Genomic DNA, 230,686 nt, shown 5'->3' with positions numbered 1-230,686 from the left:
ATTCCTTAGTTAATGGTTTAGGGGAATATGTTCAAAACTTTATACAGGATAGTCTTAAGATAAGCTCTTATGGGGATAATGGATGGCTTGGAAGCTGGAGAATATTTTATTGGGCTTGGTGGATTGCTTGGGCACCATTTGTAGGTACTTTTATAGCTAGAATATCTAAAGGTAGAACTATAAAAGAATTTATAATGGGAGTTATAGTGGCACCTTCTTTAGCATCTTTTGTTTGGTTTTCTGTATTTGGAAGTATGGGATTAAACCTTTCAAATAAATTAAGTATTGATGTTTTAAAAAGTATAGCAGCAGAACCAGACACAGCATTATTTGTGGTACTTTCTAATTATAAATTTGGAGCAATAATATCTATAGTTGCAGTATTTTTATTATGTACTTTCTTTATAACTTCTGCAAACTCAGCTACATTTGTTCTTGGAATGTTAAGCTCTAATGGTAACTTAAATCCAAGTAATAAGAGAAAAATACTTTGGGGAATTGTACAAGCCCTTTTTGCAGTAGCTTTACTATTATCTGGAGGATTAGGTGCTCTTCAAACTGCTTCAATAGCAGTGGCATTTCCTTTTATATTTGTCATGATATTAGCATGTGTATCTATTATTAAGGCACTTAAGGAGGAAAAGAGCATAGTAGTAAAAACTAAAGGTAGCAATGTTAAAAATACCATAAGTTAAGGCATATATTTTAAAAACTTATTTAAAAATAAGAGATATGAACTAAAAGGAAAATAAACAATTTAGAGTATAAAAAAATACTATGAAGTTATTGTATTCAATAACCTCATAGTATTTTTACTGTACTCTAATGTAATGATATAATACCTAGATAATATAGGATTTTAATATAAGTCCTTAGATTATTCATTGAAAATATCATTGATTTATATTGCTCTAGCCAGATGTATAAATTAAACTCAATAATTTAAAGTAGGCACCTTTACTTTATAGGTTAAGTTCTAAGATTAAAATATAGGATTTTAAGTTTTAAATTTAATTTATGCACATGTCTAAAATACTGTAAATCAAAGGTGTTTTAATGAATAAGTTAATTAAAAGAAAAATTCATATATCATATAAATTAGAGTTAACTTATTAGTTTAATTTGCTTTTTAAACTTAAAATTCTTTTTAGGGATAAATCTATATTTTCTTCTAAGACCTTATTATTTTTTATAATATTTAAAAGATCTAGAAAATACTTTTGAAATTCTTCAATATCCTTTGAGGAACTTATATTAAATGGCATAAGTAAGATATCATTACCACTTTCAATAGCTAATTTACTAGCTTCTAGAGCACTATAATTTGAGGTTATGGCTCCCATGTTTAAAGCGTCACTAACCACTACCCCATTATAATTTAAATCCTTTCTTAATATATCCTGTATGACAAAAGAACAAAGAGAAGCCGGAGCACTACAATGTCCTATATTAGGTAAGGCAATATGAGCTACCATTATCATAGGTACATTGTTTTCAATAGCTTTTTTAAATGGGTAAATTTCTAAGGACTTCAAGTTATCAATATTTTTATAAACTTTAGGTAAGGCTTTATGGGAGTCTAAATATGTATCACCATGGCCAGGAAAATGTTTAACACAGCTTATAATACCACTATCTAATAGACCTTTCATAAATTCTATTCCATAGGTACTTACCATTTCTTTTGTATTTCCAAAAGCTCTATCTCCTATAACAGGGTTCTTAGGATTTGTATTAATATCAAGTACAGGTGCAAAATCAACATTTATGCCTAGGGATTTAAGGTTTTCACCCAAAGCTTTTCCAGTAGAGTAAACTAAGGAAGGATCTCTAGTTTCACCTAGTAGTTTTGCAGAAGGAATAGCTTTAAAGAGATTAATTCTACTAACCCTTCCACCTTCTTCATCGCAACCTATAAACATAGGAATATTACTAGTTTTCTTTATGGAACTTATAAGGTTTATGGTATTATCTTTAGTACTAATGTTATTTTTAAATAGGATAAATCCTCCAAACTCATAGTTAATAAGGAAATCTTTAACCTCATTATTAAGAGATACTAATGGAGAGCTATTAAAGTTCTCAATAGAAATCATCATAATTTGAGAAAGCTTTTTTTCTAAAGGCGTAGATTTTATAAGGTCTGTAATTTCATCATCTAAGGTTTTAGAAGAGATATTTAAGGAAGAATTTTTATCTTTCTTATTTAAGCTAATAGAAATTTCTTTTGAAAATACTAAAAGTAATATGGAACTTACAAGTAAAATAATAATTCCTATATATAAATAATAATTAGATTTTATAAATTTCATAAATTACCTCACAATGATTAGTGCACTTAGTTGCACGAAGTATATAGTTGTTAGATTCATATTTAATAGGTGAAAATTATATAGTTTAAATAATATAGGCTATATGCATAAACTTATTATTAATATATAGCCTATATTATATTTGAAGAAACAAGAAAAATATATTAGCAGTAGTTAATTACTAGCTAAGCTTTTCTTCCAGAGAGATTCTTTCACTAATAAGAGAATCTATTTTATTATTAATTATACTAAGCTCCTCTTTTAATATAAAATTAAGTAGTTCCCTTGGAATATTAAATAAAGGAAATAATTTTAACTCATCTAAATATGGGTTAATAGACGCAGTTTCAGTTAAGGAGATAAATTTTTTTAAAAAGTTTCTTTTTAAAGTATCAAAATTTTTGTTTAAAAGAATACTCTTTAACATATTAACTTCATCTTCTAGGTTTTCTATATTAAGTATTCTTATATTTGGATACTTAAGCTCTAGGAGAGTTAGATTAATACTGCTTAATGTCATATCCTTATCTATAATGTAATAAGATGTAGTCTCAAGGGTTACTACATCTTTAATTATAGTGTTAACAGCATAAGTTATATGAATTCCAGAAGAAAAACAATGTACAAAGTCAGGAAACTTTGATTTAACAGATTTAAGATAAGATTTTGATATTCCACCTATGCAATAGTAGGATATATGTTCTTCTTTAAATAATAATCCTTTTATAGCTGGATTATCTTCTTGTACAAACTCAATAGAGTTACCATTGCTTAATATAAGCATGTCTTTTGAAGAGACATTTATATCGTGTCTTAATATATCAGTAATTAAGTAGGCAATCTGTTGGATGTCACTAGGATTTTTATAGATAATTTTTATAACTTTATTGTTTAGCAAAATCTACGCCTCCATATAATATTTTTTCTTAATAGAAGTATATTATAATAAACTATGTTAAATTACCTTAATTTAAGGTGAATATTTTATACTTTTCATACATATGTAGAAATATATAAAGTATATAAAAGGAGAAAGTATATGATAAATATCAACCTTAAAATTGAAGTTGAAAATCATAAAGAAGTAGCAAGAAAACATGGTTCCTTTGGATTTTTACCAGAGGCTATGATTAAGAGCAAGGTAGAAGAGAAAATTAAAGAGGCTATAGTTACAGCATTAGAAAAAACAATTGTAGAGGAGCTAAGTAATAATGGAGTTACTGCATCAATGAAAATAGAATAAATAAGAAAAATCTTTATAATATCATAGTTTAAGATTTTTTTCCCTTAATATTAATGTTATAATAGTTAAGCTAAGATAAAGTATAATTTATATTGAGTTTGGAGGTAGCCTTTAGTGTTTACATCAATAAAAGGGGAAAAAGTATATAAACAAGTTATAAATCAAATAAAGGAAATGATAATAGAAGGTAAATTAAAAAAAGGTGATAAATTACCTTCTGAGAGAGATATGGCAGAGCAACTAGGGGTTAGTAGGGCATCTATAAGAGAAGCATTAATTGCATTAGAGGTTGTAGGACTAACTGAAAGTAAGCAGGGGTCCGGAAACTATATAAAAGAAACTTTTGATAATACTTTAATAGAACCAATGTCTATAATGTTTATATTAGAAGATATATCTATAAAATCTCTTTATGAGTTTAGAAGAGTATTAGAATTAGAGGCAGTGGTGATTTCTGCTAAAAGAATAGAGAATAGTGAAATTCAAGTTCTTGAGGAAGTTATAGATAATCTTAGAAATAGTAATAGTGAAGATGAAAAGTCTACCTTAGATAAGGAGTTTCACTATATTATTATAAAATCCACAAAAAATCCACTTATAATAAACTTCTTTGAAACCATATCAAAACTTATGGATAATTTTATAAAAAGTTCAAGAGGTGCTATTCTTGCCGCAGAGGAAACTAAGGATGTACTAATGTCTTCTCATGAAAAGATATTAGAATCACTTAAAGAAAGAAATGAGGAAAATGCTTATAAAGAGATGAAAAAGCATTTAGATTTAATTAAAAATGCTCTGCATTTATAAGTCTATAAAGTTTTTCTAAAAATACTTGATACATCTATATAAAGTATTGTAAATTAAGAATATTTTAAGGAATAAGTTAAGAATTTATATTGGAACCTTATATTAAGACTTATGAAATAAGTTACTTTATAGGGGGATAAAAGATTTAATGATACATTTTCATTAAAAAATAAAAATTAATTATCTTTATATAAAAAAGTAACCTTAATTTTAAGTTTGGGTTACTTTTGTTTAATTTTATAGAGAAATTCATCTAAATATTATAACTTTTATATAATATTATCCTTGTGTAAAATTCTATAAAAGTTATAAAGTTATATTTTTTAAGACTTCTGAAATAATCTCAAAAAATTCCCATGCAGTTTTTAACTGCCATATAAATAGTTTAAGAATATTATAAAGTAGCATCATATATTTCCAATGTATTTAATTATTAAAATAAATATTTTGGAGGGGGATATAATGAGAGATACTAAAGATAAAGAAAGGTGTATTAGTATTAGACCTATAGGGGAAAGACAAGTAAATTCAGTTGCCAAAGACATTAATGCTAATGGACGTATAGATCAAAGTGAAACAAGTTTAGCTTATTATAAAAACTTTGTAGCTTTTGGATATAATGATGCAAGTAATACTCCAAATGCTACTGGATTTTCTTACTCTAATGATGGGGGAAATACATGGGTTGACACTAGTGGAGTTCCAAGTATTGCTAACAATGCAAATAGAGGAGATCCAGTTTTATCAGTAGATTCTAAGGGGATATTCTATTTTGCTCATTTAGGTGCTCCTTTAGGTACTAATAATTTATTTATTCAATTAAGTGTAGGAGAGATTAACAAGTCCACAGCAGCAATTAATTTTGGAACACCTATAAGAATAAGTGACCCTGCTGCTATTAATGATGATAAGCCATGGGTTACAGTAGGACCTGATTTCAACAGACCTAAAAATGAATCTGTATATGTGGTTTGGACAAACCTTACCACTAATAGACTTAGATTTTCTAAGCTATCTGTAGGACCTAATCCTCAAGTTCTAATTGCACCTATAGATATTACTACTACTGGAAGCCCTCTTGGAGCCAATGTAACAGTGGATCAGAATGGAGTAATTTATGTTATTTATTTAGATCGTACTGCAGCTGGGGTTCCAGGAAGAGCAATAAGAATGGTAAGGTCTACTGATGGAGGATTTACCTTTACGAATCCTATACTGGTTTCTAATGTTACCATTGCAGGAACGGCAGTGGTAAGTGATGGAAGGTTTAATAGAGATGTTATTCAAGTAACTACAGCTAAAAATATTCGTATTCTTGAGTTCCCTTCAGTTTCCATAGGACCAGATGGAGTAATTTATGTTGTTTGGACTGATGGAAGAAATCAACCTACCACCGGAGATGATATTTATTTGGCTTATAGCTCTAATAGAGGGGATAATTGGAATATAATACAAGCCACTAATAATATTGCCCATGAATTTTTCCCTTCTGTTGCAGCAGATTGCCATGGTGCTCATATTCAATATGCACGTTTTAATTCTAGCAATGGTACAATAGGAATTGGAGATCAGACCTTTGCATTATTTAAGAAAACTTTCTCTCTTCAGAATGGGTTAGGACCAGAATCCATGGTTAGTACTGTATTTTCTAGGGTCCTTAGTAATAATCCAAGTACTACAGGATTCGGTAATCTTTATATGGGAGATTATAATCAAGTTATTATAGGTCCAGGAAATACCTTACTTCATGCATGGGGAGACAATAGAAATGATCCTAATGGAAATAATCCAGATGTTTTCTTTATACAGACAAGATCTATGGATCCAGTAGGAAATAGTGATCCTTGTGAGTGTGATAAGAGGGAGAAGCATCATGATCATGATAGAGATTGGAGAGAGAATAGTAATAATATAAGAAACAAATTTAAGCCAGTTAATGTTTTTGCACCAGAAATAAATGTAAGATGCAAAGATAAGGAACATTGTCACTATGAGCATAGGAAGAGGAGATATAGATGCGATTATGATATGGACTGCTAAAGGCATATAAGGCTTAAATATAAAGGCTAAATATATCTAAATAAAGGTTAATTATTAGAGAATTCATATAGGACTATGGCATGAAAGTGCTGTAGTCTGTTTTTATAGGATAAGATTTAGATTTAAAAAGAATCATTTAACTTATAGCAAAAGTTTAATAGGAGTTAATAAAATAAGCCATTATTTAATGGAGATTTATAATGGAATCTATAAATTATATTTTATTAAGTAGCTGTTAGAGTAATAAGAATATATGTTAAAATTACAGTTATATATAAAGAGAATAATTAATATGAATTTAATAGTTAAATTTATATCAATTATTAGCAAATTAAATAGATGAAATAATAACTTTTTGTAAACTAATTGTATAAAATCTTTTCTAAAACAAAGAACTGAAGGATGTTGATAAAAAACTTTCATGGTTAATATCTTAACAATACTAGAAAAGCTTTACACATGGAGTTATAATAAAAACAGAAAGTGGTCTTACCAATTTAAGTGGTATGACCTCTTACCTACATAACAGTTACATTTAGTAATTTACATAAAATTTGAAAGGGTGAGTTTTATGAACATATTAGTGTGTATTAAACAGGTTCCAGGAACAAATAAGGTAGAAGTGGATCCTGTAACTGGGGTTTTAAAAAGAGATGGAGTAGATTCCAAGATGAATCCTTATGATTTATATGCTTTAGAAACAGCATTAAGAATTAAGGAAGAAAAGGGTGGAAATGTAAAGGTATTAAGTATGGGACCACCTCAGGCTACTAAAGTTATAAAAGAAGCATATTCTATGGGAGCAGATGAAGGGATGCTTCTTTCTGATAGAAAATTTGCTGGTGCAGATGTACTTGCTACATCTTATACCATATCTCAAGGAGTAAGAAAATCAGGAGATTTTGATCTTATAATTTGCGGAAAACAAACTACAGATGGAGATACAGCTCAAGTTGGTCCGGAAATGGCAGAATATTTAGGTATTCCTCATGTTGCCAATGTTAGAAAATTAATTGAAGTAAAGGATAACTCCGTAGTGGTAGAAATGGACATGCCTAATACTTTAGAGATAATAGAGGTAGAATTTCCAGCATTAATAACAGTAGAAAAGGATATTTTTGAACCTCGTCTTCCTTCCTATAAAAAGAAAATGGAAACAGAAAACAGGGAAATAAAAGTATTATCTTTTAAAGAGTTTGAAGATCAGGATGAAAAGAAATATGGATTAAGTGGATCTCCAACACAGGTTGAGAGAATATTTCCACCAGAAGTAAACTCTCATAGAGAAGTTTGGCAAGGAGAGGGAGAAAAATTAGCTAAAAATATTGCATCAAAACTTAAAGAGTTAAAATTTATATAGATTAGGGGGAAGATAAATGGGTAAATTAGTCGTTAATCAAGAAAAGGTTGTTAATATAGATGATATTATAAAAATATGTCCTTTTGGTGCTTTAGAGAATAACAAAGGACAACTAGACATAAATTCAAGCTGTAAAATGTGTAGATTATGTGTTAACAAAGGTCCAAAGGGAGCAGTAGAATATATAGAAGATGAAGAAATAGTTGAAATAGATAAAAGTAAGTGGAATGGTGTATTAGTTTATGTAGACCATGTAGATGGAGAAATTCATCCTGTCACCTATGAACTTATAGGTAAGGCTAGAGAACTAGCTAATAAGGTTAATCATAAAGTTTATTGTATCTTTATAGGTGATAATATTAAGGAAAAAGCAGAGGAATTACTTCATTATGGAGTAGATGAAGTTATGGTTTATGATGATGCAGAATTAAAGCATTTTAGAATAGAGCCTTATGTATCAGCTTTTGAGAAATGTATAGACAGTATAAAGCCATCCGTTATATTAGTAGGTGCAACTACCGTTGGAAGATCCTTAGCTCCAAGGGTAGCAGCAAGATTTAGAACAGGACTTACTGCTGACTGTACCATATTAGATATAAAGGAAAATACGGATTTAGTTCAGATAAGACCAGCATTTGGTGGAAATATAATGGCACAAATAATAACTCCAAATTCAAGACCTCAGCTTGCAACTGTAAGATATAAGGTTATGAATCCACCAACAAGAAATGAAGAAAAGAGTGGTAAACTTACTCTTTGTACTATAAATAAAGAGGAACTTAAGTCTAAATCTAAGGTTTTAAAAGTAGTGAAAAAGGAAATAGAAGTAAGTATTGCTGATGCAGAGGTATTAGTAGTTGCGGGTAGAGGGGTTAAATCTGAAAAAGATTTAGAGCTTATAAATGAACTTGCTACCTTACTTGAAGGAAAAGTAGCTGTTACTAGACCTTTAATAGAAAATGGATGGGCCACTGCTAAGGATCAGGTTGGACTAAGTGGTAGAACAGTAAGACCTAAGCTTATAATAACATGTGGAGTTTCTGGAGCAGTTCAATTTACTGCAGGAATGAATAATTCTGATTATATTTTTGCTATAAATAAGGATGAGAATGCTCCAATCTTTAAGGTTGCCCATTATGGAATTGTTGGAGATTTATATAAAGTTATTCCAAATCTTATAGAAGAAATAAAAATGGCTAAGGAGGCATAAACATGGATTATAAGAAAATTGATAAAGAAGATATTAAAAATATAGTTAATATAATAGGCGATGAAGAAAGAGTTTTAGTTGGGGAAAATATAAATGAAGACTATAGCCATGATGAGTTAGGTGCCATAAAGAATATGCCAGAATTAGTGGTTAGAGTCATTAATACAGAGGAAATATCTAATATAATGAAATATGCTTATGAGAAATCCATTCCAGTAACTCCTAGGGGTTCAGGAACTGGACTTGTTGGAGCAGCAGTGCCAATACATGGAGGGGTTATAATTGATTTAAGTTCTATGAACAAAATCTTAGAATTAGATGAAGAGAATTTAACATTAACTGTAGAATCAGGAGTTCTTCTTATGGATATAGCTAAATTTGTAGAAGAAAATGACCTATTCTATCCTCCAGATCCAGGAGAGAAAACAGCTACAATAGGAGGTAATATAAATACCAATGCTGGAGGTATGAGAGCAGTAAAATATGGAGTTACTAGAGATTATATAAGGGGACTTGAAGTTGTTCTTCCAAGTGGAGAGATATTAAATCTCGGAGGAAAGGTAGTTAAAAATAGTTCAGGATATTCATTAAAAGATTTAATAATAGGATCAGAAGGAACTTTAGCAATAGTAACTAAAGCTATATTAAAGTTATTACCTCTACCAAAGAAAAAGATAAGCCTCCTGGTTCCTTTTAATAACTTAGAAAGTGCAATAAATACAGTTCCTAAGATAATAAAGTCAAAGTCTATACCAACTGCCATTGAATTTATGCAAAGAGAAGCTATAGTTGCAGCAGAAGAATTTTTAGGGAAAATATTCCCAGATAAGCAATCAGATGCTTATCTACTACTTACTTTTGATGGAAATACTACAGAAGAAATTGAAAAGGCATATGACTCTGTTGCAAAAATTTGTTTAGATAATGGAGCAATAGATGTTTTAATATCTGATACAGAGGAAAGACAAGAAGCTATATGGTCAGCTAGGGGAGCATTCCTAGAGGCTATAAAATCTTCTACTACAGAGATGGATGAGGTTGATGTAGTTGTTCCTAGAAATAAGGTAGCAGTCTTTGTTAAATTTATTCATGAATTAGAAGACAAGCATAATATAAGAATTAAAAGTTTTGGACATGCTGGTGATGGAAACCTTCATATATATATATTAAGAGATGATTTGAGTCAACAGATATGGGAAGAAAAATTAAATCAAGTTATGGATTGTATGTATGAAAAGTCTAAAGAATTAAATGGTATGGTTTCAGGAGAGCATGGAATTGGATATGCGAAAAAAACATATTTAAATTCTTCTCTTCAAAAGGAAGCTTTACTTATAATGAATTCAATTAAGCAAGGCTTTGATAGTAAAAATATATTAAACCCAGGAAAGGTATGTCAATAATATTTATCATTGGGATTTAAAGCATAATACTTAAATAAAGTAAAAGTACAATTTATTTTAATATTTTTACTAAGGATGAAAATTATTAATTATAATTAACAAAAGATATTAAGAGAAAAGTTTATTATAAATAGAAGAAGAGGCTTTTGTAGCCTCTTCTTCTATTTTGATATTTTTATATAGAATAGGAGAAGTGTTATTCATATATTTCTACTTAAATATTGCTACTACTTATTTCTTAGAAAGAAGTTATTAATAGACTATATTTAAGTATAGTTTTCTTGTTATAAGATAATATAAGGAGTAAACAATAGAGTATGGAATAGCAACTAGTATAGTTGGTTTAAAGGCACCACCACCAAAGATTAAGCCTATATATATAAGTGCTACTGCACTATGAGAAAGACCGACTAATAAAGGATAGAAGAATATTACTCTTAATTGTTTAGAGACAGTTTCTTTTATTTCTTTTTTTCTAAATCCAAGTTTTTTTAAGGTCTCATATCTTTCTTTTTCCTCATAGGCCTCTTGAACTTGTTTAAACATTATAATAGATGCAGTACACATGGTGAAGATAAGTCCCATAAACATACCAACAAAGAAAAATGTACCACTAAGGAATCTTTCATTAATATATCTTTGTCTTAGGATAGATAGCTTTTCTAAAGAATCATTCTTATCTTTTTCTAGATTATTTTTAAAATCATAGACCTTTGAATTTAAAGTTAGGAAATTATCTACATTAAATAAGCCTATATTGGTAATTCTACCTAAGGATTTTATCTTGTTAAAGTCTTTATCAGAAAACACAACTATATTAGGTAATAATCCAAGGTTCAGAAGCTCTTCTCTCTCACGATTTCTTACATTGAATTTCTCACCACTATATATAGTAAATTTATTATCAGAACTTATTAAGTCTTTTAATTCACCTAACACTATTACTTCTTTAGAATTTAATTCTGAAGAAGGATATAGTCCTTTAAGAGTTTTAATTTTACTATAATCACTATAAGATATACCATGAATATTTCCATTAGAAAAGGATTTATTTCCAGATATATCTATGGAAGTCACAGTAAGTTTATTATTTATAGTATTAGTATCTTTAATTAGGGCTTCTATATTATTTAAGTTATTTATGTCCTTACTTATAATTGCATAATGGAATGAAGACTTTAATTCCTTCTCAGATTTTTTAGCTCCAATTTCAGAGGACATACTAGCTCCCATAGCTGTAACTGTAGATGCTATAAGAATTGCAATTGTACCTAAAGTTCTTGCATTACTTTTAATCCTATACATTAAATGATTAGTAGTAATTAAATTTGTTCCCTTATAATATTCAGGGGTATTTTTACTATTCTTAAGTTTATTAATGAGATAAGAGTTAAATAGTAAATAGGTTCCTGATATAACAGTAGTTAATGTTACAAATAAAGATATTCCAAAGGTTATAAAGGTGAAAACTATATAGACAATATAGCCTGTTATTATAGTCCTTATAGCATTTTTAGATTGATTTTTCTTAGGTTTTACAGGGTCTTCACTTGTACTATCTCCATTCATTAAATCTATGAGTTTAAATTTATAAATGATTCTAGAATTTTTGAAAGCAACTATTATATATATTATAGAAAATACCATAATAGTTTTTTCAATAGCAGTGATACTTAAAGTTTTGTCTATATTATAGGGAATACTTAAGGTTTTAAGATATAAATTTATAATTATTCTTCCAAGGAGAGATCCAAGAATAATACCTGATATTAAGGAAGCGCCACCAAGAATAATATTTTCATAAAACATTATTATAGAAATTTCTTTTGGTTTCATTCCTAAAAGGGCATATATACCTATCTCTTTTTTGCGCCTTCTTACAAAAAAACTTGAGCTATACCATATAAAGATAAAGACAAATATAAGAAGAATTGAGGCAGATGCACTAAATACAGGTGATAGTTTATTATTAGATTGGACGAATTCAATTATGGATTTATTATACTCTATGGTTTTAAATATATAATATACTAAAACAGAAAAACTCATAGAAATCATATACATTCCATAGTCTCTAAGATTATTTTTTATGTTTTTAAAGGATATTTCATGTAGTTTCATTAAGACACCTCTTTTATGTAATAAAGTTAAATTACCTTTGTGCTAGTTACTTTATCTTAGTAAGCTTCTTAATTTTTAAAAGTTATAATTTTTAGCATTAAAAGTTAAAAATATTAAAATCCATTCTTCTAACAAGAAATAGCACAATAGGTTTAAAATACTATAATATAAGTATAAAATATTTTACAAAAATCTCTAATTCTATAGTCTTACATTTATTAAGTTTTAACTTACATTTATGTAAGCTAAAAGACTGTACTAATTTCTAATAAGAACTTAGTACAGTCTTTTTATAAATAATATATAATTTTAAATAGAAGGAGTATGGTTTAGAATAGTAATTAAACTTTAAACACTTCTATGTCATTTCTTAGGTGTTCAGTGATTTCCTTTAAGCTTTCAGAGGCCTTTGAAACATCTAATGAAGAGGAACTAAGTTCTACTGAGGTAGATGCCATCTCTTCTGTAGAGGCAGAGATTTCTTCAGATATTGATGCAGTAGTTTCTACCTTTGAGAATATTCCTTCCTTCTTTTCATTTATATTAATTATAGAATGGTTTATTTTCCTTATTTTAGGCATCATTGAATTAAAGGAATTAGTTATATTTTTAAAGGAATTTAAAGTAGTATCTATAGTAAGTAATTGATTAGACAGTTCTTCCCCAACTACTTTTGATTCCTCTACAATATTTATAGTATCTTTAGATATATCATTTATGAAAAAGGCTATTTTATCTGAAGATGCCTTGCTTTGCTCTGATAGTTTTCTAATTTCATCTGCAATAATTGAAAAACTTCTACCATGTTCTCCAGCCTTTGCAGCACTTATAGTAGCATTTAATGCTAAAAGATTTGTTTGTTTTGATATATTAGTTATGGTAGATGTTATTTTATGAATGTCATTAATTTTATTACCAAGAGATAATATTCTTTCTGTAAATAAAGAGAATTTATCTCTAACTAAACCTATAGACTCTGATATTTTTATCATATCTTTATTACTGCTATTTGACATATTATTAGTGTCAATAGAGGACTTATGAATATCTTCTATTGAAAATGTTATATCATTTATAATATTACTTAAGGTAGATATATCTTCTGTTATATTCATAAGTTCCTCTGCCTGAGTGGTAGCTCCACCAGCCATTTCTTCCATAGATGCAGAAATATTTTGAGAAGACTTGGACATTTCAGAGGATACAAAATGAAGAGAATTAGAGCCTTTAAGTGCTTCTTCACTGGTATTTTTAACATTTAAAACTATAGTTTTTATAGAATTCTTCATATAATCTATGGCTTTAGATAGTTCACCAATCTCATCTTTTCTATTTAATAGGTTCTTATCTATATCTATGGTTAAGTCTCCAGTAGAAAGAGTCTTCAGGTAACCAACAGAAGTAATTAGAGGTTTAATTATTTTATTTAATAATACTATACTTAGAACAATTGATAAAACAATTACACCTAAAGAAATTCCTATCATTGTAACCATAGTACCTACAAGTGTTTCTTTAAATTCTTTAGTTTCAACTCCCACAAATAGTATTCCTAAAATATTATTATTTGAGTCTTTTAGGGGGAGATACTTTGTCATATAAGGTTTTGATAATATTTCAGCTTCGCCAATAAACTCATTTCCCTCATTTAATACCTTAGTAGATATATCTTTAGATAGGGTAGTTCCTACGGCCCTTTTATCTCCATTTAGAATAGAGGTAGTTATTCTTTTATCTTTTAAGAATATGGTAGCCTCACTATTAGTCTTTTCTTTAATTAAATCAACAAATTCAAAGTTATCATTTAAAAGTGTAGATCCTTTATAGAGCTTGTCTTCTTCAATTTTAAAATCCCCGGGATATTTTTCATCCAGTAATGAAAGAGATAGGGTAGATATAGAAGCAAGTTCATTATATTTATCATTTTTTCCTATCTTAGTTGAGGAATAGTAAGATAGGGTTAATGAACTAATACTAAGAAGTAATATTAAGGATAGAACTAAAAATAAGATTTTATGTTTTAATGTAAGTTTCATGGTTTATCACCCCTGTAAGTTAATTTTCATATGTAAGAATAATTAAAGTTTTTAAAACTATACTTATATTGTATAGGATATTATCGTCATATGTAATATATTCTTTATAAATATATAGAATATAGATATTATTATAAAAATAGTGACTTTCACTAGAAAAGTATATTTTCTATCAGTGTACTTAATAATAACTATAACGGATAATATTTAAGGAGAGAGTGTGTATGATAAATCAATCAATTCATTATTGGAAAAGCTATTTTGATAAGGCTAATGAAATTGGGTTTAAACAGGGATATTATATAATAGGATTTTCTTTAATAAATAAAAGGAAAAATGATATATATTCTAAATATTTATCTGTACCTAATGTAGAAGATATTATAGCTTTTATAAAATTTATAGCGTTACCATCTATTTATCTATCAAAGGTTTCAGCTGTTCTAGGACGCACCAATGTAGTTGTAGTTTCAGGGACAGAGGGGACTTTAAATTTATTTAAGGACAATGATTTAGTAGATTATCTTTTAATTGATGAGTATGAAAAACATGTGAAAGATATTGACTCTATAAAAAATTCTGAAAGCAGCTTTTTATATCTTAAGGATTTATGTGAAAATATATCATTTGAAAATGAAGAGGAAATGATACTGTCGAAGGTGGAAGTTTATAAGGATGTAAAAGAACTAGGAAGTACACTTATAAGTTCCTATGAAAAACATAATACTGTAGAGGAATTAGAATCATTATTTCAATTAAAAAAAGAAGAGATTTTAGAAAGATTTCATAATGGAGAACATAATGATTTTATACTTAAGAGGGCAAAGAAGTTATTAGAGGAGAAAATAATTTAAATTTTAGTTACTTATTTATAGGATAGTCTTTGTGTTTTAAATAAAGTGTGGTATTATATTAATACAAAATTCGACAAAATCAAAAGAGGTGTCACATTGGATTATAAAACACATAGGATAGGAGGAATATGTACAGGAATTATTACTGTAACTACTTTTGCAGTTAGTGCAGATCCTTCTGAGAAGATAGTTTTTTCTGCTGCTTTAATTTTAGGGTCATATATAGGAAGTCTTATACCAGATCTTGATCACCCTAAAAGTTTAATAGGAAGGAAATTTAAGGTTTTATCTAAAGGAATAAATAAAACTTTTGGTCACAGGGGTATAACTCATACACCATTATTTCTAATAATATATTCAATACTTATAATGAGACTGCCTAACATATTTCAAGGATATGTTAAAACCATAGTACAATATTTTTCTTTTGGTACTATAATAGGGTATATTAGCCACTTAATTTTAGATTTTATTACAGTTGGAGGAATTCCTCTCTTATATCCTATAAGTAAGCGGCATTTTAGAATAGCAAGATTTAGAAGTAGTAGTCATAAGAATATAATAACAGGATTATGTATAGTTATAGCCTTAATTATTATAGCTACTAATAAATAATTTTAATAAGGGCATAAACTTTGTTTTAAAAGATAAATAAAGCATATTTCGAAAAGATAACTTCGAAATATGCTTTTATTTTTTTATATATACTATAATTATACCTAATAGTATTATAACTTTAGAATAAGGTAATTATTTTAGTTATATGCATATAATAGTACAAGTTTTATCACAGAAGATAGATTTATAATCTTTAAAATTAGTATATAAGTAATAATCTATTCTTATATACAATAAATATAATAAAAAGGTTTAGTATATAGGGGTGATAATATGAAGCTATTTTTATGCGAAGGAAAAGATCCAGATGGAAATCCAGTAAGAGCTATTATTTTAGCAGAGGATCAAGATGAAGCAATGGGAAAACTAAGAGGAGACTTAAAGGACTATGATAGGCTTATAGAGGAAAATAGTATAACTATAGAGGAAATTACTTAAAGGAAAAGATTTAAGGCTTTGCAGAACTATAAATTAGTTCTGCAAAGCCTTAAATACTTTATTAATTACATAGTAAAGATACTATATTTTTTTTATCATACTTAGATAAATGTACATCTGTATTATAATTCGTTATATAATTTATAAATAGATTTTCTTTAGAATCATTAATTTCAAAATAAGCTGTAGGGCATGTACCATTTAAGTCTAAGTTTACATTATCATCAACAAATACCACCATTGATTGAACATTAATATATATATGGTTTTCTTTTAAAAATGCACATATTTTTTCACTGTTACTATTAACTTCAGGAAGGGGATTAAACATCTTATTTTCAAATTCGTCACCTTCCTTGGTCTTTTTTATTTGTATCAGATCTTCATCATATACATTTCCTTTTATAGTTCCAGTCACATTTTTTATATCTATAACAAATACTCCAGAATCTCCAACAACAACTACATCAACTTTGCTTTTTTTACCATCATAGTTTAAGTTAAGGTTATGAATGACTTTATAGTTTTTTGGGAGTCTTTCAGCTAGTTTTAAGAAGTTTTTTTCTCCCTCAATACATTGTTTCAATATATTTTTTTTCTTAGAAAGATATATAATTCTATATATAGTATAAATTCCATATATCATAATCATATATGAATTAATGAATCTATTTCTTCCTTGTAAGATTAAAATATATATAAATAAAACAGCTAAAGCTAAGAATTTTATTCCTTGAAATATCATTCTAAAATTAGTAAAAAGTATATCATTTTTCATATGACTTCTATTTTTTATAACCTTTGCCATGATTTAAGCTCCTTTCTAGTATACAAACTATATTTTATCATAAGAAACTTATATTTTTCAAAAATATATATAGGGAGTTTACATAGAAATATATAGATAAATTAAGAAAATCTCTTTTATTCTTTAAATTTTAATAAAAATACTATAATTTAAATAGATAAAGAAGTTCATTTAAATTATAAAACCTTATATAGGATTTTAATATTAAGTCTAAATTCATTCATTAAAATTATGTTTGATTTATACTAGATTAAATATATGTATAAATTCAATTTAAAATCCTATAGGAATTTAAAATAAAAAAATCATTTTAGGCAATTTGTATCCTTATTACTTTTAATAGACTTATATATATAGGTGACAAGATATGATGCAGATAATAAGGAAAGAAAAATGTATATAATAGTGTTTGATGATACATCATATATTTTTATTTTGGAACCATGAAATAAGAGAAAGACTATTAAATGATTTAAAATTAAAGGGGTTATGCTAGAATATTTAATAAACACCATGTATGTTGGAATTGTAATTAAAGAAATAGGTATTAATGTAGAGTATTTATATCGTGCCATGTAGATTAATCCAAAAACTATAGATGATAGAATTACAGAAGTTTTAACCTTTTTTTCAAAATCCCTTATTTTAATAAGAGATAAAATAGAAAAAAATAGAAAAAATTTAAAAATTTCTTCTGAAATGGAAGCAATGATCCCTTTAACAGGTACAATATATATAAATTCCTTTAAAGAGTAAGTATATGAAAGAAGATGTTTTAAATGAAGGTCTTCTGTAAGAGAAATATAGAATATAATAATTAGCCATTGCACAATAATAAGTTTAAAGGATATCTTTAAAGTTTTTATTATAGAGTCTTCTACTAGATATAGGTATTTACTTAAGTAGTTCCAACCAGATAAAAGAGGAATTAGGGTTAAGATTATGTAAAACACTATATAACTAATATTATTTTTATCAATATCTTTTATAATAAGAAGAATAACAGGAATTAGAGATAAATACATAAGAGCTTTGCCTTCAGAAATTACTTTAATTCTTTTATAAGAAATATGTTTCAAGGAAATACCTCCTTTTTATATTCATAATTTATATATACTATGACAAAAGGAAGATATTTAGAATTTATATAAAAAATAGGAATTAATAATAACTTATTAACTCCTATTTTTAGCCTTATGTAGAAAGATAAATTATACTTAAAAATTAAATTTTACTAAGAAAGGTTTCTATGATTTTTCTATGACTCTTAACCATTTCTTCTGGAAGGTCATAAGGGTCAATAAATTTAAATTCAAGAGATTCTTTTTTATCTATGACTATTTTACCGTTGAAGCTATTAGTATAATAAGCAGCAGTTACCACATAAAATTCATCTTTACTAGGTAATTTTATAAAATATTCTGGTCCAGAGAATACATCAATTAGTTTAAGTTTTCCAAGGGTTAGACCAGTTTCTTCAAGAACTTCTCTTCTAGCAGTATCTTCAGTAGATTCGGATAGTTCCATAAGTCCACCAGGTAATCCCCAAAGAATATAAGGAGATTTACGTTTTTGAAGAAGAATTTTATTTTCATTATTTATAATAATAACCACAGATCCCATTAGTATTAGAGGGGTATGGCCAACTAGTTTTCGAAGGTTCTCAACATATCCCATTTAATATCCTCCTAGATATTGTATTTAAATTAAGTAGATTATACCATTAATTTATAAGTTTTAAATAGGATTTTAAAACTATAGAGGAAATCTATATAAATTTATAATACAACTAAAGTATATAAGTTTTTTATAAAACTATTCGATATTTAATAATAGACTGGAATAATATATCTTTTTAGGTAATATGATGATTAAGGGAAAAGCACATATTATCTGGCATAGTACATATATTACTAAGACAAAATTAATAATATTTATAGAAACATTTGTATTTTTATGATATATTTATTTAAGAATAAATTAAGGCGAGAAAAGGGATGATGAAAATGTCAACAGAAATTACCTCATCAAATTTCATAAAAAATATTGTAACTTCTGATATAGAAAATGGAAAGCATAAAAAAATTATAACTCGTTTTCCTCCAGAGCCTAATGGTTATTTACATATAGGTCATGCAAAATCTATAGTTTTAAACTTTGAGCTTGCAGATGAATTTAAGGGAAATACAAATTTAAGATTTGATGATACAAATCCAACTAAAGAAGATACTGAATATGTAGAATCTATAAAGGAAGATGTTCAGTGGCTTGGATTTAACTGGGATAATTTATATTTTGCATCTGATTATTTTGAAGAGATGTATAAAAGAGCTATACTTCTTATAAAAAAAGAAAAAGCATATGTTTGTGATTTAACTCCAGAAGAGATAAGAACTTATAGGGGAACTTTAAAGGAACCAGGTACTGAAAGTCCTTATAGAAATAGAAGTGTAGAAGAAAATCTTCAATTATTTGAAAAAATGAAAAATGGAGATTTTAAAGATGGAGAAAAGGTATTAAGAGCTAAGATAGATATGAAATCTGCTAACATTAATATGAGAGATCCTATAATATATAGAATATCTCATGCAGAGCATCATAATACAGGAACAAATTGGTGTATATACCCAATGTATGACTTTGCTCATCCTCTTGAAGATGCTATAGAAGGAATAACCCACTCTATATGTACTCTTGAATTTGAAGATCATAGACCATTATATGATTGGATAGTAAGAGAATGTGAAATGGAAAGTACTCCTCAGCAAATAGAATTTGCTAGATTAAATATAACTAATACTGTAATGAGTAAAAGAAAGCTTAAGCTTCTTGTAGATGAGAAGGTAGTGGATGGATGGGATGATCCAAGAATGCCTACCATTGCTGGACTTAGAAGAAGGGGATATACTCCAGAAGCAGTAAGGAATTTCTGTAGAGCTATAGGAGTTGCAAGAGCTAACTCAGTAGTAGATGCTGCTATGCTTGAGCACTTTATAAGAGAAGATCTTAACACAAAGGCTCCACGAGCTATGGCAGTTTTAAAACCACTAAAGCTTGTTATAACCAACTATCCAGAAGGAGAAGTTGAAATGCTTGAGATAGAAAACAACCCTGATGATGAAAATGCAGGTAAGAGATTAGTTCCATTTTCTAGGGAGTTATATATTGAGCAAGAAGACTTTATGGAGAATCCTCCAAAGAAGTACTTTAGATTATTCCCAGGAAACGAGGTAAGACTTAAGGGTGCTTACTTTGTAAAGTGTAATAACTTTATAAAGGATGATAATGGTAATATAACAGAAATTCATTGTACTTATGACCCTGAAACTAAAAGTGGAACTGGATTTACTGGTAGAAAAGTTAAAGGAACTATTCACTGGGTTGATGCAAAGGATTCTATTCCTGCTGAGTTTAGAATCTATGAACCATTAATTCTTGATAATGACACTGATGAAGAGAAGCATTTCTTAGAGCAAATTAATCCGAGTTCTATGGAAGTATTAAAGGGTTTTGTTGAAACTAATATGAAAAATGCTAAGATTCAAGACAAGTATCAATTATTTAGACATGGATATTTTAATGTAGATCCTAAGGATAGCAAAGATAATAATCTAGTTCTTAATAGAATAGTATCATTAAAAAGCTCTTTTAAACTAGATAAAAAATAAGGACCGAATTTCGGTCCTTTTATAATACGCTTTTTTTATATATTTATGAGCTCTAGAGTTTTATTTTTTACTTATCTAGAATAACGCTTGTATTTTAAAATATATATAATATAATATACATTATATAAAAAATATTATTAAATATTCGTATATATCTGATAATATGGTTCAGAAGTTTCTACCAGGATGCCGTAAATTACCTGACTACGAATATATAATTTATTACTAAAATATATAAAATCTATCTAAAGGTATAAGAGGATTAAGGAATATTCTCATCTTTAGATTTATTGTTTTAGGTTTAATTATATATTCTATGGATGGTGTATAACTAAAGATTTTGTTTTAAATTTCTTACTAATGAAGTTAATTACAAAAGTTTTTGTCCTGTAAGAAATAAGAAATTGGAGGGTACAACTACTATGGAATTATTAAAGAATGTAATTTTAGAAAAAGGATTAGTTACTGAGGGGAACATATTAAGAGTAGATAGCTTTATAAATCATCAAATGGATGTTAAGCTATTTAATGAAATGGGAAAAGAATTTAAAAGAAGGTTTAAAGAGGATGGTATAAACAAGATACTTACTATAGAAGCTTCAGGTATAGGAATAGCCACTATTGTAGCGCAATACTTTGATTTTGTTCCAGTGGTTTTTGCAAGGAAAATTCTTGGAGATAATATGGACAAGAATATGCTAAGTTCTAGAGTTCATTCTTATACAAAAAACACTACTTATGATGTAAAGGTGAATAAAAACTTTATAAATGAGGGTGATAGAATACTCATAATAGATGATTTTTTAGCTAATGGATGCGCAGCTTTAGGACTTATTGATATAGTAAGACAAGGCGAGGGAGTTCCAGTAGGTGTTGGAATTGTTATAGAAAAAGGTTTCCAACCAGGAAGAAGTGTAATAGAAAAAGAAGGAGTTAGGGTAGAATCCTTAGCTATAATCGATAAGATGGAAAATGGTAATATAAGTTTTAAATAAAAGGCACCTAGGTGCCTTTTATTATTTTGGTATTATTGCTTTAAGGCCATTAGGTATTATGGTAAACTCTGCTTCATTACATCTTAATATTTCTCCATCCCATTGAAGAGAAAAGTTCTTTGAGCTTTTAACTTTAAGATTACGCCCTTTATAAAATAAAACTTCTTCTGCTTCTCCATGATTCCCTTTTAAGGCTTTAGGAATAAAGCGTAGAAGCTTTAATAAGGAAACTTTTTTAACTAAACAAATATCAAGTTTCCCATCAGATAAATTAGCATCAGGACAAATAGGTATCCCGCCTCCATAAAATGAGCCATTACATACAGCCATAAGCATGCTTTCCTCTTTAAGTTCTTTATTATCTATGTATATTTCAAGAGGTAGGCTTTTAAAATAGAATGGAGTATATAAAAGACTTAAAAAATATGACATATGAGAGGGGATAAACCTCTTTTGTTTAAACATTTTACTGTTATAGGCTACCTCAGAGTCTAAGCCCACAGAGGAAATATTTAAAAAATATCTTCCATTAGCTAAGGCTATATCTATAAGTTTTTCCTCACCTTCAATAGTATTTTTTAGAATATCTGAAAAGGAGTTATCTTTAGATACTGATTTTATAAAATCATTTCCAGTGCCACAAGGTATAACACCTAAGGATGCCGAGCTACATGCCATACCATTTAGTATCTCATTTAAGGTTCCATCTCCACCTAAGGAGTATATTCTTAGATTTTTATGTAAAGAAGAATATTTTTTAGCAATAAGAGTAGCATGCCCTCTATCTTCTGTAACCTTAATTTTATAATTTACATTTTTATCTTTAAAGTATTTATGGATTTCATCTATATAATTGATAGCTTTACCATTACCTGCAGCAGGATTAATTATAAATAAATGTTTCATTGAAAAATCCTCTTTTCTAGACTATTAACTTATATTTAGATACTTATATCCTATAACAGTATATATATAATGTAAATAATAATTTATATTATAAACATATATTTTATTAGTTAAAAGCATATATTATTAGAGGTTTAAAATAATATTTTAGAAAAAATATTTCTTAATATGATTTAGTAAATATATAATAAAAATAAAGTCGATTTTAAGCAATTTAAATCCTATTATTAATTGGATATTAGTTAAAGTTAATTAGTATAAGAATTTAGGGTGATTATAATCAAGGATTTAAGGTTTTTAATATAGAATATTTCTTTATATTGATTAATATAATCTAATTAGGATACTTTTGCCCTTAAAAGTATCCTACATTTCTGCATAATTCTCTAAGATTCTATGTATTCCACAAGTTTTCTTGTACAGGATTTAATATTATGTTAAAATTGTTAAGTATTAAATAAGTAAACGAATAACTTATTAAGTGTTCTTTAAAACATAATAGGAGGGAGAAAATGAGATTTTTAACTCTTAATAGAGCCTTTAAGGAAATAAAATCCATGAGAATTCCTTTTAAAGGAGTAAAAAAGCTAGATATTCCAGTAGAAAATCAAGAAAAGTACTTAAGTGTAGCTTCAGAAAATTATGATAATCTAGATACTATCATTCTAAAAGCTATTGATAGGGAACCTTTTGATGAAACAAATTCCGTACTTTTAAGCAATTATAGGGATAATCTACAAGGAATAGTGGAAAAATTTATTAAGAAATATGACACTAAAATTTCCATAGTATTAGAGAAGGGAAAAGAAAATCTTTTAGCTAAGGTAGATAAAATAGATGTTAAATCTATTTCCTACAAGGATTCATTTTTAAGAGATGAAGCTTTAGCCTTTAAGCTTGGGATTAAAGAAAAATTCAAGGTTGTAGAATTATATGATTTTGTAGAAGAATTTTCTGATTCATTAGAGGATGAAAACTTAAAATTACTTTCTATAGGAGGAAATCATATTAAAAACCCAGGAGTATATTTAGTTCCTAAAGGGGCAGCTGTAAAGGATATCCTAAATACATTAGGAGAGGATATTAACTCTATAGAGAAGGTAGTCGTAAATGGTTCCTTAGGAGGAAAAGCTTTAGGTTCTTTAGAGGAAAGAGTTGTTAAAGGAATAAAAAGCTTAACCATTAATAAAGAAGTAGTCTATGAGGAGTCGCCTTGTATAAGCTGTGGTAGATGCAGCTATATATGTCCTGTTAAACTTCTTCCAATGAAACTTGAATCCTTTGTGATAAATGATGATAGCACAGGATTTAAGGAATACAATGGAGATCTTTGTACAAAATGTGGACTTTGTAGTTATATATGTCCAAGCAGAAGACATATAGCTCATAGAATAGCTACTGGACAGAGAAAATAATATAATAGGAGGACAGATATTATGGAGAAACTAATGAGGGTATCCTTTAAGCCCTTTATTAGATCTAAAAAGGATAAAGACTCTATAATTAGAGATGTTTTTATAGCACTGCTTCCAGCAGCAGGAGCAGGAATATACTTTTATAAAAAAGAGGCTGCATATATTTTACTTGTATCTTTATTATCCAGTGTGTTTTTTGAGGCACTTTGGCAAAAAATATTTAAAAGAAAAATAACTATAAAAGATTTTAGTGCTTTAGTTACAGGGCTTTTAATAGGACTTATATTACCACCTCATGTTCCTTTATGGCTTCCTGTTGTAGCTAATGGATTTGCTATAATAATAGTCAAACAGTTTTTTGGAGGACTAGGTCAAAATATAATGAATCCAGCCCTAGCAGCTAAGGTTTTTTTAATTACTTCTTATTCATCTGTTTTAATAAAAGTTTCTGAAGCCACTGAAGCAGTTACAGCTGCATCAGGAGCAGAAGCAGCTACTGAAGCTGTTACATCAGCTAGTGGTGCAGGAGCAGAAGTGGCAACAAATACATTGCCAAGCCTTTGGGATATATTTGTTGGACAAGAGATTGGAACCATAGGGGAAGTATCCATATTAGCCTTATTTGTTGGATTTATATATTTATCCTATAGAGGAGTTATTAAAATCCACACTACGGTTATTTATCTAGTAACTTGCTTCTTATTTTATTATTTCTTTGGAAAAGAAGCTATGGACTTTGAGTCCTCTTTAAGAGGAATTATGTCAGGTAGTATAATGATAGCTGCTATATTTGGGGCCAATGATTATGCCACAACTCCTATGAGTTTTGTGGGACAAGTTATTTTTGCTATAGTAGCAGGAATACTAACTGGATTATTTAGAATATATGGATATAATTCAGAAGGTGCATACTATGCCATAATAATAATGAATTTATTTACTCCTTTAATAGATAAGATGGTATTTTCTAAATTAAGGAGGGCTATTGTATAATGAAAAATCATGTAAAGATTGGAATAATACTCTGTATTGTAACTACAATAGCAGGAGTGCTACTTGGATTTTCTTACGAGGGAACTAAGGAGCTTATTAAAGAAAATAGTAAGATTGATAAAAAAGAACTTCAGGCTTTAATGCCAGAAGCTACTACAGTGAAGACAAGTAACCTAGATTTATCTTCTAATGAATATGTTAAGGAGATTTTAGAGGGTGTAAATAATGATGTGCCTTGTGGGTATTTGATTAAGACTGTATCAAAGGGATTCCATGGAGATGTAGAGATAATGGTTTCTTTAAATTTAGAAGGAAGTGTAAATGCAATAAAAATCTTATCTCATTCAGAAACCCCAGGAGTTGGATCTAAAATAGAGAAAAAAGATTTTAGTGATAAATTTCAGCTTAAAAAAGGTGACAAGCTTTCTTTAGTAAAAAACTCTTCAAGTAAGGCAAATGAAGTAGAAGGTATATCTGGTGCTACAGTTTCTTCTACAGCAGTTGTAAATGGAGTAAATGAAGCTCTAAAAATATTTAATAGTACATTAAAGAAGGGAGCTTAAATATGAAAGTATTATTTGAAAGATTAAAAAATGGAATATGGGATGAAAACCCTATATTTGTTCAAGTGCTAGCAATGTGCCCAACTCTTGCAGTTACGGCAAATGCTAAAAATGCATTTGGTATGGGGATTGCTACTACAGTGGTACTTATATGCTCTAACCTTGTTATATCATTAATAAGAAAACTTATCCCAAGTAAGGTAAGAATTCCAGCTTATATAGTAGTTATAGCAAGTTTTGTTACTATAATAGAGTTTTTAATCCAAGGATATGTTCCAAGTCTTTATAAATCTCTTGGTATTTTCATACCTCTTATAGTTGTTAACTGTGTAATTCTTGGAAGAGCAGAAGCTTATGCATCTAAGAACAAGGTTATTCCTTCAATTTTTGATGGTCTTGGTATGGGACTTGGATTTACATTAGCATTAACTATATTAGGATCCTTTAGAGAACTTATAGGTAGTGGAACATTATTTGAGATACAAATAATGCCAACTTCTTACGTGCCAGCTTCTATAATGGTTTTAGCACCAGGGGCATTTTTCACTTTAGGAATTCTTATGGTTATTATAAATATAATCAAGATGAAAAAGAGTGGAAATAAGAATAATAAGGTTAAAATCCATGATTGTTCTAAATGCTCCATGGGATGTAATGTAAAACCACAGAACTAATACATTAGAAAGGTGATAAGATATGGAAATATTTTTAGTATTTATAAATGCTATGCTTGTAAATAACTTTGTTCTTTCAAAGTTTTTAGGAATTTGTTCATTTCTTGGAGTATCGAAAAAGACAGATGCTGCAGTAGGAATGGGACTTGCAGTTACATTTGTTATGGGACTTGCTTCAATTATGTCTTATAGTGTATATCACTTTGTGTTAAAGCCATTAAATATAACTTACTTATATACTATAGCGTTTGTATTAGTTATTGCGGCATTAGTACAATTTGTAGAAATGGTTATTCAAAAATTAAGTCCTTCTCTTTATAAGGCTTTAGGAATATATTTACCATTAATAACAACTAACTGTGCAGTTCTTGGAATGTCAGTTATAAATATAAAAGAAGACTATGGGTTTTTAAAGGCATTATTTAATGGTCTTGGAGCAGCAGCAGGATATATGCTTGCTATAGTGCTTCTTGCAGGACTTAGAGAAAAGATCGATAATAATAAAAACATTCCAGAGGCTTTAAGAGGTCTTCCTATAACATTAATCACTGCTGGATTAATGTCTATAGCATTCTTAGGGTTCCAAGGAGTAATACACTAGGAGGTAGAGTATGGATTCAGCTAGTATAGTATACTCAGCTCTAAGCCTGGGTATTTTAGGTTTAATATTTGGTATACTTTTAAGTTATGCTTCAAAGAAATTTCATGTTGAAGTAGATGAAAAAATACCAAGAGTAAGAGAGATTCTTCCAGGGGCTAATTGTGGAGGATGTGGATTTGCAGGATGTGATGCTTATGCAAAGGCTGTTATTGAAGAAGATGCTAGTATTACAGCATGTACAGTTGGTGGAGCATCAGTATCAAATTTAATAGGAGACATTTTGGGGGTAAAGGTAGGCTCAGTAGAGAGGAAAGTTGCCTTTGTAAAATGTAATGGAAATTGTGATAGTGCAAAGAACAAATTTCAATATGAAGGAATAAAAGATTGTGTATCAGCAAGCCTTTTAGAAGGTGGAGACAAAGGATGTTCTTATGGATGTCTAGGACTCGGAACCTGTGTAAGTGCTTGTGAATTTGATGCCATAGAAGTTGTAAATGGTGTTGCAATTGTAGATGAAGAAAAATGTACAAACTGTGGTGCTTGTAGAAAAGTTTGTCCAAAATCCCTAATAGATGAAGTACCAGTAGAAAAGAAGATTAGAGTTCAATGTAACTCTAAGGATATGGGAAAAATAGTTCGTAGTAACTGTACAGTGGGATGTATAGGATGTAAAATCTGTGAGAAAAATTGTCCGGCAGAAGCAGTTAAGGTATCAGATAGTATAGCTTTAGTTGATTATGATAAGTGTACTCAATGTGGTATTTGTGTAAGTAAATGCCCAACTAAGGCAATTAAAGAGATAATAACCTGTGAAAAAAGAGTTATTAATTTAAATTAATAAAAATAGGATTTATATGAAGTATATAAATCCTATTTTTATTTTATCTTTATAAGAAAATTAATTAAATATTGTTCTATAAATTATTTGTAATATAAATGAATTACAAGTAAAATTAATAGTGAGAGGAGAGATTACAGTTGGATAAAAAAACAAAAGCAATTTTACTTATAATAGTATCATCTTTAGGGTTTGCAGTGATGGGGGCTTTTGTAAAGCTATCTGGTAGCCTACCAGCTTTTCAAAAAAGCTTTTTTAGAAATTTAGTTAGCTGCATTGTAGCCTTAGGGCTAATTCTTAAGCATAAGAGTTCTTTTTTTGGTAAAAAAGAAAATCAAAAGTATCTTTTAGCAAGGTCTATATTAGGTACATTAGGAATTATAGCTAACTTTTATGCTATAGATCATTTAGTTTTAGCAGATTCTGCTATGCTTAATAAGTTAAGCCCATTCTTTTTAACTATTTTTGCTGTATTATTTTTAAAGGAGAAAATAACTCCAATGCAAATAGGAGCTTTATTTTTAGCGTTTTTTGGAAGCTTATTTATAATAAAACCGAGTTTTAATTTAAATATTATTCCGGCTCTTATAGGAGTTAGTTCTGCTATATTTGCAGGGGCAGCTTATACCTTTGTTAGGTTTCTTGGAGGGAAGGAAGAGTATTATACCATTGTATTTTATTTTTCTTTTGTATCCCTTGTAGTTACATTTCCGGTTATGATCATGGATTTTGTTCCTATGACATTTACCCAGGTTTCTTACTTACTTCTAGCAGGGGGTGCCGCTTCCATAGGTCAATTTGCCCTAACTTTAGCTTATAAAAATGCTCCAGCTAGTGAGATATCTATATTTGATTATGTAAATATTATATTCTCAGCCCTTATCGGATTATTCATTTGGAACGAGATACCAGATATATATAGCCTATTAGGTTACTTCATAATTATTGGAGCTAGTATATTTGTATTTATATATAATAAAAGAAAAGTTAAAACTATAAACTAAGGAGATATTATAAAATGAGTATTAATGGGAAAGTTGCATTAGTAACAGGGGCTTCAAGGGGGATAGGAAGAGCAATAGCCATAGAGCTTGCAAGAGAAGGAGTCTTGGTTGCCATAAATTATAGAACCAATGAAGATGAAGCGAAGAAAACTTTAGAGGAAATAAAAGCCCTAGGAGGGAATGGAGTTCTTCTACAAGGAGATGTATCATCCTATGATGAGTGTAAGTCCATGATACAAGATATAACAAATATTCTTGGTAAAATAGATATATTAGTGAATAATGCAGGGGTAAGCAAAGTAGGATTATTTATGGATATGGATATTAAAGAGATTGATTCTTTAATGAGCACAAATCTTAAAGGAGTTATAAATTTGACTCATGCAGCCCTACCTCACATGGTAGGAAAAAAGTCAGGAACTATTATAAATATTTCTTCTATATGGGGAAATGTTGGTGCTTCCTGTGAAGTTATATATTCAACCTCTAAAGGTGGAATAAATTTATTTACAAAATCTCTAGCAAAAGAGATGGCCTTAAGTGGTATTAGGATTAATGCTATTGCCCCAGGAGTTATAGATACCGAGATGAATAATTTTTTATCTAATGAAGAAAAAGAGTGTCTTAAGGAAGAAATACCTATGGGATGCTTCGGGAAAGGAAAAGATATTGCTGATGCAGTGGTATTTTTATGTTCTAATAAATCTAAATATATAACAGGACAAGTGTTAACTATAGATGGTGGATTTATATAAAAGATTAATTAAGATAGGATAGAACTTAGTAAAATAAGTTTTATCCTATTTTAGTATTATAATTAGTTTTTATAATTTACTTTAAACTTATAATATGCATAATAGAGAAACTATATAAAAAGATATGTTTTAAGTTGAAAACAAAGTGTTATTATTGATATCCTTTATGCTATAGTCATAATAACATAAGATAAATTTTACTGAGGTTTCTAAAGGTTAATTGACAAATTACAGATTTTCTAAATATAATTAAATGTATATATATGTAATTATATTTAGAAAAATGAAATAATGTATTAAAATATAGAGTAAGAAATAAGATATATTTCATAGGAGTAACATATGGAATGTAAATTAGATATTTTAAAATATACTTACAATATTCTCAATATTAAGAATATTAATTGCGTTAAATTATATATATAAATAAGAAGGGTTAAGTGTAGTGACATTATAAGAAGTGTTTATTTAACATAGAAATAGTATAAAAAATTTAATTATTATAGGAAAAGAGGGATTATAAATGGGGGAGGAGTTAAGACTTGAACCTATAGCTATGGATGAAGGTGAAAAAATAAGAGATATTATGGTTCAAGTTATTGAGGATGAGGCTATAAGATGGTTTAAAAATGGAGATAGACCTTATATTCCAGGTTTTAATTCTATAGATATGCAAAAATATCATACTTGGGATAATAAATATTATAAGATAATATATCATGAAAATATTATTGGAGTGACTCTTATATCTTATACTGGAAGGGAACATGGAAGAATTGATAGATTATACATATTACCTAAGTATCAAGATATGGGACTTGGATCAAAGATTCTTAAGGTTATTGAAGAGTTATTTCCAAAAGTGAATATATGGTCTTTAGATACCATTGAGGAAAGCTCGAGAAACCATCATTTCTATGAAAGTAATGGATATAAGTTAATAGGAAAAGATACAGGGGAAAGATATTATCGCAAAATAACTAAGAAGGATATAGGAGAATTAGAAAACTACTGGATAGGTAAAGATTTAATCAATAATAATTTTCGTCAATGTAATCTAAAGAATAGCGATTTCTATGATTCAAATATGAGTAATTCAAAGTTCTCAAATATGAACTTATGTAAAAATATATATGCTAATTCAAACTTAAATAATAGCCGCTTTACCAATACTAATATGAGTTCTTCTATATTTGGTGATTCAAATATGACTAAAGTAGAAATCTGTCATGTTTCTTTATCTAATGCTTATATACATGATATTAATTTAGATATAGATAAAATTGACTCTAGCATCACTATGGAGAGATGTGAATTAAGTAATAGCAAAATAATAGATTCTAATCTTGAAAACTTAAGCATTGAAAATTGTAATATTAAGGGGATGAGTATTAATGGTATAAATGGAGAGGAGCTTATGGAAGTCTATAAAAAGTATAAAGTGAAGGAATGATAATGATGAATCATTTAAAAAAGCTAGTTGGAGATAACTGTTATTTATCACCAGTAGATGCAGCGGAAACAGAGAAGGTTGCTAATTGGAGTAATGATATTGAAGTTGCTATTAGAACAGGAGATATATCAGATATGATTACTTATGAGGCACAAAAAAGATATCTTGAAAATATGAATAATAATACAGGATATGCATTTTATATTATAAGAAAGGATGTAGATGAAGTTATAGGAATTGCAAGACTTATGAGAATAAATTTTATAAATAGAAATGCAGTTATGGGAATGTTCATAGGAGAAAGAAATCATAGAGGTAAAGGGATAGGAACAGAAGCTACAAAACTATTATTGGATTTTGGATTTAATATTCTTAACCTAAGGAATATAATGATTGAAACTTACTCTTTTAATGAGGCAGCAATAAAAGCATGTAAAAAGTGTGGTTTCAAAGAAATTGGGAGAAGGAGAAGTGCTATTATATATGGAAATAACGAGTATGATGAAGTTTTTATGGACATACTTAATGAGGAATTTGAGGATTCAATAATTTATAAACTTCTCAAATAAATTATAAGAAAGAAGTTTTTAAGATAATCTTTTTATTAAAAGAGGTTCATAGGGTTTTGAGTTTCAAGATTAATGGAAGTCAATTTAAATAAAAGTCATAATATAATCCTATATGTTTAGCAGTAAATAAATATATCTCAAATTGAAAAAATGCTTTTCTATTTTGAAACTCGTCCTAGCAATATAATATTTCTATTCCTCAAGCCTATAGACAACCTTGAAAATAGTTTTTATATGTTCCTTTAGATTTAATTTTTCTCGTAGGCGTTGAACATGAATATCTACAGTCCTAGTTTCGCCTGAATAATCATATCCCCAAACCCTTTCCAGAATTTGATTTCTAGAAAGGGCAATATTTTTGTTTCTTATAAATAATATTAAAAGATCGTATTCTTTAAAGGTAATATCTATTAATTCCTCATTAACCTTTACTATTCTTTGATTAGGATAAACTTGTATATGGCTAAATTTTATAACTTCCTCTGACTTATTATAGTGCCTTAATGCTACTTCTATTCTAGCTAAAAGCTCAATAGCTTCAAAGGGCTTGACTATATAATCATCAGCTCCTAATTTAAGTCCCATAACCCTATCTAATACTGATTCTTTAGTGGTAACAAATATTACAGGAATGTCCATATTCTTTATCTTAGTAATTTCGTAGAAAAAATCATGGTGAGAACTCGGAAGGTGATTTATGTATAAATAATGCTAAATAATTGCATTTTTATACTATACAATTAGGTAAATGATTATAATTACTGAGAATCAATAGTTTTCTAATTATATATGAGAGGTGGTTTTATATTGGATAATTTTTTCTCATTAGAGGTATCTGTATTATCATCAAATGCTCTTTGTAATTATATTACACGAGAGTATTTTCCGAGTAAAGTGATGAAATGTCGATTATTTTATAGAGGTTTACATGACATATATAAAGTTACTGGAGACAATAAAGAATATTTCTTTAAGGTATACCGTCAAGGGATAAGAAGCATAGAAGAAATTCAAGGGGAGATTGATTTACTTAATCATCTCAAATTCTCAGATATTGAAGTTACATATCCAGTTATTAAGTGTGATGGAAAGTTCATTTCACAATTTAATACTGTAAATGGAATAAGATATGGGGTATTATATACGTCAGTTGGAGTACAGGAATTTAACAAAACAGAGGAAACTATCGAATTAAATGAAAGATTAGGAAGTTATATTGCTTCAATTCATAACGCTTGGGATAAATGCGATTTTGAAATTAATCGAAGAAATTTAGACGAACCTTTATTTATAGATAATTCTATAGATGCCATAAGACAATTCTCTAATATTTATGATTTTGACATAGATTTTTTAGAGGAAGTTGCAAGACATGTAAAAAAGAGATTAAAAGGTTTAACTATGGAAAGACCAGAATATGGGGTGTGCCATGGTGATATTTATAGTGGAAATATAAGAATTGATGCTAACAAAAATCCTGTCCTCTTTGATTTTGATTTCTGTGGCAATGGATGGAGAGCATATGATATCTCAATGTACGCTTTCCCTTTTGCTATGGGATGTGATATTACAAACTTGAAAAAGAGAGAAAAGCGTAAAAGTGAATTTTTAAATGGATATAACAAAATTAGAACAATGAGTAGGAATGAGATAAGTTCTATTTCTCTCTTTATTCCATTCAGAAGGATTTTTAATATTGGTACTCTATACATTTCTTTTCTTCAAAATACATGGGGAGACTCTGCTGTAATAAGAAATATCGATGAGGATATTATTATGCTTAAAAAGTGGTTAGAATTAAATCCTATATTTTAATTAGTATAAAATTAATTATAAGTTTGTTTCGATAGGTATTATAAATTGGTAATAATATGTATTTAAAAGAAATTATTTAAATTATATAAGAATGAAGAAATGGAGTAGATATTATGTTATTAGATAAAGAAATTATGAACTGCGAATTTGAATATATAAAATGTTTTTCAGAGTTTTATGAAAAGGACAATATAATTAGATTTAGTGATAATCAATTAAAAGATATGTATTATCACAATTACACATATGTAAAAAGAGAAATGGAAGATAGTGAATTAAAAGAGATTATAGAAGATGAAATTTTATTAAGGTCATTTGAAAAAAGTAAATTTTGCAATATCATTTTAGATTATGTTGTAAATAGATCTTTGATTTCTAGTCTTAAATATAATGCTGAAATATCAAAAATGGGATATTATTCTTTTGATATTTCTTATTTTTCAAGATTAAATTATATTTCTGAATGTGCAATAAAGAAAGTCATAAATGATGAAATGATAAATGATGTTTTATTTTGTGATTTAAAACATGATGAGGAGAACCTTGGAAAAGATTTTTGTACAAGAAGATGTTATAGACGGGGAAAGGTATATATTTCTGAAAAAGGAGTTGATTCTTATATTTGTTATCATAAGGGAAAAATAATAGGAAATTGTGATTTGTTTACACATAATGGGGTTGTAAAAATCGAGGATTTTGCTGTTATTCCACCATATCAAAGGATGGGATACGGAACTACTATTTTAAAATATTTAATTGATATAGGAATAAAGGAGAAGTGTCATACCATTTATCTTGTTACTGATGAAGAGGATACTGCAAAAGAAATGTATAAAAAACTTGGATTTAATAAAATAGGAGAAAGAATGGAGTTGCTTTTTCATCTATAATTATTTGAGTTACTATTATAGTATGTTCTTTTACTTATATTTCTAAGGTTTTAGTAAGGCTAATTGATGGAGTTTTTTGGGAATCAATTTATATCCATATAAGTATTTTTAAATTAGGATGTAATAATCATGTATATAGAAAATAATAGAATTAGTCTAATAAGGTATAGTCATAGTGATGATGAAGATATGTATGATTGTTGGAAGGATCCAGAAACGCAGAAGGGCTATAACTCTATTCTTGATGAGAGTTTTGAAGAATTCTGTTATTTTGAAATTGACGAATATGATTTTTGGGCAACAATTATATCAAAAGAAAAAAGATGTACAATTGGTACTGTTCGCTTAAGTTATGATGTATCAAATCCTGATTTATCTATATGGATATATAAACCTTATAGAAGTGAGGGGTACGGTATAGAAGCTTTTAAATTATCAATGAAGTTTTGTTTTTCACAGTATAATTTAAAAGAGATTGTTGCAGGATGTTATGAGGATAATATAAAATCTATTAACATGCTAAAAAAAATAGGTTTTAGTAGAAATGAGATAGATGATTCCATAGAAAAAGATATTTTTACTGGTAAGAGAACTACACAGTTGGCATTTAGAATTACTTATGATGATTATATGAAGAGATAAGTTTACTTTTCATATAATTAATTTCTTGAATACCAGTGGTAGGATGTCCACTGAAGAAGATCTTTGCTCCATGTTTTCTGTAAACTCTTGTAATTCCTTCACCAATTCCTTAGAAGCACCTGTTATAAGTGCAGCATTTCCTTATAATTCCACCTCCGAAATAAATTTTTAATAACTATTAAATTATAAGGGTTTAATACCTATATTTTATATTTTATTTCAAATACATATTATGGTCAATGTTACTTTGAAGTAAGAGTGAAAGATTATCTTGAATAATTACTAAAGGTTGTGGAAATATAAAATGTATTATTACAGTCAGTTAAATGAGGTGTTTTTATGGATTATAATTTTAAAAATCTTGTGTTTGAGGGTGGAGGAGTTAAGGGTATTGCTTATGTAGGAGTTTTAGAAGTCTTAGAGAAAGAGTCAATACTTAAAAATATTAAAAGAGTTGGGGGAACCTCTGCAGGAGCTATAATTGCGCTGTTAGTAGGGTTAGGTTATAAAACTGAAGAAATCAGAGAAGAATTAGAAAATATGAGTATGAAAAATTTTATGGATGATGATATAGGAGCAATTAGAGATATATATAGATTACTTTTTAATGGTTATGGTTGGTTTAAAGGAGATGCTTTTATGGAGTGGATAGAGAGTATTATTTATAAAAAAACAAAAAATAAGGATTCTACGTTTAAGGATATTAAAAGCAATCCTGAATTTAAAGAGATTTTTTTTCAAGGAACAAATTTATCAACTCATTTTGTAGAAACATTTTCTACAGAAGAAAAAGAATGTGAGGATATGCTTCTTAAAGATGCAGTGCGTATTTCTATGTCAATTCCTTTATTTTTTAAATCTATTAAAAGAAATGATTGTTACTATGTAGATGGAGGGGTTTTATCTAATTACCCAGTAAGATTATTTGATAGTGAGAAATATGTAAAGAATAATGAGCATTATTCAATTCCAGATTATTATGAAGAAATAAGAGAACTTAAAGAAGAGAGCCTATATGTGTATAATAAAGAAACCCTTGGATTTAAATTAGACTCTAAAGATAAAATTGCTCTTTTTAGAGGCCTGGCTAGGCCTAAAGAGAATGAAGTTGACTCATTTTTTGAATATACATGGAATCTTATTGCTACCCTTATGGAAAGTCAAGAAAATACACATTTAACACAACATGATAAGGATAGAACAATTTATATAGATTCATTAGATGTATCTACAGTTGACTTTGATATAGATTATTGCACTAAACAAAAATTAATTGATTCAGGGCGAGTTAGTACAGAAACATATCTTAAAGATTATAGTAATGATAAAAAATCTTTAATAGATGCCGATAAGAAATTACTAAGATATAATCTTATAATAGATGATTAATCTTTAAGTTATTAATTTATATGAGAGTATTTATACACATATAAATATATGGTGCTCCTAGAATTCATCAGATACTTGGCATTGAAGGCTTTGCAGTATCACTAAAAAGAGTCCAAAGACTAATGACTGAGCTTGAATTGTGTTCAGATGATGTTAAAGAAAATTATAAAATTTAGGAGTCTACTAGTGCATAGGCTCCTTTTTAATATACTAAAATTTATTTTATTTTTAAATACGCTATTTTCTGTACCGTTTACATTCATTATCCCTGCCAGTGTAGAATATTTAAACTTTTTAGTGCTTATAAATGCTTCACAAACTAATTCAGCATCCTTTTTAGGATCTGCTAAATAACCGACTCTCTCTATTAAAGAGGTTGATTAATAAACATATATAATACCATTTACTTTTAATTCTATTTTTCTTGAACCATAATTATTTTTACTTTCTCTAAAGATTTCTATAAATGATGTAGTAAAATAAAAACATGGATAATTATTTAAATTTTGATGAATGTACTTGAAAAGACCCTATTTACTTGAGGAGTGTTAAGAAAAATGAGTTAAAGAAAGGACATAAAAGATGAAAGGAAGAATTTTAACAAGAATAGTTTTTCAGAGGGAAATCTTTATTTATTTACCAGATGGATATGATATATGTGATAAAAAATATCCTGTAGTTTATGCACACGATGGAGATAAATTTATAAAGGTTTTAAGTGAAATAATTGATGAAATAGAAGAAGGTTTTATTAATAAATCTTTAGAGGAGCATATAATAGTTGGGGTTACACCTTTTGATAGATTAAATGAGTACACCCCATGGAAAGCAAAGGCTAATCATGAAAGATTCCATGATTTTGGGGGAGAGGGAGATAACTATTTAGACTTTCTAACTGATGATTTACAAGTTTATATTGAAAGAGAATTTAGAGTACGTAGCAATAAAAGTGATAGGAAAATTATGGGGCATTCTCTTGGTGCTTTGATTTCTTTATATTCAGTTTTCAAAAATAATAATTATGGTAAGGTAGCAAGTATATGTGCATCCCAATGGTATAATAAATGGATTCAATTTATTGAAGAAAAAAATTTAATAAATGAGAATTTTAGACTTCTTATTATCGCAGGTAAGAAGGAAGGTCATGGAAAGGTTACTATTCAGAAGGATATAGCAAAGTTCTCTAATATGTCCTATGAGATATTCAAAAAGCGTATTGGAGAAGAAAATGTAAAGATAGTATGGGACGATTATAATCATCATGAAAATATATTAAATAGACATAAAATTGCATTAGAGTTTCTCTTAATAAAGAATTAAGTTCAAAAGTAATTACAGGCATTAGAATTCTTTACTTTAGGAGTATTAAATAATACTTTAGAAACTTAAAAGTGATAATGCTATTATTTTAGAAGAATTATAATAGAAATAATGCATTTATGATAGACAATTGTAAAAAATCACAATAAAAATACCGTAGAGTTCCTCCATGAATAATTCGGTATTTTCTTTTAATATTTTTATTTAAATATTCTACATAAAGTTTAGCTGGTATGTATTTCAATACTTACTTTATAAGTAGAAAATTTGTTTGTAAATTCTTCTTAATTTATTTTTATACTTTCTTGTAACATAGAAAAACCTATTTGTTAACTCTATAAATTGATTTTAACAATAGGATATTATATCTTTCTAGTTGTTAATTCTTTTATGCTGACTGCTATGTTGTTTACTGTATAAATATAAAGGTATATAATTGATAATGAAAATCAATTTACATATCGAGGAAATTCTTAAGGGAGGAGTTCTAATGATTGATCTTAATGAATTTGTAGACATATTTACCCATTCACATATTGAAATTGAAGATGTTTATTGGGATATAGTGAAGCCGAAATCTTTTGATTTGAAGTATAAAACTTCAACTTATGCCTTTGTTTTTCCAGTAAGAGGTGAAGCAAATTTTGTTGTTAATGGAAAAAGCTTTTTACTTAATAATAATACAGTTATAAATATAGGTCCTAATGAGTACTTAGATAAGTATGTACTTGGACAAAATGAGTGGGAATATTATGTTATACACTACTCAGTATATAAATCTACGGAAGATGAGAAAAACATAATGGAAGCCCTTTTTCAGTTCAACGGTGAAGATAATCCTAAGATACTTGAGATGTTAAGAAGAATACATAATATATCAAAAAATCCTGGTGGAATTCCAAGTCTTCAGGTAAAAGCTCTTTTTTATGATATTATTTATGAGGTTTTTATATCTCATAGAAATAGAAAAAATAAAGGTAGTGAAGATATGATAGAGGAAACTATTAATTATATAAGTGATAACTATAGGGAAGAGATTACTTTAGAGTTTCTTTCCAATAGATATGGATTAAAGACAGATAAGTTTTCCTATCTTTTCTATAAATATATAGGTATGAGACCTATAAACTACCTAATTTCTTATCGTATGAACCGTGCAGAGGAGATGATTATACAAGGAGGTTACTCTATAAACAAGATAGCTGAGAGTGTTGGGTACTCTGATCCTTATTACTTTAGTAGAGTATTTAAAAAATATAAAGGCTTTCCTCCAAGTAGTTTAAAGGAAAACTTTAAGAATAATCCATTAGAGTTTTAATATTTCTCTATTCTCTTTCTCTGTAAGCTATTGATATAATCTATTGGGAAATGATAATTATTATCAAAAGTAAAAGGGAGTGAAGAGAATTGAAAAGAGTATTATTGACAATACTAAGTCTTACTATTGTTGCGTCTATGGTAGGATGTGGTGTGAAAAATAATGAAACTGATTCTAATAATTCAGAGGTACAAGTTACTCAAGAAAAGGATAAGTCAGAAATAACTACGAAATATCCTACTACAATAAAGAATTTTAATTCAGAAAGTAAAGAGTATGAACAAACATTTGATAAGGTTCCAGAAAAAGTAGTGTCTATGCATGCAAATACTACTAAAATGATTTATGAGCTTGGGCTAGAGGATAACCTTGTTGCAGCAGCTCTTCCAGATGGAAAAGTATCAAAGGAAATGGAAGAAAAGTATAAGAAGTTAAAAACTACTTTTAAAGGATTTCCACCTGAAGAAAGTGTAGTTGGACTTGAACCAGATCTACTTATAGGAATACATCCTTCTTTTATGGGGGGAAGAGCTACTACGGAGCAGTGGAATGAAAAGGGTGTTAAAACGTATAAAATAACATCTACCCTAGAGGATAGAACAGTTGAAAATCACTTAAAAAACATATTAGATATCGGAAAGATACTTGGTGAGGAAAAAAGAATAAATGAATATGTTGAAAAGCAGAAAGCTGATATCTCAAAAGTTCAAGAAGCAGTAAAAAATGTAGAAAATAGACCTAAAGTTATCCTATTACATAAAATAAAAGATGAGTACGCTGCTTTTGGAAGTAATACATTAGGTGGAAATGTCGCTGGAAAAGCAGGACTTAATTTAGTTTCTGGAACACCTCAAGGTGGATTTGGACTAGAAACATTAGTAGGTATGAATCCTGACATAATTATATATAGTAGCTATCCAGGTACAGATGAAAACAAAACTGATGAAGAAAAAATAGCAGATTTAACAAATGAAACAGCACTTCAAAGTATAAATGCTATAAAAAATAATAAGATATTAACTGTTGATTTTGACGATATGTCAGCAACAGGAGCAAATCCAGCTGAAACTATAATAAATTATGCAAAATATGTTTACCCTGAACTTGGATGGAATAATATACTTTCTTCAAAGTAAGGAGTAGTTTTTAGATTACTATTTGTTTGAGGAGGGGAATTTATAGTGGAGAAATTACATAGTCAGGTTACAAGTGGTTATGAAAAATCAATAAAAGCTAAGGGAAAGTTTACAGGGCTTTTATTAATACTTAGCATTATTTTAATTTTAACTATAATTTTATCAATTTCTTTAGGTCAGGTAAAGATTTCTCCAGATGAAGTTTATAGGATACTAGTTCAAAATATTTTTGGCATAGGTAATAATGCAAGTTTAAGCAGTGGTGCACATTTTGATATTATATGGAATATAAGATTTCCTAGAGTTCTTTTGGCCATGTTTATAGGTGCCGGACTTTCAGTATGTGGAACATCTATGCAAGCAGTAGTTCAAAATCCCATAGCTGATCCTTATATATTAGGTATTTCATCAGGTGCCACTATGGGAGCAACTTTTGCAATATTAATAGGAGCTACTGGGTTTTTACAAGGCTTTGGAATTTCATTTTGGGCAGGTATTGGAGCTATTTTAGCATCATTTTTAGTAATGGTTTTAGCAAACAAGGGTCAGAAGATGACACCTGTAAAGCTTATACTATCTGGAGTCGTGGTTAATGCAGCCTTTTATGCCTTTACAAATTTTATAATATATATGGGTAGTGATGCGGAAGGAATAAAAAATGTTACATTTTGGAATATGGGGAGTCTAGCAGCTGCTAAGTGGGACAATATATTATTACCTATCATAGGCGTTGGAATAGGAATTATTTTTATCCTCACACAGTTAAGAGTGCTTAACACTATGCTTTTAGGAGATGAGGCAGCAGTTACACTAGGACTTGATTTAAACAAACATAGATGGATAATTATAGGGGTAGTTTCTATAGTTACTGCAATAATGGTATCAGTATCTGGAACTATAGGGTTTGTCGGACTTATTGTACCTCATATTGTAAGAAGTTTAGTAGGTTCTGACCATAGGAAACTTATACCATTAAGTATACTTTGTGGAGCTATTTTCATGGTTTGCGCTGATACTTTTGCTAGAATTTTAGTGAAAAACAGTGAAATTCCTATAGGAATAATTACATCAATAGTTGGAGCACCTATATTTATGTACCTAATGGTAAGAAAGTCCTATGGATTTGGAGACAACTAGGGTATGTATAAGAGGAGTTGGTTAATATGAAACTTGAGTCAAAGAATATAAGTATAGATATTGCTGGAAAAAGCATTGTAAAAGATATATCTATAAGTGCATCAAAAGGGGAGTTTGTAGGAATCATAGGACCTAATGGTTGCGGAAAATCAACCTTCTTACGTAGCATTTATAGAGCTATTAAGCCTAAAAGTGGAACTATTTATCTTGATGGAAAAGACATCTCGAAGATTAGTTTTAAGGAAAGTGCTAAGCGTGTTGCAGTGGTCGGACAATTCAATAATGTAAACTTTGACTTTACTATAGAACAAATGGTAATGATGGGTAGGACTCCCTATAAAAGATATATGGATAGGGAGAATAAGGAAGATTATGATATTGTATATGAGGCGCTAAAAAAGGTTAACATGGAAAAACATTCATCAAGAAGCTTTTCAACGCTTTCAGGAGGAGAGAAACAGCGTGTTTTATTAGCACGTGCAATGGCACAGCAATCAGAAATGCTGATTTTAGATGAACCTACCAATCACTTAGATATAAAATATCAGCTGCAAATACTAGGTATTGTAAAGTCTATGGGAATTGGAGTTATTGCTGCACTACATGACCTGAATTTAGCAATTATGTATTGCACAAAGCTTTATATACTGAAAAATGGACAGGTCATAGCCTATGGAAAGCCCGAAGATATATTAACTAAGGAGCTTATACGTGATGTTTATGAAGTGGAATGTGATATTGAAAAAAAACCTTTAAATAAGCATATGTATATAAAATATCATCCTAATAAGAGCTTGTTATAAACTTATATAAAAGATGTTTTGTTATTATAGCAGAGCATCTTTTATTATTATGCTCTTAATAGAAATTCATTATTCGAAGAATATACATGAAGTTAATATTACGGCGACACGTAATTTCTATTGAACGTGACGAATAGCTATAATTTATGTAAAAATAGAGTCCAATCTTCAGTATCTGTCGAGGCGTTGCTTGATTTTCCTAAAACTTGTGATTAGTTGTATAAAAATTTTTTTGAAAAATATTCCTTGATGTATAATGATATTTCACTATAAATTTCAAACTTATGGGTTTGAGATTTATTTTTTTTAAAAAAAGGAGCTATGCACTAATTATTTAGTGCGACAGCTCCATTTTTTATGTTTCAATGATTCAATTAAATAAAAAACCACCATGGCCATGGACGGAATCTTGGGTGAAAAAAGAATGGATGGAAGAAGACCGGATGGAAAAAGTGTGGATTTCCATGAAAACCACCATGTCCTCCCATCTGAGGCCTATAATTTGGCATTCTAATAGGGGCTCTTTCATCACTCATAAAAGGATTAATGTTATAATTTGACATCATTTGAGAATCATACATAACTTGATCCATTTGTGGCATTGAATAATCATACATATAAGGAGTAAAATTTAATCCATCCATAGAATAACCTTCTTGTCTTTTATTTTCTTCCATTGGGTTAATTGGATTATATGGTTCATTTAGATTATTATTTGTATAATACATTTATATACCTCCAATGAGTTAACTATAATATTAAAATATGAAATAAATGGAAAAGTGTGAGCCGGATTATTATATATTTTTATAATAAGGTGTTATACATAAGAAAAGTATTAGAGCTTAAGAGTAGTTTCTATATACCTTACAAAAATGTAATACGACTTATATTAAAACGTAAGGTAATGAAATGTATTTAATATTAAATATTTTTTATAATTAAGTTAATAAAGAAAGGGATTATAAAAAAATAATATTTAAGAAAGAAGGAATATATATGAAGAAATATTTATCATTATTATTTATTGCCATTACTTTTACCATAGTTCTAGGAGGATGTAATGGAAGTGACTTATATAATAGTTTGAATACATCAACTTGTTATGTTCAAATATCAGATGCTGTTGAGAATAAAAGTGGGTCAAAGGTTACTTATGATTATAATTTAACTGGATACAATAAAAGTGGAGATTCTAAAGAAGTTAAATTAAGTGAGAATAGAAGATTACGTAAAGATGCATATCTACGTGTTAAGTTAAAAGCAAATGATGATGTAATGGGATGGGAGGAAGTAGAGACTAAAGATATTCCACAAAAAGCAAAAGAAAAGCTTGATATTAAAGAATAATATAGATATTGTAATTTAATAAACTAAAATATATAATCCATAATTTTATGGTTATATTTTATAATACACTCTTATACTGAATCTCTTCTAGGTTCTAGTATAAGAGTGTATTTTTATTTTAAAATGTTATGGACAGGGAGATAAATGTATCTAATAGTAAAGTAACATGTAATTGTTAAATTCATAAAAAATTGGAAATTGAATATAGTTTATAATAGATATTCTATTGCTATAAAAATATATGTGTGGAAGAAATTTCTTTTCATATTTAAATAAATTATTTCGCTTAATACAGAAAATAGTATACATGAAATTCCATTTCAAAAATCAAGTCCTGTATATAGGAAGTGAAAATATCCCTAAGTGACTGCTAAAATTATATCACCAACTTGTCTATTTTATTATTTAAGCTTATCACAAGGTCAAAATACTATTTATTTGCGAGTTATTTTATTATAGTTAAAGTTTATATATCATCAAATTTTATAGATATAATGTATGTAGTATTTTATTATCACCGTTAATCACTCCTATACTATTATTCTATAGTGAATTGGAAAATTCAAGTTTTAATTAACAATTTATGGATTATTATGTTATAATTATTTAAAAAGAATAGTTAGCAATTTATAGTATTATGATATTTTATATATCAAAGGATAGGAGAATGATAAAATGAGTGATCAAGAACAAAAACAAGAAAAAGAGACTTCAACCTTAGTTTTAGAAAAGTTATTAAAATCTAGGTCCATAGTTATTTCTGGAGAAATTAATCAAGCCTTAGCTGAAAAGATAACTAATCAGCTTCTAATACTTCAGGAAATGGGAGATGAGCCCATAAAGTTATTTATCAATAGCCAAGGTGGTCATGTTGAAGCTGGAGATACAATTCATGATATGATTAAATTTATTAAACCACGTGTTATAGTAATTGGTACTGGATGGGTTGCAAGTGCTGGTATTACAATTTACCTTGCAGCTGACAAAGAAGATCGTTACTCTTTACCAAACACAAGATATCTGATACACCAGCCATTAGGTGGGTTTAGTGGTCAGGCTACAGATATTGGAATTGAGGCAGAAGAAATATTAAGGATGCGCAGAAGAATTAATACTATGATTAGCAAGGCAACTGGTCAATCTTTAGAAAAGATAGACAAGGATACAGATAGAAATTATTGGTTAAATGCTTATGAAGCAATTGATTATGGAATAGTAAATAAGGTTATTTCAAAATATGATGAATTAACTAATATATAACCTAAGTTATGGTGCTAGTTAAATCTTAAAGATGCTAATAGACTTAGTTTTACTTTTTAAACTATAAGTATTTATAATTTAAAAATCAATAAATACTCTAAAAGTTTTTAACTAGCATAACTATTATAATAATTATGGGGTTTAAAGAAAATATATAAACTCTATGGTTTACATTATGTTAAAGAGAGTAAATATATATTTTAAAAAGAAAAGATTGCATGATTTCCTTTAGTTACAAGAGATAAATATGTTTTTAATAGATTAAATAGTTATATGTATAAATTCTATATGTACATTTCATAGATTTCCATCATATAACAAACTACTCTAAATATAAAATCTATAGAAATTAAAGTTCTACTTATGGGGGAGAATAATGATTAAATTGCTAAAAGATGATTTACATATCCTATACCATCTAGATTTGCCAGAAGGTAACGTTGATATTCATGGATATATCCAAGGGGTTATTACTGGACAAGCTTGGGTTAATAAAAAAGTGAATCCTACTATGGCAATACTAGTGATAGCAGATTTTTGTATACTAATAAGAAAACTAGAGATAGAGGAAGAAGTTAATATTAAAAATATATTATTAGAACACAGTAAGGGGAAACTAATTATTTTTAATAATCCTATTTGGTACAAGATTAATGAAAAGATTTTTAATGGACAGCTGAAGGCGTATAAACGTTATTCTACAAAATGGGAACCACATGTGTTCCATAGAAATAAACTTAATAAATATATATTAGAAGTAGAGAAAGAATTTAATATTATAAGAATAGATGAAGGGTTGTACTATAAATCTTTAGAAGAGTATTGGACTGCAGATTTTTGTTCTAACTTTTTATCTAAGGAGAAATATTTACAACATGGAGTGGGATATGTAGTTATGAAAGAGGAAGAGATAATTAGTGGAGCATCTTCCTATAGTTATTGTGAAGGTGCTATTGACATTAGTATTGAAACTAAAGAGAAGTATAGGGGAAAAGGATTAGCTACTGCTTGTGCTTCAAAGGTAATCTTAGAATGTTTAGATAGAGGGATTTATCCTAAATGGGATGCTTCTAATTTAGCTTCTTTAGCACTAGCAAAAAAACTAGGATATACATTTAATAAAGAATATTTTGCATATTTTAATAAGACTTAGAAATATATTAATTGATATTATTATAATAGACTGCTGGAAATACACTAGAACTATACTAGTAATTGATTAAAGTAAATTATAACTATTGGTATAAGAAGGTGAAGAAATTGGATATGAAAATAAAAGATTTATTTAATATAGAAATTTTAAAAGAAACTGCTAGTAGATTTGGAGTGGATACTTCTACCTTAGAGTTACTTGGGAATTATCAAAATTATATTTACCAATATAAAAAAGAAAGTAAGGAGTATATTTTAAGAATAACTCATAGTTCTCATAGAAAAGATAAAGAGGTTATAGGTGAGCTTCAGTGGATTTTATATTTATCAAACAATGGAATATCAGCGTCAAAACCCATTTACTCTATATATGATAGGCTAACAGAGAGGATTAATGTAGATGATTCCTATTTTATTATTACTTCTTTTGAAAAAGCCATGGGAAATAAGATTGGATATCCTGAATGTCTTAATAATAATGAATTGTTTGAAAAGTGTGGAAGAATCACAGGTAAAATACATTCCCTATCTAAGAGATATAAACCTTCATCTAAAGAGACTCAAAGACATGAATGGAAGGATAATTATTATTTGAGAAATATAGAAAAGTATATTCCTAAGCATAATAATAAAATATATGAGTCTTATTATGATATAGTAAACAGACTTAGTAATCTTACTAAAGATTCAAATTCTTTTGGACTTATCCATGGAGACATTAATGTGGGTAATTTTTTAGTAAGTGATAAAGAAATTAATATTTTTGACTTTGATGAGTGTCAATATAGTTGGTTTGTGGAAGATATAGCTATACAATTATTTTATATTATTTATGTATTTTTAGATGATAGTATAAATGATAGGGAAAAACAAGCATATTCTTTTATGGAGAGTTTTATGAAAGGCTACTATAAAGAGAATTATATAGATGAATATTGGATAAAACAAATACCTCTTTTTTTAAGGGTTAGGGAACTTATTGTGTACATAGGAATGTTCCGGGATATTGATTTTTCTAATATGAATCAATGGACGAAAAATTATACATCCCAAAGTAAATTAAGAATTGAAGAAAAAACTCCTATAGTCAGTAGCTTTATAAATATGTGATATTTTAAATTCTTGTGATAATTCCTACTGAATTTGATTAAGGAGAGGATATTTTGCAAATAAATTATGTTACAGGAAATAGGATGAAATTTGATATTGCTAATAGTGTATTTAGTAAAAGTAAAATAAACTTGGTACAGAAGAATTTAGATACACCAGAAATACAAAGTTTTCATGTTAAAGAGATTGCTAAATATTCAGCTAAATGGGCAAGAGATAATTTAAATAGTGATGTTATGGTAACTGATGCTGGGTTTTATATTAATAGTTTGAATGGGTTTCCAGGACCATATATAAAATATATAAATAAATGGTTAACTATAGAAGATATACTGAAGTTACTAGAAAATAAAGAGGATAGAAGTATAGTAGTAAAAGATTGTTTAGTTTATTGTTCAAAAAGTGGAGATATTAAAATTTTTAAAAATGAAATTAATGGTATAATCACAAAAGAGGTTAAATGTGAATGTGGTTCTATAATAGATAGATTAGTAATACCAGAATCATTAGATTGCACTATAGCAGAGCTTAGCTATGATGAAGCGATAAGTTTTTGGAGTAAAAATAGTAATTTAATTAAATTTAGAGAATGGCTTGAGAAAAGTTTCCATATTTGCTAAGAAAGATTTTATGTATTTGATTTTTTTACTTATTCCTTTTGAATTATAGTAAGCTACTTTTCCTCCTTTTAGATAAAATGATTTTAAAATATAGAGTTTAATTTATTATATAAAAATAGTATATGTATGAAGAAATTTAAAGAATATTAATAAGAAAACTATTCTTTATGGTGGAAATCCTAAGAAAATATATAAAAAAATAATAAAATATCTAATTTTATTATCATATTTTTTAAATTATATGAGCATACTATGGATGTAATAATAAAACTTATAAGGAGGAATTTTTATGGCACATAATAGAGAGGACGAAAAAAAATATTCAAATAACAGCAGTTTAATGGGATGGATAGTAAGATTAATATTATTTGCAGTAGTTTTAGGTGTAACATCCTTCTTCACTCCTGGATTTAGCATTAATGGAATGTGGTCATTCTTATTAGCTTCACTTATAATAACAGGATTAGATTATTTAGTTGAATCATTTATGGGAGTGGATGCATCTCCTTTAGGAAAAGGAATAAAAGGATTTGTTATTGCTGCTGTAATAATATATTTAACACAATTTTTCGTTCCACATATGAGTGTATCAATACTAGGAGCTTTATTAGCTGCATTAGTTATTGGAATTATAGATGCAGTATTCCCAGGAAGAGTAATGTAGTTTTACATTTTATCAAACACTATTATTTTGAAGTTAGTCTTAATTATTGGGTATAGTTTTAAAGAAGTATACCTAGAAATTTAGATTTAAAGTTTATGAATACATAGTTATTATATTTACTTTAAGTAGAAAGAGCTTGTAAAAGCTCTTTTTATTTTTGGATATTATAAATATAGGAATTGAGTTATATATAAAAGTTATATATAATAAGATTAATTTAAAATTCAATGAAAGCGTTTATAACATATATAAGATGAGTTTTATTAAATGGTAGAAGGGAATGGTACTAATTTGGCTCAGAATGATAAATTACTAAGGTGCCAATGGGCAAATAATAGTTCTCTTGAGAGAAAGTATCATGATGAGGAATGGGGAAGACCTGTTCATGATGATATAAAGCTGTTTGAGATGCTTATACTAGAAGGAAAGCAATCCGGTTTAAGTTGGTCTACTATATTATCCAAAAGAGAAACTTTAAGAGAGGCATTTCATGGATTTGATCCATCAATTATTATAAATTATGATGAAAATAAAATAGAAGAGTTATTACAAAACACAGGAGTTATTAGAAATAGGCTTAAAATAAAAGCAGTGATAGATAATGCTAAAGCATATTATAAAGTTAAAGAGCAGTATGGAACACTAGATGAGTTTTTTTGGAGATATGTAAATTATACTCCTATAATAAATCATTGGAAGGATATATCAGAAGTTCCGTCAAAAACAGAATTATCAAATATAATAAGTAAAGATTTAAAAAAACTAGGATTTAAGTTTGTGGGAAGTACTAGTGTTTATTCTTTTATGCAATCATCAGGAATGATAAATGATCATATCACCACTTGTTTTTTGTATGATAAAGGAGAGGAGGAGCTTTAATGATTTATAGGGCTGATATTAATTTAAAGAAAAAGTTATTTTCTATGTTTGAAAATATGAATGACACCATGATTTTATCATGTCTTCAAGGTTATATGGGAGACGCTTGGGTTGATGATTCTAAAGAGCCTACAGTAGCACAAATTATAGTAGGCGATTTTGTATTTTATGCTGGAAATCCCAACTCAAAAATAGTGGAAGAATTATTATATAATATTCCGGAACATAGTCTAATTATTGTTAAAACTAAAGAATGGAAAGAAAAAATAGAAGAAACCCATAAAGGTTATATAGAAAAGTTTAAACGATATGCCTTTAAAAAAAATCCAGAGCATTTAGATTATAATCATATAAAGAAGTTTTTATTAGAATTACCATATGGCTATGAACTTAAAAAAATAGATGAATCTTTGGCAAAAGAACCATCATTGCAAAAACTTTCAGAGGATTTTACAGGACAGTTTGATTCCATAGAGGATTACCTAAATAGAGGATTAGGTTTTTGTATTTTGCATAATGGACAAGTTGTATGTGGAGCATCATCCTATAGCATATATGATAATGGAATTGAGATTGAAATAGATACGGATTATAAATATAGAAGAAAAGGATTGGCAACTATAGTAGCATCTGCATTAATTTTAGAATGTCTTAATAGAAGAATATATCCTAGTTGGGATGCAGCTAATACTAGTTCTTTAAACTTAGCTGAAAAGCTTGGATATGTTTTAGAAGAAGCTTACGATACTTACTATGTTCACTATAAAAAATAACTTTTAAATATTCTAGGTATATATCTATAGTAAATATTTAAGATGTAAATTTTTAATAGTAAAGTATAGCAATTAAATTTAAGATAAATAAAAAAGAGAGTTTTAACTCTCTTTTTTATTTGAAAAATTATTACGACTTACAGATATTAAATAAATTTTAATTTAAAATGAATAGATATTTGAGAAATTATGTATTTTTTATTGAGAAACTTATTAGTTTATTATAATAAAATTTTAATTATTAAATATTTGAATTAAAAGAACTTCCTCTATAGGGGAATTCTATTATACTTATTAGATTATATTGTATATAATCATTTTGGGTCTTATATATTAATTAAAATATAAATTATTCATGTTTTTATATTGGGAAGGAAGTGTTTTAATTGAGAAATGAAGAAATGACCCCAAGAGAAAGAATGGATGCTTTTGCTAAAGGGGAAGAAATTGATCGGGTAATTTGTATTCCTGATATGGGAGTTACCATGGTGCCTTTTCTAGGGGTAACAGCCAGGGAATATTATCATTCATCAGAACTTATGGCAAGACTTGAAATAGCTTTGTTTAAAAAGCTTAGGCATGATAGTGTAGGAATTTCAACCAGTCTTAGAGGGGTAGCAGAAGCTATGGGGGCAAAGGTTGCATATCCAGATTATAATATATCCTATCTACTTGAACCAGCTATTAAATCTGTAAATGAAATAGAAAGTCTTAAGGTAGTGGATCCATTAAAGGATGGGAAGCTACCAATATTAATAGAGGCTCTACGTCTTACTAGAGATGCACTTATAAAAGAGGTTGATGTAGGTGCTGCTATGTCTGGTCCTTTTAGTGTGGCTGCATCCTTAGTAGGAACAGAAAACCTATTAAAATGGATAATTAAATGTCCTGAAAAGATTCATATACTAATGGAAATAGTAGCAGAATCTAATAATAAGTATATAGAAGAAGTAGCTAAGTTAGGACTATCTATAGGTTTTGCTGATCCGGTTTCATCTAGCAGTCTTGTAAGCCCAAAACAATTTAGGGAATTTTCTTTGCCTTATCTTCAAAAGAATGTTAATAAAATAAAAGAAAAGACAGGTAGTGCTCCAGGTATACATATATGCGGAAAGAGTAAGGAAATTTGGGAAGATGTTGTGGGAACAGGAATTTCTAATTTTAGCATAGATAATGTGGAAGATATAGAAGAAGCTAAGAAACTTATGGGGGATAGAGTTGTAATTACTGGAAATGTACCACCAGTTGATGTGATTTATAAAGGAAGTAAAGAGGATATTTTTAAATCAGTAAAAGAATGTATTAGAAAAGGCTATGATTCTAAGAAAGGCTATATTTTAAGTACAGGATGTCAGATTCCAATGAATACTCCAATTGAGAAGGTTGAGATGTTTATGGAAGCTGCTAAAACCTACGGAAAGTATCCAATAGATTTAAATTTATTGAGTGAAGAATAATAAGAAACAAGGAGGATATAAAAATGAGAGACTCAAATGAGAAAAAAGGAAATGGACTGGCTTTACTGCCTTTCCTTATTTTTATATTTGTATATTTATTTTCAGGAATTATATTACAAGCTAATGGAGTTGAAATGGCATTCTACCAATTTCCTGCTCCTATAGCTGCAATCATAGGAATAATATTTGCTTTTATTATAACTAAAGGCTCTTTAGATGATAAGTTTAGTATATTTCTTAAAGGCTGTGGGGATGAAAATATAATTACTATGTGTATTATATACTTACTTGCAGGAGCTTTTTCAGTGGTTTCTAAAACTATGGGGGGAGTTGAATCCACAGTAAACTTAGGACTTACTTTAATACCTCCTAGCTTTATTACTGTTGGAATATTTGTAGTAGCTTCTTTTATATCAACTTCAACAGGAACTTCAGTTGGTACTGTTGTAGCCGTAGCACCTATAGCTGTTGAGTTAGTTGAAAAAGCTGGACTGAATATGCCATTAGTTTTAGGAGCATTAGTAGGTGGTGCTATGTTTGGAGATAACTTATCTATAATATCAGATACAACCATAGCTGCTACAAAAACTCAAGGAGTATCTATGAAAGATAAGTTTAAAGCTAATATTGGATTTGCAATGCCAGCTGCCTTAGTTACCATAGTACTATTATTTATATTTGGAAGACCTGTAAGTACACCAGAGGTTCAAGAATATGCTTTTAATATAATTAAGATAGTTCCATATATCTTTGTTTTAGTTGCTGCATTATCAGGAATGAATGTGTTAGTAGTACTAACAGGAGGAATTCTTATATCAGGATCTATTGGACTTTACTACAATAGTTTTTCATTGCTTGGATTATCTAAAGAAATATACTCAGGATTTACAGGGATGTTTGATATTTTCCTATTATCTTTGCTAACTGGTGGACTAGCTGCTATGGTATCAAGTGCTGGTGGGCTAGATTGGCTATTATATAAAATAAAGAGAAAGATAAAGGGGAAAAAATCTGCTGAGTTAGGAATAAGCACATTAGTAGCTCTTACAGATGCAGCCACTGCTAATAATACAGTTTCAATAATTGTTAATAGTGAACTAGCAAAAGAAATATCTAAAGAATATGAAGTAGACCCAAGAAGAACCGCATCTCTTTTAGATACATTTTCTTGTGTAATGCAAAGTTTAATACCTTATGGAGCACAACTATTAATAGCAGGAAGTTTCACAAGTGGATTAGTAAGTCCAGTGGAAATAGTACCGTATGTTTGGTATTCTATGTTGTTAGCTGTTTTTGCTATAGTATCAATGTTTACTCCCTTTGGAAATAGATATTTGATAAAGAATCCTTGGGATTTTAAAAGAGATATAGCTTCATAAAATATTTAAATATGATTAGCACTATTTTGCACTGGTAGATGTACCAGTGCTTTTTTAGTTTTAAAAACAAGTGAGAGTCATAAGTTAATTAACCATATATAATGTAGATTAAGAAGAGAGATTTATGATTATTAGTGGTTACATAATAATACATATATTTTAGATAAGAAGGGATTTTTACATATGAATTTATTAAAAGTTTAATATCATTAAGATAAAAAGAAAAGATAAGTTTAAAAGATAATTTTGAAGGAAATATATAAGAAAAGTAAGATGAGATAAGATAATGTAATCATAAAAATTCAAGATATATTAAATATGTATTGAATATAATATAGGTTTTATTGTTATAAAATGACATTATACCGTATTAAATACAAAAAAATGACATAATATATTGACAATTAAGGGGTTATATGTTAAATTATAATCTATATGGTGAATCTTGTAATATTAAATAAAATAAGGGATTAAAATGTATAATATCTAATGGGGGATAAGAATCATTTTTATAATGATCTTTTATGAGGAGAGTTTTATTAAATTTAAAATAGACTATAAAACTTTTCTTTATATATTATCGATAATATAATATGTTTTATTAAGTATATTTATTTAAAATACCCTAAATCATTTCAAGATTATAGACCGTATTTATGAAGGGGTGGAATCGTTTTGAAAACTAAAAAAATATCAAGTATTTCTTTATCTCTAAAGTCTAAAATTATATTAATAACATCATTCATAATGATTTTAGCAAGTTTTTCTATGGGTTATATATTTTATAATAATATATATTCTCATACTGTGAATTTATTACAGGGAGAGGCGTTAAATATTGCAAAGTCTTCTACAATGCTAATTGATGGGGATAAGTTTGAGAGTCTTTCAAAATCTTTAAATGCAGATGATAAATTTTATATTGATACAAGAGAAAAGCTACAAGCCCTAAATAAAAGCATAGGAAACGGTATGTTATATACTATTGTATCAGATGATTCAGATAGCTATACTTATGTAATTGATGGAAGTGATGCGGATGTAGAAATAGGATATAAGCAGAAAAAGTCAGACTTTGCAGAAGAGGCTAAGATGGCATTTGAGACAGGAAAGCCCCACATAAGCAAAGCTTACTATGTTGAAACTTTTAAAAAGTATTATATATCTGCATTTGTACCTATATTAAATTCCTCTAATAAAGTGGTGGGGATAGTTGAGTATGATTATCAAGGAACTGAACTTTCAGAAAAAATAGGTGAATTAAATAAGCTGATAATTTTAGTTACTATTGCTTTAATAGCAATGTCTATACTTATAAACTATATTGCTTTAAAGTTAATGTTTAGGCCAATGGGGGAATTAGTAAAATCAATAAACACTATTGCAGAAGGAGATTTAACTGTACCTATTGATACCTCAAGAAAAGATGAAATAGGTAATGTAAATATAGCTTTAAGTAAAACCTGTGATTCTTTAAGAGATATGATAGACAAGATTAAGCTATCCTCTACAAAAGTTACTGAAGCATCTCAGGGAATATTAGAGAGTTCATCAGACTCTTCCAGTGCATCTGAACACTTAACTATATCTACAAATGAAATTTCTTCAATATCAACTGAACAGGCTATAAAAACTCAAACTATAAAGGATGTTTTAAGTAGACTTGATTCGGATATTCAAAATATTTTTACTCAAATTAATGATACTAATAAAATTGCATATAAGACCTTAGAAAATACCAACAATGGAACTGTAGTAATTAAGAATACTAAAAATCAAATCAATAATATTGAAGGTAGTATTAATAATGTAAATTCAGTAATTACAGACTTAGCACAAAGCATTAGTAAAATCCAAGGAATACTTACAACAATATCAAGTATAGCAGATCAAACTAACCTTCTTGCCCTAAATGCAGCAATTGAAGCTGCGAGAGCAGGGGAGGATGGAAAAGGGTTTGCTGTTGTAGCAGATGAGGTAAGGAAGCTTGCTGTGGAATCAAATGCAGCAGCTAGTGAAGTAGTAGATATTATTGGGTTTATGAATGATCAAACAAAGAATGTTTTAGATGCTATTTCTGTAAGTGTAAATATGACAAAGGAAGGTAAAAAATATACTGATAATGTAAGTGATACCTTTGAATTAATAAAAACTTCTAACGCAGAAATAGAAAGCAAAATAGTTGAGATTAAAACTTCAGCAGGAGAGATAGTATCAAATATTGGAAATATAAATGAAAATATGAATGAAATTGATAAGGTATCTAAAATAGTAGATTCCAATGCTATGAACTTAGCTGCAGTAACAGAAGAACAAATGGCTTCAGCAGAGGAATTTAAATCAATGTCTGAATTTTTAAGTAGGGAAGCAGAGGAGTTAAATCATAGTATTTCTAAGTTTAAAATATAATATAAAAATACATTAGCTTTTAGAATTTTTATAAAGGTCTGTGTATATTTTCTTTAGATATAATATAACAATATATAAAGAAATATGCACAGACTTTTCTTATATTTAAGAAATTATAAAATAGGAGCTATAGCTAAATAAGCTAAAGCTCCTATTAATAATAGTAGTATATATATAATATAGATAGTTACTAACCTACTATTTTTTGAATCCATTTACTATAGGAATTTCCACAAAGCTTTCACTGGTATTAAAGGTAAAGTTTGTAGACTTTAGTGGTCTAATAGTGTTTTCAGCATCTGTAGATAATATTATCAAGCCTATCTTATGACCTTTTTTAACAGTATAATCCATTGGCTGCATGTCCAAATTAAATGTATATTCTTGTCCAGGTGTTATAGTATCAACTCGGTAATTAGTGTTACGGTTTTGAGCATCCATCCAACCACGAGAGATAACCTTATAATCTGTTTTATTAGTATCTGTAACAAAGTTTACTATATCATCTGACCCTGCATTGCCACCGTATATTATTCCTTTAGGAAGAACTACTTCTGTTTCTATTGTAGGCCTATATTCAGAGCCGTAATCTACAAGCATTGCGCTTATATTTGCGGAAGGCTTATCTATAGAAGCCTTTATTGAAACATTTACAGTTCCGCTTATTCTTGTATCTTCACTCACTGTTTCACTTACATAGGCTAAACGATCAGGTCTTTTTGCCTCGGGATTTTTAACTATTGTATCAAGCCACTTTTTAAGATCAGGATTCTCCCTATTAAACTGTGATAATGATAAATCATCAGTAAAAGTTTCTTTTAAATCTTTTTCTTCTGGAGTAAATTTCAATTTACCACTTGTGCCATCATTATTAAGATAAAGTTTAGTATTTGATCCTTTCACAGGCCAGCTGTTAAAAGTTTCCCACTTAAGATTTGTATTATTTTGTATAGTAGCTGTAGGAACTTCTTTCATTACATTATTTTGGATATCATAAAGCCAGTAAGCAAACCACCTACTCATTATATCATTATAATCTATCCCAGCTAGGTTATTAATACTTATGTGTTCTCCTTGATGTAATATGATTTTACGTGGTACATTATGTTTTTCAAGTTCTTTCCATAGCATATCAAATTGTTTAGTTTTTACGTTCCAGTCATTAAGCCCATGAACAATAAACACACTTGCTTTTATTTTGTCAGCATTATTTAAATAATTACGCTCATCCCAAAATTTATTATAATCGCCTGTATCACGATCCTGATCAATTTTCATTTGATTAATGTTTTTCTCAAATATTTCTTTTACTTTAGAATAATCTCTAGGATCCATCATTCTACTCATACAGTATGTTGCTAGTAGATCTGCATCATCTCCCTGCCAACCTAAAGCTGGAGCAGTTACACCATTTGATCTGTAATAATCATACCAATTACTTATTGCAGCTTCAGGAACTATTGTCTTTAATCCTTCCACTCCTGCTGTTGCAGCAGCTATAGATAAGGTACCTAGATATGAACGTCCAGACATCCCTACATTTCCTGTGCACCAGTCTGCAGATACTTCAATATTATCTCTTTTGTTTGTAAATGCCTTAGTTCTTCCATTTAACCAATCTATTACAGCAACAGTGGATATTGTTTCATCCACAGAACCAGTGCTTGTTATACCGTCAGATCCTAAGGTTCCTATACCCCCAGAAAATACTACTGCATATCCACGTGGCAAGAAATAGTTATACCATCCACCAAATTCAAAAGGTTCAACCTTTCCGTTATCGGCTTTACCAGAAATTTTTCTAGGGCCAGGAATTATTTTTTCTTCAGGAACATATTTTATATCCTCATAAGTTGTATTACTTTGTGGACTTACAGTTATGTCTTTATCTACGTTATGGGTAATGTACAGATCATCGTTTGTTCCAGGGCGATAAGGACTCACCTCATATATAGCTGGAACCTTCATACCCTTTTCAGTTTCAATAGGACGCTTTATCCATACCTCAAGTAAGTCACGTTTTTCATCAAGATCTGTGTCTTGAGGTGATTCTACATAAACCTTTTCATAAATAGCATCATTATGGTTAAATATAGGTTGAGGTTTTCCATCAAAAACAAGTATTTCTGGTACATCTTTATTTTTATTAAAATCCATCATAAAGCCAGATTCTAATAATACCTCAAAATATTCACGACCACTCTTGGTTTTTGCTTTTAAACAATCATTAAGTGCCTTGGCAAAATTATCATTTGTGAATTTATTTTTTCCTGATGGATTAAGTCCAACAGACTTTGAAAATTTTATTATATTTTTATCTGAGAAATCACTTCCATATTTATATCCTAATAGTTGAAGAGCAATTTTATAAAACTCCTCCTCATTTACATCACTATTAGGTTTAAATTTATCCTTATTAGGTTCTAGTAAGCAAGATTTAGGATTAGCTTTTATATATGCAAGTATATTCCTATTTTCTATAGAACTTACTGATTTATAATCTGAGAAGTTTTCTTTTCCATTAAAGGATTTTGCTTTCTCATAAAGTCCATTTAATTTTAAAAGCGCAGTTGCAACTTCAATTCTAGTAGGTTTTTTATTTGCATACTTAGATGTCAGTCCATTTTCATCCCCTTGAATTAAATCAAGGTTATTCATAGCTGCCATCTCTTTACTAATACCCTTAGCTGATGACTTAACATTTTCTGATGCATATGCAACTGGAGTTAATGAAAATATAAGTGTCAAAGTTAAGAGAATAGATATAATCTTTTTCATAATTCATCCCCCTCTAATAAGTGTCAGGCTCCCTTTTTAATAGGTTTTTAGCCTTTTAAATTTTGTCTTGTTTTTAGGTACATCCACATAAACTTCTTTAGAATCCAATATGAATTTTTTGATATAGCCACATCCTTCCCTTTGGTAAAATAATGTACCTATTCAATATTTAATTATATCATAAAAATATAGACTTATATGAGATATTGGTCTAAATTTGTAAAATATTATATAAGAAACATGAATTATAGAAAAAATAAAGGGGGATATATAAAATTTAGATTAATTAGATTATTTTACAGACTAATATTTAAGTTAATTAAAAAGAGATAAAGCAACTTATAGGGATAAGGAGAAGGGATTTTAATAAGAAGTGTATTGAGAATCATAAAATATAATTAGATATATTAAGGGAAAAACTAGGAGAATACTTCTAAAAATATAAGTTTGATAATTAGAGAAGAAAATGAGAAAAGCTAGACTAAAGATTATTTATATAGTAAAAATAGTTTTATACTCAAAAGAACCCGGTTAATTTAAACCGAGTTCTTGATTATTTAAGTAGATTATCTTTTATAGTCGTACCACCAACCACAATTATTACAGTGATATCTTGTAAATCCAGGTTCATGATAAACAACTTCTATATCAGGATTTGGACAACTGCATGAAGGTCTAGCAGAAGCCTGCTTAAGACTACCACCAAATGCACCTAATATAGAGAACATAGCTGCTGAAAATAAGAAAATAGATATTTTTCTTAAGAATGAAGATCTTTTAGAATTTTCCATTTATCTTTCCTCCTAAATATTATTAGATTATCTAGCCAGATATATAAATTATATGATTAGTAAATTAACAATATAACAAAAATAAACTATGAATTTATTAGTTTTATATTAAAATTAAACAATTAAAATATAGATATAAAATTTATACAATTAAACATGGAAATTTGTAATAAATAAAAATTCATTTTTAAACTCACACTTATTTATTAATAAAGTATTAAATGCACTTATACTAATAAATAGGTGTGAGTAAGTTCTATATAACTGAAAATAATTTATTACTATTATTAACAGTTAATAAAGCTATAGCATATTATACTATTGAATTATTTTACAAGAGGTGTAGTATGAAAAGCAGTGAAAACATACTAGGTAAATACTCATATCTAGAGCCCTATTCATCAACATGTAAGCACCAGGGACCTTTGGGAACTATTTATGATATACCTTGTATAAAGGAAAGAAGAAGGGAAGTAGAAGTTTTTATTAAATATTATTATCCAGAAACCTCAAAAGAGGAGGAAGAAATGATTCATTCTTGTGCTCGTAAGGCTGGAGAAGAAGCATGGCCTACAATTTCAGGGGCTATTGCTAGTGGGATGTCTTTAATACCTGGAGCTATTGTTATAGCAAATGAAATTCTCAGGAGAGATTTTAAAGAGTGTTTAAATAAAAGTAATGTATCTACAAAGATAAAAGAAGAATCAACTATAGGTATATATAGAAGAAGACTAGGACAATAGTAATAAGCGATACAGAATCATACTGTATCGCTTATTACTTTTATAGAAAAAATACGTGTATTTTAGTAAAGTATTATAAAGATTTTATTAAGTTTCTAGGGAAAAGATTGTAATTTATTTCCAAGGAAATGCATTTAATTAACTATCTCTAAAAAAATTAAATCATTAATATCTTAGAAGTAGTAGTAGGATGTGTAAAAATATGGTACTGTGTTTATTAGTAGATATTTTATATATGAGGTGATTATAAATGGATGGAGGGTACTATATTGGTTGGGGGACTTTGGCATTAATTAATGCGGGATTAGCACAAGGAAAAAATAAGTCAGGGATTAATTGGTTTATTGCATCTTTATTTTTAGGTCCCTTAGCCACCTTATTGATTGTATTATCTGATAAAGAGAGGGGGATTTTGTAAGTATTATTATAGGTAAGCTCTTATAGTGGTAAATTATTTTATAGAGAAGCCTTAAAAAAACTACAGTGTTTATTTCTATGAGAAGTCATATAGTATTTAATAAAAGAAAGATTAATTATATTTTTATTAGGTTATGCTCTAGCATTATGTTGAAATTATATATAAAAGGGGATGTCATATTAATAAATCTAACCACAATATGTTGTATTAGACTTTAAAAATATAATACACTATATTGTGCTTTTTTATTCTTTCTGTGAAAGCCACTTAAGATTTTATTTAGAATTTGACTTAATCATTACTTAAATTTACTTCAATATCAATAATAGAGTCCTCATTCTCATGAATAATTTCAACAAAAACTTTGTTTACCATTGTAGTAAAGCTTTCTTGAATAACACTAACATCTTCAAAAGCCTTATCCAAATCATATTTTGAAGTAAAATTTCCCATCGTCATATGAGGCAGGAATGTCTTTTCATTTAGCCACTCAGGTTTATAGGGTTCTAAAATTCCTGTATATAACTTTGAACTAAGTGTTTTTATATCTTCAATTCCTTCTTTTGAGACTAAAAATATATACATTCCTAAAGGATTGTCTATTTTTATTATATGATTCATAGTTAATCTAAACGGACTTACTAAGAACTTTTTTCAAATGCTCTTTAAGTTCAATTGATGTAAGATTACTTTCAAATGTAAATACCAAAGTAATATATGGTCTAACATTATTAGCAAGGGGATCATATTTTTTTCTTATATCATCTATAATATTAACATTTTTAAATTGTGGAAATATCATTATAGTCCTTTTCTTCATATTATAGTTCAATTTAATGATCCTCCTTTTTTATGTATTTTGAATAATTATTATAACATAACTTACAATATATTGAATATAATCAGATAAATATTGACTCCTTATTAAATATATATTTTTAAGTTCCTATTACATAACGATTGTAATTTATTTCCAAGGAAATGGGGAGGTATTTATATTTACTAAAGATAATTAAAAGTATAGGAATATACTGTAGATAAAATGTTAAGAATTATATCTACTACTGGTTCTAAAATATAGATGAGTACTGAAGATTACTCTACATTTAGAATATAGATTTTTAAATTTAAAAAAACTTAAGATTGAAAATAAAAACCCGTAAAAATTTATTAGGTATTTATTATAAGTATACAATCTTATAATTTATATATGCTATTATATAAACTATAGAATAAGGCGAGTGGCTACATAGGGATTATACAAACTTGTGGTTACAGCCAAAGGGATACTCATTTATATGGGTATCCCTTTAAATTTATATTATAGATTTTAAAATTTAAATCAATAGATAGATTTTAAATGAAGTGTATAATATAAATTCTTATAATAAAGATTTTATATAAGGTAAGCTAAGAGTCTACATAAAATTATTTGTTTAGTCTAATAATAATAATAATGTTATTTAGAATAGCTTCTTTAACTTATAGTTTAATAGATACTAATACTATACTATGATTAACAATATAGTTAAGTTTAGGATATTTATTATTAAAAGATAGTAGATTCTAATAAAAAGCCTTATTTATTTAATATAATATGTTATAATGTACTAGAATTAAAATATATAGTGCTCTAAATAAAAAAGATGAGATATAGGTTTTTTATTGGAATAGATAAGTTTAATGTTATAAGTTATTTTTATATACAACTAATGATGAGATAAGTATTTAGGATATTAGGAATTATAATAAAACACTATTAAAAAATTTCTATAAGATTTCTTAAGTTTGATTTTAATATAAAGCTAAATTTACATAGTAAAAATTAATATAGTTTTTTCTACTGAAGGTTTATTTTATATAATGATTAAAATATATAATTTTTAGTAGTTATAGCATGTATGAGTTAAGTCTTAATAGGAAGAACCTATATTATAGTAATATATTTTTTATAGATAAGTATTTTTTATAAATTCCTATTTATCGGTATATCATTAAAAGAAGTTGTATAATTACAACTTCTTTTTTTATAAAAAACTTAAAGATTAACTTGTTTTATATAAATAAGAAATAAGACTTTTATTTAAAACTAAAAATTAATAAATATAAACTTTGAAAATAATATAATAATTAGGCTGATTTTAATAAATTAATATATTAACATTGTCTATTTTAATTATATTAAGGATTTCAAAGTAAAATTAATAGATTATCAGGCAAAAGGATGAAGTAAGGGTACAGTTTAGGGAGGCAAATTGTGGATAGTAAAAAATATAAAATAAATGAAGTAGCAGAAATGCATAATATATCAAAGAAAACACTAATATATTACGATAAAATTGGTCTTTTTAAACCCAAATATGTGGATGAAGTGAATAATTATAGATACTATGATATTCAGGAATTTCCAGTTCTAAAGCAAATTGTATATTTAAAAAAGATTGGATTTTCTTTAAAGGAAATAAAAAGTCTTTTAGACAACAGAGAACATAATTTAACCATAGAAGCTTTATCAAATAGAAATAAGGAGATTGTTAAAGAAATTGAGAGTCTTAAAGAAATTCATAGAAGTATTGAGTATTTAATGGATTTTTATAAGGGAGCAAAAAATCTTGATAAAAGAGATTTGTATAAACCATCCATTAAAATATTTCCTGAAAGAAAAATATTTCACTTAAGGTGCAGGGGAGAAGTTACAAAAGAAGAGATTATGCTAACTTATAGAAGGGCACTGAAACATCTTCAAGATTTAAATTTATTTTCTCATAAGGAGTATGGAACTATTTATTTTAAAGAGGGAATAAAAGAAGGGTTTACATATAATTCAGGAGCATTTATAAGTCTCCCAGATAACTTTAATATAGAGGGTCAAAGTATTGTTGAAGATGGTAAATATATATGTATGTATAAGGATGGCGGATATTACAATGAGGAGGCATTAACATATCTTTTAAAATGGATAGATCAAAATGGATATGAAGTAGATGGAAATATATATGAATATTCATTAATTGATTATACTTTTACTAAGTCAGTAGAAGATATGGTGTCTGAGATTCAAATAAAGGTGAAATAATAGGTTTTATTATTGTGAAAAAATTATTATTGACAATGACCTTGGGTCAGGGATTACATTTAGATTGTTAAAAAAAAAATAAAGTTAGGAGTGCTTAGGTAATGGCAGAAAATAAAATTAACGCAAAAGATTTTATCAATAAAATTCTTACAGGTATGAGTATAGGAATTGTAGTTGCATTAATACCTTCCGCTTTATTAGGAGAATTAGGAAAGGCTTTAGACTTACAAGCTGTAGTAGATATTACTAAGATGGCTAGTAGTTTATTAACTATAATAATGGGCCTTTGCATAGCAATGCAATTTAAAATGTCTCCTATTCAATCAGGAACTTTAGCAATAACTACAATGATAGGTTCAGGAGCTTTAAAGGTCAATGGAAAGATTCTTCAATTCAATGGAATGGGAGATGTAATAAATGCTGGTATAACAGCAGCATTAGCAGTAATAATAATACTTTATATTGGTAATAAACTAAAAGCTTACACAATGCTTTGTGTTCCAACTCTAGTAATAACAGGAGTAGGGTTTATTGGACTACAAATTCTACCTTATGTATCTTCATTAACAGGCTACTTAGGCGAGATGGTTAATATGTTTACAACATTACAACCAGTGTTAATGGGAATATTTACAGCAGTTACTTTTGCTATATTAATAGTTTCACCAGTATCTACTGTAGGTGTTGCAATGGCAATATCACTAGGAGGAATCGGTTCAGGAACTGCTAACCTTGGAATATGTGCAGCTGGTTTTGGATTAGCAATAGCTGGATTTAAAGTAAATGGAATGGGAACTTCATTAGCTCATGTATTAGGTTCGCCAAAAATGCAATTAGCAAACTTTGTTAAGAAACCTGCAATTATTTTACCTATAATTGCAAATGCAGCGGTAGTTGGAGCTTTAGGTGGATTCCAGGGTATCCAAGGTACACCAATGAGTGCTGGATTTGGTGTTAGTGGATTAATAGGACCTATAAATCATTTAAATATTGCAGGATATAGCACTGGAAGCTTAATAGCTACTGTAGTTATGTTTATAATAGTACCATTTGTATTAAGCTTTGTATTTAAATACTTATTTATGAATGTACTAAAAATAGTTAAAGAAGAAGATTATTTAATAGAATTTAAATAATATGTAGGATTTGGATAATCTATAAAATATAAATAACATAGGAGGAATTTTATAATGAGAGTTGTTGCATATGCATGTAGACCAGATGAGGCTGAGGCTTTTGAAAAATTTTCAAAGGAATTAAAATTAGATGTTACTTATGTAAAAGAAAGTTTATCTCCTGAAAATGCACATTTATCAGAGGGGGTAGAGGGTGTTACAATATTAGGTAACTGTAATGCTCAAAGAGAGGTCCTAGAAAAGTTAAGTAAAAGTGGAGTTAAGTATTTAGCTACAAGAAGTGCTGGATTTAATAACATAGATTTAGAAGCAGCTAAGGAGCTTGGAATAAAGGTAAGTAATACAAAATATTCTCCAAATTCAGTTGCTGACTTTGCAACAATGCTTGCATTAATGCTAAACCGTAGAGTTATAGAATCAATAAAAAGAAGCCAAGGTCATGATTACACATTAGGTGGACTTATGGGAAATGAATTACGTAATCAAGTAGTAGGAGTTATTGGAACAGGAGCTATTGGACAAGTTGTTGTTAAAAACTTTACAGGCTTTGGTTGTAAAATACTTGCTTATGATCTATATCCAAATGAGGAAATGAAAAAGTATGTTGAATATGTTGATCTAGATACATTATTAAGTAAATCAGATATCATAACACTACATGCTCCATTATTTGATAGCAACTATCATCTAATAAATAAAGAAAATATTGCTAAAATGAAGGATGGAGTAAAGATAATAAATACTTCTCGTGGAGAATTAATAGATACAACTGCACTTATAGAAGGATTAAAGAGTGGTAAAATTAGAGGGGCAGGTCTTGATGTTATAGAGCATGAATTAGGAATATTCCATAGTGATTGTCGTTTCAAAGGCGTAAATCATGATGAATTATCCATATTAAAGAACCTACCTAATGTAATATTAACTCCTCACTTTGCTTTCTATACAGATCAAGCAGTTAGTGACATGGTTGAACTTGGATTAAAGAGCTTACATTCATTCTTATTAAATGATAATAGCCCTTGGCAAATTAATGGGTAACAAATAAAGTTAAGAATAGACATCCTTAAAGTAATCTATAATATTACTTTAGGATGTCTATTTTTTTATAGGATTTATCACCCATAAATAAAGGATAATTTTAATAACTTATTTTATAATCCAGTGCTTAAACATATCTTTTTTAATAAATAAGAATAATTTTCTTGTCTATGGTGATTCTAACATTATAGAAGGAGTGGTATATATGACGAATAAACGTAGGGTTACTAAAAAACAAATGGCATCATTAGGACTAAAAAAAACAGAAAATGGTGATTATGATTATATAAATCCTGAAGAAAAAAACACCTCAAAATATAATCCTATAAAAAAGAAAAATAGTAATTAAGAGCAGTATGATAATTATTCAATGTTAAATCCAGTATATAAGTTTCTTTTTAAATAAACTTATATACTGGATTTTTTATATGAGAGATTTATAAATTTAATGTTATAGGGCTTTAAGTTTTAAAGTTAATTTATCCATCTGGCTAAAGCAACACAAGTCAATAATAGATATTTCTGTTAAGTGGATATTTGTGGTATATGTTAATACAAGTAAAGGAGTTTCATAAATTTAACATATTTACTTGTAAATGAATATAATATTTCATTATATTTAATTTAGATAATTAAATATAAACTAATAGGTTGTAAATGACTCTAAAGTTATATTAATAAAATAGAAACTTAAAAATTCTTGTTATAAAAGGATTCTAAAGATAAATATGAATAAATAGTTAATAAAATTGCTGTGAATATTAAAGTGATTATTCAAAAAATTCATGAATTAAACCTAAAAATCATAAAAAGACTTAGTTAAATTAATACAGCATCAAAATAACTGCATTAAAATTAAATCAAAACTTGCAATACTGCCATAATATCAAAAATATATGAAAAAAATCTTGCAAAATCTTGTTGATTTTACTTATTATAAGAGCTAAAATGAAACTGAAAAATCATACTAAGTGTTTTACTAGTATAGGGGGTAATATTTATGGAGTATAGAAAAAGTAGTGAGTTTAGAGTGGAGAGTGATTCTATAGGCTTAAGAGAAATACCAATTGGGGCATATTATGGTGTTCAAACTTTAAGAGCTGTAGAAAACTTTAGAATAACAGGAAGTAGAATTCATGAAGAATTTATAAGAAGTCTTGCAGAAACAAAGAAGGCATCAGCATTGGCCAATGGATCAATAGGACTTTTAGATAAAAATATTGAACAAGCTATAGTTAAAGCTGCAGATGAAATAATTAGTGGAAAATTTCACGAAGAATTTATAACAGATCCTATCCAAGGTGGAGCAGGAACATCTATGAATATGAATGCAAATGAAGTAATTGCCAATAGAGCCATTGAAATTTTAGGTGGAGAAAAGGGAGAATATAATATTGTACATCCTAATGATCATGTAAATATGGGACAATCTACTAATGATATTATACCTACAGCAGGAAAAATAACTACTCTAAAGCTTCTTACAAAGGCCTTAAAAACTCTAGAAACTTTACATAATTCACTAAAAATAAAATCTGAGGAATTCCATCATGTTGTAAAAATGGGTAGAACTCAGTTGCAGGATGCAGTTCCTATTAGATTAGGACAAGAGTTTGGAGCCTATAGCGCTGTAATAAAGAGAGATATTAATAGAATTAAAAGATCAATGGAAAGTTTAAGATATGTAAATATGGGTGCTACAGCAATAGGAACAGGGATTACAGCAGATGAGGAGTATGAGACTAGGATTGTTCCTATTCTTAGCAAAGTAACAGGCATTGATTTAACTCAATGTGAGGACTTAATAGATGGAACACAAAATTTGGATGCTTTTTTAGAAGTATCTTCTACCATTAAGACTGCAGCTGTTAATTTATCAAAAATAGCTAATGATTTAAGATTAATGTCCTCTGGACCAAGAACCGGTTTTGGAGAAATAAATCTTCCACCAAAACAGAATGGATCTTCAATAATGCCTGGAAAGGTTAACCCTGTAATACCAGAAGTTATAAATCAAATTGCTTTTAATATTATAGGAAATGATATGACAATAACTATGGCAGTAGAGGCTGGACAGTTAGAATTAAATGCATTTGAACCTATTATATTTTACAACTTATTTCAATCAATAGAGACACTAACAAACGGGGTAGAAACCTTTGTTAATAATTGTATTGACGGAATAACAGCTAATGAAAGAAGATGTGAGGATTTAGTTGAAAATAGTATTGGTATAGTCACAGCTATATGCCCATATATAGGTTACAAAGAGGCAGCTAATATAGCTAAAAAAGCTATGAAAACGAAAGAACCTATAAGGAAACTAATATTAAATGAGGGGATAATGGGAGAAAAAGAACTTAATGAAGTTTTAGATGTTTCTGCCATGACAAAGCCTGGCATCTTAAGAGAACTTAATATTTTAAAATAATAGAAGGGTGGTATATTAATTATGAATTTAAAAGAGAGAGCTTTAAAATTTCATAAGGACAATGAGGGGAAAATTGAATTAAAGTGTAAAGTGCCTGTTAAAACCAGTGATGATTTAACTCTAGCTTATACTCCTGGAGTTGCAGAACCATGTCTTGAAATTAATAAAAATCCTGATACAATATATGATTATACTTCAAGGGGAAACTGGGTAGCTGTAGTAACTAACGGTACAGCAGTACTTGGACTTGGAGATATTGGAGCAGGAGCAGGACTACCAGTTATGGAAGGAAAGGCTGTGTTATTTAAAGCTTTTGGTGGAGTTGATGCTTTTCCTATTTGTTTAAATACAAAAGATGTAGATAAGATAGTAGAAACAGTAAAGCTTATGGAACCTACCTTTGGGGGAATAAATTTAGAAGATATTAAAGCACCAGAATGTTTTGAAATAGAAGAAAGACTTAAGAAAGAGACAAGTATTCCTATATTTCATGATGATCAACATGGAACTGCTGTAGTTTCAGTAGCTTGTCTTATCAATGCTCTAAAGGTTGTTAATAAAAGTTTTAAGGATATTACGGTAGTTGTAAATGGAGCTGGAGCAGCGGGGATAGCTATAACAAAGCTTCTTTTAAGTATAGGAGCTAAGGAAGTTATTTTATGTGATACTAAGGGAGCCATATATAAAGGTAGAGCTGAGGGAATGAATAAATATAAAAATGAAATATCTGAAATAACTAATAAAACTATGAGAAAAGGTTCTTTAGGGGATGTATTAAAAGGAGCAGATGTGTTCTTAGGAGTATCAGTTGCTAATTGTGTAACAGAAGAAATGGTACATTCTATGAATAAGGATTCTATTATTATGGCTATGGCTAATCCAAATCCTGAAATATTACCAGATATAGCTTTAAAAGCAGGAGCTAAGGTGGTTTGTACAGGAAGATCAGATTTTCCAAACCAAGTTAATAATGTAGTTGCATTTCCAGGAATATTTAGAGGAGCACTGGATGTAAGAGCTTCTGAAATAAATGATGAAATGAAAATTGCAGCATCTTATGCTATAGCTTCTACTGTATCAGAGGAGGAATTAAATCCTAGTTATGTAATGCCAGAAGCCTTTGATTTAAGAATAGCACCAAAGGTAGCAGCAGCTGTAGCAAAAGCAGCTATTGAAACAGGAGTTGCTAGAAAAAAAGATATTACTCCTGAAATGGTAGAAAATCATACAAAAAAACTTTTGGATATTAATTAAAATATAATAAAAATCTCTGTAGTAAGGCTTGACGGGTTTACTTAAAGAGTGCGAGATATTAAAAATACAATAATATTTGAGTGCAAACAATTTTTGCACTCTTTTATTTTGGCTTATATCAATCACTTAAAGTTATTTATAGCATAAAGTATATCAATATTTGAATTGTCGTTTCTCTTATGGTGTACACAAGGAGTTAAAAAGGTAATAGGTGGCTATCGTAGGTATGTAAAGGACGGTGGCAGAAACTATTTACGACCAGTAGCCGTAGCTGGAAATTCATATGAAACATATCTTTCTATATTTAATGTAGAAGGAGTTGAAAATGGCATATGGAGATACTTACCACTATCACACCAAATTGTTTTTTTAAAGAGTGTAAAAGATTTGCAAGACAGAATTGCTGATACATTTACAAATCCAAGTCAAAATCAAAGTTATACATCTAAAGCCGCAGTTGTTTTCTTCTGGGCATGTACACCATATAAAGGTGAGTGGTTAGGGCGTGACACCGCACATAAAAATATGCTTTTGGAATTAGGTTATATATCCCATCAATTATATTTAGCTGCTGAAGCCTTAGGATGTGGATGCTGTGCAATAGGTGGTTATTATCAGGAAAAATCAGACGAACTTATAGGCGTTGATGGCATAGATGAATTTACTGTTTTATGCTCATCTGTGGGATATGTTTTATCTGAAGAAAAAAATTAGGTAGATAGATACCCAGATGCTCGTATAAATCCTAACTTTTACAAATAGTTAGGTCATAATATTCTTATATTGTTCAACGATATAAGAATATCATGTAAAAAACTATACAGAAACTAAATTTAAGCATAGTTTTTTGTTGTAAATTTTCTTGTAAAAATGACTGCAAGTAAAAATGTTTTTAGTATTTACTATATTAAGTTATTTAAATCTCATAATAAAATATAAAATGTTACCAATATATATAGAACTCTTTGTGGAAATCCCTAATATAGGATAATAAAGTTGAATAAATGTTAAAAATTTGTTAAAATACCTTCTGGAAACGTTTTGAGGGGGATTTGTATGAATTTTTTTAAGAATAAGTGTCTATTTATACCTACAATTATTGTTATAACGTTTATATTAATAGGTATTTCTAGAGTATTAGGTGGAATAGTAATTTTAGCTGAAACTATGTATTTAGCTTATTATCTATTTAAAAAAAATAAGAAGACTAGAAGACTTTCTAAACCTTTAAAAGTACTTATTGGAATTCCATTAGTATTTATGTTTGTGGCTGGGGTTGGTTTAGGATTTGCATCTGATAAAAAAGAAGACGTGAAATTATCAGCACAAAAAAATCTAGCAAAGAAAGAAATTAAAGAAGATGATAAAAAGATTAAAGAGGAAGAGGAGAAGAAAAAAGCAGAAGAAGAAAGATTAAAAATTGAGGAAGAAAGGAAAAAAGCAGAAGAAGAAAAATTACAGGAAGAGCAAAAGAAAAAAGAAGAGGAACAAAAACTACAGGAAGAAGAGAAAAAGAGGTTAGAGGAAGAGACAAAAAAGAGGGAACTTGAGGAGAAGCAAAAAGTACAAGAAGAAAAGAATGCTAAAGCTCAAGAGGCATCAAAATCATCCTACGCTGGTAATAGTAATAGTAATAGTAACAGTAGTAAGAATAATAATGTTAATAGTGGTAATCAAAATACTATGGTTTGGTTACCTAAAAATAGAGGGAAATATCATTCTAAACCTAATTGTGGAAATATGGATGCTAAAAATGCAACTCAGGTTTCTTTAGAAAAAGCCAAGGCTTCCTATGGTCCTTGTAGTAAATGTAGACCTCCGAGATAAGTATATTAATTATTCTCTAAGGAATTAAAGATAATAACTGGTAAAGTATATAAAATAGAATAGTTTTTATGTGTTTGTTTTAAAAAGTAGTTTGTAAAATTAAATATACAGACTACTTTTTTTATATAGATAATCTCAATGGTAAAGCATTGAATAAACTAATTGGTATATTAGATGCTATTTTAACCATAATATAAAGATGGTAAAATTTTATCTAAGGAGGCAAATATTATGGATGGAACCTTAAGAAAAATGAATATAATTCAACGTTTCTGGATGAGGGATATAGCTGATCATGCTCTTTTTGTAAGAAAAAATTTAACAGTAGAGCAGTTAAAGGAATCAGAAAAGGCATTGTATTATCATCAAGAATTTCAAACTTTTGATAGGTTAGCTCAAAAGGGGGGAGCTTAATTTTCAAAAAGTTCGTCCATTAGTAATAGATTTTATGAGTTTTTCAAATGAATTATTACTATCTCAATTGACGGAACACCTGGTAGCCAATGACTATCCTGCATTTCGAGACCATCTTGTTAAAGAAAATCAATATTATCTTAAGTTAATTAGTGAGGAAACTCCAGAGGAGATGGGGAATAGAGAAATACTATATGAACTTGTCTTCTGGCTTAGGCAGACATTTGAGCACTCTATGTTTATAATGCATTGGGCTGACCCCTACGAATTTGGACCTATAAAAAAAGCCCAAGATTTTGCACAACAATTTTCATATCTTCTTAATAAAGCAAGACTCCTTGTTTCTATGATGAGTTTAGAGCCAGTTCCAGAGATACCATCATCAGTGGAAATTCTTAAATCTTTGACTCCAGCAGCTGAGAAGCCTATACCATCTTTAATGTATCTAGTTAGACAAAGTTTAACTCTTATTAAAGAATATAAAAGTCATTTATTAAGTGTTAGGTCTATGATACATGACTTTGAGTCACTAGGTGTGTTATCTACTAGGTTTGTAGATCATCAGACTCGTGAAGCTGGGTATTTTATTGGAGTATTAAATTATATTCTTACTAAAGATACAAGTTATTTTGAGATTGAATACTCAGATATGCCTTTTGGGGAAGAGTATATAAATGATTTTTATTAAGATAATGAAATTTTCTAAAATCTATTTTAAATTAAAATATTACCTATCACTTGGTGAGTAATCACATTTTAAGACCTTAGAGTTTTTATGTCTAAGTTATATGATATAGTAATTTTATTAATAGAAAATTACTTTTACTGCAACAAATTAATATGGAAATATATCCTATATTCCTAAAAAGATATGATACAATATATAGAAAGTAAACGTATTTTACCACTATAAGAAAAACAATTTTTTATATTACAGTATATTAAATTAGGACATAGAATAAGGGGGGGAGATAATGGAGTTAATAAGACCAGAAAAATTAAAAATAGGGGATAAGGTTGCAACTGTAAGCTTATCTTGGGGAGGAGCTGGAGATAAAAACATATTGTGGAGATACAAAGTAGGAAAAGAGAGATTAGAAAAACTATTTGGGTTAAGCGTTGTTGAAATGCCACATACATTAAAAGGCTCTAATTACTTATATAATAATCCTAAAAAAAGAGCTGATGATTTAATGGAAGCCTTTAAAGATAAATCTATTAAAGCTATATTTTCTTGTATTGGAGGGGAAGAAAGTGTTAGAATGCTTCCTTATATAGATTTTGATGTTATAAAGGAAAATCCTAAAATATTTATTGGTTATTCTGATACTACTGTAACTCATATGATTTGTTATAAGGCAGGATTATCTACTTTTTATGGACCTTCTATTCTTGCGGAATTTGCAGAGAATGTAGAGATGTTTGATTATACTAAGCATTGGATTCACAAAGTTTTATTTGATAGTTCTACAATTGGAACCATTGAGGCATCACCAATTTGGACAAGTGAACATTTACCTTGGGAAGAGAAAAATAAAAATATAAAAAGAAAAATCAAGGATAATAGTGGATATGAACTTTTACAAGGAAAAGGAAAAGTTAAAGGAAGACTTATTGGGGGATGTGTTGAGGTTCTAGAAATGATCAAAGGTACTAAAATATGGCCATCCATTGATGAGTGGAAAGATACAATACTGTTTTTAGAAACTTCAGAAGAGAAACCAAGTCCTAAGCACTTAGAATATTGGCTAAGAAACTATGGTTCCTTAGAAATACTTCAAAATGTTAAAGGGATAATATTTGGAAAACCTTATGATAACTTATACTATGAGGAATACAAGGAAGTTATATTAAAGGTTATTAGAGATGAACTAGGTCTTATTAACTTACCAATTATGTATAATATGAATTTTGGACATACTGCTCCTACCATGATTCTACCTTATGGAGCGATGGCAGAAATTAATTGTGACGATATAAGTTTTAGTATAATAGAATCATCAGTAAACTAAAGATAAGTTCAAGATAATATAACATAAAAGAAAATAAAAGTTATTGTAAGTCTTTACTTAAAATATATAGGTAGTTTATACTGATTATATAATAATCAGTATAAACTACCTATATATTTTGATTAAATGAATTTCTTATATGGGTTGTATTAAATAATTTACATTTTACTTATTGATAGCTAAAGAAATGTTAAGTGAATCTAATTTAGTTTTAATATTACAACTTATATATTAAAATATTTATAAATATGATATATAAGAATATATTTACTATGACTACATTGTATATAAAAGGGAAGGGTGAATGATTTGAATTTTTCAGAAAAAACTATTGAAGAAAATTCCATATATGAGGGAAAAATAATAAAACTAATAAAGCAAAAGGTTGAGTTACCTAATGGTTTAGAAAGTGAGAGAGAAATAGTAAGACATCCAGGGGGAGTTGCAATACTAGCATTTAAAGATAAAGAGACTATATTATTAGTAGAACAGTTTAGAAAACCTATAGACAAGATGCTTATAGAGATCCCTGCTGGAAAGCTTGAAAAAGGGGAAGATCCTAGGGACTGTGGAATAAGAGAGCTAGAAGAAGAAACTGGATATAAGGCTAAAAACTTCACATACCTTGGAAAGTTTGTTACAGCTCCTGGATTTTGTGATGAATATATATATTTATTTAAAGCAGAAGATTTATATAATGGAGTTAAAGGTGGAGATGATGACGAATTTATAAACCTTCGTGAGGTAAATATAAATACAGTTAAAGAAATGATAAAAAGCGGTGAAATAGAAGATAGCAAGACCATTGCTGCATTAATGTACATATAAATAATAAAAAACTTCTCATATCCTCCCATTAATAATCATAGATATAGATATGATTATTACATAGGGAGGATTTTTTTAATGAATGATAAGAATTTTTTTCTAAGCATTAGGAAATATATAAACTATAACAAATGGTTTTATATTGGATCTATATTATTTCTACTTACAGGTATTGTTATTGGAATTTACGTAGTGCTTTACATGGGAGATACATATAAATCTGATATAACAGGCTATTTTACATCCTTTACGAAAGATTTTAGTTCTATGACTATAAATAGTAAAGGAATATTATTTCAAGGACTCAAAAATAATGGGCTTTTAATAGTAGCTATATTTGTAATGGGAATTATTATAGTAGGAATTCCTGTGATACTAATAATAAACCTTATAAAAGGTTTTACTATTGGTTTTAGTGCTGGGCTTATTATGAGCTCTATGGGAATAAAGGGTGGTTTATTCGTATTATTAGCAGTCATTCCCCAAAATATTTTTTACATTGGGGCTCTTCTTGTAACTTCTGTGTTTTCTACAGATATGGCTATGAGTAAATTAAAGAGTAAGTTTGTAAAAACTCCTTATAATTCAAAAGGAAGTCATATGTATATCTATCTTTTAGCAATAAGTTTTTCTATGATATTAATTGGAGCTACAGTAGAAGCGTATATAGTTCCTTATATAATAAAATATATAATTTAAAAGAGTATATTAAAAGAGAAGGGTTTTCAATAAAAATGTCGAAATTATTTATGATAAATACTTTATAAGTTTTATCATAAAATAACCTATATAGGAGATTTATTATGAATGCACTGGTAGATAAATATATTAAATATATAGAGGGAAAACAATTAAGTAAAAATACCTTAGATGGATATAGAAGGGATTTACTTAAATATATAGACTTTGTAAAAGAAAGAGATGAAGATATAAATATAGCAGATGAAATAACTATAAATGCTTATATACAAAGTCGAGTAGATAAAAAATTTTCTAATTCCTCTATTAATAGAAGTATTGTAGCTATTAGAAATTTTTATAAGTTTCTATATAGTAAGGGATATATACATGATTCTCCTATAATCTATTATGAACTTCCTAAAATTAAAACTAAGATACCAAAAACCTTAACTATTGAAGAAGTTGAAAGACTTTTAGATACTCCAGATGTAAATACTTATAAAGGGTTAAGAGATAAGACCATGTTAGAAATTATGTATGCTACTGGTATGAAAGTATCTGAGCTTTTAAACCTTACATTATTTGATGTAAATATAAAAGAGCAATATATAAAATGTAAGGGTAATAAAGACAGAGAGAGAATGATTCCCCTTGGAACCGTTGCCATACGCTATATAGAGGACTATATGGTGATTAGAGGTAAAATGGAAGGGGTAAAAGGAAGATTTTTATTTTTTAACTCAAGGGGAGAGAAAATGACAAGGCAGGGTTTTTGGAAGATAGTTAAAGAATATGCTAAAGAAGCTAAAATAGATAAGGATATAAACCTATATACCCTAAGGCACTCTTTTGCAGTACATTTATTAGAAAATGGTGCAGACATAAGGTCCTTACAAGAACTCTTAGGTCATGTGGATTTATCAGCTACTCAAAAATATTCCTATATAACTAAGAAAAATAAATTAGCTGAAGTATATAAGAATTCTCATCCTAGGGCGTAAAATGAAAGGAGAATATATATGAGTAAAAAAGCAGTATTAATTGTGTTAGATAGTGTTGGAATCGGGGAATTACCTGATGCACATTTATATGGAGATGAAGGTAGTAATACATTAGCGAATACTTGGAAAGCTAATGGAGGACTAAATATCAAAAATTTAGAGTCTTTGGGTATTGGCAATATAGAAGGATTAAATCATATTAATATAAAGAACATTAATGGTAAAGGCGCCTTTGGACGTGCTATGGAGGCTTCTAAAGGAAAAGATACAGTTACTGGACATTGGGAAATAGGGGGAGTTATATTAGATACACCTCTTAATACTTATCCTGATGGCTTTCCAAAGGAAATAATGGATGAGTTTGAAAATAAAATTGGAAGAAAGACTTTAGGCAATGTAGTTGCCTCTGGTACAGAAATAATAAAAGAATTAGGGGATGAGCATGTTAAAACAGGCTATCCTATAGTATATACTTCAGCAGATAGTGTATTTCAAATAGCTGCTCATGAGGAAATAATACCTTTAGATGAACTTTATAAGATGTGTGAAATTGCTAGAGCAATGCTTGTTGGTGAAAAAACTGTAGGAAGAGTTATTGCAAGACCTTTTACAGGGGAGCCAGGAAATTATACAAGAACTTCTAATAGACATGATTATGCTTTAGATCCATTTAATAAAACTATGCTAGAATACCTAAAGGAAAATAACCTTAATGTAATGGCAGTTGGTAAAATAGAGGATATATTTAATAAAAAAGGTGTAACTCATGCAGTTCATACTAAAAACAACATGGATGGAGTAGATAAAACTCTAGAATATATGAGAGAAGAAAAAGATGGATTAATTTTCACTAACCTAGTAGACTTTGATAGTGTTTATGGTCATAGAAATAATCCCGAAGGATATGGAAAGGCCTTGGAAGAATTTGATGAAAGACTTCCAGAGATTATTGATGCCTTAGGAGAGGAAGATATTCTTATAATAACAGCAGACCACGGATGTGATCCAACTACAGAAAGTACAGATCACTCAAGAGAGTATATTCCTATAGTTGCTTATGGAAAAGGAATTAAAGAAAATGCAGATATAGGAACAAGAACTTCTTTCTGTGATATAGGAAAAAGTATATTAGAATTCTTTAATATAAATAATGATTTAAATGGAGAAAGCTTTTATAATAAGGCTAGAAAATAATATTTTGACATAACAGAAGGAGGACTTTAAATGGATATTAATAAGTTAAAAGAGAGTGTAAGTTTTATAAAAGGAAGAATAAAAGAGGAGCCTACCTTAGGACTTATCTTAGGATCAGGTCTTGGTGATATGGCTAATGATGTTAATGATAAGGTAATAATAAAATATTCAGAAGTTCCTAATCTTCCAGAATCAACAGTACATGGTCATGCTGGTCAATTTGTGTTTGGTAAATATAATAACAAATCAGTAGTTATGATGCAGGGAAGATTTCACTACTATGAAGGAAATAGTATGGAAGATTTAATTCTTCCAGTTTATATAATGAAGGAGTTAGGGGTTAAAAATATAATAGTTACTAATGCTGCTGGTGGAGTTAATACTGATTATGTACCAGGAGATTTAATGATTATAAGCGATCATATAAATTATTGTGGAGTTAATCCATTAATAGGAAGAAACTATGAGGAAATAGGAGCAAGATTCCCAGACATGTCATCAGCTTATAATAAAGAACTTATAGCTTTAGCTGAAAGTAAAGCAGAAAACCTTGGAATAAAGGTTAAAAAGGGAGTTTACTTTATGGCTTCTGGCCCATCTTATGAAACTCCAGCAGAAGTTAGAATGATAAGAATTTTAGGTGGAGATGCTGTGGGAATGTCTACAGTTCCAGAAGTAGTGGCTGCTAATCATTGTGGTATTAAGGTTCTTGGAATCTCATGTATAACTAATATGGCATCTGGAATTCTTGATCAACCATTAAATCATGAAGAAGTAATTGAAACCTCAAGCAGAGTAAAGAAAGAATTTATAAACTTAGTTGGAGAAATAATAAAGGACATAAAATAAGTTTAGGAGGGTGATTACTTAATGAGAATGTATGACTTAATTTTAAAGAAGAGAAATGGTAAGGAGCTTACTAAAGAAGAGATAAGCTACTTTGTAGAAGGCTATACAAAGGGAGAAATACCTGATTATCAAGTGTCAGCATTATTAATGGCTATCTTTTTTAAGGGTATGAATAGTAAAGAAACCTCTGAACTTACTATGTCTGTAGTTAACTCAGGAGATATATTAGATCTTTCAGAGATAGAGGGAATAAAGGTTGATAAGCATAGTACAGGTGGAGTTGGAGATACTACAACGTTAGTTCTAGGACCTATGGTTGCCGCTCTCGATATACCAGTTGCAAAGATGTCTGGAAGAGGACTTGGCCATACTGGAGGAACTATAGATAAACTAGAATCATTCCCAGGGTTCTCAGTGGAAATGGAAAAAGAAGACTTTATTAAAAATGTTAATACTATAAAACTAGCAGTGGCTGGTCAAACAGGTGATTTGGCGCCAGCGGATAAAAAACTTTATGCTTTAAGAGATGTTACTGCTACTGTAGATAATATATCTTTAATTGCTGCTAGTGTAATGAGTAAAAAAATAGCTGCTGGAGCAGATTGTATAGTTCTTGATGTAAAAGTAGGAGATGGAGCCTTTATGAAGACTAAAGAGGCTGCATTTGATCTTGCTAAAGAAATGGTTAGCATAGGTAGAAATGTTGGGAGAAATACAATTGGTGTAATCTCTGATATGGATCAACCATTAGGCCTTGCTGTTGGAAACGCTTTAGAAGTTAAAGAAGCTATTGAAACTCTTCAGGGTAAGGGACCTAAAGATCTTGAAGAGCTTTGCCTAACTCTTGGAAGTCAAATGGTAGTTTTAGCTGGGGAAGCAAAAGATGAGAAAGAAGCAAGAGATATGCTATATAATACTATAAAAACAGGTAAGGCTTTGGAAAAATTCAAAGAATTTATAAAGGCTCAAGGTGGAGATGACAGCTTTATAGATGATACTAGTAAGTTCCCTAAAGCCAAATATGTAGTTCCAGTAACTGCTGAAGAAGAAGGAGTAGTAGAGAAGATACATTCTGAATCCATAGGGCTAATTGCAATGGAGCTAGGAGCAGGAAGAGCTACTAAAGAAAGTGTCATTGATTTATCAGTAGGTATAATGTTAAATAAAAAAAGAGGGGATAAGGTTTCTAAAGGTGATATAATAGCTTATATACATAGTAATGATGAAACAAATATAAATAAAGCTAAAGAAAATATAATAAAAAGCTATGTTATAAATAAAAATTACACGGATAATATTCCTCTTATATACGGTATAGTGGATAAATAAAGAAAGAGAGCTATGAATTTTAAAAATTCATAGCTCTCTTAAATTTTTAGTGATAATTTCATGAAAAATGGAAAAGATATATTTGAGAGGAGGAGGAACATGAGAAAAAACATAATGAAATTTATAAATATTTTTATATTATCCGCAATAGTTATCACTAATGTTTCCTTTAAGGAAGTTAGAGCTGAAGAGGTTAAAGGACTAGATGTAGAGGCTAAGTCAGCAATTTTAATGGAAGCATATAGTGGTAATATCTTGTATGAGAAAAATCCTCATGAAAAATTTGCACCAGCTTCTGTAACTAAGATAATGACCATGTTATTAACTATGGAAGCAGTGGATTCGGGAAAAATAAAGTTAGAGGATAAGGTTACTTGTAGTGAGAATGCTAAAAAAATGGGTGGAAGCACTATGCTACTAGATAACGGGGAAATAAGAACCGTAGAAGAATTATTAAAAGGGGTTGGGATAGCCTCAGGAAATGATGCTGCAGTTGCATTAGCAGAATACTTAGGTGGAAGCGAGGATGCTTTTGTAGATATGATGAATCAGCGTTGTAAAGATTTAGGTATGAAGAATACAACTTTTAAGAATTGCACTGGACTTCCATCAGAGGGACATATGAGTACGGCATATGACATATCTATAATGTCCAGAGAACTTTTAAAACATGAAACCATATTAAAATATACAGGTACATATATGGAAACCATATCAGAAGGAAGAAAGAGTCCAATAGAACTTGTGAATCATAATAAGCTAGTAAGATTCTTTAATGGATGTGATGGCTTAAAAACTGGATATACTTCAGAAGCTAAATATTGCATCTCTGCAACAGCTACAAGAGATGGAGTTAGAATGCTTAGTGTAATTATGGGAGCTCCTACCTATAAAATAAGAAATAGAGACGCAAGTATGCTTTTAAATCATGGATTTTCAAAGTTTTATAGTAAAAAGCTTGCAAATAAGGGAGAAGAAGTAGAAAAAATAGTTTTAGATAAAAGCGGAGAAAAGTTCTTCCTAGCTAAAGCAAAAGAAGATGTAAGCATAACTTTAGAAAAGGGTAAGGAAGAAAAAATAGAGAAGAAAATAGAATTAGATACATTAAAGAAAAGTTTTAAGTCAGGTGAAGTTATAGGAATATGCAAATTCTACGTAGGAGATAAGGAAGTTGGAAAGGTAGAAATTTGTTGTGACAGGGATGTTAAAAAAGGTGGCTTTATGGATAACTTTAAATATAATATAAAGAACCTTTTAAAAGGATCAATTTAAATAATATAAAAGAAATCATTTTATTAGAATGATTACAAAAGGTTTTATGAAAAAGCAGTAGTGACATTGTTATATGTCTTATTGCTTTTTCTTTTTTAACTTGTGTTTAATAAGATACTTTTTAAATATATTTATCTCGTAAATTACATACAATATATCCATTTGCATGTTTTAAATTAGCATAATATATTGTAGTATTTATTCTTTGTGTGACAGACCCATATGGATTAAATAGCCATTTTATAAATAACCTTGTTATAAGTTTTAGTTTAAAAGACCTATTGCAACAATAATATGTATAAAATAACTTCTTCAATATTGATAATTATAGTGGATATTGGTATTATAGTTATGTATTTAAATTATATTAGGAGGAAATAAATTGCAACACCTTAATATAAAAATAGCTAACTTTGAGGGTCCCTTCGATCTTCTACTACATCTTATTAAAAAAAATGAGATGGATATATATGATATTAAGATATATGACATAACTAATCAATATTTAGACTACATAAATGAAATGAAGGAATTAGATTTAGATATAACCTCAGAATTTATAGTTATGGCAGCAACTCTTTTAGAAATTAAGTCAAAAATGCTATTACCTAAGGATAAAGATAGCGTAGAAGATGAAGAAGATGAGGATCCAAGAAAGATTCTTATGGAAAAGCTTATAGAGTATAAGAAATTTAAAAAAGCCGCTGAATATTTAGGCATAAAAAAAGGTGATGCTGGCTTTGTTTTCTCAAAAAAACCTGAAATAATTGAAGATAAAAGAAATGTTTCTAATGATGAGTTATTAAAAAATATTTCTATGCTTGATTTATATAATTTATATAATGATTTAATAAATAGATATAATAATAAACGAAATACAGCTAATGTAATTTCTAAGGAAATACCCATTGATAAGTATAAAATTGAAGATAAAATTAAATTTTTAAAAGAAAGACTAAATAAAATCGGTGCCACAAGATTTTCAGATCTTATGATGGAATGTGAGTGTAAGATAGAAATAGTAGTTACATTTTTAGCTCTACTTGAACTTATAAAAGAAAAAAATATAAAGGTAGTTCAAGAAAATAATTTTGATAAAATATATATTGAAAGGATATTGGACATTAATGGATATTAAGGCCACTCAATATGAGTTTGAAGAAGTTTCAAAAAAAAATATTTATATGTCTGCTCTAGAATCCTTACTTTTTGTGAGTGGAGAACCTTTAAAGTTAAAGGATATAGCTAGTATGATAGAATGTAGTATTTCATATACTAAAGAAATTATTCAAGAATTAAATAAAGAATATAATAAAGAATTACGTGGAATAAAGCTTGTTCAAATAAATGATTCTTACCAGTTAGTAACTAAACCTGAAAATAGTGATTTTATACAAAAGATATTAAAAACTAATGTGAGACAATCCCTATCTCAAGCAGCTCTGGAGACCTTAGCTATAATAGCATATAAGCAACCTATAACAAGAGTAGATATAGATGAGATAAGAGGGGTTAAAAGTGAAAGTGCAGTACAAAAGCTTTTAGAAAGAAATATAATAAAAGAAATAGGGAGATTAGATGTTATAGGAAGACCTATATTATATGGAACTACTGAGGAATTCCTAAAACAATTTGATATGGAAACATTAAAGGAGCTTCCTAGTTTAGATGCTTTAATGGATGAAGAATCTACTATGGAAATATCTCTTTTAGGAGAAGAGAAGGAAGAACAGTAAACTACTGTTCTTCGCAGGAACTCTTCTTTTTTTTAGTTATGGATGCAACCATATCAATAACTTGAGGAATAGTGTCTACGATTTTATCATAGGTATTGTCTTGATCTACAGATAAAACTCTTATGTTATCCTCTGTTATAATAAGAAAACCAACGGGTTTTACACATACTCCAGCACCAGATCCTCCTCCAAAAGGAGCCTTATTCACATTAGTATTAAATTTGGTTAAAAATTCACTTCCACCAGAAGCAAATCCAAAGGAAACCTTTGAAATTGGGATTATAGTTGTTCCTTCCTTTGTTAATACTGCTTCTCCAATAACAGTATTAACGTCTATCATATCTCTAAGATTTTCCATAGTGGATCTCATCAAACTTTCTAATGGGTGATTATCCATAATTAGACCTCCTTAAATTCTCTAGAATACTGTTTTTTAGATTTAATTTTTAAAAGTTCTTTTACTATAATGAAGAATACATATATAATTTTTCCAATAGTTACATGAATTATACTTTTAACTTCTAAATCTATAATATTCTCTTCAAAATGAGACTCTATATTAAACTTGTAAGAAGAAATATTAAAAATATTAGATAAAACTGCATAAAATACTGGACTTAGATTATATAAGCCTCCATAGGCTAGTGCAAGGTTATAAGGATCTTTAAAGCCTAATTTTAAATCAAAGCTAAAAGATAAAGTAATGTTTAAATCTATGGAATAAATTTTTTGTAATATTTCTTTTATTTGTGGCAAAGATATATTTGAAGGTTTATTTTGTTTTTTATTTTGTTTTTTAGTTGATTTTTTACATGGATCCTTTGGAAAACTTAAAACTTTGAACCTATATAAATTTACATATATCTTATTTTCTTTTAAGTAAAGTGTTATTTTTATAGGAAAAGGAATAAATAAAATTATAAAAATGATAAATAAAATAAAAAATATCATAGATATACCTCCCTCTATAGTATTGACTTCAAAAACTCAATTATACTTTAAAGGAGGAGTTAACATGAAAAAATTTATTTATATATTTATGTCTTTATGCTTATTTATAAATATTTTTTCAATACCTACTAGAGCTGTTGAAAAAAATAATAAGCTCAATGTAAATGCTAAATGTGCTATAGCAATAGATAGTAAAACTAGAAGAGTTTTATATGAAAAAAATAGCGACAAAATAGTACCTATGGCAAGTACAACAAAAATTATTACTGCTTTAGTAGCAATAAAATACGGTAATTTAGAGGATAAATTTATAATAAGCTCTAATGCAGCATCTATAAGGGGATCAAAGGTTGGATATAAGAAGAATGATGAAATATCCTTAAAAGAATTAATAGTTGGACTTATGTTTAAATCAGGTAATGATGCAGCTATAGCCATTGCAGAAGGTATAAGTGGATCTATAGAAGAATTCTGTAAGCTTATGAATGAATATGCCTTAGAAATAGGACTTATGGATTCGAATTTTGAATCACCTCATGGATTAGATAGTGGAAGACATTATTCAACATCTTATGATTTAGCTATAGCAACTGCAAAGGCTAAGGAGAACGATTTTTTTAATGAAATGGTAGGAAAAAAGGCGTATACTTCTAGGGATAATAATTTTACAAGGGACTATTCTAATATAAATAAGATTTTATGGCAAATTAAAGGAGCAAATGGAGTTAAAACTGGATATACAGGAGGGGCAGGAAAGTGCTTAGTTACCTCAGTAAATAATGGGCATAATGATGTAATAATGGTTGTATTAGACTGTCCAGGAAGGTGGACAGAAACAGAAAAGATTTTTAATTATGTAAAAGAGAACTATTATTATGAAAATATTAAAGATTTAAATTCTATGGATGAAGAAAGTGATATGTCAATATTTAATGAAGATATATATGTTCCTATAAAAAATGGAAGTAAGGGAATATTTAAATTAGATAAGAATAATAATATTGTAAATGATAATAAAGTTTTAGGGGATATAAAGGTTTTTGAAGATGAGGTGCTTATATATAAGCATATTATATATAAGTAATTCAGAATAAGAATATTACAAAGTTATATTTATAAGTTATCACAAAGAAACCCAGGAAGAAAGAGAATGGTATATTCTTTTTGCCTGGGTTTTCATTATCTTTTATAGCTTTATAAAAGATTTAGGAATAATTCCAGTTTTAATAGAGAAAGATTTAATTTTATCATTAAAGACTAAAGCATCATCTGCTTTTAGATAAAATATATTAAAATCTTCAAATTCTGATTCCTGTACAATATTTTTATTAAACAATTTATTAAATTCTAAAATATAGGTTTTATTTGACCTTGGAAGTTTTACTATAATTTCATTATAGAAATTCTTAGGAGATTCTACTATGGCACTATTATTAGAGAATTCTAGAAGTCTATTATTATGATTTATTATATCTAATAAATCACTATATACTGAACTAGCTGTTGGAAGCATACCAGCTCCTTTACCATAAAGATTTAAATCACCTACAGCATCTCCATAAAGATTTATAGTATTAAACTCATCTTCTACCTGAGAAATACTATTAGATAATGGAACAAACATTGGTTTTACACAGGCCATAACCTTATCATTTTCATAGCTACTTACAGCTAATAGTTTTATACAACAGTTTATAGACTTAGCGAATGTAAAATCTTCCTTTTTTAAATCTGATATACCTTCTATAAAAATATCATTCCATTTAATTAGTTTTTTGAAGGCTATGGTAGACAATATAGAAAGCTTTCTTGCAGAATCTAAACCTTCTACATCACTTGTAGGATCAGATTCTGCAAAACCTAAATCTTGAACTAGTTTTAATGCTTCATCATAATCCATATTTTCCTTATACATTTTAGTCAATATAAAGTTTGTAGTACCATTTAATATGGCAGTAATTTTTGAAATTTTATTTCCACAAAGACTCTCTATTAGTGGTTTTAAAATAGGAATTCCACCACCAACACTTGCCTCAAAATTTAAATAAACATGATTTTCTTTAGCAAGGGATATAAGTTCTCTTCCATGCTCTGCAATTAAGTCTTTATTTGCAGTTATAACATGTTTTTTATTTTTAAGTGCTTTTTTTACATATTCATAAGCAGGATGGATTCCTCCCATGACTTCAATAAAAATTTCAGAAGGACTATTAAATACCTGATCTATATCATCTGTTATTAAGTTAAAGTATTTTTTATTCTTATGTTTATCCTTATTTTTCACCAGTATAGATGAGATACTAGTGTCCTTTAAGTTATTTTTATCTAAAAGTTCCACAAGCCCTGTACCCACAGTGCCGTATCCTAATATAGCTATAGTTGACATTATAATTCCCCCATAAATTAATTATTAACATTGGATTAGATTTTAAATATAATATTAAAATTAAAACAAAAAAACCTTTGTAAGATGAGTTACAAAAGTTTATATAAAACAATCTCATCTTTCAGACTAAGTCTGCTGGATTTAGCACCTTAAATTTAATTCAGGTTGCCGGATTTCATAGGGCCAGTCCCTCCATCACTCTTGATAAGAAAAAATATTTAATTTTTTATATAATTATATAGCTACAGGAAAACCTTGTCAATATAATAAAATAGAAAAATTTTTAAAAGATGTTTGACATAAATTGAAAATTACATTAAAATGGAATCACATTGGATTTAGAATAAAAATATAATAAAGATCTTATCAAGAAAGGCGGAGGGACTGGCCCAAAGAAGCCTTGGCAACAGCATTTTATGCCTTGTGCCAAATCCAGCAGATTATATCCTGATAGATAAGAAGCAAGAGCTTATTAGCTCCTTTTATCTTTAAGGATAAGAGGAGCTTTTTTATCTTATGGCTAGGAGCTTTAACATCCCCATACTCTAAAAGGTGGGGGATAAAGCTCCTAGCCCCTAGATTAAATCATCTAACCTTCAGATGGTGTAAAGAACATCATCTGAAGTAAGATTCCTTCTATTTAGGATATTGACCTTTTAAATTAATTATATTTAAAACTAGGAGGTCAACAAAATGAAAAGTTACTGTATGAATTTATTGGAGGGAAATAGGAAATGTCATTAGTGTTAGATTTTTCTCTTCCCTATGTAGAAGAGTTAGTTAAAGATGGGTTTCAGCTTTATAATAAAACCTATGAGAATTATGATAAAAGAATACTTCTTATAAATTTAATGCCAAATAAAGAAGAAACAGAACTACAAATATTAAAATCCTTAGGTAAATCTAATTGTAGGATAAATATAGAGTATATATACACCAAAACTTATACACCTAAAAATGTAAAAGATGAATATTTAAAGAAATATTATATAACCTTTAAAGAGGCTATAAAGAAGAAGTTCCATGGGATAATAATCACAGGGGCTCCTGTTGAAACTTTAGATTATGAAAATAATTATTATTGGGGGGAACTAGTAGATATCTTTAATTATATAAGAAAAAATAATGAAAACTCTTTATATATATGCTATGGAGCTTCAGCAGCTTTATATCATTACTATGGAATAAATAAGTTTATTTCTAAAGAAAAAATATTTGGGGTTTTTAATCATGAAATACTAGTAAAATCATCTTATTTAAAAGGATTAGATAATAATTTTAAAGCTCCACATTCAAGATATTCCTATATTAAAGAAGAAGATATTAAAAAGATAAAAGACATTAAAATTATAAGTAAAAGTAGTAGTGGGGAAGTTTTTGCCTTGGAAGATAAGTTTAATAATCTCTTTATTTTAGGACATATGGAGTATGAGGAATATACTTTAAAAAAAGAATATTTAAGGGATAGAGAAAGGGGGATTTCCCCTTCTATTCCTAAAGATTATTTTGTAGATGATGATATAAATAAAGGAGTAAATTACTCTTGGGATAGAACTAAAAAAACTATTTTTAAAAATTGGTTAAATACCTTAAATTAGAATATGTTTTAAATTATAGAGGTTTTTAAAAATTCATTTAGAAATAATTATATATAAAACAATTTTATAGTTTAGGGGGAGAATTATGTATTTTGATAATGTAGGAAAAAGTAATACGGATAAAACTTTAGAATTAGCCTTAAGGACAGCAAAGGAAAGGGGAATAAAGCATATAGTTGTAGCCTCAACTTCTGGAGAAACTGCATTAAAATTAAGTAGAAATACTGATATTAATATTATTTGTGTTTCTCATGTTAATGGATTCAAAACTAAGGGTGTAAATAGTATGAATGAATCTATGAAAGAAGAATTAGAAGAAAATGGAGTAAGAGTTTTAACAACAACCCATGTTTTAAGTGGTGCTGAGAGAGGGCTTAGTAATAAGTTTGGGGGAATATCTCCAGTAGAGGTTATTGCCTACACTTTAAGGATGTTTGGTCAAGGTATTAAAGTATGTGTTGAAGTCTCAATTATGGCTTTAGACAGTGGACTTATTCCATATAATGAAAAGGTAATTGCAATAGGAGGGAGTGGCACTGGGGCAGATGCTGCTATAATTATACGCCCAAGTCATGCTTCATCTATACTTGAAACTAAAATAGATGAAATCATATGTAAGCCAATTGAAAAAAGAGAATAGTTAAATGCCATAGGATATTTAGTTAAGCTACTAATCCTTAGCCTTAAAATAAGCATAGGGTTTTAACCTAAACCCTATGCTTATTTATCAAAATCATAACACAGAATCACGTAAAGTAAACAGTTGAATTTTTAAGAATGTATGACCATTCAGATTCGTCTAAAAGATGGGTTATCAGCCTATAAGATAGCCAAAGAGATAAATATACCAATAATACTATTCTAAATGAAGTTTGACATGAAACTACTACCCAAATAAAACAAGGAAAGTATATTGAAACATACCTTGCTTATACTGGTAAAGCTGTATACGACAAAAATTGATTAAATTCTTATCTTACTTTTAAAACTTTTTGAAAAAGCACTAATTAATATCATAATGGTGTAATATTCCGTTTTATCCAAGAGGAAAGCATATATTTAAAGTATTTAAATCATAAATAAAAATTAGTTCAATTTGTTATTGTAATTTATCAAAATTTATATATTAATTAGTTTTACTATTTTTTTGCATTGCTTTTTTAAATCCAACCTTAAAACCATCAATAAATCTAGATACTACAAAATTTATAGACCTACCTACATATAAAAAAAGACTTATCAATTTCTTTTTCATAATACTCACCCCTTATTTTGTAAATATAATTATAACAATGAATTAATGGTACTACAATGCTTTACTTTAATATAAACTTTTTAGAAATGCATTATATCTCTTATTCCCATTCCTTCTTGGATTTACTTGTATTAAAATTTAGTTTGCAAATTTTCCCATTGATTTATATTAGGTCCTTCGTTTATCTTTTATTTCATTTAAATAACTATAGAACAATATATGATTTTAACTATAACATTTCATTTTTAAGATATATTAGGTAAATACATACTTTCATATATTTAATGAAATACTAGTATCTGTAAGTATGATATTAATTATTAGGAGGTTTTTATGTTTACTATAATGGCTATAAAACTTACCCCTAGAAACTCTTCTGCCCCAGAGGCTCAAGAAATCTTAACTAAGTATGGATGTATTATTCAAACAAGAATAGGCTTACATGAGGCATCTAAAGATATTTGTTCCCAGTCCGGTCTTATATTATTGAACCTTTTAAAAGATAAAGAGGATGATATCCATGGTTTAAATGAGGAACTAAATTCTATAGATGGGGTAACTGCTAAAATATTAAGTATATAAAAAATAAGTGTGGATAATGGAGGGAACTGAAAAACTTTTGGTTTTTCAGTTCCCTCGGATAATTCACACTTATTTTTTATATAAGTTTTTCATTAAATATATTCTCAAGATTTAATCTCTTAAGTTTATCTCTTATTTCATCTTTATTAGTTATATATAAATTATTTTCCTTCATTCTCTTAAAGTATTCAGCCCCTGCAAAGGTATATCTATTTTTCCTTCCTTCTGATGTGGACACTTTATAATTTGCATAGGATATTATATCTCCTATAGCTGTACTTCTAGGTAAAATTAGCATAGGCATTCCTAAGGTATATCTTACAGCGTTGTATCCTGCTAAGGTTCCTGTAGCTATTGCTTCTGTATGACCTACAAACAATCCTGACTTTTCTCCTCCAACAAATAGATTATCTAATCCTATAACCTTCATATCATCAGTTCTTGGTGATACTGCTAGATATCTTATGGAGTTACCTATTCCACCAGCATAAGGATCCACATATTTTGCTTTTTCTAGTCCTTTAATTTTTCTAAGCTTTTCTATAGGGTAGTAGGTGGTCATTAGCTTAGCATGTCCCGTATCCAGAAGGACTATATTTTCTGCGAATTCTTTCAATGCATATTGTTGACATACCTTTGATTTTAATTTATCTAAATTTATATCTTCTGGTGGAATTTTTAATACTACCACTCCGGTCTCATTAAGTTCTTTTACTATCTCCTCAGATAAGGTTTCTTTAGCTAATTTACAAGACCCACTAAAAGCTCCTAATTCATCCCCTTCTCTTTCTCCTTGGAAATCTTCAATCCCAGCTCTAGCACTTAGGCTCACTCTAGGACCAAAGGTTGGACATCTTAATATACACATAGAACATCCGTTTCCATATTTAAGACAATTACCCATAGGCCCAGTAGATCCTGTAGTTTCCACAAAAGCATCTGCTTCAATAAATTCACCAGTACTTAAATATACTCCTTTTATTTTGCTTCCTTCCTTTTCTACATCTGATATTCTAGATATAAATCTTATATTTATTCCAAGGGATTCTACATAAGATCTAACCTCTGGTTCTATAAGATTTACATCATATAGCCACGCATGCTTATGACCTGGAAATTCTATATTTTTATGACGAGATAAGGAATCAGTTATATTTATTAAATCTCCTGCACCAAGGGATATAAGCTCTTCAGAAGCAGTAAATCTTCCGTTATTTCTCATTATTCCGCCAACATTGCCAAGTCCTAAAATTAAGTCAGTTTTTTCAAATAGGGTAACATCTGCTCCAGCTTTTTTAGCTGAAATTGCTGCTGCGCACCCAGCCCAACCTCCTCCGATAACAACTATCTTCATATAAATCTTCTCCCTTCAAATACATTTTGAGGCTCACTTTGATATTTACATAGTCGTTTAACTCTTCTACCAGAATATCTAACAGTACAAGCTCCGCATACTCCTTCACCACAACACATCTTTGTATTATTAGAAGAAGACATTTTATATCCATGTCCTAAAAGTTTAATTAGCTTAAGAACTATAATATCTGCTCCATCACAATGAATTAAGTTAACCTTATTTTCATCTAAAAAGTTCTTTAAGGTAGAAATAAAGTCTTCTGTAAGCTCTCCTTTATCTAGTAAAGTACAGGGAATAACCTCACAGTTATATTGCTTTAAATACTTTTCTACAAATATAGAATTATAAGGAGATTTATCCATAAATATTGTAATCTTATTACCATTTCCATAAAGCTTTTTTATAACAGGAATCATAGGAGCCATTCCTATACCTTTGGCTATTATTACACTTACTCCTTCTCTAGCTGAATATATGTTTTTAAGACCAAAAACACCATTCCAGAAAGGTCCTCTTATCATAAGTTTTGAATTTTCATTAATACTGTTTATTATCTTTGTTTTTATTCCTCTTACTTCTATTGCTAACTTAATTATATTTTCTTCTAAATCCACGTCCATAACTGAAATTGGAGTATCGTAAAATTGAGTGGTAGATGGGCTACGTAAAAACACATAACTACCTGGGTGAAGCAAATCTTTGGCAAGTTTATGAGGAACAAGTATAGAAATTATTATCACATCTTCTTCGATAATATCTTTTTTTAATATTTGACATAAAAAACTCTTTCTTTGGGATTTGGGTTTATTTCCATTATCAAAATATTCCTTATAAATACAAACGCCTTTCCAATTAAGGCAATCACAGAAGGCTTTTCCATGAAGCTGAGAACAAATTATACATTCCCCAGCCTCAGCAAGATGACAAGGACAAAATTCTGTACCTGCATCTATACAATCTGCTATTTCGTATTTCATCTTCTAATCCACCCCTTTATAGTTAATAAATACCTATACTTATAAAATATTTACAAAGCTATTTTTTGCTACATATTATACTAAAGTTAATTTATAAAGATAAATTTACATAAGTTATTTACATCTTAGATTTGAGTAATTATAAGCATGTTTTTACTTAGTAATATATTTTATAATATTTATTTTAATAAAGTAGAAGATAATTAATTCTAGAAATACTTATATAGTAATTGAAATGATGTTGTATGAAGAAATAGAATAAATGAAAATTTTTAATAATTTTAAAGAGGAAGATATACACAGAAATAATATGGATAAATAATTTCTAAAAAGTATATATTTAGGAAAGTATTGTCCTACTGTTTACTCATTGTTATAATTATATATATAAATGGAGGTATTATTATGAAAAAGAAATTAGTAAGTATTTTTTTATGTGTAAGCTTGGCTTTAGGTCTTGTAGGATGTGGATTTATCGATGGCTTTAAAGATGGAGCTGGAAAAGCAAAACAAGAAAACAGGAAAACTAATTAATCTATGAATTTTTAGATGTAGGATATAAGAGATTTTAGTTATTAGACGGGTACATTATGAGTAGTATGATGTACCTATTTAGTAAAGAAAACAAGGAAAAGAGAAAATAACCCTTTGGTAGAAATATATTTATAAAAAAAGGCATTTACTATATGTAGGTGCTATTTTTTATATAAAACTATGTGATTTATACATAAAAGTAACATATTCCTCTTATAATAATTTATTTAAAACACTCTTTATACTAAGGGAAAGTAAACCCTATTAGAAGTGAAAATAAGTGAATATTAAACTAAAAGAAAAATACTATAAATAAATCACTAAGGATAAGACTGAGAATTTAGATATTTTAATATAAAAAATTGAAAGGATAAATTTTAACATTTATTATATAGTACATTTGTAAAATATAATAAAAAACTAATAAACCATTGAAATTACTAGGTTTTGTTATATTTATTAATAACATGAATTCCTTTATAACTATTCCTCACCAAAATATAGATAAAGTAATATACTAGAGTATACAGATACACATAAGATAAAAAGGAGGGAATTTTATGGGAAAGCATAGAAGATGTTGTAATAACGTATGTGTTGTTAACCCAGTTCCTTATAATCCAGGATGGAATACTCCATTTCCAGTTCAAAATAACTGCAATTTTGGATGCGGTGGTGGATGTGGAAATTGTGGTGGAGGATTCGGTGGAGGATTCAGCCCACTACTACTATTATTATTACTTGGCAGATGGTAGAATATTAACCCCTAAGGATTCCTTAGGGGTTTTCTTGATTTTTTATGTTACATAACCTTTGAGATAGATTTTATCATAGATAGTTCTTTTTCATTTTCTATAAGTTCTAGGGAATCATTTGTAAATTTATAAGCTTCAATATGAGAAGCATCATTTTCAGGGCACATTAAAACATAGTCATTTTTATTTATAAGTAGATGTTCTTTTACAGTGTAATTAACTAAATTTCCATTTTCATCTCTAAAGGAATAAATTTTATTTTTCATTTTTAACCCTCCTTTTTCTATAATTCTATAGTTATATTATGTATTTAAGATTTTTTTATTAGTGGATATATAAATTTTTTATTTTAGTCTTTTCCTTTTCTTTGTGGGCTGTGATATAATTTTTTATATTAATATAAAACTTAATAACTAGGGGTGGTAAAATGGATGAAAGAGACTTAAGGGACTTAAAATATGTGGATAAAAAACTAAAGGGTGGTAAAAACAATAGAGATATTAGAGATATGTATAAATCTAGTAAAGATAAGAAGGGATTTAAAATAGATATACCTGTTTCTAAGAACTTGGAGGGTGCAAAACAAAGGCATCTTATAAAAATAGCCATAGGATCTATATTTCTTATTTTGGGATATTTTTATACTCCTTTATTAATAGGTGCATTGGTTATAACTATTATGTTTTGGGTATCTAATCCTACTAAAAGAGATATGTACATATCCTCAGCATTAAAATTTCTTAAATATGGTGAGATTAAAAGGGCTACTATTTTTTATAATAAGGCTAAGGATATAAAAAATGGAGAAGATTTAAAAGAACTTTATGAAATAATAGGTAAGATAGAAAAGAGATATAATGATTATATGGAAATAGATACAGAAATAGATATAGAGAAATAATATAGGAGCAATAGGTCTACTTAATCACCTATTGCTCCTATATTATTTTTATAAGGAATTATATGTTTCCTTTAGTAAAAGAGCATCCTTCTCTAAAAGAGGACTTTCACATATTACACATCCCTTTACCTTAAAATCCTTCAAGGCTTTTAAGCAATGAATAAATGGAAAATCACTTTCTAAAAATGGAAGATGATGTTTTTCACCTTTAGGGCCATAATGTATTCCTGACATGTGCATATGTAAATCAGAAAGAGCTTCCTCGCCTAAATTATCCCTAACATAGGACAAAATATTATAAAAGTCATCATAACTTTTAAGAGCACCATTTCCTCTTGCGTGAAGGTGAGAAAAATCTATACATAATTTGCAGCTATCTATTTCTTTACATATTTCAACTAATTCTTTTAAGTCTCCAAATTGACTAGGTTTTCCTGTGGTTTCTAACCTATAATTTACAATTCCATTTGGTAGAGAAGAGAGCTCATCTTTAATTTTTTTTAGAGCTTCATCTTTAGAACTTTTTAAATAAAATCCAGGATGAAATACTAAACTTCTTCCTCCCACACTTTCTAAAGCTAGAGCCCCTTTTAAAATTCTCTCTTTAGATTTTTCTATTTTCTCTTCTTCATCTGAATTTAAATTAATAAAATAGGATCCATGGGCAGATAGATAAAAATCATTTTTTTCTTTAGCTTCTATTATAGCTTCTTTATTCTTAGCTGTTACATTAACAGATCTTACAAAGGGAAGTTCCATAGCATCAAGACCTATATTTTTTAAGTAATTAATTCCTGAAGCATAATTAAACTTATCTCCTTCCTCTCCAATAGGAAGTCCAGATATACCAAATAATAATTTTTCCATGAAGTCACCTCTAACATTCTTATTTAAAATAATTGTCTTTAAATAATTATAACAAAAAACGAAAAAGTACAAAACAAAGTATAGATATTAAATAAAATTTGCTTTTTTTCTATTAAATATATATAATTTTAATGAAATTTAATAGGCAAGGTGAAATAGATGGAAGAAAGATTACAAAAATTTATGGCAAGATGTGGTGTGGCATCTCGTAGAAAATGCGAAGAAATTATTTTACAAGGAAGAGTTAAGATTAATGGAGTGACAATTGAAGAATTAGGTGTAAAAGTAAATGGGGATACTGATAAGGTTCTTGTAGATGAAAAAGAAATTTTTCTTGAAGAAAATAAAAGATATATTATGCTAAATAAGCCTGAAGGGTATGTTACTACAGTAAAAGATGAAAAAGGTAGAAAAACCATAATAGATATAGTTAAGGTAAATGAAAGGATATACCCTATAGGACGTTTAGATTATGATAGTTCAGGACTATTAATTCTTACTAATGATGGTGATATTTATAATAATATAATTCATCCAAGAAATACTATAGATAAGGTTTATATAGCTAAGGTAAAGGGTATATTTACAGATAATGAATTAGAAAAATTTAAAAAAGGTGTAGATATAGGGGACTATATAACAGCTGAGGCTAATATAGAAGTCCTAAGAACTTTTAGAGATTCATCAGAGGTCAAAATATCCATTCATGAAGGGAAAAATAGACAGGTTAGAAGAATGTGTTTAACCTTAGGTCATGAAGTTTTATCCTTAAAAAGAATATCCATTGGAAAGTTAGCTTTAAAAAACCTTGAGAAGGGTCAGTGGAGGGAACTTACAAAAGAAGAATTAAATTATATAAAGGATCTATAGGAGAAAGATATGTATAGTTATGTTGGGGATTTATCTAAATTAACTCATAATATAATAAAATCTTATTGCAGAAGTTTTGATTTAGCAGTGGATTGTACTTTAGGCAACGGCCAAGACTGCGATTTTTTAAGAGAAAACTTTAAAAAAGTTTATGCTTTTGAAATACAAGAAGAGGCAGCTAAAAAATATTTAGAAAAAAAACATAATAATGTAGAAGTAATTATAAATAGTCATGAGTATATTAAAGATTATATTAAAGAAGAAGTAGATTGTATTATGTATAACTTGGGATTTTTACCAGGAGGAGATAAAAATATTACTACTATTTATGAAGCCTCTTTAGAGAGTATCAAGGAATCTTTAGAGCTTATAAGACCAGGAGGATTTATAACCGTGGCAGCATATCCAGGTCATGAAGAGGGGAGAAAGGAAAAGGAAGGGTTATATAGTTTCTTTAAAACACTTCCTAAAAATAAATTTGGAGTTATGGAGCACAACTTTTTTAATAGAAATTCTAACTCACCAAGTTTAATTATTATTGAAAAAAATTTAATATAAATTAACTTTATAAAAATTAACTAAAAAATGAAATATATCTTGAATTCTTCATTCATTAGGTGATAAAATGAAGAAAAAGTTTCATTTTAAAAATTAAATGTGAAAAGGGGTAAATAATCTATGGAGAGTTCAAGTCAAGATTTAATGCGAATGATTCAAATTAAATTTCCAAGATTAAGTAAAGGCCAAAAGCTTATAGCTGAATATATATTAAGACACTATGATAAAGCGGCCTTTATGACAGCAGCGAAACTTGGTACAAGTGTAGGGGTAAGTGAATCTACTGTAGTAAGATTTGCTAATGAACTTGGATTTAGTGGATATCCTAAGTTACAAAAAGCCTTGCAGGAACTAATTAAGAATAAACTTACTACTGTTCAAAGGATAGAACTTGCTAATGATTTTATAAGCGAAGAAAATGCTCTAAAGGGTGTTTTAAAAGCTGATATGGAAAATATAAGAGCAACTCTTGAAAAAATCAACCATAAAACCTTTGATGATGTGGTTAAATCTATATTTAGTGCTAAAAAGATTTACATAATAGGACTGAGAAGTTCCACTGCTATAGCAGAATTCTTAGGATTTTATTTAAATGTGATTCTTGATAATGTTAAGGTAGTAGCTTATGGTATAAGTGATATATTTGAGCAAATGATAAATGTAGGTGAAGGGGATTTAGTTATAGGAATAGGATTCCCAAGATATGCAATAAAAACTATAGAAGCTTTAGCTTTTTCTCAAAGTAGAAATGCAAGAGTTGTAGCAATAACTGATAGCCTTTTATCACCATTAGCTTCAAAAGCAGATTATACCTTAATAGCTCAAAGTAATATGGCATCTTTTGTTGATTCATTGGTTGCACCACTAAGTGTAATTAACGCATTAATAATAGCCGTAGGACTTAAGGAAAAAGAAAAAATATCTAGCACTTATAGTTCCTTAGAAAATATTTGGGAGGAATATCAAGTGTATTCCTATAAGAGTTTTCAAGACAAGTAAAGTTTTATGATAAATAAGCAATACTGAAGTAACTTAGTTGCTTATTTATCTAAAATTTCAGTCAATAGAAGGTACTTTCATAATAATGGTTTAACAAAGGTATTTTAGAAGGAATAATGGAAACGTTATCGAATATATATATACAGAAAGAAAGTTGATTTTCAACTTTAAATAAAAAATGAATATAGTAATTCATTTCAGGGGGTAAAATAACATGACAAAAGAAACATTAAATTCAAAAAAGTATATTGAAGAAGTTCTTGAAAATGTTAGGAAGAGAAATGCTGGGGAGCCAGAATTTATTCAAGCTGTTGAAGAAGTTTTAGGATCTCTTGAATTAGTTTTAGACAAGAATCCTGAGTACATTAAAGGAAACATCTTAGAAAGATTAGTTGAACCAGAAAGACAAATTGTGTTTAGAGTTCCTTGGACTGATGATAATGGAAATGTTCATGTAAACAGAGGATTTAGAGTTCAGTTTAATGGATCTATTGGACCTTACAAAGGTGGATTAAGATTCCATCCATCTGTTTACTTAGGAATAATAAAATTCCTAGGATTTGAACAAATATTAAAAAATTCCCTAACTGGACTTCCAATAGGTGGAGGTAAGGGAGGATCTGATTTTGATCCAAGAGGAAGATCAGATGCTGAAATAAGAAGATTCTGTGAAAGCTTTATGACTGAGCTTTATAGACATATAGGACCAGATGTTGACGTTCCAGCTGGAGATATTGGAGTTGGAGCTAGAGAAATAGGATATTTATATGGACATTATAGAAGAATAAGAGGAGCCTTTGAAAATGGAGTGCTAACAGGTAAAGGGTTACAATACGGTGGAAGCTTAATAAGACCAGAAGCAACAGGATACGGAGTAGCTTATTTCTGTCAAGAAATATTAAAGCATGAAGGCTTAGATTTCACTGGTAAAACTGTAGCTGCATCTGGATTCGGTAACGTTGCATGGGGATTATGTGCAAAGGTTGCTCAATTAGGTGGTAAGGTTGTTACTTTATCTGGCCCAGATGGATATATATATGATAAAGATGGTGTAACTACTGAAGAGAAAATTAACTTCTTAGTAGAAATGAGAAATTCAGGAAGAGATAAGGTTCAAGATTATGCTGATAAGTTTGGTTGTGAGTTCTTCCCAGGAGAAAAACCATGGGGCGCTAAGGTTGATATAATAATACCTTGTGCAACTCAAAATGATATACATTTAGAGCACGCTAAGCAAATAGTAGCAAATGGAATAAAGTTTGTTTGTGAAGCAGCTAATATGCCTTGTACAAATGAAGCAGTTCAATACTTCCAAGCTAATGGAGTATTAGTTGGACCTGCTAAGGCTGCTAATGCTGGTGGAGTTGCAGTTTCAGCTTTAGAAATGGCTCAAAACTCTATGAGATTAAGATGGGCTGCTGAAGAAGTAGATAGTAAGCTTCATGAAATAATGATAAATATTCATAATACAGCTGCAAAGGTTTCTGAAGACTATGGCTTCGGATATAACTTAGTTGCTGGTGCTAACATAGCTGGTTTCTTAAAAGTAGCACAAGCTATGAATGCTCAAGGAATATACTAGAACTTTTAAAGAAGCCTTCGGGCTTCTTTTTTATGATTAAAATTTTGTTATGAATTTTAATTATTTTAAGATTTAACTAAGAAAAACAGGTTAAGTTATAGTTATAAGGTAAATTGACAAATATACATGTTTTGGATATACTCTTATGATGATTTAATAATTTATTAGGAGCTGAATATATGAGTAAGGTTATTGTAATTGGTGGAGGTCCTTCAGGTATGATGGCAGCTCTTCAAGCTGCAAAAGAACATGAAGTAACTCTAATAGATGGAAATAATAAACTAGGAAAGAAACTATATATAACTGGAAAAGGACGATGTAATGTAACTAATGGAAAGGATATAAGTGAGTTTTTTGATTATATACCAGGAAATCCTCATTTTCTCTATAGCTCTCTATACACTTTTACTAATTTAGATACTATAAAGCTTCTTGAAAGCTTAGGAGTACCTCTTAAAACTGAGAGAGGGGATAGGGTGTTTCCATGCTCTGATAAATCATCAGATATAATAGGGGCATTTAATAGTGCCTTAATAGATAAAAAAGTTTCCCTTAAACTTGGCTGTAAAGTAAAGGATTTTATAGTGAAAGAAGAAAATGAAATAAGTGGTGTACTCCTTGAGGATGATACAAAAATCTCAGGTGATTATTTTATACTATGCACTGGTGGAGTTTCTTATCCTTTAACAGGCTCTACTGGAGATGGATTAAAGCTTTCAAAAAAGTTAGGGCATTCAATTATTCCTCCTAAAGCTTCCTTAGTTCCAGTTCAAGTGTCAGAACCTTGGATTAAAGATTTACAGGGGCTTTCATTGAAAAATGTAGAGATCAATATTCTTAGTAAGGAAAATAAAAGCCTTTATAAGGACTTTGGAGAGATGTTATTTACCCATTATGGTGCTTCTGGTCCTATAATTTTAAGTGGAAGCAGAGTAGTGGAGAATGGGAAAACTTATAAATTATCTATTAACTTAAAACCTGCACTATCAGAGAAAGAAATGGATTTAAGGCTACAAAAGGACTTTTCTAAATATATAAATAAGGACTTCAAAAATTCTTTAGAAGACTTATTACCTCAAAAACTTATAGATGTAGTGATTAAATTAAGTGGGATAGATGAAAATAAAAAAGTTCATCTTATAAAAAAGGAAGAGAGAAAAGAATTAGGAAAATTAATACAAAACTTCACATTAACTGTGGTTGGTACAAGACCTATAGCAGAAGCTATTGTTACAGCAGGTGGTGTAAATGTTAAGGAAATAGATCCTTCAACTATGAAGTCTAAGATAGTAAATAACCTTTATTTTGCAGGAGAAGTTATGGATGTAGATGCCTTTACTGGAGGTTATAACGTACAAATAGCATTTTCTACAGGATATTTAGCTGGAACTAGGGTAGGTGAATAAATTTGGTTGCCATAAGAGGAGCAATAACTATAGCTGAAAATACAATAGATGAAATAAAGAGCAATTCAATATTTATGATGGATGAAATTATTAAAAAAAATAATTTAAATATTAAAGACATAAGCTCTATAATATTTTCGTGTACAGATGATATAGATAAGGATTATCCAGGAAAATTTATTAGGGAGCATTTTAATATAAATAATGCAGCTATAATGCATTTTAATGAAATGAAGGTAAAAAATTCATCCTACCTTTCTAAGTGTATTAGAGTCACTGTATTTTATAATGAATCTCTAGATAACATTTATCATGTATATCTAAAAAAAGCAAAAGATTTAAGAAAAGATTTATGTTATAATGAGCAAGAGCACTTATAAATAAGAAAGGCGGAATATACTTGAGAATATCAGTTGCTATAGACGGACCAGCTGGTGCAGGAAAAAGTACCATTGCAAAATTAATTGCAGATAGATTTAGTTTAATGTACATAAATACAGGCTCTATGTATAGGGCAGTAACCCTTAAGGCTTTAGAGAAAGGAATTTCTCCTAATGACACTGAAGGAGTATGCACCATAATTGAAAATCTTAATATGCATTTTAATAATGATAGATTAATTTTAAATGGAGAAGATGTAAATGATCTTATTACAGTACCTGAAATAAGTCATAATGTTTCGGCCTATGCTTCCATAAAAGAAGTGAGAGAAAAACTTGTAAAACTTATGCAACAAATGGCTAAGGAATATGATGTTATAATGGATGGAAGGGATATAGGTACTGTAGTTTTAAAGAATGCTCCATTTAAGTTCTTTTTAACAGCAAGCCCAAAAGAGAGGGCTTCAAGAAGATACAATGAACTTACATCAAAAGGATTAGATGTAGTTTATGAGGAAATATTAAAAGATATAATAAGAAGAGATGACCTTGATACCAATAGGGAAGTAGATCCATTAAGAAAAGCAGATGATGCTATTGAGATAGACACTACAGGCATTGGTATTGATGAAGTAGTGAATAAAATAGCATCTTTTATTAAATAATTAAAAACCATAAATTATATAGGAGCGATAGCTATGAAAAAAGAGATAAAACTAGCAGATAAAGCAGGTTTTTGTTTTGGTGTAAAACGTGCTGTAGATGAGGCATTAAAATTTAGAGAGCAATATAATAAAAAGATATATACCCTTGGACCTTTAATACACAATAGTGATGCAGTAAATTTTTTAAAGGATAAAGATATATATCCAATTGATATAGAAGAAATAGAATCTTTAACTAAAGGGGATGTTATAATAATAAGATCCCATGGTGTATCTAAAAGCACCTATGATTTGTTAGAAGAAAAGGGATTAATTGTAGAAGACGCTACATGTCCTTATGTAACAAACATACAAAAGAAAGCACAACAATATTATGATAAAGGTTTTAGAATTGTAATTGTTGGAGATAAAGACCACCCAGAGGTTATAGGTATAAATGGATGGTGTAATAATAGTGCAATAGTATATAAAAATGGAGAATTCAGCGAGACACTTCCAAGAAGAGTTTGTCTTGTTTCTCAAACTACACAAAAGCAAGCTGATTTTGAAAAGGCAGTTTTAGAAGTTAGCAAAACATGTAAAGAATTCGTTGTATTTAATACAATCTGTTCAGCTACAGAAGAGAGGCAAAAAAGTGCCTTTGAATTATCAAAGAATGTAGATGCTGTTGTAGTTATTGGAGGAAAACATAGTTCTAATACTACGAAGCTTTATGAAATATGTAAATCCAATTGCGAAAATACAATACATGTAGAAAGAGCAGAGGAAATTCCTTCTGAATTTTTAAATTCTGGATATGATAATATAGGAGTTACAGCAGGGGCTTCTACTCCAGAGTGGATAATTAATGAGGCCTTAGCTAAAGTAGGTAAGGATAATAATAGTGATGCTGACATGAAAAATCATATAGAAAGTAATATTGTTGATATGAATGATGTATTAAACTATATGGATAGTAATAACTCATCAGTACACATTGGGGAAAGAATAACAGGAAAGATAATTAGTGTGGCTAGAGAAGGACTATATGTTGATTTGAAATATAAGGATGAAGGATTTATTCCTAGAAATGAAGCATCTTATGAAGAGGAAGTTGATTTAAAAGAGAAATTTAGATCAGGAGAAGAAATAGAAGCACAAGTTATAAAGATAAAAAATGAACATGGAAATGTTGTTTTATCAAGAGTTGAATTAGAAAAAGATAAAATTAAGAATGAAATAGAGGACATATTTAAAACAGAACAGGTAATAGAGGTTAAGGTTTCTAAGGCTATAAACGGAGGCTTAATATGCAAGTATAAGGGAGTTAATGTATTCCTACCTGCTTCCTTAGTAGATCTAAAGCATGTAGAAGACTTAAGTGAATATGTTAATAAGACTATAGAAGTAAAAATAATCGAATTTATAGATAATGAAAAGAAAGAAAAAATAGTGGCATCTAGAAAAGCTATTCTTATAGAAGATAGCATTAAAAATGAAGAAAACTCTTGGAATTCAATAGAAGAGAATGGTATATATGAAGGTGAAGTAAAAAGAATATCAGACTTTGGAGCTTTCGTAAATATTAAAGGGATAGATGGTCTTCTTCATCTTTCTGAAATTAGTTGGGGAAAAATAAACTCACCTAAAGAAGTCCTTAAGATAGGTGAAAAACTTAATGTTAAAGTAATAAATATAGATAGAGAAAATAAGAAGCTTGGATTAAGTATAAAAGAATTAACTCCAAACCCATGGGATAATGCTCATCTAAATTATCCAGTAGGGAATATAGCTCTTGGAAAAGTAGTAAGGTTTGCAGACTTTGGAGCTTTTGTAGAACTTGAACCAGGAATAGATGGACTAGTTCATCTCTCTCAAATAAGTCATAATAAGATAAACAAACCAGGAGAGGTTTTAGAAATAAATGAGAGCGTTAAGGTTAAAATATTAGATGTAAAACCAGAAGAGAAGAGAATAGCTTTAAGTATAAAAGCAGTTGAGTAAAAAAAGGTGACTAAGTCACCTTTTTTTAGTTTTAATATTGTTTTACTCTTAATTAAGTGTTAAAATTTAGAAGAAATAACTATTAATAGAGGACTTAATTTATGAATAAAGTAGAGAAATTAAATTTATTTAATAAGAAACATATGTACTTTTTGAATAAAAAGGCTTTAGAATTTAATAAATATAATGAAGACTTTTCTGAGTATATGGCTATTACTTGTTGGTATAAAAAAATATTATTTTTAAATAAGATATATCTTTTAAAAATTGCAGGGAATTATGAAGGATTTTTATGGTACGAGGCTATAGATGAGGGTTCATATAATATAAGAAGTTTTTATATTAATCCTGAATATATGGAATATGATATAATAAATTTTTTTAGAAATAATATTCCAGGTTTTAAAAAATCTAAATATAATTTTTCTTATAACTGTACTTATAAGGAAGAACTAAATACCATCCTAAGTAGAATGGGATTTTATATAAGAAATTCATTAGTGGAGTTAAAACTAAATATAGAAAACTTAAAACAGTTTCCAATAGATAATAACATTATTGAAGTGTTTCAAGAAAGCTATCATGAGGAGCTAAGATGCAGTATCCAAAATTCAGTTTTTTACGATGAAAATCGTATCCCATTGACTCTAGGAGATATATTCTATGAAGAAAAACAAAGCTTTTATCTTAAGAGGGGTTCTGTTTTTATAAAAGATAAAAATCATTATGCAGGATATGGTCAAATAATCTTAAGTAATAAAAATCCATTAATTGTGAACGTAGGCATATTAGAAGAATATAGAAATCATGGCTTAGGGGATATATTAATGAAATCTCTTATTAATATATGTAAAAATATAGGGTTTAAAGATGTTAGAATTAGGTGTTATGCTGATAATTATATAGCATTGAATTTGTACAAGAAACTTGGCTTTAAAGAAGAAAATTATATGTTTAATTGGACATTACATAAATAGGCTACCCAAAAGATAGGGTAGCCTATTTATGTTTACTTATAATCTTCTTTGTATTTACTTAAAGCATTCTTTAGGATATTCATAGCATCCTTTAAGTCATCAATATTTAAGCAGTATGAAAGTCTTATTTCATCTTTTCCAAGTCCTTCAGTTGCATAGAAACCTTCAGCTGGTGCTACCATAACTGTCTTATTATCATAGCTATAATCTGTTAATAACCATTTAGCAAAATGTTCTGCATTTTCTACTGGTAGTTTTGCAACAACATAGAATGCTCCTGTTGGCTTTTTGCATATAACTCCTTCAATATCCATAAGGCCTTCAAACATTATGTTTCTTCTTCTTTCATATTCTGCTTTTACTTTAGTAAAATAACTTTCAGGAGTGTTTATAAGGTTTGCAGCGGCTATTTGCTCTATTGTAGGAACACATAACCTAGACTGACAAAGTTTTAATATTTGATTAATTAGAACTGTATTTTTTGATGCAACTAAACCGATTCTTGCTCCACAAGCACTATAACGTTTTGATATACTATCTATTAATATAACTCTATCCTGTATATCCTCCATATACATAGTGGAGGTGTATTTTAAATCATCATAAATAAACTCTCTATAAACCTCATCTGATATTATATAAAGATCATATTCTTTTGCTATATCCGCAAGAAGTCTAACTTCTTCATAGGTATAAACAACTCCAGTTGGGTTACCTGGATTAGATACAAGAATAGCTCTTGTTTTATCAGTTATATTTTTTACTATTTCTTCTTTCTTTGGAAGGTGAAATCCTTCTTCAGCCTTTGTTATAAATGGAACCACATTAACTCCAGCGGATTCACTAAATCCATTATAATTTGTATAGAAAGGTTCAGGAATTAGTATCTCATCTCCTACATCACAGATAGCCATTAAAGCAAAGAGTATAGCTTCACTTCCACCGTAAGTAATTAAAAGTTCGTTTTTATTAAAGTTTATGTTCCAACCCTTATAATATTCTATAAAACTTTCTATTAATTTATCTACTCCTTGAGAGCCAGCATATTTCAAGACTTTGTCATCAAAGCTTTGAACTGCTTCAAAAAACTCTTTTGGAGTTTCTATGTCTGGTTGTCCTATGTTAAGACCATAAACCTTTTTTCCTTGCTTCCTTGCTTCTTCAGCAAATGGAGCAAGCTTACGAATAGGTGAAAATTGCATATTTTCAATTCTTTTTGATATTTTCATAGAATAAAATCCCCCTTAAAATAACCTTATAAGTATAAATTTTTTATTCAAATAAATTTTCTTTAGGTACGTAAGACAATTTTGTTCTTCCTATTGAATAAGGAACAGGATTATAAAAATATCCTCTGTCGCTTATGGACTCATAATATTTTATATCTGTGACTTCTTCTTTTTCTTTAGATTTTGCATCATACATAATTATCCCTCCCTAGGATTATTATTTCCCAAGGAGAGATATCTATTCAGTCTTTATTATTAATTATAATGTTTATTGATAACTTTTGCCAGTCTTTTAATTCCATCTACTATTTTATCATCTGTCATATTAGAGTAGTTAAGTCTAAAGAAGTTTTTACGTCCTCCATTTGGGAAGAAAGATGACCCTGGAACAAAAGCCACGTTTTCTTCAAGAGCTTCCTTCAATATGATAGCAGAATCTAAGTCTTCTCTAAGTTCAACCCAAGTAAATAATCCACCCTTAGAGTTAGTGAACTTTATTTCTTTAGGGAAATATTCTTTCATAGCATTAAGCATTAAATCTCTTCTTCTTTTATAAGTTTCACATATCTTTGCAATATGCTCATCTAAATTATGATCTTGCATATACTGAGCAGCTATTCTTTGGTCTAAGGTACTACATTGAAGGTCTGCTCCTTGCTTTAATAGGGTATATTTTTGAGCAATTTCTTTTGATGCACATACCCAACCTAGTCTAAGACCAGGGCAGAAGGTTTTTGAGAAAGTACCTAAGTGTATAACATATCCATCTGTATCAAAACTCTTTATGGTAGGATATCTTTCACAATCAAAAACTAAATCTCCATAAGGGCTATCTTCAACTACAGGAATATTATATTCCTTAGCAATTTCCGTTAAACGTTTTCTTCTTTCTACAGACATTGTAACTCCAGATGGATTTTGGAAATCTGGTATTGTATATATAAATTTAGCTTTTGGATTTTCTTTTAAAGCCTTTTCAAGCTCTTCCATTATCATTCCATCTTCATCCATTGGAACCTCTACAAATTTTGGTTCATAAGCATTAAAAGCATTTATAGCTCCTAGGTAACTTGGACTCTCACAAATTATTATATCATCCTTATCGATAAATAATTTTGCAGTAAATTCTAGAGCTTGCTGTGATCCACTAGTTATTAAAATGTTATCCACAGTAGCGTTAATTCCTATTGGCTTTAATCTTTGTTCTACTATAACTTCTCTAAGAGGAGTAAATCCTTCAGTTGTGCTGTATTGAAGAGCAGCTCTACCTTGCTCTCTAATAACTTTTGCAGCTATTATCTCCATATTTTCAACTGGGAATAATTCAGGTGCAGGAAGTCCTCCTGCAAATGAAATTATTTGTGGCTCCTCTGTTAGTTTTAATAACTCTCTTATTTCTGAAGCTTTTATCTTTGATGTTCTTTCCGCAAATTTAAAATTCATAAATTGCACCCCCACTTATATTCAACTCACTATTAGTATTTATTCTACAATTCTGAAAATATTCCTTCAACAAATTTCTACTTCTTATGATTTATTCTAATATGATTAATTTTAATATAATTTTTAATTAATTAATTAAAAATTAAAAGGTTTACATTGCAAATTATTACTATAAAAATTAATAATATACGAAATAGTTTTTAAATATTATTTTATATATAATAGCATTTAAAGATTATTTCAATAAATTACTTCAAGCATTATTTAGAATGTGCTTTATATTTATATATTCATGGACAATTAAAATATCATTTAGATATATGGGGTTAACCGCTAAAATAAATTTTTAATTATTAGGATCAAAGTTTATATATTTTTTAATTGAAATTTAATTAAATTCAACTTTTCAACTAGTTTATTTTTCAAATTATATAATTTTTTACTTATATATTTATCATCAAATAATCTAAATCCCTAAGCTTTTAAGGTCTCTTTCGTATTTAGATTATTTTTTGAACCCCTCCATTTCTATATCATTATTATAGGTTTTGGGTCTCCTTTTAAAAGTATTTTTTCTTAAAGAAATAGAATCATATAAACTTTAGAGTACATATATTATAAGCACATCTTTTAAGTATTTTATATTTTTTATAATATTGCTACGTAATTAAAATAAAATCTCATATGAAAATAGAGGGATTATAGGTGTAGATTATTAAGAAATATAGTAAAGGCTAGTAGGGAATAAAAATCCTTATTAGCCTTTTTTCTATAATTGTACAGCTGAGAGTGAGCTAAAATTAATTATATAGAACTAATCTTTATTTTATATGAAAAAAATTTCAATATAAAGACTTATATATCTATGTAGGTGAGCTTAAATCCTTTAATGTACAGAAGGTATATTGTAATTTAAAATCAATCTTTATAAATAAAAATATATTGCTTAAGATTATATTTTTATTTATAAACGATAAATAATTATTTATTATAATGATATAAATTTAAAGGAGTTGTTTCTAAAATGAAAAAAAAATTAAACTTTCTTGTATTTCTAGGAATATGTATTACGCTATTAATGCTTTTAGGAACCCCACTTATTACAACAGCATTTTTAAAAAGTCAATATTTTTTAAAGGACACTAACTTAGTTGTAAAAATATCCATTTGTATTTACATATGTGCCGTTCCATATGTTATAGCATTATTTAATTTAAAAAAGTCTGCAAATTAATATTAAAAGATAATTCATTTACACTTGTCATTGTTGATTATTTAAAGAATATTGCATTTTGTTCTTTTGTACAGATACTTATTTTTATTACTTGTGCAACATATATAAAGTATTCAACTAGTTTCTTTGAAGGAATTCTTTTGATAGGACTGATTTTTGTAGTTACTTTTGTTGGTATAACTATAGGGCTTTTATTCTTAGTTTTATCACAGCTATTTGATAAATTTATACAAATCAAAGATGAAAATGATAAGACCATATAGAAAGGGGTGGCGCCATGCCTATTATAGTAAATTTAGATGTGATGATGGCAAAAAGAAAGATTAATTCTACACAGTTTTCAGAAAAATTAGGTATAACTAAGGCTAATCTTTCTATATTAAAAAATAACAAAGCTAAAGCTAGCCGCTTTTCTACACTAAGTTCATTATGCGAAGTTTTAAATTGTCAACCTAAAGATATTTTAGAGTATACAGATGAAAATGATAAGTAACTAAAATAATTTTTGTATTAGTTTATATAAGAGATATTAAAAGGAGAGAGAATATGATAAAAATTAAAAATATAAGTAAAATTTATAATATTGGTAGTGAGAAACTTACTGTGCTGGATAGTGTTAGTTTAGACATAGAAAAAGGTGAATTTGTTGCTATAGTTGGACCATCGGGTTCTGGTAAATCTACACTGATGAATATGATAGGAGGATTAGACAGTCCTTCAATGGGAGAAGTGATTATTGAAAACCAGGATATTAGTAAATTAAAGGATAAGAAAATGTCTAAGTTTAGAAATGAAAAAATTGGATTTATATTTCAATCATTTAATCTAGAACCTACCCTTACAGCATTAGAAAATGTTATGATGCCTCTAGTTATAGCAGGAGCATCTGATAAAGAAATGAAAGATAGAGCTAAATCAGTACTTGAAGATTTGGGTATGGGAGATAGAATAAAGCATAAACCTACGGAACTTTCAGGTGGTCAAAGACAGAGAGTCAGTATAGCTAGAGCTTTAGCAAATGATCCTAAAATAATTTTAGCGGACGAGCCTACTGGAAATTTAGATTCTAAATCGGGTTTAGCAGTTATGGAAATCCTTACTGATTTTAAAAGAAGAGGATATACCATTGTTATGGTAACTCACAATATGGAAGAAGCAAAACATGCAGACAGAATTATAAGAATAAAAGATGGTAAGGTGGAGGTATAGTTATGAAATTAAAGAACAGTATAAAAACAGCATTTAGAAATCTAAGGAGAAGAAAAATGAGAACTTTTCTTACATCTTTTGCAGTTTCTATAGGGGCTATGTTAATAATACTTATGGTAAGTATAGGAGTAGGAACCCCAAAAATTATAGAAGATAAATTGAAGTCTAATATAGCTGCTAATGTTATTAACGTAAATCCTCATAATAAAGAAGCAGATAGCTCAATTTTAGAAACTACTAAAGATGGAGAAAAATCTTCTGAGAAATCCAAATCAAAACCTAATATTCTAGATAAAAATGCCTTAGAGAAAATTAAAGCAATTAAAGAGGTTGAGGATATATCTGCTTATAAGTATATAGGATCTATTGAAAAAAAGTTTATGGATAAAGATATAAAAGATACAGCTATATTGGCATATGATTTAGATTATCCTATATTTACTGATAATGTTATAGAAACTGTAGAAATTAAAGAGAATAAAAAAGATTTAAAACCAATTATTTATGGTAGAATGCTTAAAAAAGAAGACAAAAACTCAATATTAGTAGGAAAAAAACTTTTAGATAAAATAGGTATTGAAGATGCTGAATCTGTTATAGGGAAAGAGATGACTTTAACAGCTAAGTTACCAAATATATCAGGAATGCCTAGCATTGAACCTTTAGTTAAGAATTTTAAGATTGTAGGTGTAGTAGGTGCAGATTTTCCAAATAGTGATCAAATAATATCTTCTATTGATAATACGAAAGACTTACTAGGTTATAAAAGTTTAAATAAGAATGATTACGAAGAAACTGGATTGGATAAAGTAGAAGTTACGTTAAAAAGTATATCTGATGTTTCAGCGGTTTCAGATGAAATTACTAAAATGGGTTATGAAACTATGAGTATAGAATCAATGATGAAAGGTGTTAAGTCTACATTCACTATGATTAAGGCTGTACTAGCAGTCATAGGTGTAATTAATACAATGACTATGGCTATATATGAAAGAACAAGATCCATTGGTATAATGAAAGCTTTAGGATGTTCTAGAAGTAATATAAGAAGATTATTTATTATGGAATCAGCTGCAATTGGATTTATAGGAGGTTTAATTGGATTAGTTTTTAGTTTAATAAATACTCAAATCATAAAAGTAGTCTTAGATAATGTATTGAAATCAAAAGGAATTAGTGATGTTCCTAATATTTTTTCTACTCCTATATGGTTAATTTTAGGAACGATTGGATTTGCTATATTAATTTCCGTAATTGCAGGTTTATATCCAGCAAATAAGGCTTCAAAGCTTGACCCAATAGAATCATTAAGATATGAATAGAATTAGTATTTTATAAAAATTCAAACTATTATTTATAAATCGGATTTGAAAATTACTATAAGTAAGTGAAGATTTCATTAGAATTAACTATTGAAATCTTCACTTTATTTATATACATAATAAAAGTTTTTATCTATAGGTACTTTTTAGTTTAATATTAAGCTTAAAGAAACTAATATATGTAGAGCTGTTAATTTTAAATATATTTTTATGAGTTCTCTCTTTAGGGTGGAATATGAAACTATTTCAATTAATTGAGAATCGCTTCAAATACACCATCTAGCTTAATTTCTAATATGAAAGCTTGGTACATTAGTGTTAGTTTCATAGCTAGAGATAGCTGATCTTGTAAAATAAACAATACTGGCAACTTAATCTTGACTTATATTCTTATAGTACTTATTTTACAATTTTGATAATATTCCTTCAACAAATTTATACTTCCTATGATTTATTATAATATGATGGAATTTAATATGATATTTAATTAAAAATTAAAATGTTTACATTCTAAATTATTACTATAAAAATCAATAATATACGAAATAGCTTTAAAAAAAACTGCAAATTATATATAATTAATTAGGTGTAATATTTAAAATGAGGAGAGGAATCATGGAAAAAGAAAGAAATTTGAGATATTATATAGAAACTTGGGGATGCCAGATGAATGAAGAGGACTCAGAAAAACTTTCTGGTATGTTAAAAAATATGGGGTATAAAAGTACACTAGCAAGAGAAGAAGCATCCGTAATAATTTTTAATACCTGTTGCGTAAGAGAAAATGCAGAACTTAAGGTATATGGAAATCTTGGAGCTCTTAAAAAGCTTAAAGAAAAGAATTCAGACCTTGTTATTGCAGTATGTGGATGTATGATGCAGCAAAAAGGAGTTCCAGAGGAAATAATGAAAAAATACCCTCATGTGGATATAATTTTTGGAACTCATAATGCATATAAGTTTCCAGAATACTTAAATAGGGTAAAGCAAGGAGAAACTCACTTACGTGAAATTGAAACTGAACACTCTGATATTGTAGAAGGACTTCCAATCGATAGAAAAAGTGATTTAAAAGCTTTTGTTACTATAATGTATGGATGTAATAATTTCTGTACATATTGTGTAGTTCCTTATGTTAGAGGAAGAGAGAGAAGCAGAAAACCAGAGGACATTGAAAATGAAATTAAGGAACTTATAAAAGAAGGATATAAGGAAATAACTTTACTTGGCCAAAATGTAAACTCTTATGGGAAAGGGTTGGAACCTTCAATAACTTTTGCAGATCTTTTAAGAAGAGTAAATGAAATTGAAGGCTTAGAGAGAATTAGATTTATGACATCTCATCCAAAGGATATATCAGACGATGTTATATATGCTATACGTGATTGTGATAAATTATGCGAACAAATTCACTTACCAGTTCAAAGTGGATCCAATAGCATATTAAAAAAGATGAATAGACACTATACTAGGGAATATTATTTAGAAGTAATAGAGAAAATTAAAAGGGAAATACCTGATGTATCAATAACTACAGATATAATAGTAGGTTTTCCAGGAGAAACAGAGGAAGACTTTGAAGATACTTTAAGCCTTGTTAAAGAGGTTCAGTATGATTCAGCATTTACTTTTATATATTCTAGAAGAAAGTATACTCCAGCAGATGAAATGGAAGACCAAATAGAAGATGAAGTTAAGCATAAGAGATTTAATAGATTAGTAGAAGCTGTAAATGAAGGGTGTGCGAAGAATAACAAGTTATACGAAGGAAAAACTGTAGAAGTATTAGTAGAGGGTGAAAGTTTTAAAGATACTACTAAGATTACAGGAAGAACTAGAAGTGGAAAACTTGTTAACTTTACAGGTAATAAGTGTAACATAGGTAACCTTGTTAATGTTAAAATAACAAAGGCTAATTCATTCTCCTTACTTGGAGAAGAAGTTTAAATTATTATAAAAAGCTCTTATAATTATAAGGGCTTTTTATATATTTTTATTAGAGGGTGATAAAATAATGAAATTAACTCCAATGATGCAACAATACTTTGAAATAAAAGAAAATTATAAAGACTGTATCCTATTTTTTAGATTAGGAGATTTTTATGAAATGTTTTTTGAAGATGCTGAGACAGCTTCAAAAGAGCTTGAACTAGTCCTTACAGGACGTGATTGTGGAATGGAGAAAAGAGCTCCTATGTGTGGAATACCATTCCATGCCTCTAATTCCTATATAGGAAGATTAGTAAGTAAGGGCTATAAAGTGGCTATATGTGAACAGGTGGAAGATCCAGCTAAGGCTAAAGGGATAGTTAAAAGAGATGTTATCCGTGTTATAACCCCAGGTACATTTACGGATGAAACCTTTATAGATGAATGTAAAAATAACTTTATAATGAGCCTTTATGTAAAAAATGACGATAAATTTGTTTCTATAAGTTTTGCAGATATATCTACAGGAGAGTTCTATAATACATCCTTTAGAAACTCTTTTGAAGTAATATTTGATGAGATATCTAAATTTAAGCCAAAAGAAATTATTTTAAATTCTAGTGTTAGTGATGAAATAAAAGAAAGAATATATGAATTTAACCTATCTATAACTGAAAAAAGTGATGAGTATTTCAATTGTAATGAAAATATAAATCTATTAAGTACTAATTTAGGAAAAGAGTATGTTGAAAGTAAAGAAATATGTGTATTTTCAGCCTCTGCTTTGATTGCATATATATTAGATACTCAAAAATTAGCTTTATCTAATATAAATTCTATAGAGTTTTATAATATAAAAGATAATATGACCATAGATATAAACTCTAGACGTAATTTAGAACTTACAGAAAACATAAGAGATAAGACTAAAAAGGGAAGTCTTTTATGGGTTCTAGATAAAACTTCTACAGCAATGGGTAGTAGAACATTAAGAAGATGGATAGAGCAGCCTCTTATAAGCAAAGAACATATTGAAAATCGTTTAGAAAGTGTAGAAGAACTTTTAGGTAACTTATCTTTAATGGAAGATCTATATACTAGTCTAAAAGGTGTTTATGATATAGAAAGAATTCTTGGTAAAATAGCTGCTAAAAGTGTAAATGCTAAAGAGCTTATTTCCCTAAAAAACTCTATAAATAACATTCCTCCTATTAAAAGTTTAATTTCAAACTTTAAGGGAAAACTATTTAAAGAGATGTATGATAACCTAGATGATCTTAGAGACATTTATGATCTTATAGATGAGGCTATAGAGGATACCCCTTCCTTATCTATAAAAGAGGGAAATATAATAAAGACAGGATATAATAAAGAGGTAGATGGGTTTAGAAATGCTAAACTTAATGGAAAACAGTGGATAGCTACTTTAGAAAATAAAGAGAGAGAATTTACGGGAATTAAATCTTTAAAGGTTGGATATAATAAAGTATTTGGATATTATATAGAAATATCTAGAGCAAATTATTCTTCAATTCCTGAGGGAAGATATATTAGAAAACAAACCCTCTCTAATGCAGAAAGATTTATAACTGAAGATCTTAAGGAAGTTGAAGAAAAGATATTAGGAGCAGAAGAAAAGCTAATATCTCTTGAATATAATATCTTTATAGATATAAGGGACAGAATTGAAAAAGAAATAGATAGGATGAAAAAAAGTGGAAAACTACTAGCAGAATTGGATTGCTTATTATCTTTTTCTAAAATAGCATTGGATAATAATTATATAAAGCCAATAATAACAACTAAGGATGCTATTAGCATAAAAAATGGTAGACACCCTGTGGTGGAAAAAGTTATACCTCAAGGAGATTTTGTAAGTAATGATACAGAGATTAATAAGAAGGATAAGCAGCTTTTAGTAATTACTGGTCCTAATATGGCAGGTAAATCAACTTATATGAGACAGGTGGCACTAATTACACTAATGGCTCAAATTGGTTCCTTCGTTCCAGCTGATTATGCAGAAATATCAATCTGTGATAAAATATTTACAAGAATAGGTGCGTCAGATGATTTATCTGGTGGTAAAAGCACATTTATGGTTGAAATGTGGGAGGTCTCCAATATACTTAATAATGCTACTTCAAAGAGTTTAGTATTATTAGATGAAGTAGGCCGTGGAACTAGTACTTATGATGGACTTAGTATAGCTTGGTCAGTCATAGAGTACATATGTTCTAATAGTGCTTTAAAGTGCAAAACTTTATTTGCTACTCATTATCATGAATTAACAGATTTAGAAGGTAAAATACCTGGAGTTAAGAATTACTCTGTGGCAGTTAAGGAAGTTAACAATACTGTACTATTTTTAAGAAAGATAGTAGAAGGGGGAGCAGATCAGTCCTATGGAATTGAAGTAGCAAGACTTGCTGGTCTTCCGAGGTCTGTTATAGATAGGGCAAAAGAGATATTATCTTCTCTTGAGGATAATACCCCTAATAGAGAAAATACAGTAGAATTAACTGAAAAACCTACTAAAACATTAAGTCACAAAGAGGCAGTAATAGATGTAATAAAAGAACCAAAACAATTATCTTTTACAGATGTTAATGAAAATAATTTAATAGAAGATATGAAAAATATAGATATTTTATCTATGACACCAATGGATGCTATGAACACCTTATTCAATTTAATTAAAAAGGCTAAGGAGTTAAATTAGGGGTGGTGAATCATTGAAAAGAATAAATCTTTTAGATATAGAAACTTGTAATAAAATAGCAGCAGGAGAGGTGGTTGAAAGACCATCCTCTGTTGTAAAAGAACTTGTAGAGAATAGTATTGATGCTAAGGCTACTAAGATAACCGTTGAGATTGAAAACGGAGGAGAAACCTTAATAAAAATTATAGATAATGGAGTAGGAATTCATATTGATGATATTGAAAAGGCCTTTCTGCCCCATGCCACAAGTAAAATAAAAGAGATAAATGATATTTTCTCCATAAACACATTAGGGTTTAGGGGGGAAGCTTTAGCAAGTATATCTGCTGTTTCAAAGGTTAAACTCTTTTCAAAAACTGAAGAATTTGATTTTGGACGAGAGATATTTGTAGAGGGTGGAACTATAAATTATATTAAGGAAGCAGGATGTAATAATGGTACAGTTATAGAGGTAAGAGACTTATTTTTTAATGTACCTGCTAGAAAAAAATTTATGAAAAGTACCTCACGTGAAAGTGCTCTTATAAATGATATGGTAAGTAAAATAGCTCTATCCAATCCAGGGGTTAGCATAACTCTTATTAACAATGGCAAAAAGGTTATAACTACCTATGGAAACAATAACTATACAGATATAGTTAGGGCTATTTATGGTAAAAATATAAGTGAAAATCTAATATATTTTGAAGGATTTAGTGATTTAGTTTCTGTTCATGGATATATAGGAAATGCGGATATAAGTAGGGGTAGTAGAACATACCAAAGTATATTTGTTAATAATAGATACATTAAAAATAAAACTATAACTACTGCAGTAGAGAATGCCTTTAAATCATTTTTAACTATTAATAAATTTCCCTTTTTTATATTATTCATTGATATTTTTCCAGAGTATATAGATGTAAATATTCATCCTACCAAGGCTGAGATAAAGTTTCAAGATGATAGACCTTTATTTAAAATTGTTTTTAAAAGTGTTCATGAGGCTTTAAAAAAATCTTTAGAAAACAATTTTTCAATTGAGGGAGAAGAGGAAAAACAAGAAGAATTAGAAAATGTAACATACTTTGATCATATTGATGAGATGGAATATAAGAAGGATGTTAGTATACCAATAGATTTTAATCAAAGAGGAGACTATATTGGCAAAACGGAGAGTAGTTTAGACACCTCCTATTATAGGCATTTGGAAGGTAAAGAAGAGGTAACTCATAAGGATATTTTAAAAGAGGATAAAGGCGACTTAGACAAATATAAAGCTTTTCCTGTAGAAAAAAATATAGAATATGCCAAATTTCCAAAGCTAAGAGTAATAGGTCAATTTAATAAAACCTATATAATAGGGGAATTTAATGAGACCCTTTATTTAATAGATCAACATGCGGCTCACGAGAAGATAATGTTTGAGAAATATATGGATGATATTAAAAAAGGCTCTGTTATAGCACAACCTCTTTTAATACCTGTTTTAATAGACTTGTCCCTAGATGACTTTGGGGTTTATGAAGAAAATAAGGATTTCTTTAAAACCGGGGGCTTTCATATAGAAGACTTTGGAGAAACTACTATTAGTGTAAGACAAGTGCCTTATATCTTTGGTAAATTAGATATGAAAAACTTATTTATGTCCATATTAGATAATTTGAAAAACTTAGGTAGTGGTAAAACAGAAGAGGTTAAGTTTCATAAGATTGCATCTATGGCTTGTAAATCAGCGATTAAAGCAAATGATTCATTGAGTAAAGAAGAAATGGATGAACTTTTAGAACAGTTACGATATATAAAAGAGCCCTTTACATGCCCTCATGGTAGACCCACTATAATAAAGATGGGACTGTATGAACTAGAAAAGAGATTTAAGAGAATACAATAGAGGTAGATAGAGTTATGAAAAAAAAGCTTTTAGTTATAAGCGGGCCTACAGCTGTAGGCAAAACTAATATATCAATAAAACTAGCAAAGATATTAAATGGAGAAATAATATCTGCTGATTCTATGCAAATATATAAATGTATGGATATAGGATCTGCTAAGGTTACAAAAGAAGAGATGGATGGAGTGCCTCACCATCTTATAGATGTAGTAATGCCAGACTCTGAGTTTACTGTATCAGATTTTAAAGAGAAGGCAGAGGAGATTATAGAAGATATATATAGTAGAGGAAAACTTCCTATACTAGCAGGTGGAACAGGACTTTATATAGACTCATTGATTTGCAATATGTCTTTTACAGAGGGTGTTAAAGATGAAGAATATAGAAATTATCTAGAAACTTTAAGCAAGGAAAAAGGAAATGAATATGTTCATAACATGCTAAAAGAGGTAGATAAGATAAGTGCAGAAAGAATTCATTTTAATAATTTAAAAAGAGTAATTCGTGCTTTAGAAGTATATAAAACCTCCGGAAAACCATTTAGCTCTTTTAATGCAGGAGATACATTATATGATATTCCTTATGATATTAACTATTATGTTTTGACTATGGATAGAGAGAAGCTTTATGATAAAATTAATCTAAGGGTAGATATTATGATGAATAAAGGACTTATAAAAGAAGTAGAAGCACTAAAAGCTATGGGATATACTCCAGATATGCAGTCTATGAAGGGAATAGGATATAAAGAAATTTTATACTATTTAAATGGAGATATTACATTAGATAAATCAATAGAGCTAATAAAAAAAGGATCTAGAAACTATGCTAAAAGACAGCTTACATGGTTTAGAAAGGATCCTAGGGTTGTATACATGAATAAGGATAAACTGTCAGAAGATGAAATTATTAATAAAATAGTAAGTGACATAAAGGTAGGTTAGGTTGTATAATTTAAGTAATTATAAAATTCCAAAAATTATTAAGGAGGAAGCGTCATGAGCAAAGCAGCTAATAATTTACAAGATATATTCCTAAATGGAGCTAGAAAAAGCAAAATTCAAGTAACTGTATATTTGACAAATGGATTTCAATTAAAAGGATTTGTTAAAGGGTTTGATAGCTTTACTGTTGTTTTAGATTGCGATGGAAGACAGATGTTGATATATAAACACGCTATAAGCACAATTACTCCAGCTAAAGTTATACTTTTTAATAACAGTGTAGAAAATGAGAGATAAAAATGAAACATAAAAGGAAGGATAGGTAAAATTTTGCCTATTCTTTTTTTATGTGTTAATATGTATTAGGAATAATTTATGGTTTTGGAGGAATAAAAATGTTACAAGCTACTAAAGATATGCTGTTTAAAGAATATAAAATTAGTGATAGGGTTATAAGTCTATATGAAAAATCTTTAATAGATATAGAAGAACAGTTTAAAATATATGATGAAATAAGAGAATTTAATCAATTAAAGGTTCTTAAAGCCTTTCAAAATGAACATATAAGTGATAGCCATTTTACTAATTCTTCTGGTTATGGATATGGAGATATAGGAAGGGATTCTTTAGATAAAGTGTATGCAAGAATACTAGGATGTGAAGCTGCTATTGTAAGACCTCATTTTGTTAATGGAACACATGCTATTGGTGCAGCCTTGTTTGGAAACTTAAGACCTAATGATACTATGGTATGTATATCTGGTGCTCCTTATGATACTTTACATAATATTATAGGAATAAGCGGGGAAGAGAACATAGGTTCTTTAAGGGAATATGGAGTAAATTATAAGCAAGTAGATTTAAAGAATGGAAAATTTAATTTTGAAGAGATAAAAAAAGTTTTAGAAGAAGATAAAACCATAAAACTTATACATATTCAACGTTCTACAGGGTATGGATGGAGAAATTCCTTTATTATAGAAGAGATAAAGGAAGCTATAACTTTTGTAAAAACTATTAGAGAAGATGTAATAGTTTTTGTAGATAATTGCTATGGTGAATTTATAGAAGATAAAGAACCTACTGAAGTAGGAGCAGACCTTATAGCAGGATCTTTAATTAAGAATATAGGTGGAGGAATAGCTCCTACTGGTGGATATATAGCAGGAAAGAAAGCTTATGTAGATCAAGCTGCTTATAGATTAACTGTGCCTGGTATAGGAGGGGAGTGTGGTTCTACTTTTGGTGTTATGAGATCTTTATATCAAGGGTTATTTTTAGCACCACATATAGCAATGGAAGCTGTAAAGGTTGCTGTATTCTGTTCTAGAATAATGGAACTTGCTGGTTTTGAGGTATTACCTAAGTATAATGATAAAAGAAGTGATATAATACAAGCTATTAAATTTAATGATAAGGATAAACTAATAAATTTCTGTAAGGGTATACAAATGGGATCTCCTATAGACTCATTTGTTCAATGTGAGCCTTGGGATATGCCAGGATATACAGATCAAGTTATAATGGCGGCAGGAGCTTTTATTCAAGGATCATCCATAGAACTTTCTGCTGATGCTCCTATAAGAGAACCTTATATAGGATATCTTCAAGGGGGATTAACCTTTGATCATGGAAAAATAGGAATTTTAATATCTCTTTCAAAAATATTAGGGTAGGAGAGTTACATATTAAAAGTGAGGTTTACTTAAACCTCACTTTTAATATCTTCTATATATTCCTACTAATTTTCCAAGAATTGAGCAATCTTTTACTATAATATCTTCCATAGTTTTATTTTCAGGATGTAATCTTATATGATCCTTTTCTTTAAAAAATCTTTTTATTGTTGCTTCATTTCCTATTAGAGCAACAACAATATCTCCGTTTATAGCTGAAGGTATTTTTTCTATTATGGCTAAATCACCATTATGTATACCAGCTTCTATCATACTATCTCCAATTACATTAAGTATAAAAAGCTCTTTGTCGTGTTTAATAAAACTAGATGGAAGTGAAAAAGTATCTTCTATATTTTCTTCAGCCAAAATAGGGATACCTGCAGTTACCTTTCCTATTACCGGAATATCTATTATTTCTTTATTTATAGAGGATAATCCAACAATCTCTAGAGCCCTTGGTTTTGTAGGGTCTCTTTTTATAAGACCTTTTTTTTCAAGGCGTTTTAAATGACCGTGAACTGTAGAGGTTGATTTTAAGGACACAGCCTCACAAATCTCTCTAACTGATGGTGGATATCCTTTTTCTTCAGTATATTTTTTTAAAAACTCATATATTTCTAATTGTTTTTTATTCTTAGCCTCTATCATCGATTACACCTCTCAATCTTTAAAAACATTATATCATAATAATTTTATCATATCAAACTTATGTTCTGTTTATTTGATATGATAACACTTATTTGGTATAATTATAAAGCTAATTATATAATAATTTTAGTAGGAGTGATTATTAATGAAGGATACTAATAAAGATCTTAATGATTTTAAAGAAGAAGATTTAAAAGATTATTTAGAGGAAGATATTGATTTAAGATCTATAAATATTCAAGCTATAGCTAAAAATGAAGATGAAAGTTTAGTTTATGAGGAAGATTTACTCTATGAATCAAATGAAGAAGTAGGAGAGTATATCTACAATGAAGAAGAGGAAGATAAGCTGGAAGCTTTAGAATACATAGAAGATATTGATGGATTATCATCCTTGTTAGAAGAAGGAGATAATTTTAGTGATAACTTTGAAGAAGCTTTTCCAGGACTTATAGTAATAAAGAAAAAAAACTAAGTTTAACTTAGTTTTTTTCTTTATTCATCACTTAATGGGTTGGCTTTTACAGCTTCTCTTAAGATTTCATTATCTACATGGGTATAAATTTGGGTAGTAGATATATTTTCATGACCTAAAATCTGTTGAAGGCTTCTAATATCTACATTTCCATGCTTATACATTAAGGTGGCAGCTGTGTGTCTTAGTTTATGTGGAGTACATTTATCCTTATTTATGCCTGAGTTTTTAACGTGGCTTTTAACCAACAATTCTATGGCTCTAACGGAAATACGTCTATTTTTATTACTTAAAAATAGAGCTTTTTTCTCATCTTCTTGAACTTTTTCTGTATCCCTTAAAGGAATATAATCATCTATAGATTTAATACAAGCTTTATTTAGGTAAACAGTCCTTTCTTTATTTCCTTTTCCTATGATACTTAAGGTATCCCCCTTTATTTTATCTATATCTATACCACGAAGTTCTGAAACTCTAAGACCACAATTTAAAAATAGAGTTAATATGCAAAAATCTCTTTTATAATTCTTATTTGTTTCATCTAATGAGGTCAAAAGTATTTTACTTTCATCTAAAGTTAGATATATTGGATGTCTTTTATTAATTTTAGGAGACTCTAAGTCTAATGTAGGATTTTCATCTATAATTTTAGCTTTTCCACTTAAATATTTAAAGAAAGACTTTAAAGTGGCTACTTTTCTAGCTCTAGCATAGGTACCGTTATTTCTATATTTCTCTGTAAAAGATATAAAAGCATATAAATCAGAAAGTTTAATTGATCTTATTAGATTCTCATCAACATCATCTATAGGAATTTCCTCAAAAGATATTTCTTTATTTGTTAAACCTTTATAGTATTTTATAAACCTAAAAAACATTATTAAATCTATTTTATATCCCTCAACAGTATTTTCTGATTTTCCTTTGATCACTGTTAGATAATTTAAAAATTCATTTAAATATTGAGGTAAATTTTTATTGTTTATAATTTCTATATCATATTTCATAAAATCCTCCTAAGTAAAATGTAGCTTTGTTTAATAAAATAGAGCATAATCCTAGTAAAATAAAGACTTTATCATTAAAAATATATTAGTTTATATATTATAATTCTATAACTTTATCTCTTTTCCTCTTTTTTTATAGAAATAACTTCGCTAAATGTATATTTAGCGAAGTTATTTAGTATTTCAAAACTCATTTTCGCAAAAACAACCAATTCCATTGATTTTCCTAGGTTTTTGATTTTGTAATACATAAGAATACATATATTATTGATGTATTACATGTATTTATGGTATAATACAGTATAAATTTTTTTATGTTTTTAGAAAGGATATAATTATGAGTGATATAAAAACAACAACTATGAGGCTTTCAGAAGATACAATAAAGTCTTTTAGGAAAATAGCAGAAAATGAAGGGTTTACCCAAGAGCAATGCCTATCATATTTAGTAAATGTTTTTGAAATGCAGAATGCTAAAGAAGTTATGGGAGATAGAAAAAAAGAAATAGAAACCTTTGAGGATTATGTAAATAAACTCATAAGTCTATTTATGAATTCCCTAGATATAAGCATTAATGCTGAGGAAAAAATAAAGGATAAATATATAAAAGAATCAAAAGATAAAGATTCAGTAATTTTAAGGCTTACAGAAGAAATTATGGCTTTAAAGGAAGATTCGAAGAAAAAGGATAAGGAAATTAAGGCTATTAATACTGATAAAGAAAAAACCTTAAAGGATTTTGAAACAAAAGAAGAATTACTTAAGCAAAATAAGGCCTATATAGAAAAACTTGAGGAAGAAAAAGAGACCTTAAATAAAGCTATAAAAGAAAATGTATCTCATAAGGAAGAAAAGGAAGCTCTAGAAGAAGAAATTAAGACTTTATTAGAGAAAATAACTGATCTTAATTTATTTATAAGAAAAAAAGAGCTAAAGATAGAGAGTTTAGAAAGCCAATTAGAATTACATAAAGAAAACTATAATGAATTAAAAGAGGAACTAAAAAATGAAAGAATAGCATTTGAAAATAAAATCAAAGAAAATTCTTTAGAATACTCTACTAAACTTCAAGAAGAAAGAAAAAGAATTGAAACAGAAAGTGAGAATAACTTTAATAAAAGATTAAGTTTAGAGATTGAGAGAGTTAATATAGAAAAGGAAAAATATATCCTTGCCCTAGAAAAACAGGCTAAAGAAGAAAATGATAAAAAAAATAATAAGAAAAACCAATAGAGATTTTTCTCTATTGGTTTTTCTTAGAGGATAGATAAGTTTGTGTAAAAACAAAACTATCTACTGTCCCTTCTTATTTAAAATTCCATTCTTTATAAAAATCCTCTAGAAACTCCTCCATTATTTTATGCTTTTTAGCAGCTACAGCTTTTGCAGTATCAGTATTCATAAGATCTTTTAGCTTCAATAATTTTTCATAAAAATGATTTATAGTAGTTCCATTATTCTTCTTATACTCCTCTACACTTTTAAAATTCTCAGCACTTATATTAGGATTATAAATTTCACGTCCCCTACTCCCTCCATAAGCAAAGGTTCTAGCTATGCCTATAGCCCCTATAGCATCTAACCTATCGGCATCTTGTATTACCATTCCTTCTATGGTAGTTTGAGAAGAGTTTGTTACCCCTCCCCTATAAGACATGGTATTTATTATATTTAATACTCTATCTATTATTTCATTATCCACTCCATATTCTTGGAGTAAAAGCCTTATATCCACATCAGACTCTCCTTCTTTCTTAACCTTCCAATCATTAATATCATGAAGAAGAGCTCCTAAAGAAACTACAAATATATCAGCACCTTCTATTTCTCCTAAATATTTTGATGTATTATATACTCTTTCTATATGAAACCAATCATGCCCGCTAAAATCTTTTTCTAACCTTCTTTTAACAAATTCTTTAGTTTTATTTATAACTATATCTTTATCCATAAATTCCTCCTAAAATTAAAAAAGGTATTATTTATAATTATAAATAATACCTTTTCCTTTTGCTATATATTATTTTTCTTCTTTTAATAAATCTCTTATTTCCATAAGTAGTTTAGTTTCATCACTAATTTTAACTTCTTCAACTACTTCCTGAACTTCTTCTTTTTTCTTGAAGTTACCTAATAATTTTATAAATAAGAATATAGAGAAAGCTATAATTATAAAATCCACTATATTTTGAATAAAGCTTCCATAATTAAGAGTTAGAGCTGGAATTCCGTCCTTTTCTGCTCTTAAAGGTATACTTAGATATGTAAAATTTAATCCTCCTAGTAGCAAACCTACTAAAGGCATTATAACATCGTTAACTAAAGAAGTTACTATCTTACCAAAAGCTCCTCCTACTACTACCCCTATGGCTAAGTCCATAACATTGCCCTTCATGGCAAATTCTTTAAACTCTTTTAACATATTAGTCCTCCTTAAAAATTATTGCAATGTTTATTATACAATAAAAACAATCAATAGTGTATAGTTATTCATAATAATTATTAATTACTTAAAATTGAATTTTATTATTTATAATTACGAATATATCTTTTGTATTATTTATGAATTTATTTATAAGAAGTTCTAAAATAAAAAGAAAAACACCTAAGTATAAACTTAAGTGTTTTGGAGGCGCCACCCAGATTTGAACTGGGGATAAGGGTGTTGCAGACCCGTGCCTTACCACTTGGCTATAGCGCCATAAGTATAATTAAATTTATATACTACTCCACTACTTAGTAGTCTTGAATAAAATAAATGGCGACCCAGAAGGGACTCGAACCCTCGACCTCCGGCGTGACAGGCCGGCACTCTAACCAACTGAGCCACTGGGCCAAATAACTTACAAAATTAATTATATTATACTACAATTATATTGTCAATAAATTTAAGTTAAAATATGGAAATTAATTAACCATATTTTATATAATATCTAAAACATCTATAGTTTATATATTATAATATAACACTAAAAAGGATACAATAAATCACTCTATTTAAGTATTAAAATAGATAATATAAATAAATTAAACCTTATATAGGGATTTAAGAATAATTTTTAACTTATTTATTTAACTTTTATTGATTTATCTTTTATTGATTTATCTTGAGTCATCAGGTGTATAAATTAACTTTTGAACATCTAGCAAAAAAATATAAAGCAAGGATATTTTTAACGTATAAGTTAAGTGTTTATGTAAAAATATTGCAACTATGGTGACTTTAACTTTTTAATTAGTTACATTTATTAAATATATTAAGAATTATTTTTTAAAACTAGAAAATTCAGTTCTATAATAGATAGCTTCATAAAATAACTCTAATGTTATACCCTTACTTAAAAGTATTCATATATAGAATTAGAGTTATTTTAAAAGCTTTATATCAATTAGATTAATTAATACAAAATCCATCTTGAGTAAAAACTTAAATTATTTTTAGTTACTTTATTTTTTAGAGACTCTTTCTAAAAGTTTACCTATTTCTTCTTGATTAAATTCATAGGACTTATTGCAAAAATGGCACTTTAACTCCTCGGTTTTACCATCTTCATAAATCTGTTTTAGATCCTTTTCTCCAATACTAATAAGAGCTCTTTCTACTCTTTCTCTTGAGCAATCACATGTAAATGAAGGTTCCATTTCCTCCATTATTTTTGGTTCCATTCCATCAAAGACTTCCTTAATAATTTCCTCTATGGTCATTCCTTTTGCTAGCATATCAGTTACTGATGGTAGATCTTCTAATCTATAAGTGATAAGATCAGCAAGTAGTGGATCTGCACCAGGCATCATTTGAATAATAAATCCACCTGAAGCTTTTATAGATAAATCTTTATCTACTAATACTCCTAAAGCTACAGCAGATGGAGTTTGTTCAGAAACTGTAAAATAATAAGCTAAATCTTCTGCAATTTCTCCAGTATATATTGGTACTTGTCCTATATATGGATCTTTAAGCCCCATGTCTCTTATTACATATAGGTTTCCATTTTTTCCAACTGCTCCTCCTACATCAAGCTTTCCTTTACTATTAAGAGGAAGATCTACTGATGGATTTCCTATATAGCCCTTTACTTTTCCATTGGCATAAGCTGTTGCAACTAATGCTTTTGAAGGTCCTCCTCCATTTATTTGTAAGGTTAAGCTATCTTTATCACTCTTTAACATAGTACCCATTAAGCTAGCTCCTGTTAATAGTCTTCCAAGAGCGGCAGAGGCTGTGGCACTACAATTATGTACCTTAGTTCCTTCATTAACAAGATTTGTTGTTGAAGCTGCTATAAATCTTACTTCTCCTGATTTTGCTGTTCCTCTAATTAGTTTATCTGTCATAAAAATACCTCCCAATTTTAGCCTTTTGAAACTACGTAAGTAATTCTCTCAGTAGTATCACTTATTGTTTCTAATCCATAATTATCTAACTTTTTTAATATTTTAAATCCCTTATCTTCAAGTAAAGTATCTATATATTCAGTAGTGTAAGCTCTTTCTAGGTGTTGCTCTTCGAATCTCTTATATAAAAACCCTTCTCTTAAGAAAAACGTAAGATTCATCTCTAGAATGTGATCTTCAAAAATATTTTCCCAGGTATAAAAAACATCTTCACTATTATAGGTAAATATATTATTTCCTAGAACCTCACTAAGCTTATAATAAGAATTAATATCAAATATAAATAATCCATTATCTTTTAAATGTTTGTGGACAGAAGAAAAATAATCCTCTAAATCATTATCTTCTGTAATATAATTAGTAGAATCTAAAGAGCAAGTTATTAAATCAAAGGATTTATTAAGATTAAGTTCACACATGTTTTGGCAAAGTATAGTGCTATTAATCTTTTCCTTTCTAATTTTTTCAGTAGCCTCCATAAGCATCTCTTCAGATAAATCTACTAAATAAGTATTTTTAAAATCTTTGCATAGAAGTCTAGAAAGGTTTCCAGTACCACAGGCTAAATCAAGATAATTTTCATTACCTATCTTATATTCTCTGCAAAGATTCATTATACAATTATAAAATTCATTATAGTTAATATCTTCGTATATAAGTTCATCATATATAGAGGATAACTCTCCATAGCTTTCCATATCTCTCCCCCTTAATAGTGGAAATTTTAAGGTTTAACTCTATATTATAGTATAAACTTTTGGGAGTATAGTCAACTATGTCTTTTTATTCTTTTTAAAATTTCATCATTACTTGGAAGATGCATAGTTTTTTTACGTTTAGTCATAAGGCCTCCTATTCTACCTGTTTCCTCAGCTGTAAGGCCTCCCCACCCCATATCATCTACCTTATCTTTTAGTCCAAGCTCCTCTGCAATTTCATATTTTAATTTTTCTCTTAACATTTCTTCACTACTTAATTCTTTATTAGCTTTAATTTTAGCTTTTATAACTTTCTTTAGTGGTGTTTTTCCCATTATGTTCTCCCCTTTTCTAAAAATTTTCCTTTCCTTAAGTAGTATTGCCTAAAAAATTAAATTTAATAATCCTATGTATTTTTTAACCCTTTGAATATATAATGTAAGTAGATACAAAATTTTTATATGGAGGTATTTATATGACATTATTTAAAGGATCGGGTGTTGCAATAATAACTCCTTTTAACAAAGATGGTGTTGACTTTAATAAATTAGGAGAATTAGTTGATTGGCATATAAAAGAAAATACTGATGCCATAGTTGTATGTGGAACTACTGGTGAGGCTTCTACTATGACTGAACAAGAAAGAAAAGACACAATTAAATATGTAGTAGATAGGGTAAATAAAAGAATCCCTGTAATTGCTGGAACTGGAAGTAATAACACTAAAGCTTCTATTGAAATGAGTAAATGGGCTGAAACTATTGGAATAGATGGATTACTTGTAATTACTCCTTATTACAATAAAACTACTCAAAAAGGTCTTATAGAGCATTTTAAAGCTATAGATACAGAGGTTAATACCCCTATAATAGTTTACAATGTTCCTGGAAGAACTGGTATGAATATAACTCCAAACACATTATTAAGTCTTACTAACTTAAAAAATATAGTAGCAATTAAGGAAGCTTCAGGAGATATGTCTCAAGTAGCAAAGATGAAATCTTTATGCGGGGATAAAATAGACATTTATTCTGGAAATGATGACCAAATAATACCTGTTTTAGCTTTGGGTGGAGTTGGAGTAATATCAGTGCTGGCTAATATAAAACCAAAAGAAACCCATGATATGTGTAAATTATATATGGATGGAAAGGTAAAAGAAGCATTAGATATTCAATTAGATTTACTATCCTTATGTGATGCTTTATTTGTAGAAACCAATCCTATTCCAGTAAAAACAGCATTAAATTTAATGGGTAAAAACGTAGGAGCATTAAGACTTCCTTTATGTGAAATGGTGGAAGGAAACTTAAAATTCTTAAAAGACGAATTAAAGAAAAATAACTTATTATAGAAATTAGGAATGGAGGACAATATGATTAATATACTATTGAATGGTTGTAATGGAAAGATGGGTCAAGTAGTAACTCAATGTACTAAGATATATGAAAACTTAAATATTGTCTGTGGTGTTGATAGAAGTGGAGAGGTACTAAATAACTATCCTGTATATAAATCTATTAATGATGTTAAAGAAAAAGTAGATGTTATAATAGATTTTTCAAGACCTGAGGCTTTAAAAGATTTAATGGAGTATTCAATAGAAAATAAGGTACCAGTAGTATTATGTAGTACTGGGTTTACTCCTCAGCAATTAGAATATATTAATGAAGCTTCAAAGAATACTTCAATCTTTAGATCTGCTAATATGAGTATAGGAATCAATGTTTTAAATGCAGTCTTAAAAAGAGTTTCTCCATTTTTATATGAAAACTTTGATATAGAAATAATTGAAAAGCATCATAATCAAAAGGTGGATTCTCCAAGTGGAACTGCTCTTTTATTAGCTGATACAATTAAAGATTCTCTAATGGATGAAACTCAATATGTATTTGGAAGAGAAGGTATTAAAAAGAGAGAAGGAAATGAAATAGGAGTCCATGCAATTAGAGGCGGAAATATAGTTGGAGACCATGAGGTAATATTTGCTGGAGCTGGTGAAGTTCTAGAGTTTACTCATAAGGCTATATCAAGGGATGTTTTTGCCCATGGAGCACTAAAGGCATCAGAATTTATGATAGGCAAAGGCACTGGATTATATAACATGGATAATATGATTAACCTAGATAATATATAAGATAGAAAAAGCAGTAGAAATAATTCTACTGCTTTTTCTATCTTATGGTCTCCCCTCAGTGTAAGCCCATCTCCATTCATAGGTTGGTCCAAATAGTGGGTATTGCATGTTCTTAACATAACTTTGTATAAATCTTCTATTATCTCCATACATTATTGGAGCTATAGCTACTTCCTCTTTAACTAATATACTTTCTAATTTTTTATAATGCTCAAATCTTTTACCTTCATCTAGTTCACCATTTAATTTAGCTAATATATCATCATATTCTTTATTTGAGAAACCATTAAAATTAGTACCACCAGTGCTTTCCCATATTTCAAGGAAGGTTAAAGGATCATTAAAATCTCCTACCCATCCTAACCATATCATATCATATTTAAGTTCCTTTCTAGCGTTACGATATAGCTTTGAATCACCAAAAATCTCTATATCAAAGGTTATACCAAGATTCTTTTCAAATTGGTTCTTAAGCCATTCTTGAATTTGGCTATCATAGGTTGATTTAGCAGAAGTTATATACTTAATCTTTATATCTTTTAGGTTATTAGTATCCTTACCTAATTCCTTTAATCCTTCTTTAAATAACTCTTGTAACTTGTCCTTATTACCTTTATATTTATCATAGTCTTCCTTTAGTGGTTCAGGGACTTCTTTTCTAAATTCCTTTCCATTAGAAGTTATTGCCTTAGGAATTACTCCATAGGATGGGGTATGTCTTGCATACAATACCTTTAAAAATTCCTCCCTATCAAAGGCTAGTGATAAGGCCTTACGTATTTTTTGATTTTTCATAACCCCACTAGGACCTCCAGTCTTCATATTAAAACCAAAATAATCTGATGCTGGAGCATCTTCTTTCTGGAATTTCCACTTTCCTTCCTCTGCAGCTTTTGTCCATTTTTCTACATACTCTTGTTGTGAACCAGTTACATCTAGCTGCTGGGTTTCAAAAAGCTGGGCTTGGGTTGAGAACTCTTGCATAGCATTCATATATACTGTATTTATGAACACGTTTTCTTTATCCCAATAATTTGGATTTTTTTCATAGGTAATACTATTCTTGTTTGTCCATTCTTTTATTGTATAAGGACCACAATATACTTGCTTACTTATATCAGTACTCCAGTTGTCTCCACCCTTTTCTATAATATCTAATCTTATAGGATAAAAAGCTGCCATTATAAGTTTCTTTTGGAAGTGAGGTGTTGGATTAGCAAGGGTTATTTCTAAGGTCTTATCATCCTTTGCCTTAACTGCAACATCTTCAGCCTTAGCCTTACCTAAGTTATATTCCTTAGCATTTTTTATGTCATAGGCAAAATAGGCATATGGGAAAGCCTTATCTTTATCTAATAATCTAATAATTGAATCCACAAAATGTTGAGCTGTAACTTCCTTTCCATCGGACCATTTCATATCCCTTAGTTTAAATGTCCATACTAGTCCATCATCAGATACTGTATGTTCCTTAGCAGCAGCATAAACTATTTTTTCTTGTCCATCTTCAGTCCTCTGAGATCTAAATAATCCTTCTTGTACAGCAGCTAAAGCTGTAAATGTATCCATATCAGCAGCTTCGTTAGGATCTAGGGTTTGAGGTTCTATTAGAATTAATTTTAGGAATTGATTTTCATCCTTATTTGCAGTAGGTTCCTTTTTATCATCTTTATCACTACCACAGCCCACCAAAGTTCCTGCTACAGAAAAACAAGTTGTGGCAATTAATAAAGAGCTTAACCATTTTTTTGTTTTCATGAGCTATATCCCCTTCCATTAATATATGCATTTAGATAACCTTTTCTATAAAAATATTTTTCTTATGTTATTTTTAGGAAATATTCTTTGGAAACTAACTGTATATCATATGAAAGTTAACACATCATGGTTAAATAAAGTAAATTTTAAGATTAGTAAAGTAAGTAGTGACAAGTTATTACAAATAAAGCATAGAAAGGCTTTCTTAAGAGTTTTAGTGTATTTATAATGGGATATATAAGTTATGAATAAGCTTATTAATATTTAACATAAATCATATAATCATTAATTTTATGGTATTTATGTTAAATATATCATATTTGAAAGATGACTTCAATATAATTTCATTTTTAATATGTTAATTATATATTAACGACTATTTAAGAATATATAATTAAATATCCATCCATTTTTATATATTTTCTAAAGGGTTATTTAATTATTTCATGGAACATCAATAAAAAATTCTTATATAATAAGATAGAAAAAGCAGTAGAAATAATTTCTACTGCTTTTTCTATCTTATGGTCTACCTTCAGTGTAAGCCCATCTCCACTCATAGGTTGGTCCAAATAGTGGATATTGCATGTTTTTAACATAATTTTGTATAAACCTTCTATTGTCCCCATAAAATATTGGGGATATTCCAACTTCTTCTTTAACTAATATATTCTCTAGTTTTTTATAATGCTCAAATCTTTTACTCTCATCTATTTCACCATTTAATTTAGTTAATATATCATCATATTCTTTATTAGAGAAGCCAGTAAAATTAGTACCACTAGTACTTTCCCATATTTCAAGGAAGGTTAAAGGATCATTAAAATCTCCTACCCATCCTAACCATAACATATCAAACTTTAATTCTTTTTTAGCTTGACTATATAATTTTGAATCACCTAAAATTTCTATATCAAAGGTTATACCAAGATTCTTTTCAAATTGTCCTTTAAACCATTCCTGCATTTGGGTAGCAAAGGCGTTTTTACCAGAAGTTATATATTTAACTTTTATATCTTTTAAATTATTAGTATCCTTACCTAATTCCTTTAACCCTTCTTTAAATAGCTCTTGTAACTTGTCCTTATTCCCCTTATATTTATCATAGTCTTCCTTTAATGGCTGTGGGACTTCCTTTCTAAACTCTTTTCCGTTAGAAGTTATTGCATTAGGAATTAATCCAGTGGATGGAGTATATCTAGCATATAATACATTTAAGAACTCCTCCCTATCAAAGGCTAGTGATAAGGCTTTACGTATTTTCTGATTCTTCATAATACCGCTTGGTCCACCATTCTTCATATTAAAACCAAAATAGTCTGATTGTGGGGCATCTTCTTTAAGGAATTTCCATTTACCTTCATCAGCAGATTTTGTCCATTTTTCTACATATTCTTGTCTTGAACCAGTTACATCTAGCTGCTGGGTTTCAAAAAGCTGTGCTTGGGTTGAGAATTCCGGCATAGCATTCATATATACCGTATTTATGAATACGTTTTCCTTGTCCCAATAGTTTGGATTTTTTTCAAAGGTTATACTATTCTCTTTTGTCCATTCTTTTATTGTATAAGGACCACAATAAACCTGTTTACTTATATCTGAATTCCAGTTATCTCCACCCTTTTCTATAACATCTAATCTTATAGGGTAAAAAGCTGACATTATAAGTTTCTTTTGGAAATGAGGAGTTGGGTTAGCAAGAGTTATTTCTAAGGTCTTATCATCCTTAGCCTTAACTGCCACATCCTCAGCCTTAGCTTTACCTAAATTATATTCCTTAGCATTTCTTATATCATATGCAAAATAAGCATATGGGAAAGCCTTATCTTTATTTAATAATCTAATAAATGAGTCTACAAAGTGTTGAGCTGTAACTTCCTTTCCATCAGACCACTTCATATCCCTTAGTTTAAATGTCCATACTAATCCATCATCAGATACTTTATGTTCCTTAGCTGCAGCATAAACTATTTTTTCTTGTCCATCTTCTGTCCTCTGAGCTCTAAATAGCCCTTCTTGAACAGCACCTAAAGCTGTAAATGTATCCATATCAGCAGCTTCATTAGGATCTAGGGTTTGAGGTTCTATTAGAATTAATTTTAGGAACTGATTTTCGTCCTTATTTGCAGTAGGTTCCTTTTTATCATCTTTATCACTACCACAGCCAACTAAAGCTCCTGCTGTGGAAAAACAAGTTGTGGCAATTAATAAAGAGCTTAACCATTTTTTTGTTTTCATGAGATATATCCCCTTCCATCAATATATGCATTTAGATAACCTTTTCTATAAAAATACTTTTTCTTATGTTCTTCATTTTTAGGAATATTCTTTAGAAACTAACTGTATATCATATGAAAGTTAAAATCTCATGCTTAAATGAAGTGAAACACTATTAGCCAAGTAATTAGGTATAGGCATTGTAATTAAAGCATGGGAAGGTTTTCTTAAGATTTTTGGGGTATTTATACTTGGATATATAAGTTATGAATAAGCTTATTAATATTTAACATAAATCACATAATTATTAACTTTCTGTGATTTATGTTAAATATATCATATTTGAAAGATGACTTCAATATAATTTCATTTTTAATATGTTAATTATATATTAACGACTATTTAAGAATATATAATTAAACATATAACCATTTTTCTATATTTTCTAAAGATTCATTTAATTGTTTCATGGAACAGCAATAAGAAATTCTTATATGATTTTCCCCTCTACTACCAAATGCACTTCCTGGAACACATGCCACCTTAGCAGAATTTAACATATTGTTACAAAAAATTTCGCTATTCTGTTGAAATGTAGATATATCGGGAAAAATATAGAATGCTCCCTTAGGCTTATCACTTTTAAAACCTAACTTTATTAAATAATTGTAAACATAATCTCTTCTAAGGATAAATTCCTTCTTCATTGACTCTGCATCTTCCATGGCATTTTTAAGTCCTTCATAAGCTCCATATTGAGCAATAGAGGGGGCACAAGACACATTATATTGATGTACCTTCATAATTTCCTTTAATATATGATCTTTAGCACATATATATCCAATCCTAAGTCCAGTTAAAGAAAACATTTTAGAAAATCCGCTTACATATATGCATCTATTAATTAAATCCTCATATTGGCATAGAGAATAATATTCTTCTTCATAAGAAAGAGAAGCATATATTTCATCACTAATTATATATAAGGATTCATCTTTTAATAAAGAATAGAGTTTCTCCTTTAATGCTTTTTCCATAACTGCCCCTGTGGGATTACTTGGATAGGATAGCACCATTGCTTTTGGTTTAAATTCTTTAATTTTATTTTTAAGATCATCTAAATCTATTGAAAACTTATCATCTAAGTTATATTCTATAACTGTTGCCCCTATTAATGCTCCTATTGCCTTATAGGCTGGATATGCAGGGTTTGGAACAAGTATTACATCCTTTGGGTTTAATATGGCTTGGAAGGTAGCATAAAGCCCCTCACTCCCTCCTACAGTTACACATACTTCATCAGGGGAGAAGTTTATACTCATAGATTCTAAGTATTTACTTATCTCTTTTCTTAATTCAGGTATTCCGGCATTAGGGGTATAAACAGTTTTATTTTCTTCTAAGGCTTTTATCATAGCATTCTTAACAACTAAAGGAGCCTTAAAATCTGGTTGTCCTAAAGTTAAAGATATTGCATCTGGAACCTGTATTACCTTATTATAAAACTTTCTTATTCCCGATATCTCTATATTTTTTACATTAGTATTCATTCTTATTTCCTCCTAATAATAATTAAATCCTTAGCTAAGAATATTTTATGTAATAATTTATATTCCTTAAGTACTCTTATAGATGTACCTATTATTATTTAAGATTACTATATTAATTATTTCTATGATATATACTATATTTTATTAGAATTAATATTTTTAATAATTAAGTTATTCTATTAAAAGTATTAGTTTAAGAAACTAGTTTTTAATTTTTAGATTTTAAATACTAGTTATATTTATTTTAAATTTAAACCAATATTTATTATACTAAATAAGTGGGACTTATTTAGTAAATTATATTCTTATCTTCATAAATAATCAATTATTTATGAAAAACCCTTTTAATAAAGTCTTATATCTATTATAATAATTTTTAGCATATAAGATAATTCTTATTTAGAAAGGATGATTATAAATGAATTATAATTTTACAGATCCTTATGAAATAGCTCGTTTCATAAAGGAAGTTAAAAAATCTACTCCTTTAAAGGTTTATGTTAACGGAAATTTAAAGGATTGTGATATGAAAAACATAGAGTGTTTTGGAGAAAATAATTTTTACATATTATTTGGAGAGCATGAAGAAATATCTACTTTTTTAAATGATAACAAGGATAATATAAAAAATTATAGAATAGAAAATGATAGAAGAAATTCTGCTATACCTATGCTTGATTTAACTGGTATAGATGCAAGAATAGAGCCAGGTGCCATTATAAGAGACAGAGTTAAGATAGAGAAAAATGCTGTAATTATGATGGGTGCTGTAATTAACATAGGAGCTGAAATAGGTGAAGGTACTATGGTAGATATGAATGCTGTAGTTGGTGCACGTGGTAAGCTTGGAAAAAGAGTTCACCTTGGAGCTGGTGCTGTAGTTGCTGGAGTTTTAGAGCCACCTAGCAAAACTCCTTGTGAAATAGAAGATGATGTAATGATAGGTGCTAATGCTGTAATCCTTGAAGGAGTAAAGATTGGTAGAAAATCAGTAGTAGCTGCTGGTTCTGTTGTTACTGAAGATGTACCAGAAGGTGTTGTAGTAGCTGGAGTTCCTGCTAAAATCATAAAGAATGTTGATGATAGAACTAAGGATAAAACTCAGCTTATGAATGATTTAAGAAAATAATATAGAAAAAGCTAATCCAGTGGATTAGCTTTTCTTATTTTTATACTGCTCCTTCAACGTGAGCTTCCTCATTCTCCTCAGCAGCATTTTCTTTACTTGCTCTTTCCATTTTAGATATGGATACTTCATAAGCAATTTTAACTATACTTTCATCATCACTAACCTTTTTCTGATATTCTCTACTTTGGAGTCTTCCCCAAACTCTTATATTCTCTCCTACAGATAATGTTTGACAGAATCTAGAGTTTCTACCCCAAGCTATAGTTGGTATATAATCAGATTTATTATATGCTCTATTTACAGCCAATAATACATCAGCTATTTCACGACCAAATGGTGTTGTTCTATAAACAGGTTCTTTACATATATATCCGTCTAAGAATATTTCATTTGGATTCTTACTTCTTTCTATACATGGTTCTATGTTTCTAGCAAACACAGTAAGTATTAATCTATTTGATCCATCTACAAATTTATTATATGATCTTAACTGACCATCTACAATAATATCGGATCCTATACTTAAGTCTAAATTAGTTATTAATCTTTCTGAAACAGTTATATTTAGCATATCTTTTGTGTCACTTAGCCTTATTACCTCAAGTTGAAAGTTATAAAAGCCTTCTCCATACATCTCGTGGCTAAAAGAAAGTTTTGAAGCCACTGTCCCCTCTAAGTAAATTTTGTTGTTTAAAAATAAATTGTTATCCATCTTAACCCCTCTCTCCCTTGGTTTATAATTTTCTCTTACATCACTAAGATATTAATAAAAATAAATAAATATTACTTAAATTTTGTGTATTTTATCTTTCTAATGTACACTCTTCCATTATAATACATTTATATTAACAATTTCAAGATTAATTATGTATTTGTTTTCCATTCATATCTATAATATAATTATCCTTGTAAATAAGGTCCATTACCTTTACACATTTATAATCTTTTTCCTTTAAATAGAGAAGAAGTTTTCTTATATTACTGGGAGTATATTTAGCATTTGTATGAAATAATATTATATCTCCTTGATTTAAATTTTTTATAACCCTATTATATTCCAAAGCTTCTCCTTGCTCTTTCCAGTCAATACTATCAATGCTCCAATGAATAGGATATAGACCTGTGGAATTTGCTGATTCTAAACTTTTATTATCATAAGCACCACTTGGAAACCTAAAACTGTGACTTCCCTCACCTGTGACTTCCTTAAGTTTTTCTTCAGTAACATATATCTCTTTTAAAATTTTCTCTTTAGAGATTTTTGTAAAATCTGCATGAGTATTGGAATGGTTTCCAATTTCATGTCCTCTTTTCTTAACTTCTTTTAATATATTCATATTGTCTTCAGAATAATTTATCCAAGATCCTATAACAAAGAAAGTTGCTTTAGCATTAAATTCATCTAATATATTTAGAATTTCTAAGGTATAATCTTCTCCCCAATTCATATCAAAGGTTATGGCTACTTCCCTTTTTTCAGTTTCTACACTATAAATAGGATTGTTTTTAGTAGCAGCTCCTACATTTAGCATAATAATCTGAAAAATAAAACTATTTATTATAACCAATAATATCAAAAAAATTATTATTTTTCTAGTAGGTATTTTCATTTTCATAAATTTCCTCCCTATTTTTGTGATAATCTACATATATAATATGTACTTTTTTTGATATATAATTCTTTTTAAAAGCTATTATCTTATATTTTGTGAATAAATATTATATAATATTTATGGATGAAAATTAATTCTAAAATAAAAATCCCCTAATATTATTTTTAGAGGATTTAACCATAAATAAAATTTTGTGATATAATCAAATATATTACATTGATTTTATCTTGGAGGGTGGGATATTAATGCATGAAAATACAACGGAATTAGCAGAGAATAAGCTATTGCTCCTTTATATAATTAAGAATATAAAAATACCAATATCCAATAGCCAACTTACAGATATTATTCTTGAGAATAGTTTTATAAATTATTTTTTACTTCAACAATATATATCTGAGTTAGTTGATTCTAAATTCTTGAGATATGAAGAACGTAATGAAAAAAAATTAATATTTCTAACAGAAAAAGGAGATAAAGTTCTTTCTTTTTTTAAAGATAGAATATCTCCTAACAAAATTTTATCTATTGAAAAATACATAAGCTCAAAATTAGAAGAGATAAAAAAAGAACTTACTATAACTGCCGACTATACAATAGATAAAGATAATTCCTATATTGTAAAATTAAAAGCTATGGAAAATGAGTCATTACTTATGGATATAAAGGTTAATGTAGCTACTAACAAACAAGCTATAGCCTTATGCAATAATTGGAGAGATAACTCTTCAGATATTTATAATAAGATCATAACTCTTTTAATTCCTAGCTAATTAAAAGGTCATTCCATTGGGATCTTTTCCAATAGGGATGACTTTTTTATTATTTGTAAATATATCTACTATTATGAGACTATCATTAAAATTATCCCCCACATAAAGAAATCTTCCTTTTTTAAGTATCCCTCTTGGCATTCCTCCAATATAAATTTTTTTAAATTCTTCAAAGTTATTTAAATCTATAAAACTTATGCTTCCTTCTCCAAAATTACTAACAAATATCATATCCAGGTTATTGTCATAATAAAAATCTACAGGAGATTTCCCGACAGTTATCTCTTTTATAGCCTCCCCTTTATTTATTGATCTTATCACAATCTTCCCAGTTTTATCTTCTCCTAAATTACTCTCGCAACATATAAAATAATCACTTTTATATATATAGGATTTTGTCGGATATTCTCCTACATTTATTTCTTTTACAACTTCATTCTTTTTTAAATCTAAGATAGAAACTGAATTACCCATCATATTTGTAATTAACCCAAGAGATAAGTTTTCAAATATACCTATATTGGTGGGATTTATTCCACATGATATTTGGTATATTATTTTATTTTTTATTAAGTCAAATAATATAATATTATCGTTTTCACCACAGGTTACATATGCTATATTGTCATATACCTTTACATCTGTTAGCCTAGACCCTATATAATAATCCTCCTCTACTCTTTCATTTAATGTATTTACTTTAGATAGGGTATTACTAAAACTATTGGCAACTAAAAGCTTATCGCACCATAAACAAATTCCATAAGGACCTTTTTTTACATTTCTATCTCTAATATAAATTTTATTTTCCTTTAATGTTTGGATATTTATACTAGATATATAATCTGATAATGTATTACATACATAAATACTCTTCACTCTTTACATCCCCCCTAGCTCTTTATTAATATATGTAATTAAAATCCTTAGGGTTATTAAATTTTTTCACACTCACTATAGCTATACGAATTATAAATATATATGGACAATGAAAACTTTTTCTCATATAATAAACTTGTTTAATTAAAAGGGGGAATCTTATAATGTATACTTTCGAAACTAGTGGAGTTTGTGCTAAAAAAATCACTTTTGAAATTGAAGATAATAAAATTAAAGAAGTTAATTTTGAAAAAGGATGTCCTGGAAATTTACAGGGAATATCAAAGCTAGTTGTTGGTATGGAGATAGAAGAAGTTATTAGTAGACTTAAAGGTATAACTTGCGGTCCTAAAAATACTTCTTGTCCTGATCAATTAGCAATTGCACTTTCTCAATTTGCTGAGAATAAATAAAAGAAGCTGTATATAAATATACAGCTTCTTTTATTTATTGCTCTTTAAAATTTTTCTCATATCTCCAATCATATATAAGGAACCACTTATTAATATAAGATCTTCCTTAGCACTATTTTTTAAAGCCTCTTCATAGGCAGTTTTATAGTCTTCAATAGCTACAACATTAATATTATGTGGGTATATATATGTTTTTAATTCTTCTGCTAATTGGGCTCTATCACTATGAGGGGTTACAGCAATAACATTATGGGCCATAGGAGATATTATTTTAACCATATCTTCCACATCCTTATCAGCCAATATTCCAAGAATTAAAATTAGCTTATTATATTTAAAAAATTTCTCTACATTATCTTTAAGCTTCTTTATCCCATCTAGATTATGAGCTCCATCTATAACCACCATTGGATTTACATCTATTATTTCAAGACGTCCTTTCCATGTAACACTTCTAAGAGCCTTAGTTATATCTTCCTTAGTTATATTAGCCTTGTCCTTTTTTATTAGGAATTCTACAACCTTTAAGGCTACTTGAGCATTAAGACATTGATGCATACCAAGAAGACTTAGTGTTTTTTCTACCCTTTCATTAAAAATTGTAAATTCTACAAGCTGTTTAACTTTTGACTCTTCTAAAACTACTTCTTTAAATTCACACATATCCTCATTTATTTTTATTACATTGCTATTCATAGCCTTAGCTTTTAATTCTATGACTTCCATAACTTCTTCATTATTAGGATATACTACAACATCAACATTCTCTTTTATAATCCCTGCTTTTTCCTTTGCTATATCTTTAATATTATCTCCTAGTATATTCATATGATCATAGCTTATAGATGTTATAACGCTTACTAAAGGAGTTAATACATTGGTAGAATCAAGCCTTCCACCTAAGCCTACCTCAATAACCCCATAGTCAACTTTTTCTTCATAAAAGTACAAAAATGCACCACAAGTTATTATTTCAAATTCTGTTGGCTGATCTAGCCCTTCTTTAATAACTATATCTACAGCTATTTTTACTTTAGTTATTATTTCAGCTAATCTTTCTTTTTTTATATTCTCTTCATTAATCTGCATTCTTTCTTCAAATTCTTCAAGAAAAGGTGAGGTATACATAGCTACTTTATAGCCTGACTCTATTAAAATTTTACTTATAATAGCAGTTGTAGATCCTTTTCCATTAGTTCCAGCAATATGTATTGTTTTTATTTTTTTATGAGGGTTTCCAAGAAGTTCTAAAATCCTCTCTGTTCTCTCTAGTCCATAGTTGCTTCCAAACTTACCTACACTATTTATATATAACATGGCTTCTTCATAACTCATTATATTATCCATTTAGTCATCTCCTTATTACTTACTAGAAAACACTATATTTATTATAACTTTTATATTTTTAATCTTCCATATGATATCTAAAATTTATGTAATAAAACATAAATTTTAATCATATATTTAATATATAAGTAAATAGAAAGAAAATAATAGCAGAAAGAACAAGTGTTCCACACAATGGTGGATTAAGATTAATATATAAAGCGATTTAAAGACCTAGATATCCTAATAAGGAAAAAAGAGGGATAATATATAATATCAACCCTCTTTTGTCTTTATTATTTAAACTTATTTAAATCCCATAATCCCTTTCCTTTGTTTTTTTTCTCTTCTTTAAATATGCTTTTTTGGGTAGCAAATGCAAGTAAAAAAGATCCATACCCTAGGATAGTTGGGAGTTTAAGTTTATCTATTTCTTTTTCAACTTCTTCCAGATATTTTTTTATATTTTCCTCCTCAGGAATGCCATCAACTATTCTCCCATATGCTTTTGGAAGCTGTGCTTTAAGAGTTAACTTTTGTTCATCTAAAAAAAATCCTTTATATAATCCTACTAATGATAAGATTAAAGAAGTTATTATTAAGATTATAACTATTGGTAATTTAAGTTTACTTTTACTAGTCCTGTACTTTACTAGTATATTTTTTACTATGAAAACTATACAAAGTACTGCTAAAATAAGATTAGCTATTAACAAAAAACTACTCATATATTCAGCTCCTTTAATAGTTATATTCATCTATATAATAACTTTAGTAGATATTATTAGCAACGGATATTCCGTATAATATACATATATAGCTATGAATCCATAAAATTAAAGGTTTAGGGTTAAATATAAGACTATTTAGTCTGTGTAATTATTCTAAGATATAATGAAACTTTGAGATAAGCCTCTTTTTATATAGCTTAACCAAGGTGCTTATTAGCTTGAGGCCATATAATAAATAATTAAATAGATATACCTTAAAAAAGGGCATCTATTTAATTATAATTTTAATGATATTCTTATATTTGGACATATAAAACAAAGCCAGTAATTATTGATAATTACTGGCTTTAGCATAAGGAGTTTTAATTATATTGAAAGAATACTTATTTTTATAATATTGTTTTTACTTTAATGCATCTATTCTAGATACTACAGCTTCTAACATTTCTTTATATTTAAGTCCCTTAGCTTTTTCTTCATTAACAACAGCTTCTGGAGCTTTTGATACAAATTTTTCATTAGAAAGCTTTTTATCTACTCTTTCTATTTCATTAGAAAGCTTTTCCTTTTCTTTATTTAATCTTTCAAGTTCTTTTTCTTTATCAACTAAATCAAGAAGAGGCATAAATAATTCTCCACCACTTACAACTAATGAAACTAAATTATCTTCTAAATTTTCTTTGCTTGTTATAAACTCTACTTGAGATGCTGAGGCAAGCTTTTCAAAGTAAGTAACCCCTGACTTAAATGATGCTTCTGCTTCCTTTGAAGCTAGAGCTATTATCTTAGCTTTTCTTGAAGGTGGAACATTCATCTCAGCTCTAAGGTTTCTCAAAGATTTTATAGCTTCTATTATAAAGTTCATCTCTTCTTCTGATTTTTCATCTTTAAGATCTTCACTATATTCTGGCCACTTAGCTATAGTTATTGATTCACCATCTGCATTTAAATGAGTATATATTTCCTCAGTTATAAATGGCATAACCGGGTGAAGTAATTTAAGACCATTAGTAAGAACTGTATATAAAACATTATATGCTATACCCTTTTGCTTTTCGTCTTCTCCATAGAAAACTGGTTTTACTAATTCTATATACCAGTCACAAAGCTCTGTCCACATAAAGTCATAAATCTTTTGAAGAGCTATACCAAGTTCAAACTTATCTATATTGTCTGTAACCTCTTTAACTATGGTATTCATTCTAGATAAAATCCATCTATCAGCTAAAGTATAGTCCTTATGGTCTTTATACTTATCCATAAGTTCTCTATCAAGATTCATCATTATAAATCTTGAAGCATTCCATATCTTATTAGCAAAGTTTCTTGCAGATTCAACCTTTTCTGGATAGAATCTTATGTCATTTCCAGGAGCATTTCCATTTACAAGCATAAATCTTAATGCATCAGCACCATACTCATCAATTACATCTAATGGGTCTACTCCATTGCCAAGAGACTTAGACATTTTGATTCCCTCTGAATCTCTTATTATACCGTGCATTAACACTGTATCAAAAGGTATTTCCTTCATACTGTAAAGTCCTGAGAATATCATTCTTGCTACCCAGAAGAATATTATATCGTATCCTGTAACAAGAACAGAAGTTGGATAGAAATAATCTAAATCTGCAGTTTTCTCTGGCCAGCCTAAGGTTGAAAATGGCCATAATGCTGAAGAGAACCAAGTATCAAGAACATCATTTTCTTGAACAAGTTTATTTCCTCCACACTTTGGACAAGATGTTGGAGCTTCCTCTTCACATATTATTTCTCCACAAGAACAGTACCAAACAGGAATTCTATGTCCCCACCATAACTGTCTAGAGATACACCAATCCTGGATATTGTCCATCCAGTTATAATAAATTTTCTCAAATCTCTCTGGAACAAATTTTATCTTTTCATCCTTAACTACATCTATAGCTGGTTTTGCAAGAGATTCCATCTTTACATACCATTGCTTAGATATTATAGGTTCAACTACTGTATTACATCTGTCATGGTATCCTACATTGTGGCTATGAGGTTTAATCTTAACTAAGTATCCTTCTTTCTCAAGATCTTCAACTATAGTTTTTCTTGCCTCATATCTTTCAAGACCTTCATACTTTCCACCAAGCTCGTTTATTATTCCTTTATCGTTCATAACTCTTATTTGAGGAAGATTATGTCTTAATCCAACTTCATAATCATTAGGGTCATGGGCAGGAGTTATTTTAACGGCGCCTGTACCAAACTCTAAGTCAACATAATCATCAGCTATTATAGGAATCTCTCTATTTACAAGAGGAAGCATTAAAGTTTTTCCAACTAAATGAGCATATCTTTCATCCTTAGGATTAACTGCAACTGCAGTATCTCCAAGCATAGTTTCTGGTCTTGTAGTAGCTATTTCTAGATATTCATCTGATCCTACTACAGGATATTTTATATGCCAGAAGCTTCCTTCTCTTTCACTGTGTTCTATTTCTGCATCGGATAAGGCAGTCTCACATTTTGGACACCAGTTTGTTATTCTATCTCCCTGATATATAAGCCCTTCCTTATATAATTTAACAAATACATGTCTTACAGCTTTATTTAAATTCTCATCCATTGTAAATGCTTCTCTAGAGAAGTCAGCAGAAGCACCCAGCTTTTTAAGTTGCTTTCTTATTTTCTCTCTATATTCTTCTGACCATTCCCAAACCTTTTCAAGGAAGGCTTCTCTTCCCATTTCTTTTTTCTTAAGACCCTGCTTTAAAAGCTCATTTTCAACCTTAACTTCTGTTGCAATACTTGCATGGTCTTGCCCAGGAAGCCATAAAGTTTCATAGCCTTGCATTCTCTTAGTTCTTATTAATATATCTTGAAGAGTATTATCTATGGCATGACCTAAATGAAGTTTTCCTGTTATATTTGGAGGTGGCATTATTATAGTAAAAGGTTTCTTAGTTTTATCCACCTTAGAAGTAAAATATTTATTTTCTTCCCATGTCTTGTATAATCTTTCTTCAAAATCTTTTGGATTATAAGTAGTAGCTAAAGTTTTATTGTTTTCCATTTATATTCCTCCTTTAAAAGTTTATATAATAACTAATAAGCTGTAATTAAATTTTAAAAATACAGTATTAATATTATTTTAAAATACAAAAAGAGCCTTCATCCTATAAAAGGACGAAGACTCGCGGTACCACCTTTTTTCCCATCATAATAATGGGCTCTCAAACAAATAACGATCGATAAAAACCGTCTTTGACTACTATAATTTCATCAAAGAAGCTCAAAAGCTACCTTCAAGATAAAGATTTTAGAAAACCTTACAGCCAAGGGAATTCCTCTCTAAAAAAATCTATTATATCTTTACTCCTCTTTTTCTTAGCTTTTCTCTATAAATTTATATATCTTATTATAATGTTATTTATATTAATGTCAAGATATTTCCTATTAATTTATAAATTTAAATTAAGGTTACTTGGAATTATTTCTATTTCCATGTTTTTTTCTTCAGTATACTCATCCTTATCTAAGTTTCTAAAGGCGGAACTAAGCATAAGTTTAATTCTATTTAACTGGTTTACCTCACTAGAGCCAGGATCATAATCTACTGCAACAATATTAGCCTTAGGATATTTCTCCTTTAAAGCTTTAAGCATCCCCTTACCTGTAACATGATTTGGAAGACATGCGAAAGGCTGCATACATATAATATTTCCTGCTCCCTCTTCAATAAGTTCTATCATTTCTGCTGTTAAAAACCATCCTTCTCCAGTTTGGTTTCCAAGGGATAGTATCTTACTAGCCTTTTCAGCTAATACATGAATACTTGATGGGGGAGTAAACCTCTTGCTTTCTTTTAAACTATTAATAATAGGTTTCCTATAAAAGTCTAGTAGCTTTATTGCTCCAAGGCCTAAGATTTGATTTTTCTTAGAACCAGATAAATATCTATATTTAAAATCATTATCTAAGGCTGAATATAAGAAAAAGTCTAGTAAATCTGGAACCACAGCTTCTGCTCCTTCTTGTTCTACAATGGATATTACATTATTGTTTGCAAGAGGATGAAATTTAACTAAAATTTCCCCAACTAGGCCTACTCTTGGCTTCACTATATCCAATAACTCAATATTATCAAAATCTTTAACTATTTCCTCTACATCTTTCTTATATCTATAATATCCGCCACTTTTTAAAGTTTTTATACATTTTTTATTCCAATATTCATAAAGTTTATTACAACTTCCTTTAACTTTCTCATAAGGTCTTGTTCTATAAAGACATCTCATAAGTAAGTCCCCATAGCAAATTGATAGTACTAAAGATTTTGCAAAAGAAGGTGTAATGGTAAAGCCAGGATTTTTCTCAAGGCCTCCAGCATTTAAAGAAATAACTGGCACATTTTCAAATCCAGAATCCTTTAAAGCCTTTCTAAGAAGACCTATATAATTTGTAGCTCTACATCCTCCTCCAGTTTGAGAAATAATAACTGCTGTAGAACTTACATCATATTTTCCAGATTTAAGTCCACTTATTATAGAGCCTATAGTAAGTATAGATGGATAACATACATCATTGTTTACATATCTTAATCCTTCATCTATAGCTCTTTTATCACTATAAGGTAAAACTACCAGGTTATATCCATGAGTATTAAACACTTCTTCACATAATCTAAAATGTATAGGAGACATGTCTGGAGATAATATTGTATATTTTTTCTTCATTTCCTTAGTAAATAACTTTCTTTCCTCAACGTCTTCTTTATCCTTTGGAATATAGTTATTATACTTTCTTTCATTAAGAGCAGCTTTTAATGATCTTATTCTTATTTTAATTGCTCCTAAATTATTACCTTCATCTATTTTAAGTAAAGTATATATCTTACCTTTTCTATGAAGAATTTCTTCCACTTGCTCACTGGTTATTGCATCTAGACCACAGCCAAAGGAATTAAGTTGAACAAGTTCTAAATCATCACTATTTGCAACAACAGATGCTGCCTCATAAAGCCTAGAGTGATATACCCATTGGTCAACTACTCTTAAAGGTCTTTTTAAATCTCCTAAATGGCAAATACTATCCTCAGAAAGTACAGCCATACCAAAAGAAGTAATTATGTTAGGAATACCATGATTTATTTCTGGATCTATATGATAAGGACGCCCACTTAAAACAATCCCCTTTTTTCCAGTTTCCTTTAGGTATTTAATAATTTCTTCCCCTTTAGATCTTATATCTGCTTTAAAGTTTTCTTGCTCAATCCATGCTTCTTCTAAAGCAGATTTAACATCCTTTTTACTTATGTCAAAATCTTTAAATTCCTCATAAAGACGAGGTAATAGTCTCTCCTTATTATCTAAAGAAATAAATGGATTCTTAAACAATATGTTTTTTTCTTTTAAAACATCCATATTATTTTTTATAACCTCTGGATAGGAAGTTACTATAGGACAATTATAATGATTATCACTACCCTGGAACTCCTTTTTTTCATAAGGGATACAAGGATAGAAAATAAAATTAACACCTTTATTTACAAGGTCCATAATATGGCCATGAACTATTTTACCAGGATAACATACAGATTCTGAAGGGATAGTTTCTATACCCATTTCATAAACTTTCTTAGAACTTCTTCTAGATAGCTCTACTCTAAATCCAAGTTTCTTAAAGAAGGTAGCCCAAAATGGATAATTTTCATATAGATTTAAAACTCTTGGTATTCCAACTACTCCTCTAAAAGCCTCTTCTTTTTTTAAGGCAGGGTATGAAAAAACCCTTTTATATTTATAATCATAAATATTAGGTTCTGCTTCTTTCTTAAGTTCCACTCCAGCCCCTCGCTCACATCTATTCCCAGATATAAAACTATTGCCATCACTAAACTTATTTACAGTAAGCATACAGTTATTATTACATAACCCACATCTTCTTATCTCTGTTTCTATACTAAATTCACTTAAGTCCTTTTTTAATAATGAGTTTTCACCTTCTTTGTATCTTTGTTTTGATATAATTGCTGCTCCAAAAGCGCCCATAAGTCCTGCAATATCTGGTCTTATAACTTCTCTTTCAGATATTAATTCAAAAGCTCTTAAAACTCCATCATTATAGAAGGTTCCTCCCTGAACTATGATTTTATCACCAATTTCTTCTGGGTTTCTTAATTTTATAACCTTAAATAGAGCATTTTTTATTACAGAATAGCTAAGTCCAGCAGAAATATCTCCCCTGCTAGCCCCTTCTTTTTGCGCCTGTTTTACCCGAGAATTCATAAAAACAGTACATCTTGATCCAAGGTCTACAGGGTTCTTTGCAAAAATTGATTCCTTTGCAAAATCTTCAATAGATAAATTCAAAGATTTTGCAAAACCTTCTATAAAGGATCCACATCCTGAAGAACAAGCCTCATTAAGCTGAATGCTATCAATAACTCCATTAGATATTCTAAGACATTTCATATCTTGTCCACCAATATCTAAAATAAAATCTACTCCCTTTAAAAAGTATTCTGCTCCTTTATAATGAGCTATAGTTTCTACCTCTCCAATATCAACTCCTAATGCTGCCTTAATTAATTGTTCTCCATATCCTGTAACTGTGGCATTTTTAATTTCAGCACCTTCTGGAAGCTTATTATAAATATCTTTTAATATTTCAATTGTAAGCTCTAAGGGCTTCCCATTATTATTTCCATAATAAGAATATATTAAGTTAAACTCTTCATCTATTAGAGCTACCTTAGTTGTAGTAGATCCGGCATCTATTCCTAAAAAGCAGTTTCCTGAAACATAGGATATATCTTTTCTCTTTATCCTGGCTTTTTCATGCCTTTCCCTAAACTCATTGTATTCTTTTTCGTTAGAGAAGAAAGGATTTAATCTATCAATTTCTCTCTCTTCTACATTTTCTAAATCCTTAAGCTTTTCTATTAATGAATGAAAAGATATGGTCTTTTCTTCCTTAGAACTTAAGGCAGCACCTATAGCAACAAATAGTTGAGAGTTATCTGGAAAGATTATTTCATCCTTCTTTAATTCTAAGGTTTCAATAAATCTTTTTCTAAGCTCTGATAAAAAATATAAGGGTCCTCCAAGGAAGGCAACTTTTCCCCTAATTGGTTTTCCACAAGCAAGGCCGCTTATAGTTTGAGTTACTACGGCTTGAAATATAGAGGCAGCGATGTCTTCTTTTCTTGCTCCCTCATTAATAAGAGGTTGTACATCAGTTTTAGCAAATACCCCACATCTAGCAGCTATTGGATATATATGACTGTGGCCCTTTGCCATTTCATTAAGTCCTAAGGCATCTGTTTCAAGAAGAACGGCCATTTGGTCTATAAAGGCACCTGTTCCTCCAGCACAAGTTCCATTCATTCTTTGCTCTACTCCACCAGTAAAGTAAGTTATCTTAGCATCTTCTCCTCCAAGCTCTATTGCCACATCTGTCTCTTTTATAAGAGTTTCTACTGTTTTTGAACAAGCAATAACCTCTTGGATAAATGGAGCCGCCAACCATTTTGAAACAGATAATCCTCCAGATCCTGTGACGCTTATAGTTATATCCCCACTATAAACTTTATAACATTCCTTTATTAAGGATATAATAGTTTTTCTTATATCAGAAAAATGTCTTTCATATTTGCTATAAATAATTTTTTCATTATCATCTAATAATACTAATTTCACTGTTGTAGATCCAACATCTAAGCCTAAATTAAAACTTTTATCCATGTTTTTATTCACCTCTCGATTACCCCTAATAATGAAATGAACTTTTTATATTTTATATTAAGGATTAGCTATTAAATTGTATAATAAATACAAATGTTTATAATCTTTTACTTTATATTATTCATTCTTAATTTCAACATTCCATATTTTATTAATTTTTAATATATTTAAATTCATAAACACCACTGCAAACTTAGTGCACAGTGGTGTTTATAATATATACCGCAGGTTATGAGTTTGCCGTAATATATGTAAAAATATTCTAATTTTAAGTATAATAATATCACTTTAATAATTTATAGTCAACTTTAGAATATTAAGGATTTACATATATAAAATAACTTATATATGTTTGAAAACCTTTAACCTTAATAATATATATTTTTCCTTACTTACATATACTTTATTGATTATTTTTCATTTCTGTAATAAATATGAATAATTCTCATATTATTATAGTATATTTTTCTATATTGTGGTAAGTATTATAGATATTAAAAATATAATTTCAATGGAGGTAGCTCATGAATTATTTTCATAAAGCTAATGAGCATTATAATGGAAAGGATTATAAAAGAGCCATTTCCTTTTATCAAAAAGCTATTGATAATAAAGAAAATGAAGCTTGTTCTTATTATAACTTAGCAGTATGCTTTATTAAACTTAAAGAATATGAAAAAGCAATAGATTACATACAATCTGCTCTTAAGATAAAAAGGGAAAGTAAGTATTTTTTTAATTTAGCTTATTGTTATGCTATGCTAAATAACTGTAAAAAGGCTTTAATATATTTTAATACAGCTTGGGCATTAAACCATGATGATAGTGATTGTGAAAAAGCAATTAATTTAATAATAAGTAAACATAAAAAAGCAGCATTATAAAGGCTCACAATAATTGTGAGCCTTTACCATTCTCCTATAATTTTATCTCCCTTATGGTCTATAGAAAATCTTCTTGAGTTAAAGTAGTTTCCACTTTTATAGAAGGTAGGATCTACATTAATCCATTCTCCAGATTCTTTTAAGTATACTTGGTTCCATGCATGGTTAACCCATGAAGTTCCATTAAATCCTTCCCCAGAAATAAGTCTCACCTTAAGTCCAGAAGCTCTTGCCATAGCAACATAGAGGCAAGCATAATCAAAACAAATTCCTTCCTTTGAATTGAAAGCACTTATAGCTCCAGAAGCTTTAGAATAATCATTCATCATAATTCTATCTGCTTTATCATAATCATAACTTATGTTTTCACCAACCCAGTTATATATTACTTTAGCTTTGTCTTTATCTTTACTAAATTTTGATGTAATGTCCTTTGCAAACTCATCAATCTCTTTATTAGACTTTACACCTTTTTCTAATGTAATTCCGTTATAATAAACTATCTTTTTTAAGTTAGAGGATTCATTAACCTCTTCAACCTTTAAGGTATTACTAAGTATTATAGGAAGACTTTGTGCAAATGAAGAATTATATATAGGCACAATAAGTTTATTACTTACATAATTATAAAGTTTAGATTTTTCAAGATAACTATTAAACTCTGGATTCTTATAAAACATAGTACCAAAGTTAAGAATTATAGATACTAATATTACATAAATAATAGATTTAGGAAGCTGCAGAATAGATCCTAGAATTCTTTTTCCAGCAGTACTACTATTTTGTCCAAAGTTATATAAAGCCTTTAATAATGGATCTATGGTTACTGAATTTATAAGTTTTATTATCATATATAATATACTTTGAAGAATTATTATAATAATAAAGCTTACTATAAGAAAGGATATAGAAGGATTATTCAAGAAAAAATCCTCTAAAGGATTAGGAATATATTTTTCAAAAATACTATATTCTTTAAACAATATAAATTTTCTACTTACATAAATCCCTAAAACCACTGCAATAAAAAATCCAAAGGTCTTTTCTATGTCTAGTATTTCATCTTTTACATCCTTTGTAGAGGTAATTTTAATAAATCCACTTATTAAGGGAAATATAAAAACTACTATTAATATTAAAGTAATAGGGTCTTTAATAAATTCTCTCATAATTATAAATCCTCTTCTAAATCAGACAGTATGCTACTCACTACCTTTTTTATTAAACCATATTCATATCCTCGTCCTAAAAGATAAGTGCTTAATTTATTGTAAATCTTTCTCTTATCTTCTTCTTTATTTTTTAAAAGATTATATTTTTTTAAAGCAAGTTTTTTTGCATTATTAAGTTCTACTTCTTCATCAAGATTATCTAAGCTATGCTTTATAATCTTATTATCCACACCTTTTCTTTTAAGGTCATATTCTATTTTTTTACGACCACTTTTAATAATTTTGTCCTTTGAAAACATTAAAGCATATTTTTCATCATTAATGAACTTATATTCTTTTAAAAATTCAAGGGCTCTTTCTATTGTATCTTCTTCATAGCCCTTTTCACTAAGTTTTGTTATTATTTCCTTTTCTGTTTTTAGGTTTCTTGACACAACATTTAAACAATAACTTTTACATTTTATAAACTCTTCTTCCTTTATTATATTACTAAGTTTTTCTGCATCTATAGAAGAACCTTTATTTAGTGAAAATTTATATACAAGTTCTCCATCACATCCAAAGGCAAACTCATCATCAATAAATATGTTTAATCTGTCCTTATGTTTTTTTTGAACCTCAATTTTTGTTATTTTTCCCATGGAACTTTAATTTCCTCCTACTTACCCTTCAATATATGAATAGTTGGATTATTTAATACTTTTAAAGCTGCTTCATATATATGATCACTAGTTATATTCTTTAATCTATTCATATCATCAATAAATTCATATATTGACTCTTCTTCTAATGCTTGATGTATAACATAGTTACAAAGTTCTGTGGAATCTTCCATTATAGATGCTACTGCAGTCTTATGAACCTTTTTCATAAGATCTACTGTAGTATCGTCAAAAATTATACTTCTGTTTTTTATATTATTCATACAAGTATCTATAATTTCCATGGATTCATCAATGGCATCTTCCCCTATAGCAGTGTAGATAGCTAAGGTTTTTATATTATTTGTAAGATCCATATGAGTATAAACATCATAGGCAAGACCCATTTTCTCTCTAAGTTCTCTAAAAAGTATAGAATTTGAACTTTCTCCAAGCTTTAAGTTTAAAATTTTAAGAGCAAGTTCCATGGATTTATCAATATGATGAAGAGTATATAGATAAGTTAAAGTGCTTTGTTCTAAATCTTTTTTATAGGATGTAAATATGCCCTCTGTATTTTTTTCAGTAATAACCTGCTTTTTCTTTAAAGCTTTACTTTCCCAATTAGTAAAGTTTTTTTCTATAAGGTTTAATACCTCATCATGATCATAATTGGAAACTATTGTTATACACATATTATTAGGGATGTAGTACTCTTTATAAAAATCTACTATATCTTTTCTTGTAAAGCCTTTAACATGCTTTTCGCTGCCTATAATATCCCATCTTAAGGGACTATTTTTAAATGCATATTGATATAGCTTTTTAAAAGATAAATCCTCTATATCATCTTTACTTGTCTTTATTTCTGAAAGAATTACTCCTCTTTCTTTTTCAATATCTTCCTCATTAAACTTAGAATTTATAAGCATATCTCCTAGTAGCTCTATAGCTTTTGGTAATTCTTCAGATAAGGCACTTATACTATATACAGTACAGCTATAATCTGTATATGCGTTATATTCTCCCCCTAAAAATTCTAATTCATTATTTAATGTTTCATTATCTCTTTTTTTAGTACCTTTAAACATCATATGTTCTATAAAATGAGATAAACCTTTTTCTTTCTCTTCTTCTTGGAAGGGACCTACCTTCATTCCTCCATGAATAGAAAAAATTTGAGTATCTCTTTTTATAGAAATAACTCTTAACCCATTATCTAAGGTTGAGTCATTAAAATCTAAATACCATTGTTTCATTCTTTATCTCCTTAAATTAAAGTAAATGACTTAAATTTATTACTATGATTTTAATAAAAGTTTAAGTCTTTTAATATAACGTATTAAGGCTTATATACCAAAATACTATGTTCTTTTTTTATCATACTAACTAAGCTAATAAATAGCAATAACTTTTATTTATAAGCTCTTATAACCAATGAATAGGACTCTTCATTATAGGGAGAATACGCAAAGTCTCCAAAGGATTCTATTTTAGAAAAATTATTTTCCTTAAGAATATTAATAATATCATTATAAAGTAAAGGAAATAGTGGAGTTGATCCAGTATACACTAAATCTTCACCTAATATTTTTAATTCTGTATTAAAATAAACCTTATTTTCGTCCTTATTAAAATTATAATTTCTAATAAAGGTAACCCCTTGATTTTCTATAGTTGGTAAAGCCTTTATATTTTTATTTAATATTCTATCATAATTTATAATTTGTATAATTAAAGCTCCTTTAGGTTCTATAACCTTATAAAATCCTTCAATAACCTTATTTATTTCTTTTAAGGAGTTTAAATGAACTAATGAATTTCCTATACAGTATATCAATGAATAACTTTCTTCTTTAAATTCATCCTTGATATTCCTCATATCCATAGTTTTAAAGGTTAGAGAATTTAATCCTTTAGATTTCTCTTTACTTAATTTAATCATAGCTTCATCTAAATCAACACCAGTTCCACTATAACCCTTTTCTAAAAGAGCTATTCCATAGGTTCCAGTACCACAAGCAGCATCTAAAAAATTATGGCCATTGACCTTAGTAATACTATCTTCTAAAAATTCAATAGTTTTAGGATTTCTTATAAATACCTTATCATATACTGTACTTAATTTTTCGTAAAAGTTCATTATTAATCCTCTCCTCTTTTATATTACCATTTAGCCTTGTGCTCCTCACATAAAGCTAGGGAATCTTTTATATCTATTGATTTTTTCTCATAAATAATTTTCCCCTTAAGATAACCAAAAACTTGGTAAAACTCTGATTTTATAATATTTAAATCTATATTTTTATGCCTAATAGTCTTAGGATAAAATTTTAAATCTATTATATCATCTTGAGATTTTATTATCCAAGGTTTGTATAAATCTTCCCTATCATATATAAATATCACATCTTCATGGATTTTATATGATTTTCCATTTATTATAATCCCATTTTCATTAATTCCACTTTCTAAAGTCCAGTGGGCACCTAAATTAATTCCTATATTATCATAATTGCTTCTTAATGAACATGTAAGCCAGTTCCATTTTATATTTCTTTTCCAAACACCACGTCCAAAATCTTTACTTGCAAAACTATTGCTTTTTAAAAACTCTATGGAGTTATTTTTAAAGGTAAGGCTTCCCTCAGAGCTTAATGCATTTTGCTTTGATGTGAAGGCATATCTTTTATGTGACCAAGGAACCACTATATTTAAACTTTCCTCATTAACATCATATATGGTAAAGGATGCTTTTAAGGAATCCCCCTCATAAAAATCCTTAATAAAAGCATCTATATTCACCTTATCATTATCATAACTTATATTAATATTTAGATTTCTACTATTATAGCTTAAATCCTCTTCTATTGAGTTCTTTAAATTAACTCCATAGGAAAGAGGTAAAACAAAGCTTTTTTCCATAATTTTATTTTCCTCTATATCAATTATATAGGAAAAAATCATGGAGGCATAATCTAGGTCAGTAATTGCTATGGTGAAGAAATATCTGTCATTATTAATTGTCCAGTAATTCCATTTTTTTCTCCTAAATATATGTCTTTTGCTTAAATTACATTCTATATTAGAATCTTTAAACCACGTTCCCTCTTTAAATCTTATATTCCCTTTTTCATCACACAATTTAACCCTAGGTTCTTTAATTCTTTCCACCTGCAACATCCCCTTTAAATTATATACATTAATTTACATTTATTCTAATAAGGCTAAATAAATTCCTCTTGTTATATAATAATTTCTTTTATATTTTTATTGTATTTATACAGTTATTATTAAGTGCTTCATAGATTTTATCTGTTATGCTATACTTAATCTAAAATATATTTCTAACTTTATTAAATATTTTTAAAATTTTAACTATTAGATAATATAATCTAAAGATTGGGGTGGGATTATGGAAAATAAATATGAACTTATTATTGATTATGTTGAAAAAGAGATTAAAAGTGGTAATTTTAAAGCTAAACTTCCTTCTATAAGGGCTTTAGCCATAAAGTTTAATTGTAGCAATTCTACAGTTATAAGGGCCTATTCAGAGCTTGAGAAAAAGAGTTTAATATACTCAATGCCTAAAAGCGGCTATTTCGTATTAGAGAATAAATTATTTACATATAAAACCTTAGATAAAGATAAGTTTAACTTCTCTTCTGGAGAACCATGTCCATTTATTCTTCCAGTTGATGAATTTCAGAACTTTATAAATACTTCCATAAATAAATATAAAAACTCTCTTTTTGGATATGGATATTATGAGGGGTTTTCCCCATTAAAAACTACTTTATGTAAAATGGACAAGGATAAAGGAATATCCTTAGATGAAGATAACTTATTTTTCTGTAATGGAGCCCAACAAGCCTTATCTATTATTTCTCTTATGAAATTTCCTAATAATAAGAATGGAATATTAATAGAGAATCCTAGCTATAATATTTATCTTGGATGGTTAAAAATTAATAATTCTAAGGTTTATACCATAGCTAGAACAGAAAGTGGAATCGATATGGATTTACTAGAGGACATATTTAAAAATGGAAATATAAAGTTTTTCTATACAATTCCTAGACTCCATAATCCTCTTGGAACATCTTATAGTGAAGAAATAAAACAAAACATTATAGAACTAGCCAATAAATATGATGTGTATATAGTAGAGGATGATTATTTAAGTGATTTAAATGATGTAAATAATAAACCTTTAAAATATTATGATACTAATGACAGAGTAATTTATTTAAAAAGTTTTTCAAAAATATTACTTCCTGGTATAAGGGTAGCTAGTACTTACTTACCAAATAGCTTAAAAGAACACTTCAGGGAATTTAAAACCTTCTTGGAACTTCAAAGTAATATTCTTTTTCAAAGTGCTCTAAATGATTATATTTTATCAGGAGCATATGATACATATATAAACTCTCTAAAAAAACACTATGGAAATAAAATGAAACAGTACAATGAATATATGGGAAATAATAATATAGATTTGTATTACACTAGTCCCGTTAACGGATTATTTTCTTATTTGAAATTTCCTAAGGAGTTAAATCTTGATAATCTTATAAATACTTTAAAGGCTAATAATATTCTTGTAAGGGATACGAAATACTTTTATTATAATAAAGAAAGCTATAATAATTCTATAAGATTAAGCTTTGCTAAAATTAATCCTGAAACCATGGAGGAAGGTATGAACTTATTATTTACTATAATAGAAAGTTTCATTAAGACTAATGATTCTAAGGTACCTAAACTTTTAGAAATATAAGATTTAGGTACTAGGTTATATTAGGAGGTATTCTATGAAAAAAACAATAATGCTGGTAGAGGATGAACCTAGAATAAGGAAACTTATTAGTGACTATCTTTTAAGAGAAGGATTTAATATACTAGAGGCTTCTAATGGAAAAGAAGCCTTAGATATTTTTAATACTATGAATTTAGATTTAATTATATTAGATGTTATGATGCCTATTCTAGATGGATTTTCTGTATGCAAGGAAATAAGAAAAATATCAACAGTTCCTATAATAATACTTACTGCAAAGGCTGAAGAGGAAGATGAACTTTTAGGATATGATATAGGTAGTGATGATTATGTAACAAAACCCTTTAGCCCTAAAATATTAGTAGCTAAAGTTAAAGCCTTATTAAAAAGAAGTGATTCAAAGGATTCTAGTCACCTTAATCTTTTATGCTTTAAGGATTTGAGTATAAATAAATTAAGCCATGAGGTAAAGGTAATGGAAGATGTAGTAAATCTTTCCCCTAAAGAATATGACTTACTTTTATATTTAGTGGAGAATGAAAATATTGCCCTCTCAAGGGAAAATATTTTAGATAAGGTATGGGGATATGATTACTATGGAGATATAAGAACTGTAGATACTAATATTAAAAGGTTAAGAGAAAAGCTCATAAACATGGCTGAACTTATAAAAACTGTAAGAGGAAGTGGTTATAAATTTGAAGTTTAAAATAAGACAAATAAATATAAGAAGTTCCATAACTAAATGGTTATTTGCTATAACTGCTCTTGCTTTATTTATATTTTTAATTTTTTCTATGATTTTTCAAAGTTTGTTTTTCGAAAAGTTCTATGTAAGAAAAAAACAAGATTCTTTAGAAAATGGAGTGAATAAGTTTAAATTAGCATATTCCTATTCTTTAGGAAAGGATAGTTTTTCTATAGTAAAGAGCCTAGAGACCTTGGAGGTTAAAAACAATGCAAAGGTTGCTATATTAAACACTAATGGGGAAATAAGTTACCTTTCTAATGCCAATAAAGAAATAGATCCCAATATTAAGAAAGTAATAATTGAGGTTTTTAAACAGTATATCTCTAATGAAGAAGTAATTAATAGTATGTATAAAAACAACTCTACATTATCTTCAATAGTGTATAATAACTCTACTAATACAAAAAACTTAGTTTGTATCTCCCCTATCTCTGTTAATAATACCTATGATAATATAATAATTGCAATATCCCCTTTTCAACCAATAGTTGAAGCTTCTGGGGTAATAAAAGATTTTTACATATACTTATTCTTCTTTGCCTTAGTTGTAATCCTTATATTATCATATATATATACTAAGCTTATATCAAAACCCTTAGTTAAGCTAAATAAAACTGCCCTTAAGATGTGTAACTTAAACTTTGATGAGAAAAGTGATATTTATAGAGAAGATGAGATAGGAAATCTTTCTAGAACTTTAAACTTTTTATCTCTTAATTTAAGTAATGCTTTAAATGAACTAAAGAATGCTAACATAAAACTTAAAAAAGATATAGAAAAAGAAAAAGAGCTAGAAAATATGAGAAAAGACTTCATTGCTGGTGTATCTCATGAGCTTAAAACACCTATAACTTTAATTGAAGGTTATGCAGAAGGGTTAAAAGATGGAATAGTAAAAGAAGAAGATATGGAGTTCTATCTTGAGGTAATAATGGATGAATCTAAAAAAATGAATGCCCTAGTTTGTGATATGTTAGAATTAAGCAAGCTTGAATCTCCTAATTTTAAGCTTAAACTAGAAGCCTTTTCTATGGAGATTCTCATTAATAAAGTAATTAAACCCTTTAAAAATTATATTAGTGAGCATTCTATAAACCTTATACTGAATCCTTGTAATTCTTCCTATGTTATAGGAGATGAAATGAGGATAGAACAGGTTATAACTAACTTCTTAACTAATGCTATAAGACATACACCTAAAGATGGAAAAATCATTGTATCCATAGAGGAAGGGAATGAGACTTTTACAATATCTATAGAAAATACTGGCGAAAATATAGGTGAGGAATATTTAGAAACCATATGGGATAAATTTTATAAAATAGATAAGTCAAGAAATAGATCCTTTGGTGGAACTGGTCTCGGTCTTGCTATAAGTAAAAATATTCTTACACTCCATAATAGTAATTTTGGAGTAGAAAATACAAATACAGGAGTTAGGTTTTACTTTACTCTAAAAAAGCAAGCCTAATAATATCAGGGAAAATATATGGGGATAAGGATAAATTTCACTCTAAAAAGTCTATATACCCTGAATTATAGTTTTAATATACATTTATCTTATGTATCAAATACTAATTAAAAATATTATATGTGATAAAACTAAAAAAATTAGCTGGAGTAAAAACTCCAGCTAATTTTTCATACCATACTAAGGTATTATTCTTTGGTCAATGTATAAGTATTTAATTCTCCCTCTGGTGTCCCATTAAAATAGCTTGTTCCATTAATATCATATCTAACTGCATAGGTTATACCACCGCCGCCATCTTTTATTCCTTTTACTTGTACCATGCCTACTGCTGGAACTATAAGCTCTTTAGGTTTATTTTTAATCATAAAAGCTTCACCAAGGGGAGCACCATTTACTAATACTTGTACATAGTCTCCATCTTCACCAGCATAATCCCATACCCAAATTTTACTTTCCTTTTCATTAGAGTTATGCGTAATTGCATAATCCTTAGCCTGAGAATCTTTGTCTTTTGATAATAAAATAGTACCAGCTGAAACAGAAGTAGATATCCCATTCTTCAATGCATTTTTAGCAGATTCAGATGTGTCCACAGTAGACTTGTTTAGAAAAAAAACTGTAACTATTGAAATTGCTATGCATATTCCTCCAAATATTTTAAGAGGTTTATCTACTTTTTTCCTTCTAGATTTTTCATCACTGTATGTTCTATTTTCTTCTGTTTTTAAGTTTTCTTTATAAGTGTCATTAAATTGTAGATTATCATCTGTATCCTCAAAACTATTATTTATATTTTCATTTATATCTATATTATTTTTCGTTGATTTATTTATATTCTTTTTAAAATTCTGGTTTTCATTACTCATAATTTTATCTCTCCTCAATATTCTTTACTGGCTTTAACTTAAAATAAACACACATGGCAACCCTACAAATAAAAACTTGTACTATCATTAAAATAAAGAAAATAGTATGTCTAGTAGTGTTTTGTATTTCATATCCTTTATTTAATATTCCAAGTCCAATGCTAAGTATTATTAAATTAGCATAAAATATCTTTGTAAATGAATATAACCACGGGAATGCTTTATATATTTTCCTAAATGGTGGAATAAGAAGAGATAGCCCAATAACAAATCCACATACACTTATAAATTCAAATGTCATACTTATTCCAGCGAAACCTGATATTCTTACCGCACTAACAGATGATAAGAAAAACAATGGCATAAAAAGCAATGTAAATAATATAAAGGACATTGGAAAAATAAAATAAATAGCAGCTGCAGTGTTTCCAAATAAACTTTTTAATTTTTGCAAATCATTCACACCCTTTCTATATCAGTGTCTATTATTGTAATAAGCTCTTCTTTTGTTAAATCCATATCTGTGCTTAAACGCATAGCTTGATTATTTACTGTCTTTTCATATAGATTACGTACATAACGTCCATTTCCAAACTGTTTTTCTTCCTTTACAACACTAAATATCTCTTTAAGCTTATTTTTAGCTTCTGAATCAATTTCATAGCCTTTACTTTCAAATAATATTTCAGCTATCTTCATTAATTCATCTGTAGAGTAATCTTTGAAGTTTATTATATTAGGGAACCTGGATTTTAATCCAGCATTTGTAGAAAGAAAATTCTCCATATCATAGTTGTATCCTGCTAATATTACAACTACCCTCTCTCTATAATCATCCATAAGTTTTACTAATGTATCTATGGCTTCTTTTCCAAAATCATTAGCGCCTCCTTGAGAAAGTGAATAAGCTTCATCAATAAATAATACTCCATCCATTGCTTCCATAAATTTTTCTCTTGTCTTTATGGCTGTTTGCCCTACATATCCTGCAACAAGTCCTGCTCTATCTGTTTCTATTAGGTTATTTGTTTTAATTACTCCCATATTATATAAAACTTCTGCCACAGTTCTTGCTACCATTGTTTTTCCTGTTCCAGGGTTTCCTTTAAAAATCATATGAAGAGTTTGTGTATTATCAACAGCAAGTCCAAGTTTCTTACGCTCACTCTGCATTCTAAGTCTTGCATTTAAACTACGGATATAATCCTTAACTTCCTCAAGTCCTACTATTTTAGATAATTCACCTTCTAAATCAAAACCACTTGTTGATTTGGTCTTAGCTTCTATATCCTCGCTTACAATCATATTCATCTTATCTACAGTTACGTCTTCTATTGCAATCCTTGAAGCTTGTTTTCTCATTATTTCTTCAAGATAATTTCTTACCATACGTCCATTTCCTGAATATTCATTAGACTGCTTATGCAATACATAAACCTGCTCTTTAATAAGCATGTCTACACCTTGATCTAATATAAAGCCTTTATCCTTAATCATTTTTAATGTTATTTTAAATAAATCCTCTGAGGAGTAATCTGGAAAATCCACATTAAGAGGGAACCTAGATTGAAGTCCAGAGTTAGTTTTCAAAAAGTCTCCCATCTCCTTTTTATATCCAGCAAGAATAACAATTATTTCTCCTCTATAATCTTCGATAAGTTTAACTAGTATATCAATTGCTTCTTTTCCAAAGCTTCCTCCATCATTACAAAGAGCATAGGCTTCATCAATAAATAATACTCCACCAAGGGCTGATTTAAACATTTCTTCAGTTTTCTTAGAAGTTTGTCCTGCATATTCAGCTATTAGTCCACTAGAATCAGTTTCTATTAACTGTCCAGATTTTAGTAATCCCATCTCCTTAAACATATCTGCCATAAGTCTTGCTATTGTAGTTTTTCCAGTACCAGGATTACCACTAAAAATCATATTTAAAGCTTGCGATGTATCAACATTAATGCCTGCTTTTCTACGCTTTTCCTTTGCAATTAATAATTTATATTGAGTTCTAACAAATTCTTTAACATTTTCAAGTCCTATAATATTAGAAAGACTTCCTTCAAGATCAAATTTTTCTGTTTCCTCGAATTTAAAATCTTCATAATTTAATAAATCCATTGGAGTATTCCTATCTAATAGCAGTCTTTTTGATTGGTTAAGTATAGCGCTTTCTATAATATTTCTAACAAGACGACCATTTCCACTATCATTTTTACCTTTAATTTGTTTTTTCTCAAATAACTTTATAAGTGGTTCACCACATTTTTCTGAAATCTTATAACCTTTTGATTGTGATGTAATAAGTGAAATCTTATACATCTCTTCTGGGGTATAATCTTCAAAATTAATTATATTAGGGAAACGTGATTTTAAACCTGAGTTGGTTTTTAAAAATTCTCCCATTTCTTCTTTATAACCGGCTAAAATAACAACTAAGTCCTCTCTGTTATCTTCAATACCTTTCACTAATGTGTCTATGGCCTCAAGTCCAAAGGTATCATGTTTATCCCTACAAAGGGCATAGGCTTCATCAATAAATAACACTCCTCCTAAGGCAGAATTTATAACATCATTAGTTAATTTTGCTGTATGACCAACATATTGACCAACTAAATCTCCCCTAGTAACCTCCTTTAATTGTCCTTGGGATAATACACCAAGTGCCTTTAAATATTTAGCTACTATACGAGCAATTGTGGTTTTACCCGTTCCAGGATTTCCTGTAAATATCATATGCATGGATATATCAGCTGCTTTAAATCCAGAATTTTCTCGTATCTTTTGTATTTTAAGATTATCTTCAAGGCTTAAAACATATTGTTTTACAGATTCAATTCCTACAATGGCCTCAAGCTCTTTTTTCACATCATCAAGTCCATATATATTCCTTTTTGGTGTAATAGTACTTAAATTTATATTTACATCATCAATTTTTGCTGTTAATTCATTATTAATATTGGATAAAAATATAGATTGATTACTTGAAATATTACTTTTAAGTTTTAGTTCTGCTAGTGGTTTGTATATATTTAAATCTACAAATTTCTCCATTCCCTCTATACCAAAGGTGATTTTATAACTTGATACAATCATATTAAAAATAGTTTTATCACAGTCTATATTTATTGAAAGATTTTCATTACATTTTCTTTTAAGGTTTTCTATTATTCTTAATGATATTCTGTTTAATTCATCATAAGTGAAATTTTCAGTATAAAGTATATCTCCTACACACTCCATAAATTTAGATCCAAAAATGTTTAAAACATCATTTTGGGCCTTATCTGAGGTAAATATAAAATATTTACTATTAGAACTTATATCGCTTATAGAATTTTCTAAAAGCATTCCATTGGCTTCAACAAGGCTATTATTTTGAAATACATATCTTGATCCAAGAGTATATTTTCCAGTGGTTGATAGGGTTTCAATTACATCTATAACACTTGAATGACACTTATTAAAATTATCAAATATTACTATATCAGATTGTCCATACAGAGCTTTATATAAGTCTGATAAAAAAATTCCAAACTCCGAAGCAGTAGCATATAAAGAAAGATCAATGGATAAAACTGAATCACTACTAATAAGCTTCCTTTCTTTTAGAAGTTTTGCAAGGAAAGATACACTAGTATGTTTACCTGTACTTTTATTCCCTAGAAGTATTATAAGATTTTTAGGCTTTATTCTATCATACCCTGTTATAAAAGGACGCTTAAAAGCTATACAAAGATTATCCAAATAACTTGTCTGACCTATAATTAAGTTACCCATTTTACCTCTAATATCACTAAATATATTTGAAATATCATCCTGGTTAACTTTTGAGGTATCTTTATGTTTATATATTGCTGTATTCCCTGGTTGAGTCTCTTTAGTTTTATTTCTAAAAACTTGTTGCTTAATATCATTTAAATCATTTGAGTAAGAAGTATTTCCTCCACCATATGTTTCCCTCATATTCTGAGTTTGCCTTTGGCTATTATTTTTATTTCGTTTTGCTATAAAGCCGTATTCTCTTATAGCTTTAACTACTTGCAGCTCTGGAAAAACCAAGTTAATTATATCCTTAACATTAAAATTCAATTATTCCACCTCTCATTTAATACATACTATTTCTTTATTTGATTATAAGTATTTTATAATACCTAAATCTTAAGATTTATTAATGCTTACATATTACTTTCCTTAACCCTCTATTATTTGTGTAATCCATTACTAATAGGTTTTGATTTTAAACTACTTTAATACAATTCTAAAAGTATATTATTTTAATATTTCATTATGTATACTAAAATTCCTATATATTTTTGAAAATTCCATACATATCCATGATTATTATAATTCTCAAAAACATCTTTTGTCAATTAACTATAGACTAATTCAATATTTCCTCTTACTATTTATCTTATGTCCTTCTCTATGATGTTCTATTTTTTCGGACAAAATAGAGCCTATAAGTAAATAAGCTCTATTTTGTACACACTATTATTTTTAAAAATGTAACTAAGTTTAGTACTTCTCTTTAATTAAGTTACCTTAATATAACTTAAATCAATAATCTTATAATTACACAAGTAGTTTTTCTAATGATTAGAGAATATAATAACAAATTGACATCATTAAAATGTATAACAATACTTAAGAGAAGTATACTTTTAAATAACCACATAAATCTAAAAGTTTATTTTCTTACGTCTCATTCCTATATTTATAACAATACTCAATGCCATATAATTTGCTAAAACAGAGCTTCCACCATAACTTATAAATGGGAGAGGTATTCCTGATATAGGCATTATACCTAAGGTCATTCCTATGTTTTGTAATATAGAAAATATCCATGAAGATATAAAACCAATACATACCATCCTTCCAAAGATATCCTTAGAGGTCTTACCTATAGTTATTACTTTATAGATTAGTATTCCATATAGAACTAATAAAATTATCCCACCAATAACACCCCAATGTTCTCCAATAACAACATATATAAAATCAGTTTGTCTTTCAGGAACAAATTCTGCTACGTAACTGTCTTTAACTAAACCTTTTCCATATAGTCCTCCTGATCCTACACCTATCATTGCTTGTTTTAACTGTAGACCTATTCCAAGGGAGTCAGACTCTGGATTTATAAAGGATAAAAGCCTTGCCCTCCAGTGGTTTTGCATAATTGATGAATTCCAAACAACAGCAACAAAAGTAATGATGGTGATAAATCCACCTAATATTACCTTTATATCTAATCCTGATACAAAAAACATTCCTAGGACAATAAAAAAACAAATCATTGTAAGTCCCATATTAGGTTGTTTTACTATTAAAAACATTGGAATACCAGCGTATATGGATAGAATTAAGAAGTTTTTTAAATTATTTATATTTCCATCTATATCTTCTAACTTCTTAGCTATCATAAGTATTATAGCTAGCTTTGCAAATTCTGCTGGCTGTATAGATAAAGGACCTATTCTTACCCATCTTCGTGCTCCGTTTACAATTACTCCAAAATACTTTGTGAAAATGAGGGAAGCAACTGTTATCCAATAAAATATGGGTACTACATTTTTTATTAAAATATAATCTATACGAATTAATAAGTAACTTATAAATAAACTGATTATAATCCAAGCTACTTGTTTTATCACATCTGAAATCCCAGTAGCAAGATATATATTTAAAACTCCAAATGTAGACAATACTATTGAAATTATTATAATCCTAAAGTCTAATTCCTTTAGCAATTTTAAATTTAATCTACTAATCATACTCCTTAATCTCCTAAATTTTTATGTAATAATATCACATATTTAAAAACCATAAAATGCTTGTCCATGTTTACGTTATATTCTAGGTTATTAACTAATACTTTCCTTTTTAAGCCTTTTGTAAATTATACCATTACTATTTTTGTAAATCAATCCATAAATAAGTCATAACTTTTATTATTATAGGTTTTATAAAGTTACTATGTCAGTTCTTAACTTATACATCCCTTAAAAGTTTGATTTATTAATGAATAAATAACATAGTTAAGTTAATTTTAGATTGAGGAACTCTATAGGGTTTTTACCTTGAACCTTAACTATACATGCACTTAAATCATTTAAAGCCTTAGATCTTAAGTAGTGCATAAGATAAGTTTTGAATTGAAAACCCTATAAAAATTAAAGGATGAATTTATATGTTAAAAACTAATTTTCTTTATACTATGTATTGATTACATAGGGGGATTTTTACATTTAATAGATTCTATGGTAGAACATTGAAGTAAAACCTAATATAATTTTATATCATATATCCATTCCTTTAAAATTATAATTTCAAAAGAGTCTACTATCTATAAGTTATCTATATTTTTGAAATATTTATCTCTTTAAATTCGACTTATTTCCATAATTTAAATGCCAAACCTATTATGGTGGCCATATTATATAACATATTCATTTATTTTAAGGGGGCATTGTTATGAATTATAATGATTCTAGAAATAGTACAGCAAAGTGCTATAAAGAAGAAAATCATGATAGAGGACCGTGCAATCATGAACGAGAGCAGACCCACGTTCATGAATTCTTAGGAAGTACAAAACTTGCTGAGGAGGGTGATGATAGACATAATCACCGTTTTGCTGGTGTTACAGGCGAGGTTATTCCTTTTGGAAACTCTCATGTTCATAGAATTGCTGTAAGAACAGACTTTTTTGATCACTTTCATGCAATTTGTATTCTGACTGGACCTGCCGTAAATCTTAATAATGGAAAGCATATTCATGTAGTAACAGGTATGACAACTTTTGTAGATGACCACAAACACAACTTTGTATTTACCACCTTAATTGAAAGCCCATTATTATAATATATTATTTTAAAATTAAGATAGCAGATGGATTTATTAAAAAATAAGTCTATCTGCTATCATCTTTATTGTATAAGTATATCTCATACATATATCATATTTATTTAATGAATATTTTATGCTTCTTTGTACTGAAAATAAAAATTCTCCTATTAACATATAGATAAGATTATAACAACAGAATATAATTCTAATTATTATATTTAAACTTCTTTAAATAGGAATCAATAAAATCTTTATTCTCATGCCACCAATGCATTTCATATGTCTCTACACTATTAAATCCTAATTTAATTGCTAAAGCTTTAGAACTTTCATTTCCATTATCACAGTCCCATATAGGTTTAATATTATTTTCTAAACAGTATTCTATAAATTTTGAACATGTAATTAAAGCAAAGCCTTGCTTTCTAAATTTATTATTTGTTACAATATCAATTTCTGCAAATCCTTCTCTTACATAGTATGTATTACAAACACTAACAAATTCATTGTCTTTTAATATACAAAATCCAAAACCCTTTGAAATAAAATTATAAGAATTTTCCCATGATTCTTTGTATGAAGAATCCACTTCTTTTACATATTTATCAAATAAAATAGTCTCCATCTTTTTTAATTCAAATCCTTCTGGTATACTTTGGCTCCATGTTGAAATTGAAGATAAGTTTGAAGAGTCCCATTGAAATACTTGTCTACTTAACTTTGCTGCATTATCACCAAGGATTTCATCTATCTTTTTAACCCATTCCTTTGAGGAACTATAAAGGTCAAAATAAGTTTTGTGATTTTTTTTATTATATAAATAATCTGATATAAAATTATTGAACTTAAGATTTCCAGTATCTCCAGCAACTAAATATTTGCCACTTTTACAAGTTATTAAGCAGCAACTAGGTTTCTCCTTAGTATCCACATAAACTTTACCAGGTTGTTTCCCTTCTAATACTGCATATGCAAATGATGAATGTACTTTTTCTTCATGTAATAACTGAAGAACGCTAGTAAATTCGCTCTTTTTTAATTCTTCCATGAAAGGCTTCTCCCCTCTTTTTATTGATTAAAATTCTTAAATATATGATTTTCTCCATTCACTATCATTATATGGAATCTAAAAACTTGTAATTATTTACAACATAAATATATCATTTAAATACAAATACTGTCAATTAGGAACCTTCACTTCAGTATTTAAATTCATATTATTATATATTTCTCTTTATATTTATAAAAAGTCTTGAAAGAATCTAAAAAAGTAATAGAATATAGTTGTATGATGTTATTGAATTAACTTGTAAATAATCTAATTATAACCAAATAAATCTTGGTTATAGTTAATTTTCATAGTAATAAAAAGTTTAGGCTTTTAAAATATATTTATATAGTAATATTAATACTCAAATAATTATTTCCGTACTATATCATAAAATATTAACTATATTTTATGATATAAATCTATCTAACAACTAAGAAAAATATAAAACTTATCTTCTAAATTTAGATAAATCAATATAGTGTAATTAAAATTCAGATAAAGGAGCTAAGGATATGAAAATGGATTTATTAGACTTAAAACCTTATGGACAACTTGGAATTATAGCTTTAGAAAGTTGTAAAGACATAGGAAATAAAATTAATGAACACATAGTAGCTAAAATGAAATATGAAATGAGTAGAATTCTAAGAGAGGAGGAAATAAAAGAAGAATCTTATATTATTCCTATAGATGAAATACGTTTTGCTAATGGAGAAGGTAAGGTGAAAATCGAGGATACAGTAAGAGGAAAAGATATTTATATACTATGTGATGTTAGTAATTATAGTTGTACCTATGAACTATTTGGCTTTCAAAACCGCAAGGGGCCTGATGAACATTTTCAGGATATTAAAAGAGTTCTTTCTGCCATAGGTGGAAAAGCTAGAAGAATTACAGTGGTTATGCCTTTACTTTATGCTGCAAGACAACATAGGCGTAAAGGAAGAGAATCTTTAGACTGTGCAATAGCATTACAAGAATTAGAGAGATTAGGAGTTGAAGAGATTTTAACCTTTGATGTTCATGATCCAACTATACAAAATGCTATTCCACTAATTTCTTTTGAAAACCTCTATCCCACATATGAAATTGTTAAGACTTTTATTAAAGAAGAGAAGAATTTACTAATAAATAAAACTAAGATGCTTGTTATTAGTCCTGATACCGGGGCAATGGATAGGGCTATATACTATTCTAGCGTATTAGGACTTGATGTAGGGTTATTTTATAAAAGACGAGATCACTCAATAATTGTTAAGGGTAAAAATCCAATAGTCCAACATGAGTACATTGGTAGATCCATTGAAGGTAAAAATGTATTAATAGTTGATGATATGATAGCATCTGGAGAATCTGTTTTTGACATTGCATTAGAATTAAAAAGGAGAAAAGCTGAACATATATACGTTGCATCTACCTTTGCTTTCTTTACAGAAGGAATAGATAAGTTCCAAAAGTTCTATGAGGAAGGAATAATCAAAAAAGTATATTCTACTAATATGAACTATATCCCTAAAGAGATTAAAGATGCAGAATGGTTCTATGAAGTAGATATGTCCGAATTTATTGCTAAGATAATATATAATCTTAATCATGATAAATCAATCTCTCCTCTATTAGATGCTACTAATGGCATTAAACATCTATTAAGTCAAAATGTATTATAATCTACTATTTAAAATAAATTAAATAGTTAAGGAATAAGAGAAAATATAGTTTAACTTATACTTTATGTATAACATATATAGCAATAAAATTAAGATAATAAGAGATATAACTCATAATTTCTATAGATATTAGTATCTAACTTATAAATTCATCATCTAAATAGAATTTATTTAGAAAAACATAGTATTCCAAATTTATAAAGTATAAAAAGCCTGCTAATTGCAGGCTTTTTATACTTTATAAATTATCTAATTAAGAATTTTTACATTTTAAGATATAGTCTGGTGGTAAATTTAATAAAAATCTATCTAACTCTATCCGCTTAAAATAATTATATATAAACCTCTTTTTAGAAGAGTATATTGGCTTTATCTCGCTTTAGTATTTTTCTTAATATTTTATTAGAAGCATCCATTGATAAACTAGTAAAAGGTAATCTAAACACGTTTTAAAAATATCCTATAAGAAAAGTGCATATATATTATGTAAGTATTCTTTTCCCCTAAACAACTCAACACTTGAGCTTGATATAGAAAACCCTAAATTCTTTACAAGTCTTATAGATTTCTCATTTTCTAAATAAATACATGCATTTATTTCTTTCACCTTCATCTTATACCTAGCAAACTTTATAAGTTCTTTCATACACTCTTCCATATAACCATTACCCCAGAATTCTTTTCTAAGGTCATATCCAACATCAACCTTAGAATTTTGTGTATCCCAGCAATGGAACCCACAAGTACCTATATTTATATTATCTGATTTCCTTCTAATAACCCACCTGTGCTGAAAGCGTGGCTCTGGTATTGTATAAAATTTAATGATTTCATCAGCTTCATATACATCCTTTAATGGTTCCGCATCAAACAAATATTTATTCACCATATCATTTGAAAATTGACTAAATATAAATTCTCTGTGACTAATATCTATATTATCAAGGAATAATCTCTCAGTTTCTAAGTTATAAAAAAACATATATAGTAACACTCCTTTGACACTATTTAAATTCAAAAGTTCGTATATCATTTAATATATAAGCTATCTAAGTTTCACCATTAGCAAAAGCATTGTATTTATAACTACTTTAAAATTAGATTCACATCACTTATTTGTATTCTTAAAAAGTCAAAGAAATAAATAACGTACACTACTAATTATTCATATCCTTCTTTATAATCAGTTTAGTCTCAAATTATTTAAATATTATAAGATTTATTATATTATAATACTAAACCTTATCAAAAAAACTAGTATAGCATAAATGGCCAACTGAAAATCCCTCTGCATAATTACAAGATGACTTAAATCCATATAACTTATTCTTAATTTTAATCATATCAAGGTAATCAATACCTCTTTCTTCATATTTATTGATCTGAGACTTAAAGGAAGTCAATACCTCTATTTTTTTATCAATAAATTCCCCTATATCAATATAAAAATTAGGCTCAAATCCCGTAGATGTCAATGCTTCATAAAATAATAAATTTTTACTAAATCTACTTGCAGATCTTACTATATTTGCTAGTTCAATATAATCTTGATGAGTATCACTAGGATAGTTACAGAAAACCACATCTATATTTTTTTCCAATATTATTTTCTCTATTTTATCAATTAATTTAATATCTGTTTTGATATTTCCATCTTTTGCTCCCATCCATATAACATCATCTACTTCCATATTATCACAAGCACATAATTGTTCCTTTATTCTTATATCACTATTTTTATCTCTCCAATTACCCCCATCAGTAAAAATAATAAAATGTATAGAATGTCCTCTTTCTTTAAATTCAAGTAATGTACCTGCACACCCATACTCTATATCATCTGGATGTGCACCTATTGCTAGAATATTCATTTTCTTTACCCCACCCCTAAAATCATCTTATGAAAATTATTTATATCATAAGTTTAAAATTTATAAATCACCATATCCCCTTAAAGGTTATATTGATCAATGTTATTATATATAATTGGAAATTTCCATTACAATTATTAACAATATATATGTATATTTTACAATATTCTCCTTTACAAATATAGTCTTTTTTAAAAGAATTTCATATGTTATTCTAAATATTTGGTAATAATAAAAAGCACCTACTTTAGCTAATTGCCTGTAAGTGCTACTATATATTATTTCATAAATATATTTTATCTTTTCTAATTTAAACTTCCACCTCTAACCCATCATAACTAGCATATGAGTTACTAAATATTTCTCTTGCACTCTTTTCTGCTTCAACTCTAGACTCTACACTTATATACCTACTAGCATCAAAGTGCATTAAAAATAAGTTTTTCACATCTGATTCCTTTGCAATTTTAGCAGATAATTCTGGATTTAAATGTATAGGATTATCACTAACCTCATTAGTTTTCATGCTACACTCCGTAATTAATATGTCAGCATCTTTAGATAACCTAAGAGCATTTTTACAATAACCAGTATCAGTGCAGTAAGTTATAATTCTATTATTTATTTCAAATCTAAATCCTAAAGTTGTAGTGGGTATGAGCTAAAGGTAAGAATGTAGCTTTAAAAGGAAGGTTTTTAAGATTTTCCTTAATTTCAATTATCTCTGTATGAAAAGGTAAGTTTTCTATAGGAGGTGTAAAAGGTGAATTCATAAACTGTTTAATTACTTTCCTGCCACCATTTTGAACAATAATATATAAGCCTTTTGAAAACTTATTCATAGATAAAGTATGGAGACCTGATATATGATCTATATGAAAATGACTCAGAAAAAGATAAACTGGATTCTCATAATTTATATAATGTTTTAGCTTTGAAATACCATTGCCAGCATCTAATATTACATAATAATCATCATGTTCAATAAGAATTGATGTGGTACTCCCTATGCTGGAATCAAACCAGCCATTAGTACCCATAAATATTATTTTAATCATTATAATCCTCCTACAATATTAATCACTACAGAAACCCTATACTACTACAATTGAAATCTCTCATAAACATTAAGTTTAAATTCTTTTGGGTTAAGGATAAAATAACCAATATCAACGTAAATTGGGGTGCTTATACCCAAGGGTTTGTTATTTTTAAATAGGTTTAATAGCTCTAATGTTTGTTCATTTGATACTTTAGCTAAAAATCTATTTGTTGTAATATGTGCTCCCCAAGGATATTTAAGATTCATACCTATTTTTACCCCATGTTCAACTATTTTTTTAGTATTTTCCCAAAATGATCTATTAGGCTGTCCCATGGCAATTCCACTATCTTGATTTATTAGCCATTCATTATATTCTATTTTTACATCTTTTATTAAAGGTAAGTTACAATGAATAATTCTAGATAAATTCTGTAATACCCTAGTATCAACCTTAAAATTATCTAATATCTGAAATGTACATAATGTAGTATGTACATTCTCCTCATTATATTTAATTGTAGGAACAATATTACTGACTTTTTCAGAAAAGCTTTTGACACCAGCTACTATATTTTCCGGATGACCATATGCTATAAGGTATCCCCCTTGGCTTTCAAACACTCTTGGAGTTAATCCATTTGATATAATTTTAGATGTATCTTTAAATTCTGAATATATAGAATTTTGTTTTGATAAAAATTCTGAGAATTTCATTCGCTATCCTACTTTCAAGATATTTTATACATATACTTTATGAATCTTTCTTATTAAAGCTTTTATCCCTTAAATTTATCATTGTAAATATTTATATTATCAATGATAAATTTAAGGTACTTAAAATATCACTATTTATTTTTAAAATAAATAGTGAATTAGTGTTTTAATAGTTTGTGTAGTATAACCTTTGTTTCTATTATATTTTGAGATAGCATAAACAATCCATGTATTATAATTAGATATGTGATCATTCTTGCATATATTTGAAATATTCTGAATAATAAGCTTTTGTAATCTTTTTATTTAAATATCCCGCTGATGAAAGGAGATTATGAGTCTTATCCTATATAGTAAATCCCTTAACACCATAAACCGTAATTAAACCTTTATAATATCTCCAATAAATTTAATATCTTCTCCTTCAATAACTATACCATTCCCATCTTTGCAAGCATAAATTGTTCTATTTTTAAGATTAGAATAGGTTCTTAGTAACTTTAATTTTTCTTCACTTTGATCATTATTCCAATGAGGAATAAAATCAAAATCCACAATACCTAAAGAACTTCTATCATTTAACCCTACAATATCCTCATCCAGAAACTTAGCTGTATCAATACTTTTAGTTGTTATTATACTTCCTGCACTAACTCCAATTAAAACTTTCCCACTCTCTACATAGGACTTCAGTGGTTTAATACATTAGTTTCTCTTAATAAATTGAGAAAACGAAAGGTATTTCCACCAGAAAGATGTATTGCATCATAATTAAATATATGGCTAATTTTCACTTTGTCATATTCCCTATCTAAATCAAAGTAATTTACATTAGTAATCCCTAAATCTCCATAATAGTCAACCACATAATTAAAATACTTTCCTGTTAAATCTGAAGATCCTCTTAAATAGGCTATTGATGGATTTTTTTTATTTAACAATCTTAAAAGCTCATAATCCAACTTTCTATCTTCTTTTATTTGATCACTGTATAATACTATCTTCTTCATTAACTTCCTCCTTTTTTATAATATTTTTATGAATTGAATTTATAGTTTTATATATTGTCTAGACTCTCTTTATACTTCTTATTGTGGGTCAACTTTTTGTCTATATATTTAATTAAAAGCTTAAAGATTTCTTTGATTTAAATACCATATTTAAATATAACCATTAATTCCTTTTCAACCTTGTCATAGTCTCCATTAAAAAGGATTATTATATATAATTCTAATTTATATATAATAATCCTTTTTTCATATATTTAAGTCTTATTTATGAAGAATATTTATAAATCAACTTTGAAAAATTTTATTGCCTCTTCAGCTTTTATTCTATCCATATCATCTAGTTTATCTATATATTTAAAGATACTTTTACTTATTTCTATTTTTAAATTACATTCCTTAATTTCTTCAATAATATCTTTTACCCTATAGGTTTCAATCTTACAATTAAAGATAGATAAAACTTTATAATAAAGCAAGTTTAACCCCACATTATTAGTTTTTATCCACTCTTCATATGTATCTATATTTTCACATATAAAATCTATAAATGAACTTATTGCCTCATTTACTTCCTCAATTTTATCATCATATATAAACTCTATAGAATCCACTGCTTCAAAACTATCTGCTATTGTTAGCATAATAGAATTTTGTATGTTTATAAACTCTTCCTCATTAAAAACTTCTTGCAGTTTATAAAAACTATTATTTTCATAAAATCTATTTCTTATAAAGTTTATGAAGGTTTCAAAATCCTCTGCATTATTTCCAAGCTCTATTTCAAATAATATTCTAAAGAATAAATTCCATTGGAATTCACTATTTATTAAACTTAAAAGAATAGATCCAATTTTATTAGAAAAGTCATCTTCAAAATGTATATCTCTTTCAAACTCTATCTCCTTGTTAAAGTTAACGTGATTTTTACTAATACTATTTAGTCTATCTATTGTTTTTAGTATTGTTTTATTATACTCCTCTAAGTTTTCAGCATTACTGGTTCTAAAAATATATTTCATTATAGTATCACAGGATTTCTTAAAATCAACTCCAAATCCAATACTATCTTTCATTTTAGCTGAAAAAATTTCATAGATAATCTTAGAAAGAAATACTTCTAGTTGTGACTTTCTTATCATAGGATCTATACTATTTGTATCCTTAAATTGGTTGTAAATCATAAGAAGCTGATTATCTATCATTGCAAGGTTTTTCTTAATAGATCCCATAAGTTCCTTCAAAAATCCATCTGCTAGTCTATAATTATTATTTTTATATATTATTTTATGCTCTAGCTCCCCCCAAAAGATATTGACTAATGATTTAATTTGAAGCTCGAATTTTATTGTTCTATGGTTTGTTTCATAAATTCCATCTATCCTAAAGATTTCAAATCCATTTTTTTGTTCCTGTGGCTGTTTACTAGATAACTCTAATTTAATATTTTTATTTAAAGAGTTATAATGATATCCATTAGTATCTTTTTTATTAAATATTTTTTTAAGTAGTTTATATATCTTCATTTCATCTTCAATAAATCTACATTCTATTCTAACACCTATTAAGTCTGAGAGATTTAGTATAATATCTTCACCTGACTTGTACTTTTTATAATAGTTATTTCTTATTATTTTTTCTCTTAAACTAGAAGATGATTTTACTCTTGAATTAACACTTATATCTCCATCATTAATATTTTCTAATAAATCCTCAAAATATATTGCTAAATCCTTAGCATCATTTTGTAATTCATCCTTTAGTTCCTCTAAATTATCTATAACTTCTTCAATAAAATTAAACATCTTTAGTTCCATAATTGTCCTCCTAGTTTTAGTGTGAAATCTCTTGCCAACCTATATATAATTCTACAATTTATTTATGTCAGTTGTGTTACAAGTAGAGAATTTAAGAAATAAGAATAAACATTTACTTCATAAACTTATAATTCGATTCCCTTACAACTATTTTTACTATTATTTTGCTATCTGATAGTTTTTGTATTTCGAAATATATCTTCTATGTCACACTTCTTACAATAATCACAGCTTAGTAAAACTATCTCATAAGATTTACTTTTTAAAATATTGATACATTTTCTATATATAACATGTAGAAAATATATAAAATTTTATAGGATAAAATTTTTATACTCTCTAAACCTTTAATATATAGGTGTATTTTTAAAATTATTATAAACTTCTTTATAATAATATCATTTTAACATACATTATTTAAAATTCTATCTATTTTATTTTCCTCTTAAGAACTAAAGCTGTTACAACTATATTTTTCCTAACTTAGCTTTTAAAACTTATTTTCTTTAAACTAAAAAGGGCAAAGTCTAACACTACTAGGTTAGACTTTGCAACTCCCAACTATATCTAAGATTAATTATTAATAATATCACTACTTATAATTGAATATAATAATGAGTCTTTCCACTGATTCTTCACTAATTTATTCTCTCTAAGAAATCCCTCTCTTTTCATTCCTATCTTTTCTAAAACTCTAGCTGACTTTATATTATCAGGATCACATGTAGCGTACACTCTATGCATACCTAATTCATTAAAAGCAAATTTCACCATAGCTTTTCCTGCTTCTGCAGCATAATTTTTACCCCAAAATTCTTTTTTATAACAGTAGCTTATAGAAGCCTCCTTATTGTGAAAACTATCTATATGAATCTTACATGCTCCAATTAGGGCTCCTTCTTCCTTTAATATTACAGCTATATCATAATCTTTTCTTTGTTCTTCTTCCTTACAACTGATAACATTATGTAAAAATTTCTCTGTTTGCTCTTCAGTATTAGGTCCCCAGGTCAAAAATTTTACTACTTCTGTATCAGATGAATATTTATGTACATCTTCTAAATCTTCCTTTATAAACTCTCTTAACACTAATCTATTAGTTTCTCTACTACATAAATTCATAATTTATATTTAGTTAAAGTTTATGTAATAAATACAAAAACTCACTAAATACTCACTTCCTTCCTTTTATGTTGTTAAAACTTTTCATAATATATTACTTATTTTTAAGACTAATTGTAAAAGGAAACAGTTTAGCCAAGTCTTTAAGACAATAACTGGTGACAAGGGTTCTGAATTTGCTGATTTATCCACACTTGAAGCTAAAACTGATCCAAAGGTATATTTCACTCACCCATATTCATCTTTTGAAAAAGGAACTAATGAGCATCAAAATGGACTAATACGCCGTTTTATACCGAAAGGGAACCGTATATCTGACTATACTCTGCTTAAAAATTCAAGTGTTTAAGTAATAAATAAAAATTAGTTGAATTTGTTATTGCAATTTATCAAGGAAAGGTATTTAAGATATAAGAATCTTAATCATCTCTCCACTTGTTATAGTTTTTTCATTTTATAAATTAATTTCTATACCATTTGATAAAATTTCAGTATTTATACTAATCCTATTAACTCTTAATAATTAGAATTCACAAAATATAATTCTATGATCAGCTATAAAGCCTGATTTTTCTAAAGTTTTTTTAGATATAATGTTTTTTACATCACAACAAACCATTGGAATTAAATTTTTGTTATAGCAATGTTCTTTTAACTTAACATTAATATAAGTTCCTATTCCATTTCTACGATATTTTTCAACCACATTCATACCTATATCACCATATTTTTCTCCATGTGTCTTAATTATTCTAAATTCTCCAATTCCAAGTAAGTTGTCATTATCATATAATACAAATAACTGATCATTATCTATTAACTCCTCATAATATCCCTCAAACGCCAGATCACATTTATTTTTTATTTCATCTATATCTTGACTTTGAGCTAATCTAAAAGATAGCTTTGAAAAACTATTTAATTCATATCGTACTTTTTCATTATCTGTAAAAAGATATGAATCTACAGTTATATTTTTTTGATAGTCAAGACATAACCCCATAAATTCTGGTTCTTTTGTAGAAACCCCCGCTTTTTCTACTATCTCACTTGTAATAATATATTTAAAAATTTCTTCTACATTCATGTAGTATTCTTTAGAAACATAAAACTGTACTAATATTTTACGCGAATTTACACAAAAGTGCCCTGCAACTTTACCATTGTACAAAATTTCATAACATTTTGAATTAACCACCTCCACATTCTGCCAAAAACCATCTATTGGAGTTTTTAAACCTTCAATATACTCACTTTTTAGTTTACTTGCTTCTTCCTCAGCTTTAACTTCTAAAATTTCAATCATTCCATCTAGCTCCTATCCAAATAAATTTATTTTTTCAAATGTTATATTTTTATTTTTTATTCCTAACCTTTCAACCATTATTGTTCTGATTAATAATTCCCCAATTAATGTTCTAATCTTATCCTTTTTATTAATAAGTTTTTCTATTTTGTATCTTTTATCTAAATTACTTCCCGAGGAGATATTATTTAATATTTTTTCATTACTATCTAAAAATTTTACAGCATAAATTCTCACAATTACCTCGCTAATGTTTTTATTTACTTTATAACTCCAAATAAATCGTCTTTCACATTTATGTTTTTTTATATTATAAACGTTATTTTGGAAATATTTTGTATATTAATGCCCTGTTTTTACTATTTTTTTACAACAATTAAACTATTTTTTTTACATTTTATGCATAAAGCAATTTATTATATTTCATTTTTAGAATTTAGTTTAATTATATAATTCTTTAATTATAAACTACTATTTTTGAAAACCATTAAATATCAAATGGAGAATTAGGATAAAATCAATATGTATATTTATTTTTTGCATTATTTATTTTTACAATATTTTGTTCATTTATATATACTTAACTTTATATAAGCATTCAAAGTCCAGAATTATTTATAAAATTATTTGATTTTTAATAAGTAGTAGCTTTTCTTACTTACTAGTTTCTTATATCATTATGTGATTTTTCATTTATTACCTAAAATTATTTTCTTCTTTTCTACATAGTCTTAATCAAAAAATAATTCTTTAAAAAAGAAGTAAATTCACACTTCTGTGGGGATAAACTCATCTTATTTATGTCTAAAAACCTCTATCATTATCATAAGATTTTATATGATTCCTATATTACACAATAAAAGTTTCATATAGATAAGTGAAACTTTTAATGCATCTATATAACAATTTATTTTCAAATTAGAATAAGCAATAAATAATTAATTTCAATAATAATTATTTATTGCTTATCTATAACTTTTTGTTCTTAGCTTTCTTTGTTTTCATCTATCCATTGACTTTTACTTAGTTTGTAATAGTAAAAATCATGACCTTCAATTTCAATAGTACCCATTAATCTAAAACCACATTTTTCTATTACCTTATTTGAAGGGGTATTATATGTTAATGCGGTAGCATTTAACACATCGGTATTAGTGTTTTCAAATAAGTATTTTATTAGCCCTTGAGCTGCTTGAGTTCCATATCCCTTACATGTATGATCTTTTGAAATAGCATAGCCTATCTCTCTATTTGGTGGAGGTAATTCATCTTTTAAACCTGAAACAATCCAACCAATAAACTCATTTGTTTCTTTTAATATAATTCCTAATCTAAGAGCATGTCCTTTAATATTAGGTATATTAGGAACAGCATCTAAAAACTCCTTATTCTCTTTAATTTCATATTTAGTTAACCATTCTCTACGTTTTTCCTTTGGTGCTATCCAATCAGGCAGAAACTCCTTTATTTCAGATTGTAAGGTGATATTATATATTGCATCTAAATCTTCTACTTGGAACTCCCTTAATACTAAATCCTTACATTCTATTGTAAAAATATTTTTTGAATTTACGTTATTAAGGTTTGTAGCCTTTCTATCACACATAATAATTATCATTCCTTTCAGTCACTAAGTAAATTTTTTATGATTACTTTACTATTTCAAAAAATTCTTCCTTAGTTAATAAATAATAATGTTCACCATTATAAAAACTTAATTTTTCTGGTAATCCATTAACAAAGTGTTGAAACTTAAATCCAAGCTTCTTTATAACTCTATTCGATGCAATATTTTCTGGTTTTGCAAAGGCAATAAGACTTTTAAGCTTCATAATATTAAAGCAATAATCAACCAGTTCCTGTGTCTAATATATTGACATAAGTCCCAAAATCAGGTGGTTATGAGTAGTCCTCACCAAAACGACTTGTTTTCTTTAGCACCTCTTTAACTATTTTTGCTATTTGGTCATACTTCGTATTAGCAACAAGTCTAAAGTATAAGCTTTTTAAGAAAAGAGTTACATTAAATTCAATAAACAAATAATCCGGAACTATACCTTCTTTTTCTATGTTACCAAAGCTTCTGATCCATTCTTCAATTTCTTCTACAGGAATTATATCTCTTTCCAAAACTGCCTTAACAGCTGATATCATACGCTCATCCTCGTTGTTAATATATCCGTAATAATTTATATTAATTTTTTTATATATTGAATCTAATATCTTTTTTAGTCCCTCATATCCTATTACTTGGCATTGTGCAAGCTCCATCAGGGCATCAGCACCGTGGGCAGCCCCATGAGCCCAGCTTTTACCTTCTACAAATCCTCTTACATCCCTGTCCTCATTATAAAGTTTCAAAACTGTATTGAAAGCTTTTAAAATATCACTATCAGATAAAAGCTTCCTGTGTTTATAGATTATACATGCAGCCACTTCAACGGAAAAGGATCTGCCAAAAACCGTATCATCAATTTTTCCCAATCCATTTAAAATACGTTTTTCATCTAATGCTATCACAAATATGTCATGTGCTTCTTCAGGTGTAAGAACATCCGTCACTATCCATTCTAGAAGAACGTAACAAGCCAAGTCATTACGCAATTCACCATCAATATCCCCTATATAATCCATCATATCTAAGGATAATTTATATGGGTTCACCCCCTCTGGTACTGCATATTTATTATCTTTTATATTTCTTAATAATGTCTTTATCTCTTTCTTTTCCATTCTCATTTCTTTTACTGTATTCATCATAATCCTCCTTAACTAGCAGAAATAATTTTAATATTATTTAAATAATGAATATACTATTTCTATCTTACTTAAATATTTCTAAAGTGCTAATAGTTAATTGCTTAACCTAATTTTTTACTCTATAGTAACATTAGACCTTTTATTGGAACAACCTAATACTTAATTCATAAATGAAAATGAGCCATATAATACAAATACCAAGGATAATTTGTATTATATGGCTCATTTTTTGTGAATCATAAATGTAACTTTTATTTTATGATTTGTTCAGAGGCTATTTTATACTTTTCATTATTTTACATACCTTTATTATTTTTTGTAGTATTTTTACTACCTTTGCCTACTAAAATTATACTCTAAGTTATAATTGATAAATTTTAATAAGTTATCATTTAACTTTAATATAATTAAATCATCTATATTAAAGTTAAAACTGCCAGCAGTATATCAATGGAGTTTAAATTGTGCAATATATATCCCTTATACTTTTAAAAATTAATATTATACATATGATATTTAACCATATCCTTAAATATTCAACAGCTCTTTTATTGCATCAATAATAGCATCTGGCCTAGTTTCATTTATACAATGATTACTATTATCAACAGTGATAATTTTACTGTTGCTTGACAATTCTTGCAAACCATAAGACAAAGTATGGGCTAAATCTACAATCCTTTCTGCTTCTATCTTAGGTATACCTTCTTCTTCCATTTCATTTATAGCGTATTTTGAATCTTGAATTAATATTATTAAGGGACATTTAGGAAAAGGATGCACTTTTCTCATATTTATTACATCATTTCTTAAATCAAGTATTTCTGAAAGTTGATTTGCATACATATTAGCACTCACATTAATATTTATAATTTCTTCTTGTATCTCCTTTGGTAATCCAAGTTCCTTACTTGATAAACTAGGTTTTAACTCTTCTAATAATTTTTCTTTAGTATATTGGGAGTATTTTTTCCATAAACTTATATATACTTCATCTGAACCGAACTCATCTGATACAGGAGTTTGAAGTTTATCAAACTTATCTTGCCTATAAATTGAAGCAGATTCAACAAGAAGTAAACCTTTTACCTTTTTCGGATACAGCCTCACAAAATGTTGAACGCATAAACCACCATAAGAATGACCTACCAATATAACTCTTTCATTTATATTTAATTGATTTAATAGTGCATATAAATCCTCAGATGCTATACATGTATTACTGCCGTTCATATGAAGTTCACTCTTTCCAACACCAGGCCTATGAGTTATTATAACCCTTGTGAAACTTGATATTTCGTTCACAATTTCTAACCAATCATAAATACAACCTCCCATGCCTAGCATAATAACAACTATATCTTCTCCATTACCAGTAAATAAATATTCCACTTTTCTTCCATCAATATCAGTTAATTTAATCATACTTCCTCCCCTTTTCAATTTATTAATAGTTTTTTAGCTATACCATTATAAAATTACACATTTGTAAATATTTCTCTTATAATATAGCTTTTTCACGCATATTAACAACTCCATAACTATAACTTTTACTCATATAAACAGTACTTTAACTTTCTTTTTCAATTTGCCAATCTCCCATTATCTATTTATATTTTTTTCGAGCTTTTCAGTATAATTAAAATACATAGTTGCTATTCTATTTAATCAGTTAACTTCCTCTAAAGTTAGATAATTCTTAACAACATTATATATAAATCAAATATAATGTCCTTGTTTTTAATATCCTTAATAAAATACATAACCTACCACAAATCCATTGCCATTTAAGTGATTGTATGGTTAAATATTGTTAAAATTACTTTTTACACATTTAACCTATGATGCCAAAATAAAGGATGAAGAAAAACTCACTGGGGGTATAAATAATGGAAAATGAAAAGTATTCACTGGAAAAAATCAATACATTTTAGGAAACATTTTTAAGAGAAACAAACAGAGATAAATCAACAAAATATTTCGAAGTATTTCATTTCGAATTGACTGAAAGATGGGCAAATGAATTGTTGAGGTTAGTTTTAATTGGTAAAAAAAAGCTACAGTAAGTAGTTTATTGAAATATGAGCTTGATGGTGAGCCTATACCTAAAGTTGGTGATTTAAGTATTGTTACTGATTGGGAAGGAATACCAAGATGTGTTATTGAAACTACTAAGGTAACAATTATCCCATTTTAAGATATTACTTATGACATTTGTAAACATGAGGGAGAAGATGATACATTAGAATCTTGGGTTAAAGGGCATGTTCGTTTCTTCAAAGAGGATGGGAAAGAACTGGGTTATGAATTTACTGATAATATGCCTGTAGTTTTTGAATATTTTGAATCAGTATATCAACTATAGATACTATAATAGAGTAAAAATAATTTTAAAATTATTTTTACTCTATTAACACTTATATCTATCAAATCCAAATATAAAATTACAGAATATATCTTAACCACCGTTCATCAAATCCCCACATTATCAAGAGTTATAAAATTATCTATAATGGAATACAACTCTTCATTATGAGTAACTAATATAATTATTTTATCTTTCTTTTCTTCATTTAATATATGTTTTAGTTTTACTATACTATTTGCGTCTAATGCAGATATAGGTTCATCTAATATAATAACCTTGGGTCTCTTCAAAAGTGCCCTTATCTCAGATATTTTTTGTTTTTCTCCTCCTGATAAATTTGTATCATTATCATTAAATTTCACTCTATTATCTAAATATAAACCTTCACATAAATCTTCTAATCTTTTATTATCATAATCCTCAAGACCATAAACTAAGTTTTCTTTAAGAGATATGTTTATCATGTCAGGTTCTTGTTCTACCACTGATATTAAATTTTTTCTTAAATAATTAGCATCTAAACTCCTTAAATTGTTATTATTGTATAAAACTTCACCTCTATAGTCATATCTAATTCCAGTCAATATATCTATTAATGTACTTTTTCCTGAACCATTTTCACCTTTAATACAATATATATTTCCCTTTTTAAAAGTAAGATTGAGTCCTTCATAAAGCATCTTTTCAGAATTATGTCCAAAATATAAATCTTTTACTTCAATACTATCTATAGCATTTATAATCTTTGTTCCATTAATCTCCTCTTTCAATGTTAAAATTTCACTCATTCTATTATAACAAACTTTAGCATGCTGATAATTCTGGCCTAATGATAGAAAAAACTCCATATTATTCATGCAAATATTTGTATAATTATAAACTAATATAAATTCTCCTATAGTCAAGTTATCATTTATGAATTCATATCCTCCAAATATAATAAGCAGTATTAAGGACAGATATTTTGATAAGTACCCTATATTCCTAAGTTTTGCAGATACTTTTGAATAATCAATACTTACTCCTAAAAGAATGGTATAGTAATTTGAAACTTTAACTTTGACCACATCAAACCATGAGTTTATTTTAGTTTGCTTCATCATATTAAGTCTGTCATTATTAGCTCCATAAAATTTATTATTTGCCTCTCTATAGTCATATCCTACTTTAAAAAGTTCTTTGTTATAAAAACTAAACCCTAGTCCATTAAACAAAGCAACAATAACCATAATTAAAAATATTTTTACATTTATAGTTGCTATTATTCCGCCTAAAATTATTACCCCTATAATTTTAATAATGGAATTACACAGGTTATTAAAAATGAATAGTATTATATTTAATATGTCATTATTAAGTCTTTCATTTAAGTAAGCAGGATTAAACTTATTTATATCCTTAATGGGTAATTTTTCAATATGACTTTCACAGTCATCTAACATATCAAATCTAACTTTTCCTGCACATTTATTAAATATTACCTCCTTATAAAAACTAAAAAATAAATATATAATCACTAAAGCTAATATTAATGCACTGGATATATATATTGTATTAATATTTTTATTAACAGTTATATCATCTATAAACTTACTAAAAATATAAGGTACTGCAAGTTCTATAACATATATAATAAATGTCATAATTAAAAAACATAAGAACATAACCCAATATTTTTTTATATATCTAATAAAGTATTTTATCATACTAACCTCCATTTTAGCCCTACCGTTCTGTTAAGTTATATGAACACTGAAAATTATATAATATCTTCTGCTGCTTGTAGGCAGAAATGTTTATCTTCTAATACTTCTAAAAAGACAGAAACAAGTTCTTTTCACTATATATTTTTAACCCCTCATATATAAATAAAAGTTAATTCTAATAATTACTCTTACTTATATATCATAGAGAAAATGTATTTATCACATAAAAGATACTATATTAATGTCTTTAAACTCTGAATTATTAAATCAGGTCGATCTAAATAAATTTCATGGTCACTATTTTCAGCAATTATTAAACCACCTTCCTCTGAAAGCTCTGATAATTCAATTTGTAGTTTACGCCACTGATTTTCATATAAAATCGCTTCCTTTTCTGGAATATTATATTTCACCCAACCTCTTTCAGTTACCTTATTATCTCTTGCTATTACTATAAGTGGAATATTAGGAAATTCATCAATATCTTTAATTTCATTACTATCTATATCCCAATTTTGAAATTCCTCTGCAATAGTCTTATGAAGTCTAGAACTTGTAAAAAATTCTTCTACTAACTTCATGTCTGAATCACTTACACGATTTTCATAAGCTGAAATTATATCTCTATTTTGCTCCCTTAATTCTTCCTTCGATTTTTTTGAAGAATTAATATTACTCTCTACCATTTTATCTATTGAAATGAGAGATTTCATAACAGGTGTATCAAGCATATACAGTTGTTCAAAATTGAAGGAGGTAGAGTCAATTAACATTATGCCTTTCAATTTATAAGGATAGATTTTTGCATAATGCTGTACACATAACCCTCCAAAAGAATGGCCAATTAAAATAAATTTATCTTTTATTCCTATCTTCTCTAAAAGGGAATCTAGTTCTTCTGAAATATTCTTTGTAGTTCTAGAGGTTTTTGGATCTTGGCTTTTTCCATAGCCACATCTATGATATAAAACAATAGTAAAGTCTTCTTTTAGATCTTCTACAAGAGAATACCAATCATAGAATGAGCTCCCTATGCCTGTTTCTATAACAAGTACTGTTTTACCCTTACCAATAATTTTATAATCAAAATTCAATTCATTCATACAGATTCTCCTTTCTTATTAAAATCTTTTAAGATATACTTCATAAAAGTTCTTATATTTAAAGCATAAAAGTCACTTATCATACGTCATCTTTTATTTTTATTTGTAATTTCTAAATTACAACCTATATGTAGGCTAATTGATTATGAGTGCTCTTAATTATTTTCATATCCTAAAAAACTATTTTTGAGTTTCTTCAATAATATAAGAGCACCAGGTGTTAATTGGATATCTTATACAACTGTGCAATTTGTATTATTTATGACAAAAATCATATTATCAGTCCATGCATCTTATAATCTCTCCATACAGAGCACTGTAACATTAAACAATTCATTACCAGGCATTACTCCTGAACATATATTAATGGTTTCAAAGCCCATTGACTTATATAAATGTATTGCTGGTTCATTTTTCTCCAAGACTTCCACACAAAGGGGCCTTTTATATGTATTTTCAATCACATACTTAACCATACATTTACCGACCCCTTTACAATTATATAATGGATCAACATACAGCCACGCAAGTTCATCCTCTGAATATGCAACAAATCCAATAACTTTACCCTTAACTAAAGCAACGCAAAGGGTATAATCAAATAAACCCTCCTTAAAAGCAGCCTCAGCAAGTGGAATAAACGCATCTCTTAGTCCTGCAAACTGTAGTTCTATAATACGGGAATTGTCGTGGATTTCTATCAACCTAGTCCAATCCTCCTGTTGATACTCCCTAATAATAATTCCTTCCATATGTTCCTCTCCCCTCTAAGTCTTATATAATAAAAAAATATCATTATAAACTATGCTTCTTTACATATCCTTTTTCTTTTAAGCTTATAAAACCCATTTTATCATAGAATTGTTCAGCATCATTTCCAATAGTTACGTTTAGCCTGTTTTACTCGCAACCATAGTAGTAACTCCCCTCCAACTTTTATCTATTTTCTAAACATTAAAAGGAAACTTTTCAAATTTATAGATTGTATAAAATTATATATTATATATTTCTATTCACTACCTAATTCTTTTTCCATCATATCTAAAAGCTCATCAAATCTTTTTATAGTATCTTCTAATGGTTTAGGTGTTGTCATATCAATTCCTACTTTATTTAGAAGTTCTATTGGATAATTACTTCCTCCACTCTTCAAAAATTCTTTATACCTTTCTACAGCACTTTCTCCTTCTTCAATTAGCATTTTACTAATTGCTGTACCTGCTACTAACCCTGTAGCATACTGATAAACATAAAAGTTAGCATAAAAATGTGGTATAGTAGCCCAACCAATATCCCCCTCTTTATCTAAGACCATATCTGGTCCAAAATATTTTACATTTAGATCATGGTATATTTTACATAAGTCATCTGTTGATAAAGGATTATTAGATTCTATATTTTCATGAATTATTTTTTCAAACTCTGCAAACATAGTCCTAGTAAAGACTTGCCATCTTATAGAGTCTAACTCCTTATTTATGAAATATAATTTCTCCTTTTTATCCTTTGCTTTTTTTATTAGATGAGCTCTAAGCAGAGCTTCATTTGTATGAGAAGCTATTTCTGCACAAAACCACGCATATCTTGAATAAATATAAGGTTGATTTTTTCTTGAATAATAGGAATGAATGGAATGTCCCATTTCATGTATTAATCCAAACACTTCCCCTAATAGATAATTATAGTTTAAAAGTATATAAGGCATGCTATCATAACACCCTCTTGAATACCCTCCTGTACATTTGCCTTTATTTTCAAATACATCTATCCATCTTTCTTTAATACCTTCTTTAAATATATTTGAATATTCTTCTCCTAATGGTTTTATTGCTTCCAAACAAATTTCTATAGCTTCCTCATATTTAATCTTGCTTTCCTCAATATCCACAATGGGTACAGCTAAATCATACATATGAATTTCATCTAGATTCAACAATTTCTTTTTAAGCTTAATATATCTATGAAAGGATGATAAATTTTTACTAACAGTATCAATTAAATTATTATATACCTCAACTGAAATGTTATTAGGTTTAAGACAACTTTCAAGGGATGATTTATAATTTCTTATCTTTGCATCAACGGTAACCATATTTACATTAGACATGAAAAGCGTAGCTAACATATTCCTAGACTTATTATACGTGTCATGATAAGTTTTAAATGCAGCTTTTCTTACTTCTCTATTCTTTGAGTTCATAAAAATACTATAATTACCAGATGTTAATTCTACTTCATCTCCATTTTCATATTTTATTTTAGGAAAAGCTATATCTGAACTAGTAAAGATATCATATGTACTCTCTGATGCACATAAAGTATCACTAAATAAAGATATTATATTCTCTTGCTCTGCACTTAATATATGAGGCTTCTCACTTAAAATATTTTTTAGATAAAACTCATAAATCTTAAGTTCTTCTGACTCCTCAATAAACTTTTCTACACTTCCGTGAGGCAAACCTAATAGTTCTGGAATAAAGAAGGCTGATATACTTGCCGATTCTGATAAACATGAATTTATTTTTCCTTTAATAACTTGAAACTCGGCCTTAGAAGTATCTTCATCTGCTCTTAAATAAGCATAACTACGAAGCTTGTCTAAAATCCTTGAAACCTGAATATCCTTCTCTATGTATGTTAAAAGGTTTTCATTATTATTAATCTTTCCAGCAAATGCTCCTAACTCAGGCAATTGGATTTTTACTTTTTCTAAATCTAGTTCCCATTCATCTATATCTTTATATAAATTTTCTATATTCCATTTATATTTATTATCTATTTCATTTCTTGTTAGTAATTTCATGACTTCCCTCCATCTCTAAATTTATCTATTAATATTCATCCATTCTTAAATTCTATTTTAGTATTTCATTTATAACTTTTGACAATCTAAATATTAGTTTTTTAGTATTGATGCATGATCATCTCCTACCTCTAGGATATTAACCCTACCTCTTGTCCACGTCTTCCAATCACCATTAGATGTACTTCATAAAGAACTTGACATATTAGTTTTTATTGAACTATATATATCTATTAACACTCTTTAATTGTTCTCTAATATCTCAAATTTTCACAGAACAAATCTTTATAATTGCTTCACCATATTTTTATTTATTCTATTATAACCCCCACTTAAAGTTTTTTATGTAATTTAATGTATTATTATTGGTTCTTTTTGCAACATTTAAATGAATTATTTTACATTTTATGCATAAAACAATTTACTATATCTGCTTTATATACTGATGTTTAACTGTACAATAATATAATTATAAATTGTTGTCTTTGTACTTTCCTTTTGAAGTTGTTTTTAGCTAACATCATCAATATTTTAAAGTTTTTTTACATATCATTCCATACTCTTCACCTAGATTCCATTTACTAGCTGGTTTCATAAATTTTATTTCATCACCGTACCTTATAGTGTATTCTTGTAAAAATATCTCAAACTCTTATAATTGAAAGCCATTGGAGATTTTATAAAACTCCAAAATAAAAAAGCTAGATTAATTAATCTAGCCTTTTTATTTTATATTTATTTCTCTGTTCTTCATCATATTTATTATCAACATTTTGAGCTTTTTTACCTTCTCTTTTTTTTAGAATCCAATAACAAAAAGTTAAAGCTAAAAGTAAACTAAACAAGAGTTTCAAACTAGGGCTTAAAAAATTTAATTGACTATATATTATACTAACTGATATAACTAAAGCTATTAATCCGAAATACAGGTGTTTTGCATATAAATCTCTTTTATCAACATTTACCACTACCACATTTTCTTTAATTTTTCTTTTATCTACTTTCCAGTAACGAAGAGTTATTCCCAAAAGCACAATACAGTAGATTATTAACAAAATGCCTAAAATCTTTACTTCTGTATCTAGTAGACGAAGTCCTATAAAGAAAAATGTTATAGCTAAAAGTATCGGCAAGAAAACAAAATCTCTTGAGGTCATAGTTATTTTATTCTTATTAAATACTTCTACATCTTTTTTAACTTTCTTTTCACTTTTGAACCAGTAATAATAAAGTGGTATTAAAATAATAATCAAACATATTGTTAGCTCAACCCCTAAAAAGTTTAACGATATTCTTATTGTGTTAATTAACATAAGTAAAGCTATTGCTACAGAACCTATAAATTTTGCCTTCATAATCACCCCTCCATATAATAAACCATTTATAATAATAACATGCTCTCCTACACTTTTGTTATAGAAATTCTTAATATTTATTATAATTATCAGCATATTTACTGTAGATATATCCAAATAAAAAAGACAGTCTACCTATTTACTCATTAGACTGTCTTTTTCTAGTTTTAATATAAAATACCAATATACTGATTTATTATATAAATCATATTCTTTTTAATGTTTTTAATTCTATTTGAAATTTATAAAAAGATATTTTTATTTAAAAAATATCTTAAACTATTATTTCTTCTTCATTTTTACTAAAATTTCTTTATTGTCAAACTTAAGTGTTTGTTCAAAATTAGGTTTATCAATCTTGGAGACTTTAGCTAATAATTTATTTACTTAGCTTTTATATGACTAAACCTTAAAGAAATATTCCTATTGAACATTCTGTTTGTTTATAGAATTCATATCCTACACTCTTATAAACTGATAATGCTCTTTTGTTATCGCTCCATACTTCCAATCTTGATTCTTTAATATTTAAAGTCAATAACTCTTCAAAGGCTTTAAGAAGTAATTTTTCACCAATACCTAATTTCCTCCACTCTTTTGAAACAAATAAGTCATCTACCCAACCATATTTAACCTTTGATTCACTTTCTTTTACTACTAAAACAATATTACCTACAATTTCTTCTTCATGCTTAGCTGCTATACTAAACCATTGATTCTTACTTTTTAGGTCTTTTAAATCTTCTATTGAATATCCTTTAGTAAATACTTTATTTTGTTTCTCTACTAGCTCCGCCATCTCATGTTCATCTTCAAATTTAAGTTTGCAAAAATCAATACCTTTAATCTCTTTAGTTTCTAGCTTTTCCTTTGTCAATTCTTTCTTGATTACATACATACCCTCATCATTTTTAAAGCCTTCTTTAGAAGAATAATAATCAATATTTTCTTTATTATCTGAAAAACAGCAATGATATACTTTTACTGAAAAATCTTTATATGCCTCTGTTTCTTTATACTTGTCTCTTATGGTTTGTGAACGCTTCATTACTTCATCAAACATCTGATCTTTTAGTTCATCTCTATCTTCAATATCATTAATATCAATGTCAATATAAATATTTATTCTAGGCCCTTCATGTATATCTGAAGCTATAGAAGGCCAAATCACAGCCTCCCCTACACACTTACCCTCTTTATCATAAGCCTCTATAATATTCTTTTTTTTACTATCCTTAATTGTATACATCATAATTCCTCCATGTCTAATTCCTTTTTGTAAATCTATATATTATAAAATATTTAACACTTTACAACTCTTTATCACATAGTTTCATTAATTACTATTGTAAAATACCATCTATTTTACCCTCAAATATCCAATAGAATGGGAAAGAAAAGTGTATATAATTGAATTTTGGTGAATTTACATGATTTGAGATTATAGCTGTCATTCTTATAGGACATGTATAATTTACCCCTGTAGCACATTCCTTTAATACATATGCTACACTTCTTTGTGCTGCAAATAACTTTTCTTTTGATGAAAGATTAGATTTAAATAAATTATCTAACTCCTGTAGAGAGCGATTAATAAGCTCCTCCTCTGTGAATTTATGTTTTAAAGTACCTATAGTTGTAATCCAAGTAATATCCCCTAATTTACATGCAATAGTATTTTCTATATCTAGATAAAGATTGTCCATATCACTATCAATAAAGAATTTTTTAATATGTTCAACCCCTTCATACCATTTATTTTCTGGTCCAATAACATATGGATTATTATTTTCATTAAAATATTTTCTAATTAGTATATCTGATATATTTTTCTTTTCTCTAAAATCCTCTTGGAAGCTTTTCAAAAATTCTATTATGTCTTCTGTAGCTTTATTATTTTTATATTTTTTACTTATACTTCTCTGTTCATTGTAACTATCCATATAGTCTTTTGAATTTTCAAAACGTTCATCAGGGAAGTTAGACTTTGCCATTGAAAATTGAAGATGAGCAATTTTCCAACTATTCTCTTCTTTTAAAAGCATTCCACTTAAACCCATTGGCCAAAAATATTCTCTAGATTGTTCATCACGTTGATGATAGTTTAAGGTTAATACCCAATTGATAAATGTTATTCTTTGTTTTGGTGTAAGTTCATTATCTTCCGCATTTGTTTTTATATAATCAACATATCTATCATATCTTTCTGGTGTATGCTCAAAGTTATATTTCACAGAGCCCTTAGTTGAAAACCAAGCAACATTATTGTCAATTGATATATGTGGATTTTCACAATCTATATTTAAGTCACCCCAGTATTCCCAATCCCCTCTAATTAACTGCTTTACTTCATGAAATCCTAAAAGTATTTCTCCAGTTGATGTTCCCAAAACTGATATATCATCACTATTTATGAAGAGTTCTTCTGTAAAAGAATCAACATTTTCCAAATTTCTTTCACTGTATCCTTGCCGGAATCTTCTAAGTATATCTCTAATATCCTTAGAGTCCTCTAATGTATTATCAATACATGAATTCTGTTTTAAAAAAGTTTCTAAAGATTCACCCGGATATTGTATTCCAAATTTACTCATTAATATTCACCCCAAGCTTAAACTTTATTTTAGTAGTTTACTTTTAGCTTTAACTCATAATCCCCAGAAAGTTTTAAGTAACAATATTTACATCCTTATTTGTTCAAGATATTGGCTTACTATTTGGGCATCATCAAAGGGAATTACTTTATCCTTTATTATTTGATAATTCTCATGTCCCTTTCCAGCAATCAAAATAACATCCTTATTTTGAGCATTTTCTAAGGCAAAGAGTATGGCTTCTTTTCGATCTTCAACCACTGTATAAGAACACCCTGTCTTTTTTATTCCATCTTCCACATCCTTAATAATTTGAGCTGGTTCTTCATTTCTTGGATTATCTGAAGTTATGATGCAGAAGTCTGAAAGCTTCCCAGCAATTTCTCCCATGATTGGTCTCTTGGTATTATCTCGATTTCCTCCACAGCCAAATACAGTAATAACTTTGCTCTTCTTGAATTCTATTATTGTGTTTAATACGTTTTCAATAGCATTAGGAGTATGTGCATAATCAATTATTACAGAGTATCCTAACTCAGCCTGTATGGTTTGAAATCTACCTTTTACTCCATGAATTTGTTCTAATCCTTCTACAATCTGCTCTATTGAAAGCCCTAAACAATGACATGCAGCAACTGCTGACAGGGCATTGTAAACACTAAATTTACCAGGTATTTTTAAATTCACTATATATTCATTTTCTTTAAAGTTAATTGTAAATGTAACTCCATTTGAAGATATCTTAATATCTTTAGCTATAATGTCTGCTTTGTTTTCTATACCATAAGTTATAACATTACAATTGCAATTCTTAATTATTTCATTGGCAGTACTGTCATCTATATTAATAATTGCATTCTTACACATTTTGAACAATTTCATTTTTGCATTTTTATAATTTTCAAATGTTTTGTGATCATCAAGATGATCTTGTGATAAATTTGTAAATACACCTACTTCAAAGTCTAAACCCTCCACCCTATGCAGTTCTAGTGCCATAGAAGAGACTTCCATAACAACATCACTTACATTTTCATCTTTCATTTTCTTTAACAAAAGCTGTAGTTCAAGTGATTCTGGTGTGGTAGGAGTTGTCCTTATAACATCAAGTACCTTATTGCCGATTCTATTTTCAATTGTGCCTATTAGCCCTGTTTTTCGTTGAGCTGATTCAAGTATGGATGATATAATAAATGCAACTGAAGTCTTTCCATTAGTTCCAGTAATACCTATCAGATCCATACTTCTGGATGGATCTTCATAAAAGGTACTGGATATTATAGGTAGCGAAGTTCTTATATCACTTACACGTATAACAGTAGTATTCTTAGGTAAGTTACTCACGTCATTTTGAATAACTACTGCTAAAGCCCCATTAGAAACTGCATCCATTATATAATCATGTCCATCCATTTTAAGTCCAAGGATGCAAACGAAAAGGGTTCCACATTTTACTCTTCGGCAATCATAGGAAATATCTTTTATATCTATATCCATATTTCCCTGTACTACTTCATATTCAATATTTTCTAAAATTTTATTTAGCTTCATTATAAATTCTCCCTACTTAGATATATAAATTTCATCAAGAAATAGCTACTAGAGTCTGTTTAAAATCTTTCTAAATCTATTAATAGATTCTTCTCTATTTGGTTTGCATAAATCTTTGTAGTATAACATTAACTAAACCAGTCATTTATCCTTCATTAGTATTTACAATAAATTTTTAATCTGCTAAATAATCATTATCTGAGCTATTAATTTTTTCTTTTTCAAATGGAATTAAACTTTTTCTTCTTATTGAATACATAACAGCATCATCATATTTCATAGTTTCTTTAATAGTCAATTTGTACATAAAATTTAATACAAGTTATAAGAAAAATTCCACACTTTTTCTAGAGTGTTTTTTACAGGTAATTTGTTGTTCATTATATTTAAATTAAGGCATGGAATCACATCATGACTCTCATGCCAACAAAATAATTATTAAAGAAATCCAACTACGGAAAAGGATTTCTTTACACCTTAAAAAATCATAATCATATATTCTTATAAGTACTTTATCTTTCATTAAATATGAATAGATTTAATACTTAAAGTCACTCCAATTTACTTGAGTTATTTTTCCATTCTGCCAATCTTCTTTTATAATACCATAGCCAATTGCATCATATGCTATTCCATCATTACCAACCCATGCCTTTCTATGGTGTGCTTCTTTAGCAAAACCACACTTATAAAATACACATCTCATAGCATAATTATCTTGCCTTGTATTAGCTTCTATTCTTTCTTTATCAGAAAAATTATTGAATATATAGGAGACTAACCAATTGACAGCACTTGTCCCAATTCCAATGCCTTTGTACTTGCTTAAAATTCTTAAATCAAACAAAGGATCACCATCTTGTAAATCATAGATCCTTATCATCCCCGCTTTTTTACTATCATCTAAAATAACCCAAAATGTTTTGCAGTCATCTCCAGTATAATATTGGTTTTCGTAGCTAGCTCTAATCCTTTCTGGCTTAGGGTTAGGTGTTCCAAAAAACTCCCAAGTATCTGATGTGAGAAAATCTATAAGTTCATCAATTTCATCTTTAAACTCTTCAAAACATACGTTCATTCCCTTTCTCCTCCTTGCATCTACTAGGATTATTTTCCTTTTATGTGTTTCTTTAATTATATTTCATGTTTAATCCAATAGCAACGGTTCCACAAGAAATTTCTTCCTATTTCTCATTAGAATCTATAAGTGATACTTTATTACCTTTTTCCATTTTTTTATTTTATCCATATAATACTTTAATAAATTAAAAAATAGAGATTATTCTATTCTCTTCCTTTGAAGTTGTTTTTAGTTGACATAGTTACTGTTTTAAAGAAAATTTTCATATGTGCTTCCCTACTTTTTATCTAACTTAAATTTAATAGAGGATTTCATAAATTCTCTTTCATCTTCTTCATCACTTATGGTATATTTTTGTAAAAACTAATCAAAATATACTAATTCAAGATTATTGAATATTTTATAAAATTCCAAAATAAAAAAGCTAGATTAATTAACCTAACTTTTTTATTTATGTTCTTCATCATATTTATTATCCAAATACTTAGCTTTTTTTACCTTACAAAATTATTATTAAAAATAATAACTACAGCACTTCATACATAAATAAATTCAATTCATTATCTTCCACAGTATTTAGAGCAGTCTTAAAAAATCTAGTCTTAATACTTTTTTTATTTACTAATTTTAAAGGAGCATCATCTCTAATTAGATACTTATGATTTTCATCTATATATCCACCATAGCCTATTATAAATATATATTTTTTACATCCATGCTCCTTTTGAAGTTTTAAAACATCATTTTTAATATGCTTATCATCGTCTCTTATCCATATTTTAAATTCAATTAACGCCTCTAAAGTTCCATCTTCCCTTAATAGGGCAAGATCACAATGTTTATTAGCATTACTAGGATAGGGATATTCCCAATAAACTGTAAAAGGAAACTTTGTTCTTAAAAGTTCTTTAAAAATTAAATTAACTCATCTAATTTTCAGATAGTAGAAAAAACACCATCTGAAGGAAGATTTCTTATATTGGTCTAGAACTTTATTCCATATGTCTTATGTCACCACCAAATGACCAATAATTCCTCTCAAGAAAATCAATAAACTTATTTGAGAATTCATCCTCTGAACAACTTTCTGGAACTGATACACAACCATTTATTTCAATTTCTCTAGTTTTAATAAACTCCCTATCCCCCTCTTCTTCAAGAGCATCAAGTATTCTATCTGCCGCTTTACGGTATTTTTCTATTCTTTCATAATCTTTCTTTGTAGGATTTTTAATTCTTGATAAAGCCATATTATCACACAAATCAGCCAACTTAATATAAGAAGCTATTTTATTATTAATGATTCTGCCATAACTTTCATCCTTTCTTCTTGTTAAGGCATCTAAAGCAGATAATATTTCTTCTGAGAACCCTTCATCTCTTAAGTAATCTAATGTAATATCTGTATCTTCAATTACATCATGAAGCACTGCACATATTCTCTCGGTTTCATTTATTCTTGAAAACATTAATCGTAATGGGTGCAATATATAAGGTTCACCAGCTTTATCAGTTTGCCCTTGATGGGCATTTGTTGCTATGAGTATGGCTTTTTCAATAATATTAACACCTCCTGTTATAACATCATTTTGATTACACTACACCATGGCTATTAATTTTAAGTAGATAGACGTTTTCATATAACAGGATACTGATATACTAAAATATCTATCTACTCACAAAAATGAAAACCTTTTTTAAAGTCTTAATTATAGAAATTTTGTAAATAATAATTGCACTAAACAACAACCTCCTCATTTTGATTTAAATTATCAATTTGAAAATTATCTTTTTTGAATTTATCAATTTGAAAAGACCTGTCAATTGTATTTTCTATACATTTATCTATATTATTAGCAAGGATAGGTGTACCTTCTCCATTCAATTCTACTTCAATAAAGTACTCTAAAGTACCATTATTACCAGTAATAGGGCTATTTGTAATTCCTAATATGGATAGATTTTGCTCTATAAAATTATTACATAAAGACTTAAGTACATCATAAAAAACAACCTTGTCATTAATTTTTCCAGTTCTTCGAATCATTGAAGATTCGACTTCAAAAAGAGGTTTTACTAAACAAATTACAATTCCTGGTCTCTCCCTAAATATATTTTTACATATAGGTAAAGCTTTAGCTAAGGACAAGTATGACAAATCTAAGGTTATAATCTCCGGTATAGGATCTAACATACAAAGTGATGGGTCACTTAAATTTGTTCTTTCTAAATTCACTATTTTCGGATTAATAGCTAGTTTTCCAGCTAATTGTCCATACCCAACATCCACAGCATATACATTTGCTGCTCCATTACTTATTAAGAAATCTGTAAATCCACCCGTAGAAGCTCCACAATCTAAAGCAATCTTATTTTTCACATCAATACCAAAGTCTTTAATAGCACCTTCTAATTTGAATCCCCCTTTATTAACATAGGTTTTCTTATAATATTTTCGTACTCTTATGATGCTATCAATTGCTATTTTTTCTTTGCAACTCTTAGCTGGTTGATCATTAACTAGAACTTGTCTAGCCATAACCCAAGGCATAGCTTCATGTTCATTTTCAAACCATCCATCTTGAATAAGTTTGTCTATCAATAAACATTTTTTCTGTTTTTTCATAAAAAGAATCCCCCTCATTACTTGTTACTATAAATTTATTTACAGTAACTTTCATTTACTCTTTATATATCAATGGTTGCAAAATTTCTTATATACTCACTGAATCACACTCAATATAACCCCATAAAAAATATATTATTATAGATTTAATTCCACCCTACTTATTTATAAAAGTGTATCCATTATGAACATCCTCTTATATTAGCTAATATATTGCTAACTGTTATACTTGAATTTCGCTTCTTTAAAATCTTTATAATTATAGGTCTCTAAATTATAGCCTCTCTCATCTGAAAATATTTTAGGTTCTATTGTATAAAGTCCTTCTATATCCATACATTTTTCAAACTTGAATTGTCCCATTTTCCCCTCCATACATTAAATCAATTTTTATAATTTCATCTCACAACATCATGCCGTCTTAGAATGATTTACAAAATACCTGCAAATATATTAATTATCTTTTTTTATTTGCCACTTGACACTTTAAAAATAGTACTAGAATCTATTCTCAGATAACATAATTCATTTAAAATTTCTTCATTAATATGAGAAATTTTCAAAAAATGTCTTTCTATAAATCCCCATATCATATTTCTTTCATCATTGAACTTATTGTATTCTATACATTTCTTAATTCTTAATATTCTGTATATTTTTAATATTAATACATAATTTTACATTATTCAAGTAATTTTACAAATTAGTTTTCACCTAATATGTGGTATTAGAACTCTTATTTAAAGTAATTTGTATATAAATCATTATTCTCTTTTGGAGTTAAAATTAAAATTTTTCTGCTTCATTTTTTATTATTTCAACTAATGACTTAAAAGTTTTTGTTTGAAGTTTATCTTTATGAAAAGCAATTTGATTGATATTACTTAATTCCAGATCACAAATGCATACCTCTAAAATCTTTCCTTTACTTATTTCATCTTCTACCAATATTTTAGGCAATATACTTACTCCAAGATTTTGCTCTACTGCTCGAATTAAAGCCTGAGAATTAACACTTATCCATTTGGGCTCTACAGATATATTATGTAACAATAAAGCACTATCAAAAGTATCACGAATTGCACTACCTTCTTCTCTTAATAGTAGTTTTTCTTTTATTAAATCACTAACAGTTATAGACTTTTGTAAAGCAAATTTATGTTTAGGAGAACAAATGGCTATTAATCTATATGATGAAAAGGGAATTTTTATTAATTGATCATTATAAATAACTCCTTCAAGCAAAGCTAAATCAATTTCATTATTAATTAACTTCTCTTCAACCTCTCTAGCATTATCAATTATAATTTTTGTTGGAGTATTTTTATGAACTGTTTCAAATTTTTCTATTACTTTTGGTAATAAAAAATTAGCAATTGTTATGCTTGAACCAATTTTAATAGTTGCATTCATCTCTAATTCTTTAGTGTTTTTTTCTAAATCATCATATAAATCTAATAACTTTATTGTTTTTTCTAAAAATAGTTTGCCAGTTTCATTTAAATAAAGCCTTCTTGAAATTCTATCAAATAGACATATACCTAAATAATCTTCTAACTCACTTATTGCATTAGAAACTGCGGGCTGTGTCATAAATAACTTTTCAGATGCCTTAGTAATAGTCTCCTCTTCACATACAATTTTAAAAATACGTAGATGCCTTAACTTCACATAAATTCCCCTTTCATTACTAAATAGTTATATTAATTATAATATTATACTATTTTACTTATAATCTTACCATAATATATAATTAAAGAAAGTTCTTAACTTATATATTTAGGAGAGTTTTATTATTATGAAATTAAAAAAATTAAAACTTTATTTCTCCCTATTTAGAATAATGTTTTCTATAAGCTCCTTTACCTTTGGGGGTGGATATATTGTTATACCTATGATGAGGAAGTATTTTGTTAATAATTTAAATCTAATTAGTAATGATGAATTATTAGATATGGCGGCAATTTCCCAATCAGCCCCTGGCGCAATTGCAGTTAATATTTCAGTATTAATAGGTTATCGTCTTGCTGGATTTATAGGTGCTGTTATTAGTTGTATTGGAACAATTCTTCCTCCCCTGTTTATTTTATCTATTATATCTTCTTTTTATAGTGTGTTTAGAGATAATACAGTTATTTCTTCAATACTTAAAGGAATGGAAGCAGGTATGGCTGCTATTATCGTAGATTTAGTAGTTGATATGAGCAAAGGAATTTTAGCTGAAAAAAACTTATTGCTGACGTTAATAATTCCAGCTTCATTCTTAGCTAGTTTCTTTTTAAATATTAATGTTATTTTAATTGTTCTTTTCTGTTCATTTCTATGTTTAGTACAAATTTATTTTAAAAATAGCAAGGAGGATTCTAGATATGACTAAACCTATAATCGCCTTACTATTAAGCTTTTTAAAAATTGGTTTATTTAGTATAGGGGGTGGTTATGCCACAATACCATTAATAGAGGAGCAAGTAGTTAATTATCATCATTGGCTTACTTTACAAGAATTCACTGATATTATTACAATCTCTCAAATGACACCAGGTCCACTAGCTGTTAACACCTCAACCTTCGTTGGAATACGCATTGCTGGGATATTGGGAGCAATAATATCTACATTAGGATGTGTTCTATCTGGATTCATTCTTTCCATTCTTTTATACAAATTCTTTAATAAGTATAAAAATACAGATAGCATTTTAAATGTTTTAAAGGGATTACGTTCTTCCTCCGTTGGACTAATTGCATCTTCAGCATCAACTATTCTTTTGATTGCTTTTTGTGGTTCACCATCAATAAATATGAATAATATTAGTTTAAATATGACTGCTATAATTATATTTACAATATCTCTATTTGGATTGAAAAAATTCAAACTCAATCCAATATTTATTATTATATTAACAGGTATTACAGGTTTAATTTTTTATCAATAAATATTATAAAGTAATAAAATTAAAAATTATAATATTATCCTAAATATCATAATTTTTTAATATCCTTATTAAATTTTTCAGTTATCCTTAAAACTGTTTCTATATATCTACTATGTTTATTTTTCAAAACTGAATAAATCTCTGTATCAGAAATCCTAGAAACTTTGCAAAATCTTTAGGACATATAAGATATTCTCTTATATGAATTTATTTTAATCTGCTTTCCATTATAAAACTACATCTAATATATACCATCTTCATACATAGTAGATTTTCGATTTCTTTTAATTAACATAAAAAAAGTAGACTAAGGATTATTCCATAGTCCACCTTTTTATGTTAAATAGTTATAGGTACAGTTTACTTTCATTTGTTATTGAGTATATAATAAACTTCATTGTCTATCCAAATACCATCTTCCTTAATAAATTTTTCTCTTACACATTCAAACTTAAATCCTGCAGAGAGAACAATCCTTTTTGATATCTCATTATCTATATTAATATGTGCTTCCAGACGGTGAAAATTTAGATCTTCAAATCCAATTTGGATAATAGCACGTATAGCTTCTTTTGCATATCCTAGTTTCCAAAACTGATTGAAAATAGTATATCCAATTCGTGCATATTGAAAATCTTCTCTCATATGAGTAGTTATATCACAATATCCAATTGATGCACCATTAGTTTTCAAAAAAATATTTAACATGTAGCTATAATCTTTTTTACCGAGTTCTTCACGCTCTTTAAGTTTGTTTTTAAACCATTCTTCTGTTAAAAAGGATGTATCAAACCACCCCTCATCAAACTTTGTTTTAGATGGTGCTTGTCCATTAAAACCTTCAAGCCAGTTTTTGTAATCATACATATTTAATGGTCGTATTTGTAAACGACTAGTCTCTTTGCAAATATCTAAATATTTAATCATCTATACCTCCACAATTTAATTAAATAATCTTTAGTCACTGTTCTCCAGAATGAAAATTTATTTATATAAAATTATAACATTTAATACAAAATATAGATGAATATATTTTATAAATATTTTAATACCATACTATAGAGTTTTAAAAAACTACATAACAAAATTGATTACCATATAAGAATACAGTCTTAACCCCTCGTATTACTTGACTTTTTTATTATAATTATCAACTTATCTATATATGTACATCCATTTTTAGTGCTTTTATTTTTATAACTTCTAATAAGTTTCCTTCCATACTTAATCGTATTGCCGTCAAATTCCCTTCATACCCTGACCCAGTATCAATATTCCAACTATTACTTTTTTCATTGTAAATAGGTTCATTATCTTTACAAGGAGTATAGCCTATTACTTGAAGTTTTCCTATATTTTTTAGATTACTTATATTCCAAATTACGCTTCTCTCATCGCTTTCATCAAATGGATCTACGCAGTCCTCTGCAATACCAGCATGACTTACAAAAACTTTTTCATTGCTCCAATATAAAGGCATTTTATAAAACCAACTTATATCTTCTTCTATATTAAACTTGCCATCTTCATATTGTCTTAAAGTTTCTTTTCAACATTGCCTCAACCAATTACCATTTGATCAACTATAGTAATGCTCGATTATTTAACACTCATGATTGCCTTTGAGAAATACAACATTATTGGGAAACTTTAATGATAGTTTCCTGCAATATCTTACTGTTTCAGAGGTATTTTTTCCTCTATCTATTATGTCTCCAACTTGAATCAGAATATCATTTTTCTCATTCTAGTATTTCTCTAATAATTCTCGAAAGGTATAATAGCATCCATGTATATCACCAACAATTAAAAGATTCATGAATTAAGTCTCCTTTTTATAATAACTATTTAATAGTTTTGATAAGCAATATTTTACGATTAAGAATCAACTGATATATAAATTATACCATTTTCTCCTATTATTAAAAACTTCTATATAATACTAAAAGTATGATAAAGAGTTTTCTCTTCTTAGTATTTTCAATATTAGGTGTATTTTAAAACTTCATGATACTGATATATATTCTATTTTTGTAAGGTATTTGAATAAACCTAGAAATATCTTTAAATTTTCTTAGTAAATTATATAAAAAGACACCTAGTTTCCTAGATGTATTTATTAATTAACTATTTTGTTCCTTCATACTCTCTAACTTCAAAAGATACTATCTTATCATGTACTATATATTCCTTAACTGTTTTATAAGGACTAATTTTTTTATTAAATGCATATGTTGCTGGTCCTTTCCCATTAGCTCTTTCCTCAAACCAGTTTATAAATTTATCTACTTCTTCCATGGATACATCATACTCTTTAGTAGCTCCATTTACTAAAGAGATACTAAGTATTGCATTATTCTTATTTTCTATTACTGGTTTAGTAACATTAACCTTACAAGTAGCAGTTAGTTCAGTTCCATCTAGCTTAGCTGTTATTGTTGCTTGTCCTACTTTTAGAGCCTTTACATTTCCTTCTTGATCAACTGTAGCTATGCTTTCATCACTTGATGACCATGTTACTTTTTTATTTGTAGCATCTTTTGGTAACACTGTCGCTATTATTTTATCAGAATCACCTTCTAATAAATTCAAATTATCAGTATTTAATTTGATGAATAAATTATTGTTGATATTCTCGTTATCAAATGGCATAAATCCAGTTGGTGGGGTATATTTAAATTGTTGAGACCCAAAATTAGCAGTTACCTTACTTGTTCTCCAGCTACCTCCATTCTCATAAAATGGATAGTACTTTTCTATATTAGGTATATTTTTTTCACCTTGGGATTTATTATTTTTATAAAAAGTTATTTTTTGTGATTCAATATCTAATGCTATACCAATAACATCACCAGCGCCAAAACGTTCCCCATATTGCTCATTACCTTTATATATATTTCCATTTTCTCCATAGTATACAATCGCATTATCATAACGTAATGGATTTCCTGTAATGTTAATAGGATTGTCATTAGCTACCCCCAAAGCTGCTACTGATTCCTCATTTATCGATACTTCCCAATACCATTTACCTGATGTCTTATAATTAGTAGCTCTAACTCCTGATATATTATTCCCTATACTTGCAGTAAGTCGATTATTAGTTAAAGTACAATATTGCGAATTTTCATTAGGATTCCATGTAGTCCCCTTTCCTAATGCTTCTTTTATTTCTCCTACATCATCTATTTCTATTGCATCAATCTCAAAAGATCCTTCATCTTTATTTGTAATTTTCACATTATGTGTAGTAAGTTCCATGTTTAGTTTCTCATAAGATAGTCTTTGACCAATAGTGGGATGATTTAAATTCTCTATACTCTGTGAAAATGTTTCTACAGATTTCCCATCTATCTCAACTTCACATTTTGAACTTCTATTCCCCAAAATTGCACTAAAAATTCTAAATTTACTACCATAAAATCTAAATGATACACTTTCATCTTTTGAAAGAAGTTTTGTCTGTCCTTTATAAAATATTCCATTTGAAAATTGTGAAAAATTCGAGTAATTAAATCCTTTATATGTATCATCATATCGCTTCCATCCTTTTTCAGGATATGTAAGCTGATCCCCAACTTTTGCACTATTATCTGGTGTATTATTTAGATTTTGAGTACCTACAACAAAGTCAGTTTTTTCTTCTGCTTTAACAATATAGTTTTTTCCTAAATCAAAAGATATAGCAAAGAATATTACTATAAATGCTAAAGCTAAACTTATTTTCTTTTTCATTATGTCTCCCCCTTATTTTAAGCTCTTGTCTATTATAAAATATCCTTTATTTCAATTCAAATACATTTTTACAACATATTTCTATATATTTCTTAATTAATTGTATATATTGTTAATTTTATATTTTAAATCATTAAACATATATTAATTAGAAAAATCACTTATTCACTACTCCAGGTATAATGAGGGAGACTTTCACCTCCTAGTATCTACTTGATCATATTTTATACTGTAAACACATAAGTTGTATAATGTCTGCTGTGGTTACTTGTATTCTTTTCTATACTATCGTTATATATCAAATAAAATCATAAAATTATCTGGATTTTATTCCAGAATTATCTCTCATTTTAGCCTATAAATCAACTTTACCAATTAGATATACCTTTTATTAAACCATTTTTTAGTTTATTTATCCTTGATTGTGAAGAAGTAAGTTCATGACCTATCCTCTATTTCTTTTTCTTATTTTTATATTTTAGACTTAATGACTTTCTAGATTCATCATTTAAAACTTTATATTATAATCAATTATATTCTTATCAGGCTCTATACTCCTTATTAATTCTTCTAATTATTGTAATCTCTTATTCTCTTCTAACCTTCTATATTAATAAATCATCTATTATTTTAATCATAGTTCTCTTCACGTAGGTTACTCACCTGAGCTCCAAGTAACTCTTTCACTAAACTCTATGCCACTACTTTCTATTGGTATATTTATATTTGTTTATCTTATGTTCTATAATATATCTTTGATTTTCTAATAATTCTAAGGATATCTATCCTCTTATCTTTACTGAAATAATTATATAGTTTCTTATCAGTAGTTATAAATAAGTTTCTATCCATAATTACCTCCTTACATATAAAAATACCGCATATCCATTTCTGAATAATACGGTATTTTTATAAATATAATTTTTAGTTTCATTTTCCTAATGTAAGAATATTATCATATAGCTATAGTTGATATCTATGTTGATTTTATAGATCTAATAATCATCCTACTATATTCTTAAACTTCTGTTTGCTCAGCATATTTTTTAAAATTATTTAAAATTGCCTGCCATCCATTTTGTTGAAGCTCAATTGGATTGCTTTTTTCAGCTTCAAAAACTTCTACTATCTTAGTTTTATCTTGCTTATCTATAAAGCTTATTTCAACCTTTCTACCGTCATCCATAATATATTCAATAATCTCATATAATTTTACTTCAGTATAAGTACCACCAAACTCAAATCCAAAACTACCATCTTTAGCTTCTATCCTTGAAATAAATTTTCCGCCTACTCTTAAATCATTTTCAGAAAATGGAGTGTGCCAATCATCAGAAGCATTATTCCACTTAATTATATGTTGTGGCTCTGTCCAATATCTCCACACTTTTTCTATATGTTCATCAACTGTTGTTTCTACCTTTATCTTTGAATTAGTATTTTGTTTCATACTATTTTCACCTCTTTTAAATTTTATATCTATGTAATTCTTATAATGCTACAATATAATATGATTATACACTGATAAATCACTAAACTATATATTTCTCAATACTTTATATAGGAATTATTATAATACAAATTCTTGATTTCCTACAAATATATCTATACAGAAATATATTATATTTAATGTAGTTTTATATCAATATACGAATCTCTCTATTCTTGGAACTCAATTTAAAGTATGTTATTATTATTAAAAGACTTTCTATTAATATAGATTAAATAAAATTAATTTTAAAAATCACGGGAGATCTGTATGGAAAAACTTACTTTTGTAATGGAAAATTATTTAGAAGCTATTTATGAGTTATCAGAAGAAGGCAAAGGAGTCAAAATGACTCGTATAGCAGAGAAGCTTGGAGTAACTAAAGCTAGCACTAATAGTGCTATGGTAACTTTAGCTGAAAAGGGACTTGTAACTAATGAAAAATATAAGGAAATTTTTTTAACTCCTTTAGGCTTAGAAATAGCTAAATTTACATATAAAAAGCATCACATTATTAAAGATTTCTTTATAAAAATTCTAAATATCGATAGTTCTATTGCAGATGAAGACGCTTGTGCTATAGAACACGTTATTAGTTCAGATTCTGTTTATGCTATGCAAAAATTTCTTTCAGAACATGAGAATAAATAAAAAATCAACGACTCAAAATTGCTTTGGCGATTTTAAGTCGTTAATTTTTTTCCCTTTAAGATACCTGACTTCTATAGAGCATAGAGTAAGTTTCTCCAGAACGAATAAGCTCATCATGGGTTCCCATTTCTCTAATGCCTGTTCCTTCTAAAACTACAATTTTATCTGCATTACGGATAGTTGATAATCTATGGGCAATTACTATAGTTGTTCGATCTTTTGAAATTTCATCTAATGCAGATTGGATTTCTTTCTCTGTTTTTGTATCAAGAGCTGACGTAGCTTCATCTAAAATAAGAATAGGTGAATTTCTAAGAATTGCTCTAGCTATGGAAATTCTCTGTTTCTGCCCTCCAGAAAGACGTACTCCACGCTCACCTATTATGGTATCATAACCATTTTCTAAACTCTCAATAAAATCATGAGCATTAGCTGCTTTTGAGGCCTCAAGAACCTGGTCCCTAGTAGCTTCTTTCCAACCATAAACAATATTTTCATAAATTGTTCCATTAAATAAAAAGGTATCCTGTAAAACCATGCTTATATTATCCCTAAGACTTTTTAAAGTTACATCTTTAATATCTATTCCATCGATTAAAATGTTTCCATTCTGAGGATCATAAAATCGATTTAAAAGACTAGCTATTGTGGTTTTACCAACCCCAGTTGACCCAACAAAAGCTACAGTTTCCCCCGGATTTATTTTTAAATTGATATTTTTCAAAACATTTATCTCATCATTGTAAGAGAAAGAAAGTTCCTTAAACTCAACTTTTCCTTTAACCCTAGGTAATTTCTTTGCATTAACCTTCTCCTTAACATCTGGAACTTCATCCATAACCTCAAAGACACGCTTGCACCCTGCAACTGCGGTACCTGACATTTCCATAAGCCTTGAAAAACTCTTTATAGGTCCATAAAACATACCAAGGTACATAGAAAATCCTACAATATCTCCAATATTAATTTCTCCTCTTGAAACCATAAATCCTCCAAATATTATAACTATAACAGAACCTAGAGTTGTGAAAAATGCAAGAAGTGGAAAAGTGGTTTCAAAAAAGAAGCTTGCTCTTAAGTATGCTTTACTATGTTTCATAGAAAGATTCTTAATCCTTTTTTCTTCTCTTTCCTGTTGATTGAATATCTGTATTTCTTTAATTCCAGAAAAATTATCTTGAACAGTACCAGAGAGTTCTCCTCTAACCATAGAATTTTGCTTCCATATAGGAGAAAGATGCTTACTTTGCCAAAGAGTAATCATAATAAGAAAAGGAATAGTAACAAGACTTAGAAAAGCTAGCTTTACGTTAATAGAAAATAGTAGTATCCCCACACCTATGAAAGTCAATATATTAACAATAAAATCAGGGATTACGTGTGCTAAAAGAATCTCTACCTCCATAACATCATTAATAACTCTACTAGTTAAATCTCCTGTACGGCTTTTATTAAAATACTTAAGTCCCATATGTTGAAGTTTAGAGTAAAGTTCTGTTCTCATATCTGCAACATAATGCAAAGCTGCATGATGGTTTAAATATCCTGAAATAGAGCTTCCAGCTGATTGAAGTATAGTTGCAACTAAAAGCATCAATCCTATTTGTAAAGATTGAGCTCCAAAATCAAGGCTTCCTTCTGTTGCTATACTTGTAAGCTCTCTTAAGGCCCAGGGATTATAAAATCCTGCTATAGTAGAAATAATAATAGATATTAGTGCTAATATTAAATGAATCCAATATCTTCTTGCTCCCATAAAAATACGTAAAGTGGTTCTCATATACCTACCGCCTCCTTTTCCTTCAATTGCACATCATCATTTTCATCTATAATATCATAGGTAAGGCACACTGGACGATTGCTCTTAGGCTCAATAACAACATCAGCATTGATATTGAAGGTTTTTTTAAGAACCTCTGGAGTCATAACTAGCTCAGGAGTTCCATGTTTTATTATAGATCCTTTTTGAATAGCAATAATATAGTCAGAAAATCTTGCAGCAAGATTTAAATCATGTAGTACCATAACAATAGTACACGTTTGCTTACGGTTAAGCTCATATAAAAGCTTTAAAACCTCTAATTGGTGAGCAAGGTCAAGATAAGTAGTAGGTTCATCTAATAAGATTAAATCAGTTTGCTGTGCTAGAGCCATAGCAATCCAAACTCTCTGTCTTTGCCCTCCTGATAAAGTATCAACTTCTCTTCTCTCAAATTCACTTAACTTAGTTACAGATAAAGCCCATTTAACAATTTCTTTATCTTCCTCAGTGAGATTTCCAAAACCTTTTTGATGAGGAAAACGTCCATATGCAACTAACTCACTTACAGTAAGTCCACTTGGTGCAGTAGGAGTTTGAGGAAGTATTGCCATCTTTTTAGCTATTTCTTTTGTAGGTAATTTACTTATATCCTGTCCACTTAGATGTACTATACCCTTCTTAGGTTTTAATATACGTCCAACTGCTTTCAAGATAGTTGATTTACCACAGCCATTTGCTCCTATAATAGAAGTTATCTTTCCCTTTGGTATCTGCATATTTAATTCCTTTACAATGAGAGTATCTTCATAAGCTATATCTAAATTTTTAGTTTCAATACTTTTCATACAAACCTCCTTAATGTGACTTTACTAATAGGTATAAGAAGTAAGGTGTACTTAATACAGTAATAATAATTCCTGTAGGAACATCAGTTCCAAAACTTATAGTCCTAGTAATAGTGTCTGATAATAGAATAATTATTGAGCCTACTAAAGATGCTGTAGGAATCAATAGTTTATGATTTGAGCCTACAAACTTTCTTGCCATATGTGGAGAAATCATTCCAACAAAAAAGAAGTTTCCACCTAAGGCTACACTACCTGATGATAGAGCAACAGCTGCTACAGCTAGACCTATAAATTCCCTCTTTACTGCTACTCCTAAGCCTGTTGCAGTTTGATTCCCAAGATTTAAAGTGTTCAAAATACGAGATTTATAAAATACATATAAAAACAGAATCAATACCCAAGGTGCAAGAATAGAAATATATGTCCAATTGTCTCCCCAAAGACTTCCTGCACTCCATCTTTGAATAAAATCCATCTGTTTTTCATCCAGCTTTAAAGTAAGCATCATAGTAAGAGCACTATATCCACTTCCAACAGCTACCCCTGTCAAAATTAATCCTGTAGGTGATATATTTTTTCCTTTTCTATAGGAAAGGAAAAATATAAGTACTGCTGCTGTCATTCCACCTACAAAAGCTAGAAGGGGAAGAGCAATAGCTGAAGATACACTATCTACCTTAAAAATCACTATAAACAATAATACAAATAATCCTGAACCAGAACTTATTCCCAAAGTTCCAGGACTAGCCATATCATTGCGAAGTAAACTCTGCATTACACATCCAGCTGTTCCCATACCAATACCTACAAGAATAGTTAATACAATACGAGGAAGACGAAAATCATATACTATAAGATTTTGCTTAGCTGTACCTTTTCCAAGAAGAACATTAAAAACTTCTGAAGGAGAGAGACTCATTTTACCTGAATTTACGCTTATTACTGCCACAACTAACAAAATAATGGTAAGTACCAAAATAATAGTTAGCCCACGTGAAACTGAATAACTCTTTTTCTTCATTCAAATTCCCTCCTTTGTGTTCTTGTAAGATAAAGAAAATATGGAACTCCTATTATAGCAAAAATAATTCCAATTGGAGTTTCATAAGGCTTATTAATAAGCCTTCCAATTAAATCTGCTACTACAGTAATTAAAGCTCCATATAGTCCTGAAGCTGGGATAATGTATCTATAATCTACTCCTATAAGGTAGCGAACAATATGAGGTACTATTAATCCTACAAAGCCAACAGGTCCAACAACGATTACAGAAAGCCCTGTAAGTATTAAAACAACTACAGTAGAAACCAATTTAACTTTCTTAGTATTAAGTCCAAGACCTATAGCTGCATCATCTCCAAGATTTAAAACCGTAATTGAAGGTGATATAACAAGAGCTACAATAATACCTACAATAAAGAATGGGAAAACTATAGCAAGTTCACTCCATTTAGCACCTGCTGTTCCTCCAGCAGTCCAGTAAGCTAAAGCATGTCCTAGCCTATATTTAATAGAAATATATTGGCTAAAAGCACCAAATAACATTGATATAGAAATCCCTGCTAAAACAAGCCTCTGTGGTTTCATGCCTCCTTTGCCAATAGATGCAATGAAATAAGTCATACTTGTAGTAATAGCTGCACCAATGCAGGCAAAAAGCATCATCTGTCCGTAACTTCCACCAGGCAAAAATGCCATACAAAGAGCTATAGCAAAAGTAGCACCGCTACTTATACCCATAAGTCCAGAATCAGCAAGAGGATTTCTTGTAGTTCCCTGCATTATAGCCCCACATATGGCAAGGCTTGACCCAACAATTATATTAGCTGCTATACGAGGAAGTCGGAGAGTTTGAATAATCTGGTGTTCAGTTAAAGAAGAGTCAAAATTAAAAATGGCTCCCCAAGCCGTAGACAAATTCATATCAGCAGCTCCAAAAGAAATTGATGCTGCTGACATAATCACCAGCAAAACTACCCCTGCAATCATATAGATTGTAAAATTTAAAGCTCCTAATTGTCGCTTTTTATTATAGGCATTTTGCATATCTATTTTCCTTTCTTAATTAGAATTATTTAGCTAATGAATTTATTGCATTAACCATATAGTCAAGTTGTTCAGTAAGACTTGTAACATCAGAATAAAAGAAAAGTCCTGCATAGTTTCCTGGAATTTCTACAACTCTGCCTTCTGCAACAGCAGGAATGCTTTTCCAAATATCTGTCTTTGCATAATCAGACTCTTTACCTTCCTTCTTAAACCATAATATATAGTCACCAAAATACTCATGAGCTACTTCATAACTTATAGATCCTCGTCCTTCTCCTGATTTCTCTATAAGAGCTTTAAGCTTGTCTGGATATTTAAGTTTAAGGTATTCATATACTAAAGTACCACCTCTAGAGCCTGTCTCATAATATAGACCACTCCACTCCCCAGTAGCTCCCCAGTCTTCCAAGATGCTGAAAGTCTTACCTGTAAATCTATCACCTTTAAGAGTTTTCTTCGCATCAGCAAGTTTTTCTTCAAATTTAGAAACTGCTTTCTCTGCTTCACTAGTGCGTCCTGTAGCTTCCCCTATGGTTTTTATACGCTGAAGAGAATCCATATCTCCTTCTGGAATAACAAGGACTGGAGCTATTTTACTGAATTTATCAAAGTCTTCCTCATCATATGTAATGATAAGATCTGGTTCTAAATTCATTACTTCTTCTGGCTCCCACTTTTCAATTTTTGTAGACGCTTTAAGCTCATTATAAAAAGGCATACTTTCTTGAGCCCAAGCATTATATCCAGCTAAATTTAATCCTAAAGTAATAACCTCTCCAACATACCAATTAGCAATGACACGCTTAGGTTTGGCAGGAACTTCAATATCCCCTTTTACAGTACTTATAGTACGAACAGTTGATTCTTCTTTCTCTGCACTTTTAGATGAAGAGCAACCAGCAAAAATTGAAGTAGTAATAAATATTGCACAAAACAATGACAATAATTTTTTCATTCTATACCTCTCCCTTATAAATATCTTATATTAATTTAATAACACTAGCGCCTGTGTTATATACAAATGTAAGACTAGTCTAACTTTTAAAAGCGTAGCATTTATAGATTGTCCTGTCAATCTCTTAACAAACCCCTCTTAAGAAGTCGTTTTCTATTAAAATAAGAGTAACTTATTGCTTTATAAGAGTTAAATGAAAATGCTTCTCATAGTTATGGATTATAAGTTAAATAAAATGGATTATGTTTTTATTGAAAATCTTTCTCAAATGATGATATAATGTTCTTACCTTAAATTAAATAAAAGAGAGGTGTAAAGGTTTTATGGATGGATATAATGATCCTTCTTGGAGCGCTTTAGCAGAGAGATATAATCTTGTTAAAAGACCTTATGGTAATGGAAAGATTTATGATTTCCCTCCTCATTGGTCAAATGGATGGATTGCGGAAGCAAATCCTGCTAAAGGATTATTTGTTTCAAGTGCTTGGCTTACCCCAAGTGAACAGATAGTACATACAATTAATTCAAGTAAACCTTTTATGATTATCTTTTGTATTGACTGTGGAGAAATAGTCTACTCTCATCAGGGAAAAAAGAGACAAGTTCTTTCTCCAATCACTAATTTAATTATTAACCCTAAAAAACAATTTACTTTTACTTTCTCTAAAGACGTACATTATTGTTTTACTAGTGTTTTGATTTTTGATGACTTTATAAAACCTTTTCTCAAAGATCGCACCCATGCACCTAAAATCAGTGTTCAGGATGCAAAGCTTTGGAAAACTCAACACTACAATACCCCTGATATAATGCTTATTTTAGAACAAATTAGATGGGCTGTAAGAAATACAGACATGCCTTTACTTGCTTTTGAAGGTATGACTTTGCATCTTTTATCTTCAATAGCTAGAAATTTTCCTGATATTCCTAAAAGGAGAAGTAGTCGCCGTCACTATGTTACTTGGGAAAATGAGCAAAAGATTTATCAAGTGAAGAATAAGATTGATGAAGATATTTTAAATCTTCCAGATACAATTGAACTATGTAGAATAGCTGGAATGAGCGAAAGTAAACTTCGCGAATCTTTTAAAAATCATTATGGACTTCCTCTTTATAAATATATTCGAATAGAAACTATGAAAAGAGCCATGCAACTCTTATCTGCTGACCATCTAAGTATTCGTGGAATATCTGAACTATGTGGCTATAAAAACCCAGCCAAATTTGCTGCTGCCTTTAAAGATGTCCATGGAATTACTCCTAGTGATTTTAGAAAATCTTTTAACTTATAAAAAACGCCTTAACCCTTTATATTGCTAGGTTAAGGCTACTTTCCTTACTTATTTATTGTATGCTTCACCTTATCGTAAGTAAAAAAGTCTAGATTTTCCCATATACAATATAATTAAGATTATTTCACTTTCAAGTTTTGATTATATCTTTTATAAAAAATAAGATAGACTTACTTTAAAGCCTATCTACTATAGTCTAAACCTCTTCAATTTTGCATTTATAATCTTTAGTTTTTGAATTATAGCAGATTGCTACTGCAAGTATTTTTTATCCTTATTTTCTCTTCTTGGATGAAATGTTTATTATAACATAAGCCAAGGATACTTTTAATATCATTGGACTATTTCGTATATTAATTAAATTCAACTTTTAATTCAGTTTATATAAAAATACAATGATCCTACACTTTATCCCATTTCCAGCCATTGATCCCAGCACCTACTTCAAAATGATATTTAACAATTCCAATATCCAATTTTGTATAAAACCCTCTTAAAGCTTTTGCCCTTACTACATTTCCATCTAGTGTAATTAAAAATTTCTGTTGATTTGTAGCAGTCGGTGCAAGTTGTGTAGCTCCCATCCCTCTTTTAAACCAATCAGGTATTTCCCCATCTACATTACAAAGTTCTTCTATTGATTTTGTCTTACGAGTAATTCCAGGTGTCTCCCCATATCCTAGTGCAATTACACAATGCAGTTTCTCACCTTTTTCTATTTTACAGTTAGTTTTTGATTTACTAAAGGTAAGTGCTACCCAACATGTATTAAGTCCTAGCTGAGATGCCTTTAATACAATCTTTTCCCCATAATAGCCAGCCTTTTCTTCAAAATCTTTTCCTTTTTTAGTTACTATAGCAATATAGTTATTTACATTTTTAAACTTTCCGTAATGTGCCATAAAACTATCAAATGCCTGTGGTTCATCAAGGCATAGCTGAATATTCATACCAACTTTATTATTACATTCTTCAATTATTTTTATTAATTCTTTTTCTACATCTTCCTCAATTTTACGATCAGTGTATGTGCGTACAGAATGACGTGCTTTCATTGCTTCTAATATATCCATTTCCATCATAAACACCTCCTATTTACACTTTGTCTATTTTATAAACTGTAGTTGAATTTACAATTTAATGTCTACATTGTAATCATCATCTATTAAAATATAATTACAGTCATTCTTTTGACACATATCAAAATTTAGGGCGTTTTCCTCAATTAACATTTCTTTCGTGCAAAATGAATCATCTATACGTTGTTCTATTACATTAGCACAATCTTTGATGTTATCAAAATGCTCATTGATATATTTTTCAGTCATAACAAGGCAGTAATATTGAATTTTTTTCAGGTATTCTTTCTCAAAACTGTTTTTCCAGTCAAAGGGAATATAGCAGCCTTCAATGATAATATTTTGATTATTTTCAATATTTGTTTTGATAATCTCCCTAATAATAGGCCAAAGATAATCTGTTAAATCTGCATCATCTTCTGGTGTCAACGCTGTATTTCCACTTCGGATAAGTCCCATTTTCAAATGATCAATACACATATACGGAAACTTGTATTTTTCAAGTAATTTTTGTGCCAGTAATGTTTTTCCTGAATGCGAACAACCCGTAATTAAAATAATCATATTTCCTCCATAAAGTCATATTTGTCTATTAGTCAAATAGATTTTTTACTATGCTTTACTAAAAATTATAACATAAGCTAAGAATACTTTTATATCATTTCTTTATGTTACAGATTAATTTTTTCTAATTATTTTGTTTCTCCACACATATGTTCACCGCACCGTAAGGCAAACACTTCTCCTTTTACAATATAACCATTTTAATTTCCATTTCAAATTTTGATTATATTTTTCTCAAAAAATAAGATAGGCTTTTAAACCTATCCTGTTGTTTGCATTTCTTAATTCCCTATACATATAAGAGCTTCTATATCATCATCATTTTTATCCTACTGCTTTCAATATATTCACCTACAAAAATTGGAATTTTGGAGTTTCATATCTTCCCATTCCTTTTCACTTATCCTTGTTCCCTCAGGAACTTGTTCTAATCACTGATTTTGCTCTTGATAAATATCAATATATTTATTTTCTGCTGATGCTAAGCGTTGCATATCTTTATAGTAATTATCAAACTTAAAGGGGACCTTTTCTAATATTTTTATAACTATTTCTTTTCCACTTTGCACCGCAGCCATTAGCTGTAAATTTGTATGATTTTCATTCATCAACTTAGTTATATGTCCCCTAGCGCTAAACATTCTCTGGTATATACTGGCTGTGCGTCCTACATACACACATCTCATTTCTTTATCTTTCACAAAAATGCCGTAAATACCTCTAATCGGATTATTAACATCTTTAATTTCTTCAGCAAGAATAATTTTTTTCTGTTTATCTAACCATGCTAAACTTTTATTTTTATTTATCATTTTTTCCCCTTTCATTCTCCTCTACAAATTCCTATTTATCTATCTACATTTTCCAAAAATTAATTAAAATAATTATAACACAAACCAATGCTACTATTTATATTAACAGCTTTATTTCAATATCTTATAACTTTCTAATAATTTTGGTTCTCCACAGATATACTTCACCTTACTATAAGTAAAAAAGGCTAGTTTTTCACATATACGATATAGTTAATATTATCTCAAATTCAAGTTTTAATTTAATTTTTATATAAGTATAGCCATTAAAACTTAATTAATTTTTACTAGCTACTTCTTAAATATATTATTTGTCCAATTATAAGTATTTTTTTCAGCCCATATTATCTTACCATGCTTTAAATATATAATTTATCTTAATACTTCTGTATTATCATATACATTTACTTCATCACATATTTCAATTACATCATTTAGATGCCTTCCAAAATATATTCCTTTATTAACTTAACAGCTTCTCTTGTACATTTCATTTGAAGATTATTTTCCATTATCGTATTCATAGTGCTTGCATATTGATTGCTTTTTAACCCCTATAATCATCATTATTTATTTAATATTTAATCTATTTTATAAATGCTAGTATTTCTTATTGTAGCTCTTAAAAACTTAAAGTCAATAATTTTAATATATTTCTCTCCTATTCCTGGCTCTAAATATTAATAAATCCTTAGCAATACAATTTCATATTGCCAAGGATTTTATTATGTAGAAAAGGCACTAGCCTTAATTTCTTAATATTTATTTTTATCTTTTAGCTTATTCTTGTTAAAGTTAAGGCTTCTTTCTTTCCAACAATAATAGGAACTTTCTCCACTTCAACATTACTAGTATCTATACCAAACCATTTTGCTGGCGAAACAGTTAATTTCTTAATTAATAACTTCACACTTGTAATAAAGCTATCCCACCTAGAAAGTTCACTTTCATTAGAAAGTATTTCTTCTAATAATACAAATTTAAAATCTCCCACAACACATTTATTATTATTGCTAATCATATATTCCTTAGGAGTAAATTTCACTTCACCACTACAAGCAAGCTCTTGAATAACCTGATATAAAAAGACATTGATCTTTTGGTCAATACGGAATCCTAGGTTAAATTGAATGCTAAATGCTTCATTTGGTACAATTGTTTTTACACTATATTCTTTTGTATATGGTTCATCTGTTACTCTGACATTTATAAACCAATAATACTTTGCACGTTTAGGCTGCTTATTAAATAGAGAGAAAGCTATTTTTCTTTCAACTTCCTTATAATTTTGTGACTCAGTTAAATATACAAGATTAGTTGCATAAAGAGGTAGCTCTTTATCCTCCTTTAAAGACTTAAAGTGCTTTTCATAAGAGAATATATTAACATATTGGTTAAACCTTTTTCTTATAACTGTGCCATAAATCCAAATATACATAAGGAATATAAGTGCTCCAGCAATTACAATTGTTACATATCCACCATTTACAAACTTAAATAAATTAGCATATAAGAAAGCACTTTCTATTACCATGAATATAACAAATATTAATATTGACATAACTTTTTTTTGCTTATTAAATCTTAGATATTGAGATAATAAAATAGTTGTCATTATCATTGTTATTGTAATTGCAAGCCCATATGCTGCTTCCATATTTTCTGATTTCTGAAACTTTAAAACTAATAATACACATCCAATATAAAGTAAATAGTTTACTGCTGGTATATAAATCTTCCCCTTATCATCATTTGGATATCTAACTTGAAGTTTTGGGAAAAGATTCAACTTAATAGCCTCAGAAACTAATGTAAATGATCCTGTTATAAGCGCTTGACTAGCAATTATTGCTGCAATAGTTGCTATTATTGTTCCTGGTATAACAAACCAACTAGGCATAATTAAAAAGAATGGATTATCTTTAATTATGCTTCCTTCTCTTAACATAAGCCAAGCCCCTTGACCTAGATAATTTATTACTAAAGATATTTTTACAAATATCCATGTATAATGAATGTTTCTTTTACCACAATGACCAAGATCTGAGTAAAGTGCCTCTGCTCCAGTAGTACAAAGAAATACTGCTCCTAAAATATATACACTTTGAGGACTTGTTACTAATAACTTAATACCATAATAAGGATTTATCGCCCTTACTATTTCAGTATATTGTAATATTTGAGTAAATCCTAGAATTAACAACATTGAAAACCATATAACCATCATGGGACCAAATACTTTTCCTATTATATCTGTTCCAAATCTTTGCAATAAAAATAACACTGTTAATATACTTATTACAATTATAATTATACTCCTTGTTTCTATTGGAAAAACTAAAGTTAATCCTTCTATTGCTGATGTTACTGTAACAGGTGGCGTAATCATTCCATCAGCAAGCAATGTTGCCCCTCCTATAACAGCAGGTCCAATGAGCCATTTCGCATTTTTTCTTACAAGAGTATATAGTGAAAATATTCCACCTTCACCTTTATTATCTGCTTCTAAGGTTAACATTACATACTTTATTGTTGTTTGAAGTGTTAACGTCCAGATTACAAGAGATACTCCACCTAAAATAAGATCCTTTGATACATATCCATTATTTACTCCAAGCATTGATTTCATAACATAGAGTGGTGACGTCCCTATATCCCCATATACAATGCCTAATGCTACTAAAAGAGATGCTATACTAATTTTTTTATTCATTTCCTTATAAATTCCTTCCTGTATCTGTTAAAAATAAATCTGTCTAAACAATTATATTCCTCACTTCATTTGCTGTCTATATTATTAAATATATATTTAACATAAAAATAACCCTTTTTTTAATAAGAACTCTTCAAGAACTTATCCTAAAATTTGTGGTAAAGCTGATGTATACCTTATCATATTAATATAACTAAAATTTAGTAATAACATACTATTAACAATATACTTTTATCTTACAACTACAAATTTATCAAAATCTACTATGTTTTACTAAAAACACATTTAAATTCATAACAAATCTTAATATATTAAGGTCTATCTTCATATGCCATATTCTCACCTATCTTTTTTATAAAATAAAAAAGATAGGCTCTGCCTCGCTACTGCTCTAGGCTCTGATCTTCGCTTAATTTTTACTTTAAATTATCTTTTTACTTCTAATATATTTCACTTCATCTTTTATATAATCAGCTTTTAAAAGCAACTGATTACAGTTAGGACATCTTACTTCATTAATACTAATTACCTACTTTTAAATATTAAAATAGCACCTACTACTTAGTAAGTGCTATTTTATAAATATATTTTAACTTTCTAATTTTGAGAAGTTACTATTTGCAACATCGATAATATTGTTTGAGCAACTTCATATGCACTTTTATACATAAATGAATTAGTTTTAGTAGAAGTTGTTATTAATTTTATATATACATTAGGATTATTCATATCCTTTGTTACAATTTTTATTTTTAATTCACTTATGCTAGTTACACTCTTCCTTTTACCTGTAGTACCACCGACTATAGCACCTACATCTCCAAATAATACCCCTCCAGTAATAGCTCTTCCTAATCCACCTTTAGTTTCAATAGTTTCACCATTTTCAAGTAATGTATAATCTAAAATATCTGAGTAATTTAATATTCTAGGTTTAAATTTAGGAGATATTAAAATTTGCTTTGTATTGTCATTAAATTTTATATATCCACCAACTTCGCTAGTTGAAACAAAATCCTCAATTTCTTTAGAATATCCACCTTCAATTGAAGATTTTTTGAAACTTCTTGAAGCTATAAAAATTGGTATGCCTACTACCAATACCATTATACCAGCTGGTGGAAATCCTATAAGAAAGAATATGCCTAATACTATAAAAATTGTTCCCACTATAGAATATAGTCTATAATATCTCTTATATTGCTTTTTAGAATATGTTGTTCCAGCTTTCATGACATAACCTCCCCATATAATATATAATAAATTATACAATATAAAAGGAATATATTACAATACTTTGCTCAAATCACCACATTTGATTAACATTTCTTCTATTTCATCAAGCTTTCCCTTTTCATCCTTACTTATATTAATAGAGATTTTATAAAGTTATTTCATATTTTTATAATAATTTCTTTATCCTTTATTTTACCTAAGTCCATATACCTATAACCCATTATTTTAAATATCTCATTATCTTCTTTAAGAGCCTTAAACTTCCACCAATGTAGATACTCTACATTCTGTAAATCAGCTCCATACTGATCTAAAATACAAAATAAATATAATCATCATCAAATAGTTTATTAACCCTGGATTGTGATAGATTAACTTACTGTCCTATCTCACATTCTTTTTTCTTATCTTTGTATTTTAATTTTAATAACTTTTTAGATTCATCACTTAAAAATCCTATAGTATAATCAATTATGTTGTTATCTTCTTCTAGGCTCCTTATTAGTTCTTCTATACTTGTAATATCTTCTTCTTTTCTAGACTTTTATATTAGTAGATTATCAATTATTTTAATCATAGTCCTCTCCATGTAGCTTATACCATCTAAACTACAAGTAACTCTTTCACTAAACACTATACCTCTACTTTTTATTGGTATACTTATATCTGTATTTTTTATCCTATTTTCTATAGCATCGCTTTGTTGCTCTAATAACTTTATTTTATTTCTAAGGCTATCTATCTTTTTATCTTTACTGAAATAGTTATATAACTTCTTTTCAGTACTTCTAAATAAGTTCCTATCTATAATTATCTCATTACATATAAAAAACCGTATATTCACTTCTGAATAATACGATTTTTAAATAAATATATTTTTAGTTTTATTTTCGTAATAAAAGAATATTGTGAATTAATATAACTTCTGATTATGCTTATTTTGCGGGAGTTAGAGGAACTTATTCATTGATGTATAATTTGATACTCGAAATTCAAGATTTTCATATAATGGTTTCCCTTTTTCAGTCGACATTAAATCAACTGCGGCAACACCTAATAGCTTTGCTTCCGATAAAAGTTCAGTCATAACTTTCGTTGCAATGCCTTTTCCTCTATATTTAGGGTATGTAAAAACATTGTATACCGTACCTACAAGATATGATGAAAACGCTATTATCGGAGGTCTTTCCACGATTGACATAAATGCAGTTGCTAATACTTCATTTTCATTCTCGGCAATGATAGCAATAAACCCCTTGTTAAGGTGTTGAGTAAAATATTCTTCTAACTTCGTTCTAATATCTTGCACTTCTTCCGAAGAAGACACACCTTTTTCTGCAAACAGGTAATCCATACGAATCTTTATGAGGAGGTCAATATCCTCTTTAACCGTTTTTCTTACTTTCATGTTTTGCACCACCTTATATTTATAATCTTCAGTTCGCACTTTAAAACTATTATGAATCAATTATAACATATTTTTACAATACCCTACTATTCAATTTTCAAAGAATCCTTGCAACTGATTATCATATAACAATATAACCATAACCTATACCTATACTTCATACAGTGTTATTTACTTGAATTAATAAATAAAAATACCGCATATCCTATTCTAAATAATACGGTATTTTAAGAAAATTTTCACTTTCAGTATTTTTTTATTGAGACATTTTACATTGCAAAAACTTTATTCTTCGATAAATTTCATCAATTCTTCGTTAAATTTATCTAGCTGGTCATAGAACGATGCATGGCCACTGTATTCAAATGGTATAAGTTTAGAATTTTCAATACTTTGCTTTTGTATTTCACCTAGTTCAAATGGAACAACTTTGTCATGAATTCCATGAATAATTAAAGTTGGAACCTTTATTGTTCCTAGATCAGAAAACAGTACTTCATCTATCCAAGTATTTGCAATAGCTGCAGTTGCCCATCCTGCTGCCTGTAACCCCAATTGAAAGAACCAATCAGAGAAGGGTTGGGTTATATGCTGAAAGAAAAATGTATCTCCGAAATCCCTCAGCATTTTAGGTCTATCAGTATTTGTTCCCTGAATAATTTTGATTATATTTTCTTTTTCTACACCATATGGGAAATCTGGACGTTTAATAAGGCTAGGTGCTGCTGCAGATACAAGAACCAATTTCGATACTCCATACTCTTTATGACGGGCCATATATCTAACAGCCATAGCTCCTCCTGTTGAATGTCCTACCAGTGTGAAATCTTTTAATTTAAGTGCTTCAACTACACATACAACATCATCTGATAATCTATCGTAGCCATATCCTGTAAAAGGCTTATCTGATTGACCAAATCCTCTAGTATCTATTCCGATACATCTGTATCCATGCTTTGGAAGTTGGTTAAACTGATATTCAAATAAATTATGGCTACCAGGCCAGCCATGTAAAAATAGAATTGTTCTTTTCCCTTCTGGATTAATATCCTCTACATAAACTTTCACATTCGGTTCTACTCTAACATAGTATCCCAAACAAATGCCTCCATTAATAAAATTTCTTCATTAATAGATTATTCTTCTAGACATAAATATGTTCATTGCCTATATACTTTTTTAACAATATCATTCAGTTTCCAAAGAACTCTTGCAACTGATTACCATATAATAATATAGGCATAAATCTATACATATAATCCTATATAGTGTATTTACTTGAATGAATACGTAAAAATACCGCATATCCATTTCTGAATAATACAGTCTTTAAATAAAGTATTCAGTTTTATATTTCATGGAAATCAAACTTTTTATATAAATTATAAGCAGGTTTATTATCAGTATGAACATCTAAAAGAATTTCTCTTACATTTCTTATAAACATATCATTTATGCACTTTGATAACAGTGTTGACGCAACGCCCTTATTACGATATTCTGGTGCAACATGTAATCCATAAATGTGTAAAAATTCACTTTCTTGAGGTAGCCCCACCAGTATGCCAATTATTTCTTTACCATCATAAGCGTTTATAATATATCTTTTCGAAAAATTTCCTAAAACATTTTTTTGGAGATTATCAATAAACCTATCAGGACTTTTACCTGCAACATCGGGGTCTAATATTCCCTCTGTAAATTTTGAAAGGCAATACTTTAAACTTTTTTCTAATTCTTTCCCTTCTAAAATTAGTTTATTTACTTGAAATTGAGATTTGACTTCTACTTGTTCAATTAAAATTTTTTTTAATTGCATCTTCATAAATTCTTCCCTCCCCCCATATTGATTTACCATATAAAATAATTTCGACTTAACCAATATGAAAATTATAACATATAAACCATATATTTTAATATGTGTTTTGTAGTAATTCTAAAATACCGCATTATTTAATTTTCAAAAAACACATGTATTATGGCATAAAAAATACCGTATATTCATTTCTGAATAATACGGTATCCTAATATGTTTTTTATTTTTATTTAATAATGTCTGTTTAATAAACTTGATTTTATAAGTTACTGTACACTTATTCCAGATTCAAGAAAAGGTTGTAAGGTTTCTGGATGGCACATTGAAATATATTCGACTTCTTTTAAATTGACAAGTCTTTCAAATCCTGTTACAGAAGATATATTAAAAGAATCGTCCTCTCCATCCCAATCAGGCTGTACAAGAAAATAAACATCATTTCCACCATCGAAACATAATTCCGTTACTTTTCTTAAGTCTTCTTCAGTTAATACAATTTTCTCAAAAAAAGTAAGTATTTCTTTAATAATTCCTTTATTGACATACCATTCATAAGAGTCAATATATTTTTCTTTTAAAAGTTTAAGTTTATCTTCAAAACTAGGTTGCTTGTTTAATAAACTATCAATAATAATTAATTTGAAACCAAAATCTTCAAACATACCACTATAATCTTTCATCTTCTTTACCTCCGTCAAATTACAATTTATATGTTCAATTTAAATAAATTATAACATAAGAATAGAAACATAAAGCTATATTCTCATAGAGTGTTATTTATTTAAATTATTAAATAAATACAACGCATATTCATTTCTGAATAATACGGTGTTTTCATCAATAAATATTTAATTTTATCTTCATAATATAAGAACATTAGAATCTAATAAAATTCTGATTACTTTATGGAAAGTGCTTTATCTATTACATCTTGAATCACTTGATGACAACATTTTCCTAATGGATTTTTATTTTGACATTTTGAATTACTCATTGCTCCAGTAATTCTTAAAACTTCTTTCATATTAGTAGCATCATTTTTTAATACTGCATTTATAATCTGTTCTTCTGTTACTTCACTACAATAACATGCATATTTAGGATTTGCATCTTTTTTAAACCATATTGGTACTTTTACTTGATGTTTATTAAATTTCATATTAGATTCTGTATTATAGTAAGTAATATTACAATCCTCGTTCATACATAAAAAATATTCATTATCGTCAATTTGTTCCAATAGCTCATCAATAACCATATGCTTTACTGTAATGTTTTTTACAAAAGCACCTTGTTTTTTACATACAGGACACAAGTGGCTTTTTTCAATTTTACAAGAAGATTTCTTTATATTTATATAACTACTTTTATTTAAAATTGATTTTACCATTGTTTATAACTTCCTTCCATGAATCATTTTCACAATCTATAAATATTACAAATTAATTATAACATTTTTTCTAATACCATATTATTCAATTTTCAAAGAACACATGTATTACGGCATAAAAAATACCGCATATTCTTTTATGAATAATACGGCATTTTCATAAGTATATTTTAATTTCATTTTTCTTATCTTTTCAATAATCTAATCAATAAGCTGGAAATTATAACTTTCTTTTCTTATATTTTTCCTTCGCATATTCATATGCCTCTTGAATGAGAGGTTTTAATTCTTCAAAAGTATTTTCAGATGGATTTAATGAACATATCCAGCCCATCCATGCATATACAGGATGGGGAATAATTCGATTTGTTATGGAAAAATCATAGTTCATATCTACTATTCCACCTTTGATTGGACGTTTAGGTATTATATCAAACATTTTAATAAAAGTATTTTTACGCACTCCTAAATTTACACGATATATGTTTTCTCTGTCTAAATTTGAGCTTTGATCATTTTCTCCATCTTTCTCTTTTAGTGTCAAAATATAAACCCCACGCTTTAGTTTGTTATGAGGGTTATAAAATATTCCTCTTTCTCCCCAACTGTTAACCAAAACTGTCCCCTCTAAATTTTCAAGGCAGTATCTTAAAATTTCATCTGGTGTCATATCCATACCTCTCTTTAAATTCAAATTTATATAACTCAAAATTAATATTATTATAAATCTATTATATAATATTTTTCAAATACTGCATTATTCAGTTTTCAAAGAACCTTTACAACTGATTACCATATGATAATTCAAGCATAAACCTCCACTCCCATACAGTGTTATTTAAATTAGCACATAAAAATACCGAATATTCTTTTCTTAATAATACGGTATTTAAGTTAAATTATTTGTTTTTTTATTTTAATTCTTAGATAAGAAAGATATCCATTTAAAATATATAGTATGCTACATTATATAAATTTATAAATTAGTGAGATTTTTAATAATGGTTTTATCTGTAGGTTTTCTAATCATATCAATGATAATTAAAAATAAGACTATAATTTGAATTATCATCATCGTAATAGTATATTTATTCCATTTTTGATGGTATTACTTTATTAACAGCTCAAACATTTTTCTTTTAAAACTTTTATTATCTAAAGTTTTACACACCTTTGCATTTGGCTTATTATTTGTAAACCCGTTAGATACAGCCGGAAAACTTCCATCATCTATAATAACTTGTCCATAAGTAGCAGTTTCCTTAGTACAGACATAGCAATAACAATTTAGTGCTTCTAAAACAATGCTATCCCAAAGCACTACCCCCATTGCTACAGCATCAGGCAAATCAACAATGTGTTCTCCACATCTATTTAAATTATAATGGAGCAATGATTTATTACACTTAACAGAAAATTCAGCTTCTTCTTTACCACTAGCCATTAACATTTCCATATCTTCTTTATTTAAAGCTGCATCACCAAGACAAACATCAAAACCGATTATTGTAATTGGAATCTTAGAGTTCAACATAACGCTATAAGCTTCAGCATCAACATATACATTAAATTCAGCAACTGGTGTAGTATTACCACGACCAAACCCTGAAGTTCCCATAGTATAAATATGTTTAACTTTTTTCATAGTAATAGGATCTTTCATAATAGCCAAAGCAATATTTGTAGCAGGTCCTATTGCTACAAGTTCAACTTCACCTGGATACGCATTAACAATTTTTAAAATAGCATCAACAGCATGCTCTTTTTCAGGTTGTAAAGAAGGATGAATCAAATCACAATCTCCCATTCCATCATTTCCATGCACATTTACTGCTGTAACTAAATCACCCCTTAATGGTTTAGTTGCTCCAACATATAAAGGTGGTTTTTGTCCATTTCCAACTTCTATTGTCATCAATGCATTTAATGTTGCAAGATGAAGTGGAACATTACCACATACTGTTGTTATAGCCTCCACCTTAACTTCACTAGATTTTAAAGCCATAATAATTGCAACTGCATCATCACTACCACAATCTGTATCAATAATAATTCTTCTCATTTTAATCCTCCTTAAATAAATGATAAACAAATCTTTTGTTGACTATAGTATATTCGTTATAATATACTTTAAAAAGGTCAAATGACCAAAATGATAAAAAAATAATCTTAATATATTAGTTAAAAAGGAGAAAAAATGAATCTTAAAGAATTAGTTGAAAATGCACCTGATAACGTAAAAAAATCATTTATTTATAGACAACATTCTAAAGACAGCTCTATAATATTACCTGGAGAAGAAAATGATTATCTATTTATACTAATAAGTGGAAGTGCTAATGTTATAATGCATAGTTTTTCAGGAGCTATGTTAACATTTTTCACATATCAAGCATATAGTTGTTTTGGTGAATTAGAGCTCTTTAATAAAAATACAAAAACTTTTTATATAAAAAGTCAAACAAATTGTGAGACTATTTTAGTCCCTAAAAATAATGTCTTTGAATGGATGAGATTAGATTTTGAGTTTACTAAATATTTGATAGAGCAGCTTACGGAAAAATTAATTAAAAGTTCTAATACACTTATTAATATATCTCTTCTAAGTATTAAAGACAGATTATTGAATAATATTTACTCACATTATTTAGCTAATGATTTATCAATTTTAACAAAACAAATAATATGTTCTGAAACTTCCATTCCTTTGCGAAGTTTGAATAGAGCTATTTCAGAATGTAAATCTGAAGGTTTTATTGATTTTAAAGATAAGAGATTTCAAATATTATCAATCTCTAGACTTGAGTCATATTGTAAATCTATAATGTAGTTTTTTGTACTAGTATAAAGTAATGAACAAATTAAGGTATATTAAATATTATTTAATATACCTTAATCTGCTCACCATCGAAAATGATAGAATCATTATTAACTACTACTTAATGAATAATTTTTATTTTTAATTTTTATCTATTTTTCTATTGTCCCATCTCCAACAAGTACATCTTTATCATAAAATTATGAAGCTTTCCATGTACTTCTTCCAACTACTCTATTTATACTTAGCTATATTCCATTTGGACTCTTCTTAAATTAATATATTAAGTTATAAAAAGAGATATGGCATTATTCCATATCTCTCTTACTTTTTGTTATATTATGTGTTAATGTTAAACTAAAAGTATAATCAAATATTATACTTTACTATATTTCATGTATTAAGTCTTTCTTTGAATCTGTTTTAAATAAATTATTATAGATATAATTACCAATAAAAATACCAGCTACATTAAGTATGATATCCATTATATCACTAATTCTGAAGCTAGCTGCAAGATTAAAGTACCCCTCTAAGTATTGCAATAATTCAATAGTAAATGATACTGTCAATGCCAAAATAAACAAAGGTTTTATTTCAGCAAATTTTTTATAGCCAATAATCGGTAAAAAAACTGCCAGTGGCGAAAGCAGGACTAGATTCCCTATAATATTCTTGAATCCAATCATATTGGTTAAATTTATACCATTAAGTGGATTTAAGTTTAGAGTTGGTTTAAAAATATGATCTGGGCTAACTCCATCTGATATTTTTATTTTTATAGGTAGCAATGTCAATCCAATGACAAATAAAATATATGCCCAAAATAAAATATATAAAAGTTCTTTCTTAAAAAACTTTTTGTCAAACTTTGTTTTTTTTACGATAGCTTTTATAAATCTATAAGTAATCCATATAATAGCAAATACAAGAGCTATCAATCTTAACTCTAAATATAAGTACATTTTTTATTTTTAATGGTTATGAAATTTACCAGATATATGTTGTGTTGAACCTGCATTACCACCTCTACCAATAAAGAAATAACTATCAGAGCTTCTATCAACTTTCCATTTATAAGATCCTGAACCATATATCGCTACTTCACCATAACCATATGAAACTAATCCTGATTTTCTTCTCAAGTCAAGATATTTTGTTCCAGGACCACTAACAGATGTAGCTTCTAAAGTAACGTCTCCCGCCGTTAAACTATAATATTTTCCACTCTTACTTCCATCAATAATACCTCTTCCATTATCATATGTGTCCCAAGTCATACTTACGCCAGCACCACTATCAGCAAAAGCTGTAAGTGTATTTCCTAATAAAACCCCTCCACATAATAACATCGCTAAAATTTTCTTTTTCATCCTTATTCCTCCTAATATTGTTTATTTTTGACATAGGTAAAATATAACAATAAAAGTTATATAATTCAACTGCTTCATACTAATAAATTCATAAATTATAATATAACATTTCTGAAATTCAATATTAACTTAGTATAAAAAGATAGATTTAGATAAATATTTATGGTAAAAATTGTTTTTTAATTAATTTTTATATTTAAATTAATTTTTATATTTAAATTGATTAATTTTAATACTTATATTAATATCTTCCCTATTTAGATTTCTCCCCAATTACCTAACCTCTCTTTTATTTCTTTACACTTTTCTATAGGTAATTTGCCAGTTCTTAGTTTAATTCCCCAGCTAAGATGTTCTACATATACTTGCGGAGCATCATAGAAGAATTTATTAATAGCTCCTTTAACCTCATATTCCTCTGGAACTTCTGCAAATCCTCCTGTTATAACATATACTTCCTTATTTTCTTCTAATGATATATTAGGGTCTATTGCATTACATATATATCTAGATAACTTTTCCCAAGGTATAGGGCTCAATATATTTATGTCTTTTTCGCTATCGCAAAATATAGTCTCAAATATAATGGATGGAGCTACGCTCGCTCTAAGATCATGAAGACCAGTACTAACCTTATAAAACCCAAGTTTCTCATAATTATTTACAAGTCTTTAAGCCAATAAATAAGACTTGCTAATTATAGAATATACCCACGCTTCAGTCTCATATGCACTTCCATTATAAGCATTCATATGCACTGTTAAATATAAATCTACATTATTATTGTTAGCTTTATTACTACCTTCCGTAAGTTCTGCATTAGCAGTATTTGCACTATTATTACAATCAACAACAGTATGTCCATTGATAACTAATATATTTCTTACTTGTTTATATAAATCTTGCATTTATAAATACTCATCTCTTAATCCTATTGCTCTTTTGCAGTTGCTACTGTGTCCGCCTCTTAAGTCTATCTTCATAATATTCTCTCCCTTATCCTTAAAATAAAAAAAATCTCTAACTTTTAATAAGCTAAAGACTTTAATATTTGTAAACTAAGTTTTATTTAAATAATTCTCTGAATATATGTTCTAAAATATATAGTACAATATTCTTTTCAGTCATATCATACATTACTACAACATGAAAATTTAGTCTCCTCTCGAAGGTATATTTAATTCACATAATCGTCCTTACCACATGTCAATACCAAGTGTCCACCTAATATCTTAACTGAGTTTTCTAAAGTATCCATTACCTACTTCCTGGGTAATATCTGTACACAAAGTTACATCTAAATTAGTTAATAGATATTATAATGTTGTAGAGCTCCTGTTATACTTAGTGCTAACATAGGCTTACCACTAGGTGCAGTATTTCCCATAGGATATAATAAAAAGAGTACCTCGTCTGTCCTCGAAAACCAAACTATTGTGTCATTAGATAACTCCGTAATCTCTAGTATTAGTAAAAGCATCAGTAAGAAAAATTATAATTGGTGTTTTTATACTCCAAAAAACCATAAGTTCTAATAGAACAATTCCTATTGGAGACACGCTTATTCATATATTAAAAAAACATCAATTATATCAATAAGAAAATAGATTAAAGTATGGTACGTATTATGATAATACTTCCTTTGACTTCTATGATAAAACATATAATTCAAAAGACCTTATTTCAACAAAAGAAAATGTAGAACTCATTTCAACTGAAAGCCTAAAATATTTAAGTAGGGTAGTAAATTATGATCTGGGAATCAGATTTAATTTTCATATGTTAAGACATACTCATGCAACTATGCTACTTGAAAACGGATCTAATTTTAAATATATCCAAAAAAGATTAGGACACTCAAAATTATCTACTACTATGGATACTTATTCTCACGTAACTGAAAAAATGAGTATTAGCACAGTTGATATATTTGAAAATGTTATAAAATAATTTGCCACCATACTATAATTTATGGTGACAAATCGGTGGCAAATGCTATATTTTAGTTCTAAGAATATCTTCAAACCATTGGTATTACTTAACTAGCTTAACTACCGTCTCAACATGAGGTGTGTCTTGAATTATTAAGTTTTAGAATAATTTGTTATATTTTGATTAATTATTCCTTAGCATATTTTGGTTTTTATGAAATAATTACAT

Annotated in this window: 217 protein-coding genes, 2 tRNA genes, 6 pseudogenes, 3 riboswitches and 1 other annotated feature (1 of these 229 cut by a window edge); of the genes and pseudogenes, 114 read left to right on the top strand and 111 right to left on the bottom strand. The window is 28.3% G+C overall.

Annotated elements, in window-relative coordinates; all coding sequences use genetic code 11:
- A protein-coding gene (locus tag BR69_RS0105100) for a glycine betaine uptake BCCT transporter (protein ID WP_027632220.1) crosses the window boundary here: on the top strand, nt 1-695 show its end. It extends 832 nt beyond the left edge of the window; 695 of the gene's 1,527 nt are visible here — the last part of the coding sequence; its start codon lies beyond the left edge, outside the window; it ends in the stop codon at nt 693-695.
- 417 nt (nt 696-1,112) lie between these two features.
- Here the strand turns inward: BR69_RS0105100 and BR69_RS19985 are convergent, their stop codons facing one another.
- Nucleotides 1,113-2,312 carry a glycoside hydrolase family 3 N-terminal domain-containing protein gene (locus BR69_RS19985; protein WP_051623501.1) on the bottom strand — a complete coding sequence of 400 codons (1,200 nt, stop codon included), beginning with the start codon at nt 2,310-2,312 and terminating at the stop codon, nt 1,113-1,115.
- Nucleotides 2,313-2,493: 181 nt separating this feature from the next.
- A complete protein-coding gene (locus tag BR69_RS0105090) occupies nt 2,494-3,210 on the bottom strand; it encodes a hypothetical protein (protein WP_027632219.1) in 717 nt (238 codons plus the stop codon).
- A gap of 141 nt (nt 3,211-3,351) precedes the next feature.
- Between BR69_RS0105090 and BR69_RS0105085 the strand changes: the two genes are divergently transcribed.
- From BR69_RS0105085 to BR69_RS0105060, 6 genes are all read left to right on the top strand, one after another.
- Nucleotides 3,352-3,555, top strand: a complete 204-nt coding sequence (locus BR69_RS0105085; protein ID WP_027632218.1) for a hypothetical protein — start codon at nt 3,352-3,354, stop codon at nt 3,553-3,555.
- 114 nt (nt 3,556-3,669) lie between these two features.
- Complete coding sequence (locus BR69_RS0105080) at nt 3,670-4,362, top strand: FadR/GntR family transcriptional regulator (protein ID WP_027632217.1); 693 nt, start codon at nt 3,670-3,672, stop codon at nt 4,360-4,362.
- 462 nt (nt 4,363-4,824) lie between these two features.
- Nucleotides 4,825-6,402 carry a sialidase family protein gene (locus BR69_RS19980; protein WP_051623500.1) on the top strand — a complete coding sequence of 526 codons (1,578 nt, stop codon included), beginning with the start codon at nt 4,825-4,827 and terminating at the stop codon, nt 6,400-6,402.
- A 571-nt stretch (nt 6,403-6,973) separates the two neighbouring features.
- A complete protein-coding gene (locus tag BR69_RS0105070; RefSeq protein ID WP_027632216.1) occupies nt 6,974-7,762 on the top strand; it encodes an electron transfer flavoprotein subunit beta/FixA family protein in 789 nt (262 codons plus the stop codon).
- 16 nt (nt 7,763-7,778) lie between these two features.
- A complete protein-coding gene (locus BR69_RS0105065) occupies nt 7,779-8,972 on the top strand; it encodes an electron transfer flavoprotein subunit alpha (RefSeq protein ID WP_027632215.1) in 1,194 nt (397 codons plus the stop codon).
- Between the two features lie 2 nt (nt 8,973-8,974).
- Nucleotides 8,975-10,375: an FAD-binding oxidoreductase gene (locus BR69_RS0105060; RefSeq protein WP_027632214.1), complete on the top strand. Its 1,401-nt coding sequence runs from the start codon at nt 8,975-8,977 to the stop codon at nt 10,373-10,375.
- A 252-nt stretch (nt 10,376-10,627) separates the two neighbouring features.
- Here the strand turns inward: BR69_RS0105060 and BR69_RS0105055 are convergent, their stop codons facing one another.
- Complete coding sequence (locus tag BR69_RS0105055; protein WP_027632213.1) at nt 10,628-12,496, bottom strand: FtsX-like permease family protein; 1,869 nt, start codon at nt 12,494-12,496, stop codon at nt 10,628-10,630.
- Nucleotides 12,497-12,837: 341 nt separating this feature from the next.
- Nucleotides 12,838-14,532, bottom strand: a complete 1,695-nt coding sequence (locus tag BR69_RS0105050; RefSeq protein ID WP_027632212.1) for a methyl-accepting chemotaxis protein — start codon at nt 14,530-14,532, stop codon at nt 12,838-12,840.
- Between the two features lie 224 nt (nt 14,533-14,756).
- Here BR69_RS0105050 and BR69_RS0105045 point away from each other — a divergent pair, with 224 nt between their 5' ends.
- The 3 genes from BR69_RS0105045 to BR69_RS21770 all read left to right on the top strand — a co-directional run bounded on the left by BR69_RS0105045 (nt 14,757) and on the right by BR69_RS21770 (nt 16,442).
- Nucleotides 14,757-15,386: a hypothetical protein gene (locus BR69_RS0105045; protein ID WP_027632211.1), complete on the top strand. Its 630-nt coding sequence runs from the start codon at nt 14,757-14,759 to the stop codon at nt 15,384-15,386.
- A gap of 96 nt (nt 15,387-15,482) precedes the next feature.
- Nucleotides 15,483-16,001: a metal-dependent hydrolase gene (locus BR69_RS0105040; protein WP_027632210.1), complete on the top strand. Its 519-nt coding sequence runs from the start codon at nt 15,483-15,485 to the stop codon at nt 15,999-16,001.
- Nucleotides 16,002-16,277: 276 nt separating this feature from the next.
- On the top strand, nt 16,278-16,442 hold the full coding sequence (locus BR69_RS21770) for a hypothetical protein (protein WP_160169936.1): 165 nt from the start codon (nt 16,278-16,280) through the stop codon (nt 16,440-16,442).
- Between the two features lie 61 nt (nt 16,443-16,503).
- Here the strand turns inward: BR69_RS21770 and BR69_RS21090 are convergent, their stop codons facing one another.
- The 3 genes from BR69_RS21090 to BR69_RS0105020 form a co-directional block, all read right to left on the bottom strand.
- Complete coding sequence (locus BR69_RS21090) at nt 16,504-17,250, bottom strand: nuclease-related domain-containing protein (protein ID WP_051623499.1); 747 nt, start codon at nt 17,248-17,250, stop codon at nt 16,504-16,506.
- Nucleotides 17,251-17,555: 305 nt separating this feature from the next.
- On the bottom strand, nt 17,556-18,275 hold the full coding sequence (locus BR69_RS22445; RefSeq protein WP_423219670.1) for a CPBP family glutamic-type intramembrane protease: 720 nt from the start codon (nt 18,273-18,275) through the stop codon (nt 17,556-17,558).
- 199 nt (nt 18,276-18,474) lie between these two features.
- Nucleotides 18,475-18,927 carry an NUDIX hydrolase gene (locus tag BR69_RS0105020; protein ID WP_027632208.1) on the bottom strand — a complete coding sequence of 151 codons (453 nt, stop codon included), beginning with the start codon at nt 18,925-18,927 and terminating at the stop codon, nt 18,475-18,477.
- 329 nt (nt 18,928-19,256) lie between these two features.
- On the opposite strand from BR69_RS0105020, the gene BR69_RS0105015 reads away from it, so the two are divergent.
- Together BR69_RS0105015 and BR69_RS0105010 are read left to right on the top strand one after the other, a co-directional pair.
- Nucleotides 19,257-20,918 carry a glutamine--tRNA ligase/YqeY domain fusion protein gene (locus BR69_RS0105015; RefSeq protein WP_027632207.1) on the top strand — a complete coding sequence of 554 codons (1,662 nt, stop codon included), beginning with the start codon at nt 19,257-19,259 and terminating at the stop codon, nt 20,916-20,918.
- 125 nt (nt 20,919-21,043) lie between these two features.
- Nucleotides 21,044-21,145, top strand: a riboswitch (purine riboswitch).
- Nucleotides 21,146-21,340: 195 nt separating this feature from the next.
- Complete coding sequence (locus BR69_RS0105010) at nt 21,341-21,913, top strand: xanthine phosphoribosyltransferase (RefSeq protein WP_027632206.1); 573 nt, start codon at nt 21,341-21,343, stop codon at nt 21,911-21,913.
- Between the two features lie 21 nt (nt 21,914-21,934).
- On the opposite strand, the gene BR69_RS0105005 is transcribed toward BR69_RS0105010, so the two are convergent.
- Entirely contained in the window at nt 21,935-22,819 is an 885-nt protein-coding gene (locus BR69_RS0105005; RefSeq protein WP_027632205.1) for a diacylglycerol/lipid kinase family protein, read from the bottom strand.
- Nucleotides 22,820-23,331: 512 nt separating this feature from the next.
- Here BR69_RS0105005 and BR69_RS0105000 point away from each other — a divergent pair.
- The 10 genes from BR69_RS0105000 (at nt 23,332) to BR69_RS0104955 (ending at nt 31,684) form a co-directional block, all read left to right on the top strand.
- Nucleotides 23,332-24,234: a 4Fe-4S dicluster domain-containing protein gene (locus tag BR69_RS0105000; RefSeq protein ID WP_027632204.1), complete on the top strand. Its 903-nt coding sequence runs from the start codon at nt 23,332-23,334 to the stop codon at nt 24,232-24,234.
- A gap of 21 nt (nt 24,235-24,255) precedes the next feature.
- Nucleotides 24,256-25,227 carry an RnfABCDGE type electron transport complex subunit D gene (locus BR69_RS0104995; RefSeq protein ID WP_051623498.1) on the top strand — a complete coding sequence of 324 codons (972 nt, stop codon included), beginning with the start codon at nt 24,256-24,258 and terminating at the stop codon, nt 25,225-25,227.
- Nucleotides 25,227-25,790 (top strand): RnfABCDGE type electron transport complex subunit G, encoded by a 564-nt coding sequence (locus tag BR69_RS0104990; protein WP_027632202.1) that lies wholly within the window; start codon nt 25,227-25,229, stop codon nt 25,788-25,790. Before BR69_RS0104995 ends, BR69_RS0104990 begins: the two co-directional genes overlap by 1 nt.
- Nucleotides 25,791-25,792: 2 nt before the next feature.
- A complete protein-coding gene (rsxE, locus tag BR69_RS0104985; protein WP_027632201.1) occupies nt 25,793-26,464 on the top strand; it encodes an electron transport complex subunit RsxE in 672 nt (223 codons plus the stop codon).
- 22 nt (nt 26,465-26,486) lie between these two features.
- Nucleotides 26,487-27,065, top strand: coding sequence for an electron transport complex subunit RsxA (gene rsxA, locus BR69_RS0104980; protein WP_027632200.1), 579 nt, complete (start codon nt 26,487-26,489; stop codon nt 27,063-27,065).
- A gap of 10 nt (nt 27,066-27,075) precedes the next feature.
- Entirely contained in the window at nt 27,076-27,903 is an 828-nt protein-coding gene (locus tag BR69_RS19970) for an RnfABCDGE type electron transport complex subunit B (RefSeq protein ID WP_051623497.1), read from the top strand.
- Between the two features lie 140 nt (nt 27,904-28,043).
- Nucleotides 28,044-28,907, top strand: a complete 864-nt coding sequence (locus tag BR69_RS0104970) for a DMT family transporter (RefSeq protein WP_027632199.1) — start codon at nt 28,044-28,046, stop codon at nt 28,905-28,907.
- Nucleotides 28,908-28,921: 14 nt separating this feature from the next.
- On the top strand, nt 28,922-29,662 hold the full coding sequence (gene ymfI, locus BR69_RS0104965; protein WP_027632198.1) for an elongation factor P 5-aminopentanone reductase: 741 nt from the start codon (nt 28,922-28,924) through the stop codon (nt 29,660-29,662).
- A gap of 523 nt (nt 29,663-30,185) precedes the next feature.
- On the top strand, nt 30,186-31,115 hold the full coding sequence (locus BR69_RS0104960; protein WP_027632197.1) for a GNAT family N-acetyltransferase: 930 nt from the start codon (nt 30,186-30,188) through the stop codon (nt 31,113-31,115).
- A 2-nt stretch (nt 31,116-31,117) separates the two neighbouring features.
- Entirely contained in the window at nt 31,118-31,684 is a 567-nt protein-coding gene (locus BR69_RS0104955; RefSeq protein WP_027632196.1) for a GNAT family N-acetyltransferase, read from the top strand.
- 192 nt (nt 31,685-31,876) lie between these two features.
- Here the strand turns inward: BR69_RS0104955 and BR69_RS19965 are convergent, their stop codons facing one another.
- A complete protein-coding gene (locus BR69_RS19965) occupies nt 31,877-32,323 on the bottom strand; it encodes a response regulator transcription factor (RefSeq protein ID WP_084315262.1) in 447 nt (148 codons plus the stop codon).
- Nucleotides 32,324-32,491: 168 nt separating this feature from the next.
- Here BR69_RS19965 and BR69_RS0104945 point away from each other — a divergent pair, with 168 nt between their 5' ends.
- From BR69_RS0104945 to BR69_RS0104905, 10 genes are all read left to right on the top strand, one after another.
- The gene (locus tag BR69_RS0104945) at nt 32,492-33,499 is read left to right on the top strand and encodes a phosphotransferase enzyme family protein (protein WP_027632195.1); all 1,008 of its coding nucleotides are present in this window, start codon (nt 32,492-32,494) and stop codon (nt 33,497-33,499) included.
- Between the two features lie 113 nt (nt 33,500-33,612).
- A complete protein-coding gene (locus BR69_RS0104940) occupies nt 33,613-34,389 on the top strand; it encodes a GNAT family N-acetyltransferase (RefSeq protein ID WP_027632194.1) in 777 nt (258 codons plus the stop codon).
- A 129-nt stretch (nt 34,390-34,518) separates the two neighbouring features.
- On the top strand, nt 34,519-35,031 hold the full coding sequence (locus tag BR69_RS0104935; RefSeq protein WP_027632193.1) for a GNAT family N-acetyltransferase: 513 nt from the start codon (nt 34,519-34,521) through the stop codon (nt 35,029-35,031).
- A 339-nt stretch (nt 35,032-35,370) separates the two neighbouring features.
- Entirely contained in the window at nt 35,371-36,420 is a 1,050-nt protein-coding gene (locus BR69_RS0104930) for a patatin-like phospholipase family protein (RefSeq protein ID WP_027632192.1), read from the top strand.
- A 44-nt stretch (nt 36,421-36,464) separates the two neighbouring features.
- Complete coding sequence (locus tag BR69_RS22440; protein WP_084315278.1) at nt 36,465-36,596, top strand: IS3 family transposase; 132 nt, start codon at nt 36,465-36,467, stop codon at nt 36,594-36,596.
- A 406-nt stretch (nt 36,597-37,002) separates the two neighbouring features.
- On the top strand, nt 37,003-37,740 hold the full coding sequence (locus BR69_RS0104925; RefSeq protein ID WP_027632191.1) for an alpha/beta hydrolase: 738 nt from the start codon (nt 37,003-37,005) through the stop codon (nt 37,738-37,740).
- A gap of 490 nt (nt 37,741-38,230) precedes the next feature.
- Nucleotides 38,231-39,058: an AraC family transcriptional regulator gene (locus BR69_RS0104920; protein ID WP_027632190.1), complete on the top strand. Its 828-nt coding sequence runs from the start codon at nt 38,231-38,233 to the stop codon at nt 39,056-39,058.
- A gap of 89 nt (nt 39,059-39,147) precedes the next feature.
- Nucleotides 39,148-40,194 carry an ABC transporter substrate-binding protein gene (locus tag BR69_RS0104915; protein ID WP_027632189.1) on the top strand — a complete coding sequence of 349 codons (1,047 nt, stop codon included), beginning with the start codon at nt 39,148-39,150 and terminating at the stop codon, nt 40,192-40,194.
- 45 nt (nt 40,195-40,239) lie between these two features.
- The gene (locus BR69_RS0104910) at nt 40,240-41,331 is read left to right on the top strand and encodes a FecCD family ABC transporter permease (RefSeq protein ID WP_027632188.1); all 1,092 of its coding nucleotides are present in this window, start codon (nt 40,240-40,242) and stop codon (nt 41,329-41,331) included.
- A 26-nt stretch (nt 41,332-41,357) separates the two neighbouring features.
- The gene (locus tag BR69_RS0104905) at nt 41,358-42,134 is read left to right on the top strand and encodes an ABC transporter ATP-binding protein (protein ID WP_027632187.1); all 777 of its coding nucleotides are present in this window, start codon (nt 41,358-41,360) and stop codon (nt 42,132-42,134) included.
- A gap of 374 nt (nt 42,135-42,508) precedes the next feature.
- Here BR69_RS0104905 and BR69_RS0104900 read toward each other — a convergent pair whose 3' ends face one another.
- The gene (locus tag BR69_RS0104900) at nt 42,509-42,862 is read right to left on the bottom strand and encodes a hypothetical protein (protein ID WP_027632186.1); all 354 of its coding nucleotides are present in this window, start codon (nt 42,860-42,862) and stop codon (nt 42,509-42,511) included.
- Between the two features lie 271 nt (nt 42,863-43,133).
- On the opposite strand from BR69_RS0104900, the gene BR69_RS0104895 reads away from it, so the two are divergent.
- The 11 genes from BR69_RS0104895 to BR69_RS0104845 all read left to right on the top strand — a co-directional run bounded on the left by BR69_RS0104895 (nt 43,134) and on the right by BR69_RS0104845 (nt 55,187).
- The gene (locus tag BR69_RS0104895) at nt 43,134-43,484 is read left to right on the top strand and encodes a YxeA family protein (RefSeq protein WP_034849362.1); all 351 of its coding nucleotides are present in this window, start codon (nt 43,134-43,136) and stop codon (nt 43,482-43,484) included.
- Between the two features lie 675 nt (nt 43,485-44,159).
- Nucleotides 44,160-44,744: an ATP-dependent Clp protease proteolytic subunit gene (locus tag BR69_RS0104890; RefSeq protein WP_027632184.1), complete on the top strand. Its 585-nt coding sequence runs from the start codon at nt 44,160-44,162 to the stop codon at nt 44,742-44,744.
- A gap of 376 nt (nt 44,745-45,120) precedes the next feature.
- Nucleotides 45,121-45,897, top strand: a complete 777-nt coding sequence (locus tag BR69_RS0104885) for a GNAT family N-acetyltransferase (protein ID WP_027632183.1) — start codon at nt 45,121-45,123, stop codon at nt 45,895-45,897.
- Between the two features lie 113 nt (nt 45,898-46,010).
- The gene (locus tag BR69_RS0104880) at nt 46,011-47,006 is read left to right on the top strand and encodes a phosphotransferase enzyme family protein (RefSeq protein ID WP_084315276.1); all 996 of its coding nucleotides are present in this window, start codon (nt 46,011-46,013) and stop codon (nt 47,004-47,006) included.
- 53 nt (nt 47,007-47,059) lie between these two features.
- Nucleotides 47,060-47,626, top strand: coding sequence for a non-canonical purine NTP pyrophosphatase (locus BR69_RS0104875; protein WP_027632181.1), 567 nt, complete (start codon nt 47,060-47,062; stop codon nt 47,624-47,626).
- Nucleotides 47,627-47,915: 289 nt separating this feature from the next.
- The gene (locus tag BR69_RS0104870) at nt 47,916-48,290 is read left to right on the top strand and encodes a phage holin family protein (protein ID WP_027632180.1); all 375 of its coding nucleotides are present in this window, start codon (nt 47,916-47,918) and stop codon (nt 48,288-48,290) included.
- A 267-nt stretch (nt 48,291-48,557) separates the two neighbouring features.
- Nucleotides 48,558-49,169, top strand: coding sequence for a DNA-3-methyladenine glycosylase I (locus BR69_RS0104865; protein ID WP_051623496.1), 612 nt, complete (start codon nt 48,558-48,560; stop codon nt 49,167-49,169).
- Nucleotides 49,169-49,942, top strand: coding sequence for a GNAT family N-acetyltransferase (locus tag BR69_RS0104860; protein ID WP_027632178.1), 774 nt, complete (start codon nt 49,169-49,171; stop codon nt 49,940-49,942). The genes BR69_RS0104865 and BR69_RS0104860 overlap by 1 nt, the downstream gene beginning before the upstream one ends.
- A gap of 386 nt (nt 49,943-50,328) precedes the next feature.
- Nucleotides 50,329-51,399 carry a uroporphyrinogen decarboxylase family protein gene (locus BR69_RS0104855; protein ID WP_150112246.1) on the top strand — a complete coding sequence of 357 codons (1,071 nt, stop codon included), beginning with the start codon at nt 50,329-50,331 and terminating at the stop codon, nt 51,397-51,399.
- 23 nt (nt 51,400-51,422) lie between these two features.
- A complete protein-coding gene (locus tag BR69_RS0104850; RefSeq protein ID WP_027632176.1) occupies nt 51,423-52,778 on the top strand; it encodes a Na+/H+ antiporter NhaC family protein in 1,356 nt (451 codons plus the stop codon).
- 675 nt (nt 52,779-53,453) lie between these two features.
- Nucleotides 53,454-55,187: a methyl-accepting chemotaxis protein gene (locus BR69_RS0104845; RefSeq protein ID WP_027632175.1), complete on the top strand. Its 1,734-nt coding sequence runs from the start codon at nt 53,454-53,456 to the stop codon at nt 55,185-55,187.
- A gap of 198 nt (nt 55,188-55,385) precedes the next feature.
- Here BR69_RS0104845 and BR69_RS19960 read toward each other — a convergent pair whose 3' ends face one another.
- Complete coding sequence (locus BR69_RS19960) at nt 55,386-57,965, bottom strand: Xaa-Pro dipeptidyl-peptidase (RefSeq protein WP_051623495.1); 2,580 nt, start codon at nt 57,963-57,965, stop codon at nt 55,386-55,388.
- A 566-nt stretch (nt 57,966-58,531) separates the two neighbouring features.
- Nucleotides 58,532-58,756 (bottom strand): hypothetical protein, encoded by a 225-nt coding sequence (locus BR69_RS19955; RefSeq protein ID WP_034849361.1) that lies wholly within the window; start codon nt 58,754-58,756, stop codon nt 58,532-58,534.
- 347 nt (nt 58,757-59,103) lie between these two features.
- Between BR69_RS19955 and BR69_RS0104830 the strand changes: the two genes are divergently transcribed.
- Nucleotides 59,104-59,499, top strand: coding sequence for a hypothetical protein (locus BR69_RS0104830; protein WP_027632174.1), 396 nt, complete (start codon nt 59,104-59,106; stop codon nt 59,497-59,499).
- A gap of 250 nt (nt 59,500-59,749) precedes the next feature.
- Nucleotides 59,750-59,917, top strand: coding sequence for a hypothetical protein (locus BR69_RS21960; protein WP_162832171.1), 168 nt, complete (start codon nt 59,750-59,752; stop codon nt 59,915-59,917).
- A gap of 291 nt (nt 59,918-60,208) precedes the next feature.
- On the opposite strand, the gene BR69_RS22145 is transcribed toward BR69_RS21960, so the two are convergent.
- Both BR69_RS22145 and BR69_RS22140 read right to left on the bottom strand, forming a co-directional pair.
- Nucleotides 60,209-60,538: a 2'-5' RNA ligase family protein gene (locus BR69_RS22145; RefSeq protein ID WP_051623494.1), complete on the bottom strand. Its 330-nt coding sequence runs from the start codon at nt 60,536-60,538 to the stop codon at nt 60,209-60,211.
- Between the two features lie 7 nt (nt 60,539-60,545).
- A complete protein-coding gene (locus tag BR69_RS22140; protein ID WP_051623493.1) occupies nt 60,546-60,749 on the bottom strand; it encodes a 2'-5' RNA ligase family protein in 204 nt (67 codons plus the stop codon).
- Nucleotides 60,750-62,174: 1,425 nt separating this feature from the next.
- Between BR69_RS22140 and BR69_RS0104815 the strand changes: the two genes are divergently transcribed.
- The 20 genes from BR69_RS0104815 (at nt 62,175) to scpB (ending at nt 81,998) form a co-directional block, all read left to right on the top strand.
- Entirely contained in the window at nt 62,175-62,993 is an 819-nt protein-coding gene (locus BR69_RS0104815) for a MerR family transcriptional regulator (RefSeq protein ID WP_027632173.1), read from the top strand.
- A 101-nt stretch (nt 62,994-63,094) separates the two neighbouring features.
- A complete protein-coding gene (locus BR69_RS0104810; protein ID WP_027632172.1) occupies nt 63,095-64,129 on the top strand; it encodes a PTS sugar transporter subunit IIC in 1,035 nt (344 codons plus the stop codon).
- Nucleotides 64,130-64,183: 54 nt separating this feature from the next.
- Nucleotides 64,184-65,170, top strand: coding sequence for a D-isomer specific 2-hydroxyacid dehydrogenase family protein (locus tag BR69_RS0104805; protein ID WP_027632171.1), 987 nt, complete (start codon nt 64,184-64,186; stop codon nt 65,168-65,170).
- A gap of 205 nt (nt 65,171-65,375) precedes the next feature.
- Nucleotides 65,376-65,519: a hypothetical protein gene (locus tag BR69_RS21955; protein ID WP_162832170.1), complete on the top strand. Its 144-nt coding sequence runs from the start codon at nt 65,376-65,378 to the stop codon at nt 65,517-65,519.
- A 651-nt stretch (nt 65,520-66,170) separates the two neighbouring features.
- Complete coding sequence (locus BR69_RS0104795; protein WP_034849360.1) at nt 66,171-67,601, top strand: aspartate ammonia-lyase; 1,431 nt, start codon at nt 66,171-66,173, stop codon at nt 67,599-67,601.
- 21 nt (nt 67,602-67,622) lie between these two features.
- Nucleotides 67,623-68,855, top strand: coding sequence for a malic enzyme-like NAD(P)-binding protein (locus BR69_RS0104790; protein WP_027632169.1), 1,233 nt, complete (start codon nt 67,623-67,625; stop codon nt 68,853-68,855).
- A gap of 165 nt (nt 68,856-69,020) precedes the next feature.
- Complete coding sequence (locus BR69_RS19945) at nt 69,021-69,569, top strand: SagB/ThcOx family dehydrogenase (protein ID WP_051623492.1); 549 nt, start codon at nt 69,021-69,023, stop codon at nt 69,567-69,569.
- A gap of 342 nt (nt 69,570-69,911) precedes the next feature.
- Nucleotides 69,912-70,682, top strand: coding sequence for a hypothetical protein (locus tag BR69_RS19940; protein ID WP_051623491.1), 771 nt, complete (start codon nt 69,912-69,914; stop codon nt 70,680-70,682).
- A gap of 231 nt (nt 70,683-70,913) precedes the next feature.
- Nucleotides 70,914-71,096 carry a DUF2935 domain-containing protein gene (locus BR69_RS0104775; protein ID WP_027632168.1) on the top strand — a complete coding sequence of 61 codons (183 nt, stop codon included), beginning with the start codon at nt 70,914-70,916 and terminating at the stop codon, nt 71,094-71,096.
- Nucleotides 71,097-71,130: 34 nt separating this feature from the next.
- A complete protein-coding gene (locus BR69_RS0104770) occupies nt 71,131-71,784 on the top strand; it encodes a DUF2935 domain-containing protein (RefSeq protein ID WP_027632167.1) in 654 nt (217 codons plus the stop codon).
- Nucleotides 71,785-72,067: 283 nt separating this feature from the next.
- Nucleotides 72,068-73,108, top strand: a complete 1,041-nt coding sequence (locus tag BR69_RS0104765; RefSeq protein WP_027632166.1) for a S66 family peptidase — start codon at nt 72,068-72,070, stop codon at nt 73,106-73,108.
- Between the two features lie 309 nt (nt 73,109-73,417).
- Entirely contained in the window at nt 73,418-73,936 is a 519-nt protein-coding gene (locus BR69_RS0104760) for an NUDIX hydrolase (RefSeq protein WP_027632165.1), read from the top strand.
- Between the two features lie 78 nt (nt 73,937-74,014).
- Nucleotides 74,015-74,635, top strand: coding sequence for a stage II sporulation protein M (gene spoIIM / locus BR69_RS0104755; RefSeq protein WP_034849357.1), 621 nt, complete (start codon nt 74,015-74,017; stop codon nt 74,633-74,635).
- Between the two features lie 104 nt (nt 74,636-74,739).
- Nucleotides 74,740-75,618: a site-specific tyrosine recombinase XerD gene (xerD, locus tag BR69_RS0104750; RefSeq protein WP_027632163.1), complete on the top strand. Its 879-nt coding sequence runs from the start codon at nt 74,740-74,742 to the stop codon at nt 75,616-75,618.
- A gap of 18 nt (nt 75,619-75,636) precedes the next feature.
- On the top strand, nt 75,637-76,812 hold the full coding sequence (locus BR69_RS0104745) for a phosphopentomutase (protein ID WP_027632162.1): 1,176 nt from the start codon (nt 75,637-75,639) through the stop codon (nt 76,810-76,812).
- Between the two features lie 30 nt (nt 76,813-76,842).
- Nucleotides 76,843-77,661 carry a purine-nucleoside phosphorylase gene (locus tag BR69_RS0104740; protein WP_027632161.1) on the top strand — a complete coding sequence of 273 codons (819 nt, stop codon included), beginning with the start codon at nt 76,843-76,845 and terminating at the stop codon, nt 77,659-77,661.
- Nucleotides 77,662-77,682: 21 nt separating this feature from the next.
- Entirely contained in the window at nt 77,683-78,990 is a 1,308-nt protein-coding gene (locus BR69_RS0104735) for a pyrimidine-nucleoside phosphorylase (RefSeq protein ID WP_027632160.1), read from the top strand.
- Nucleotides 78,991-79,089: 99 nt separating this feature from the next.
- Entirely contained in the window at nt 79,090-80,262 is a 1,173-nt protein-coding gene (locus BR69_RS0104730) for a D-alanyl-D-alanine carboxypeptidase family protein (RefSeq protein WP_027632159.1), read from the top strand.
- Between the two features lie 382 nt (nt 80,263-80,644).
- Nucleotides 80,645-81,400: a segregation/condensation protein A gene (locus BR69_RS0104725; protein WP_034849356.1), complete on the top strand. Its 756-nt coding sequence runs from the start codon at nt 80,645-80,647 to the stop codon at nt 81,398-81,400.
- Entirely contained in the window at nt 81,390-81,998 is a 609-nt protein-coding gene (scpB, locus tag BR69_RS0104720; RefSeq protein ID WP_034849355.1) for an SMC-Scp complex subunit ScpB, read from the top strand. Before BR69_RS0104725 ends, scpB begins: the two co-directional genes overlap by 11 nt.
- Before the next feature lies 1 nt (nt 81,999).
- Here the strand turns inward: scpB and ytfJ are convergent, their stop codons facing one another.
- Together ytfJ and BR69_RS0104710 are read right to left on the bottom strand one after the other, a co-directional pair.
- Nucleotides 82,000-82,395 carry a GerW family sporulation protein gene (ytfJ, locus tag BR69_RS19935; RefSeq protein WP_034849353.1) on the bottom strand — a complete coding sequence of 132 codons (396 nt, stop codon included), beginning with the start codon at nt 82,393-82,395 and terminating at the stop codon, nt 82,000-82,002.
- A 2-nt stretch (nt 82,396-82,397) separates the two neighbouring features.
- The gene (locus BR69_RS0104710) at nt 82,398-82,949 is read right to left on the bottom strand and encodes a DUF2953 domain-containing protein (RefSeq protein WP_027632156.1); all 552 of its coding nucleotides are present in this window, start codon (nt 82,947-82,949) and stop codon (nt 82,398-82,400) included.
- Between the two features lie 64 nt (nt 82,950-83,013).
- On the opposite strand from BR69_RS0104710, the gene BR69_RS0104705 reads away from it, so the two are divergent.
- Entirely contained in the window at nt 83,014-84,033 is a 1,020-nt protein-coding gene (locus BR69_RS0104705; protein WP_027632155.1) for a D-alanyl-D-alanine carboxypeptidase family protein, read from the top strand.
- A gap of 102 nt (nt 84,034-84,135) precedes the next feature.
- Here BR69_RS0104705 and BR69_RS19930 read toward each other — a convergent pair whose 3' ends face one another.
- Nucleotides 84,136-85,335: a homoserine dehydrogenase gene (locus BR69_RS19930; RefSeq protein WP_051623490.1), complete on the bottom strand. Its 1,200-nt coding sequence runs from the start codon at nt 85,333-85,335 to the stop codon at nt 84,136-84,138.
- Between the two features lie 111 nt (nt 85,336-85,446).
- Nucleotides 85,447-85,546, bottom strand: a riboswitch (SAM riboswitch).
- 149 nt (nt 85,547-85,695) lie between these two features.
- A riboswitch (SAM riboswitch) is annotated at nt 85,696-85,796 on the top strand.
- Between the two features lie 273 nt (nt 85,797-86,069).
- Here BR69_RS19930 and BR69_RS0104695 point away from each other — a divergent pair.
- The 3 genes and pseudogenes from BR69_RS0104695 to BR69_RS22135 form a co-directional block, all read left to right on the top strand.
- Nucleotides 86,070-86,933, top strand: a complete 864-nt coding sequence (locus tag BR69_RS0104695) for a homoserine O-acetyltransferase/O-succinyltransferase family protein (RefSeq protein ID WP_027632154.1) — start codon at nt 86,070-86,072, stop codon at nt 86,931-86,933.
- Nucleotides 86,934-87,018: 85 nt separating this feature from the next.
- A complete protein-coding gene (locus tag BR69_RS0104690; RefSeq protein WP_027632153.1) occupies nt 87,019-87,573 on the top strand; it encodes a pyruvate kinase alpha/beta domain-containing protein in 555 nt (184 codons plus the stop codon).
- 76 nt (nt 87,574-87,649) lie between these two features.
- Nucleotides 87,650-87,893, top strand: a pseudogene (locus BR69_RS22135) (helix-turn-helix domain-containing protein); the annotation flags it as partial.
- 166 nt (nt 87,894-88,059) lie between these two features.
- Here the strand turns inward: BR69_RS22135 and BR69_RS22270 are convergent.
- A complete protein-coding gene (locus BR69_RS22270) occupies nt 88,060-88,188 on the bottom strand; it encodes a hypothetical protein (protein WP_278246081.1) in 129 nt (42 codons plus the stop codon).
- A gap of 333 nt (nt 88,189-88,521) precedes the next feature.
- On the opposite strand from BR69_RS22270, the gene BR69_RS0104680 reads away from it, so the two are divergent.
- Nucleotides 88,522-88,770 (top strand): CPF_0552 family protein, encoded by a 249-nt coding sequence (locus BR69_RS0104680; protein WP_027632152.1) that lies wholly within the window; start codon nt 88,522-88,524, stop codon nt 88,768-88,770.
- A gap of 76 nt (nt 88,771-88,846) precedes the next feature.
- Here BR69_RS0104680 and BR69_RS0104675 read toward each other — a convergent pair whose 3' ends face one another.
- Together BR69_RS0104675 and BR69_RS0104670 are read right to left on the bottom strand one after the other, a co-directional pair.
- Entirely contained in the window at nt 88,847-90,124 is a 1,278-nt protein-coding gene (locus BR69_RS0104675; protein ID WP_027632151.1) for an FAD-dependent oxidoreductase, read from the bottom strand.
- Complete coding sequence (locus BR69_RS0104670; RefSeq protein ID WP_027632150.1) at nt 90,121-91,104, bottom strand: sulfide/dihydroorotate dehydrogenase-like FAD/NAD-binding protein; 984 nt, start codon at nt 91,102-91,104, stop codon at nt 90,121-90,123. Before BR69_RS0104670 ends, BR69_RS0104675 begins: the two co-directional genes overlap by 4 nt.
- Before the next feature lie 405 nt (nt 91,105-91,509).
- Here BR69_RS0104670 and BR69_RS22265 point away from each other — a divergent pair, with 405 nt between their 5' ends.
- On the top strand, nt 91,510-91,638 hold the full coding sequence (locus BR69_RS22265; RefSeq protein WP_278246080.1) for a hypothetical protein: 129 nt from the start codon (nt 91,510-91,512) through the stop codon (nt 91,636-91,638).
- 560 nt (nt 91,639-92,198) lie between these two features.
- Nucleotides 92,199-92,393: a hypothetical protein gene (locus BR69_RS19925; RefSeq protein WP_034849352.1), complete on the top strand. Its 195-nt coding sequence runs from the start codon at nt 92,199-92,201 to the stop codon at nt 92,391-92,393.
- Between the two features lie 47 nt (nt 92,394-92,440).
- On the opposite strand, the gene BR69_RS0104655 is transcribed toward BR69_RS19925, so the two are convergent.
- Nucleotides 92,441-92,659: a DUF1292 domain-containing protein gene (locus BR69_RS0104655; RefSeq protein ID WP_027632149.1), complete on the bottom strand. Its 219-nt coding sequence runs from the start codon at nt 92,657-92,659 to the stop codon at nt 92,441-92,443.
- A gap of 161 nt (nt 92,660-92,820) precedes the next feature.
- Between BR69_RS0104655 and BR69_RS0104650 the strand changes: the two genes are divergently transcribed.
- A complete protein-coding gene (locus BR69_RS0104650) occupies nt 92,821-93,294 on the top strand; it encodes a hypothetical protein (protein WP_027632148.1) in 474 nt (157 codons plus the stop codon).
- 48 nt (nt 93,295-93,342) lie between these two features.
- Here the strand turns inward: BR69_RS0104650 and BR69_RS0104645 are convergent, their stop codons facing one another.
- A complete protein-coding gene (locus tag BR69_RS0104645; protein ID WP_027632147.1) occupies nt 93,343-94,161 on the bottom strand; it encodes a TIM barrel protein in 819 nt (272 codons plus the stop codon).
- 159 nt (nt 94,162-94,320) lie between these two features.
- On the opposite strand from BR69_RS0104645, the gene BR69_RS0104640 reads away from it, so the two are divergent.
- The 9 genes from BR69_RS0104640 to BR69_RS21075 all read left to right on the top strand — a co-directional run bounded on the left by BR69_RS0104640 (nt 94,321) and on the right by BR69_RS21075 (nt 103,581).
- Nucleotides 94,321-95,031, top strand: coding sequence for a pseudouridine synthase (locus BR69_RS0104640; protein ID WP_027632146.1), 711 nt, complete (start codon nt 94,321-94,323; stop codon nt 95,029-95,031).
- A gap of 9 nt (nt 95,032-95,040) precedes the next feature.
- A complete protein-coding gene (gene mnmM, locus BR69_RS0104635) occupies nt 95,041-95,589 on the top strand; it encodes a tRNA 5-(aminomethyl)-2-thiouridylate-methyltransferase MnmM (RefSeq protein ID WP_027632145.1) in 549 nt (182 codons plus the stop codon).
- Nucleotides 95,590-95,709: 120 nt separating this feature from the next.
- Nucleotides 95,710-96,588 (top strand): MurR/RpiR family transcriptional regulator, encoded by an 879-nt coding sequence (locus BR69_RS0104630; RefSeq protein WP_027632144.1) that lies wholly within the window; start codon nt 95,710-95,712, stop codon nt 96,586-96,588.
- A 214-nt stretch (nt 96,589-96,802) separates the two neighbouring features.
- Nucleotides 96,803-98,170 carry an NADP-specific glutamate dehydrogenase gene (gdhA, locus tag BR69_RS0104625; protein WP_027632143.1) on the top strand — a complete coding sequence of 456 codons (1,368 nt, stop codon included), beginning with the start codon at nt 96,803-96,805 and terminating at the stop codon, nt 98,168-98,170.
- 179 nt (nt 98,171-98,349) lie between these two features.
- Nucleotides 98,350-99,576, top strand: coding sequence for a BaiN/RdsA family NAD(P)/FAD-dependent oxidoreductase (locus BR69_RS0104620; RefSeq protein WP_027632142.1), 1,227 nt, complete (start codon nt 98,350-98,352; stop codon nt 99,574-99,576).
- Nucleotides 99,577-99,578: 2 nt separating this feature from the next.
- Nucleotides 99,579-99,956 carry a chorismate mutase gene (aroH, locus tag BR69_RS0104615; RefSeq protein WP_027632141.1) on the top strand — a complete coding sequence of 126 codons (378 nt, stop codon included), beginning with the start codon at nt 99,579-99,581 and terminating at the stop codon, nt 99,954-99,956.
- A 20-nt stretch (nt 99,957-99,976) separates the two neighbouring features.
- On the top strand, nt 99,977-100,621 hold the full coding sequence (gene cmk, locus BR69_RS0104610) for a (d)CMP kinase (protein ID WP_027632140.1): 645 nt from the start codon (nt 99,977-99,979) through the stop codon (nt 100,619-100,621).
- 33 nt (nt 100,622-100,654) lie between these two features.
- Complete coding sequence (locus BR69_RS0104605) at nt 100,655-102,604, top strand: bifunctional 4-hydroxy-3-methylbut-2-enyl diphosphate reductase/30S ribosomal protein S1 (RefSeq protein WP_034849350.1); 1,950 nt, start codon at nt 100,655-100,657, stop codon at nt 102,602-102,604.
- Between the two features lie 101 nt (nt 102,605-102,705).
- A complete protein-coding gene (locus BR69_RS21075) occupies nt 102,706-103,581 on the top strand; it encodes a GNAT family N-acetyltransferase (RefSeq protein WP_051623489.1) in 876 nt (291 codons plus the stop codon).
- A 32-nt stretch (nt 103,582-103,613) separates the two neighbouring features.
- Here the strand turns inward: BR69_RS21075 and BR69_RS0104595 are convergent, their stop codons facing one another.
- Genes BR69_RS0104595 through BR69_RS0104585 form a run of 3 tightly spaced genes read right to left on the bottom strand, consistent with a single transcriptional unit; the run spans nt 103,614 to nt 106,253 of the window.
- Nucleotides 103,614-104,810, bottom strand: coding sequence for a pyridoxal phosphate-dependent aminotransferase (locus BR69_RS0104595; RefSeq protein ID WP_027632138.1), 1,197 nt, complete (start codon nt 104,808-104,810; stop codon nt 103,614-103,616).
- Between the two features lie 43 nt (nt 104,811-104,853).
- A complete protein-coding gene (locus tag BR69_RS21765; RefSeq protein ID WP_160169935.1) occupies nt 104,854-105,006 on the bottom strand; it encodes a hypothetical protein in 153 nt (50 codons plus the stop codon).
- A gap of 59 nt (nt 105,007-105,065) precedes the next feature.
- Nucleotides 105,066-106,253, bottom strand: coding sequence for an aminotransferase-like domain-containing protein (locus BR69_RS0104585; RefSeq protein WP_027632137.1), 1,188 nt, complete (start codon nt 106,251-106,253; stop codon nt 105,066-105,068).
- A gap of 1,024 nt (nt 106,254-107,277) precedes the next feature.
- On the opposite strand from BR69_RS0104585, the gene BR69_RS21070 reads away from it, so the two are divergent.
- From BR69_RS21070 to BR69_RS0104535, 11 genes are all read left to right on the top strand, one after another.
- Nucleotides 107,278-107,487 carry a hypothetical protein gene (locus BR69_RS21070; RefSeq protein ID WP_051623488.1) on the top strand — a complete coding sequence of 70 codons (210 nt, stop codon included), beginning with the start codon at nt 107,278-107,280 and terminating at the stop codon, nt 107,485-107,487.
- Nucleotides 107,487-107,750 carry a DUF2975 domain-containing protein gene (locus BR69_RS21420; RefSeq protein ID WP_084315256.1) on the top strand — a complete coding sequence of 88 codons (264 nt, stop codon included), beginning with the start codon at nt 107,487-107,489 and terminating at the stop codon, nt 107,748-107,750. The genes BR69_RS21070 and BR69_RS21420 overlap by 1 nt, the downstream gene beginning before the upstream one ends.
- A gap of 14 nt (nt 107,751-107,764) precedes the next feature.
- A complete protein-coding gene (locus BR69_RS0104575; protein ID WP_027632136.1) occupies nt 107,765-107,980 on the top strand; it encodes a helix-turn-helix domain-containing protein in 216 nt (71 codons plus the stop codon).
- A 53-nt stretch (nt 107,981-108,033) separates the two neighbouring features.
- Entirely contained in the window at nt 108,034-108,696 is a 663-nt protein-coding gene (locus BR69_RS0104570) for an ABC transporter ATP-binding protein (RefSeq protein ID WP_027632135.1), read from the top strand.
- Between the two features lie 2 nt (nt 108,697-108,698).
- Complete coding sequence (locus BR69_RS0104565) at nt 108,699-110,018, top strand: ABC transporter permease (protein ID WP_027632134.1); 1,320 nt, start codon at nt 108,699-108,701, stop codon at nt 110,016-110,018.
- Nucleotides 110,019-110,633: 615 nt separating this feature from the next.
- A complete protein-coding gene (gene miaB, locus BR69_RS0104560) occupies nt 110,634-111,965 on the top strand; it encodes a tRNA (N6-isopentenyl adenosine(37)-C2)-methylthiotransferase MiaB (protein WP_242840656.1) in 1,332 nt (443 codons plus the stop codon).
- Nucleotides 111,966-112,032: 67 nt separating this feature from the next.
- Nucleotides 112,033-114,669 (top strand): DNA mismatch repair protein MutS, encoded by a 2,637-nt coding sequence (gene mutS / locus BR69_RS0104555; RefSeq protein WP_027632132.1) that lies wholly within the window; start codon nt 112,033-112,035, stop codon nt 114,667-114,669.
- A 13-nt stretch (nt 114,670-114,682) separates the two neighbouring features.
- On the top strand, nt 114,683-116,542 hold the full coding sequence (gene mutL, locus BR69_RS0104550; RefSeq protein WP_027632131.1) for a DNA mismatch repair endonuclease MutL: 1,860 nt from the start codon (nt 114,683-114,685) through the stop codon (nt 116,540-116,542).
- Nucleotides 116,543-116,556: 14 nt separating this feature from the next.
- Nucleotides 116,557-117,486: a tRNA (adenosine(37)-N6)-dimethylallyltransferase MiaA gene (gene miaA / locus BR69_RS0104545; protein WP_027632130.1), complete on the top strand. Its 930-nt coding sequence runs from the start codon at nt 116,557-116,559 to the stop codon at nt 117,484-117,486.
- A 54-nt stretch (nt 117,487-117,540) separates the two neighbouring features.
- The gene (gene hfq, locus BR69_RS0104540; RefSeq protein WP_027632129.1) at nt 117,541-117,783 is read left to right on the top strand and encodes an RNA chaperone Hfq; all 243 of its coding nucleotides are present in this window, start codon (nt 117,541-117,543) and stop codon (nt 117,781-117,783) included.
- A 98-nt stretch (nt 117,784-117,881) separates the two neighbouring features.
- A complete protein-coding gene (locus BR69_RS0104535; RefSeq protein WP_027632128.1) occupies nt 117,882-119,162 on the top strand; it encodes a methionine gamma-lyase family protein in 1,281 nt (426 codons plus the stop codon).
- Between the two features lie 42 nt (nt 119,163-119,204).
- On the opposite strand, the gene lexA is transcribed toward BR69_RS0104535, so the two are convergent.
- Nucleotides 119,205-119,813: a transcriptional repressor LexA gene (lexA, locus tag BR69_RS0104530; protein ID WP_027632127.1), complete on the bottom strand. Its 609-nt coding sequence runs from the start codon at nt 119,811-119,813 to the stop codon at nt 119,205-119,207.
- Nucleotides 119,814-119,958: 145 nt separating this feature from the next.
- Between lexA and BR69_RS0104525 the strand changes: the two genes are divergently transcribed.
- Entirely contained in the window at nt 119,959-120,288 is a 330-nt protein-coding gene (locus BR69_RS0104525; protein WP_027632126.1) for a hypothetical protein, read from the top strand.
- 20 nt (nt 120,289-120,308) lie between these two features.
- Here the strand turns inward: BR69_RS0104525 and BR69_RS0104520 are convergent, their stop codons facing one another.
- Complete coding sequence (locus BR69_RS0104520) at nt 120,309-121,295, bottom strand: tyrosine recombinase XerC (RefSeq protein WP_027632125.1); 987 nt, start codon at nt 121,293-121,295, stop codon at nt 120,309-120,311.
- A 337-nt stretch (nt 121,296-121,632) separates the two neighbouring features.
- Here BR69_RS0104520 and BR69_RS0104515 point away from each other — a divergent pair, with 337 nt between their 5' ends.
- Entirely contained in the window at nt 121,633-122,529 is an 897-nt protein-coding gene (locus BR69_RS0104515; protein WP_027632124.1) for a hypothetical protein, read from the top strand.
- A 73-nt stretch (nt 122,530-122,602) separates the two neighbouring features.
- Here BR69_RS0104515 and BR69_RS0104510 read toward each other — a convergent pair whose 3' ends face one another.
- The 7 genes from BR69_RS0104510 to BR69_RS0104480 form a co-directional block, all read right to left on the bottom strand.
- Entirely contained in the window at nt 122,603-123,247 is a 645-nt protein-coding gene (locus BR69_RS0104510) for an HD domain-containing protein (RefSeq protein ID WP_027632123.1), read from the bottom strand.
- A 69-nt stretch (nt 123,248-123,316) separates the two neighbouring features.
- Nucleotides 123,317-123,718 (bottom strand): large-conductance mechanosensitive channel protein MscL, encoded by a 402-nt coding sequence (gene mscL / locus BR69_RS0104505; protein ID WP_027632122.1) that lies wholly within the window; start codon nt 123,716-123,718, stop codon nt 123,317-123,319.
- A gap of 205 nt (nt 123,719-123,923) precedes the next feature.
- Nucleotides 123,924-123,997: transfer RNA gene (locus tag BR69_RS0104500), tRNA-Cys, on the bottom strand.
- Between the two features lie 58 nt (nt 123,998-124,055).
- A tRNA-Asp gene (locus BR69_RS0104495) sits at nt 124,056-124,132 on the bottom strand.
- Nucleotides 124,133-124,743: 611 nt separating this feature from the next.
- Nucleotides 124,744-125,631, bottom strand: a complete 888-nt coding sequence (gene hslO, locus BR69_RS0104490; RefSeq protein WP_027632121.1) for an Hsp33 family molecular chaperone HslO — start codon at nt 125,629-125,631, stop codon at nt 124,744-124,746.
- Nucleotides 125,632-125,648: 17 nt separating this feature from the next.
- Nucleotides 125,649-126,389, bottom strand: a complete 741-nt coding sequence (locus BR69_RS0104485) for a class I SAM-dependent DNA methyltransferase (protein WP_027632120.1) — start codon at nt 126,387-126,389, stop codon at nt 125,649-125,651.
- Nucleotides 126,390-126,460: 71 nt separating this feature from the next.
- The gene (locus BR69_RS0104480) at nt 126,461-126,724 is read right to left on the bottom strand and encodes an alpha/beta-type small acid-soluble spore protein (RefSeq protein WP_027632119.1); all 264 of its coding nucleotides are present in this window, start codon (nt 126,722-126,724) and stop codon (nt 126,461-126,463) included.
- Nucleotides 126,725-126,864: 140 nt separating this feature from the next.
- Here BR69_RS0104480 and dapA point away from each other — a divergent pair, with 140 nt between their 5' ends.
- Nucleotides 126,865-127,743, top strand: a complete 879-nt coding sequence (gene dapA / locus BR69_RS0104475) for a 4-hydroxy-tetrahydrodipicolinate synthase (RefSeq protein WP_027632118.1) — start codon at nt 126,865-126,867, stop codon at nt 127,741-127,743.
- Nucleotides 127,744-127,764: 21 nt separating this feature from the next.
- Entirely contained in the window at nt 127,765-128,526 is a 762-nt protein-coding gene (gene dapB / locus BR69_RS0104470) for a 4-hydroxy-tetrahydrodipicolinate reductase (RefSeq protein ID WP_027632117.1), read from the top strand.
- Between the two features lie 42 nt (nt 128,527-128,568).
- On the opposite strand, the gene BR69_RS0104465 is transcribed toward dapB, so the two are convergent.
- The 3 genes from BR69_RS0104465 to BR69_RS0104455 form a co-directional block, all read right to left on the bottom strand.
- Nucleotides 128,569-130,284, bottom strand: a complete 1,716-nt coding sequence (locus tag BR69_RS0104465; protein ID WP_027632116.1) for a peptide ABC transporter substrate-binding protein — start codon at nt 130,282-130,284, stop codon at nt 128,569-128,571.
- Nucleotides 130,285-130,806: 522 nt separating this feature from the next.
- Nucleotides 130,807-132,522: a peptide ABC transporter substrate-binding protein gene (locus BR69_RS0104460; RefSeq protein WP_027632115.1), complete on the bottom strand. Its 1,716-nt coding sequence runs from the start codon at nt 132,520-132,522 to the stop codon at nt 130,807-130,809.
- Between the two features lie 395 nt (nt 132,523-132,917).
- Nucleotides 132,918-134,051 carry a pyridoxal phosphate-dependent aminotransferase gene (locus BR69_RS0104455; RefSeq protein WP_027632114.1) on the bottom strand — a complete coding sequence of 378 codons (1,134 nt, stop codon included), beginning with the start codon at nt 134,049-134,051 and terminating at the stop codon, nt 132,918-132,920.
- 418 nt (nt 134,052-134,469) lie between these two features.
- Between BR69_RS0104455 and dapD the strand changes: the two genes are divergently transcribed.
- On the top strand, nt 134,470-135,180 hold the full coding sequence (dapD, locus tag BR69_RS0104450; RefSeq protein ID WP_027632113.1) for a 2,3,4,5-tetrahydropyridine-2,6-dicarboxylate N-acetyltransferase: 711 nt from the start codon (nt 134,470-134,472) through the stop codon (nt 135,178-135,180).
- Between the two features lie 40 nt (nt 135,181-135,220).
- On the opposite strand, the gene BR69_RS0104445 is transcribed toward dapD, so the two are convergent.
- Together BR69_RS0104445 and BR69_RS0104440 are read right to left on the bottom strand one after the other, a co-directional pair.
- On the bottom strand, nt 135,221-135,892 hold the full coding sequence (locus BR69_RS0104445; protein ID WP_027632112.1) for a single-stranded DNA-binding protein: 672 nt from the start codon (nt 135,890-135,892) through the stop codon (nt 135,221-135,223).
- A 148-nt stretch (nt 135,893-136,040) separates the two neighbouring features.
- Nucleotides 136,041-136,796: a polysaccharide deacetylase family protein gene (locus BR69_RS0104440; RefSeq protein ID WP_027632111.1), complete on the bottom strand. Its 756-nt coding sequence runs from the start codon at nt 136,794-136,796 to the stop codon at nt 136,041-136,043.
- Nucleotides 136,797-137,038: 242 nt separating this feature from the next.
- On the opposite strand from BR69_RS0104440, the gene BR69_RS0104435 reads away from it, so the two are divergent.
- Nucleotides 137,039-137,566, top strand: coding sequence for a DUF4364 family protein (locus BR69_RS0104435; protein ID WP_027632110.1), 528 nt, complete (start codon nt 137,039-137,041; stop codon nt 137,564-137,566).
- Here BR69_RS0104435 and BR69_RS0104430 read toward each other — a convergent pair whose 3' ends face one another.
- The gene (locus BR69_RS0104430; protein WP_027632109.1) at nt 137,567-138,445 is read right to left on the bottom strand and encodes a YncE family protein; all 879 of its coding nucleotides are present in this window, start codon (nt 138,443-138,445) and stop codon (nt 137,567-137,569) included.
- Nucleotides 138,446-138,609: 164 nt separating this feature from the next.
- On the opposite strand from BR69_RS0104430, the gene BR69_RS0104425 reads away from it, so the two are divergent.
- Nucleotides 138,610-138,858 (top strand): TIGR03905 family TSCPD domain-containing protein, encoded by a 249-nt coding sequence (locus tag BR69_RS0104425; RefSeq protein ID WP_027632108.1) that lies wholly within the window; start codon nt 138,610-138,612, stop codon nt 138,856-138,858.
- Between the two features lie 30 nt (nt 138,859-138,888).
- Here the strand turns inward: BR69_RS0104425 and BR69_RS0104420 are convergent, their stop codons facing one another.
- The 4 genes from BR69_RS0104420 to BR69_RS0104405 all read right to left on the bottom strand — a co-directional run bounded on the left by BR69_RS0104420 (nt 138,889) and on the right by BR69_RS0104405 (nt 148,633).
- Nucleotides 138,889-140,205 (bottom strand): bifunctional folylpolyglutamate synthase/dihydrofolate synthase, encoded by a 1,317-nt coding sequence (locus BR69_RS0104420; RefSeq protein ID WP_242840655.1) that lies wholly within the window; start codon nt 140,203-140,205, stop codon nt 138,889-138,891.
- Between the two features lie 275 nt (nt 140,206-140,480).
- Nucleotides 140,481-140,912, bottom strand: a complete 432-nt coding sequence (locus BR69_RS0104415; protein ID WP_027632106.1) for a hypothetical protein — start codon at nt 140,910-140,912, stop codon at nt 140,481-140,483.
- Nucleotides 140,913-141,318: 406 nt separating this feature from the next.
- Nucleotides 141,319-143,961: a valine--tRNA ligase gene (locus tag BR69_RS0104410; protein WP_027632105.1), complete on the bottom strand. Its 2,643-nt coding sequence runs from the start codon at nt 143,959-143,961 to the stop codon at nt 141,319-141,321.
- Between the two features lie 106 nt (nt 143,962-144,067).
- Nucleotides 144,068-144,286 (bottom strand) — a binding site (T-box leader).
- Between the two features lie 63 nt (nt 144,287-144,349).
- Nucleotides 144,350-148,633, bottom strand: coding sequence for a 2-hydroxyacyl-CoA dehydratase (locus BR69_RS0104405; RefSeq protein WP_027632104.1), 4,284 nt, complete (start codon nt 148,631-148,633; stop codon nt 144,350-144,352).
- Between the two features lie 524 nt (nt 148,634-149,157).
- On the opposite strand from BR69_RS0104405, the gene BR69_RS0104400 reads away from it, so the two are divergent.
- On the top strand, nt 149,158-149,517 hold the full coding sequence (locus BR69_RS0104400) for a tetratricopeptide repeat protein (RefSeq protein WP_027632103.1): 360 nt from the start codon (nt 149,158-149,160) through the stop codon (nt 149,515-149,517).
- A 23-nt stretch (nt 149,518-149,540) separates the two neighbouring features.
- Here BR69_RS0104400 and BR69_RS0104395 read toward each other — a convergent pair whose 3' ends face one another.
- The 5 genes from BR69_RS0104395 to BR69_RS0104375 all read right to left on the bottom strand — a co-directional run bounded on the left by BR69_RS0104395 (nt 149,541) and on the right by BR69_RS0104375 (nt 154,504).
- Nucleotides 149,541-150,686 (bottom strand): transglutaminase domain-containing protein, encoded by a 1,146-nt coding sequence (locus BR69_RS0104395; protein ID WP_027632102.1) that lies wholly within the window; start codon nt 150,684-150,686, stop codon nt 149,541-149,543.
- Nucleotides 150,687-150,688: 2 nt separating this feature from the next.
- Nucleotides 150,689-151,330 carry a recombination regulator RecX gene (gene recX, locus BR69_RS0104390; protein ID WP_027632101.1) on the bottom strand — a complete coding sequence of 214 codons (642 nt, stop codon included), beginning with the start codon at nt 151,328-151,330 and terminating at the stop codon, nt 150,689-150,691.
- A gap of 17 nt (nt 151,331-151,347) precedes the next feature.
- Complete coding sequence (locus BR69_RS0104385) at nt 151,348-152,589, bottom strand: M16 family metallopeptidase (RefSeq protein WP_027632100.1); 1,242 nt, start codon at nt 152,587-152,589, stop codon at nt 151,348-151,350.
- A 155-nt stretch (nt 152,590-152,744) separates the two neighbouring features.
- Entirely contained in the window at nt 152,745-153,473 is a 729-nt protein-coding gene (locus BR69_RS0104380; RefSeq protein ID WP_027632099.1) for a class I SAM-dependent methyltransferase, read from the bottom strand.
- Between the two features lie 23 nt (nt 153,474-153,496).
- Nucleotides 153,497-154,504, bottom strand: coding sequence for a DUF2804 domain-containing protein (locus BR69_RS0104375; protein ID WP_027632098.1), 1,008 nt, complete (start codon nt 154,502-154,504; stop codon nt 153,497-153,499).
- Between the two features lie 241 nt (nt 154,505-154,745).
- Between BR69_RS0104375 and BR69_RS19910 the strand changes: the two genes are divergently transcribed.
- From BR69_RS19910 to BR69_RS0104360, 3 genes are read left to right on the top strand one after another with little or no spacing between them, the layout of a single operon-like run.
- Nucleotides 154,746-156,113 (top strand): aminotransferase-like domain-containing protein, encoded by a 1,368-nt coding sequence (locus BR69_RS19910; RefSeq protein ID WP_051623487.1) that lies wholly within the window; start codon nt 154,746-154,748, stop codon nt 156,111-156,113.
- A 34-nt stretch (nt 156,114-156,147) separates the two neighbouring features.
- Nucleotides 156,148-156,822, top strand: coding sequence for a response regulator transcription factor (locus BR69_RS0104365; protein WP_027632097.1), 675 nt, complete (start codon nt 156,148-156,150; stop codon nt 156,820-156,822).
- Complete coding sequence (locus BR69_RS0104360; protein WP_242840654.1) at nt 156,812-158,335, top strand: sensor histidine kinase; 1,524 nt, start codon at nt 156,812-156,814, stop codon at nt 158,333-158,335. Before BR69_RS0104365 ends, BR69_RS0104360 begins: the two co-directional genes overlap by 11 nt.
- Nucleotides 158,336-158,523: 188 nt before the next feature.
- On the opposite strand, the gene BR69_RS0104355 is transcribed toward BR69_RS0104360, so the two are convergent.
- From BR69_RS0104355 to rodA, 4 genes are all read right to left on the bottom strand, one after another.
- Nucleotides 158,524-159,204, bottom strand: a complete 681-nt coding sequence (locus BR69_RS0104355; protein WP_027632095.1) for a hypothetical protein — start codon at nt 159,202-159,204, stop codon at nt 158,524-158,526.
- Between the two features lie 4 nt (nt 159,205-159,208).
- Nucleotides 159,209-159,658, bottom strand: coding sequence for a hypothetical protein (locus tag BR69_RS0104350; RefSeq protein WP_027632094.1), 450 nt, complete (start codon nt 159,656-159,658; stop codon nt 159,209-159,211).
- 5 nt (nt 159,659-159,663) lie between these two features.
- Nucleotides 159,664-163,293 (bottom strand): AAA family ATPase, encoded by a 3,630-nt coding sequence (locus BR69_RS0104345; protein WP_027632093.1) that lies wholly within the window; start codon nt 163,291-163,293, stop codon nt 159,664-159,666.
- A gap of 590 nt (nt 163,294-163,883) precedes the next feature.
- Nucleotides 163,884-164,978: a rod shape-determining protein RodA gene (gene rodA, locus BR69_RS0104340; protein WP_027632092.1), complete on the bottom strand. Its 1,095-nt coding sequence runs from the start codon at nt 164,976-164,978 to the stop codon at nt 163,884-163,886.
- Between the two features lie 700 nt (nt 164,979-165,678).
- Here rodA and BR69_RS19905 point away from each other — a divergent pair.
- Complete coding sequence (locus tag BR69_RS19905) at nt 165,679-166,068, top strand: YmaF family protein (protein WP_084315252.1); 390 nt, start codon at nt 165,679-165,681, stop codon at nt 166,066-166,068.
- A 190-nt stretch (nt 166,069-166,258) separates the two neighbouring features.
- Here BR69_RS19905 and BR69_RS0104330 read toward each other — a convergent pair whose 3' ends face one another.
- A complete protein-coding gene (locus BR69_RS0104330) occupies nt 166,259-167,101 on the bottom strand; it encodes a GNAT family N-acetyltransferase (protein ID WP_027632091.1) in 843 nt (280 codons plus the stop codon).
- Nucleotides 167,102-167,616: 515 nt separating this feature from the next.
- On the opposite strand from BR69_RS0104330, the gene BR69_RS0104325 reads away from it, so the two are divergent.
- Complete coding sequence (locus BR69_RS0104325) at nt 167,617-168,771, top strand: ribose-phosphate pyrophosphokinase (RefSeq protein ID WP_423219667.1); 1,155 nt, start codon at nt 167,617-167,619, stop codon at nt 168,769-168,771.
- 460 nt (nt 168,772-169,231) lie between these two features.
- Here the strand turns inward: BR69_RS0104325 and BR69_RS0104320 are convergent, their stop codons facing one another.
- The 8 genes and pseudogenes from BR69_RS0104320 to BR69_RS0104290 form a co-directional block, all read right to left on the bottom strand.
- A complete protein-coding gene (locus tag BR69_RS0104320; RefSeq protein WP_027632089.1) occupies nt 169,232-169,753 on the bottom strand; it encodes a GNAT family N-acetyltransferase in 522 nt (173 codons plus the stop codon).
- Between the two features lie 253 nt (nt 169,754-170,006).
- Nucleotides 170,007-170,642: a PIG-L deacetylase family protein gene (locus BR69_RS0104315; protein WP_027632088.1), complete on the bottom strand. Its 636-nt coding sequence runs from the start codon at nt 170,640-170,642 to the stop codon at nt 170,007-170,009.
- A gap of 310 nt (nt 170,643-170,952) precedes the next feature.
- Entirely contained in the window at nt 170,953-171,252 is a 300-nt protein-coding gene (locus tag BR69_RS22130; RefSeq protein WP_242840659.1) for an MBL fold metallo-hydrolase, read from the bottom strand.
- Between the two features lie 22 nt (nt 171,253-171,274).
- Nucleotides 171,275-171,700, bottom strand: coding sequence for an MBL fold metallo-hydrolase (locus BR69_RS22125; protein WP_242840652.1), 426 nt, complete (start codon nt 171,698-171,700; stop codon nt 171,275-171,277).
- Nucleotides 171,701-171,744: 44 nt separating this feature from the next.
- A complete protein-coding gene (locus BR69_RS0104305) occupies nt 171,745-172,401 on the bottom strand; it encodes a hypothetical protein (protein ID WP_027632087.1) in 657 nt (218 codons plus the stop codon).
- A 381-nt stretch (nt 172,402-172,782) separates the two neighbouring features.
- Nucleotides 172,783-173,411, bottom strand: a pseudogene (locus BR69_RS22120) (Type 1 glutamine amidotransferase-like domain-containing protein).
- Nucleotides 173,412-173,689: 278 nt separating this feature from the next.
- The gene (locus BR69_RS19890; protein ID WP_051623485.1) at nt 173,690-175,225 is read right to left on the bottom strand and encodes a GTP pyrophosphokinase; all 1,536 of its coding nucleotides are present in this window, start codon (nt 175,223-175,225) and stop codon (nt 173,690-173,692) included.
- Nucleotides 175,226-175,798: 573 nt separating this feature from the next.
- On the bottom strand, nt 175,799-176,347 hold the full coding sequence (locus BR69_RS0104290) for a GNAT family N-acetyltransferase (RefSeq protein WP_027632086.1): 549 nt from the start codon (nt 176,345-176,347) through the stop codon (nt 175,799-175,801).
- Between the two features lie 112 nt (nt 176,348-176,459).
- Between BR69_RS0104290 and BR69_RS21410 the strand changes: the two are divergent.
- A pseudogene (locus tag BR69_RS21410) lies at nt 176,460-176,672 on the top strand (IS30 family transposase); the annotation flags it as partial.
- A gap of 198 nt (nt 176,673-176,870) precedes the next feature.
- Here the strand turns inward: BR69_RS21410 and BR69_RS0104285 are convergent.
- From BR69_RS0104285 to BR69_RS0104260, 6 genes are all read right to left on the bottom strand, one after another.
- A complete protein-coding gene (locus tag BR69_RS0104285; RefSeq protein ID WP_027632085.1) occupies nt 176,871-177,653 on the bottom strand; it encodes a GNAT family N-acetyltransferase in 783 nt (260 codons plus the stop codon).
- Nucleotides 177,654-177,665: 12 nt separating this feature from the next.
- Complete coding sequence (locus tag BR69_RS0104280) at nt 177,666-177,890, bottom strand: hypothetical protein (RefSeq protein WP_027632084.1); 225 nt, start codon at nt 177,888-177,890, stop codon at nt 177,666-177,668.
- A 748-nt stretch (nt 177,891-178,638) separates the two neighbouring features.
- Nucleotides 178,639-179,259 carry a GNAT family N-acetyltransferase gene (locus BR69_RS0104275; RefSeq protein ID WP_051623484.1) on the bottom strand — a complete coding sequence of 207 codons (621 nt, stop codon included), beginning with the start codon at nt 179,257-179,259 and terminating at the stop codon, nt 178,639-178,641.
- Between the two features lie 43 nt (nt 179,260-179,302).
- On the bottom strand, nt 179,303-179,509 hold the full coding sequence (locus BR69_RS0104270; RefSeq protein WP_278246082.1) for a GNAT family N-acetyltransferase: 207 nt from the start codon (nt 179,507-179,509) through the stop codon (nt 179,303-179,305).
- Nucleotides 179,510-179,552: 43 nt separating this feature from the next.
- Nucleotides 179,553-180,410 (bottom strand): DUF2785 domain-containing protein, encoded by an 858-nt coding sequence (locus tag BR69_RS0104265; protein ID WP_027632081.1) that lies wholly within the window; start codon nt 180,408-180,410, stop codon nt 179,553-179,555.
- Between the two features lie 531 nt (nt 180,411-180,941).
- On the bottom strand, nt 180,942-181,856 hold the full coding sequence (locus BR69_RS0104260) for an alpha/beta fold hydrolase (RefSeq protein ID WP_341349675.1): 915 nt from the start codon (nt 181,854-181,856) through the stop codon (nt 180,942-180,944).
- 631 nt (nt 181,857-182,487) lie between these two features.
- On the opposite strand from BR69_RS0104260, the pseudogene BR69_RS19885 reads away from it, so the two are divergent.
- Nucleotides 182,488-182,778 (top strand): annotated as a pseudogene (locus BR69_RS19885) (ASCH domain-containing protein).
- A 107-nt stretch (nt 182,779-182,885) separates the two neighbouring features.
- On the opposite strand, the gene BR69_RS0104250 reads toward BR69_RS19885, so the two are convergent.
- From BR69_RS0104250 to BR69_RS0104185, 14 genes and pseudogenes are all read right to left on the bottom strand, one after another.
- A complete protein-coding gene (locus tag BR69_RS0104250) occupies nt 182,886-184,487 on the bottom strand; it encodes an ATP-binding cassette domain-containing protein (RefSeq protein WP_027632079.1) in 1,602 nt (533 codons plus the stop codon).
- Between the two features lie 233 nt (nt 184,488-184,720).
- Nucleotides 184,721-185,590: an alpha/beta fold hydrolase gene (locus BR69_RS0104245; RefSeq protein WP_027632078.1), complete on the bottom strand. Its 870-nt coding sequence runs from the start codon at nt 185,588-185,590 to the stop codon at nt 184,721-184,723.
- 293 nt (nt 185,591-185,883) lie between these two features.
- Nucleotides 185,884-186,342: a GNAT family N-acetyltransferase gene (locus tag BR69_RS0104235; RefSeq protein ID WP_027632077.1), complete on the bottom strand. Its 459-nt coding sequence runs from the start codon at nt 186,340-186,342 to the stop codon at nt 185,884-185,886.
- Nucleotides 186,343-186,599: 257 nt separating this feature from the next.
- Nucleotides 186,600-188,396, bottom strand: a complete 1,797-nt coding sequence (gene pepF / locus BR69_RS0104230; RefSeq protein ID WP_027632076.1) for an oligoendopeptidase F — start codon at nt 188,394-188,396, stop codon at nt 186,600-186,602.
- A 710-nt stretch (nt 188,397-189,106) separates the two neighbouring features.
- The gene (locus tag BR69_RS0104225; RefSeq protein WP_027632075.1) at nt 189,107-189,751 is read right to left on the bottom strand and encodes a hypothetical protein; all 645 of its coding nucleotides are present in this window, start codon (nt 189,749-189,751) and stop codon (nt 189,107-189,109) included.
- Nucleotides 189,752-190,160: 409 nt separating this feature from the next.
- On the bottom strand, nt 190,161-191,003 hold the full coding sequence (locus BR69_RS0104220) for a GNAT family N-acetyltransferase (RefSeq protein ID WP_084315246.1): 843 nt from the start codon (nt 191,001-191,003) through the stop codon (nt 190,161-190,163).
- A gap of 91 nt (nt 191,004-191,094) precedes the next feature.
- Nucleotides 191,095-192,345, bottom strand: a complete 1,251-nt coding sequence (locus tag BR69_RS0104215) for a nuclear transport factor 2 family protein (RefSeq protein WP_027632073.1) — start codon at nt 192,343-192,345, stop codon at nt 191,095-191,097.
- A gap of 87 nt (nt 192,346-192,432) precedes the next feature.
- Nucleotides 192,433-193,896 carry a UDP-N-acetylmuramoyl-L-alanyl-D-glutamate--2,6-diaminopimelate ligase gene (locus BR69_RS0104210; RefSeq protein ID WP_027632072.1) on the bottom strand — a complete coding sequence of 488 codons (1,464 nt, stop codon included), beginning with the start codon at nt 193,894-193,896 and terminating at the stop codon, nt 192,433-192,435.
- A 175-nt stretch (nt 193,897-194,071) separates the two neighbouring features.
- Nucleotides 194,072-194,203 (bottom strand): hypothetical protein, encoded by a 132-nt coding sequence (locus BR69_RS22260; protein WP_278246079.1) that lies wholly within the window; start codon nt 194,201-194,203, stop codon nt 194,072-194,074.
- Between the two features lie 231 nt (nt 194,204-194,434).
- A complete protein-coding gene (locus BR69_RS0104205; protein ID WP_027632071.1) occupies nt 194,435-194,974 on the bottom strand; it encodes a GNAT family N-acetyltransferase in 540 nt (179 codons plus the stop codon).
- Nucleotides 194,975-196,131: 1,157 nt separating this feature from the next.
- Nucleotides 196,132-196,539, bottom strand: a pseudogene (locus tag BR69_RS19880) (GTP pyrophosphokinase); the annotation flags it as partial.
- Between the two features lie 176 nt (nt 196,540-196,715).
- On the bottom strand, nt 196,716-197,603 hold the full coding sequence (locus tag BR69_RS19875; protein ID WP_051623483.1) for a TlyA family RNA methyltransferase: 888 nt from the start codon (nt 197,601-197,603) through the stop codon (nt 196,716-196,718).
- A 216-nt stretch (nt 197,604-197,819) separates the two neighbouring features.
- The gene (locus BR69_RS21405; RefSeq protein WP_207640752.1) at nt 197,820-197,966 is read right to left on the bottom strand and encodes a dTDP-4-dehydrorhamnose 3,5-epimerase family protein; all 147 of its coding nucleotides are present in this window, start codon (nt 197,964-197,966) and stop codon (nt 197,820-197,822) included.
- A gap of 423 nt (nt 197,967-198,389) precedes the next feature.
- Complete coding sequence (locus tag BR69_RS0104185) at nt 198,390-199,274, bottom strand: LysR family transcriptional regulator (protein ID WP_027632070.1); 885 nt, start codon at nt 199,272-199,274, stop codon at nt 198,390-198,392.
- Between the two features lie 127 nt (nt 199,275-199,401).
- Between BR69_RS0104185 and BR69_RS0104180 the strand changes: the two genes are divergently transcribed.
- Together BR69_RS0104180 and BR69_RS0104175 are read left to right on the top strand one after the other, a co-directional pair.
- Complete coding sequence (locus BR69_RS0104180) at nt 199,402-199,980, top strand: chromate transporter (RefSeq protein ID WP_027632069.1); 579 nt, start codon at nt 199,402-199,404, stop codon at nt 199,978-199,980.
- Nucleotides 199,973-200,536, top strand: coding sequence for a chromate transporter (locus BR69_RS0104175; protein ID WP_027632068.1), 564 nt, complete (start codon nt 199,973-199,975; stop codon nt 200,534-200,536). The genes BR69_RS0104180 and BR69_RS0104175 overlap by 8 nt, the downstream gene beginning before the upstream one ends.
- Before the next feature lie 366 nt (nt 200,537-200,902).
- Here the strand turns inward: BR69_RS0104175 and BR69_RS0104170 are convergent, their stop codons facing one another.
- The 6 genes and pseudogenes from BR69_RS0104170 to BR69_RS0104150 form a co-directional block, all read right to left on the bottom strand.
- Entirely contained in the window at nt 200,903-201,463 is a 561-nt protein-coding gene (locus BR69_RS0104170) for a GNAT family N-acetyltransferase (RefSeq protein ID WP_034849344.1), read from the bottom strand.
- 232 nt (nt 201,464-201,695) lie between these two features.
- Nucleotides 201,696-202,016 carry a metallophosphoesterase family protein gene (locus BR69_RS21060; RefSeq protein ID WP_051623482.1) on the bottom strand — a complete coding sequence of 107 codons (321 nt, stop codon included), beginning with the start codon at nt 202,014-202,016 and terminating at the stop codon, nt 201,696-201,698.
- A 123-nt stretch (nt 202,017-202,139) separates the two neighbouring features.
- Nucleotides 202,140-202,268, bottom strand: a complete 129-nt coding sequence (locus tag BR69_RS22435) for a metallophosphoesterase (protein ID WP_084315274.1) — start codon at nt 202,266-202,268, stop codon at nt 202,140-202,142.
- 395 nt (nt 202,269-202,663) lie between these two features.
- Entirely contained in the window at nt 202,664-203,188 is a 525-nt protein-coding gene (locus tag BR69_RS22370; RefSeq protein ID WP_423219669.1) for an Ig-like domain-containing protein, read from the bottom strand.
- Between the two features lie 96 nt (nt 203,189-203,284).
- Nucleotides 203,285-203,797: pseudogene (locus tag BR69_RS22365) on the bottom strand (SPRY domain-containing protein); the annotation flags it as partial.
- A gap of 1,492 nt (nt 203,798-205,289) precedes the next feature.
- The gene (locus tag BR69_RS0104150; RefSeq protein ID WP_027632066.1) at nt 205,290-205,721 is read right to left on the bottom strand and encodes an SRPBCC family protein; all 432 of its coding nucleotides are present in this window, start codon (nt 205,719-205,721) and stop codon (nt 205,290-205,292) included.
- 309 nt (nt 205,722-206,030) lie between these two features.
- Here BR69_RS0104150 and BR69_RS0104145 point away from each other — a divergent pair, with 309 nt between their 5' ends.
- Complete coding sequence (locus BR69_RS0104145; protein ID WP_027632065.1) at nt 206,031-206,411, top strand: metal-dependent transcriptional regulator; 381 nt, start codon at nt 206,031-206,033, stop codon at nt 206,409-206,411.
- A gap of 55 nt (nt 206,412-206,466) precedes the next feature.
- Here the strand turns inward: BR69_RS0104145 and BR69_RS0104140 are convergent, their stop codons facing one another.
- From BR69_RS0104140 to BR69_RS0104120, 5 genes are read right to left on the bottom strand one after another with little or no spacing between them, the layout of a single operon-like run.
- The gene (locus BR69_RS0104140; protein ID WP_027632064.1) at nt 206,467-208,191 is read right to left on the bottom strand and encodes an ABC transporter ATP-binding protein; all 1,725 of its coding nucleotides are present in this window, start codon (nt 208,189-208,191) and stop codon (nt 206,467-206,469) included.
- Complete coding sequence (locus BR69_RS0104135) at nt 208,188-209,018, bottom strand: ABC transporter ATP-binding protein (protein ID WP_027632063.1); 831 nt, start codon at nt 209,016-209,018, stop codon at nt 208,188-208,190. Before BR69_RS0104135 ends, BR69_RS0104140 begins: the two co-directional genes overlap by 4 nt.
- A 10-nt stretch (nt 209,019-209,028) precedes the next feature.
- Nucleotides 209,029-210,042, bottom strand: coding sequence for a FecCD family ABC transporter permease (locus BR69_RS0104130; RefSeq protein WP_027632062.1), 1,014 nt, complete (start codon nt 210,040-210,042; stop codon nt 209,029-209,031).
- Nucleotides 210,039-211,067: a FecCD family ABC transporter permease gene (locus BR69_RS0104125; RefSeq protein WP_027632061.1), complete on the bottom strand. Its 1,029-nt coding sequence runs from the start codon at nt 211,065-211,067 to the stop codon at nt 210,039-210,041. The genes BR69_RS0104130 and BR69_RS0104125 overlap by 4 nt, the downstream gene beginning before the upstream one ends.
- Before the next feature lie 25 nt (nt 211,068-211,092).
- Nucleotides 211,093-212,025: an ABC transporter substrate-binding protein gene (locus BR69_RS0104120; protein ID WP_027632060.1), complete on the bottom strand. Its 933-nt coding sequence runs from the start codon at nt 212,023-212,025 to the stop codon at nt 211,093-211,095.
- A gap of 323 nt (nt 212,026-212,348) precedes the next feature.
- Between BR69_RS0104120 and BR69_RS0104115 the strand changes: the two genes are divergently transcribed.
- The gene (locus BR69_RS0104115) at nt 212,349-213,317 is read left to right on the top strand and encodes an AraC family transcriptional regulator (protein ID WP_027632059.1); all 969 of its coding nucleotides are present in this window, start codon (nt 212,349-212,351) and stop codon (nt 213,315-213,317) included.
- A gap of 401 nt (nt 213,318-213,718) precedes the next feature.
- Here the strand turns inward: BR69_RS0104115 and BR69_RS0104110 are convergent, their stop codons facing one another.
- From BR69_RS0104110 to BR69_RS0104050, 14 genes are all read right to left on the bottom strand, one after another.
- Complete coding sequence (locus tag BR69_RS0104110; RefSeq protein WP_341349673.1) at nt 213,719-214,399, bottom strand: nitroreductase family protein; 681 nt, start codon at nt 214,397-214,399, stop codon at nt 213,719-213,721.
- Between the two features lie 48 nt (nt 214,400-214,447).
- The gene (locus tag BR69_RS0104105) at nt 214,448-214,960 is read right to left on the bottom strand and encodes an adenylate kinase (protein WP_027632057.1); all 513 of its coding nucleotides are present in this window, start codon (nt 214,958-214,960) and stop codon (nt 214,448-214,450) included.
- A 431-nt stretch (nt 214,961-215,391) separates the two neighbouring features.
- Nucleotides 215,392-215,772, bottom strand: a complete 381-nt coding sequence (locus BR69_RS19855; protein ID WP_160169934.1) for a hypothetical protein — start codon at nt 215,770-215,772, stop codon at nt 215,392-215,394.
- A 775-nt stretch (nt 215,773-216,547) separates the two neighbouring features.
- A complete protein-coding gene (locus BR69_RS0104095) occupies nt 216,548-218,485 on the bottom strand; it encodes a KUP/HAK/KT family potassium transporter (protein WP_027632056.1) in 1,938 nt (645 codons plus the stop codon).
- Between the two features lie 597 nt (nt 218,486-219,082).
- Nucleotides 219,083-219,718, bottom strand: coding sequence for a hypothetical protein (locus tag BR69_RS19850; protein ID WP_051623481.1), 636 nt, complete (start codon nt 219,716-219,718; stop codon nt 219,083-219,085).
- A gap of 161 nt (nt 219,719-219,879) precedes the next feature.
- Complete coding sequence (locus BR69_RS22115) at nt 219,880-220,038, bottom strand: Gp15 family bacteriophage protein (protein WP_242840658.1); 159 nt, start codon at nt 220,036-220,038, stop codon at nt 219,880-219,882.
- Between the two features lie 227 nt (nt 220,039-220,265).
- Nucleotides 220,266-220,565, bottom strand: coding sequence for a hypothetical protein (locus tag BR69_RS21055; protein ID WP_051623480.1), 300 nt, complete (start codon nt 220,563-220,565; stop codon nt 220,266-220,268).
- Between the two features lie 105 nt (nt 220,566-220,670).
- Nucleotides 220,671-221,129, bottom strand: coding sequence for a GNAT family N-acetyltransferase (locus BR69_RS0104080; protein WP_027632055.1), 459 nt, complete (start codon nt 221,127-221,129; stop codon nt 220,671-220,673).
- A 285-nt stretch (nt 221,130-221,414) separates the two neighbouring features.
- Nucleotides 221,415-222,227: an alpha/beta fold hydrolase gene (locus BR69_RS0104075; protein ID WP_027632054.1), complete on the bottom strand. Its 813-nt coding sequence runs from the start codon at nt 222,225-222,227 to the stop codon at nt 221,415-221,417.
- A gap of 250 nt (nt 222,228-222,477) precedes the next feature.
- Entirely contained in the window at nt 222,478-222,954 is a 477-nt protein-coding gene (locus tag BR69_RS0104070; protein WP_027632053.1) for a GNAT family N-acetyltransferase, read from the bottom strand.
- Nucleotides 222,955-223,211: 257 nt separating this feature from the next.
- Nucleotides 223,212-223,625 (bottom strand): DUF6892 domain-containing protein, encoded by a 414-nt coding sequence (locus BR69_RS0104065; RefSeq protein WP_034849343.1) that lies wholly within the window; start codon nt 223,623-223,625, stop codon nt 223,212-223,214.
- A 218-nt stretch (nt 223,626-223,843) separates the two neighbouring features.
- A complete protein-coding gene (locus BR69_RS0104060) occupies nt 223,844-224,335 on the bottom strand; it encodes a Csac_0668 family 2Fe-2S cluster-binding (seleno)protein (protein WP_027632051.1) in 492 nt (163 codons plus the stop codon).
- A gap of 220 nt (nt 224,336-224,555) precedes the next feature.
- Nucleotides 224,556-225,005, bottom strand: a complete 450-nt coding sequence (locus BR69_RS0104055) for a DUF6194 family protein (protein WP_027632050.1) — start codon at nt 225,003-225,005, stop codon at nt 224,556-224,558.
- A 438-nt stretch (nt 225,006-225,443) separates the two neighbouring features.
- On the bottom strand, nt 225,444-226,397 hold the full coding sequence (locus tag BR69_RS0104050; protein ID WP_027632049.1) for a nucleoside hydrolase: 954 nt from the start codon (nt 226,395-226,397) through the stop codon (nt 225,444-225,446).
- A 135-nt stretch (nt 226,398-226,532) separates the two neighbouring features.
- Here BR69_RS0104050 and BR69_RS0104045 point away from each other — a divergent pair, with 135 nt between their 5' ends.
- Nucleotides 226,533-227,165 carry a Crp/Fnr family transcriptional regulator gene (locus BR69_RS0104045; RefSeq protein WP_027632048.1) on the top strand — a complete coding sequence of 211 codons (633 nt, stop codon included), beginning with the start codon at nt 226,533-226,535 and terminating at the stop codon, nt 227,163-227,165.
- A gap of 374 nt (nt 227,166-227,539) precedes the next feature.
- Here BR69_RS0104045 and BR69_RS21050 read toward each other — a convergent pair whose 3' ends face one another.
- The 4 genes from BR69_RS21050 to BR69_RS21040 all read right to left on the bottom strand — a co-directional run bounded on the left by BR69_RS21050 (nt 227,540) and on the right by BR69_RS21040 (nt 229,434).
- Entirely contained in the window at nt 227,540-228,094 is a 555-nt protein-coding gene (locus tag BR69_RS21050) for a VanZ family protein (RefSeq protein ID WP_027632047.1), read from the bottom strand.
- A 33-nt stretch (nt 228,095-228,127) separates the two neighbouring features.
- Nucleotides 228,128-228,526, bottom strand: coding sequence for a hypothetical protein (locus BR69_RS0104035; RefSeq protein ID WP_027632046.1), 399 nt, complete (start codon nt 228,524-228,526; stop codon nt 228,128-228,130).
- Nucleotides 228,527-228,783: 257 nt separating this feature from the next.
- Nucleotides 228,784-229,065: a hypothetical protein gene (locus tag BR69_RS21045; RefSeq protein ID WP_051623479.1), complete on the bottom strand. Its 282-nt coding sequence runs from the start codon at nt 229,063-229,065 to the stop codon at nt 228,784-228,786.
- 132 nt (nt 229,066-229,197) lie between these two features.
- Nucleotides 229,198-229,434, bottom strand: coding sequence for an N-acetylmuramoyl-L-alanine amidase CwlD (locus tag BR69_RS21040; RefSeq protein WP_051623478.1), 237 nt, complete (start codon nt 229,432-229,434; stop codon nt 229,198-229,200).
- A 772-nt stretch (nt 229,435-230,206) separates the two neighbouring features.
- On the opposite strand from BR69_RS21040, the gene BR69_RS22430 reads away from it, so the two are divergent.
- Nucleotides 230,207-230,476, top strand: coding sequence for a tyrosine-type recombinase/integrase (locus BR69_RS22430; RefSeq protein ID WP_423219668.1), 270 nt, complete (start codon nt 230,207-230,209; stop codon nt 230,474-230,476).
- Nucleotides 230,477-230,686 lie beyond the last annotated feature (210 nt).

The organism is Clostridium hydrogeniformans DSM 21757 (genome assembly GCF_000686705.1).
GTDB classification, from domain to species: domain Bacteria; phylum Bacillota; class Clostridia; order Clostridiales; family Clostridiaceae; genus Clostridium_Z; species Clostridium_Z hydrogeniformans.
The sequence above is the reverse complement of the archived record's forward strand: the minus strand, read 5'-3'. Positions and strand labels throughout refer to the sequence as shown.

Excerpts from the sequence above, each read along its gene's own strand:
- BR69_RS19985 (WP_051623501.1), bottom strand. The coding sequence starts at position 2,312 with ATGAAATTTATAAAATCTAATTATTATTTATATATAGGAATTATTATT.
- BR69_RS0105085 (WP_027632218.1), top strand. The coding sequence starts at position 3,352 with ATGATAAATATCAACCTTAAAATTGAAGTTGAAAATCATAAAGAAGTA.
- BR69_RS19980 (WP_051623500.1), top strand. The coding sequence starts at position 4,825 with ATGAGAGATACTAAAGATAAAGAAAGGTGTATTAGTATTAGACCTATA.
- BR69_RS0105070 (WP_027632216.1), top strand. The coding sequence starts at position 6,974 with ATGAACATATTAGTGTGTATTAAACAGGTTCCAGGAACAAATAAGGTA.
- BR69_RS0105065 (WP_027632215.1), top strand. The coding sequence starts at position 7,779 with ATGGGTAAATTAGTCGTTAATCAAGAAAAGGTTGTTAATATAGATGAT.
- BR69_RS0105060 (WP_027632214.1), top strand. The coding sequence starts at position 8,975 with ATGGATTATAAGAAAATTGATAAAGAAGATATTAAAAATATAGTTAAT.
- BR69_RS0105055 (WP_027632213.1), bottom strand. The coding sequence starts at position 12,496 with ATGAAACTACATGAAATATCCTTTAAAAACATAAAAAATAATCTTAGA.
- BR69_RS0105050 (WP_027632212.1), bottom strand. The coding sequence starts at position 14,532 with ATGAAACTTACATTAAAACATAAAATCTTATTTTTAGTTCTATCCTTA.
- BR69_RS0105045 (WP_027632211.1), top strand. The coding sequence starts at position 14,757 with ATGATAAATCAATCAATTCATTATTGGAAAAGCTATTTTGATAAGGCT.
- BR69_RS21770 (WP_160169936.1), top strand. The coding sequence starts at position 16,278 with ATGAAGCTATTTTTATGCGAAGGAAAAGATCCAGATGGAAATCCAGTA.
- BR69_RS21090 (WP_051623499.1), bottom strand. The coding sequence starts at position 17,250 with ATGGCAAAGGTTATAAAAAATAGAAGTCATATGAAAAATGATATACTT.
- BR69_RS22445 (WP_423219670.1), bottom strand. The coding sequence starts at position 18,275 with ATGTATTTATCTCTAATTCCTGTTATTCTTCTTATTATAAAAGATATT.
- BR69_RS0105020 (WP_027632208.1), bottom strand. The coding sequence starts at position 18,927 with ATGGGATATGTTGAGAACCTTCGAAAACTAGTTGGCCATACCCCTCTA.
- BR69_RS0105015 (WP_027632207.1), top strand. The coding sequence starts at position 19,257 with ATGTCAACAGAAATTACCTCATCAAATTTCATAAAAAATATTGTAACT.
- BR69_RS0105010 (WP_027632206.1), top strand. The coding sequence starts at position 21,341 with ATGGAATTATTAAAGAATGTAATTTTAGAAAAAGGATTAGTTACTGAG.
- BR69_RS0105005 (WP_027632205.1), bottom strand. The coding sequence starts at position 22,819 with ATGAAACATTTATTTATAATTAATCCTGCTGCAGGTAATGGTAAAGCT.
- BR69_RS0105000 (WP_027632204.1), top strand. The coding sequence starts at position 23,332 with ATGAGATTTTTAACTCTTAATAGAGCCTTTAAGGAAATAAAATCCATG.
- BR69_RS0104995 (WP_051623498.1), top strand. The coding sequence starts at position 24,256 with ATGGAGAAACTAATGAGGGTATCCTTTAAGCCCTTTATTAGATCTAAA.
- BR69_RS0104990 (WP_027632202.1), top strand. The coding sequence starts at position 25,227 with ATGAAAAATCATGTAAAGATTGGAATAATACTCTGTATTGTAACTACA.
- rsxE (WP_027632201.1), top strand. The coding sequence starts at position 25,793 with ATGAAAGTATTATTTGAAAGATTAAAAAATGGAATATGGGATGAAAAC.
- rsxA (WP_027632200.1), top strand. The coding sequence starts at position 26,487 with ATGGAAATATTTTTAGTATTTATAAATGCTATGCTTGTAAATAACTTT.
- BR69_RS19970 (WP_051623497.1), top strand. The coding sequence starts at position 27,076 with ATGGATTCAGCTAGTATAGTATACTCAGCTCTAAGCCTGGGTATTTTA.
- ymfI (WP_027632198.1), top strand. The coding sequence starts at position 28,922 with ATGAGTATTAATGGGAAAGTTGCATTAGTAACAGGGGCTTCAAGGGGG.
- BR69_RS0104960 (WP_027632197.1), top strand. The coding sequence starts at position 30,186 with ATGGGGGAGGAGTTAAGACTTGAACCTATAGCTATGGATGAAGGTGAA.
- BR69_RS0104955 (WP_027632196.1), top strand. The coding sequence starts at position 31,118 with ATGATGAATCATTTAAAAAAGCTAGTTGGAGATAACTGTTATTTATCA.
- BR69_RS19965 (WP_084315262.1), bottom strand. The coding sequence starts at position 32,323 with ATGGACATTCCTGTAATATTTGTTACCACTAAAGAATCAGTATTAGAT.
- BR69_RS0104940 (WP_027632194.1), top strand. The coding sequence starts at position 33,613 with ATGTTATTAGATAAAGAAATTATGAACTGCGAATTTGAATATATAAAA.
- BR69_RS0104935 (WP_027632193.1), top strand. The coding sequence starts at position 34,519 with ATGTATATAGAAAATAATAGAATTAGTCTAATAAGGTATAGTCATAGT.
- BR69_RS0104930 (WP_027632192.1), top strand. The coding sequence starts at position 35,371 with ATGGATTATAATTTTAAAAATCTTGTGTTTGAGGGTGGAGGAGTTAAG.
- BR69_RS0104925 (WP_027632191.1), top strand. The coding sequence starts at position 37,003 with ATGAAAGGAAGAATTTTAACAAGAATAGTTTTTCAGAGGGAAATCTTT.
- BR69_RS0104920 (WP_027632190.1), top strand. The coding sequence starts at position 38,231 with ATGATTGATCTTAATGAATTTGTAGACATATTTACCCATTCACATATT.
- BR69_RS0104905 (WP_027632187.1), top strand. The coding sequence starts at position 41,358 with ATGAAACTTGAGTCAAAGAATATAAGTATAGATATTGCTGGAAAAAGC.
- BR69_RS0104900 (WP_027632186.1), bottom strand. The coding sequence starts at position 42,862 with ATGTATTATACAAATAATAATCTAAATGAACCATATAATCCAATTAAC.
- BR69_RS0104895 (WP_034849362.1), top strand. The coding sequence starts at position 43,134 with ATGAAGAAATATTTATCATTATTATTTATTGCCATTACTTTTACCATA.
- BR69_RS0104890 (WP_027632184.1), top strand. The coding sequence starts at position 44,160 with ATGAGTGATCAAGAACAAAAACAAGAAAAAGAGACTTCAACCTTAGTT.
- BR69_RS0104885 (WP_027632183.1), top strand. The coding sequence starts at position 45,121 with ATGATTAAATTGCTAAAAGATGATTTACATATCCTATACCATCTAGAT.
- BR69_RS0104880 (WP_084315276.1), top strand. The coding sequence starts at position 46,011 with ATGAAAATAAAAGATTTATTTAATATAGAAATTTTAAAAGAAACTGCT.
- BR69_RS0104870 (WP_027632180.1), top strand. The coding sequence starts at position 47,916 with ATGGCACATAATAGAGAGGACGAAAAAAAATATTCAAATAACAGCAGT.
- BR69_RS0104865 (WP_051623496.1), top strand. The coding sequence starts at position 48,558 with ATGGTAGAAGGGAATGGTACTAATTTGGCTCAGAATGATAAATTACTA.
- BR69_RS0104860 (WP_027632178.1), top strand. The coding sequence starts at position 49,169 with ATGATTTATAGGGCTGATATTAATTTAAAGAAAAAGTTATTTTCTATG.
- BR69_RS0104850 (WP_027632176.1), top strand. The coding sequence starts at position 51,423 with ATGAGAGACTCAAATGAGAAAAAAGGAAATGGACTGGCTTTACTGCCT.
- BR69_RS19960 (WP_051623495.1), bottom strand. The coding sequence starts at position 57,965 with ATGAAAAAGATTATATCTATTCTCTTAACTTTGACACTTATATTTTCA.
- BR69_RS19955 (WP_034849361.1), bottom strand. The coding sequence starts at position 58,756 with ATGGAAAATTCTAAAAGATCTTCATTCTTAAGAAAAATATCTATTTTC.
- BR69_RS0104830 (WP_027632174.1), top strand. The coding sequence starts at position 59,104 with ATGAAAAGCAGTGAAAACATACTAGGTAAATACTCATATCTAGAGCCC.
- BR69_RS21960 (WP_162832171.1), top strand. The coding sequence starts at position 59,750 with ATGGATGGAGGGTACTATATTGGTTGGGGGACTTTGGCATTAATTAAT.
- BR69_RS22145 (WP_051623494.1), bottom strand. The coding sequence starts at position 60,538 with ATGAATCATATAATAAAAATAGACAATCCTTTAGGAATGTATATATTT.
- BR69_RS0104810 (WP_027632172.1), top strand. The coding sequence starts at position 63,095 with ATGGCAGAAAATAAAATTAACGCAAAAGATTTTATCAATAAAATTCTT.
- BR69_RS0104805 (WP_027632171.1), top strand. The coding sequence starts at position 64,184 with ATGAGAGTTGTTGCATATGCATGTAGACCAGATGAGGCTGAGGCTTTT.
- BR69_RS21955 (WP_162832170.1), top strand. The coding sequence starts at position 65,376 with ATGACGAATAAACGTAGGGTTACTAAAAAACAAATGGCATCATTAGGA.
- BR69_RS0104795 (WP_034849360.1), top strand. The coding sequence starts at position 66,171 with ATGGAGTATAGAAAAAGTAGTGAGTTTAGAGTGGAGAGTGATTCTATA.
- BR69_RS0104790 (WP_027632169.1), top strand. The coding sequence starts at position 67,623 with ATGAATTTAAAAGAGAGAGCTTTAAAATTTCATAAGGACAATGAGGGG.
- BR69_RS19940 (WP_051623491.1), top strand. The coding sequence starts at position 69,912 with ATGAATTTTTTTAAGAATAAGTGTCTATTTATACCTACAATTATTGTT.
- BR69_RS0104775 (WP_027632168.1), top strand. The coding sequence starts at position 70,914 with ATGGATGGAACCTTAAGAAAAATGAATATAATTCAACGTTTCTGGATG.
- BR69_RS0104770 (WP_027632167.1), top strand. The coding sequence starts at position 71,131 with ATGAGTTTTTCAAATGAATTATTACTATCTCAATTGACGGAACACCTG.
- spoIIM (WP_034849357.1), top strand. The coding sequence starts at position 74,015 with ATGAATGATAAGAATTTTTTTCTAAGCATTAGGAAATATATAAACTAT.
- xerD (WP_027632163.1), top strand. The coding sequence starts at position 74,740 with ATGAATGCACTGGTAGATAAATATATTAAATATATAGAGGGAAAACAA.
- BR69_RS0104745 (WP_027632162.1), top strand. The coding sequence starts at position 75,637 with ATGAGTAAAAAAGCAGTATTAATTGTGTTAGATAGTGTTGGAATCGGG.
- BR69_RS0104740 (WP_027632161.1), top strand. The coding sequence starts at position 76,843 with ATGGATATTAATAAGTTAAAAGAGAGTGTAAGTTTTATAAAAGGAAGA.
- BR69_RS0104735 (WP_027632160.1), top strand. The coding sequence starts at position 77,683 with ATGAGAATGTATGACTTAATTTTAAAGAAGAGAAATGGTAAGGAGCTT.
- BR69_RS0104730 (WP_027632159.1), top strand. The coding sequence starts at position 79,090 with ATGAGAAAAAACATAATGAAATTTATAAATATTTTTATATTATCCGCA.
- scpB (WP_034849355.1), top strand. The coding sequence starts at position 81,390 with ATGGATATTAAGGCCACTCAATATGAGTTTGAAGAAGTTTCAAAAAAA.
- ytfJ (WP_034849353.1), bottom strand. The coding sequence starts at position 82,395 with ATGGATAATCACCCATTAGAAAGTTTGATGAGATCCACTATGGAAAAT.
- BR69_RS0104710 (WP_027632156.1), bottom strand. The coding sequence starts at position 82,949 with ATGATATTTTTTATTTTATTTATCATTTTTATAATTTTATTTATTCCT.
- BR69_RS0104705 (WP_027632155.1), top strand. The coding sequence starts at position 83,014 with ATGAAAAAATTTATTTATATATTTATGTCTTTATGCTTATTTATAAAT.
- BR69_RS19930 (WP_051623490.1), bottom strand. The coding sequence starts at position 85,335 with ATGTCAACTATAGCTATATTAGGATACGGCACTGTGGGTACAGGGCTT.
- BR69_RS0104695 (WP_027632154.1), top strand. The coding sequence starts at position 86,070 with ATGTCATTAGTGTTAGATTTTTCTCTTCCCTATGTAGAAGAGTTAGTT.
- BR69_RS0104690 (WP_027632153.1), top strand. The coding sequence starts at position 87,019 with ATGTATTTTGATAATGTAGGAAAAAGTAATACGGATAAAACTTTAGAA.
- BR69_RS22270 (WP_278246081.1), bottom strand. The coding sequence starts at position 88,188 with ATGAAAAAGAAATTGATAAGTCTTTTTTTATATGTAGGTAGGTCTATA.
- BR69_RS0104680 (WP_027632152.1), top strand. The coding sequence starts at position 88,522 with ATGTTTACTATAATGGCTATAAAACTTACCCCTAGAAACTCTTCTGCC.
- BR69_RS0104675 (WP_027632151.1), bottom strand. The coding sequence starts at position 90,124 with ATGAAGATAGTTGTTATCGGAGGAGGTTGGGCTGGGTGCGCAGCAGCA.
- BR69_RS0104670 (WP_027632150.1), bottom strand. The coding sequence starts at position 91,104 with ATGAAATACGAAATAGCAGATTGTATAGATGCAGGTACAGAATTTTGT.
- BR69_RS22265 (WP_278246080.1), top strand. The coding sequence starts at position 91,510 with ATGAAAAAGAAATTAGTAAGTATTTTTTTATGTGTAAGCTTGGCTTTA.
- BR69_RS19925 (WP_034849352.1), top strand. The coding sequence starts at position 92,199 with ATGGGAAAGCATAGAAGATGTTGTAATAACGTATGTGTTGTTAACCCA.
- BR69_RS0104655 (WP_027632149.1), bottom strand. The coding sequence starts at position 92,659 with ATGAAAAATAAAATTTATTCCTTTAGAGATGAAAATGGAAATTTAGTT.
- BR69_RS0104650 (WP_027632148.1), top strand. The coding sequence starts at position 92,821 with ATGGATGAAAGAGACTTAAGGGACTTAAAATATGTGGATAAAAAACTA.
- BR69_RS0104645 (WP_027632147.1), bottom strand. The coding sequence starts at position 94,161 with ATGGAAAAATTATTATTTGGTATATCTGGACTTCCTATTGGAGAGGAA.
- BR69_RS0104640 (WP_027632146.1), top strand. The coding sequence starts at position 94,321 with ATGGAAGAAAGATTACAAAAATTTATGGCAAGATGTGGTGTGGCATCT.
- mnmM (WP_027632145.1), top strand. The coding sequence starts at position 95,041 with ATGTATAGTTATGTTGGGGATTTATCTAAATTAACTCATAATATAATA.
- BR69_RS0104630 (WP_027632144.1), top strand. The coding sequence starts at position 95,710 with ATGGAGAGTTCAAGTCAAGATTTAATGCGAATGATTCAAATTAAATTT.
- gdhA (WP_027632143.1), top strand. The coding sequence starts at position 96,803 with ATGACAAAAGAAACATTAAATTCAAAAAAGTATATTGAAGAAGTTCTT.
- BR69_RS0104620 (WP_027632142.1), top strand. The coding sequence starts at position 98,350 with ATGAGTAAGGTTATTGTAATTGGTGGAGGTCCTTCAGGTATGATGGCA.
- BR69_RS0104605 (WP_034849350.1), top strand. The coding sequence starts at position 100,655 with ATGAAAAAAGAGATAAAACTAGCAGATAAAGCAGGTTTTTGTTTTGGT.
- BR69_RS21075 (WP_051623489.1), top strand. The coding sequence starts at position 102,706 with ATGAATAAAGTAGAGAAATTAAATTTATTTAATAAGAAACATATGTAC.
- BR69_RS0104595 (WP_027632138.1), bottom strand. The coding sequence starts at position 104,810 with ATGAAAATATCAAAAAGAATTGAAAATATGCAATTTTCACCTATTCGT.
- BR69_RS21765 (WP_160169935.1), bottom strand. The coding sequence starts at position 105,006 with ATGTATGATGCAAAATCTAAAGAAAAAGAAGAAGTCACAGATATAAAA.
- BR69_RS0104585 (WP_027632137.1), bottom strand. The coding sequence starts at position 106,253 with ATGAATTTTAAATTTGCGGAAAGAACATCAAAGATAAAAGCTTCAGAA.
- BR69_RS21070 (WP_051623488.1), top strand. The coding sequence starts at position 107,278 with ATGAAAAAAAAATTAAACTTTCTTGTATTTCTAGGAATATGTATTACG.
- BR69_RS0104575 (WP_027632136.1), top strand. The coding sequence starts at position 107,765 with ATGCCTATTATAGTAAATTTAGATGTGATGATGGCAAAAAGAAAGATT.
- BR69_RS0104570 (WP_027632135.1), top strand. The coding sequence starts at position 108,034 with ATGATAAAAATTAAAAATATAAGTAAAATTTATAATATTGGTAGTGAG.
- BR69_RS0104565 (WP_027632134.1), top strand. The coding sequence starts at position 108,699 with ATGAAATTAAAGAACAGTATAAAAACAGCATTTAGAAATCTAAGGAGA.
- miaB (WP_242840656.1), top strand. The coding sequence starts at position 110,634 with ATGGAAAAAGAAAGAAATTTGAGATATTATATAGAAACTTGGGGATGC.
- mutS (WP_027632132.1), top strand. The coding sequence starts at position 112,033 with ATGAAATTAACTCCAATGATGCAACAATACTTTGAAATAAAAGAAAAT.
- miaA (WP_027632130.1), top strand. The coding sequence starts at position 116,557 with ATGAAAAAAAAGCTTTTAGTTATAAGCGGGCCTACAGCTGTAGGCAAA.
- hfq (WP_027632129.1), top strand. The coding sequence starts at position 117,541 with ATGAGCAAAGCAGCTAATAATTTACAAGATATATTCCTAAATGGAGCT.
- BR69_RS0104535 (WP_027632128.1), top strand. The coding sequence starts at position 117,882 with ATGTTACAAGCTACTAAAGATATGCTGTTTAAAGAATATAAAATTAGT.
- lexA (WP_027632127.1), bottom strand. The coding sequence starts at position 119,813 with ATGATAGAGGCTAAGAATAAAAAACAATTAGAAATATATGAGTTTTTA.
- BR69_RS0104525 (WP_027632126.1), top strand. The coding sequence starts at position 119,959 with ATGAAGGATACTAATAAAGATCTTAATGATTTTAAAGAAGAAGATTTA.
- BR69_RS0104520 (WP_027632125.1), bottom strand. The coding sequence starts at position 121,295 with ATGAAATATGATATAGAAATTATAAACAATAAAAATTTACCTCAATAT.
- BR69_RS0104515 (WP_027632124.1), top strand. The coding sequence starts at position 121,633 with ATGAGTGATATAAAAACAACAACTATGAGGCTTTCAGAAGATACAATA.
- BR69_RS0104510 (WP_027632123.1), bottom strand. The coding sequence starts at position 123,247 with ATGGATAAAGATATAGTTATAAATAAAACTAAAGAATTTGTTAAAAGA.
- mscL (WP_027632122.1), bottom strand. The coding sequence starts at position 123,718 with ATGTTAAAAGAGTTTAAAGAATTTGCCATGAAGGGCAATGTTATGGAC.
- hslO (WP_027632121.1), bottom strand. The coding sequence starts at position 125,631 with ATGACAGATAAACTAATTAGAGGAACAGCAAAATCAGGAGAAGTAAGA.
- BR69_RS0104485 (WP_027632120.1), bottom strand. The coding sequence starts at position 126,389 with ATGGAAAGCTATGGAGAGTTATCCTCTATATATGATGAACTTATATAC.
- BR69_RS0104480 (WP_027632119.1), bottom strand. The coding sequence starts at position 126,724 with ATGGGAAAAACACCACTAAAGAAAGTTATAAAAGCTAAAATTAAAGCT.
- dapA (WP_027632118.1), top strand. The coding sequence starts at position 126,865 with ATGACATTATTTAAAGGATCGGGTGTTGCAATAATAACTCCTTTTAAC.
- dapB (WP_027632117.1), top strand. The coding sequence starts at position 127,765 with ATGATTAATATACTATTGAATGGTTGTAATGGAAAGATGGGTCAAGTA.
- BR69_RS0104465 (WP_027632116.1), bottom strand. The coding sequence starts at position 130,284 with ATGAAAACAAAAAAATGGTTAAGCTCTTTATTAATTGCCACAACTTGT.
- BR69_RS0104460 (WP_027632115.1), bottom strand. The coding sequence starts at position 132,522 with ATGAAAACAAAAAAATGGTTAAGCTCTTTATTAATTGCCACAACTTGT.
- BR69_RS0104455 (WP_027632114.1), bottom strand. The coding sequence starts at position 134,051 with ATGAATACTAATGTAAAAAATATAGAGATATCGGGAATAAGAAAGTTT.
- dapD (WP_027632113.1), top strand. The coding sequence starts at position 134,470 with ATGAATTATAATTTTACAGATCCTTATGAAATAGCTCGTTTCATAAAG.
- BR69_RS0104445 (WP_027632112.1), bottom strand. The coding sequence starts at position 135,892 with ATGGATAACAATTTATTTTTAAACAACAAAATTTACTTAGAGGGGACA.
- BR69_RS0104440 (WP_027632111.1), bottom strand. The coding sequence starts at position 136,796 with ATGAAAATGAAAATACCTACTAGAAAAATAATAATTTTTTTGATATTA.
- BR69_RS0104435 (WP_027632110.1), top strand. The coding sequence starts at position 137,039 with ATGCATGAAAATACAACGGAATTAGCAGAGAATAAGCTATTGCTCCTT.
- BR69_RS0104425 (WP_027632108.1), top strand. The coding sequence starts at position 138,610 with ATGTATACTTTCGAAACTAGTGGAGTTTGTGCTAAAAAAATCACTTTT.
- BR69_RS0104420 (WP_242840655.1), bottom strand. The coding sequence starts at position 140,205 with ATGGATAATATAATGAGTTATGAAGAAGCCATGTTATATATAAATAGT.
- BR69_RS0104415 (WP_027632106.1), bottom strand. The coding sequence starts at position 140,912 with ATGAGTAGTTTTTTGTTAATAGCTAATCTTATTTTAGCAGTACTTTGT.
- BR69_RS0104410 (WP_027632105.1), bottom strand. The coding sequence starts at position 143,961 with ATGGAAAACAATAAAACTTTAGCTACTACTTATAATCCAAAAGATTTT.
- BR69_RS0104405 (WP_027632104.1), bottom strand. The coding sequence starts at position 148,633 with ATGGATAAAAGTTTTAATTTAGGCTTAGATGTTGGATCTACAACAGTG.
- BR69_RS0104400 (WP_027632103.1), top strand. The coding sequence starts at position 149,158 with ATGAATTATTTTCATAAAGCTAATGAGCATTATAATGGAAAGGATTAT.
- BR69_RS0104395 (WP_027632102.1), bottom strand. The coding sequence starts at position 150,686 with ATGAGAGAATTTATTAAAGACCCTATTACTTTAATATTAATAGTAGTT.
- recX (WP_027632101.1), bottom strand. The coding sequence starts at position 151,330 with ATGGGAAAAATAACAAAAATTGAGGTTCAAAAAAAACATAAGGACAGA.
- BR69_RS0104385 (WP_027632100.1), bottom strand. The coding sequence starts at position 152,589 with ATGAAACAATGGTATTTAGATTTTAATGACTCAACCTTAGATAATGGG.
- BR69_RS0104380 (WP_027632099.1), bottom strand. The coding sequence starts at position 153,473 with ATGAACTTTTACGAAAAATTAAGTACAGTATATGATAAGGTATTTATA.
- BR69_RS19910 (WP_051623487.1), top strand. The coding sequence starts at position 154,746 with ATGGAAAATAAATATGAACTTATTATTGATTATGTTGAAAAAGAGATT.
- BR69_RS0104365 (WP_027632097.1), top strand. The coding sequence starts at position 156,148 with ATGAAAAAAACAATAATGCTGGTAGAGGATGAACCTAGAATAAGGAAA.
- BR69_RS0104355 (WP_027632095.1), bottom strand. The coding sequence starts at position 159,204 with ATGAGTAATGAAAACCAGAATTTTAAAAAGAATATAAATAAATCAACG.
- rodA (WP_027632092.1), bottom strand. The coding sequence starts at position 164,978 with ATGATTAGTAGATTAAATTTAAAATTGCTAAAGGAATTAGACTTTAGG.
- BR69_RS19905 (WP_084315252.1), top strand. The coding sequence starts at position 165,679 with ATGAATTATAATGATTCTAGAAATAGTACAGCAAAGTGCTATAAAGAA.
- BR69_RS0104330 (WP_027632091.1), bottom strand. The coding sequence starts at position 167,101 with ATGGAAGAATTAAAAAAGAGCGAATTTACTAGCGTTCTTCAGTTATTA.
- BR69_RS0104325 (WP_423219667.1), top strand. The coding sequence starts at position 167,617 with ATGAAAATGGATTTATTAGACTTAAAACCTTATGGACAACTTGGAATT.
- BR69_RS0104320 (WP_027632089.1), bottom strand. The coding sequence starts at position 169,753 with ATGTTTTTTTATAACTTAGAAACTGAGAGATTATTCCTTGATAATATA.
- BR69_RS0104315 (WP_027632088.1), bottom strand. The coding sequence starts at position 170,642 with ATGAATATTCTAGCAATAGGTGCACATCCAGATGATATAGAGTATGGG.
- BR69_RS22125 (WP_242840652.1), bottom strand. The coding sequence starts at position 171,700 with ATGATTAAAATAATATTTATGGGTACTAATGGCTGGTTTGATTCCAGC.
- BR69_RS0104305 (WP_027632087.1), bottom strand. The coding sequence starts at position 172,401 with ATGAAATTCTCAGAATTTTTATCAAAACAAAATTCTATATATTCAGAA.
- BR69_RS19890 (WP_051623485.1), bottom strand. The coding sequence starts at position 175,225 with ATGGAACTAAAGATGTTTAATTTTATTGAAGAAGTTATAGATAATTTA.
- BR69_RS0104290 (WP_027632086.1), bottom strand. The coding sequence starts at position 176,347 with ATGAATTTATGTAGTAGAGAAACTAATAGATTAGTGTTAAGAGAGTTT.
- BR69_RS0104285 (WP_027632085.1), bottom strand. The coding sequence starts at position 177,653 with ATGATTGAAATTTTAGAAGTTAAAGCTGAGGAAGAAGCAAGTAAACTA.
- BR69_RS0104275 (WP_051623484.1), bottom strand. The coding sequence starts at position 179,259 with ATGTGTGATAGAAAGGCTACAAACCTTAATAACGTAAATTCAAAAAAT.
- BR69_RS0104265 (WP_027632081.1), bottom strand. The coding sequence starts at position 180,410 with ATGAATACAGTAAAAGAAATGAGAATGGAAAAGAAAGAGATAAAGACA.
- BR69_RS0104250 (WP_027632079.1), bottom strand. The coding sequence starts at position 184,487 with ATGATAAAATACTTTATTAGATATATAAAAAAATATTGGGTTATGTTC.
- BR69_RS0104245 (WP_027632078.1), bottom strand. The coding sequence starts at position 185,590 with ATGAATGAATTGAATTTTGATTATAAAATTATTGGTAAGGGTAAAACA.
- BR69_RS0104235 (WP_027632077.1), bottom strand. The coding sequence starts at position 186,342 with ATGGAAGGAATTATTATTAGGGAGTATCAACAGGAGGATTGGACTAGG.
- pepF (WP_027632076.1), bottom strand. The coding sequence starts at position 188,396 with ATGAAATTACTAACAAGAAATGAAATAGATAATAAATATAAATGGAAT.
- BR69_RS0104225 (WP_027632075.1), bottom strand. The coding sequence starts at position 189,751 with ATGAAGGCAAAATTTATAGGTTCTGTAGCAATAGCTTTACTTATGTTA.
- BR69_RS0104220 (WP_084315246.1), bottom strand. The coding sequence starts at position 191,003 with ATGATGTATACAATTAAGGATAGTAAAAAAAAGAATATTATAGAGGCT.
- BR69_RS0104215 (WP_027632073.1), bottom strand. The coding sequence starts at position 192,345 with ATGAGTAAATTTGGAATACAATATCCGGGTGAATCTTTAGAAACTTTT.
- BR69_RS0104210 (WP_027632072.1), bottom strand. The coding sequence starts at position 193,896 with ATGAAGCTAAATAAAATTTTAGAAAATATTGAATATGAAGTAGTACAG.
- BR69_RS22260 (WP_278246079.1), bottom strand. The coding sequence starts at position 194,203 with ATGTACAAATTGACTATTAAAGAAACTATGAAATATGATGATGCTGTT.
- BR69_RS0104205 (WP_027632071.1), bottom strand. The coding sequence starts at position 194,974 with ATGAACGTATGTTTTGAAGAGTTTAAAGATGAAATTGATGAACTTATA.
- BR69_RS19875 (WP_051623483.1), bottom strand. The coding sequence starts at position 197,603 with ATGAAAAAACAGAAAAAATGTTTATTGATAGACAAACTTATTCAAGAT.
- BR69_RS21405 (WP_207640752.1), bottom strand. The coding sequence starts at position 197,966 with ATGGGACAATTCAAGTTTGAAAAATGTATGGATATAGAAGGACTTTAT.
- BR69_RS0104180 (WP_027632069.1), top strand. The coding sequence starts at position 199,402 with ATGAAATTAAAAAAATTAAAACTTTATTTCTCCCTATTTAGAATAATG.
- BR69_RS0104175 (WP_027632068.1), top strand. The coding sequence starts at position 199,973 with ATGACTAAACCTATAATCGCCTTACTATTAAGCTTTTTAAAAATTGGT.
- BR69_RS0104170 (WP_034849344.1), bottom strand. The coding sequence starts at position 201,463 with ATGATTAAATATTTAGATATTTGCAAAGAGACTAGTCGTTTACAAATA.
- BR69_RS21060 (WP_051623482.1), bottom strand. The coding sequence starts at position 202,016 with ATGCCTTTATATTGGAGCAATGAAAAAGTTTTTGTAAGTCATGCTGGT.
- BR69_RS22370 (WP_423219669.1), bottom strand. The coding sequence starts at position 203,188 with ATGCCATTTGATAACGAGAATATCAACAATAATTTATTCATCAAATTA.
- BR69_RS0104150 (WP_027632066.1), bottom strand. The coding sequence starts at position 205,721 with ATGAAACAAAATACTAATTCAAAGATAAAGGTAGAAACAACAGTTGAT.
- BR69_RS0104145 (WP_027632065.1), top strand. The coding sequence starts at position 206,031 with ATGGAAAAACTTACTTTTGTAATGGAAAATTATTTAGAAGCTATTTAT.
- BR69_RS0104140 (WP_027632064.1), bottom strand. The coding sequence starts at position 208,191 with ATGAGAACCACTTTACGTATTTTTATGGGAGCAAGAAGATATTGGATT.
- BR69_RS0104135 (WP_027632063.1), bottom strand. The coding sequence starts at position 209,018 with ATGAAAAGTATTGAAACTAAAAATTTAGATATAGCTTATGAAGATACT.
- BR69_RS0104130 (WP_027632062.1), bottom strand. The coding sequence starts at position 210,042 with ATGAAGAAAAAGAGTTATTCAGTTTCACGTGGGCTAACTATTATTTTG.
- BR69_RS0104125 (WP_027632061.1), bottom strand. The coding sequence starts at position 211,067 with ATGCAAAATGCCTATAATAAAAAGCGACAATTAGGAGCTTTAAATTTT.
- BR69_RS0104120 (WP_027632060.1), bottom strand. The coding sequence starts at position 212,025 with ATGAAAAAATTATTGTCATTGTTTTGTGCAATATTTATTACTACTTCA.
- BR69_RS0104115 (WP_027632059.1), top strand. The coding sequence starts at position 212,349 with ATGGATGGATATAATGATCCTTCTTGGAGCGCTTTAGCAGAGAGATAT.
- BR69_RS0104110 (WP_341349673.1), bottom strand. The coding sequence starts at position 214,399 with ATGATGGAAATGGATATATTAGAAGCAATGAAAGCACGTCATTCTGTA.
- BR69_RS0104105 (WP_027632057.1), bottom strand. The coding sequence starts at position 214,960 with ATGATTATTTTAATTACGGGTTGTTCGCATTCAGGAAAAACATTACTG.
- BR69_RS19855 (WP_160169934.1), bottom strand. The coding sequence starts at position 215,772 with ATGATAAATAAAAATAAAAGTTTAGCATGGTTAGATAAACAGAAAAAA.
- BR69_RS0104095 (WP_027632056.1), bottom strand. The coding sequence starts at position 218,485 with ATGAATAAAAAAATTAGTATAGCATCTCTTTTAGTAGCATTAGGCATT.
- BR69_RS19850 (WP_051623481.1), bottom strand. The coding sequence starts at position 219,718 with ATGAAAGCTGGAACAACATATTCTAAAAAGCAATATAAGAGATATTAT.
- BR69_RS0104080 (WP_027632055.1), bottom strand. The coding sequence starts at position 221,129 with ATGAAAGTAAGAAAAACGGTTAAAGAGGATATTGACCTCCTCATAAAG.
- BR69_RS0104070 (WP_027632053.1), bottom strand. The coding sequence starts at position 222,954 with ATGAAGATGCAATTAAAAAAAATTTTAATTGAACAAGTAGAAGTCAAA.
- BR69_RS0104065 (WP_034849343.1), bottom strand. The coding sequence starts at position 223,625 with ATGAAAGATTATAGTGGTATGTTTGAAGATTTTGGTTTCAAATTAATT.
- BR69_RS0104060 (WP_027632051.1), bottom strand. The coding sequence starts at position 224,335 with ATGGTAAAATCAATTTTAAATAAAAGTAGTTATATAAATATAAAGAAA.
- BR69_RS0104055 (WP_027632050.1), bottom strand. The coding sequence starts at position 225,005 with ATGACACCAGATGAAATTTTAAGATACTGCCTTGAAAATTTAGAGGGG.
- BR69_RS0104050 (WP_027632049.1), bottom strand. The coding sequence starts at position 226,397 with ATGAGAAGAATTATTATTGATACAGATTGTGGTAGTGATGATGCAGTT.
- BR69_RS0104045 (WP_027632048.1), top strand. The coding sequence starts at position 226,533 with ATGAATCTTAAAGAATTAGTTGAAAATGCACCTGATAACGTAAAAAAA.
- BR69_RS0104035 (WP_027632046.1), bottom strand. The coding sequence starts at position 228,526 with ATGAAAAAGAAAATTTTAGCGATGTTATTATGTGGAGGGGTTTTATTA.
- BR69_RS21040 (WP_051623478.1), bottom strand. The coding sequence starts at position 229,434 with ATGCAAGATTTATATAAACAAGTAAGAAATATATTAGTTATCAATGGA.